Consider the following 194,450-nt stretch of genomic DNA (forward strand, 5'->3'; position numbering starts at 1 on the left):
GACGAGAACGCCGTGGTGCTCGGCGAAATCGCCGGTCACGCCGGGCTGTTCGGCACGCTCGCCGATCTGGAACGCCTGGGCCGCGTCCTGGTCGGGGGCGGGCCGCCGCTGCTGGAACCGGGAACGCTGAAGCAGATGGCCACCTGCCACACCGAGGGTTTGGGGCCGCGGCGGGGCCTCGCGTGGCAACTGGTCGATCCCGGCTCGCCGATGGCGACCGCACTCGGGCCGAATGCCTACGGGCACACGGGTTTCACCGGGACGAGCCTGTGGGTCGACCCGGACACCGGCCGGTATTTCGTGCTGCTGACCAATCGCGTGCATCCCACCCGCGAGGGCACCGGAATCGAACGGGTGCGCCGCGACTTCCACGCGCGAGCGGTTCTGGTGGAAAGCTGACCGGGAATTGTCGGTGCCCGCCGGTATGACTGAATGGTGGGCGAAAAGACCGAGCCGTTGATCGGCGTGGAGAACGTCGCGACGCCGAAATGGGCGTACGCGGACGAGCGCGTGGCCACCGCCGGATTGCGGCAGGCACTGCGCGGCCTGCCGCGGGTGATCGCGGCGGTGACCAGGCTGGCGTGGCAGACCGCGCCGCGGTTGACCCTGCTGGCCGGGGTCGTGCACGTCGCTTCGGGCTGCGTCACGGCGTTCGGCCTGCTGGCCACGGCGGACGTGTTCACCTCGCTGCTGCAGCAGGGGCCGACCCCGGCGAAGGTACTGGAGTCGCTGCCCGCGATCGCGGTGGTCGTGCTCTCCTACTGCCTGCGCGCGTTGCTCGACACGGCGGTCGCCTCGGTGGAGGGAACGCTGCGGCCGCGGGTCGTCCGCGCGGCCGACGACGAGGTGACCGCGGCGGTGGTCCGGGCGCGGCTGCTCGCCTTCGAGGACGCGGATTTCCGGGAACTCGCCCGGCAGGGCGCGCGGCACGGGGTCCGGGCCATCGAGTCCAGCATCCGGCTGATCGCGGACCTGCTGTCCTCGGTGATCTCGGTGGCGGCGGCCGTGATCACGGCCGGATTGCTCAACCCGTGGCTGGCGCCGGTGCTGCTGCTCGCCGCCGTGGCGGACGGGTGGGCGTCCGGGAAGGTGGGCAAGCTGAACTACCAGCACTACCTGGATTCGGTCACGCGGCATGTGCGCAAGTCCGTGATCGAGGAAGCCGCCACCTACCGCACGTTCGCCCTGGAACGGCACGCGCTGACCTTGCAGGACCGGTTGCTCGCCGAGCACCGGCGGATCTCGGAAAGCCTGATGCGCGACGAGATCCGGCTGGCGCACCGCAGCAACCTGATCCGGCTGACCGGCCGGGCGGCGGCGGGCGCGGGCACGGCTGCCGCCTACGTCGTGCTCGGCCTGCTCCTGTACACCGGGGCGATGGAACTGGCCCTGGCCGGAACGGCGGCGCTGGCGATGCGCACGGCGTCCACCGCGCTGTCGAACGTGATGCGGGCGGTGAACGTGCTGTACGAGGACTCCTTCCACATCGACTTCTACGACAAACTGCGGGCCGAGGCCGCGCGCCTGCGGTACCCGCCTTCGGAGATCAAGGCGCCCGCCGATCCGGCGGAGATCCGGCTGGAGAACGTGACTTTCCGCTACCCGGGCAAGGAAACCCCGGCGCTGCGGAACGTTTCGGTGCGCATCCGCCGCGGCGAGGTGGTGGCGCTCGTCGGCGAGAACGGTTCCGGCAAGACCACGCTGGGGAAACTGCTCACCGGCCTGTACCCGCCGAGCGAGGGCAAGGTCTACTGGGACGACGTCGATCTCGCCACGGCCGACCACGATTCCGTGCACGGCAACATCGCCGTCATCGCCCAGGAACCGGCGCAATGGCCGATGACCGCGCGGCACAACGTCACCGTCGGCCGCCTCGACCGCGCCGATCCAAGCCGCCAAGCCTGGACCGCCGCGATCACCGGCTCCGGCGCCGACGAAGTGCTGAACTCCCTGCCGCTGGAAGAGCGCACCCTACTGTCGAAACATTTCAACGACGGCCAAGACCTCTCCGGCGGCCAATGGCAACGGATGGGCATCGCCCGCGGAATCTACCGGGATGCCGCGATCCTCGTCGCCGACGAACCCACCGCCGCCCTAGACGCCAAAGCCGAAGCCCGAGTCTTCGCCGGCCTCCAACACGCCACCACAACCACCCCAGTCACCACGACCACCCCAGTCACCACGAGCACCCCAGTCACCACGAGCACCCCAGTCACCACGACCACCCCAGTCACCACGACCACCACCACCGCCACCACAAACCCAGCCGCCACCCCAGCTACCGCAACCACTCCAGACACCGCCGCCTTCTCGGCCACCGCCGCCGCCACCCCAGCCACCACGAGCCCCGCCACCTCGGCCACCCCAGCTACCCCGGTTACCGCCGCCACCTCGGTTACCGCTGCCACCTCGGTTACCGCTGCCACCTCGGCTACGGCAGCTACCAAGACCCCCGCTGCCGCGGCTACGGCAGCTACCCCGGTTACCGCCGCCACCTCGGTTACCGCTGCCACCTCGGCTACCGCTGCCACCTCGGCTACGGCAGCTACCAAGACCCCCGCTGCCGCGGCTACGGCAGCCATCCCGGTCACCGCCGCTACCTCGGCTACCGCCGCGACCACGAGCCCCGCCGCCACCCCGGTTACCGTGGCCGCCCCAACAACGGCGCCCGCCCGGACCCCCGGCACCCCCGCGGCCGCCGGGAACTCCGCGGCCACCGGGAACTCCGGCAACCCAGCCACCATGAACCCCGCCGCCACTCCGACTACTGGAGTCATCCCGGTGTCGGTGCCCGACGCGAATCCCGGCAGTCCCGTGGCCACCGGGAACTCCGGCAACCCAGCCACCATGAACCTCGCCGCCACCCCGACTACCGCCGCCACCCCGACTACCGTGGCCGCCCCGGTGTCAGTACCTGCCGCGAATCCCGGCAGTCCCGTAGCCACCGCGAACCCCGAGAACCCAGCCACCCCAACTACCGTGGCCGCCCCGACATCAGCGCCCATCCCCGATGCCGCGCCCACTGCGAACCTCGGCCACCCTGCGGCCATCGCCAACTCCAGTAAGCCGTCACCCGCCGCAACTCCCGCGGTCACCGTGAACCCCGCGGACACGCCGATTACCGCGGTCGCCGCAAACCCCTTCGCCACGCCTGTCGCCGCACCTGCCGCGAACCCTGTACCCGCCGCGAACCCTGTACCCGCCGCGAACCCCGAACGCGCCGCGAACCCCGAACGCGCCGCGAACCCTGCAGCCGCCTCGGGCGTCGCGTACTCCGCGACCGCGGCGAACCCCGCTGCTGCCGCGCCCGCCGCGCCGCACACGAATTCCGCGGTGACCCGCCGCACCACGATCCTGGTCACCCACCGGCTGGCCAACATTCGCAACGCCGATCGGATTCTGGTGCTGGACAAGGGGAAGATCGTCGAACAGGGCACCCATGCCGAACTCATCGAGCTGCGAGGGAAGTACTACGAACTGTTCGAGATCCAAGCCGCGGCCTACCGCGACCCCGCCCGCGCCTAGTGTCGTGACTGCGCGGACCTTTTGCGGGGTCAACCGTTCCTGCTGGCGAGTGCGACCAGCCGACCGCGTTGCGGCTCGCCGTCAGGTGGCCGGTTTCTCCGCCACGCCGCACCACCAGAAGGGGCGTGCCCGGAGCTCGACGGCGTTCAGTTCGTGGTCCGGTCGCCAATCGGGCAGGTGGGTCAGGCCGGGCTCGACCATCGTCCAGTCGCCGAACCAGGGTTCGATTTCGCCGCGATCGCGCAGCCAGCCCGGGTTGCTGGTGTTCTTGTAGGCGTCGGCGAACCTGCGGACCGCCGCCTGATCCTCCTCGGACGCGTCGTCGCATGCGAGATGCGTCAGCGCCAGCCAACTGCCCGGGGCGAGTTTGCGCTGGTAGTGCCGGATCAGATCGACGGGCCGATCGTGATCGCCGACGAAGTGCATCACCGCGATCATCAGCAGGCACACGGGTTGGCCGAGGTCGAGGAGGCGCCGGGTCGTTTCGTGGCGGAGGATCCGTTCGGGATTGCGCAGATCTTCCTGCACGATCCCGGCCCAGTTCGTGGCGGCGTGCTCTTCCAGGATCAGTGTCGCGTGCGCCGCGGCGACCGGTTCGTAGTCGACGTAGACCACCGTCGCGCGTTCTCCCGCGGGCAAATGGTCGCGGACCACTTCGTGCACGTTGCCGACGGTCGGAACACCGGACCCGATGTCCAGGAACTGGCGGATCCCGGCGTCCAGCGCGGCCTTCACGACCCGCCCGAGGAATTGCCGATTCTGCCGGGCCACCTCCTTGATCAGCGGAAAGAGTTGCTCGACCTTCTTGCCGAATTCCCGGTCCACCGCCCAGTTCTGGGTGCCGCCCAGGTACCAGTCGTACATCCGGGCCGCGGACGGCTTCTCGGTGTCGACACCGGTCGGCGCGTCTGGGGCGGCGTCGTTCAAGTCGGTCATCTCGGATCCCCACTGTCCTGCGCGGTGTTCGGCGGAAGCTCAGCGTATCGCGTGCGTCACATTCGCCCGCGCCGCACGGTACGCGAATGCCCGGGCGGGATTCGCCGCGGGCACCGCGCCGCACGGTGCCGCCAATGCCGAATCACTTCGGGACCAGGCCCCGGTCAGACTGCCCCGGCGTCATTCGATATCGGTCGCGGCGGTACGCATCGAAACAATCGCCCCATTCGCCGGTCGCGCCGACCAGCCGTCCTGGGGAGAGGCGCGGTGACTCCTTCGTCGCGGAACTCCGCATGCTCGAGAACGCGGGAAGCGGCGGGCCCCGAGCCTGCCCGCTGATCAAGACGCGCCGGACACCTCATCCGCTCACGGCCCTGGGCTGGGGTAAGCGAGGCGGAAAGCGCCCTAATCGCCGGGTTTCCGCGCCACCCCGCACCAGGCGAACGGGCGTGCGGTGGACTCGGCGACGGTCAACTCGTAGTCCGGCCGCCAGTCCGGCAGGTGGGTGATCCCCGGCTCGACCAGGGACCAGTCGCCGAACCACGGGGCCAGTTCGTCGCGTTCCCGCACCCACAACGGGTTGCTGGTGTCCCGGTACGCGTCGGCGAACCGCCGCACCGCGGCCTGGTCCTCCTCATCGGCTTCTTCGCAGGCGATATGCGTCAGCGCCAGCCAACTGCCCGGCGCGACCCTGCGCCGGTACCGTTCCAGCAGTTCCTCCGGCCGGTCGTCGCCACCGACGAAATGCAGCACGGCGATCAGCAGCAGGCACACCGGCTGGTCCAGGTCGATCAGCCGCTTCGTTTCGGCATGGTCGAAGATCTTTTTGGGAGCGCGCAGGTCCTCCTGCACGATCGTGGCCCAGTCGGTCGCCTCGTCCTGTTCGAGGATCAGCGTCGCGTGCGCGACGGCCACCGGTTCGTAGTCGACGTACACCACCGTCGCCCGTTCCCCGGCGGGCAGGTGCTCCCGGACGATCTCGTGCACGTTGCCGACCGTGGGCACGCCGGACCCGAGATCCACGAACTGCCGGATGCCCGCGTCCAGCGCGGCGGTCACCGCGCGGCGCAGGAACCGCCGGTTCTGCTTGGCGACTTCCCGGACATGCGGCCAGAGCTGCACGACCTTCTTGCCGAATTCCCGGTCCACCGCCCAGTTCTGGGTGCCACCCAGATACCAGTCGTACATCCGGGCCGCGGACGGCTTCTCGGTGTCGACACCGCTGGGCATCGCCGGGGCGGAGTCGTTCGGGTCGGGCATGCGGATCCCCCATCACGGTGTACGCGGCAGGCAGGTTGCAGAGTAGCGCGCCGATCATGAAGTGTGGTCGCGGTACCGGTTTGGATGACCCAGGGAGTGATCAGTGGCGAACGACCAGGTATGCCCGCGGCCGCAGCTCGTCCGGCCAGGCTGGATCGATCTGTGCGGGGACTGGCAATTCGCGTTCGACGACGAAGACCGTGGCCTGGCCGCCCGGTGGGAACGCGACGCGAACGCATTCGATCGGACGATCACCGTGCCCTATCCGCCGGAGTCACCGCTTTCCGGCGTGCACGCTCCCGAACCTCATCCGGTGGTGTGGTACCGCCGCGAATTCATCGCCCGCGGCGAACTGTCCGGCCGGCGGGTTCTGCTGCATTTCGGCGCCGTCGACTATGCGGCGACCGTCTGGGTCAACGGGGTGCCGGTCGGTGGGCACGAGGGCGGGCAGGCGCCCTTCGCGCTGGACGTGACCGACGCCCTCGATCCGGAGGCCGCGACCCAGGTGCTCGTGGTCCGCGCCGAGGACCGCCCGGAGGACGGCTCCCAGCTCACCGGGAAACAGGACTGGCGCCCCGAACCGCATGACATCTGGTACCACCGCACGACCGGCATCTGGCAGCCGGTGTGGCTCGAGGCGGTCGCCGAGCAGCACCTGACCAAGCTGCACTGGACCCCGCACCTGGCCACCGCCTCGGTGACCTGCGAGGGTGAACTCTCCCGCGAACCGGGTGCCACCCTCGCCATCCGCGTCGCGTTGCGGCTCGGCGACGAACTACTCGCCGAGCAGACGGTCCGGGTGGACCGCCGCCGGTTCCGGTTCGACATCGCGATCCCGGCGGCCCGGCACGGCCAAGATCGCGCCCGGCTCCTGTGGTCCCCGGAACAACCCGTCCTGATCGACGCGAGCGTCGAGGTGCTCACCGAACAGGTGCCGGTGGACGCCGTGCACAGTTATTTCGGCTTCCGCGAAGTCGGCGTCGCCGATGGCCGGTTCCTGCTCAACCACGTCCCGTACTACCTGCGCATGGTCCTCGAACAAGGCTACTGGCCGGGATCGCATCTGGCCGCGCCGGACGCGGACGCGTTGCGCCGGGAAGTGGAGCTGATCAAGGAACTCGGCTTCAACGGCGTCCGCGTGCACCAGAAGACCGAGGACCCGCGTTTCCTGTTCTGGTGCGACCGGCTCGGCCTGCTCGTCTGGGGCGAGACGGCCAGCGCGTACGAGTTCGGCCCCGCCGCCGTGCACCGGCTCACCCGCGACTGGCAGGAGATCGTCGACCGCGACCGCAGCCACCCCAGCGTCGTCACCTGGATTCCGCTCAACGAAAGCTGGGGCGTTCCCGACATCGCGATCGCACCGGAACAGGCGCATTTCGCCAACGCGCTGTACCACCTGACCCGTGCCCTCGACCCGACTCGCCCGGTGATCTCCAACGACGGCTGGGAAATCGCCGAAGCCGACATCCTCGGCGTGCACGACTACGCACCCACCGGCTCCTCGTTGCGGGACCGCTACGGCGATGCCGACGCGGTGCGCCACGCCCTGGGACCGGGCCGACCGGGCGGCCGGCGGGTCTTGCTCGGCTCCGGCGGTGATCTCGGCCGCCCGGTCATGCTGACCGAGTTCGGCGGACTGTCCTACGCGCCCGAGGCCGGGGAGAAGTGGTTCGGCTACGCCACGGTCGCCGATGCCGACGAACTCGCACGCCGGCTCGAGGACCTGTTCTCCGCGGTGCTCGAGTCCCCGGTACTGGCCGGTTTCTGCTACACCCAGCTCACCGACACCGAACAGGAACGCAACGGTCTCCTCACCGCGGACCGCACGCCGAAAGTGCCGGTCGTCCGGCTCCGCGCCATCCTCACCCGCCCCGCCGCCGCGTTACCGGCAGAGGAGGTCAGCGCGGCGCGCGAGGGCCGCGGCCTCACCCCGTGATCCGGCCCCACCCGCGAGGCGCTATGGCTGCACCCGGCGGCCGGTGGGATGCCGCGGAGTCCCCGGTCAGCCTTGCTGAACCGGCACCACGATCACCTCGGCGAGGTTGACGCGTGGCGGCGCGGCCGCGGCGTAGGCGATCACCTCTGCGATGTCCTCGGCCCGGAGAGGCTCGATCTGGCGGCGCATGCCGGACAGAGCGTCGCGGGAGTCGGCATCACTGGTGTCCGCACCCAGTTCGGTGAGGGTGACGCCGGGCTCGACGTTCTTCACCCGGACGTTCCGCGGCCCGAACTCGGCGCGCAGGTTGCGGGTCAGATGCGCCACCGCGGCCTTCGTGGCGGCGTAGACCGACCAGCCGGGGTAGCGCAGATGCCCACCAACCGAGCCGATGTGCACCAGGTCCGCCCGCTCTCCGTCGGCGGCCACGGCGACGAGGTCGTCGATGAACGCTCGCCCGGTGTTGAGCAAACCCCGCACATTGGCGTCGAGCATGCGGTCCCATTCGGTCTCGTCGGCCCGCTCGAACGGTGCACCCAGCATCGCGCCGGCGTTCGCCACCACCAGGCTCACCCGGCCGAGGGCGGCCCGGATGGACTCGGCCGCCGCCCGCAGGGCTGCCCGGTCCGCCACATCGACCGGGTAGACCTCGGCCGCCGCGTGCCCTTCGCGTAGTTCGGTGGCCAACTCGTCCAGGCGGTCCTTGCGCCGCCCCAGGAGCGCGACGGCAGCACCGTCCGCCGCCAACCGGCGCGCGGTGGCCGCGCCAATCCCGCTGGTCGCCCCGGTCACCACGGCCACGCGACCGGTCAACGGCCGGATTCCGGATCGGAAATCGGTATCAGTCATGGGGAGAACATTCGTCGCCGAACCCGGGTACCTGCCAGATCGCCTCTTTCCTGGGAATGCCGTGCCTAGGAACGACACAACCACCAACGCGGTCCGCGGCCTTCAGGCAGCCTTCCGATCGGAGCCACGCGGGCGCGCCGGTGTGACCGGCCGGCGCGCCCGCGGGCATCGGGCCGGCCATCGGGGCAACCGGCCTGATGGATCCGCCCACGCCCGGCGTCTTCCTCCCCAGGAGCGGACGGCGGGCAGACCCTGGTCAGCGGGACTCGCGGTCAGTTCCAGATCTGGATCGCGCGGACCAGGAAACGCGACTGCGGAACGAAAGTGCCGCCACCGGGATAGGTGGTGAAATCGCCTTCCGTGGAACAATCCCGGTCCTGGTATATGGTCACCTCCCGGGCCATCCGGTTGGCGAACGAGCGCGCGTCAAGATTCCCGGGGAGCGGGATGCATTCTTCCGGATTGGCGTTACGCAGATCCACGTGCTCGGCCTGGCCGCCGTAGAATTCTTCGGCCCAGGCGCAGAACTCACCTTGTGCACAGGCGGGCCCGGGCGGCGGCGTGGCCGCGTTTCCGGTTTCCGCTTGGGCGATCCCGCTGCTGCAAAGCAAGCCGAGGGCGGCGAGCACAAGTACTCGAGGCAGCCGCGCGCGCAGCCTGGGCAGGTGTCTGGTCATGAGGAATCTCCCCCGTCGAAATGGTGGGGCGGCACCGGCGGCGCCGCGGTGGAATCGGATGACTCAACAATGGCGGGTTGGCTGGGGAATGTCAGCCCGCATTTCTACTTCTGTGGATAAGTAGTTCGACTTCGCCCTGCCGGGTACGAGTTGTCCACATTCGAATCGAAGGCGTTGCGCTGCGATGAATGTTCTGCTAGCGAATCGAGGCCGGTCCGGTCGACGCGCGAACCACCAGTTCCACGCCGAGGGTCACCGCCCGCGGTGGCCGCCGCCCGGCGAGCAGTCGCAGCGCGAGTTCACCCGCGGTCCGCCCCTTGCCCTCCAGGTCCTGCCGGACCGTGGTCAGCGCCGGATCCGCCCAGCGCGCCGCCGGTGTGTCATCGAAGCCGACGACGGACACGTCACCCGGCACGTCGAGCCGGAGTTCCCGGGCCACCGCCACCGCGGCGAGCGCGAGCTGATCGGACATGCACAGCAACGCCGTGGGCCGCGGATCCCGGTCCAGCAGACCGCGTGCCCCCGGCATGGCGTCCTCGATGGACAGCCCGGAGGTCTCCCAGATCGGCACGTCGTCGGCGTCGATTCCGGCCTCGGCGAGCGTGTCCAGATAACCGGCGAGCCGATCCCGGTTGTCGCGGAAGCGGCTGCCCAAGCCTTCTGCCGCGGAAAGCGGACCGCCCCGCGGCGCGGACAGGCACTGCGCGGAGAGGATGCCGATGCGCCGATGTCCCAGCTCGAGCAGGTGCCGCGCCGAGGCCACCGCGCCGCCCCGATCGTCGGTGCTCACCCGGGCCGACCCGGGCACCACCGGCTGGTCGATCACCACGAGCGGCAGGCCCCGGTCGCGGACCGCGCGCAACGCGGGCGCCCCGTCGGCCAGCGAGTAGGCCACCGCGAGATCGGCCTGCGCGGCCAAAACCCGATCGGCCCGCGGTCCGCCGTCATCCCCGCCGGGCAGCAGCAGGAGCGCGTGTCCCTCGGGATCGACGGTCGCGGCGAGCGCGTCGAGCGTGATGGACAGCGCGGGGTCGGAGAACGCCGAGCGCAGGCCGGTGTCGAGCATGAACGCGATCGCGCCCGCCCGGTTCGTGGCCAGGCTGCGGGCGACCGGATTCGGCCCGGTGTAGCCGAGGCGTTTCGCCGCCCGCAACACCTCCTCGCGCAGCGCGGCGGAGAGCTGGTCCGGCCGGTTGTAGGCGTTGGACACGGTCGCTCGGGAAACACCGACGGCATCCGCGACGTCGTCCAGCGTCGGCCGCCGCCGTCGGTTTCCAGTCATTCGCGCAGTCTAAAACGGGCTGGACTTTCTGAAGCGCTTAAGACACGCTGTCGACATGGGGATTGCGAAAAGCCGCACACTGGCCGCCGAACGAACCGCGGTCTTCGTCGTGTTCGCGCTCAACGGCGCGGCGCTGGGTTCCTGGGCCCCGCGCGTACCCGCCATCGCCGAACAGGTGCACGCCGCACCGGGTTCGCTGGGCCTCGCACTGCTCGGCGCGAGCGTCGGGATGCTGCTCGCCGCGTCCGCCTCCGGCCGCCTGCTCGAATGGGCCGGTTCGCGTGCGGTGATCGTGGCGTCGACCGTGCTCGCATGCGTTTTCCTGCCCCTGATCGGTTTCGCCGGATCGGTGGTGCAGCTGGGGCTTGTCCTGTTCGGACTCGGCGCCTCGGTGGGCGTCCTGGACGTGGGCATGAACATGGCCGCGGTGAACGTGGAGCGCCGGGCCGGCCGGGCGATCATGCCGACCTTCCACGCCGGGTTCAGCTTCGGCGGCCTGGTCGGATCGGCCGCGGCGGGCCTAGCCGCCACGCAGCACTGGTCGCCCGGGCGGCAACTGGTGGTCGCCGCCGCGGTCACCCTCCTGGTACTGATCGCCGTCATCTGGGCCCTGCCCGGAGCGAAACCCGCGGCCCGGACGGCACGCGCCGCGGAGCCCGGTCCCGCGCTCGCCCGGCGGCCCGTGCTGTGGCTGCTGGCCGCGGTCGCGCTGTGCTCGGCGATCGCCGAAGGCGCCAGCTCCGACTGGTCGGTCCTGCTCCTGGTCACGGAGAACGGGATGAGCCAAGGGGCGGCCGCGCTCGCGTTCTCCGGGTTCTCGCTCGCGATGGCCCTGGCCAGGCTGGCCGGCACCTGGCTGCAGCGCCGGTTCGGCGCCACGCGCGCGCTCGCCGTCGGCGCCGTCGCGGCGGGTTGCGGCCTGGTCGCCGCCGCGTTGCTCCCGTTCCCGGTGGTGGGGTACGCCGGTTTCGCGCTCGCCGGGGCGGGTCTGGCCGCGTCCTTCCCGATTGCCCTGAGCATGGCCGGCGACGCGGGCAAGCGCGCGGACGACAGCGGGGGCGAGCGCGAGGTCGCCTTCGTCACGGCGATCGCCTATACCGGGTTCCTGGCCGGGCCCCCGATGATCGGCGGGGTCGCGCAGGTGACGTCGTTGTCGGTCTCGTTCGTGGTGGTGGGCTGCATCGCCGCGCTCATCGCCCCGGCCGCGGTCGCGGCGAGCCGCGCGCGTGCCCGGGAATCCCGCGAGGCTCAGCTGTCCAGGGTCTGCTAGGCCGATCGGCGGCAACCGACTCGGCAGTCCTGGCGAAGGATTCGCGCTCGGTCGGGCCTACCCTCGTAGTGTGCCCGAAGACCCCCCGAAAGCCGTGACCGAGACTCCCCAGCGCAAGACCAGCGTGCTCCCGCTGCTTTCCGTCAGCGTTCTGCTCGCCGCGATTGTCGCGATGGCCCTGGTGAAACTCACCGGCGGAGCGGGGTATGTGATCGCCGGGCTGCCCGATCCGGGCGTGCTCACCCGGTACGGGATCACCGTGGTCCGGGTCCTCGCCGAGGCGGCCTCGGTGCTGTGCATCGGGTCCCTGCTCGTCGCCGCGTTCCTCACCCCGCCGCAGCGGTCGGGTGTGCTCGCGCCGGACGGCTACGCGGCGCTGCGCACGGCCGGCGCCGCCGCCTGGGTGTGGTTCGTCGCATCCGTGGGCTCGGTGTTCTTCACCGCCGCCGACGCGGCCGGCCGGCCGGTGACCGAGCTGCTGTCCCCGCAGATCCTGCTCGATCTGGTCGGGGCGATCGAGCAACCCAAGGCGTGGTTGTGGACGGCGCTGATCGCGCTGCTGCTGGCGCTCGGCTGCCGGCTGGTGCTGTCCTGGGGGTGGACCGCGACGCTGTTCTTCCTGGCGGTCTTCGGGCTGGTGCCGGTCGCGGTGACCGGGCATTCGGCCGCCGGTGGTTCGCACGACGTGGCCACCAACAGCCTGCTCTACCACCTGATCGCCGCCGCGTTGTGGGTCGGTGGCCTGGTCGCCCTGCTCGCCCTGGGGTGGCGGCGCAGCGCACACCTCACGCTCGCGGCGCGCCGGTTCTCCCGGCTCGCGCTGGCGTGCTGGATCGTCATGGCCGTGTCCGGGGTGATCAACGCCCTGGTGCGGATCTCGATCTCCGACCTGTTCACCACCGACTACGGCCTGCTGGTCGTCGCGAAGGTGGCCGCACTGCTGCTCCTCGGGGTGTTCGGTCAGCAGCAGCGGCAGCGGGGGGTGCGGTCGCTGGTCGACGGCGCGGGTGGCGGGCAGTTGCTGCGCCTGGCCGCCGTCGAGATCATCGTCATGTTCGTGACGATCGGGATCGCCACGGCGCTGGCGCGCACGCCTCCGCCAGGTGGCGTGCTCAATCCGTCCACGACCGAACTGCTGATCGGCTACGACCTCGACGGCCCGCCCACCGTGGCGCGCCTGCTGTTCGACTGGCGCTTCGATCTGGTGTACGGAACCGCCGCGATCGTTCTGGCCGCGTTGTACCTGATCGGAGTACAGCGGCTGCGCCGCCGGGGCGATGCCTGGCCGGTCGGCCGCACGGTCGCCTGGCTCGCCGGCTGCCTGGTGCTGCTGGTCGCCACGTCGAGCGGAATCGGCCGGTACGCGCCGGCGATGTTCAGCGTGCACATGGGCAGCCACATGCTGCTTTCGATGGTCGCGCCGGTCCTTTTCGTGCTCGGCGGTCCGGTGACGCTGGCGCTGCGCGCGCTTCCGGTGGCGGGGAAGGACGCCCCGCCGGGACCGCGCGAATGGCTGCTCGCCTTCGTGCACTCTCCGGTGTCGAGGGTGCTCACCCATCCGGTGGTAGCTCTCGCGTTGTTCGTCGGATCGTTCTACGTACTGTATTTCTCCGGGCTGTTCGATAACGCGCTGAACTACCACTGGGCGCACCTCGCGATGAACGCCCACTTCCTGCTCGCCGGATACGTCTTCTACTGGCCGGTGATCGGGGTCGATCCCGCGCCGCGCCGCCTGCCCCCGCTGGGCCGGCTCGGCATGATGTTCGCGTCGATGCCGTTCCACGCGTTCTTCGGGGTGGTCCTGATGAACATGCAGACCGTCATCGGCGAAACGTTCTACCGCGGGCTCAAGCTGCCGTGGGTCGGCGATCTGCTGACCGACCAGCGGCTGGGCGGGGGTATCGCGTGGGCGTCCGGCGAGGTGCCGGTGCTCCTCGTGCTCATCGCGCTGCTGGTGCAGTGGGCACGCGCGGACGAACGGGAGGCGAAGCGCGCCGACCGGCGTTCGGAGGCCACCGGTGAGGCCGATCTCGCAGCCTACAACGCGATGCTCAAGCAACTCGCCGAACGGGGCAAACCCGGCAGCGACGCGCGACGGCCCTAGCAGAAGCCACCGACACTTTCCCCGTTCCGGTGCCTCTCCGGTACGAGTTGTGCACATCGGCCCCCGCCATCCACAGATTTCCCACCGCCGCCCCATCCGCCCACCCGTCCCGGCACGCTGACATCAAGGCGTTCCGGGCCGCGGCCCGGGCGAACACCGAACACAGGAGGGTGAAGGAAATGGCGGTAGGAGAGACGATCGTGACCGTGGTCGGCAACGTGATGAGCGATCCGACGCGCCGGACCGTGGGCAACGGGCACGAGATCACCAGTTTCTGGATGCGCAGCAACGAGCGCCGATTCGACAAGGAAACCAAGGGATGGGTCGACGGCAACCACCTGTCGGTCAAGGTCACCTGCTGGCGCAGGCTGGCCGAGACGGTGCACAGCTCGCTGCACCGGGGTGATCCGGTGATCGTGTCGGGCCGGCTGCATACCAGCGATTACGAGGTCGACGGGCAACCTCGCTCTGTACCTGAGCTTGAGGCATTGGCGGTCGGCCCGAACCTGAGCTGGTGCACGGCCCAGGTACGGCGATACAAGCCGCGGGCGGAGCCGCCCGAGCCCGCCGAGCTGGGGCAGACGCACGCCGAGCCCGAGGTCGGGCGTACCCCGGCGGGTGCGTTCCACAGCGAGCCGGTCGCCGTCGGCTGAGCGCGCGTCAGCACGCCGGAGACCGCTGAGGGGAGGGGTAACCGTCGGTGCCGTCGCGGCACCACTCTACGATCGCCGACATGGCCGAGTTCATCTACACCATGAAAAAGGTGCGCAAGACCGTCGGGGACAAGGTCATTCTCGACGACGTCAGCACCGCGTTCTACCCCGGCGCCAAGATCGGCGTGGTGGGGCCGAACGGTGCTGGTAAGTCCACCGTGCTCAAGATCATGGCGGGGCTCGAACAGCCAAGCAACGGCGAAGCTTTCCTGCAGCCCGGCGCCACGGTCGGCATCCTGCTGCAGGAGCCGCCGCTGAACGAGGACAAGACCGTGCGCGGCAACGTCGAGGAGGGCCTCGGCGACATCAAGGTGAAGCTCGACCGCTTCAACGAGATCGCCGAACAGATGGCCACCGACTACAGCGACGAGCTGATGGAGGAGATGGGCCGGCTCCAGGAGGAGCTCGACCACGCCGACGCCTGGGAACTGGACTCGCAGCTCGAACAGGCCATGGACGCGCTGCGGTGCCCGCCGCCGGACGAGCCGGTCACGCATCTGTCCGGTGGCGAGCGCCGCCGGGTGGCGCTGTGCAAGCTGCTGCTCTCCAAGCCCGACCTGCTGCTTCTGGACGAGCCCACCAACCATCTGGACGCGGAGAGCGTGCTGTGGCTGGAGCAGTTCCTGGCGAACTACGCGGGTGCCGTCCTGGCCGTGACCCACGACCGGTACTTCCTGGACAACGTCGCCGAATGGATCATGGAGCTCGACCGCGGCCGGGTCGTCGGCTACGAGGGCAACTACTCGACCTATCTCGAGAAGAAGCGCGAACGGCTGGAGGTGCAGGGCAAGAAGGACGCCAAGCTGGCCAAGCGGCTCAAGTCCGAACTCGAGTGGGTGCGGTCCAACGCCAAGGCCCGCCAGACCAAGTCCCGTTCGCGGCTCGACCGGTACGAGGAGATGGCGGCCGAAGCGGAGAAGACCCGCAAGCTCGACTTCGAGGAGATCCAGATCCCGCCGGGCCCGCGGCTGGGCAATGTGGTGGTCGAGGTCGAGCACCTGCGCAAGGGCTTCGACGACCGGTTGCTCATCGATGACCTCTCGTTCAACCTGCCGCGCAACGGGATCGTCGGCGTGATCGGGCCGAACGGGGTCGGGAAGACCACGCTGTTCAAGACGATCGTCGGCCTGGAGAAGGCGGACTCGGGTGACGTCAAGATCGGCGAGACGGTCAAACTGTCCTATGTAGACCAAAGTCGGGCCGGGATCGACCCGAAGAAGACGGTGTGGGAGGTGGTTTCGGACAAGCTGGACTACATCCACGTCGGGCAGACCGAAATGCCTTCGCGTGCCTACGTGAGCGCGTTCGGCTTCAAGGGGCCGGACCAGCAGAAGCCGGCGGGTGTGCTCTCCGGTGGTGAACGCAACCGGTTGAACCTGGCGCTGACCCTGAAGCAGGGCGGGAACCTGATCCTGCTGGACGAACCGACGAACGACCTGGACGTGGAGACCCTCGGGTCGCTGGAGAACGCGCTGGAGCAGTTTCCCGGCTGTGCGGTGGTCATCTCGCACGACCGGTGGTTCCTCGACCGGGTGGCGACGCACATCCTGGCGTGGGAGGGCACGGACGACAATCCGGCGCAATGGTTCTGGTTCGAGGGCAACTTCGAGGGCTACGAGAAGAACAAGATCGAACGACTGGGTGCGGAAGCCGCCAGGCCGCACCGGGTGACACACCGGAAACTGACCCGGGACTGAAGCCCCTGCCGTGATACTGCTGAGAGCGCTGAGCGAACAGGCACTGAGCCAACAGTGAGCGGAGTCCCTCGTGGTAGCCAGCAACTACACCGGAGCGAACGCGTCCAACGGCCGGCGCGTGAGCGAGCGGGCGAACGCCGGTGTCTTCGGCTTGTCTCCGGTCGGGCAGCTCCTCGACCGGGCGACCGGGCTCGGGTTGCGCGCACCGGAGCTGGCGATGGTGCTGGGCGAGCGGGCCGCCGCGCTGGCTGAGGCCGAGGGATCGGACGAGCTGTGGGTGCGTGCGGAAAGCCTGGTGGTCTCCGCGCGGGTGCGCCTGGGTTACCGGGCGGCGACCGTCGGGCGAGCGGTGGCGGCGTTGCGTGCGGCGGAGGCCGCCGGACACTCCGCGCTCGCGGCGACGGTCCGTACGGATCTCGCGGTGTGCGCACGCAGTTTGGGTGCGCCGTTGACCGGGCTGGCCGCGTTGCGGCCGGTGTTGGACGCCGCCGAGTTGTCCGCCCCGCAGCGGGCGGCCGCGTTGTCCCACCTGGTGGGCTGCATATCGCAGTTCGGGCGTAAACCTGAGCTCGATCGGGTGCTTCTGGAAGCGGACCGGTTGTGTGCGGAAACCGACGAGCTGGGCGGCGACGAGCGGCTGCTGGTGCGGGGATTGCTGCGGGTGGCGATCTCCGCGCACCGGAGACGGCATGCCGATCTGACCGGCGCGGCTGACGCCGCCCGGACCGGGATCGGGTACCTCGACCGGTTGGAGAACCCGGAGGCCGATGGGGGTTTGGTCCGGGTCCGGCTGGTGCTGCAACTGGTGTGCACGTTGCTCGACTGGGGCGACAGCGAACTGGCGCTGGAACTCGCGCAGCCGGTGTTCGCCGCGCCGCAGCGGGCCGCGGTGGTGGCACCGGCGGGATGGATGCGATTCGCCATCGCGACGCGGGTGCACCTCCCGGCCGGGGCCGGCGAGGCGGCGGCCATGCTGCTGCGCGAGGCGGTGCACGCCGCCGAGCGGCACAGCCTGCATGCGCTCACCGCGCGGTTGTGGCTGGAGCTCGCGCACGTGGAGGAGCGGCTGGGTCGGCCGGGTGAGGCGATCCAGTGCCTGCACAGTTCGCGTGCCGCCGAGCACGTGCATGCCCGGGCCCGGCGGCAGGCCTGCAGCGTGCTCGCCGGTGAGTTCGGTTCGGGCGAGCACGCGCATGTGGATCTGGACGACGTCCTCGCGCGAACCCGGCAACATACGGTGCGGGCCGCGCGGGTGGCCGATCCGGTGCCGTCCGCGCCGACCGTGCCGTCCGCTCCCGAGCCGATGATCGCCCCGGTGACCACGTTGCCCGTGCCGGAGTTGCAGCTCGCACCCGCCCCGGCCGCGGAACCGGCGCCGCGGGTGTCGTTCACCCGGGAGCCGGAACGTCCGGCCGCGCGGGCGCCCGAACCCGCCGTGCCGGAACTGGTCCTGCCCGCGTCCGACCCGGTTATGCCCCAGGCCGCACTGCCGCCGGCGCCGGAACCCGCGCCCGCACACGCGCGGGAACCCGCGGCGCAGGTGAGGGAACCGGTGGCGCCGGCGCTTCCGAAGGTGGACTGGGAGACCGAGTGGAACCAGCGAGAGCAGCGGTACCGGACTGAGTCGGCCGCCTCGGTGGGAAAGACCCGGCACGACTCCGAACACGGGTCGGTCGCGGCCCGCTCGGTGCTGGACCGGCTGGGGATTTCGGCCGGGGGCGGCGGTGGCCGCCGCCGCGCTGCCGACGAGACGGATCGGGGCGGTTCACGCCGGGCGGAGCCGGAGGAGCCGCGTTCCTACACCACGCCGGAGCCAGGCTCGTACGCAACGTCGGGGCCGAGTTCGTACACTGCGTCGGGGCTGGGCTCGTACGGTGCGCTGGAGCCGGAGCCCGCGTCAGCGGCCGAGCCCGAGCGTCTCGGTCCGCCCGCGGCGCAGGAGCCGCCCGCGGCCGCGGAGGCTGCCGATGGCGGACAGGGCGTCTCGATGACCAACGAGTGGCTGCCCCGTCTGCGGCTGCCACCGTCGCTCGCACCGATCGACGACCTGGGGATCAGCTCGTCCCCGGCATCGGAGACGAGCTGGGAGCCGTCGTCCCCGCGCGAGGAGACCGGGTTCGGCGAACCGTTCGGCGCCGACTACTCCAAGGCGATCATGGACGACGAGCCGCCCGCCGACGCCGGGCTGGCGGAACTGCTGGCTCGGGCGCTGGCCGAGCACCGGGCGGGGACGTCCAGTGCGGCGGCGTTGGTCAAGAAACTCGGTACGCAGCACGGCGGCTCCGGGGAACCACGTCCGGTCAACGGCCATCGGCCGACCGGTGACGACCGCGGGCGGCACCGGAACCGGGACTGACCCGCTCACGGGGTGGGCTCGGCAGTTGGGCGGGCTAGACAACTGGGCGGCTTGGCAGCTGGGTGCGCTTGGTAGTCCGGTGGGCTTGGTAGTCGGGTGGGCTTGGCGGTCGGGACTGATCCGGTGACCGGGCGGGTTGGGCGTTCGCGCGGGCTGGCGGTCGGGCGGCGCGGATTCGGGACCCGGCGCGGTCTGGGTGGCGTGACGGATTGAGGACTGGCGGAAACCGTGTCGTTCCGCAGTGAACGGGTCCCGTTCTCGAGCGTGTACCGCGTGTGTTTCCCAGTCTGGTAAGGCGTTCTGCATCGATCAGGCAATGGCGCGGTCTAGTGCGGACCCGCCGGACGTCCCAACTAGGGTGAGGGCCATTCGGCACATCGTGGTGTCGCTTCGTGGTGTTGGAGTGGAGAGTTGCCTGACATGAGCTCGACGGGAGTTTCGTCCCGGTCCGGGGAGACCACCGGTGCCGAGGGCGACGGCACCCCGCGAAGGTCGGCCAGTCCCGAACAGATCCGGGACGAGCTGATCGACGCCGCCGCGGCGTACGCGCCGGAGATCGGCGACCTGATTCGCTTGTACTACCGGCACATTCCGGCCGAGGAGATCCTCGGCGACGATCCGGTGGACCTGGTGGGCGCGGTGCGGTCGCATCAGCAACTCGCCCAGCACCGGATGCCGGGCCGCCCGGCGGTCCGGTTGCTCAACCCGACCACCGCCGAGGACGGCTGGACCCGCGAGGCGACCGTCGTGCAGGTGGTCACCGACGACATGCCGTACCTGGTCGATTCGGTAGCCGCGGAGTTCGCCCGGGACGGCGTGCAGGTTCAGCGGATCGTGCACCCCATCGTCGTGGTGCGCCGGGATCTGACCGGGGAGCTGCTGGAGATCCACCCGACCGCGGACGCCGCCAATCCGCCGACCGGCTCGGCCGCCGAGTCGTGGATGTACGTCGAGATCGACCTGGTCACCGACCCGAACCGGGCCCGTGAACTGGACAACCGGCTGACCTCCGTGCTGGGAGATGTGCGCGAGGTCGTCGAGGACACCGAGAAGATGGCCGAGATGGCGCGCAGCCTGGCGGCGGGCCTGGATTCCGCGCCGCCGCCGTTGCCGGCCGAGGAGATCTCCGAGGGCGCGGACCTGTTGCGCTGGCTCGCCGAGGGGCACTTCACCTTCCTCGGTTACCGCTGCTACGAACTCGTCGAGCACCCGGAGCCGGACACCGATCAGCCCGCGCTGCGGGCGGTGCTGGCCTCCGGTCTCGGGGTGCTGCGCCAGGACAGCCTGGCCGCGCGCGGGCTCACCGCCGGGCCGGACAGCGCGGCTACCGCGCTCGCGCCGACGCTGCTGGTGCTCACCCAGGCCAGCGCGCCCTCGACCGTGCACCGGCCGGTTTACCCTTACTACGTCGGCGTGAAGACCTTCGACGAGCAGGGCGCGGTCAGCGGCGAGCACCGGTTCCTCGGCATGTTCACCACCACCGCCCTGCACGAGGACGTCCTGGACATCCCGGTCGTCCGCGGCCGGGTGCGCGAGGTGATCCACCGGGCCGGGTTCCCGATGGAGTCCTTCTCCGGCCAGCGCATGCTGGAGGTGCTGCAGAACTGGCCGCGTGCCGACCTGTTCTCCGCGGACAGCGATTCGCTCTACCAGACCACGACCGGCGTGATCAGCCTGTCCGACCGGCGGCGGCTGCGGCTGTTCCTGCGCCGCGATCCGTACGGCCGGTTCTACTCCTGCCTGGTGTTCCTGCCGCGCGACCGCTACACCACCCGCTCGCGGCTGGCCATGCAGGAGGTCCTCCTCGAAGAGTTGGAGGGCACGCACCTGGAGTACAGCACCCGGGTCGGCGAGACCACGCTCGCCCAGGTCCACTTCACCGTGCACACCGATCCGGCGAGCCGGATCGAACCGGACACGCTGCACATCCAGGAGCGGCTGAACGCGGCCGTGCGCACCTGGGACGACCTGATCGTGGAAGCCCTGCTGAACGAGCGGCGGGAGCGGGCCGGGGAGCGCGGGGTCTCCATCGGCGCGCTCGGTGAGGAGTCGGCGACCGAACAGGGGCAGCGGTACGCCGCGATCTTCCCCGAGGCGTACAAGGAGGACTTCTCCGCCGAGGTGGCGCTGGCGGACCTGCGCCAGCTCGAGGCGCTCACCGACGAGAACGACCTGAGCATGTCGTTCTACCTGCCGCCGGACGCCGAGGCGGGGGAGCGGCGGTTCAAGCTCTACCTCCTCGGCGAGGGGGTGACCCTGTCCAAGGTGCTGCCCGTGCTGCAGCGGATGGGGGTCGAGGTCGTCGACGAGCGGCCGTACGAACTGCGGCGCGAGGACGGCACCCGGTCCTGGATCTACGACTTCGGCCTGCGCATCGAGCAGCGGGTGCTGGACGGGATCACCGAGCGCGAGCAGGCCGACCTGCAGGAACGCTTCCAGGACGCCTTCGCGGCCTCCTGGAAGGGCGACTGCGAGGTCGACGGGTTCAACTCGCTGGTGCTCTGCGCCGGGCTGACCTGGCGGCAGGCGGCGGTGTTGCGGGCGTATGCCCGGTACCTGCGGCAGGCGGGCAGCCCGTACTCGCAGGAGTACATCGAGAAGACCGTGCTCGCGCACACCCACATCGCCACCGCGCTGGTGCGGCTGTTCGAGAACCGGTTCGCGCTGGAGCGGGCCGGGACGCAGCGGGAAGCGCAGGCCGACGCGCAGGTCAGCGAGCTGAGCACGATGATCGACGAGGTCACCAGCCTGGACTCCGACCGGATCCTGCGCCGGTTGATGTCGGTCATCCTGGCGACGCTGCGGACGAACTACTACGTCACCGACGCCGACGGGAATCCGCGCCCGTACCTGGCGATCAAGCTGGATCCGCAGGGTGTGCCGGACCTGCCCGAGCCGCGGCCGCGGTTCGAGATCTTCGTCTGCTCACCCCGGGTGGAAGGGGTGCACCTGCGGTTCGGCGCGGTCGCCCGGGGCGGGCTGCGCTGGTCGGACCGGCGTGAGGACTTCCGCACCGAGATCCTCGGCCTGGTCAAGGCGCAGGCGGTGAAGAACGCGGTCATCGTGCCGGTCGGCGCGAAGGGCGGGTTCGTGGTCAAGCGCCCACCGGCGCCGACCGGGGACGCGGGGCTGGACCGCGACGCCCAGACCAACGAGGGCATCGCCTGCTACCGCATGTTCATCTCCGGCCTGCTCGACCTCACCGACAACCTGGTCGAGGGCAAGACCGTTCCCGCGCCGGACGTGGTGCGCCACGACGGCGACGACAGCTACCTGGTGGTGGCCGCGGACAAGGGAACCGCGAAGTTCTCCGACATCGCCAACGAGGTGTCCGCGAGCTACCGGTTCTGGCTGGGCGACGCGTTCGCGTCCGGTGGTTCGGTGGGCTACGACCACAAGGCGATGGGCATCACCGCCCGCGGTGCGTGGGAGAGCGTCAAACGGCACTTCCGCGAGCTCGGCGTGGACACCCAGTCCCAGGAGTTCACCGTTGTCGGGATCGGCGACATGGCCGGGGACGTGTTCGGCAACGGCATGCTGCTGTCCGAGCACATCAAGCTGGTGGCCGCCTTCAACCACATGCACATCTTCCTGGACCCGAACCCGGACGCGGCGGCTTCGTTCGCCGAGCGCCGCCGGCTGTTCGACCTGCCGCGGTCGTCCTGGGACGACTACGACCGTTCGCTGATCAGCGAGGGCGGCGGGATCTACCCGCGCAGCGCGAAGAACATCCCGATCACCCCGCAGGTGCGCGACGTGCTCGGCCTCGACGAGAGCGTCACCAAACTCGCCCCGGCCGACCTCATGCGCGCCATCCTGCTCGCCCCGGTCGACCTGCTGTGGAACGGCGGGATCGGCACCTACGTCAAGGCGGAGAACGAAAGCCACGCCGACGCCGGGGACAAGGCCAACGACGCGGTCCGGGTCAACGGCAAGGACCTGCGGGTGCAGGTGGTCGGCGAAGGCGGCAACCTCGGGCTGACCCAGCTCGGCCGGATCGAGTTCGCCCGCAACGGCGGCAAGATCAACACCGACGCGCTGGACAACTCGGCCGGGGTGGACTGCTCCGACCACGAAGTGAACATCAAGATCCTGCTCGACCACCTGGTCGGCACCGGCGAGCTGGAACGCGAGCAGCGCAACGCACTGCTCGAGGAGATGACCGACGAGGTCGCCGAACTCGTCCTGGCCGACAACTACCAGCAGAACACCGTCCTGGGCATCAGCCGTGCGCACGCGGGGCCGATGGTGTCGGTGCACGAGCGCCAGGTGGACGCCCTGGAAGCCAAGGGCGTGCTCGACCGGCATCTCGAGGGCCTGCCGAACAAGGCCGCGTTCCGCGAACTGGAGAAGGCCGGCGCGGGGCTCACCTCGCCGGAACTGGCCACCCTGCTCGCGCACGTCAAACTCGACCTCAAGGACGAGCTCGTCGCCAGCGAGCTGCCGGACGCCGAGGTGTTCGCCCGGCGGCTGCCGGACTACTTCCCCCGGCCGCTGCGCGCCCGCTTCGGCGACAAGATCGGCGAGCATCCGCTGCACCGGCAGATCATCACCACCCTGGTGGTCAACGAGGTGGTCGACGGCGCCGGGATCTCCTACGCCTACCGGCTCGCCGAGGAGATGAACGCGACCGCCACCGACGCGGTGCGCGCGTACGCCGTGGTCACCAGCGTGTTCGACCTGCCCGCCCTCTGGTCGGCGATCGAGGGCCTGGACAACCTCGTCTCCACCGAGGTCCAGGACGAGATGATGCTGGAGACCCGCCGGCTGCTCGACCGCGCGGCCCGGTGGTTCCTGACCAACCGGCCGCAACCGCTCGCCGTGGGGGCCGAGATCAACCGCTTCGGTGCGGTCGTCGGGGAACTGGCTCCCCGGGTGGCCGAGCTGCAACGCGGCCGGGAAGCCGAAGCGGTGCAGGAGAAACGGGAACGCCTGGTGGAGAAGGGCGTGCCGGAGGAACTCGCCGGCCGGATCGCGGTGCTGCTGCACACCTACGGCCTGCTGGACGTCACCGAGGGCGCCGAACTGGCCGAGCAGGCGGCCGCCGCGGTGGACACCGAGCACAGCCCCCTGGAGACGGCCGAGCTGTACTACGCGTTGTCCGATCATCTCGGGGTGGACAAGATGCTCACCTCGGTCAGCGCGTTGCAGCGGGGCAACCGCTGGCACGCCCTGGCCCGGCTCGCGCTGCGGGACGACATCTACTCGTCGCTGCGGGCGATCATGCTGGACGCCCTGCGGCACAGCGATCCCGGCGACAGCGCGGACGAGAAGATCGACAAGTGGGAGCAGGTGAACGCGTCGAAGCTCGCCCGGGCCCGGGTCGCGCTCGACGAGATCAACCGGTCCGGCCGGCTCGACCTCGCCACGCTCTCCGTCGCGGCGCGGCAGATCCGCAGCACGGTGAGGTAGGCAGGTGCACGTTGCGATGGTCCGGCCGCGATGGTCGGACATGGACGCGTTCGGGCACGTCAACCACGCCAGCATGGTCACCCTGCTGGAAGAGGCGCGCGTGCCCCTGCTGTTCGACGGCGCCCGGCGCGCCGGGCTCACCGAGCTGCCCAAGGGCATCGTGGTGGTCCGGCTCGCCGTCCGCTACCACGCCCCGGTGATCGTCGGCGACGGCGAGCTCCGGATCGAGATGTCCTTGTCCGAACTCAGGTTCTCCTCGTTCACCGTCGACTACAAGGTCCATAGTGGACCGTCCGAATCGGACAAGGTCGCGGTCACCGCGGAGACCGTGCTGGCTCCGTATGATGTGGGCAGGGGAGGCCCGCGTCGGCTGAGCGACGCCGAGCGGGACTTCCTCGCCGAAGCCCTGAGCGATGGGGGATCGCCGTGACCGAGCTGTACATCCCCGGCGCCGACGACCGGGAGACCCTGGGCGCGTTCGTCGCCCGCGCGGTGCGGCTGGACGGCCAGGCGGTCGTGCGGTTGCGCAACCGCGGCGACGAGGTGGTCGAGGCCTGGGTCGCGACCCCGTTCGACGTGCTGGCCACCCGGGCGGTGACCGGTCAGATCACGCCCGGGGACGTGACGGTGTCCGGTAACGAACTGCTGGCGGCGCTCACCGTCACCCCGGGCGAGCGGATGGATCCCGGGCCGCCGCGCGATCTGATGTGGCATTCCGAACTGCCCGCCCCCGGCCGATGGCAGACGGTCGACGATCTGCCCGCGACCGTGGTGGCGCAGCTCGCCGAGCAGGGGGTCGCCGTCGCCCGGGACAACACCGGTCCGCACGGCACCCCGCCCGCCTCGCTGATGGACCAGGCCGTGCTGACGGTCAGCGGGGACAGCCTGGAGGTCAAGGTCCAGCTCCGGTGCCTGTTCGCCCTGTCCGGGATGGGGTTTGTCGACTCGTCGATCGAAGACGACGTCGTGCGGGTGACCGCGACCGATTCGTGGCTGCGGCTGGACGCCCGTTACGGCGCGGTCCTGCGGCGGAGGCACGCACTGCTGCCGCTGCTGTTCTGAGTTCTTACCGGGTGCTTACGGCCGCCGATCGGGTGGATCGGCGGCCGGGCGGGTGTCATCGTAGGGATCATGACCGAACAGCGCGGGCCGAAGGCCGATCCCACGGCGGACTGGCTGGCCGAAATCCGCCCGGAAGAGACCCCGTGGCGCACCGAACGGCCCGCGACGGCGGAACCGGCGCCCGATCATCCTGACCACCCGGTGAAGTGGGCGCGGACCAGGAAGGCCGCCCGGATCGCCGGGCAGGCCGCGCCGTACGTGCAGACCGCCGCGCTCGCGGGCTGGGTGGCCACCGAGATCTTCGACGACGACGTTCCCGATCCGGGCTTCGACGCGAGCACCGGGATGGACGGCGGCGCTTGACGGTCAACTGCGGGAATGTGCGCTACAGATTCGCGAGCATGCCCCGCAGTCGCTCGATTTCGGCGGTCTGGGTGGTGATCACTTCCTGCGCCATCTGCTGGGCCCGGACTTCGACCCCGCCGGAGAGTTCCTGCTCGGCCATGGTGAGCGCGCCCTGGTGGTGGGTGATCATCAGTTCCAGGAACTTCCGGTCGAACTCCCGGCCGCCGGCGGCGCGCAGTTCGTCGAGCTGAGCTGGGGTCGCCATCCCGGGCATCAGCCCGTGCTCGGCACCGCCGTGCCCGGCGTGGCCCTCCGCCGGAACCGGTTTGCCGTGGTCGCCGAGCCAGCCGTGCATCATCGCGATCTCGGCGCCCTGCGCCGCGGCGATCCGGTCCGCGATCCCGCGTACCCGGTCGTCCTGCGATTTGGCGGCGACCAGATCGGTCATCGTGATCGCCTGCCGGTGGTGCGGGATCATCATGGTCACGTAGTTCACGTCGATCCCGTTCGGCACGGCGGCCTGCCGGTGCTCCCCGGCGCGTTCCGGCGGGACGACCGTTCCCGGATCGCCGGGTTTGCCGGGCAGGACCACCGGGGCGGACGCCGGGGGAGGCGGGGGCGCGGCGGCCTCGCCCGAACAACCGGTGAGCGCGGCCACCACCAGGAGCACGGCCGGGAGCGACTTCATCGGGCCAGCGAACCCGGCGGATCGGGGAAGTGTCAACAACCCGCCACACGAGACCCGCCGTTCGTCGCTACTCCGGCGACGGGTAAAGACGAGATAATCCCCGGGCAAACCCTCGCCGAGAGGAGTCCGCGCCATGCGGTACACCCGGGGATTACGCCGTTCCGCCCAGGTCCTGGGGGCCGCCGCGGCCGCGGTCGGCCTCGTCGCGTCCGTCGCCGTCGCCGCGCCCGGGGAGTCCGGCGGCATCCCCGGCGTCGACCAGATCGTGCACAGCCCGAACGTGCGCCAGGTGGCGAACATCCCGAAGCAGGACCCGTTCACCACGCCGAACTCGTACGGCACCGACATCGCGTTCACCCGGGGCCACGCGATCGTGGGCAACTACGACGGCTTCGTGATCTACGACGTCCGGATCCCGTTCCGGCCGAAGATCGTCAGCCAGGTGCTCTGCCCCGGCGGGCAGAACGACGTCTCGGTGTCCGGCAACCTGCTGTTCCTGTCCACCGACTACGCCCGCAACAACGACACCTGCAGCAGCGTCCCGCAACCGGCCGCCAACCCGGATTCGTGGGAGGGCATCAAGGTCTTCGACATCAGCGACCTCGCCAAGCCGAAGTACGTCGCCGCGGTGCGGACCGACTGCGGTTCGCACACCCACACCCTGGTGCCCGAACGCGACGGGAAGACGGTTTACCTCTACGTCTCCTCCTACGCCCCGGCCGCCGAGCTGCCGCACTGCCAGCCGCCGCACGACCGGATCTCCATCGTGAAGGTTCCCGTCGACCAGCCGGCGCAGGCCGCGGTGGTGGGCACGCCGGTGCTGTTCCCGGACGGCGGGAACGCCGGCGGGACGAACCCGGACGGCACCCGGCGCTCGGCGACCACCGGCTGCCACGACCTCACCGCGTACCCGGAGAAGAACCTGATGGCGGGCGCGTGCATGGGCGACGGCGTGCTGATCGACCTCGCCGACCGGCTCAACCCGCGGGTGATCGAACGGGTGCAGGACAACGTCAACTTCGCCTTCTGGCATTCGGCGACCTTCAACAACGAGGGCACCAAGGTCGTGTTCACCGACGAGCTCGGCGGCGGTGGCGCCGCGACCTGCAACGAGAAGATCGGCCCGAACCGCGGTGCCGACGGCATCTACGACATCACCCGGGACCGGAAGCTGGAGTTCCGCTCCTACTTCAAGATCCCGCGGCACCAGGCGGACACCGAGAACTGCGTGGCGCACAACGGTTCCCTGGTGCCGGTGCGCGGTCGCGACATCATGGTGCAGGCCTGGTACCAGGGCGGCGTTTCGGTCTGGGACTTCACCGATTCCGCGCATCCCAAGGAAATCGCCTACTGGGAACGCGGACCGCTGTCGGACACGCAGCTGGTCACCGGCGGCGCCTGGTCGGCCTACTACTACAACGGGTTCATCTACTCGTCCGATATCCAGAAAGGCCTGGACGTGCTGGATCTCTACGACTGGCGCACACTCCCGGCGAAACTGGTCCGCTACGACGAGTTCAACGCGCAGACCCAGCCCCGCTACGGCCGCTGGTAACCGCCGGACAACTAGACAAGCCACGCCGCCGCGTCCGGCGGCAGCCTGCCCTCGACCAGTTCCGTGCTGGTGAGCAGCACTTCGCCCGGGGGCAGCGCCACCGGGGACGCCGAGGTGTTCAGCACGCACACCAGCCCGCCCGGCGCCCGGCGGAACGCGAAGCAGCCCGCCGGCGCGCCGTACCACTCGATCTCGCCGCCGTCGAAGGCCGGATGGTCGCGGCGCAGTTCCAACGCGTGCCGGTAGAGCGAGAGCGTGGACCCGGTGTCCTCGAGCTGAGCCTCCACGGTCAGCGCCGCCCAGTCCTCCGGCATCGGTAGCCAGGTCGCCGCGTTGGTGGAGAACGCGAACGGCGGTTCGCCGCCCTCCCAAGGGATCGGCACGCGGGCGACATCGCGGGAATGCGCGGCCCCGCTGGTTCGCGCGCGCGGATCGGCCATCGCCTCGGGCGGCAGTTCCACGTTGCCCAGCCCGAGTTCTTCGCCGTTGTACAGGTAGACCACGCCGGGCAGCGCGAGTTCGACGAGCGCCATCGCGCGTGCCCGCAGCACGCCCTGCGCGCCGCCGCCGTACCGGCTCACCTGGCGCCACACGTCGTGGTTGGACAGCGTCCAGGTCGAGGGCTGCGCGTTGGCCAGCGAGCGCTCGATCGTGCCGCGCATCGCGTCCGCGTCGAAGTGGGTGAGCACGAGCCGGAAGTTGAAGGCCAGGTGCAGCTCGTCCGGGCGCAGGTAGCGGGCCAGCCGCTCCTCGTCGGGCACCCAGACCTCGCCGACCGCCATCGTGCCCGGGTACTCGTCGAGCACCTTGCGGATCCGCTGGTGGATCTCGTGCACGCCGTCGTTGTCGAAGCGCGGGTCGAAATAGGAGGACATGCCCGAGGGGTCCGCACGCGGGTCCATATCGGGCAGGCCCGGAGGTTTGGCCATCCCGTGCGCCACGTCGATCCGGAAGCCGTCCACCCCGCGGTTCAGCCAGAACCGCAACGTCCGCTCCAGATCGGCGTGCACCTCCGGATTGGCGAAGTTGAGATCCGGTTGCTCGGGAGCGAACAGGTGCAGGTACCACTGACCGTCCGGGACCCGGGTCCAGGCCGGTCCGCCGAACGCGCTGACCCAGTTGTTGGGCGGGTGTTCCCCGGACGGGCCCCGGCCGTCGCGGAACACGTACCGCTCCCGTTCGGGACTGCCGGGGCGTGCGGCCAGGGCGGCCCGGAACCAGGCGTGCTCGCTGCTGGTGTGGTTGGGCACCACGTCGATGGTGACCTTGATGCCGCGTGCGTGCGCTTCGGCGACCAGCGCGTCGAACGCGGCCAGGTCGCCGAAAAGCGGGTCGACGTCCCGCGGGTCCGCGACGTCGTAGCCGTGGTCCGCCATGGGGGAGCGGAAGAACGGGGTCAGCCAGAGCGCGTCCACGCCGAGCAGTTCCAGGTAGCCCAGGCGGCTGCGCACGCCCTCCAGGTCACCGATCCCGTCGCCGTCCGAATCCGCGAAGGACCGCACGTAGATCTGATAGAAAACCGCGTCCTGCCACCAAAGGGAGCCGTTCGCTCCCTCGCCTCTGCCGTCGACCGATCTGCGCACGATGCGCAATCCTGCCAGTTCGATCACGGCCCGATGAAGGCCGCCTTACAGCCAGCTGTTCATCATGCTGTGCGCGGCCATTTCCAGGTAGTTCCAGAGCTGCTGCCGGTACGGTTCGGCGAGTTCGGCCTCGTCCACCGCGACCCGCATCGCGCGCAGCCACGCGTCCCGCTCGAGGGGACCGATCTTGAACGGCGCGTGCCGCATCCGCAGGCGCGGATGACCGCGCCGGTCGGAGTAGGTGTGCGGACCGCCCCAGTACTGCATGAGGAACAGCCGCAACCGCTCCTCGGCGGGGCCGAGATCGGCTTCCGGGTAGAGCGGGCGCAGGATCTCGTCCTCGGCGACCTCGGCGTAGAACCGCGCCACGATCTTGCGGAACGTCGGTTCGCCGCCCACCGCGTCGTAGAAACTCTGCGGATCCGCCGCTTCGCTGCTCACTTCTGCCACCGCTCCATCCTCGCTCATTCGCCCGCGGGCCTCCCACCGGCCGACGGACCGGTGAAGAACCGGCCCAGCGGCGGCTCGAACCCGGCGTCCTCCAGGGCGGCGATGATGCGCGCCCGCAGCGCCCGCTGCACGGCCCACTGCTTCCCGGGCCGAACCTTCACCGTCAGCCTGAGCTTGATGCCCTCCGGTGTGACACTTTCCACACCGAGAACCTCCGGCGGCTCCATCACATCGGTGGACAGCGGCTCGCTCGTGGTCGCCGCGTTCGCGGTCTCGGCGAGCACCTCGGTCGCCCGGTCCACGTCGGCGGAGTAGGGCAGCGGCACGTCGACCACGGCGACCGCGAAGCCCTGGCTCGAGTTGCCGACCCGCAGCACCTCGCCGTTGCGCACGTACCAGACGGTGCCGTTGAGGTCCCGCAGCGTGGTGATCCGCAGGCCGACGGCCTCGACGGTGCCGGTCGCCTCGCCGATGTCGACCACGTCGCCGACGCCGTACTGGTCCTCGACCATCATGAACATGCCGGACAGGAAGTCCTTGACCAGGTTCTGCGCGCCGAATCCGAGCGCGACCCCGACGATCCCGGCCGACGCGATGATCGGACCGAGGTTGATCCCCAGTTCGCTGAGGATCTGGAGAAGCGCGAACCCGTAGACGACGAACGTGGTCACCGACTTGAGCACCGAGCCGATGGTCTTCGCGCGCTGCCGGCGGCGTTCGACCACCATCGGCCCGAGCATCTCGGGCGCGCGTTCGCGCAACGGGCGCAGCAGCGCGGGGAGTTTCCCGCGGCCGTTGTTCTCCGGAATCGTGGTGAGACGGTCGATCAGCCTGCGGACCAGGAAGCGGATCAGGAACGCGACGACCACGATGAGCAGGATCTTCAGCGGCTTGGCCACGATCCACCCGGCCGAGGCGGAAAGCCACTCGTTGTGGCTCCAGCCGTACACCCAGTTACACCAGGTCCCCGGCTGGTCGACGCACTGGGGCCTCTCGCTGAGCAACCGAATCACCTCGGAGCGTGTTCCCTTCTCATCTCATGTTCACCCGGCTTAACGGGGATGTTGAACCGTCGTCATCGGACACGTCATCTAACACACGTGCACTTTTGGGGGGATCTGTGGTCGACTATGCCTGCACCGGTGGAGGTGGTCGAGTGCCAGACCGACAACCGATCTCCTTCGGCGCCCCGGGCCGTTCCGCGGCCGGGCAGGCGCCGGAGGTCGTCCTGTGTGCCTATCCGGGTGGTGGTGCCCAGCCGACTGGGCCCCAGCCGAGTGGGCCTCCCTCACGTGGTGGCCGGACGGCTCGTCCGCACGGCCAGCGTAGAGGGCGGGACCCCGGGGGAGGTTCGTCGGGACCGCAGTGGGGGCGGCGCCGGGTGCTGCTGCTCAACGCGACGTTCGAACCGCTGACCGCGCTGCCGCTGCGGCGCGCGGTCGTGCTCGTCGTCTGCGGCAAGGCCGAGGTCGTGCACGGCGATCCGGCGGGGGTGAGCCTGCACGCCGCCAGCGTGGCGGTACCCGTGCCGTCGGTGATCAGGCTGAGCACGTACGTGCGGGTGCCCTATCGCGCGAAGGTGCCGTTGACGCGGGCCGGGCTGATGCACCGGGACCACTACCGGTGCGCTTACTGCGGCGGCCGGGCGGAAACGATAGATCACGTGATCCCGCGCAGCCGCGGTGGCCCCCACGCCTGGGAGAACTGCGTCGCGTGCTGCGCGAAGTGCAACCACCGCAAGGCCGACCGGCTGCTGTCCGAGCTGGGCTGGCGCCTCCGGGTGGTGCCCCGGGCGCCGCACGGTCCGCATTGGCGGCTGCTCGCGCACTCGGGCGACGCGGATCCGCTGTGGCGACCGTACCTCGGCGCCCCAGCCGCTTGAGTTGGCTGGGGCTCGCCGACGGTCGTCTTTTGGCGTGCGCCGAGTTCTACGCGGCCAGCGCGTAGTCGGCCTGTGCCGTCACGCGGGTCCCGCGCGTGACGCGGGTGCCCCGGGTGACGCGCGTGCCGCAGGTGACGCGGGTACCGGCGGTCACGCGGGTACCCCGCGTGACGCGCGTGCCCCGAGTGACCCGGGTGCCGCAGGTGACTCGCGTGCCGGCGGTGACCCTCGTGCCACGGGTGACCCGAGTACCCCGGGTAACCCTCGTGCCGCGGGTGACGCGGGTACCGGCCGTGACGCGGGTGCCCGCGGTGACCCGGGTGCCGCGGGTGACTCGTGTACCCCGGGTGACGCGGGTGCCGGCGGTGACGCGCGTGCCGGGCTCCACGACGGCGTCGATCAGTGACGAGATGGTCTCGATGCTCGCCTGGGCGGGGGTGGGGGCAGTGCGCATGACATGGCCTCCTGTGACCGGTGCGTGACCTATCGGGGTTGGGGAGCGGGGCACAAGGCCCGTACAGGTGAAAAAGCTACGAGGATTTCACGCCGCGAACAAGACAACAGCGCTGGGTGCGGCCGCATGTACGTTGAGTTGCAACCTTTCGCGCGGACCCCTTCGGCCCATCGCCCGACGCAGGTCGCGGCAGTCGGAGGACTGGGACGGTCGTACGACGAACGGTCCATGGGACGCCCGTGCCGATCGCGCAATGATCACCGAATGTGGTGAGGCGCGTTGCGCGTGGCGTTCGGGCCATCCGATACGCTGCGCGCGTGAACATCGTCGAGACGATCCTGGTCTTCGCGCTGATCCCGCTGGCCATCTACGGAGTGGTCAGCCTGATCACGCTGCGGTCGAAGTTCGCCGGAGCGCCCAGGTACCGGCCGGGTCAGCCGTGGGAGCACCCGCCGGTGTGGTGGAGCGGCAATCCGGAAGGCATCGGCGACCGGCACGCCGAATCCGGCGACGGCGCGGACGCGCCGGTCCAGGTAGCGGGAGGTGCTCGTGGCAGCTGGTGAACTGGTCCAGCAAGGCGGCGCGACCGCCGAGGAGTTGGAGCCCGGGGTCGCGATTACGGCGTCCGGCAGGCGCTCGGCCGCCAAGATGTACGAACCGGCTGCGCCATCCGGCCCATTCAGCACCACCCAGCTCGCGCGGATCGACGAGGCGCTGACCCTGGCCAGCCGGGAGAGCGGGCTCGACTTCACAGTGTACGTCGGCGAACTCGGCGAGGACTCGCGCGCGGCGGCCGAGAAGCTGCACGCCTCCATCCCCAACGGGAACAACGCGGTGCTGATCGCCGTCTCCCCGGGTGAGCGCGTGGTCGAGGTGGTGACCGGCGCGGAGGCCTTCCAGCGCGTGCCCGACCGCGGCGCGAAACTGGCCGTGATGAGCATGGTGGCTTCCTTCAAGGAAGGCGACCTGATCGGCGGCCTGGTGAGCGGCCTCCGGATGCTCACCGACCAGGCGGGCCCACCCCCCAAGCACTGACGCCCGAACCTCGGGTCCCTGTCATGAGGGGACCCCTCCAGACAAATTCCGTCTGGAGGGGTCCCCTCATGACATTCCGGGTCAGGACGCTTGCTCGTCGAATTCGCGGGCGGCGAGGGCGCGGATGATGCCCGCGCGGCCCTCGGACACCAGGCGGCGCAGGGCCGCCGGACGGTCCCCGGCCAGCCACGCGTCCGCGGCGTCCACAGTGGACTGATCCACCGCCCACGCGGGGAACAGGCCGACCACGGTCGGCTGCGCGCGCTCGCTGGAGCGCCGCTGCCACACCTCGTCGATCACCTCGAAGTACGTCTTCACGTACCCGCGCAGCAGGTGCTTCTGCCCGGGGTGCGAGAAGCCCGCGATGAGCGCGTTGCTCGTCGCGTTGGGCAGCTCGTCGTCGTGGACCGCGCGTTGCCACGCGTCCGCCTTGGCTTCCTCGGTGGGACGCAGCGCCCGGGCGGTCTCGGCGTGCCGCCGCCCGGCGGCGGTGTCGTCCCGGGCCACCTCCGCGTCGATCTCCGCGTCCGCGGCCTTCCCGTGCGCCACCAGCGCGCTGAGCAGCCGCCAGCGCAGATCGGCGTCCACGGTGAGCCCGTCCAGCGGCGCGGAACCGTCCAGCCACCCGGCCAGCACGGTCACCGTGTCGTCGTCCAGCACCGAACCGGCCAGGGCGTTGACGAAGGCCAGCTGGTGGTCCGAACCCGGCTCGGCGCCGCGGGCCAGTTCCAGCAGGCGCGCGGTGAACGACGGCCAGCCGTGCTGGGTCGCCCACGCCCGCTCGGCGTAGGAGTTCAGCGCGGTCTGCGCCTGCAGCAGCAGCCGCTGCACCACGCCCACCTCGGTCTCGGCCTGGATCCCGTGCGACACGATCGCGACGAAGTCCCGGGCCTTGAGCTCGGCCTCGCGGGTCATCTCCCAGGCGGCCGACCAGCACAGCGTGCGCGGCAGCGGCTCGGTGATGTCCGCGATCCGGTCGACCAACGTGGTGAGCGAACCGGTGTCCAGCCGCATGGTGCAGTAGGTCAGGTCGTCGTCGTTGACCAGGACCAGCTTCCCGGCGGACACGCCGACCAGATCGGGCACCTCGGTCCGCTCGCCGGACACGTCGAGTTCGACCCGCTTGACCCGCACGAGCTTGCCGTTCGTGTCGTCGTCGTAGATGCCGACCGCGATCCGGTGCGTGCGCAGCTCGCCCGCACCCGGTTTCGCCCCGGTCTGCACGACCGCGAACGAGGTGAACTTCCCGGCGCCGTCGACCTCGAAGCGCGGCCGCAGCGAGTTGAGCCCGGTGGTCTCCAGCCATTCGGCGCTCCACCACGACAGATCCCGCCCGGACGCCTCCTCCAGTGCGCCGAGCAGATCGGCCAGGGTCGCGTTGCCCCACGCGTGCCGCCGGAAGTACAGCCGCAGCCCGGCCAGGAAGTTGTCCAGGCCGACATAGGCGACCAGCTGCTTGAGCACGCTGGCGCCCTTGGCGTAAGTGATGCCGTCGAAGTTCACCTCGACCGCTTGCAGATCCACGATGTCCGCGGCGATCGGGTGCGTGGAGGGCAGTTGGTCCTGCCGGTAGGCCCAGGACTTCTCGATGTTCGCGAAGCTGGTCCACGCGTGCTTGTACTCGGTGGCCTCGGCCTGCGCGAGCACGCTGGCGAAGGTCGCGAACGACTCGTTCAGCCACAGGTCGTCCCACCAGCGCATGGTGACCAGATCGCCGAACCACATGTGCGCCATCTCGTGCAGCAGCGTCTCGGCGCGCCGCTCGTAGGCGTAGCGGGTGACCCGGCTGCGGAACACGTAGTCCTCGAGGAAGGTCACCGCGCCGGCGTTCTCCATCGCGCCCGCGTTGAACTCCGGCACGAACAGCTGGTCGTACTTGCTGAACGGGTACGGCGTGCCGAACTGCTGGTGGTAGAACGCGAAACCCTGTTTGGTCTCGGTGAACAGCCGTTCGGAGTCCATGTGCTCGGCGAGCGACGCGCGGCAGTAGATGCCCAGCGGAATGGTGCGGTGCTCGTCGGTGTACTTGTCCTGCCACTCCGCGTACGGCCCGGCGATCAGCGCGACCAGGTAGGTCGAGATCCGCTCGGAGACCGCGAAGACCGTCTTCGTGGCGCCTTCCGGGGTTTCCTCGGTCGACTCGATGAGCGCGTTGGACACGATCTTCCAGTCGCTCGGCGCGGTCACGGTGAGCCGGTAGGTCGATTTGAGGTCCGGCTGGTCGAAGCAGGCGAACATCCGCTTGGCGTCCGCGGTCTCGAACTGGGTGTAGAGGTAGACGGCGTCGTCGACCGGGTCCACGAAGCGGTGCAGGCCCTCGCCGGTGTTCATGTAGCGGCAGGCGGCGTGCACGACGAGTTCGTTGTTCGCGGCCAGGCCGGGCAGGGTGATGCCGTCGTCTTCGCGGTACCCGCTGACGTCGAGCGGCGCGCCGTTGAGGGTCGCGGAATGCACCTCGGCGGCGACGAGGTCAACCCAAGACCGCTCACCCGTGCTCGTGAACCGGATGGTGGTCTTCGAGTCGAACGTCTTCTCACCGGGCCGACCGTTACCGTCGGTGAGATCGAGGGCGATGTCGTAGGACTCGACTTCCAGCAGGCCGGCGCGCTGCTTGGCTTGGTCGCGGGTCAGATTAGGGGCGGGCACGGGCACCTCGTGGTTAGCGCTAGCGGTTGTCGTTTCGTTTACTTCCTGCATCCAATCATGAGCGGCCGGGTACGGGTGAGGGGGAACAAGCGCCGCGTCCCCGCTGTTGGCCGTGATGACGCCGGTTCGCCGGAGCGAACCATGCCCACTGACCAGGGAGTAACCGATGACCGAAGCCCAGCAGGCCGATCAGCCGATCAAAGTCGACTTCTACTTCGACCCGGTCTGCCCGTTCGCGTGGATCACCTCGCGGTGGATCCTCGAGGTGGAGAAGCACCGCAACCTCGATCTGAACTTCCGGGTGATGAGCCTGGCCATCCTCAACGACGGCCGCGAGGATCTGCCCGAGGAGTACCGGGAACTCCTGAAGACCGCCTGGGGACCGGTCCGGGTGGCGATCGCGCTCGCGCAGGAGAAGGGCGAGCAGGTGCTGCGCGACTACTACACGGAGTTCGGCATCCGCCACCACAACCAGGGCAACCAGGACCGCGCCGCGGTGACGCGGGAAGCCCTGGCGGCGATCGGCGCCCCCGCCGAACTGGCCGAGGCGGCGAACTCCACCGAGTACGACGAAGCCCTGCACAAGAGCCACCACGAGGGCATGGACCCGGTCGGGATGGACGTCGGCACGCCGACCCTGCACATCGACGGCGTCGCGTTCTTCGGTCCGGTGCTCAGCTCGATCCCGCGCGGCGAGGAGGCCGTGAAGATGTTCGACGGCGCCCGGCTGCTGGCGAGCTACCCGGACTTCTTCGAGCTCAAGCGCACCCGCACCGGCGACCTCAAGTTCGACTGAAGCCTGCGGCACCGGCCAGCGCCGACCGGGTGACCGGTTCGGGCAGCGGTGAGCGGGCGAGCGCCTCCTGCGGGGACAGCTCGCCCGCCGCCACTCCCGCGCGCAGCGCGGCCAGTTCGCCGAGCACTCGCCGTTGCCGATCCAGGAAACCGGGACCGGCCGGATCGCCGTGACCGGGCACGACCACCCGCGGCCGCAGCGCACGGATCCCGTCCAGCGCGGCGGGCCAGCTCTCCAGCACGGTGTCCCGGCCGAAGGACTCTTCGGTGTAGGTGTCCTCCGGGCCGCGCTCGAGCAGGTCACCGGCGAAGACCACGGCCACGTCCGGCACGTGCACCACGAGATCGTGCCCGGTGTGTCCCGGGCCGAAGTGCGCGAGCCGGACCCGCCGGCCGCCCAGGGACAGTTCGGCTTCCCGGGCGACCAGCCGCTGCGGGAACACGAGTTCGGTGGCCGCGATGGCGTCGGCGATTTCCGGCTTGCCCTCGTCGCGGTACCGGCGGGCCCAGGCCGCCCGGGACGCGGCGCCCTCGGCGACGAGCGTGGCGCGGCAGCCTTCCTGGGCCCACACCTCGCACGGGCCGAACGCGGAAGTGCCGAAGGCGTGATCGAAATGCGCGTGCGTGATCGCGACCGCCCACGGCAGCGGGGTCAGCTCGCGCACCGCGGCCGCGAGTTCGGCGCCCTGCACGGCGTCGCCCCGGGTGTCGATCACCAGGCAGCGCTGCTCGCCGACCACCAGCCCGACCGTCAGATCCAGTTCCGCGTACCGGCGCACCCACACACCGTCCGCGACCTCCTGCCAGTCCGCGAGCGGCGTCGTCATGGCTTCACCCTAGGACGCCGTCGATCAGCAGCGGGGCGACGGGGGAGACGTTCACCGCGCGGGCGAGTTCGACGTCCCCGGCATGCCCCGCCGCGGCGAGTTCCCGGCCCGAAGCGCATTCGGTGAGCGCGCGCACCGGATCGCTCGCCCGGTAGGCGGTCGCCGCGAGGGCGGCCTCGGCGGACGGTTCGCCCGCACCGGCGGCGAGCAGGGCGTCGACGACGGCGCCCGCCCCGAGCTGATCCTCGACGCAGGGCCGCAACGCACCCCCGTCGCCGTGGTCGCCGAGGACGTCCACGCCCCACCGCTCGCCCGCCGGGATCGTCGCCACCGACGACGGCCGGAGTGTCCACTGTGTCCGGTCGGCGAGCACCGCTCCGGCTCGTTCGGCGGCCTCCACGGCCCGGGAATCCCGCCACCGCAACGGAAGCACCCGGCCACCGCGGCCGAGAACCACGTCGACCGTGGTGCCGAACGACAGCACGTCGACGACGACCAGCACACCGCATTCGGCGCCGAGCGCGGCGCCCCCCTCCGGGCACCACTCGAGACGCACGTCACTGCCGGGCTGACCGAATACGCGTCGCATACCCCGCAGCATGCCCGGCCGCGGCCGGGATGGCAGAATCCCGCGGCGTGCGTGTCTACCTTGGTGCCGACCATGCCGGCTTCGAACTGAAAAACCACCTGGTGGCCCACCTGCGCGAGCAGGGACACGAGGTCACCGACGTCGGTCCGCGGGTCTACGACGCGGCCGACGACTACCCCGCGTTCTGCATCGAGACCGCCCGCCGCGTGGTGGCCGACGAGGGCAGCCTGGGCATCGTGATCGGCGGTTCGGGCAACGGCGAGCAGATCGCGGCGAACAAGGTGGCCGGCGCCCGGGCCGGGCTCGCCTGGAACCCGGAGATCGCGCGGCTGACCCGCGAGCACAACCACGCCCAGCTCATCGGCGTCGGCGCGCGGATGCACACCACCGAAGAGGCCACCGAGATCGTCGAGGCGTTCCTCGCCACCCCGCCCTCGCCGGACGAGCGGCACGGGCGCCGGGTGCGGCAGTTGCTCGACTACGAGCGCACCGGGACCCCGCCGCCGCTGCCCGATGCCTGAGGGCCACACCCTGCACCGGCTCGCCCGGTTGCACAAACGCCGTTACGCCGGGGCGCCGGTCGAGGTGTCCAGCCCGCAGGGCCGCTTCGCCACTGAGGCGTCCACTGTGGACGGCAAGGTGTTCGAAGGCGCCGAGGCGTACGGAAAGCACCTGTTCCACCACTTCGGTCCACAGGGGACGGTGCACGTCCACCTCGGGCTGTACGGCACGTTCACCGAGTCGAAACTGCCGGCCACCCCGCCGCAGGGGCAGGTGCGAATGCGGCTGGTCGGCCGGACGCATTGGACCGATCTGCGCGGGCCGACCCGGTGCGAGCTGCTCACCGAGGAGCAGGTCGACGCGATCAAGGCCCGGCTGGGTCCCGATCCGCTGCGCCGCGACGCGCGACCCGAACGCGCCTGGGCCCGGATCTCCTCGTCCCGCACGTCCGTGGCCGCCCTGCTGATGGACCAGTCGGTGCTGGCCGGGGTGGGCAACGTCTACCGCGCGGAGGTGCTGTTCCGGCACGGGGTCGCCCCGACGCTGCCCGGGAAGGCCCTGGATGCCGTGCTGTGGAAGGAAATCTGGGACGATCTGGTGGCGCTCATGCGCGACGGCGTGCGCACCGGCCGCATCGACACGGTCGCCGACGAACACCTGCCCGAGGTGACCGGCCGGGCGCCGCGGGTGGACCGGCACGGCGGCGAGGTCTACGTCTACCGGCGCGCCGGTCAGCCGTGCCTGGTCTGCGGGACACCGGTCGCGCACGCGGAACTGGCAGGCCGGAACCTCTACTGGTGCCCGACCTGCCAGCCCGCCTAGAACTCAGAACCCGCCGAAGTCCGCACTGCCGCCGAAGTCGCCGCCACCGAGGTCTCCGCCCCAGTCGCCACCGCCCATGTCCGCGGCGCCGTCCGCGCCACCCATGTCGTTCATGGCGTCCTGCTGACCGGCGTCGAACCCGGATTCCCAGGCCGCCGCGCTGGCGATCCCGCTCATCCCGGAGAACATCGCGCTGAACAGCAGCATCGAGCCCAGGCCCCAGGCACCGGCCACGAGCGCGGGCTTCCACCACGGCTCGCTGTACCAGCCCTGCGGCACCGGCCGCCCGGCGACGCGTCCGCCCGGGTAGTAGTGCGGCGTGTTCTCGCCCGGTTCGGGCGAGGCTTCGTACGCCTGGCCTTCGACCTCGACCCGGCGGTGCTCGGTGACCTTCCCGGCACGCGCCCGCTCGGCGTCCTCGGGCAGGGCGGGGCCGGGGTCCATGCCCATCGCCTCGCGCGCGGCACGCACGTAGTACAGGCCCTCGAGGGCGGTTTCCTTGACCAGTCGCGCCTGTTCGGCGGTCTGCGCCTGTTCCATCTGGGAACCCGCGGCGTTGTACCGCTCGGACGCGTCGGCCATCGCCTGCTGGGAGGCGGTGTTGGTGCCGGTCAGGTTCAGCACCTGACCGCCGAGCCGTTCGACGAGTCGGCGGGCGTCGGCCTTGGCGTCTTCCAGTTCACGTTGCTTGGCGCTCGCGCGCGATCGTGCGAGGTACAGGCCGCCGCCGACGATGACGACGAGGAGCACGATCAGGAAGATCGCGGTGCCCATGGGTCACTCCCGGTTGTATTGGTCTCTTGAACCGGACAACGCGGACCTTACGTCGTCGGTTCCCGGGAGTGACCGGGCACATCGTCAGCTCACCAGGCTCGGCCCACGGTGTACGCGTCGGTCCAGATCTTCTGCAGCCGCACGACGTCACCGCTTTCCGGCGCCGCCCACATCTGGTTGTCGTCGGCGAAGATGCCCACGTGGTACACACGGCCACCGTTCGCGAAGAACACCAGGTCGCCGGGCTGCATGTCGCCCTTGGCGATGTTCGTCAGCGCGACGCGCTGGTTGGCCGAGGTCCGCGGCAGTTCGATACCGAACTGGCGGTGCACGAACTGGGTGAGCCCGGAGCAGTCGAAGCTGTTCGGCCCGGTGGCGCCCCAGACGTAGGGCTTACCGGCCTGCGCGGCGGCCGCGTCCACGATTCGCCGGCCCATCGGCTGCTGCGACTGGACGTTCACGGTTGGTGAGATCGCCGGGTCGTTGATCCGGTCGCCGGAGTAGTGCAGCCGCCAGTCGCCGCTGACCGTGATGGTCGCGGGGACCGCGGCGACGCCCTCGGCGTTCGTGGTGCCGCTGGCGGCCACCGACCACGGCTGGTCGGGGCCGCCGCGCCATTCCAGGTCGACCTGCTTGCCGGCGACCGGGCGGTCGCCGAAGCGGGTGAGCTTTCCGGTGAAGGTCAGGCCGCTGCCCCAGCTGACGGGGGAGGGGGCGGCGTCCAGGGTCTGCTCGGTGCGGACCACCGCCGAGGCGGTGCCGGCGGAGCCGAGGAGCGCGCCGGCGCTGGCCGCGCAGACCAGGGTCGCCGAAGTGATCCGGCGCAGGTTCACCGCTCGGGGGCGCGATGACGAAGGCACGAGTGTCCTCCAGGAACAATTGTCGGGGGATTGATCACGAAACGGTAAACACATGATTGGCGGAAAAGGGAAACACCGAATTCGTTGATCTCGTGACGTGCGTGACACCGGATATGGCCGCCACTGACACGATTTCCCAGCTCGACACCCGCACGCGCGGACTCGTCGGCTGCCTGCCGCGTTGCGCGTGCGTGGCCTGAATCACGCGCACGCCGTGGTTCCGGTCACGCCGGACAGCGGCCGCGGAGCGCGCGCCCGAGTAGCTCGTCGCGATCAAATCAGCTGCGGGTGATCGCGATTCCCGCCAAGATCAACGGTCATGGAACCAGCAGTCGTCCTCATCACCGGGATCTCCGCCGCCGGAAAGTCCACAGTGGCCCAGCGTCTCGCCGAGTCGATTCCGGATTCGGTGCACATCCGCGGCGATCTGTTCCGGAAGATGATCGTGCGCGGCCGCCACGAGATGGGTATGCCGCCCACGCCGGAGGCCGTGGCCCAGCTCCGCCTGCGTTACCGCCTCGCCGCCGCGACCGCGGACGGGTACTTCCGGGCGGGATTCACCGCGGTGCTGCAGGACGTGGTGCTCGGGGAGTACCTGACCGAAATGATCGAGCTGATCGACGCCCGGCCGCTGCTGGTGGTCGCGCTCGTGCCGAGCCCGGACGCGGTGGCGGCCCGGGAGCGCGGGCGGAACAAGACCGCCTACGGCGACGACGGGTACGGGCTCGCGGAACTCGACGCGGAACTGCGCGAGCGGACCCCGAAGCTCGGCCTCTGGCTGGACACCTCGGCGCAGACCGTGGACGAAACTGTCGCCGAGATCCTGGCCCGAGCCTGGACCGAAGGCCGCGTCGACTAGCTGGCAGTCGTCCCCTCGGTTCCCTTGCGGGTTCGTACGCCGGGCGTGTTTGCCCCACCGGGAGGTTTGCGGTACAAAGTCAGTGAACTTTGAAACGCAAACCTCAGGAGTGTGGAGTGGTCAGGATGGCGGAGCAAACCGAGGGCGCCGAGTCCCCGATGTCGGCGCGGGAGTCGCTGGACCTCATCGACCGCGAGAACCGGGCGGTGAGCAGGAATCTGGGTGGCGGCGGGGTGGCCCTGGGAGTGATGTGGGCGCTGCTGTGGTTCGCGATCTTCGTTTCCTTCCACCTCGCCGGGAAGGGCTGGCCGGGGCCGTGGTTCCCGCTCTGGGTGCCGATGGTGGTGCTGGCGGTCGCGGTGGTCGGCGGGGTGGCCGTGTCGATCGTGGTGGGGGCCCGCAGCGGGCGCGGGCTGCGCGGGCCGAGCCGGGTCAGCGGTGCGCTGTACGGCTGGTCCTGGACGTTGAGCTACTTCGCGATGGTCGCGGTGAACCTGATCGTCCAGCGGCAGTTGCCCGAAGACGTGATCCCGATGTTGTGGGCGGGCACCATGATGGTCCTCGCCGGTGCGCTGTCGCTGGCCGGTGGCGCGATGTTCCGGGACATCCCGATGTACTTCCTCGGGGTGTGGCTCCTGCTGGCCGGTGTCGGCGCGGTCCTGGTCGGCCCGGACTACCAGTCGCTGGTGATGGGGTTCGGCGGGCTGGTCGGCTTCGGTGGCCGGGCGGTGTTCTGCCTGCGCGCGCACCGGAAGGTGGCGGTATGAGTTCCGAACTCGATCCGGTCATCCACGCGCAGGCCCGGCTGCGGGTGACGGTCGCGCTGGCCGCGTTGCCGGACGGGGATTCGATGTCCTTTCCCCGGTTGCGGCAGTTGCTCGACATGACCGCGGGCAACCTGTCCACGCATCTGCGGAAGCTGGAGGACGCCGGCTACGTGGAGATCACCAAGACGCACGAGCGGCGGACCCCGGTGACCTACGTGGCCCTGACCCGGCGCGGCCGGGTCGCGTTCGAGGACTACACGACGACCCTGCGTGCCCTGCTCGCGGGTAGTCAAGAGAACTAGAACACGTTATAGTCCTGTCGTATGAAGTTCACGCTCTCGGTCGCGCTGACCCCGCTCGACCAGCTCGCCGAACTCGCGATTACCGCCGAGCAGCACGGATTCTCCTCGGTGGCCCTGCCGGATTCGCTGTTCTATTCGGAGACGGTGTCCGCGGACTACCCGTACACCCCGGACGGAAACAGGTTCTGGAACGCGGAGACGCCGTGGGTCGATCCGCTCATCGCCGCCGCCTCGATGGGCGCGGTCACCCGGGAGATCCGGTTCTACACCTCGGTGCTCAAACTCGGTTCGCGCAATCCGGTCCTGCTGGCCCGTCAGGTCGGTTCGGTGGCGAATCTGACCGGGAACCGGTTCGGGCTGGGGCTCGGCGTCGGCTGGTCACCGGAGGAGTTCGAGTGGTGCGGCGCGCCGTACGCGAACCGCGGCAAGCGGGTCGACGAGGCGATCGACGTGCTGCGGCTGATCCTCGGCGGCGGGATGGTCGAGTACCACGGACGGTTCTTCGATTTCGACAAACTGCAGATGAGCCCGGCGCCGAGCGAACGCGTGCCGTTCTACGTCGGCGGGCACACCGAGGTCGCCCTGCGGCGCGCGGCCCGGATCGGTGACGGGTGGGCGTCGGCGATGATGAAATACGACGATCTGCGCGAAACGATCGAGCGCCTGCGTGCGTTGCGGGCGGAGTACGGCCGGTCGGACGAACCGTTCGAATACCAGGCGGTGTGCATCGACCGGTTCGGCCTCGACGGCTACCGGGCGCAGGCCGAGATCGGCGTCACCGACGTGATCACCGTGCCCTGGGTGTTCGACGGGCTCGGTTTCGACGCGGACATCGAGGCGAAGAAGGACTCGATCAAGAAATTCGCCGACGAGATCATCTCGAAGTTCTGACGATTCTCCAGGAGGAGCGCGTGGCCATCGACGTGTGCTGGGATCCCGAGACCGACCAGCCGCCCGCCCGGGTCGCCGCCTGGCGATCGATGAACGCGGTGACCCGCGGCGACAAGGAGGAATGGCTGGCGCTGTTCGCCCCGGACGGGGTGGTCGAGGATCCGGTGGGGCCGTCGGGTTTCGATCCCGAAGGCAAGGGCCACCACGGCCGGGACGGCATCTCGGCGTTCTGGGACAAGGCGATCGCCCAGGTGGAACGGTTCGAGTTCACCATCCGCGATTCGCATGCCGCCGGCGACGAGGTGGCCAACGTCGGCACGATCACCACGTTCCTGCCCGGGAACTACCGGGTCGACACCGACGGCGTGTTCGTCTACCGGGTCAACGAGGCGGGCCTGATCCAGTCGATGCGCGCGTTCTGGGAGGTCGAACGGGCGATGGCCACCGCGCGCCAGGTGGCCGAGGGCTGAGAAGATGGCGCGGTGACGACCGCGCAGGACGTGTTTCGCCGGATGATGCGGGATCGGGTGGCCCCCGCGTTGCGGGAACTGGGGTTCCAGGGGTCCGGCCAGGCGTTCACCCTGCCCGCGCCCGATCATTTCGTGATCCTCGGTTTTCAGAAGTCGGCGAACAGCGACCGGTCCGAGGTGAGCTTCACGATCAACGTCAGCGCGGTTTCGAAGGCCGCCTGGCGGCGGATGTGCGACGAGCGGACCTACCTGCCGGAAACGCCCAGCCCGAACACGTACTACTGCGACGACGCCTGGCAACAGCGCATCGGCGCCCTGATGCCCCGAAGCGATCGCGAGCCGTGGTGGACCGTCCGTGCCGGTGAATCGGCGGAATCGGTCGCCGACGAGGTGCTCAACGTGGTCCGGGACTACGCGGTCCCCGCGATCGAAGATCAACTCGGTCCCTACTAGATTCCGCTCCACCATCCCGGCGGTTCTTTCGGTGAACCGCTGAGGCTCGTCCGCCCATCGCAGTAATGTGGTTGCGCCCTGTTCGCCTCCGAATTCCTACCGTGAGGAGAAGTGGTGCAGGCTGGTCAGCTGATCGCGGGCCGCTACCGGCTGGTGGAGCCGATTGGTTCGGGCGGGATGGGCTATGTCTGGCAGGCCTTCGACGAGGAGCTGCACCGGGACGTCGCCATGAAATGCGCCCGCCGCGGCGGCAGCGAGGCGGATGACCGGAGAATGCGGCGCGAAGCCAGGATCGCCGCGGGATTGCAGCACCCGCACGTCATCACCGTCCACGACGTGGTGGTCGTCGACGGCGAGCGCTGGCTGGTGATGGAGTTCCTGCGTTCCCGGAGCCTGGCCGAGTTGCTGGAGGAGCGCGGGGCGCTCCCGGTCGCCGAGACCGCGGACATCGGGGCGCAGATCGCCGACGCCCTGGCGGCGGTGCACGCCCGCGGTGTGGTGCATCGCGATGTCAAGCCGGGCAACATCCTCGTCACCGACGACGGGGTCGCCAAGCTGACGGACTTCGGCATTTCGCGGGTGGTGTGGAGCGAGAAGACCCTGACCGACAGCGGGACCGCGGCCGGAACCACGGCCTACCTGTCGCCGGAAGCGGCGCAGGGCCAGGAACCCGCGGCGGCCTCGGACGTGTTCTCGCTCGGCGCCAGCCTGTTCGCCGCGGTGGAAGGGAAACCGCCGTTCGGCGACGCGGAGAACCCGCTGGTGACCCTGAACCGGGCCGCGAAGGCCGAGATCGAGCCGATCCGCCGCGCCGGGCCGCTGACGCCCGTGCTCAATGATCTGTTGCGGCGCAGCCCCGAAGAGCGACCGGATGCCACCGACACCCACCGGCGGCTCGAAGCGATCGCCGATTCAGCGCCCGAGGACTTGCGCGGGCGGCGGTTCCGAGTCAGCCGCGGTCTGGCGTTCACCGCCGCCGGGGTCGTGGTGGCATTGGCCGCGACGCTGTGGATCGTCGGGAAGTACGCCTGGCCGGATCGCAACCCCGAACCCCCGGCATTCCCTCCGGCCGCGGCGGGCGTGGCCACGATCGGCGATCCGCGGACCGCCGATCCCTGTTCCCTGACCGATCAGGCGGCCCTGGCCCGTTTCGGCGAAACCAGACTGGACACCGACTACGGCAACTTCGAACGCTGCGATGTGATCGTGCGGCCGAACCCGGACACCGAAGTCGACGTCGAGACCCAGTTCAACGTGCCCGCCCCGCCCGATGCCGGGGTGGTCGAGCAGGTGGGCGCCGTGAGCGTGTTGCGGGAACCCGCGAGGAACGACCGGTGCGACCGGGTCATGACGCTGCCGGACCGGAACAAGGTGGTCGTGAACGCGAGGCTGAACGAGGGCACCACCGCGGACCTCTGCGGTATGGCCGACGCGACGGTGAACACCGCGCTGACCGTGCTCAACCGCGGTCCGGTGCCCCGGCGTCCCGCGCCGTTCGCGGCGGGATCGCTGGCCGGGGTGAACGCCTGCGGCCTGCTGGACAACACCGCGCTGGCCCGCATTCCCGGTGTCGACGCGACCCGCCCGGAGATCGGCTTCGGCGACTGGGCATGCCGCTGGCGCAGCACCACCAGCGGCGGGTCGGTGCTGCTGCGCTACGACCACGACCAGCCGCTGACCGCCCGGAGCGGCCGCCCCAACCCCATCGGCGGGCGCGACGCCTTCGTCGAGCCAGGCGCCGAGGGTGCCGACTCGTGCGTCATCAAGGTGAGCCATCGCCGGTATACCGACGACGACGGATACCCGGCGGTCGAACTGCTGCACATCGCGGCCGACGGCCCGCAGGGAGAGGACGCGCTGTGCGGACTGGTCACCGACTTGGCCACGGCCGCGGTGTCCCGCCTTCCCCAGCCCTGAGCCTTTCCGGGCTACCATGGTCAACGACACCAAGTGTCCGAGATGGGGGCGGCGGAATGGTCGAGTTCGACGACAAGGTGATGCCGTGGAGCGCGTCGGACGATGACCTCGCGGCTGCGGTCTGGGCGAAGCTGAGCGAGTCCGCCAAATCGCTCTTCTCAGTACTCATCGAGCATCCCGGAACCAAGTTCAGCGGAGCCGAACTGGCGGAGATCCTGTCGATTCCCAGCGGAAGAAGCGGCGTGGCCGCCACGCTGTGCTGGCCGAAACGGCACTGCGCCGCGCTCGGTCGCGGCTACCTGTGGTCGTGGGGATACCCCGCTGACAAGCGTGCCCGCTACTGGATGACCGACGAGGTGGCGGAGCTGCTCGACCGGGTCCGCAAGGGCTGACGGTCTTCGGGCCGCGCCGCAAGGTCACCGCCACCTCCCAGCTGGATCGTGAGTGGTTAGGACGGTTAGAACCGCCCTAACCACTCACGACCGGTCGGGACGACAGGATTTGAACCTGCGACCCTCCGCTCCCAAAGCGGATGCGCTACCAAGCTGCGCCACGTCCCGCCTGGCCCCATGTTCGGTGGGGCGGTGTGCTGCCACCCTATCGGTTACCGCTAAGCTAGCGACGCGCGGTCCTTGATCGCGTACGCGGGTGTAGCTCAATGGTAGAGCCCCAGTCTTCCAAACTGGCGACGCGGGTTCGATTCCCGTCACCCGCTCGCGAGTCGTGTTTGGTGGCCTTTGGCCACCTTCCCCGGGGTGTGTTGATGTGGGGGCCGAGCCCCCACGCCCCAGCCAGGGGGCAAGCCCCCTGGACCCCCGTAGGTAGGCGGGTTTGTTCACGGTTGGCGGTAGCGGGCGATATAGCGGGCGCGGGCTTCGGCTTCGGTGGTTTCGTTGGCTTCCGCGCGCACGCTTTTGCCGGTGCCTCGCGGATAACCGTGCTTGGCCAGCCGGTGTTCGCAGCTCTCCTCGACATAGGCGAACGAGTAGAAGTAGCCCACCAGCGCGGCCATCAGCATCAGGGCCAGCCGCAGGCCCAGCGGGCCGGGGAGCAGTAGCCACACCGACACCAGCGGCGCGATGAGCACGGTGCTGCGCGCGGCGTGCCGCAGGAGCCACGTCTTCGCGGTGATGTCGTGCAGCACCCAGGTTCGGTGTTTCTCGGGCAACCGCCCGCCGATCGCGTACCACAGCCAGCGGACCGGGTTCGGGCGTTGACGCGCCATGCGGCCTCCTCATGTACTAACTGATCGCACCTTAATAGTTAGTACACTAACTAATGCAAGGTGCCTCTAGAGTTCAGGTGCGCGTCGCGGTGAGGAGAATGGGGTAATGGCGTCGATCGACCTGGGGGAGGACCCGCTGGCCCTGGACCGGCAGGTGTGCTTCGCCCTGTCCGTGGCCTCGCGCGGCGTGATCGCGATCTACCGCCCGCTGCTGGAGCCGATGGGCCTGACCCATCCGCAGTACCTGGTCATGCTCGCCCTCTGGGAGCGCACTCCCCGCTCGGTGAAGGACCTCGGCGAGACCCTGTGCGCGGAAGCCGCGACCCTCTCGCCGTTGCTCAAACGGCTCGAGGCGATCGGCTACCTCACCCGCGAACGCAGCCGGTCCGACGAGCGGTTGCTCACCGTCGACCTGACCGAAACCGGGCGTGCCCTGCGCGAGCAGGCCGAGAAGATTCCTTACCGCGTGGTCGAAAAGCTGGGCATGGAAGTCGCCGAACTGGAGAACCTGCACGCCGCGCTCACCCGTGTCATCGCCGCCACGCGGAATTCCTAACGGTTCGCCTGCCGCGTGAGCATGGCGACCACATCCTCCAAACGTTCCTCCACGGCGAACGCCGCGCGCTGCCGCTGTGCGCCGCATCCGTTGCGGCACAACGCGGTCAGCCCGGCCAGGACGAATTCGAGGTCCCCGTCTGCGGTGGCCAGGGCGGGCCGGATGTACTCGGCCAGATAGTCGACCAGCACGCGCATCGGGGTGAGCCGCCCGGTTTCCGGATGCGCGTACTGGCCGCTCAGGCCGTACCGGGCGGCGCGCCAGAGATTGGCCCGCACGACCTCGTGCGGCGGTTGCGGCGCACGCCGGTGGTCGTCGATCGCGTGCCGGGCCGCGGTCACCAGACCGCGGACGATCGCGCCGACGAGTGCGGCTTCGGCGGCGGTCGCGCTGACGTCGCACACCCGGAATTCCACGGTCGGCTGCTTGTCCGAGAGGCGAACATCCCAGTAGAGCATGCCGCGATCGAGCATCGCGCCGGAGTCCAGCAGCGCCTCGACGGTGTGCTCGTAGTGCTCGACGGAATGGAAGTACGGCGGCGGGCCCGCCGACGGCCAGCGTCCCCATTGCATGTGCCGCCAGCTGCAGTAGCGGGTGTCCACGCCTTGGTGGAAGGGCGAATTCGCGCTCAGTGCGAGCAGGATCGGGAGCCAGGGCCGGAGGTGGTTGCACACCTGGACACCGGTGGCCCGGTCCGGAATCGCGACGTGCACATGACATGCGCACGCGATGACCGTCGTGGCGACGGCGCCGAACTGCTCGGCCATCCGGCGATAGCGGGGGTTCGGGGTGAGGCCCGGCGGACGGGGCTCGGGCAGCACCGGCGTTCCGCTCGGCATCAGTCGCAGGCCCCGGGCCGTGGCCGTCCGGATGAGCCGCCCGCGCATGGCGCGCAACTGGTCGAGGAGTTCCTTGGCGCTGTGGCAGATCGTGGTGGCCGTTTCGATCTGGCTGAGCCGGAGTTCCCGTTGCAGGGTCCCGTCCGGTTCCTCGGTCTCGCCGATCACCTCCGGGCCGAACGGGGAAAGCCGGCCGGTTTCGTCGACGAGCAGGAACTCCTCCTCGACACCCAGAGTCAGCTCATCGGCGAAGGTCCGGGCGGGGGAGTCCTCCGTGCGGTACGCACAGTTGTCGACCATACCCGGAAGGTTACCGGGGTTGCCGGCCAGGAAATCGGGCCATTCGGGGGGAACTCGAAGTCCGGCGCAGGGCGCGGCGAACGTTCGGCGGATTGACGCGAGGGCCCCGGCTGGGCGAGGATTTGGGTCAGGGGTGATTGACAACGTTGTCATCCGGGGCATGGAAAGGGAAGCCGCCCATGAGAAAGCGTGTCCTGACCGTCGCGATGGCCGTCGCCATCGGCGCCGGTACCGTCGCCGCACCTTCGGCGGCCGCCGACCGGGGGCCGCGGTTCCCCGACGACCCCACGACCTTGGTCGACACGTCCATCGGCAACAACGGCGACGGCACCACGTTCCCCGGCGCCACCACGCCGTTCGGCATGGTGCAGCTCAGCCCGGACACCCAGCTCAAGAAGTACGCCTCGTACGACTACGCCAACGACACGATCCTCGGCTTCAGCCACACGCATCTGTCCGGCGTCGGCTGCCAGACCATGGGCAACATTCGGTTCATGCCGACCACCGGCGCGGTGACCTCGTCGGATCCCGCTCAGTACGGCTCGAAGTTCAGCCACGCCAACGAGCAGAAGTCGCCCGGCTACTACTCGGTGAAACTCGACAAGTACGACGTGCGCGCCGAGTTGACCGCGACCGAGCGCACCGGGCGCCACCGCTACACGTTCCCGGCGAACGCGGGCGCGGAGAACGTGCTGATCGAGGTCGGCGAGAGCAACGGCTACACCTACGCCGGCGAGGTCAAGGTCGTCGGCGACGACACCGTCGAAGGCTGGCTGCAGGGCGGCAACTTCTGCTGGGAGACGCAGAAGGAGCGCTACAAGGTCTTCTTCAGCGCCAAGTTCGACCGGAAGTTCACCTCGTTCGGCACCTGGAGCGACGGCATGCTGACCCCGGGGGCACGCGACGCCAAGCTGGGCAGCAAACGCACCGGCGCCTGGCTGAGCTTCGATCCGGCCGCCGGGAAGCAGGTCGGCGCCGGCGTCGGCCTGTCGTACACGTCGGTGGAGGGCGCCCGGCTGAACCTGGATCGGGAGAAGGCCAGGAAGAACTTCGACGCCGTCAAGGAATCCGCGCACCGCACCTGGCGCGGCGAGCTGAACCGGATGCGCGTCGCCGGTGGCACGACCGCGGACCAGCGCACGTACTACAGCGCTCTTTACCGCTCGCTGCTGCACCCGTCGATCGGGTCCGATGTGGACGGTCGCTATCGCGGATTCGACGACCGGGTGCACCGGGCCGATCATCCCTACTACCAGATGTTCTCGCTCTGGGACACCTACCGCTCGCAGAACCAACTCGTCGCGTTGCTGCATCCGGACCGTGCCGCGGATATGACGAAATCGGTCTTGCGCATCGCTCAGGACGGCGGTTGGGTGCCGCGCTGGGCACTCGCCAATGGTGAGACCAACGTGATGAGCGGCGATCCGGTCACCCCGTGGGTGGTCGACAACTACCGGCGCGGCCTGCTCGATGACCGGACCGCTCGCGGCCTTTTCGACGCCCTGTGGCGCAACGCGAACGAGGTGCCGAAGGACCAGTCGCTTTTCCGCGGCCGGGACGGAAACCCGAGCTATGTCAAGAACGGCTGGATCGGCTACCGCGATGTGCCCGGCTACACGTTCGGCGACACGCGCCAGTCCGGTTCGGCGACCCTGGAGTACGCGCTGGCCGACTGCTCGCTGTCGTTGATGGCCCGCGGCCTCGGCGAGCACGCGAAAGCCGATTCCCTGGCCCGGCGCTGCCAGAACTTCACCAAGCAGTGGGACACCGGCACGGTGTCCAAGGGCTTCACCGGGTTCCCGCGGTCGCGCGCCGAGGACGGTTCGTGGGTCGGCGCGGCGGATCCGGCCAAGTCGACCGGTTTCCACGAGGGCACGCCGTGGCAGTACCAGTGGCTGGCGCAGCAGGATCCGAGGGCGCTCTTCGGTCTGATGGGCGGTGCCGATCAGGCGGAGAAACGGCTCGACACGTTCTTCGACATACCGCTGTTGTTGAAGAATCCGGCGGAGGCCGCGAAGAAGTCGTGGGTGATCGGTGCGTACGACTACCACAACAACTTCGCGTTCAACCCCAACAACGAGCCCGATCTGCACGCGCCCTGGATGTTCGCGTGGACGTCGTCGCCGTGGAAGACCTCGGCGGTGATGCGGGCCGCGCGCACCCTGTTCACGGATACGCCATACGGCATGCCCGGCAACGATGATCTCGGCACCATCTCGTCGTGGCTGGTCTTCGCGATGGCCGGGGTGTTCGAGGCGACCCCGGGCTCGGGGATCTACCAGCTGAGCGCGCCGATGTTCGAAAAGGTCGAGATCAACCCCGACGGCGGGCGCAAGGTTCGCATCGAGGCACCGGGCGCGGACGCGAACAAACTGCAGTACGTGTCGGGGGTGAGCGTGCGCGGCCGGGATCTGACGAAGAGCTGGCTCAGCCACGAGGACCTGCTCGATGCCCGGACGATCCGGTTCACCCTTACGGCGCAACAGGGTTCATCCTGGGGCACGGGCACTGCGGCGATGCCCCCGAGGCTCCTCGACGCCCGGTGAGGGCACTTCAGAGCTGACGAGCCCGCTCGAGAAACGCACGCCACGAGTCGGGAGGGACCCGCAACTCGCCCCCCTCCCGATTCTTGGTATCCCGAACCCCGACCACCACACCGGTCGCCACCTCAATGCACGAAGCTTCTTCTGCACTGTGACTGGACTTGCGCCAGGAGGCGCTGGTCATGGATCCGCCTCTCGCTCAGTGATCAACGACAGCGAGTTCTGTTCGCCTACTGCCAACCCCAGTATAGTGGTCGTGGCTCTCTTGTAATCCTTTATATGTCCTTCGTCGTAGAGGAATGCGCTACCTCGATGGCGCTCCACGAGTACGATGGAAGGTAGGTCTGTGTAGTCGAAGATGCTGAAGGGGCCGGTCAGCCCGGGGTGGTAGCCCACGCCAGCGGGAACCACCCGCAGCGAGATATGTGGTAAGCTCATTATTTCCCGTAGGTGCCGCAGTTGTTCGGCCATCACCTCGGGGCCGCCGATTCCCTGGCGTAGTGCGGTTTCCCCTAGCAGAACATTGTAACGCGGCGGTTGTTGGCGGGTCAGTACATCACGGCGGGCTATCCTGATTCTCAACCTTGTCTCGATCTGCGCATGCGGCACATTAGCTGCTTTAAAGATTGCGCGAGTATATTCTGTGGTCTGTAACATTCCTGGAATCAAGGATGGATTCCATTCAGTGATAGTGGTCGCAGTGCGCTCGTATTCCGCGACAGCGGTCAGAAGTTGAGGCATGCCGGGCATGCTGTCCTCCAGCCAATTGGGCTCGTGTGCCCTCCGCGCGAGATCGAGTAGCCGCTCCCTCTCGTCGCCGACGATGCCTAGGCTGCCCACGATCGTGGCCACATCTTCCACCTTCGGTAGCCGGATTCCCTTCTCCCAGAAGGAAAGTATGGCGTGCGAGATGCCGAGTTTGTCCGCGAGTTGCCGCAGGCCGATCTTCCGCGCCTGGCGGGCTTCCCTCAGGGCGGCCGCCAATGCACGTGCACGAGGAGTGGCGATAGGTGCCTTCATAACCTCACCCTACGCACGGCACCGACAATTCCGAACGTCACCCGATCGCGCTATTGGTGGTACGAATTTGTACCAGAGAGGTTGGTGTCAAACCACTGGCGGACCGGGGTGACACCAATGTTGAGCTGGCAGCAGGCGGAGGGCAGGAGACACGCGTACGATGGCGTGTTCTCCCTTCGCCCCGGCGAATCCTTCGTTGCGTTGTGCGGTGCGGAAGTCACTGTGGCGCGATCGGACGTGCTCGAGCTTGGCGGTCACTGGCTCGACGCAACCTGCTGGGCGTGCGATGCCGTCTGGCGTGACCGTGAACGGATTCCGTGTTTCACCGGCGGTGTGCCCTGAACATGCGCACGGACGAGATTCGCGCGCTGGGCCAACAACTCGCCGAACTGGGCGCGATCCTCCTGAACCTGGCCGACGAACTCGATTCCCTCGCGCGCCTTCCCGAAAGCGGTTGGATTCCGGAGGCAGGAACACCCGCGGGCGCGGTACGTCGAGCGCACTACGTCGGAAATCATCCCCTCCCATGCGGCCTGGTGTTCATCGCACTCTGCGGCACCGCTTGCTTCCCGTTCTACGGCCGTGACCGAGCCGGAAAAATCGCGCGTCACCCGTGCTGCGAGAAATGCCTCCTCCATGCTTGCTGACCCAACCAGGATTCCGATGCCCTGCGCGATATTGACCTGTCTGCTGCTCCTGCTTACCGCGTGCTCCCAAGCCAAGCCTCCCACCGACAGCCCGTGGCAACACGAAAAGATCTCGCTCGCGCCGCAGCCGCCGCAAGTGCGGAATCCGCTCGACCCCGCCCTCCTCGTCAACGATCCATGCCGAGGGCTGTCCCCTGCGCAGTTGCTCGGCCTGCGGATCGAGTCGCCCGGTCGCCGTCACGACACCGAGAGCCTGGTGAGCTGCGTCTGGGTGATGTACGCAGCGGGCACGCCCGCAGTCACCGTCTATTACGTCCCGGGACGGCAAACCGGGTTGAGCGAGCTGTACCTTCTCAACAGTTCGGGCGAATACGGCCACGGATACTTCGAACCGACAACAATCGTCGGTTATCCAGCCGTGCTCAACTCCTCAACAGACGATCGCTCTGCGGGCATCTGCCACCTCTCGGTCGGCCTCAACGACCAATTCGCCTTCAGCGTGCACACCACGAATGTCACCGGCGGTGATCCCTGTCAGGTCGCCGACACCGTCGCCGCACAAGTAATCCTGACCATCCAGCACAGCGGCCGATGACGCCGAACGGGTGACAGTTGAACACCACTCTCTGCCAGCTCGCAGCAGATGAAGGGCCCACTTCCGCCGCTTTCCCACCTAAGTAGCGATTCTTAGCCGCTTTGCACCCTCGCGCGTACGCGATGCGCTACCCTCACTGACCGGACAGCTACAACGGGTGAGGGGCCTCGAATGAGTAGCGCGGGGGACGCGTTCCTGCAGGGAGTGCTCGGCCAAAGAAGCGGCGAGCATCCAGGTTTCACCGGCGAGACGGCCGGTGCCATCGGCCGTCCAGGCGGCCCGGCCAGTCCGGACAATCCGTACAAAGGGTACAACCCGAACAAGACCGAGGAAGACATCCGCCGCCAGGCCCGAGAGGCCCGCGAAGGCGAGATGCGCCGAGTCGATCAGGGTCCACCCTCCCCGTGGGAGGTCTTCGGTAATGACACCGAGGGCCCCAAAGGCATGTCCGGCGGCAGCGTCGGCTACAAGTTCGACCCCGAAACCACTGCCAAAAAGATCACCGAGTGGGAGCAACTCCGCAGCGCGATCGAGAGTGATGCTTTAAAGCTGCAAACTGCGGCAAATGTGGTTAAGCCGCCCTCGGGAGACATGCCTGCCCATCAACAAGTTGAGGCAACGAGGTCGTCGATCCTTGCCGCGCTCGATCACAACCGTAAAATGTGGCAGTACGCGCAGGCTTACATTGATGCCTTGCGTAAGTCGAATGGCACTTATACTCAAAGGGAAGAAGACGTCGCTGGTGGTCTTTATGGCACTTCGTCCGGTGCAGATGGGCTCTACGGATAGGAATGGCATTGGTGATCAGGAAGACCTGTAGCTGGATTCCGGTTGCTGCTGTGGCGTTGCTCGTGTTGGCAAGTTGCTCGCGGGAAAATCCGGGAAAGGCTAATCCGTCGGGGTCGGCTTCTCCTTCCGAAAATGGTTCCGCATCGAGTCAGGTGGTGCCAGGTAAAGACGACGAGGGGCGCAGCAAAGCGCCTGTAGTGCAGTCTCCGTTGGATGGATCCAAGTTCATAGCTGACCCGTGTCTCAGTCTCACCCAGTCGCAATTGCAACGATTCGAGGTATCGCAACAAGGTCAGCGGAGTGAAGACCAAAACGGTGTCGGATGTCGTTGGCGCTTTGGTTCAGAAGGTGCTACTTCGGCGGCTGTGTCGTATCTCCCCAAGGTTGAGAATGGGTTGAGCAATCTGTATGCCCTTAACGATTCTGGGTTTTGGAGAGATGGCTACTTCGAACCGACCGAGGTCGAGGGGTACCCGGCTGTATACAACTCGGTGGCGGATCAACGCGCGCAGGGGTCATGCGGCATGGCGGTGGGGATCAATGATCGTTTGATGTTCAGTGTCCTGATATCTGATCGGCCAGGGCGGGATGTCTGTAAGGCTGCCGGGAATTTCGCGACTGCTGTGGTGCAGACGATAAAAGGGGGGCAGTGAGGTGCCTGACGGCGAGACAATGAGTGCGCAGGATATTTACTACAACTTCGCCAACGCCGAAGGGCCGGGGGCGTTGTTGGAGTCGCGCGCGCAGTTGGTCGAGTTGGAGAAGCTGTATACCGAGCGCGAGGAGCAGATTACCAAGTTGGCCGCCTCCATGGAGGAAGGCTGGCAGGGGGAGGCCGGGGGTGAGGCGGCTCGTGGGGCGGGGCCGTTGGCTGTGGAGCATGCTCGGGCCGCGCAGGAGATGGCGACCGCGAAGGACCTGCTCCAGTCGCAGGCCGACGCCTTCCACGACACCAAAAGCAAGGTTCAGCAGGTGCCGCAGGTTCCGCAATCGCCCCCGACCTTCCTGGACATCCTCGTGGACGGCAACGCGAAGGCGAACTACGAGAACCAGGTGACCGCCGCCAACAACGCGTCGCAGGTGAACGTTCAGGCGATGCAGAACTGGACGACGACCTCCGGGTACAACGGCACGATGATGCCCAGTACCTACGGCAGCATCGACCCCAACGCGCTCGGGATCGTTACCGCTGAGACGCCGCGGAAGGGGTTCAGCAGGGTCGAGGGCAAGGTGTCCGATCCGCGGGTTCCGAAGGGCACTGGGCGGCAGGGGACTCAGGGGACGCAGGGGACCGATGGGAACGTCGGCTCGTTGAAGGGTGACGGGACGAGGACGCCGCCGCCGATCAATCAGGTTCCGCCGCAGACCGACCCTGCTCGGCCGCCGCGGCAGGGGACGGATCCGGGGGCCGCGGACGAGCGGCCCGTCAGGCCGGGACCCGGCCCGAATCCGGTGTGGCCGCAACCCGGGCCTGGGGACGGTCCGGGGCGTTCGCCAATTGGTGGGCAGCCGCCCGGGTATCTGCCGATTGGGGGCAACCCCGGGTATGACAACTCGCGTGGTGGGCTGGGTTCGCGGTTCGGGACCGGGTCGGGGCCCGGTAGTGGGCCGGGGGCCGGTAGCGCGAGTGGCCGGATCGGCGGTAGCGGGCCCGGAAACCCGGGTGGTCTCGCTGGTGAGAAGGCTGGGCTTGGCGGCGGGCGCGCGACGGGGGCCGGGGTGCCCGGGGCGCACGGTGAACAGGTCGGGCGGGCTGGTGGGCCTGGGGCGCGTGGGGCCGGTGGTGCTGGTGGGCCGATGGGGGCCGCGGGTGCCGGGAAGGGCAGGGGCGCCGAGGACGAGGAGCACCAGCGCAAGTACGTCGTCGAGGGCGACGAGCACTTCCAGTTGACCGATGAGGAAGGGGAGCGGGTCGTCGACCCGCGGACCGGCATGTCGCCGACCCCGCCGGTCATCGGCCAATAACCCGTGGTGTGGTTCGCTGAGCCCGAAAGATTTCGGGCGGATCAGCTCGCGGCCATGGTGGCCCGGCTGACCGGAGGTGAATTGCACATCGTCCTCGCGCCGCAACCGGTATGGCGTAGTGACGAGGCGCAGGCGGCGGCCGATCGGGCGGTCGCCGAGCAGCTCGACCGATATAGGAGCGGTGGGCTCGGGGACGACGAGGACCCGGATTTCGGTGCGGTCGCCGAGTTGTTGAGCCGCCCACCGGAGGCCCGGTACGGGTGGATCAGCGACACCGCGACCGGGGTCCGGTTGGGCGTGCTGGTCGCGGGCTCCGCGCGGTTCGGGCTGGTCGGGGTCCGGGAGGGGGACGACATCTGGGTCCGGACCTTCTGGCGGGATCGGCTCAGCGCGGTTTTGGCCGAGACGTTGCCCCGGGGCGTACGGAAACCGGTCGTCCAGTCCGTCGCGGTGCTGCGCAGCGAAATGCTCGCCGCGCGGGCGGAGGTGGTCGGGTCGGTCGCGCCGAGTGCGGAGGTGCGCCGGGCCCAGCGGCTCGCCGCGTTGCCGCCGAGCGTGATCGCCGAGTTCTCCGCGGAAACCCGCAACGGCGGGCAACGCAGGCACAGTCCGCATCCGTTGCGGGTCTACGACACCGAGGAGGGGCGCTTTGCCCTCCGGGTCCGCCCGCATTACGGTGACGAGCGGATGGAACTGCTGCCCGCGAGTCTCGACGACATCGCGGATCTGGTGGACGGATTGCGGCGCGAATTGGAGGACGCCTGATTGACCTCGGGTTTCGAGCGTGGTGCGGCTTTCGTCGAAGGTGAGTACGTGCCGATCGCCGAGGCGCGAATACCCCTGGTCGATGTCGGGTTCACCCGGTCCGACGTGACCTATGACGTCGTCGCGGTCTGGGACGGCGCGTTCTTCCGGCTCGAGGATCACCTGGAGCGGTTCGAACGCGGCTGCGCGCGGCTCCGGCTCAGGTCGCCGCACGACCGCGCCGCGACCACCAAGATTCTGCTGGACCTCGTGCGCATGTCCGGTCTCCGGGAAGCGTATGTCGAGGTGATCTGCACGCGCGGAATGTCCCGGGGAGGCTCTCGCGATCCGCGCGACTTCGACAACCGCTTCTACGCCTACGCGATTCCGTACGTCTGGATCCTGCGCCCCGAGGATCCGGCGACCGGGATGGACGCGGTCATCGCGCGGACGGTCCGCCGGATTCCCGGCGACTCCGTCGATCCGACGGTGAAGAACTACCAGTGGGGCGACTTCACCCGGGGGCTCTACGAGGCATACGAACGCGGTGGCCGGTATCCGATCCTGCTCGACCAGGCGGGCAACATCACCGAGGGCGCGGGGTACAACCTGTTCGCCGTCGTCGGGGAACGCCTGCTGACCCCGGCCTCCGGAACCCTCGAGGGCATCACCCGCCGCACCGTCCTCGAACTCGCCGCCGAGGCGGGGATCCGGGCCGAGGCCGTCGATCTGGACGAGGACCTGTTCCGCACCGCGCGGGAGATCTTCGCGACCTCCACGGCCGGTGGGGTCATGCCGGTCACCTCGCTCGACGGTGAGCCGATCGGTGACGGGCGCGCCGGCCCGATGACCACCCTGCTCCGGGAACGCTACTGGCGGGCGCACCGGGAACCGCGCTACCGCACGCCAGTCGACTACTGAGCCGGTATCACCCGTTTGTCCGGCGGTACTGGGCACCCGGGTGGTCGTCGCGCAGGCGGACCTGTCCCGGCTCGTAGATGCTCTCCCGCAGGGTTTCACCCGCGTAGTCGTCCCACACCAGGCCGCGGCGCTGGAGTTCGGGCACCACGAGATCCACGAAGTCCGCGAAGGTGCCCGGGGTGATCGCGTAGGCGAGGTTGAAGCCGTCGACGTCCGCTTCGGCGACCCAGCGTTCCAGCTCGTCGGCGACCGTGGCGGGGGAGCCGACGGCGACCGGGCCGAGCCCGCCGATGCCGAGGTACTTCCCGATCTCCTCCGGGGTCCAGGTCCGGGACGGATCGGCCTTGGAGAAGTTCTCCACGACCGACTGGATCGCCTCGCTGTGCACGTGCTCGAGCACCTCGGTCGGCGAGTAGCCGGACAGATCGATCCCGGCCCAGCCGCCGAACAGGGTCAGGGCGCCGTCGAAGCTGGCCCGGGAGAGGTATTCCTGGTACTTCGCCTGCGCCTGTTCGTCGGTCTCCGCGACGATCGGCGTGATCAGCGCGAAGAACTTGACGCTCGCCGGATCGCGGCCGAATTCCGCGGCCTGGCGCCGGATGTCGGCCACGTTCCGGCCGACCAACTCGGTCGAGTGGCCCATGATGAACACCGCCTCGGCGTGCTTCGCCGCGAACGCCCGGCCCTTGGTGGAGGTGCCCGCCTGGTACAGCACCGGGGTCCGCTGCGGCGACGGTTCGGCCAGGAACACACCCGGCACCGAGTAGTACTTTCCCTTGTGCTCGATGGGATGCACCTTCGCCGGATCCGCGTACTGCCCGGTGTCTTTGTCCGCGGTTACCGCGTCGTCCTCCCAGGAGGACTCCCACAGCTTGTAGGTGACCTCGAGGAACTCCTCACCGATGTCGTACCGGTTGTCGTGCGTGATCTGCTGGTCGAGGCCGAGGTTCACCGCCGCGCTGTCCAAATAGGACGTGACAATGTTCCACGCCACGCGGCCTTTCGTCAGATGGTCCAAAGTGGTGAACTTCCGCGCCAACGCGTAGGGCTGCTCGTAGGTGAGCGAAACGGTGACGCCGAAACCGAGGTGTTCGGTCACCGCGGCCATCGCGGAAATGGACAGCAACGGATCGTTCACCGGAACCTGGGTACCGGTGCGCACCGCCGGTTCCCGCGATTCCTGATAAACGTCATAGACGCCGAGGACGTCTGCCAGGAAAAGGCCGTCGAACTTACCGCGTTCCAGCAGTTTCGCCAGCTCGATCCAGTATTCGAGATCCTTGTACCGGTGGGCCTGATCGTCCGGATGAGTCCATACTCCCGGCGCCAGATGACCGGTGACGGCCATATCGAAAGCGTTGAGCCGAATTCGTTTCGCGGGCATGGCGGTGAGTGAAGCCGGTGCGCGCGGAAAGGGTCAAGAAAGCGTGTTTTCGTCTCACCAGCCGGGAGTCAGGCGGCAGTCGGTGCGGTGAACGTCTCGGTGGTCGCGTCGCGCGGAGCGGGCATCGGTTCGATCACCATCGCGGTGGCGTTGTCCTGGCCGCCGAGGGCGATCGCGGTCTCCACGAGCGCGGACGCGGCCCGCGCCGGATCGGCCAGGATGTCGCGCATGGTGGCCGCGGTGAGGGTTTTGTGCACGCCGTCGCTGGTGAGCACCAGGCCGCCGCCGCGCACCTCGGTGATCCCGAATTCCCGTTCGGCGGCGGTGCGGACGCTCGTGGTGACCATGTGTTCCATCCGCGGCGTGACCGGCTGGTGCCGCACCCGGAAGTACTGCGCCAGCGTGTGATCGGTGGTCAGCTGCCGCAGCGCCGCGCCGTCCCAGGCGTAGGCCCGCGCATCGCCGACCCAGCCGATGCGGTAGCCGGTGCGATCGGCGAACGGCACGGCCACCACGAGCACGCAGTCCCCGGACTCGCCGAGTTCGCGCACCGCGCGCTGGGCGGCGAGCAAGGCGGCCGCGGGACCTTCGGCCGCCGCGGACCGGGCCGCCGCCGCGGCGGCCACGCGGGCGGCCCGGGCGGCGGCCGGTTCGTCACCGACCCCGTCGGCCAGCGCGAACACCGTCCGCCGGGTGGCCGGATCGGTGAACGCGCCGACGGCGTCCGCGTTGAGCGCACGGGGCCCCTGGGCGCTGGCGGTGTGCCAGCGCGGGGTCTGGAGATCCGGACCGAACATCGCGTCCTCCTTCGGTCGTTGTCCTCCACTGTGCGTCCGGTTTCTGTGGTGAACCTGTGCGACAGGTGAAGTTGATCTGTGATTCACCCGTCGTTCCTGGTCGGAGGTGGTGGCAGAGCGCGCAAACGCGGGCGATAGCGTTGGTTCAATGTGGACGCCCACCCAGCAGCGCTCGGCTACCCGTGAAGAGGTCACGGAACCGGAGCACCCCGCGCCCGGCACGCGGAAGGGTCTGTGGAAGCTGCTCGCCGTCGTTCTCGGCCTGGCCGCGACCGCGTGTGCGCTGGCCTTTCCGTTCCTGCCCGTGGTGCAGGACACCGCCAAGATCGTGTGGCCGGCGGGCAGCGACACCCGGCCGGTGAACGCGCCGCTGACCGGCTACTGGGCGCAGGACATGCGGGTCGACCTGCCGTGCGCGACCGTCCAGTCGCTCGACGCGCGTTCGTCCGGCCCCGGGCTGCTGTTCTCCACGATTCCGCCCCAGCGTTCGGAGAACGGCGCGGGTATCCAGGTGCGGGTCGACAACGGCCTGCTCACCGTGTTCAGCCGCGGTCAGCAGGTGGTCCGGCAGCCGCTGCCGCCGACCGGGTGCGACGTCCAGCTGACCTCGGACGCGAAGCGGACCGCGGTGACCGTCGGTGGCACCGTGCTGTACGACGCGGGCGGGGACGTGCGGCCCCGGGTGGTCGGGATCTACACCGACATCACGGGCGCCAAGGATCCGATCGACGGCCTCGGGGTGACGATCACCCCGGACACCCGTTACCAGTCTTCCCCGACCGGGCTGAAGGTCGGCATCGGCATTTTCGCCGTGCTGGCGGCGATCGGCTGCCTGATCGCGGTGAACCGGCTGGACCGCGGGGTGGCGCGGCGGGCGCCGCGGTGGGCGCCGGTGGGCTGGTGGCGGCTGAGCCTGCGCGATCTCACCGTGTTCGGCGCGCTCGGCGCGTGGGTCTTCATCGGGCCGCTCACCTCGGACGACGGGTACGTGCTGTCCATGGCCCGCGTCACCGAACAGGTGGGTTATCTCACCAACTACCACCGGTGGTTCGGCGCCGCCGAGGCGCCGATCGGCTGGTTCTACCACGTGTACGAGCTGATGACGCACGTCAGCACGGTGCCGCCGTGGATCCGGCCGCCGTCGTTCCTGCCCGGGGTGATCAGCTGGCTGCGGATCAGCCGCGAAGTGATGCCCCGGCTGGGCAGCCAGGTCCGCGCGAGCAAGCCCGCGGGCTGGGCCGCCGCGGCGGTGTTCCTGGTGTGGTGGATGCCCTTCAACAACGGGGTCCGGCCGGAGCCGGTGGGCGCGGTCGGCTCGCTGCTGGCGCTGTGCGCGGTGGAGCGGGCGCTGGTCACCCGGCGATTGCTGCCGGTGTGCCTGGGTCTGCTGGCCGCCGCGTTCACGGTGGCCGCGACCCCGACCGGGCTGATCGCGGTGGCCCCGTTCCTGGTCGCCGCGCGACCGCTGTTCCACCTGCTGCGCGCCCGCGCCCGCGAAGGCTGGCTGCCGGTGCTCGCACCGATCGCGGGGGCCGGTTTCCTGGTCCTGGTGGTGATCTTCGCGGACCAGACCTTCGCGACGGTGGTCGAATCGAGCCGGTTGCGCGGTCAGGTCGGCCCGAACCTGCCGTGGTTCCAGGAACCTTCCCGCTACCAGTTGCTGTTCGCCAACTCCGCGGACGGTTCGATCGCGCGCCGGTTCCCGGTGCTGCTGCTGATCCTCTGCACGGTGACCTGCCTGGTGGTGCTGCTGCGGCGGGGCCGGATTCCCGGTGCGGCGCTGGGCCCGAGCCGCCGGTTGATCGGCACGGTCGCGTTGTTCTTCCTGCTGATGGTGCTCACGCCGACCAAGTGGACGCACCACTTCGGCGCGTTCGCGGCGGTCGGCGCCGCGATGGCCGCGCTCGCCGCGCTGGCGACGAGTTCGACGGTGCTGCGGTCGAAACGCAACCGAGCCGCGTTCGTCGCCGGGCTGCTCGTGGTCGCCGCCCTGGCGGCGACCGGCCCGAACACCTATTCGTTCGTGTCGAACCTCGGCGTGCCCTGGTTCGACAAGGCGCCTTCCATCAAGGGAATCTCGCTGGCCAGCGTGTTCCTGGTGGCGGCGGCGGTCGCCGGTATCTACGCGTTCATCGGGAACGTGCGGGCGAAGCGGCCCGGGCCGCCGGGGCCGGAAGAGGGGCGGGCGCTGAAGTTCGGTGCCCTGTCCCTGGTCGTGGTGTGCGGCCTGTTCGCGGTGTTCGAGTTCGGCACCGTGGCGAAGGCGATCCAGAAGCAGCGCACCAGTTACAGCCTGGGCGCGGCGAACATCGAGCACCTGTTCGGCAAGAACTGCAACCTGTCCGACCACGTGATGGTGGAGACCGATCCGGTGGACAGCGTGCTGCAGCCCGCCCCGGGCACCGCGGGCGCCACCGTGCTGCGGGAACCGAAGCCGGTGAACTCGCCGCTGCCGGATCCGGAGGAAGGCACCGGGAAGACCGAGACCGGCTTCCATTCGAGGTCCACAAAGGACAACGATCCGCTGGAGAAGCCGCCGCACGGGTTCACGCCGGACACGGTGCCGATGTGGAGCAGCTACCAGCACGATCCCAGCGCGCCCACCGGGCGGCTGCGCACCGACTGGTACGGCCTGCCCGATGAGCGCGCGGGCAAGCAGCTCGTGCTCGCGATGGATTCCCCGCACGGCAAGGCCACCAGCGTGGAGGTCGAATTCGGCGCGAAGACCGCCGAGGGGATCAAAATCGCCCGCAAGTACACCGTGCTCGGGAACGGCGCGGGCAGCGGCAGCTGGGGCGACGTCCGCCTGGAACTGGGCGACCTGCCGCCCGGCGTGACGCTGGCCCGGGTGGTGGCCAAGGACGACGACCTCACCGAGGACGGCTGGGTCGCGGTCACCGCGCCCCGCGTGCCCTCGTTCACCACGCTCACCGAACGCGTCGGCAACGCTCCCGTCTACATCGACTGGCCCGCCTCGTTCGTCTACCCGTGCATGAACCCGGTGACCTCGCACGACGGCATCTCCGCGCTGCCCGCCTACCGCATCACCTCCGGTTCGCTGGCGAAGGAGAGCGACTGGGCGAGCAGCGCCGGCGGCGGGCCGAACGGGTGGCTGGAAGAGATCGCCGACGAACCCGAGGTGCCGAGCTTCCTCAAGAACAACCCCGCCCAGCCGTGGGGCCAGTTGAAGAAGATCGAGCCCTACGCCGAGGAAACCGCGCCACCCCAGGTGGTCCGCGGTCAGGAGGTCCGCCCGGGGTGGTGGTCGCCGGGGCCGGGGCCGCAGCAACCGAACGGCACCACCGCCACCCGCTGACCCGGGAGTGCCTGCGCCGGTTCAGCCCTCCCGGTTCCGGGCCGGGTGGAACACCCAGCCGCGCAGCAGCAGGAACCGCAGGACCGTGGCGGCCAGGTTGGCCAGCACGAGCACGGACACCTCGAGCGCGATCCCCGGGGTGGTGAGCGCGTTCAGCAGGGTCAGCGAGCCGCTGGTGAGCAGCAGTCCGAGCCCGAACACGAGCAGTCCCTCGAACTGGTGCCGCCCGGCGCCCCGGGCGCCGCGGATGCCGAAGGTCACGCGCCGGTTGGCCGCGGTGTTGGCGACCGCGGTGAGCCCCAGCGCCACCAGGTTCGCCGCCTGCGCGCCCACGACCCCGCGCATCAGCACGAACAGCAGCAGGTACGCGAGCGTGCTGGCCACGCCGACCGCGGCGAACCGGACCAGCTGGGTGGGCAGGCTCGGCGGCACCCCCGGGGTGTCCACGCCGATCGGCCCGCGCCCCAGCTGTTCGCGGAGCCTGCTGACCGGCACCGCGCCGGTCGCGGTCGCTCGAGTGAGCCGCACGATGCCCTTCAGATCGGCCACCGCGGTCGCCACGATGTCCACCCGCGAGTCCGGATCGTCCACCCAGTCCACCGGGACCTCGTGGATGCGCGACCCCGCGCGCTGGGCGAGGACCAGCAACTCGGTGTCGAAGAACCAGCCGGTGTCCGCCACGTGCGGCAGCAGGCGGTGCGCGACGTCGGCCCGGATCGCCTTGAAACCGCACTGCGCGTCGGTGAACCGGGCCGCCAGCGTGCCGCGCAGCAGCAGGTTGTAGCAGCGGGAGAGGAACTCCCGCTTCGGCCCGCGGACCACGCGTGCGCCCCGCGCCAGGCGGCTGCCGATGGCGAGATCGGAATGCCCGGAAATGAGCGGAGCCACCAGCGGGGAGAGCGCGGCGAGATCGGTGGACAGGTCGACGTCCATGTAGGCCAGCACCGGAGCGTCCGAAGTGGACCACACGGCGTGCAGGGCGCGGCCGCGGCCCTTCTGGTCCAGATGCGCGACGGTCACCTCGGCGAATTCGCGGGCAAGGCGTTCCGCGACGCGGAGCGTGGTGTCGGTGCTGGCGTTGTCGGCGATGGTGATCCGGAACGGATGGGGGAACCGCGAACCCAGGTACGCGTGCAGCCGCCGGATGCACGGCTCCAGATCGGTTTCCTCGTTGTACACCGGGATGACGACGTCGAGCACCGGTTTCGTGGTGCGGGTGTCGATCGGCTCGGTCCCCGGGCGGGCGGTGGAGGGCGGTGAGATCGTCATGTCCGCACGGTCTCCAGCCCCGCTTTGCCGTACGTGTGCCCGGCCTGTGTATCCGCTGTGGGCATTACGCGGTGAGGTCCTAGACCGTGGGCCTAGGCGGCGGTTGTGGTGTTCCGGTGCGTTGCCCGTGCGGCGGGCAGGCGCACCTCGAACTCGGTACGGCCCGGGACGCTGTGCACCGCGACCGAACCGCGGTGCGCCGAGACGAGCGCGGCGACGATGGCCATGCCGAGCCCGGTGCTGCCCGCCCCGCGCGAACGGGAGGAATCGCCGCGGACGAACCGTTCGAACACCGTCGGCAGCAGGTCGGCCGGGATGCCCGGGCCGTCGTCGGTCACCGTCAGCACCACCTCGCCACCGGCGGACCGGGCGAGCGCGGCGGTAATCGTGGTGCCGGGCGGGGTGTGGGTGCGCCCGTTGGACAGCAGGTTCGCCACGATCTGGTGCAGGCGTTGCACGTCACCGCGCACGAGCACCGGCTCCGGGGGCAGCTCGACCAGCCAGCGGTGCCGGGGACCAGCGATCCGCGCGTCCCCCACCGCATCGGCCACCAGCCGGGACAGGTCGGCCTCGCCGATCTCCAGCGGGCGGCCCGCGTCCAGGCGCGCCAGCAGGAGCAGGCCCTCCACCAGGCTCGCCATCCGGGCGGATTCGGAGTCGACGCGGTCCATCGCGTGCGCGACGCCGGGCGGCAGCGACTCCCGGCCGCGCCGGATCAGTTCGGCGTATCCGCGAATGGCGGCCAGCGGGGTGCGCAGTTCGTGGCTGGCGTCCGCGACGAACTGCCGGGCCCGCTGCTCGCCGGCATGCCGCGCCCGCAACGCGTCGCCGACGTGGCCGAGCATCCGGTTCAGCGCGGCGCCGACCTGGCCGACCTCGGTCCGCGGATCGGTGTCCACGTCCGCGACCCGCACGGACAGCGCGACCTCGCCGCGATCGAGCGGCAGCTCGGTGACCCGCGCCGCCACCGCGGCGACCCGGTCGAGCGGGCGCAGCGTCCGGCGTACGGCACACGCTCCGGCGAATCCGGCGCCGAGCACCCCGGCCAGGGTGACGCGGGCGAGGATGAGCCCGACGGTGAGCAGCGTTTCGTCGACCTGCGCCAGCGGCAGCCCGGTCACCACCACGTCGTCCGGGGTGTTCTCCGCGATCAGCCGGTAGTCGCCGAGCCCGCCCAGCGCACGCGTGTACGGCCGCCCGTCCACCGGCAGGCCGAGCAGGGCGGCCTTCGCGGCGGCGTCCAGCTCCTGGGGCTGTCCCTGCGCGGTGAGCATCCCCGCGTCCACGACCCGGCCGCCGGAGAGCCGGGCGGTCAGCGTTCCGGACGCCTGCCCGGGCGCGTTGAGCGGATCGGGCGGCGGGCCGAGGCCGCGCGGTTTTCCGAGGAACACCTTGGCCCGGTTGCTCGCCGACACCAGCTGCGCGTCGACCTGCCGGATGAGGAACGCGCTCAGCGCGAGCTCGCTGACCACGCCGATGATCGCGCACACCACGGCGAGCAGCGCGACCATCGACGCGATCAGCTTGGTCCGCAACGGCCACCCCATACCGGCGATGGTCGGCCGGTTTCGTGTGGGGCCCTTGTGTCCCCGCTGTGCGGCGCCTGTGCGCGTCTAGGCTGGACCGGTGACGGAAACGGAAACCCCAGCACGCGGGCGTGGCCTGCTTCTCGTCGTCCTGGCCGTGGCGGCGGTGCTCGTCGTGGTCGACCAGCTGACGAAGCTGTGGGCGTCCTCGACGCTCGCCGGTCGCCCGCCGGTGCCGGTGCTCGGCGAGTTCCTCCAGTTCCGGCTCGTGTACAACTCCGGCGCCGCCTTCTCCCTCGGCAAGAACTCCACCTGGCTCTTCACCATCTTCGCGGCGATCGCGGTGGTCGCGATCGCGTGGATCGCCCGCCGGGTGCGATCGACGGGCTGGGCGATCGGCCTTGGCCTGCTGCTCGGCGGCGCCGCCACGCACCTGGGCGACCGCGTGTTCCGCGCGCCCGGATTCGCGCGCGGACACGTGGTCGACTTCCTCGACTACAACGGCTGGTTCGTCGGCAACGTCGCCGATATCGCGCTGGTCGGCGGCGCCGCGCTGCTCATCGTGCTGAGCTTCCTCGGCATCGAGCTCACCGGGCGGCGACCCGATCCAGCGCAGCAGGACCGATCACCCGGTGCGCCCTGAGGTAGGCCACGAACGTTTCGTGGTCCGTGCCGTTGCGCACCGGATCGGTGTACGCCTTGAACGCCGGGTACCCGTCCGCCCCGATCACCGTGTAGGCGAGCGCGGCGACGCGGTAAACGCGGTTCTCCGCCAGCGGTCGGCCGTCGATCAGCACGTCCGCCGGGTCGACCTTGTGGCCGACCGGTTTCGCCGAACCGTAGGCGTACCGGACGTTTCGGGACACCGCGAACGGCGCGAACCGCACACCGCCGTCGGGCTGTGACCGCCACTGCTGTTCGAGCACCGCGTCCAGCTGGGCGCCGGTCAGGGACACCGTGAGCACGGGATTGCCGTAGCCGTAGGCGGTCCAGGACTCGCCGAGCAGCACCCGCCCGTCGGCGTCGGCCGGGTTCGGTCCCTTGGCGTACCGGATGTCGCCGCGGACCGCGTTGCTGCCGGTGGGCGGTTGGGCGGCGATCAGGGCGAGATCGGCGTGGCCGGTGCGGTTGGCGTCCCAGTACTGCACGTCGGCGTAGAGGTCGGCGGCGGTGCTTTCCCCGGCGGCGTTCGGGGTCCGGGTGAAGTCGCCGGTCGTGGTCGCGAGCGGTTCGGCGTAGCGCTGCTTTCCCCGCGCGGTCCAGTAGTCGGCGATTTTCGCGACCTCGGGGTCCGGCGGGACGTCCCGGGTGACGGCGTGGTTGACCGATTTCGTGCGGTCGCGCAGCACCTCACCGGTGCGCGGGTCCAGGGCGAGCTTGATCTCGTTGATCAGCCGACCGTGGTTGGCCGCCTCGACGACCGGCCGGGGCCGCCCCGCCGGATCGTTCACCACGCAGTTGAACGCCGCGTGCCAGTGCCCGGTGACGATCGCGTCGATGTCCGGGGTCACCTGCCGGGCCACGTCGAACGCCGGGCCGGAGGGATGCACGCAGTCATCGAAGGTCGCGGACGCGTCGGTGCCGCCGTCGTGCATGTTCAGCACGATCGCGCTCACCCCGCGGCGTTTCAGATCGGCGGCCGCGGCGTTCGCGGATTTCACCAGGTCCTCCGCGCGCAGGCCCGGCTGGAACGACGTGGAGCCGGTGGGGGTGTCGGGCACGGTCAGCCCGATGAACCCGACGGGAACGCGCTTCCCGTGCGGTCCCGCGACCCATTCGACGTGGTGGGGCGGCAGAATCGGGCGGCCGGTCTTCGCGTCGACCAGGTTCGCGGACTGGAAGTCGAAATCGGCGCCGCGGAACCGGCGGCCGGTCGAATCGGGGAAGCAGCTGTCCACGCCGATCTCGCCGAAGCAGCGGCCGCGTTCCATGTGCCGCACCAGGAAGTCGGGGGAGACGTCGAGTTCGTGGTTGCCCGCGGCGGAGAACCGGATGCCCAGCTTGTTCAGGACCTCGACGGTCGGTTCGTCGGCGTGCGCGTCGACCTCGAACGGCCAGCCGGAGAAGTTGTCCCCGGCGGAGAACAGGATCGAGTTGCGCTGCCCGGCACGCAGGCGCTGCAGGTGGGTGGCCAGGTAGGCGGCGCCGCCGACCTGGAGCTGCTTGCCGTCCGCCCCGGGGATTGTGCCGCCGTCGGCCGGGCTGGGCGGCTGCAGGTAACCGTGGAAGTCGGTGATGCTGACGAGCTGGACGTCGACCGGCGCGGTTTCGGCCGCCGCCGGGACCGCGGTACCGCCCAGCAGCGCCGCCACCAGGGCCGCGAGCAGGGGTGATCGTCTTCGCATGGGTCGCCTCTTTTCGGTTGGGAGACAACCATCCCATCCGGAAGGGGTGACCGGCGAGTGAACGCACCCCTACCGCCGCCCGGCGAACAGGTCACCGGGGAGGCGTCAGCCGTCTTCGCCGTACCCCTCGGCGCAGAACAGTTCACAGTGGACGGACTCGTCCGGGACGTCGTGCTCGAGCAGCAGGTCCCGCGCCGCGTCGACCAGCGGCGGCGGCCCGCAGAGGAACCAGTCGTCCACTTTGGCCGGATGCAGCCGGCTGCCCAGGAGCGCGTGGAACCGGCGGGCGTCGAGCCGCCCGCGGTGGTGCTCCTCGAACGAGATCGCGAGCGCCTCGGCGATCGTGTCCAGCGGCCGGGACGTGCGGGGCGGGTGCAGATCGGGATCCCGCTCGTCCGTGCGGTAGTGCAGGACGGTCAGCCTGCCCTCGAACCGGCGGGCCAGTGCGGTCAGCTCGTCGGCGAACATCGTGCTCGCCCCGCAGCGGTTCACGTACAGCAGGGTGAACCGGCTCTGCGCCTCGACGGTCAGCGCGCCGGTGAGCATCGAGAGGATCGGCGTGATCCCGATCCCGGCGGCCAGCCCGACATAATGCCGGGTCCGGCCGGGTTCCGGGGCGAGCACGAACCGGCCGGACGGCGGCCGCACCTCCAGGGTGTCGCCGGGGCGCAGGCAGGTGTTGGCGTGGATGGAGAACCGCCCGCAGTCGCGTCGCTTGACCGCGATCCGCAAGGTGTCCGCGGGCGCCGGGGAACAGATCGAGTAGTTCCGGCGCACCTCGCGTTCATCCACAGTGGACCGGATGGTGACGTGCTGCCCGGGGACGAACCGGAACGTCTCCCGGAGTCCGGCGGGCACGGCGAAGGTGACCGCCACGGCCTCCTCGGTGAGCGGATCGATCGCGGCCACCGCGAGCCGGTGGAATTCCCGCCGCCGCACCGGTTCCGCCGCGGTGACGGTCTTGCGCTCGGCACACGGCTCGCCGAGCCGCCGCCACGCCCGGTACTCGTCCGCGGACAGGTCCCGGCCCCAGGCGGTGGTGATCGGCACGTTGCGCGCCAGGTAGGTCTCCCGGTTCACGCGCCACGCCGTGCGGTAGCGGTAGAACGGGACGGCCGGGTGCAGGTGGTGGACCAGGTGGTAGTTCTGGCTCAGCATCAACGGGGTCATCAGCCACTCCAGCCCGACGCGCACCCGCGCGACGCCGAACCGGTCGCGGCTGGCCGGGAGATGGTGGTGCGGCAGCCAGTCGAACCACCAGGCGAGCAGGACCAGCCCGATCCGCTGCGGGATCAGGTAGACCACCAGCAGCTCCCAGCCGTACCCGGTGGCGATCAGCGCGGTGAAACCGCCGAGCGCGAGCAGTGCCACCGCGGTCGTCTCGGCCACCTCGGCGGGCGGGCGCGTTCCCGTGCGGGCCAGGTAGCACCGCGCGTACCAGGCGTCCACGGTCAGCCAGCGGAACGGCAGCTGCCACGCGGGCCCGTGCGAACTCCACGCGTCCGGATCGGTCCGGGGATCGGCGTTGGTGTTGCGGTGGTGCTCGAGATGGAGGAACCGCATCAGCGGGAACGACCCGTAGACCGCCACGAACAGCATGGACAGCCGGCCCAGCAGTTCGTTGACCCAGGTGAACCGGCCCGCCGAGTGGTGGACCGACTCGTGCAGCACGGTGAACATCGTGAAGGTCACCAGTGCGTTCGCGACGATTGTGCCCCACAACGGGATCCCGCCGGTCAGCCCCAGCCAGGTGGCCGTGCCCCACACCGCGAGCCCGGCCGCGAACAGCATCGCGGTCGGCGCGGACACGTTGCGCAGCGGAATGCGGGGGTTCGGCACGCGGCGGCCGGTCGTTCGCCCGGGGGAGAACGCGTGCGGCGAAGGCGCGTCGATGACGGACATGGCCCGGGCTCCTCAGGTGGCGATGAGGCCGACTAGCGCAACACCGTAGACAGAGTGGAGCACATTGTAAACTTCAACAACACACGAGTGGGTGTTGTAAACCAGCCTAAGCTGGGTTGGTGAAGACCGCCCCCAACTTCGCCCGGACCGTGCGGACCCTGCTGCGCGAGCGGCTCCTGGATGCCGCTTCGGACATCACCTGCGCCGAGGGCTGGGCGAGCGTGACGATGGGCAAGGTCGCGGCCCGGGTCGGGGTGAGCCGGCAGACGGTTTACAAGGAACTCGGATCCAAACCGGCACTCGCCGAATCGCTGATGCTCCGCGAGACCGACCGGTTCCTCGCCGGGGTCGGCGAGCTGGTGACCACCACGCCGGATCCGGTCGACGCCGTCACCGCGGCGGTGCGGTTCACCCTCGAATCCGCCGCCGACAACCCGCTGCTCAAGACCGTCCTGTCCGGTTCGCACGGCGAGCCGGACGACCTGTTGCCGCTGCTCACCACCGGTTCGGCCCCGGTGCTCGAACGCGGTATCGGGGTGCTCGCGCCGATGCTGCACCGGTGTCATCCGCACGCCGGGTTGTCCGAGGCGGAATGGCGGACGACGGTCGAGATCATGGTGCGGCTGGTGCTGAGCCATCTGGTCCAGCCCACCCAGCCGATCCCCCGCGTGGTCGAGGAGCTGCGGTGGGTCATCGAGCGGGTCCTCACGCGCCGTTCCGGGGCCGAGTGATACCCCCGCCCGAGCTGGCAAGACCCTGGTCCTAGACTCGGACGTCCCGGTCTGATATCCGACCTGGGATTATCAAGCAGTCTTTTGGACAACACTGTTACGGCTCGAGGAGAAAACGTTGAAGAGCACCGTCGAGCAGCTCAGCCCGACGCGAGTCAAGATCAATGTCGAGGTGCCGTTCGACGAACTCAAACCGAACTTCGACCGCGCCTATCGCAAGATCGCGCAGCAGGTTCGTATTCCGGGGTTCCGTCCGGGGAAGGCGCCGGCTCGCGTGCTGGAAAGCCGCATCGGTCGCGCTCCGGTGCTCGATGAGGTCGTCAACGAGGTCATTCCGCAGAAGTACCTGGAGGCCGTCCAGGCGGGTGACGTGCGCGCCCTCGGCCAGCCCGAGATCGAGGTGACCAAGCTCGAGGACCGCGAGGTGCTCGAGTTCACCGCCGAGGTCGACGTGCGCCCGGAGATCACGCTGCCCGACTTCTCCGGCATCTCGGTCAGCGTCGACGATGTCGAACTGACCGACGAAGAGGTCGACGAGCAGCTCGACCAGCTGCGTGCCCGGTTCGGCACCCTGACCGGCGTGGAGCGGCCCGCGGAGAACGGCGACTTCACGTCGATCGACCTGTCCGCCTCCGTGGACGGCAAGGAGGTCGAGGAGGCTTCGACCACCGGCCTGTCCTACGAGATCGGCTCCGGCCAGCTCGTCGAGGGCATCGACGAGGCGATCATCGGCGCCCAGGCCGGCGAGACCAAGACCTTCACCACGAAGCTGGTCGCGGGCGAGTTCGCCGGGCGCGAGGCCGAGGTCTCGGTCACCGTGCAGAGCGTCAAGCAGCGGGAACTGCCCGAGGCCGACGACGAGTTCGCCCAGCTCGCCAGCGAGTTCGACACCCTCGACGAGCTCAAGGCGGACCTGCGCGAGCGGCTCGGCCGGGTCAAGAAGATGCAGCAGGGCGTGCAGGCCCGGGACAAGGTCCTCGACTCCCTCCTGGAGACGGTCGAGGTCCCGGTGCCGGAGAAGGTCGTCGAGGGCGAGGTGGAGAACCGCAAGCATGACGCGGTGCACCCGTTCGACCACGACGAGGCGAAGCTCGCCCAGGCGCTGGAGGCCGAGGGCAAGACCCTCGAGGAGTTCAACACCGAGGTCCGCGCGGAGTCGGAGAAGGCGGTGCGCACCCAGCTGCTGCTGGACACCATCGCCGACGCCGAGGAGATCAGCGTGAACGACGGTGAGCTGACCGAGCGGATCATCTACCAGGCGCAGCGCTTCGGCATGAGCCCGGACGAATACGTGAACCGCGCCCAGCAGTCCGGCCAGCTCAGCGCGATCTACGCCGACGTGCGCCGGGGCAAGGCGCTGGCCTCGGTGGTCCGCCGGGCCACGGTGACCGACTCCGCCGGTGCGGAGATCGACCTGGAGGAGCTGTTCGGCAAGGAAGAGGAAGCCGACGCTCCGGCCGAGGAGACGCAGGTCACGGAGAAGGCGGCGGCGTCAACCGATCAGTGAAGCTCTCAGCGAACTTGGGCGGTGTCAGGCATTCTGCACCGCCCGAGTTCGTTAGGGTCGATGTCAAGATCCAGCATCTGAACCAAGTCCACAGTGGATCTCGGGGGACGGGATCCACAGCGGCGAAAAGGCAGGCAGACGTGACGCAGCACATGCCCGAGGGGCGGACAGGCACCGCGGGGCTCAACCTCACCGACTCGGTATTCGAGCGGCTGCTCTCCGAGCGCATCGTCGTGCTCGGCTCCGAGGTCAACGACGAGGTCGCGAACCGGATCACCGCGCAGCTCCTGCTGCTCGACGCGGACGACTCGGAGTCCGACATCACCTTCTACATCAACTCGCCGGGCGGGTCGGTGACCGCGGGCTTCGCCATCTACGACACGATGCAGCTCATCAAGCCGGACGTGGCGACCTACGCGATGGGCTTGGCGGCCTCGATGGGGCAGTTCCTGCTGTCCTCGGGCACCCCGGGCAAGCGGTACGCGCTTCCGCACGCGCGCATCCTGATGCACCAGCCCTCGGCCGGTGTCACCGGTACCGCGTCCGACATCGCCATCCAGGCCGAGGTGTTCGGCAAGTGGAAGAACGAGCTCGCCAAGATCACGGCCGAGCAGACCGGGCAGACCGTCGAGCAGATCATCGCCGACGGTGACCGCGACCGCTGGTTCACGGCCGAGGAGGCCAAGGACTACGGCTTCGTGGACCACGTGCTGACCCGCGCGGACCGCTGACCGGGCGCGAGACACAGGAGACTTCAATGAGCAACCTTCATCTTCCGCAGTCCCGGTATGTGCTGCCCTCGTACGTCGAGCGCACCAGCTACGGGGTCAAGGAATCCAACCCCTACAACAAGCTGTACGAAGAGCGGGTCATCTTCCTCGGCGTGCAGGTGGACGACGCGTCGGCCAACGACGTGATGGCCCAGCTGCTGCACCTGGAGCACGAGGACCCGGACCGGGACATCACGATCTACATCAACTCGCCGGGTGGCTCGTTCACCTCGCTGATGGCGATCTACGACACCATGCAGTACGTGCGTCCGGACATCTCGACGGTGTGCCTCGGCCAGGCCGCCTCGGCCGCCGCGGTGCTGCTCGCGGCCGGTACCCCGGGCAAGCGGATGGGCCTGCCGAACGCCCGCGTGCTGATCCACCAGCCGGCCATGGAGGGCACTTACGGCCAGGTCTCCGATCTGGAGATCCAGGCCAATGAGATCCAGCGGGTCCGCCGCCTGATGGAAACCATGCTGGCCAAGCACACGAACAAGTCCGCCGATGAGGTCCGCAACGACATCGAGCGCGACAAGATCTTGACCGCTGACCAGGCCAAGGAGTACGGCATTATCGACGAGGTGCTGCCGTACCGCAAGGCTTCGGCGGAGGGCTGAGTCCGGCCGGGGCCCGGTGCGTGTCGACCGCAGACACGCACCGGGCTCCTGGTCTAGGGTCGGTCGGGCGCGCTCGAAACCCGATGGTCCTCCCGTCGGACGCGTCGGGCGGGTACCGTCAGTGGCAACGCATGTGGCCCGCGTCGTGGCGAGGGCAGGTAGACAGTCAGGTGCGCAATCCGGTGCACCGGAGGGGACGAGGTCAACGGTCATGGCACGGATCGGCGACGGCGGGGACCTGCTGAAGTGTTCTTTCTGCGGGAAGAGCCAGAAACAGGTGAAGAAGCTCATCGCCGGCCCAGGCGTCTACATCTGCGATGAGTGCATCGACCTCTGCAACGAGATCATCGAGGAAGAACTGGCCGAAGCCGGCGAGGTCAAGCTCGATGAGCTGCCCAAACCCGCGGACATCCGGGACTTCCTGGAGCAGTACATCATCGGCCAGGACGATGCCAAGCGCACCCTGGCCGTGGCGGTGTACAACCACTACAAGCGCATCCAGTCCGAGGACAAGACCGGTCCGAAGGACTCCAAGGACGAGCCGATCGAGATCTCCAAGTCCAACATCCTGATGCTCGGTCCGACCGGCTGCGGCAAGACCTACCTGGCGCAGACGCTCGCGAAGCTGCTCAACGTGCCGTTCGCCATCGCGGACGCCACCGCGCTCACCGAGGCCGGGTATGTCGGCGAGGACGTCGAGAACATCCTGCTGAAGCTGATCCAGGCCGCCGACTACGACGTCAAGCGCGCGGAGACCGGGATCATCTACATCGACGAGGTCGACAAGATCGCCCGCAAGTCGGAGAACCCGTCGATCACCCGGGACGTATCCGGTGAGGGCGTGCAGCAGGCCCTGCTCAAGATCCTGGAGGGGACCACCGCGTCCGTGCCGCCCCAGGGCGGGCGCAAGCACCCGCACCAGGAGTTCATCCAGATCGACACGACGAACGTGCTGTTCATCGTGGCCGGCGCGTTCGCCGGGCTGGAGAAGATCATCAACGAGCGGGTCGGCAAGCGCGGGCTCGGCTTCGGCGCGGAGATCCGGACCAAGGCCGAGATCGAGAACAGCGACATCTTCTCCGAGACCATGCCCGAAGACCTGATCAAGTTCGGGCTCATCCCGGAGTTCATCGGCCGCCTCCCGGTGGTCGCGAGCGTGACGAACCTGGACAAGAAGTCGCTGGTCCAGATCCTGACCACGCCGCGCAACGCGCTGGTGAAGCAGTACAAGAAGTTGTTCGAAATGGACAACGTGGAACTGGAGTTCACCAAGACCGCCCTGGAAGCGATCGCCGACCAGGCGGTCCTGCGCGGCACCGGCGCCCGCGGCCTGCGCGCGATCATGGAGGAAGTCCTGCAGCCGGTGATGTACGACATCCCGAGCCGCGACGACGTGGCCAAGGTCGTGATCACCGAGCAGACCGTCCGGGAGAACGTGAACCCCACGATCGTGTCCCGGCAGCCCTCGCGCCGGCAGCGCAGCGAGCGTGGCGAGAAATCGGCCTAGCGGTTCCGGGCCCGCATGGCCTGAACCCGACCGGAAAACAAGATGAGCATGGTGCCGCTGGCCGCGCCCGGTGGTGAGAACGGGGCCGCCGACGACGGGCGGGGCGACGTGCGCGGCATCGCCGATCTGGCGCAACGCATCGTCGCGGCGGCCTACCTGCGGCATCCCGGCATGCACCGGTGCCTGGTGCTGGGCCTCGGCGTCCTGCTGGCGTCCTGCCTGGTGGCGACCGGCACCCGGCTCTCGATGCTCCCGCTCCTGCCGGTCCCGGTGTTCGCGGTCGCCGGTTTCGCCCTGCACCGCATGCGCGCGACCGCGGAGCACCGCCGCGCGCTCCTCGTGTGGTCTGCGCTGTTCGCGGTGGCCACCCTGGTCGGCTTCTGGCTCATGTCCGTCGTCGCCCGCTGGCTCGACTGAGATCGCGAGTTCTCCATTCCCGCGCACGAATTCGGTGCCCCGGTTCCGATTCGAATGTGGAATCCGGGGCACCGAATGTTGAATTCGCTTGCCTGAGTGTGTAGTTCGCTTGCCCGAACGTGAGACTCGCGGTCAGTGGGTGGGTTTGGGGGTTGGGGCGGGCAGGGATTGGGTGGTGGCTGGGCGGGTGGTGGGGTATTCGGCGGGGCAGTGGGTGTTCGGGGCCGGGGTGCGCAGGGTGAGCAGGTAGCGCTCGATGTGGTTCCGGATGCAGCCGCTCTGGTAGTACTGCCCGTGACCGATTCCGTCGTATTCGAGCAGCACGGAATCGTCGATCTGGTCGGCCACCGCCAGGTTCCACCGGTACGGGGTGGCCACGTCGTAGCGGGCCTTGGCGATCAGGATCGGCGGCCCGTCGTCGATCGACAGCCGGTGCTGCGGGTTGTTCACCTTCGCCGGCCAGCCGAGGCACGAGGTGACGTCGGTCCAGAACGGCGACAGCTTGGTGTGCGGCGCCAGCCGGGCCGCCCGGTCCCGGTAGGTCCGCAGTTCCGCGGCGCCGCTCACCCGCCATTTCCAGTCCTCGCACCAGATTCCCTGGTACGAGTTCTGGCCGAGTTCGTCCGCGGCGGCCGGTTGGGCCGGGGTGGCCGCGGCGGTTCCCGCGAGCGCGGCGAGCCGGTCGCCGAGCCCGAACCACCGGGTCGCCGGGCGGTACATCGCACCCATCAGTTCGGAACGCAGGGCCTCCGTGTCGAGCGGTTTGCCGGTGGCCGGATCGGTCAGCTTGCCCGCCTCGGCCTTGGCGAGCAGATCGTCCCAGACCGCGCGGACATCGCGGCCGTGCAGCGCGCACCCGGCGGTCCGCGCGCACCAGTCGGCGAACTCGCCGAACGAGCCCTCCAGATCCTCGCTCGTGGTCTCGATGTAGCGCGACCCCGAACGCAGGCTGTGGTCCATGTTCGAGTCGATCGTCATCGCGCGCACCCGGTCGCCGAACAGTTCGGCGTACTGCTGACCGACCTGCGTGCCGTAGGACGCGCCGTAGAAGCTCAGCTTTCGCTCGCCGAGGGCGTTCCGGATCGCGTCCAGGTCGCGGACCGCGCTGGTCGTGTCGATGTGGTCGAACACCGGCCCGGTGTGCTTGCGGCAGTCCGCGCCCAGTTCGGCGTTGAACGCGAGCAGTTCGCGATATTCCTTGTCACCGGACGGAAACGGGCGCTGGGCCCGGGCGAGCAGATCGGCACTGCACCGCACCTCGTTGCTGCGGGACACCCCGCGCTGATCCCAGCTCACGATGTCGAACCGTTTGCGCAGAGCGTCACCGATCGGGAACCCCGGGTTGAGGATGTAGCTGTCGATCCCGGAACCGCCCGGTCCGCCGGGCGCCACGAACAACACCCCGATCCGGTGCCACGGCTCGGTCGCCGGAAGCCGGCCGATGGTCAGGTCGAACTTCGCTCCGCCCGGATCGGCCCAGTCCACCGGGACCGGGATGGTGGTGCACTGCCCCGCCGACTGCGGGGCGCATGGCCGCCACCGGAGCCCGGCGCCGGCTGGCTCCGCGCTCGCCGTGAACCCGGCCGCCGCGACTGGTAACAGGATCAGCGCGGCCAGGGCCGCGCGGACCGAGAAACGCTTGAGCACAAGTCCTCCCAGCATGCTCATTCACGCAGACGAAAGTGACCTTAGCGGGGCGCGACAGAACTCCGACATACCGAAGCCCACCCGGGTTTGCGCGCACGCAACGGGGGTACGCTGAATTCGACGCGTACCAGGAGGGAGGCCGTGCGACGTGGTGGCCGAGGTCGCGACGTTCGAGCATCCGGCCCTGTTCTACCGGGACCAGGACGAATACCTGGCGGGCACTGTCCCTTTTGTCCGCTCGGCGCTGCGTGCCGGGGAACCGGTCGCGGTCGCGGTGCCGAGCGAGAACCTGGCGGCCATCACCGCGGCGCTGGGGGAGGAGGCGTCCGCGGTCCGGCTGATCGACATGACCCGCGCGGGCCGCAATCCCGGCCGGATCATCCCGGGGGTGCTGCGAGCCTTCGCCGACGCGCATGACGGGCCGGTGCGGATCATCGGCGAGCCGATCTGGCCCGGCCGGTCCGTGGTCGAGTACCCCGCGTGCGCGCAGCACGAGGCCCTGATCAACCACGCCTTCGCGGGCCGGGCAGCCACCATCCTGTGCCCCTACGACGCCAAGGCGCTCGACGGCGAGATCCTGGCGGACGCCGCCGCCACGCATCCCGTGCTCGTCGACGCCACGGGCCGGCGGCCGAGCCCGGCCTTCGCCCCCGACGCCGTGGTCGCCACCTACAACGAACCTCTGGCGCCACCGGAATCCTCGGCCGTCTTCCCGTTCACGGTCACCGAACTCCAAGCCGCACGCCACTTCCTGACCGACCGCGCGGGGCGGCTGGGCCTCACCGGCGACCGGCTCGACGATCTCGCGCTGGCCGTGGCCGAGTTGTGCGCCAACAGCGTCGTGCACGGCCAAGGGCAGGGTGTGCTGCGCGTGTGGTCCGCGGACGGATACGTCGTGAGCGAGGTCGCCGACCGGGGTTTCCTCGCCGATCCGCTCGCCGGCCGGTTGCCCGCCGCGCCGGATCAGCTCGGTGGCCGGGGCCTGCTGATGGTCAACGAGCTCGTCGACCTGGTTCGCGTGCACGCGCATCCCGGCGGCACGATCATCCGGGTCTACTTGCGGTGCTGACCGGGCACGTGCTTGCCCAGGAACGAGATCACACTCGGGACCACGGTCCGGTTGAACGCGTCGCCGTGCTTGCCGCGTGCGGTGTGCGCGACCGCCGGGCGGGCGTCCGCGATGAACTTCCGGACCCCCTCGATGAAGCCGTCCTCGGTGCCGCACCAGACCCCGGTGGGAATGCCCCGGATCGCGTCCAGGTTCCGCAGCGGATCCATGGACGCCCAGTCGGCGGCGTCCCGGAACGCCCGCCGCTTGCTCATCTCGTGCCAGGAGGTCATCAGCGCGGGGGCGAGTGCCGCGATGGCGTTCAGCGGCTGCCTGCGTTCGGACCGGCGGCGGGCGTAGAGCAACGCGCCGAACCCGCCCATGGACAGCCCGGTGCAGGCGAACGGCAGCCCGTCGGGTCCGCCCAGGCCGCGCTCCCGCAGCCAGACGGGGACCTCTTCGAGCAGCATGGCCATCGGATCGTCGCCGGGGCGGTTCTGGTGCCAGTAATGGTCGCCGCCGTCGACGGCGACGAAACCGAACGCGGGCACCGCGCGCCGTGCGACCTCGCCGCTCAGCTGTTTGGCCAGGCCGGTCGGTGCGGATTTGCGGGCGTTGCCGTGCAGTCCGTGCAGCAACAGCGACATCGGCAGGCCCGGCTCCGGCTGCTTGCCCGGCAGGACGGTCAGCAGTTCGACTTCGCGCCCGCGGGCCGCGGACCACACCCGCTCGACCCGGGTGGCGCCGAGCTGGGTCGCCGGTGACGAGGAGGCCACGCCGAGTGCCCGCTGCACGGCCGGGCTGAACGGCAGGGAGTCGGTCGCCGTCGCCACGGCGAACCCGGCGAGCCCCAGGCCGGAAGCGCCGGCGATCAGCACCGACCGGCGGCTGGGCAGCCCGCGCCGCCGCGGCCGCGCGGGCCCCTCGTCCCCACTGTCCCCGGTGTCCACTTGTCCTCCGTCCCCGTTGCCCCCTAGGTCAGACGTCGCGAACACCGTTCGCGTTGCCTCGACGCCCGACCTATTCGACCATTCATCGCAGGTGGGGACCCATGCGTTTCGCGATTCAGGCCACCGGAACCGGTTCGTCCGCGCACACCGTGCCCGGTTCGGGCAGGATCCGGTCCACCAGGTAGCGGGTTTCCACGGCCGTGGCGCACGCGCTCCGGCGCATCGCCGAGTGCCCCTCGCCGTCGAACACCAGCAGCCGGGCGCGGTCGAAGGTGCGGGACAACGTGATGGCGTCACCGAACGGAGTGTCCGGATCACCGGTGGTGCCGGTGACCAGGATCGGCGGTGCGGACGGCGCGTTCCACGGCCCGGCGTAACGGCTGCGCCGCTCGATCGGCCACTGGACGCAGGCGGGAGCGTGCGCGTGGTCGTAACTCGGCGGGCCGTAGGCGAGCGCCGGGCCGAGCAGCGGCGCGCTCGCGGCTTCCGCGTGCAGCCTCGCGCGCAGGACGCCGAGGTCCTCGGGGAAGCGGCGCTCGGAACATTCGATCGCGGTGTTCGCGTTCAGGAAGTCCGGCATCCCGGTGGCGATCGGGGCGACCAGCGAACCCGTGCGGTTCCTGGCCGCGTCGGCGAGCGCGGCGCCGAGGGCGACCCAGCCGGATTTGCCGCTGTTGAGCCGGAACACGACCTGCAGGGCCAGGGTGGCGCCGTTCGCGATCACCTGCCCGTTCGCGTCCCGCACCGGGTTGGCGTCGAGATCTCGTTGCAGGGAAACGAATGCCGCGGCGGGATTGCCGTCACCGAACGAGCAGAGCCCCGGCGTTTTGACGCACCAGCCGAAGAACCGCATCAGGGCGGAATCGGCGGCGCGGAACTGCGGCGCGTCGTAGTCGTAGGGCCGATTGGTGTAGTGCTGCGGATCGTAGGCCCCGTCGAGCGAGAGGACGCGCACGTTCTTGCCGAACAGGTTCGCGTACACCGTGCCCAGGAAGGTGCCGTAGGAGATCCCGAGGTAGCTGAGCTTGGCGTCCCCGACCGCGGCGCGCAGCACGTCGAGGTCCCGGGCGAAGTTCTCGGCGCCGACGAACGGGAGCAGCGCGCCGGAACGTTCGGCGCAGGCCCGGTCGAGCGCCGCGGCCTGCTCGACCGCGCGCTCGAACCCGCCTTCGGCCGGACGCCCGGTCGCGCGCGTCCAGGCGGCGCTGTACTCCTCCGGCGTCTGGCAGCGCAGCGGCGAACTGCCGCCGACACCGCGCGGATCGAAGCTCACGATGTCGAACCGCGTGCGGAGTTCGGCCGGTCCGGTGGTGCCGTAGCTGCGCACCATGTTCCTGGTGGTGCCGCCCGGTCCGCCCGGATTGACGAACAGCGAGCCGATCCGCTGCCCGGGATCGGCGGCCGGTTTGCGGTACACCGCGAGCGCGATCGTGCGTCCGGCGGGATCCCGGTAGTCCAGCGGGACGGTGGCCGTGGCGCACTGCACGCCGTCACCGCAGTCCGTCCACTCCAGAACGGGCACGCGCACCCCGGGCACCCCGCCGGGGGCGGGCTGGTCCGCGGCGGCCGGGCCCGCGGTCGCCACCGAAACCGCCGTCACCAGGGCGGTCAGGACCGCCACGACTTTCTTCACAACCGGCCCCCAGCTCAGGCTCGTCGACTCGATCGCCATGGAACCAGGAGATCGAGCGGGAGTCCACAGAGGAACCGCCGGATGCAGTCAGCCGGGTTGGTCCTGCCGCAGCCACGCCTCGGCACCCGCCCGGACCGATCGTTCGGCCGATTCGGGGGCGTCGCCGAGACCGATGGCCAGGCTGGTGCCCAGCGGCTGGAACACCTGCGCCACGCCGTGCCCCTCCGCGCCGAAGTAGCCGGCGATCTCGAGCGTCACGAAGCCGTGCACGCCGCTCCACAGCTGGGCCGCGGCGGCGAACGGGTCCCCGACGTGGAACCGGCCCGCCTCGAACGCCCGCCCGGCGGCTCGCGTGAGGTACTCGAAGGCCTCCTTGCCCGCGCCGAACCGCTTGGGGGCCTCGCCGGTGGTCAGGTCTTCGGCGGGCGCCCGGCGGCCACCGGGGGCGGTCAGGCCGAACATCACGCCGTACAGATGGGGATTGTCCAGGGCCGCCCGCCGGTAGGCCAGCGCGAGCCCGGCGAGGTCCGCGACCGGGTCCGCGGTCTCCGTCACCCGGGCGAGATTCGCGGCGAGCCGCCGGAAGCCTTCCTCGGCGACCGCGTCGATCACCTCGCGCATGCCGCCGAAGTGGGTGTACACGGCCATCGTCGAGGTGCCGACCTCGGCGGCCAGCTTGCGGGCCTGCAGGGCTTCCGGACCGCCCTCGCCGAGCAGCCGGACGGCCGCGTCGAGCAGGCGGGACTTGGGGTCTGAATCAGCCGATCGCGGGGTCACCCTTGCCATTGTTCCATAACCTTGTTATACAGGGGGCATAACCTTGTTATGAGAGGTGATCGGGATGGGAAACCAGTTCCTCGAAGACAACTTCGCACCGATCGAGCGGGAGCACACCGTCACCGAACTGCCGGTCACCGGTCGCATCCCGGAGCATCTGGACGGCCGCTACCTGCGCAACGGTCCCAATCCGATCGCCGAGCTCGATCCGGCGGTCTACCACTGGTTCACCGGCGACGGCATGGTGCACGGCGTCCGTATCCGCGACGGGCGCGCCGAGTGGTACCGCAACCGCTGGGTGCGCAATCCCCGGGTCGCGGCCGAACTGGGCGAGCACCGCGCGCGCGTCCGGCACCGCGCGGGCGGTGAGTCGGTGGCCGCCAACACGAACGTGATCGCGCACGCGGGCAAGACGCTGGCCCTGATCGAAGCCGGTCTGGCCAATGTCGAACTGACCGACGAACTGGACACCGTCGGACCGTGCGATTTCGACGGCACGCTGAGCGGCGGGTACACCGCGCATCCGAAGCGGGATCCGGAGACCGGGGAACTGCACGCCGTCTCGTACTCGTTCAGCCAGGGCAACCAGGTGCGGTACTCGGTGATCGACGTGCACGGGCGGGCCCGGCGCACGGTCGACGTCGAGGTGACCGGGAGCCCGATGATGCACGACTTCTCGCTGACCGAGAAGCACGTGGTGTTCTACGACCTGCCGGTCACCTTCGATCCCGCGCAGGCCGTCACCGGTACCGTGCCCGCGCTGCTGCGCCGCCCCGCGCAACTGGTGCTCTCCGCGCTGATCGGCCGGGTCCGGGTGCCCGATCCCATCACCGCGATGATCGCCCGCCGGAACCGGCCGAACGGGCCGATGCCCTACCGCTGGGATCCGAAGTACCCGGCGCGCGTCGGCGTGATGCCGCGCGACGGCGGCGCGGCGGACGTCCGGTGGTTCGAGGTCGAACCCTGTTACGTCTTCCACCCGCTCAACGCCTACGACGAGGGCGACACCGTGGTGCTCGACGTGGTGCGGCATCCGAAGATGTTCGCCACCAACTTCAACGGCCCGGACGAGGGCGGGCCGACGCTGGACCGGTGGACGGTCGACCTGAATGCCGGGAAGGTCCGCGAGGAGCGGCTCGACGACCGCGGGCAGGAGTTCCCGCGGGTGGACGAGCGGCTGGTCGGGAAGCGGCATCGCTACGGCTACGCGATGCAGGCCGCCACCGGCGCGATCGCGACCGACTCGCTGCTCAAGCACGATCTGGTCGCGGGCACCACCAGCGTCCGGTCGTTCGGGGCGGGGACGCAGACCGGTGAATTCGTGTTCGTGCCGAACTCCGGCGACGCCGCCGAGGACGACGGCGTGCTGATGGGCTTCGTGTTCGACGCGGCCACGCGGCGCAGCGATCTGACCCTGCTCGACGCCGGAACCCTGGAGACGGTCGCCGCCATCCACCTGCCCAACCGCGTCCCGCACGGCTTCCACGGAAACTGGGCGCCGACGGTATAGACTTCGTGAGTGGTCAGGGCGGGGTTCTGACCGGCCCAAACACTCACGACCCCGCCAAACGGCGCCCTTCGGGCTGCGCGGTGGCGGGGTTGCCCTTCGGCCGGTACGAGATCTCTCGGTAGTCGAGAGCCCGCAACTCGTCACCGAATCACGGGCGGCCAGGCGCCCCCCGAAAGTGCGCGCACTTTCGCATCCCACTTAGCCGACAAAGTGGGACGTCACCGAAGACGCCCGCCGAACGGCGCCGACCGCGGACCACCAGGTCACAAGTAGGTGACCGAATGAGGGACCGCTCTTACCGCCCTAACCACTCACGACCCAATCGTTCCCTCGGTGAGAGTGCGACAGAAGGTTGGTCAGATGAGCACTCGCTGGTCGCCGGAGTAGAGGTTCATGCTCTCGCCGCGCAGGAAGCCGACGAGGGTCATCCCGTGCTCCTCGGCCAGCTCCACCGCCAGCGAGGAGGGCGCGGAAACCGCGGCCAGCAGCGGGATCCCGGCCATCGCGGCCTTCTGCACGAGTTCGAAGGACGCCCGGCCGGAGACCAGCAAACCGTGTTCCCGCAACGGAACCCGGTTCTCCAGCAGGGCCCAGCCGAGCACCTTGTCCACCGCGTTGTGGCGGCCGATGTCCTCGCGGACGACCACGAGCGTGCCGTCCGCGGCGAACAGGGCGGCCGCGTGCAGCCCGCCGGTCGTGGCGAACACCCGCTGCCGGGCGCGCAGCGCGTCCGGCAGCCCGGCGAGGGCTTCGGGCGTCACCGCGAACTCCGAGCCCGCCGGATCGAACCGGGTTTTCAGCCGGACCGCGTCGAGCGCGGCCTTCCCGCAGACACCGCACGACGAGGTGGTGTAGAAGTTGCGCTCGACACCGGTTTCCGGTGCCGGGACGCCTTCGCCGAGCGCGATGTCGAGCACGTTGTAGGTATTGCGGCCGGTGTCGTCGACGCTGTCGCAGTAACGTGCGGTGGCGACGTCGGTGCGGTCGGCGACAACCCCCTCGGACAGCAGGAACCCGTGGGCCAGTTCGACGTCGTGGCCGGGGGTGCGCATGGTGACCGCGAGCGCCCGGCCGCCGACCCGGATCTCCAGCGGCTCCTCGGCGGCGAGCGCGTCCGGCCGCCGACGCTCGCCGTCCGGGGTCAGCATCCGCACCGGTCGCCGCACGGTGACTCGCCCCATCAGCAGTCCCTCCCGAACACTCGACACTTAGGTGGTGCGCCGAGGCGGTTCAAGTAATACATTGCACGTTCAACCAACCAGCGTACGGAGGCGTCATGGCCCTCGGCTTCCTGGACCGCTCCCACAGCGTCGCACCGGCGGGCTGGAGCCGCTGGCTGATTCCGCCCGCCGCGCTCTCGGTGCACCTGGCGATCGGCCAGGCGTACGCGTGGAGCGTGTTCAAACCGCCGCTGGAGAAGACGCTGGGCCTCACCGGCACGCAGAGCGCGCTGCCGTTCCAGCTCGGCATCGTGATGCTCGGCCTGTCCGCGGCGTTCGGCGGCACGCTGGTCGAGCGCAACGGGCCGCGGTGGGCGATGTTCGTCTCGATGACCTGCTTCTCCAGCGGTTTCCTGATCTCCGCGCTCGGCGTGGCCACCCGGCAGTACTGGCTGGTCGTGGTCGGCTACGGATTCGTCGGCGGGATCGGTCTCGGGATCGGGTACATCTCGCCGGTGTCGACGCTGATCAAATGGTTCCCGGACCGGCCGGGCATGGCCACCGGGATCGCGATCATGGGGTTCGGCGGCGGCGCGCTGATCGCGTCGCCGTGGTCGTCGCAGATGCTGGGCGCCGCCGCGAACTGGACGACCGGGGTGGTCGCCGTGGCGTTCGGAGTGCACGGCGTGGTCTACGCGGTGTTCATGTCGCTCGGCGTGTTCCTGGTGCGCGTGCCCCCGGACGGCTGGCGGCCCGCGGGCTGGACGCCGAAGACCGACAACGGCAACGCGATGATCACCACCGCCGACGTCTCGGCGGCCAACGCGATCAAGACGCCCCAGTTCTGGTGCCTGTGGGTCATCCTGTGCTTCAACGTGACGGCCGGGATCGGCATCCTGGAGAAGGCGTCGCCGATGATCACCGACTTCTTCAAGCAGACCTCGGTGCCGGTCGGCGCGGGCGCGGCGGCCGGGTTCGTCGCCCTGCTCTCGCTGACCAACATGCTCGGCCGGTTCGTCTGGTCGTCCACTTCGGACCTGGTGGGCCGCAGGAACATCTACCGGCTCTACCTCGGCGCGGGCGCGCTGCTGTACCTGGTGATCGCGCTGACCACGAACTCCTCGAAACTGCTGTTCGTGCTCTGCGCGCTGGTGATCCTTTCCTTCTACGGCGGCGGATTCGCCACGATCCCGGCGTACCTGAAGGACCTGTTCGGCACCTTCCAGGTCGGCGCGATCCACGGCCGCCTGCTCACCGCGTGGTCGACCGCGGGCGTCCTCGGCCCGCTGATCGTCAACGCGATCGCGGACGGGCAGAAGAGCGCGGGCAAGCAGGGGCCGGACCTGTACACGACGTCGTTCTACATCATGATCGGCCTGCTGGTGATCGGGTTCGTCGCCAACGAGCTGGTGCGGCCGGTCAACCCGAAGTTCCACGAACCGGCGGCCGGGGCCGCGGTGCGCGCGGAAGGGAAGGCGGCATGAGCGAACCGGCGAGGCGGACCTGGCTGATGGTCCTGGCGTGGCTGTGGGTGGGGCTGCCCTTCGCGTACGGGGTTTACGAACTGGTGCGGAAGGTGACCCAGCTGTTCGGCGGCTGATCAGCGTATTGCCAACCCCTTGGCGAACCGGAAAACTGTGCTGACCTTTGGCTGGGTGGAGGTTCGCTGTGTCGTTGCGATCGGCTTTGCGCGTGTTCACCGTCCCGCTGGTCGTGCTGGCGCTGGCCGCCCCGGCCGAGGCGGCGCCCGCTCCGCCACCGGCCCCGGGGCACGCGCATCGCGATCCCGGCAACGGCCCGGAGCGCGGCGCGGTCGCGGCGGCCGATCCGGCGCCGCGTGCCCTGGCCGTCGCCGCGGGCGAGAACCGGATCGAGGGCGACCACCAGGGCTACCCGCGCAAGACCCGGCTGCGCGTCTTCCCGGAGGAGCCGGGCGACAAGTCGATCAAGCTCGGGCTCACGCCGTACCACGCGATCGCCCCGAAGCTCAACGACCTGCAGGCACGCAGCAACCGGATTTCGGTGGAGGTGGCCGGGCAGTCGGCGCTGGGCCGCGACCTGTACCTGGTGACCGTCACCGCGCCCGAACGGCCCGGGGAGACCCGGCGGCAGGCGCGCTGGCGCGAGCTCATCGAGAACGATCCGGTGGCCGCGGCCCGGGACCGCGCGCTCGCGCGGGACTACAAGGCGCCGATCTGGATCAACGGCAACATCCATGGTGATGAATGGGAAGGCACCGACGGCATCCTGCGGACGATCGAGCGGCTCGCGACGGCCACCGATCCCGCGACGAAACGGCTGCTGGACCGCAGCCGGATCTACTTCACCGTCACCAACAACCCGGACGGCCGGGTGGCGGGCACGCGGGTGAACGCGGCGGGGTTCGATCTGAACCGCGACCAGACGATCTCCGCGCAGCCGGAATCCCGGATGACCCGGGACCTGGTGATCCGGACCCAGCCGCTGGTGATGCTGGACGAGCACGGTTACACCGGCACCACGCTGATCGAGCCCGCGACCGCGCCGCACGGGCAGAACTACGAATACGACCTGTACATCAAGCACGCCTACGCCAACGCGCTGGGCATGGAGAAGGCGATCGGCGAACTCGGGTACCCGGAGACCAGGCGCGCGGACATCCCGTTCCGCGATTTCGCGCCGGGCGACTGGGACGACTGGCCGCCGATCTTCACCCCGATGTACGCGATGTACCAGGGCGCCGTCGGGCACACCGTGGAGATCCCGTTGCGGGTCAACCGGTCGGAGTACGACACGCTGCCGGTGACCGAACTGCGGCGGCGTTCGGCGCTGAACACCGACGTGGTCGCGGCGACGATCCGGGCGGGCATCGGGTACGCGGAGGAGAACCGCGCGCGGTTGATCGCCGACCAGATCGAGCAGTTCCGGCGTGGCTGGGCGGGGGAGCCGCAGCGCGAGATTCCCGACGGGTACGTGCCCGGGTTCGGCCCCGAGGACCGGTATTCGGTGGAGTTCCCGCGCGCGTATGTCATTCCCTCCGGCGGCGGCCAGCGCTCGGCGACCGCGGCGGCGCGGCTGGTGGACAACCTGGTGGCCAACGACGTGCGGGTGGGCCGGGCGCAGCGGCCGTTCCGGCTCGGCGGCCGGGATTATCCGGCCGGTTCGTACCTGGTCGACATGCACCAGCCGAAGCGCGGCCTGGCCAACGTGATGCTCGCCGAGGGGCAGGACATCTCGGCGAAGGTGCCGCAGATGTACGACATCTCCGGCTGGAGCCACCGGCTGCTGTGGGGCGCGTCGGTGGACGTCGTGCGGGATGAGGCTCCGCGGGTGCGGACGACCCCGGTGGCGGTGGCCGCGCCGACCGGTGGGGTCGACGCGGCGCCCGGCCGGGACCTCGCGCTCGCGGTGACCGACGGGAAGGATGTCCAGGCGGTCAACGCGTTGCTGGGCCAGGGTTTACCGGTGCACCGGCAGAGCGACGGCACGGTGGTGGTGCCCGCGTCCGCCCGGGCGGCGGCGCTCGAGGTCGCCCAGCGGTTCGGCGTGCGGTTCACCCTGGCGCCCGAGGGCGAACGCGGTCCGCTGTTGCACCGGCCGGTCATCGCCGCGGCGGTCGCCGCGGACGAACTGTCGGTGTTGCGGGAACTGGGTTTCCAGGTGCGCCCGGTGTCCACTTCGGTCCTCAACGCCGGGTTCGACCTGAGCCGGGTCGACACCCTGTTCGTCTCTTCCGGACTGTCCTATCCGGACTTGAACGCGGCCGCGAAGCAGGCGGTGGAAGCGTTCCTGGCCCGCGGCGGCGTGGTGACGCGCGGCGCGACCGGTGCGGGTTTCAACGCCGCCACCGGGTTGCTCCCGGTGCGCCCGGTGATCGGCAACGAGAGCGCCAACGGCGTCGTCGAGGTGAGCAGCGGAACCGGTCCGGTCGGCTCGGGCGCTCCGGGGCATTCGTTCGTCTACTCGCCGCTGTGGTTCACCGATCTCGGCCCGAATGTCGCGGCCGAGCAGCGGTACGGGCGGCTGGTGGCCGGGCACTGGCTGCCGAATGCCGACGGCCAGGGCCCGGCTCAGGCGGCCGGAAACGCGGCAGTGGTTTCCGGGGTTTCCGGACGCGGTGCCCGCGCGGTCCTGTTCGGCACCGAGCCCCTGTTCCGCGCCCACCCGAAAGGCCTTTACGCCCAGGTCGCCCAGGCGGTTTTCTGGACCACCGCGCGTTAGGCCTACCTCAGGCGCGGAGCGTGGGTACGCCGCGCTACCAGCAAGTGAGAAGGCTTACGGTGCTGTCGCCACATGCCTCAATGAGGCTCAGGTTGCTGCCGTTTTGCTGGATCTCGGTGCCGGAGCGCGGCTTTTCCACGGGAAGTTCTTGCAAATCAAGAATGTGCATGGTTTTCCTCCCTGTTGTGGATCGTGAGAAGATCCGACCCCACGCTAGGGGCTCCGATTGCTGAACACCACCGCGAAAACCGGAAGTCATTCGCGCGTGAGGCCACACCACCGTGATGGACGAGCGCCTTGCGGACCCTGGGTCACAACGCCGCGGAATACCGGTCGCCCACGCGGCGCAGTGCGCAAGTGACCTCATTGTGCGTTTTATCTCTCGTTTTCATGCGTGCAATATTCAGGTAATCAATGTCACCGGGTGAGAAGGGTGAGCAGGGTGTCGCGGGCGGAGTCGACGTGGTCTTCGGCGGCCCGGGCGAGGCGGTCGAGATCTCCTTGGCGCAGCAGGGAAACCAACTCGCGGTGCTCGTCCACCACCCGTTCCCGGTAGTGCTCGTGCCCGCGGCGCACGCGGACTGATTGGAACAGGTGCACCTGCGAGCGCAGGGCGTACCAGGCGTCGACCAGCCGCTGGTTCCCCGCCGCCGCGTAGATCAGGTCGTGGAATTCCAGATCCAGTGCGAGCAGCCGGTTTCCGTCCGCACCGGAGTCCAATTCGGACGCGATCTTTTCGACGATCTCGTCCAGGCGCGCCAACTCCGCCGGACTCGCCTTTCCGGCGGCGGTGACCGCGGCCAGCCGGTCCAGGGCGGCGCGGACCGCGTACACCTCGCGCACGTCCGGTTCGGTGAGGTCGATGACCCGGGTGCCGCGGTGCCAGGCGGTGCGCACCAGTCCCTCGCGCTGCAACTCGGCGAGGCCCTCACGAACCGAACCGCGGCTCACGTCGAGCGAGGCCGCGAGTTCGACCTCGCGCAGCGCCGCGCCGGGCGAGAAGACCCCGGCGAAGATCGCGTCGCGGATCCGGTCGGCCGCCTCCTGCGCCAGCCCGCGGCGCTGGGCACGGCGAACACCCGAAGTCGTCATGTCCGAATGTTGACATTCTCAGGTTCGGTGGTCAAGGTGTAAGGCGAACCTCGGACAAGAAACGGAGCCGCCCATGAGCGCCACGCGCCCCGCGTTCCACCTGGCCATCCCGGTCGACGACCTGGCCGCCGCGCGCGATTTCTACGGCGGTGTGCTCGGGCTGCCGGAGGGGCGGTCGGACACCGCCTGGGTGGACTGGAACTTCCACGGCCACCAGGTGGTCACGCATGTCGTGCCGGGCGGGCGTGCCGAGGCCGGGCGCAATCCGGTCGACGGGCACGACGTGCCGGTGCCGCATTTCGGGCTGGTGCTGAGCATCGACGCCTTCCACGAACTGGCCGGCCGCCTGCGCGCGGCGGAGACGAAGTTCGTGATCGAGCCGTACCAGCGGTTCGCCGGGGAGCCGGGGGAGCAGTGGACCATGTTCCTGCGCGATCCCGCCGGGAACGCGTTGGAGTTCAAGGCGTTCCGGGACGAGTCGCGGCTGTTCGCCCGATGAGCCGCGGGGTGCTGGTCACCGGCGCCTCCCGGGGCATCGGCCGGGCGGTGGCGCTCGCCTTCGCGCGCGCCGGTGACCGGGTCGCGGTGCACTACGGATCGAGCCGGTCCGACGCGGCGGCCACCCTCGCGGCGCTGCCTGGCGAGGGCCATGCGCTGGTGACCGGGGATGTGACCGATCCTGTTGCGGCACAACGGATCGCCGACCACGCCGAGGAATCGCTCGGTGGCGTGGACGTGCTGGTGAACAACGCGGCCGCGGGCACCGCGCTGGACAACCGGCATGTCATCCCCGAGGTGTCCTATGCGGACTGGCAGCGGGCCTGGCGGGAGACCTTCGACGTGAACGTGTTCGGTGCGGCGAACGTGACCTACTGCGTGGCGCGCCACCTCATCGCCCGCGGCGCCGCCGGGCGGATCGTGAACATCGGGTCGCGCGGGGCGTTCCGGGGCGAACCCGACCATCCGGCCTACGGCGCGAGCAAGGCCGCCCTGCACGCGCTCGGCCAGTCCCTGGCGGTTTCCCTGGCGCCGCACGGGATCGCGGTCGCCAGCGTGGCACCGGGATTCACCGCGACCGACCGGGTGGCCGGCCGGTTGACCGGCGAATCCGGTGCGGCGTTGCGCGCGCAGAGCCCGTTCGGCCGGGTCGCCGAACCGGAGGAGGTCGCCGCGGCCGTGCTCTACCTGGCCTCGGCCGACGCGACCTGGGCCTCGGGTGCGATCCTCGACCTCAACGGCGCCTCGCATCTGCGGAGTTAGCCGCCTGCTCCGGCCAGTTGAACACGTAGTGGCCGCGTGCGCTGCGCAGCAGCAGGTCGATGTCGTCGCGCAGGGTTTCCAGCGCGGGGTAGAGATCGGGGGCGTGCCGGTAGGTCTCGCGCAGCGAGATCGCGGCGGCTTCGACCGCGCGGGCGGTCTTGGCATCCCCGGATTCGTGGATCTGCCGCGCCAGATCGACGACCTGAGCGAACAACGGCACGCGGCCGTCTACGGTGACGCTGTCGTCGTCATGCCCCATGTGATTCCCCGGTTCGAGTCCACCCGCCTTCGGACGGTGACTCTACTCGCGAGTAATGATCACCGGTAGTCCTTGTGTTTCACTCAAACGGCCCAGCCTTGGGGGGCACGGTGTCACGGACGAATGCCCGCCACGCTTCCACGCTGAAATCGAGGATTCCGCCCGCCCGATGCTTGGTATCGCGGACCAGGACGCGCCGACCCTGCCTACCCATCTCGACGCAGCTGCCGCCGTTCGGGCTGCGGCTGCTCTTGCGCCAGGCCGGGGAGTTCGCGGTCATCGGGCTCCTCTTTCGATGAGTAGAGGGCGACCGCCAAGGCGGCGATCAGCTTCCTCGATTGTTCCTCATCGAGCGAGATGGCCGCCAGCGCTTTGAGAATGCGCTGGTAGGCGGTGACTTCGCGGTCTTCCTCCAAGAACAGGCAGGAGGTTTCGCTGTCGAGGTAGACCAGCGGTCCCAGGTCGGCGAACTCGAGCAGGTTGAACGAACCGGCAGTGCCCGCGTGCGCGCCGCGGGCGGCCGGGATCACTCGGATCGAGATGTTCGGGCGAACCGACATGCGCAGGAGGTGGTGCAACTGCTCGGACATGACCTGTGCACCGCCCACGGCGAGCCGCAGCACGGATTCGTGGATGAGGAAGGTCAACCGTGGCGGATGTGGCCGGTTGAACAGTTCCTCCTGCCGTGCGAGGCGGGCGGCGACGCGATCGTCGATCTCGCCCGGCGGCAGGTTCGCGCCGCCCGCCATGAGCGCGCGGACGTAGCTCTCGGTCTGGAGCAGTCCGGGAACAATGATGGCCTGAAATTCGGTGATGCTCGCGGCCTGATCTTCGTGGCGGACGAGGGTGCGCACCTGTTTCGGCAGCCGGTCGCCGTACTGCTGGAGCCAGCCGGGGGTCCGCCGGTCCTCGCACAGTTCAAGCAATCGCTCGCGCTCCTCGCCCTTGGTCAGGCCGCAGATCGCGAGGATGCTTGCCACGTCTTCCGAGCGGGCCGGGCGTTTCCCGGCCAGCAGCATGGAAAGTCGGCCTTGGGGCCAGCCGAGGCAACGGGTGATGTCGCGACCGGTGAGACCTGCGCGCGCGATCACCGCGCGGATGCCCTCGCCGAGTTCGCGGCTGCGGATGGTGGGTTCGCGTTCGGCCATGGGGCGAAAGTAGACCGGGGGTGCGACGGTCTCGGGGCGGCGCGGGCGATTGTCGCCCGAAAAGGGCGGGTGGTACTCCGGTGAACCGCCCGGGGGGTACCGGAATGGGGAACTCGTGTGCGCGAACGTGCAATTCGCGTGCCTGAGTGTGCAACTCGCGTGCGGGAACGTGTAGCTCGTGAGGGCCGCGGTTCAGTTCGGGGCTTCGAGGCGGATGATGATCGATTTCGAGGTGGGGGTGTTCGAGGTTTCCGCCACCGAATCCAGCGGGACCAATCCGTTCGCCTCGGGGAAGTAGGCCGCCGCGCAGCCGCGGGCGGTCGGATAGGCCACGATGCGGAATCGGTGCACCCGCCGCTCGTCGCCGTTCCATTCCGAAACCAGATCGGCCAGTTCCCCGTCGGCGAAACCGAGGGACGCCAGATCGTCCGGATGCACGAACACCACGCGCCGCCCGTCCTCGATTCCGCGGTACCGGTCGGACAGCCCGTAGATCGTGGTGTTGTACTGATCGTGGCTGCGCAGCGTCTGCAACAGCAACCGCCCCGCCGGAACCTCCGGGAACTCCAGCTTGTTCGCCGAGAAGTTCGCCTTCCCGTTCTTCGTCCCGGCGAACTCGCGGGAATCGCGCGGCGCGTGCGGGAGCACGAACCCGTCCGGCTGCCGGACCCGCGCGTTGTAGTCGTCGCAACCGGGCACGACCCGGGCGATCCGCTCGCGGATCAGGTCGTAGTCCCGCTCGAAGTCGGCCCACGGCACGGCGCGGCCGGCGCCGAACAGGGCCCGCGCGAGGCGGCAGATGATCGCCACCTCGGAGAGCAGGTGCTCGCTCGCGGGCTTCAGCCGCCCGCGCGACGTGTGCACCGCGGACATCGAGTCCTCCACGGTGACGAACTGCTCGCCGCCACCCTGCACATCCCGTTCGGTGCGGCCGAGCGTGGGCAGGATCAGCGCGCTCTTCCCGTGCACCACGTGCGAGCGGTTGAGCTTCGTCGACACGTGCACGGTCAGTTCGCACGAGCGCAGCGCGTGCTCGGTCAGTTCGGAATCCGGGGTCGCGGCCGCGAAGTTGCCGCCCATCGCGAGGAACACCTTCGCCCGGCCGTCCCGCATCGCGCGGATCGAATCCACGGTGTCCCAGCCGTGCTTGCGCGGCACCGGGATCCCGAACTCGCTTTCCAACCGGCTCAGGAACTTCTCGGGCATCTTCTCCCAGATGCCCATGGTCCGGTCGCCCTGGACGTTCGAATGCCCGCGCACCGGGCACAGCCCCGCCCCGGGTTTGCCGATCATGCCGCGCAGCAGGGCGACGTTCGAGATCTCCTTGATCGTCGGCACCGCGTGCTTGTGCTGGGTCAGCCCCATCGCCCAGCAGTAGATCGTGCGCTCGGAGTCGGCGATCATCCGCGCGATCCGCACGATGTCCTCGCGCGGCAGCCCGGTCGCCGTGTCGACGGCGTGCCAGTCCAGCTCGCGCACCCGCTCGGCGTAGTCGGCGAACCCGTGCGTCGAGGACTCGATGAACTCCCGGTCCAGCACCGTTCCGGGCGCGGCCTCCTCCCAGGACAGCAGGAGGTGCCCGATCGCCTGGAAGAACGCGAGGTCCCCGCCGAGCCGGATCTGGGCGAACTCGTCGGCCAGCGGGGTGCCCTTCCCGACGACCCCGCGCACGTTCTGCGGGTTCTTGAACCGCATCAGCCCGGCCTCGGGCAGCGGGTTGACCGCGACGACCTTCGCCCCGTGCGCCTTGGCCTCCTCGAGCGCCGACAGCATCCGCGGGTGGTTGGTGCCGGGGTTCTGGCCGACCACCACGATCAGATCCGCGCGGTGGATGTCGGCCAGGCTCACCGAGCCCTTGCCGATACCGGTGGTCTCGGCCAGCGCCGCGCCGGAGGACTCGTGGCACATGTTCGAGCAGTCCGGCAGGTTGTTCGTGCCGAACGAGCGCACCAGCAACTGGTACAGGAACGCGGCCTCGTTGCTGGTGCGGCCCGAGGTGTAGAAGACCGCCTCGTCCGGCCCGGCCAGCCCGCGCAGCCGCTCGGCGATCAGTTCGAACGCCGCGTCCCACGAGATCGGCTCGTAGTGCGTGGCGCCCTCGCGCAGCACCACCGGTTCGGTGAGCCGTCCCTGCTGGCCGAGCCAGTAGTCGGTCTTCTCGGCGAGCGAGGAGATCGAGTGCTCGGCGAAGAACTCCGGCCCGACCCGGCGCTTGGTGGCCTCCTCGGCGACGGCCTTGGCGCCGTTCTCGCAGAACTCGGCGAGCTTGCGGTGCTCGCCGTCTTCCGCCCGGGGTTCCGGCCACGCGCAGCCGGGGCAGTCGAAGCCCTCGCGCTGGTTGAGCAGGCGCAGCGTCTTGACCGTGCGGCCGGTGCCCATCTGCTCCACGCCGCGGAACAGGGACACGGCCACCCCGGGTATCCCGGCGGCCCAGTCCTTCGGCTTGCCTACCTCGAGGCCGTTCTCGTCGATGTCATGCTTTGGCGCGTTGCGGGTCACGCCTTCCATCCTGCGCTTCGCTCGGCCGGGACGCGACCGCACCCCGGGACAGGCCGCGGTCGAACACCGTCACGGCCAGCAGCAGCACGCCGATCCCGGTGAGCGTCCAGGCGAGCCGGTGCAGCCCGGCCGAACTCGCGTGCGTGCCGAAGCACAGCGCGATCAGCGTGGACGAGACGATCGCGCCGAGGTACTGCGCGCTGCGGAACAGCCCGCTCGCGGTGCCCATCTGCTCGGCCGGCGCCTGGCCGTAGAGGGTCGTCTGGTTGGTCACGCTGGTCAGGCCCTGGGCCAGCCCGAAGATCGCGCCGAGACCGATCAGGACGCCGAGCCAGGTGCCGGTGTCCACGAACAGCAGCAGCACGGAACCGAGCGTCAGCGCCAGCGCGACGGTGATCAGCCGGGCCCGGATGCCGGTGGCGCGGCCGGACACCGCCGCCGCGAGCACCGCGACCGCCGACATCGGCAGCAGCAGCGCGCCCGCCCCGGATTCGGACAGCCCGCGGGCCGATTCCAGCCACTGCACGTACCCGAACATGATCGAGTAGACGATCACGAACGACAGCGCCTGCCGCAGGTAGGTGCGCAGCAGCGGGGCGTTCCCGGCGAGCATCCGCAGGTCGATGAACGGCCGGGCGGCGCGCAGTTCGTTCCACGCGAACGCCCCGGCCAGCACCACCGCGATGCCGAGCAGGTACAGGTCGCCGACGTCCGGCTCCATCAGGAACAGCAGCAGCGCCAGCAGGCACAGCGCGAACAGCGCGATGCCGAGCACGTCGATCGAGGCGCGGCGGCCCGCCGCCGGGGCGTCCCGCGGAACCCAGAGCAGCGCGAACGCGCAGGAGAACCCGGCGAGCGGGATGTTCACCGCGAAGATCGCGGGCCACCCCGCCAGCCCGATCAGCGCGCCGCCCAGCGTCGGGCCGACCACCATGATCGTCTGCGCGGAGATCGACAGCAGGGACAGCACGCGGGCGGGCACGCCCTGCCCGGTCTCTTCGGCGCGGCGGCGCAGGACGGCCATCGCGGCCGGGAACCCGGCGCAGGTGCCGATGCCGAGGACCACCCGGACGCCGATCAGCCAGTCCAGGGAGATCGGGAACAATCCGGCGATTCCGGCGGCCATCACGATCAGCGCGCCGGTGAGCAGGACGCGCCGCGCGCCGAACCGGTCGACGAAGAGCCCGACCACGGGCTGGCCGACGGCGGTGGCGAGGTAGAGGGCGGAGACGAGCCACGCGGTGTGCGCCGGGCCCGCGCCGAAGGTCTGGCCGATGGGGATCAGCGCGACCGCGATGAGCGTGGAGTTGATCGGGTTGAGGACGGCGCTGGCGATCAGCGGGGTGATCAGCCGGGCGTGGAATGTCGTAGCCGTGGTTACTCCTCGAGTTGGGCGAGGCGGCGCAGCAGGGGCACCGCGGCGGCCAGGGTTTCGCGTTCGGCGGGGGAGAGTTCGGCGGCCAGCCCGTGTGCCAGCCACTCCTCCCGGTGCTGGTGCACCCCGCGCACGGTCTTGCGGCCGAGGTCGGAAAGCGACACCAGGACCCGCCTCCCGTCCTCGGTGTCCCTGGTCCGCTCGAGCAGGCCGAGCCCGTCCAGGGCGGTGAGGGTGGCCGCCATCGACTGCTGCCGGACGTGCTCGGCGGCGGCCAGTTCGGCCTGGGTCCGCGGGCCCTCCCGGTCCAGGCGGCTGATCACCGCCTGCTGCGACGGGGTGAGCACCCCGGCGTTGTCCACCTGCCGCAGGCGGCGGTGCAGCGCGCCGAGCGAACCCCGCAGCTCTCCGGCTAGCTGGGCCACCTGATTGGGAACGCGGGTCATATACACAGCCTAGACTGTTTAGCTTGCCCTGTGCAGTTCGGTCGGCTCGGCGGTCCGGTCGTATGCTGTGGCGGTGCTGATCGCCGAGGACCTGTTGCTCCTGCTGGTCGACCAAGAGACCGGCAAGTTCGTGACCAAGAGACCACTCGACGGGGTCCTGGCGGGCGCGCTGCTGTTCGAGCTGGCCGGAGCGCACCGGCTGGAGCTGTCCGGCGACGAGGGCAGGCTGTTCGTCCAGGACGCCGCGGACACCGGCGACACGATCCTGGACGAGGCATTGGAACGGCTGGTCGACGCCGAGGGCGCGCGGCCGGAGGACGCGCTCGGCGAACTCGCGCCGGGGCTGCGCCGGCGCTTGCTGGACGGGCTCGCCGCCCGGGGCGTGCTCACCGAGGAGGCCGGGGCGACGCTCGGCGTGTTCACCACGACCCGGTGGCAGGTGGGCGATCCCGGCCACGTCGCCGCGCTGCGCGGGCAGGTGCACGAGGTCCTGGTCGAGGGCGAGGACCCGGACGAGCGCACCGCCGCCCTGATCGCGCTGCTGGCCACGATCGACGTGCTGCACAAGGTGGTCGAGGCGCCCGACCGTTCGCTACTGGCCATGCGCGCGGCGCACGTCGCCGAGGACGCCTGGCACGCCGACGCGGTCGAGGCGGCCATCGCGAAGGGCACCGACTCCGTGTTCGGCGCGTCGATCGTGGACGGCGGCCTGGCGCTGCCCTAGCCGGGAACTTTCATGAGGGGACCCCTCCGGACAAATTTTGTCTGGAGGGGTCCCCTCATGAAACCGCCAGGGGAGCTAGGGACCGCAGGTGTCCTCGGTGGGCATCGGCTTGTTGATGTCGTACTGGGCGGCCTCGTCGGTGGTCGGCTCGGGACCCGCGGGCCGGGTCGATTCGCTGTAAAGCGGGGCCAGGTACCCGGTCTTCGCCGGGCCGCACGCCATCGAGAAGGTGCTGCCCGAGCCCGCGCCCAGCGCGAGTCCCACCGAGCGCTTGGCGAACTCGGAGGCGTCGCGCAGGACGTAGTCCAGGTCCAGGCGGTGGAACGCCACGATCTCACCGGGCCCGGAGAGCCTTTCCGGGTTGTCGGTGTGGAACGCGTAGGCGGTGACGAAGGCCGCGTGCACGACCAGCTCGCCTTTCTGGTCACCGGGGCGCACGGTCAGCTTGCCGTTGATCTTCGGCCCGGCCGGGAGCAGGCGGAAACCGTCGGCGATGTGCGTGACGTAATACCCGGCTTCGTTCTTGTCCGGTTTCGCGAGTAGCTGCCGCAGGTGGTCCCGCTCGTCCGGGGAGAGCAGCGCCAGGTAGGACGCGGTGTCGTGACCTTCCAAGGTCCGGCGGTCCAGATGACCGAGGTTGATCACCTGCTTGACCTTCGCGATCGCGTCCCCGACCTGCTGCGCGGTGAAGCTCCCGACCGGGGTGGCCGCGGGCGTCTCCAGCGCGTCCGCGCTGTCCGCCCACTGCACGGCCGGGGTGTTCGCGAACGGTTTGGCCAGGTCGACCTTGGCGAACTGGGCGAGGGTGGTCGGCGCGGCCGGTGGGGCAGCGGCGTCGCTCGCGTTCTGCGGCTTCGGGCCCAGCCAGTACCAGCCCGCGCCCGCGGCGGCCAGGACGACCAGTCCGAGGAACGTCCACAGCACGCGCCGTTTGTAGTTCGGCCGCCGGTACCGCCTGGCCTCGGTCCAGGCTTCCTTCTCGGCGTGCTTCCGCCATTCCGGGTCCAGCAGATCCGGGTGGTTCTCGATGCTGCGGTCGTCCACGGACCGTTCCTTCCCCCAGGTTCGACAACTTCTCATCGCCGACCCCGGGGGATCGTTACTCCTCGGCGAGTTCGATCTGGTAGCGCAACTCCTGGTCATCGGTCGGTTCCAGGACGAGTTCGGCCACCGCGCCCGCCGCGCGCAGATCGGCCGCGACGGACTCCACGGCGGCGACCCGTTCGGCGGGCCCGTGCACGCGGACCACGGCGACCGGGGCCCGCATCGAGCGCTTCGCGTCCGATTTGGCCCGCCGGATCGCGCCGATCGCGGCACTGGCGATCCCGAGCAACTCGGCGTCCGCCCCGAGGCCGCCGGGCTCCGGCCACGCGCTGGTGTGCACGGAGTCGTCGTGCCACCACGACCACGCCTCCTCGGTGCTGAACGCCAGGAACGGCGCCAGCAGCCGCAGCAGCGCGGACAGCGCGGTGCGCAGCGCGAGCCGGGCCGATTCGGTGGCCGCACCGGCGCCTCCCCCGTAGGCGCGCTGCTTGACCAGTTCGAGGTAGTCGTCGCAGAACAGCCAGAAGAACCGCTCGGTGCGCTCCAGCGCGGTGGTGTATTCGAAGGCTTCTAGTGCCTCGGTCGCCTGGCGGATCACGTCGTCGAGCGCGGCCAGCATCGCGCGGTCGAGTGCCTCGGTGACCGCGGCGCCCGCCGCGGGCGCGCCGAAGCCGAGCACGAACTTGGCGGCGTTGAGCAGTTTCGTGGCCAGCCTGCGGCCGATCTTCATCTGCCCTTGGTCGAACGCGGTGTCCGTGCCCGGCCGCCCGCAGGCGGCCCAGTACCGGACCGCGTCCGAGCCGAACTGCTCGAGCAGCGCCATCGGCGTCACGACGTTGCCCTTGGACTTGCTCATCTTCTTGCGGTCCGGATCCAGGATCCAGCCGGAGATCGCGGCATGCCGCCAGGGCAGGCGGCCACCGTCCAGTTCGGACCGCAGCACCGCGTAGAACAGCCAGGTGCGGATGATGTCGTGCGCCTGCGGCCGCAGATCCATCGGGAACGTCCGCGCGTACCGCTCGGGGTCCTCCGCCCAGCCGCACACGATCTGCGGGGACAGCGAGGAGGTCGCCCAGGTGTCCATCACGTCCGGGTCCCCGAGGAAGCCACCCGGTTCGCCCCGCTGGTCCGCGGTGTAGCCGGGCGGGGTGTCCGAGGACGGATCGACCGGCAACGCGTCCTCGTCCGGGAGGATCGGGTTGCCGTAGTCCGGCTCACCGCTGGAGTCCAGCGGGTACCAGACCGGGAACGGGACCCCGAAGAACCGCTGGCGGCTGATCAGCCAGTCGGTGTTGAGCCCGCGCACCCAGTCGTCGTAGCGGGCCTTCATGTAGGCCGGGTGCCAGTCGAGTTCGGCGCCGCGCGCCAGCAGCACGTCCTGGTGCGCGAGCGAGCGGATGAACCACTGGCGGCTGGAGACGATCTCCAGCGGTTTGTCGCCCTTCTCGTAGAACTTCACCGGGCGCACGGTCTTGCGCGGTTCACCGTCCAGGTCACCGGATTCGCGCAGCAGGGCGACCACCCGTTCCCGGGCGGTGTGCACGGTCGCCCCGGCGAGTTCGGCATAGGCCTTGCGCCCCTCGGGACGGTCCAGGCCCGCGGGCGGATCGGGCAGGATCCGCCCGTCCCGGCCGATGATCGTGCGGGTGGGCAGGTCGAGTTCGCGCCACCACTGCACGTCGGTCGTGTCGCCGAAGGTGCAGCACATCGCGATGCCCGCACCGCGTTCGCGTTCGGCGGCCGGATGCGCGAGCACCGGGATCTCGACGCCGAACAGCGGCGAGGTCACGGTCGCGCCGAACAGCGGCTGGTACCGCTCGTCGTCCGGATGCGCGATCAGGGCGACGCAGGCGGGCAGCAGCTCGGGCCGGGTCGTCTCGATGAACACCCGCTGCTCGCCGTGGTGGAAGGCGATCCGGTGCCACGCCCCGGCGTGCTCGCGGTCCTCCAGTTCGGCCTGCGCGACCGCGGTCCGGAAGCCGACGTCCCACAGCGTCGGCGCCTCGGCCTGGTAGGCCTCACCACCGCGCAGCAGGCGCAGGAACGAACGCTGCGCGACGCGCTGGGCGCGCGGGCCGATCGTGGTGTAGATCGTCGACCAGTCCACCGAGAGCCCGAGCCGGCGCCACACCGCCTCGAACGCCTGCTCGTCCTCGGCGGTCAGCCGCTGGCACAGCTCGACGAAGTTGCGGCGGGAGACGGCCACGACCGGGCGGGCGCCCTTCTTGACCACCGGCTCCGGCGGCTGGAAGTCCGGGTCGTAGGGCAGCGACGGTTCGCAGCGCACGCCGTAGTAGTTCTGCACCCGCCGCTCGGTGGGCAGGCCGTTGTCGTCCCACCCCATCGGGTAGAAGACGCGTTTGCCGCGCATCCGCTGGAAGCGGGCGACGACATCGGTGTGCGTGAAGGAGAAGACGTGGCCCACGTGCAGGGAGCCGCTCACCGTCAACGGCGGGGTGTCGATCGAGAACACCGCGGCCCGGTCTTCGGGGGCGTCGAACCGGTATACGCCGTTCTCGTCCCAGCGCGCGGCCCAGCGGGACTCCAGACCGTCCAGGGACGGCCGCTCTGGCACGTTCGGCGAAATCTCCGGCATCCGCACAGTATGGCGAGGAGGGAACGTGCCTGCAGGTCATTTCCCGGCGGTTCGTAGACTTACTCGCTGTGACGGAGAACGCCCCTGCTCAGCAGACCGACCTGCCCACCGCCTGGACCCCGGCCGAAGAAGAGGCCCCGCTGTACCAGCGCTGGGTAGACGCCGGGTACTTCACCGCGGACGCGGACTCGGGGAAGCCTCCGTTCACGATCGTACTTCCGCCGCCGAACGTCACCGGCAGCCTGCACATGGGCCACGCGCTCAACCACACCCTGATGGACGCGCTGACCCGCCGCCGCCGGATGCAGGGCTACGAGGTGCTCTGGCTGCCCGGGATGGACCACGCGGGCATCGCCACCCAGAACGTCGTCGAGCGCCAGCTCGCCGGGGAGGGCCGCTCCCGGCACGACCTGGGCCGGGAGAAGTTCGTCGAGCGGGTCTGGGAGTGGAAGGCCGAGTACGGCGGCAAGATCCTCGACCAGATGCGCCGCCTCGGCGACGGCGTCGACTGGTCGCGCGAGCGGTTCACCATGGACGAGAACCTGTCCCGCGCGGTGCAGACGATGTTCAAGCGGCTCTACGACAACGAGCTGATCTACCGCGCCGAGCGGATCATCAACTGGTGCCCGCGCTGCCACACCGCGCTGTCGGACATCGAGGTCGAGCACGCCGAGGACGAGGGCGAGCTGGTCTCGATCCGCTACGGCGACGGGGAGAACGCGATCGTCGTCGCCACCACCCGCGCCGAGACGATGCTCGGGGACACCGGGGTCGCGGTGCACCCGGACGACGAGCGCTACCGGCACCTGGTCGGCACCGAGGTCGAACTGCCGCTGACCGGCCGCCGGATCCCGATCGTGGCCGACGAGCACGTGGACCCCGAGTTCGGCACCGGCGCGGTGAAGGTGACCCCGGCGCACGACCCGAACGACTTCGAGATCGGCAAGCGGCACGACCTGCCGATGCTGACGATCATGGACGAGCGCGGGGTGGTCACCGCGCACGGCCCGTTCGAGGGCCTCGACCGGTTCGAGGCGCGGCCGGCGGTCGTCGCCGCGCTGCGCGAGCAGGGCCGGATCGTCGCGGAGAAGCGCCCCTACCTGCACGCGGTCGGGCACTGCTCGCGCTGCGACACGGTCGTCGAACCGCGGCTCTCACTGCAGTGGTGGGTCAAGGTCGAGCCGCTCGCCCGCGCCGCCGGGGACGCGGTGCGCGACGGCCGGACCCAGATCCACCCGCCGGAGCTGGCGAAGCGCTACTTCGACTGGGTCGACAACATGCACGACTGGACGATCTCGCGCCAGCTGTGGTGGGGGCACCGGATCCCGGTCTGGTACGGCCCGGACGGCGAGATGGTGTGCGTGGGCCCGGACGAGCAGCCGCCCTCGGGGGGCGGCTGGCGCCAGGACCCGGACGTGCTGGACACCTGGTTCTCCTCGGGCCTGTGGCCGTTCTCCACCATGGGGTGGCCGGAGTCCACAAAGGACCTGGCGAAGTTCTACCCGACCAGCGTGCTGTCCACCGGCTACGACATCCTCTTCTTCTGGGTCGCCCGGATGATGATGCTGGGCCTGGCGGCGATGGACGGCGCGCAGCCGTTCGACCACGTGTACCTGCACGGGCTGATCCGGGACGCGAGCGGCAAGAAGATGTCCAAGTCGCGCGGCAACGTGATCGACCCGCTGGACTGGATGAACACCTACGGCACCGACGCGACCCGGTTCACCCTGGCGCGCGGCGCGAACCCGGGCGCGGACATGGCGCTGGCCGAGGAATGGGCGGCCGGTTCCCGGAACTTCTGCACGAAGCTGTGGAACGCCACGCGGTTCGCGCTGATGAACGGCGCCACCGTGGCGACCCCGGTGCCCGCTTCGGCCGAGTTGACCGAGGCGGATCGCTGGATCCTCGGCCGCTTGGAGGCCGTGGTGTCCGAAGTGGACGGATTGTTCGAGGACTTCCAGTTCGGCAAGGCCACCAACGCGCTCTACCACTTCACCTGGGACGAGCTGTGCGACTGGTACCTGGAACTGGCCAAGGTCCAGCTCTCCGGTGACCGCGCGGAAGCCACGCGCGCGGTGCTGGGCCACGTCCTGGACACCGTCCTGCGCCTCCTGCACCCGGTGATCCCGTTCGTCACCGAGAAGCTGTGGACCGCGCTCACCTCCGGCGAATCGATCGTCATCGCCCCCTGGCCGGCCCCCGCCGCGCAGCCCTACGCCGATCCGGTCGCCAACGCCCGCATCGCGGACGTGCAGAAACTGGTGACCGAGATCCGCCGCTTCCGCTCCGACCAGGGCCTCAAGCCCGCCCAGCGGGTGTCGGCGCGGCTGTCCGGCACCGGTTTCGACGACGTCTCCGGCCACCGCGCGGCGATCCGCGCCCTGGTGCGCCTCACCGATCCGGCCGACACCTTCACCCCGAGCGCTTCGGTCGAGGTGGCCCTGTCCGCCGGCCCGGCCGTGGTCGAACTCGACCTCTCGGGCGCGGTGGACGTGGCCGCCGAACGCAAGCGGCTGCAGAAGGACCTCGCCGCGGCGGAGAAGGAACTCAAGCAGACCGAAGGGAAACTCGGCAACCAGTCCTTTGTGGACAAGGCGCCCGCCGAGGTCGTCGCGAAGATCAAGACCCGCCGGGAGACCGCGGCGGCGGACATCGAGCGCATCACCGCCCGGCTGGCCGCCCTCCCGCCCGCGTAAGAGTCGTGAGTGTTCCGGCCGGTTCTAACCGGCCGGAACACTCACGACCCCCAGCACCCGGTTCCCTCAACCCGCGGTGAGGTGCCGGTAGGTCACGCTCGCCACGCCCGCCATCCCGGCGCGCCGCGGGTGGTACGCGGCGGCGGCGAAGAGGTCGGTGTCCTTGCCCTGGATCCACGCGGCGCCGTCCGGTGCGCACGCGTCGTGCCCGAGCGAGGCGGGGTACATGTCCACAAAGGACGCCGAGCCGTCGGTCTCGGCGGCGCCCGCGACGGCGCCGTTGAGGGCCTCCTCGACGCTGTTCATCCAGGCGTAGTCGCCGTCGGCGAACGGCAGGATGTCCGGGCAGGTCCCGCTGGGCGGGCCGATCCGCGGGTAACCGATGGCCAGGACCTCCGCCTGCGGAGAGCGTGCGTGGATGCCGCGCAGGACGCCGGTGATGTTCCGCTGGATGTCCGGGACCTTCGCTTTCACGGTGTCCACTCCGTTCACCGTGAAATGGGCCTGGCAGGGGGCGCCGGTGGGGTCGCTTTCACGCAATCGCGAACACGTGTCGACCAGGCTGGCGAATACGCCGTAGTCGTTGCCGCCGATGCCGAGGGTGACCAGATCGGTGTCCGCGCGCAGCGCGCTGAACTGCGGCGGGTTGGTGCCGAGGAACACGCTCTGGGGTTCGGTCATGTGCGAGGTGTCCGCGCCGCCGCAGCTGATATCGGTGAACGACTTGACCTTGAGCTGGCGCGCGAGCAGGGAGGGGTAGTTGTTGGTGGATTTTCCGCAGCCGAGCGGGAAAAGCTTCGGCCACGGAATGAACGGGCCCGAGGTGTAGGAATCGCCGAGGGCGACATATCGGGTGTACGCGGGGGTGGCCGTGGCCGCCGCCGCGGTGAGGGACGAGGCCGCCATGGTGAACACGATGACGGCGACGGTGAGCAGGCTCCGTCGACTGCGCATGGGACAACCCCCCGCTCCGGTTAGGACTCACTCCAGTCCTAACCGGCTACCGGCGGGTCGGCTGCCTCCGATCGGGTGGGAATGGCGAGGTTCACCCGTGCCGGTACAAAAGCAGATAACGCCAGTACAACAATGGCCGCACGGTTCGGCCGGGCAGCAGTTCGGCGGATTGACGCCGGATTTGGGACATGGACATATCCCAGTCCTTGATGGGGGCCTGAACGCCCGGTTCGAGGCCGCCGTTGAGCTTTTCGCCCGCGGCGACGATGCCGCGCGCCACCAGGTTCATCGGCGGGCCCAGCAACGCCCATTTCGTCCAGTCCAGCGCCGACCGCGGCTTGCCCAGGCCGAGCACGGCCAGCACTCCGCCGGGACGCAGCGCCTCGCGCAGCGTGGTGACCGTCTCGAACGGCATGTGGTGGAGCGAGGCGAGGCAGGATATGAAGTCGTACCGCTGGGCGGGCAGCCCGTTCTCGGTGATGTCCCGCTGGTGGTAGGTCACCTTGCCGGGGCCCGGCGAGCCGAGCGCGCGGGCGGCTTCGATCACCTCGCCCGCGGGGTCGACGCCGTCGACGGTGAGTCCGGTCGCGGCGAGCCGCCGGGCGAACTTGCCGGTGCCGCAGCCGACGTCCAGCGCGGTGACCGCGTCGGCCGGCACCTGCCGCAGCAGCAGCGGGTGGTAGCAGTCGTTGTGGTTGAACGGCACCCGGCCAGGCTACGCACTCAGCGGCCTGGGTGTCGGCGGCCCAGGAAGTTCAGCACGATCAGGCTCAGCACCACCTCGTCTCCCGCGTTGCGCAGCTCGGCCCGGGTGCGCACCAGCCCGCGGTCGGGGCGCGACCGGGACGGGGTGGCGTCCAGCACGGTCGCGCGCAGGCGCAGGGTGTCACCGGGCCGGACCGGGCGCGGCCACCTGAGCTCGTCCACACCGGGACCGCCGAGGCTGGCGGCGGGGGACAGGTAGTGGTCGGCGAACAGCCGCATCATCAGGCTCGCGGTGTGCCAGCCGCTGGCCACCAGGCCGCCGAACGGGCCGTGCGCCGCCGCCTCGGGGTCGACGTGGAACGGCTGCGGGTCGAACCGGCGGGCGAATTCGATGATTTCGGCTTCGGACACGGTGACGCTGCCACATTCGTGCACCGAACCCGGCAGGTAGTCCTCGAAGAACCGATCGGAAGGCATGCGTGAGGCTGGCACAGAAAAGCTTCGGTCCGGATCGAAGTAAATTGGCGGGCATGGCGGCCGATGTGGATCTGGCGGCGGTGGCGCGGGCGATCGCCGAACCGGCGCGCGCGGCCATGGTGCTCGAGCTCATGGACGGGCGGGCGCACAGCGCGCGGGAGCTGGCGGCGATCGCCGAGGTGGCGCCGTCGACGGCCAGTTCCCATCTGCGCCGGCTGTGCGATGCCGGGCTGGTGTCGGTCGCGGTCAGCGGTCGCCGCCGCCTGCACCGGCTGGCCGGGGCGGAAGTGGCCACCGCGGTCGAGGCGCTCGCGGCGGTGGCGGCGCCCCGGTTGCCCGCTTCGCTGCAGTCCGGCGGTCCGCTGCTGACGGCCCGCGTCTGCTACGGCCACCTCGCCGGGCGGCTCGGGGTGGCCCTGGCACGGCGGCTCACCGAGGACGGGGTCGTGCCCGAACTGGCGCCGGGGGAGACCGCCGAGGTCCGCACGTTCGACCATCCGGTGCTGGCGGCGCTCGGCGTCACCGCGCTCCCGCCGGTCCCCGCGCCGCCGGTGCGGGCCTGCTTGGACTGGTCGCAGGGCGTGCCGCATCTGGCCGGTGCGCTGGGCCGCGCCCTGCTGACCGCGTGCCTGGACGCGCGGTGGCTCCGGCGCCGGGAGACCGGCCGGGCGCTGCGCGTCACCCGCGCGGGGTTCCGCGAGTTCACGTCCGTGGACCTCACCTGGTGAGGGGTTTCCGGGCCGGACGTAGACTCGATGGGTCCGTGAACGGCCGAGTTGGGAGTCCGAGTGCCGCGAGGTGAGGCTGGCGCCTCAGGGGAAGAGTCATCGCTGTCCGAAGGGGTCGACGAGGAGTTTCCGGCGGAACTCTCCAGCGGCGACAACTTCGTGGCGGGGCCGCTGGCCGACGACCCCGCGGAGGTCGAGAAGGTCGACCACGAGGAGATCGAACGGCAGGCGCGCCGCGAGCTGGTCGAGGTCGAGGCCGAACTGAACCAGCGGTGGCCGGAGACCAAGATCGCGCCCTCGCTGTCCCGGATCACCGCGCTGCTCAACGTGCTCGGCGACCCGCAGTGCACCTACCCCGTGCTGCACGTGGCGGGCACCAACGGCAAGAGCTCCACCGCCCGGATGATCGACGCGCTGCTCACCCGGATGGGCCTGCGCACCGGCCGCTTCACCAGCCCGCACCTGCAGCTGGTCACCGAGCGCATCGCCCTGGACGACGCCCCGATCGCCGCCTCGAAGTACGTCGACGTCTACCGCGACATCGCGCCCTATGTGTCCATGGTGGACAGTGCGGGCGGGCCGGACGACCCGGCGATGAGCAAGTTCGAGGTGCTCACCGGGATGGCGTTCGCCGCGTTCGCGGACGCGCCGGTCGAGGCCGCCGTGCTCGAGGTCGGCATGGGCGGGAGCTGGGACGCCACCAACGTCGCCGACGCCCAGGTCGCCGCGATCGCGCCGATCGGCATCGACCACGTCGAGTACCTCGGCGACGACATCACCGGGATCGCCCGCGAGAAGGCCGGGGTGATCAAACCGGGCAGCGTCGCCGTGCTCGCCGAGCAGGAACCCGACGTGCTGCGCGTGCTGCTCGAACGGGCCGTCGAGGTGGACGCCACGGTGGCCCGGGCGGGCAGCGAGTTCGCGGTGCTGTCCCGGGAGGTCGCCGTCGGCGGGCAGTTGCTGACGCTGCAGGGGCTCGGCGGGGTGTACGACGAGATCTTCCTGCCACTGCACGGCGCCCACCAGGCGGGCAACGCCGCGCTCGCGCTGGCCGCGGTCGAGGCGTTCTTCGGGGCGGGCAAGGATCGGCAGCTGGTGGTCGAGGCGGTCCGGGAGGCGTTCGCCGAGGTGCTGACGCCTGGCCGGATGGAGCGGGTCCGGTCGGCTCCGGCGGTGTTCTTGGACGCCGCGCACAACCCGCACGGGGCCCGCGCCCTGGCGACCGCGGTGAGCGACGAGTTCGCGTTCCGCCGCCTGGTCGCGGTGGTCGGGGTGATGGCGGACAAGGACGCCCGGGGCATCCTGGACGCCCTGGAACCGGTGGTTTCGGACATCGTCGTCACCCGGAACTCCTCGCCCCGCGCGATGCCGGTGGAGGAGCTGAACGAGCTGGCGATCTCGGTGTTCGGCGAGGAACGGGTCTACGCCGAACCGGGCCTGGACGCGGCCGTGGAGACCGCGGTCGGCCTCGCCGAGGCCGGGGACGACCCGGAGGAACCGCTGGCCGGGGGCGGGATCCTGATCACCGGCTCGGTCGTCACCGCGGGCGACGCCCGCACGCTGTTCGGCAAGGAGCCCGCATGACAGAGCAGGAAGGCGCGGTCCGGCCACCGGCGAAGGACCCGCTGAAGTCCTTCCGCGGCGTGATGGCCGGGGCGCTGATCATGGAAGCCATCACGGTCGCCCTCGCGTTGCCGGTGATCGCGAAACTCGGCGGCGGGATCGGCACCGGCAAGGGCTGGGCGGTCATCGCCATCGCGGTGGCGCTGGTGCTGTGCTGCGGGGTGCTCAAACGCCCCTGGTCGGCCCCGGTGGTGCTGGCGCTGCAACTCGGCTTGATCGCGTTCTTCTTCGCGCTGCCCGCGGTGGCGGTGATCGGTTTCGTCTTCCTCGCCATCTGGCTGTGGTTGCTGTGGCTGCGCAAGGACGTCGCGAAACGCATGGCCGAAGGCCGCCTGCCCAGCCAGCAGCAACCGGCGGAGTAACCGCTACTCGGGTGGGGTGAGGCGGAGGACCGGGTTCACCGGTGCGGTTCCGTCGAACGGTTCCGCCAGGTGAGTACTGGCCAATGTGGACAGATCATCGAAGGTCGACTCGATCAGCGCGGTGTACGGTTCGCTGCGCGGCCAGGGGCCTTCGTCCTGCTCGGGGAACCAGCCGGCCAGTTCCCGCGGGATCTCGTAGCGGGCCGCGCGGGCCTTGTACAGCGGGGAGCGGGCCCGCGCCTGGCGGACGAGTTCGCGGTATTCGCGCAATGCGAGCCGCATCCGGATCCAGCGGTAGCGGTCGGTCTGCGTGAAGCCGTCCGCTTCCACCTCGTCGCTGCTCCCGGTGAACCGCTCCTTCAGCTCCTCGCCCGCCTTGTGCCCGCGCAACGCCAGCCGGGCGATGACTTCCGGGGGCATGAACAGGTTCATCCCGCCCTCGTCGGGGCCCTGCCGCACGCTGGCGATCCGGCCGCGGAACCCGGGCAACGCGGACTGCATGGTGTCCCGCCAGCCGAGGAACGTGTCCAGGATCCGGCTCACGAAAGCGGTCGCCGTGCCGCCCAGTTTCGCCCACGGTTCGGCCGGGTTCGCGTCGTCCTGCTTGGGCAGATGCACCTCCTCGTCCGGAGAAACCTTCTGGCCCTGGGAATCCAGGTTGAGCCCGAAGGTCGGCCACCGCGGCAGCAGGGAATCGAAGAAGTGGATCGGGAAGTTGCTGCTGATCCCGCCGTCGGAGAACCAGTGCATCCGGCCCTGGCGGCACAGCGGCACCGGGCAGATCAGCCCGGGCAGCGGCAGGCTCATCCGGGCGGCCAGCACGATCGGCACGTCCCACGGCTCGGGCAGCCAGTACAGCGTGATCCGGGGATGGCGCGGGCAGCGGATCGAGGTGCTCCCGGCGGCTTTCAGCTGCTCGATGATGTGGTCCGGCACGATCCCCTCGAGGCACGACTCGCAGAACTGCCAGCGTTCCTCTTCGCGCGTGGAATCCAGGAACGGCAACCGGAACGGGCGTCCGGCGGAGATGTCGGTGGTCATCAGCGCGAGGTTGATCACCCGTTTCCCGCTGTGCCGGGCGAGTTCCCGAAGTTCTGCCTCGGACGCGGTGCGCGGCGCGTCGGGGCCCAGCCACAGATCGCCGAACGTCAGCGAGCGGCCTTCCTCGGCGACCCCGGCCAGCTCGTCGATCCGGTCGGCGAGCCAGGTGGCCAGGGGCGGCACCCCGGTGGATTTCGGCACGCCCGCCCGCCGGTCCGTGCGGTTCGCCTTGCACTGCTGGGCGCCGGGGACCACCCCGAACCGGAACCGGTCCGTTTCGGCGAGCAGCGGCCAGCACGTCCGGCCGTAGATCAACGCGAATCCGGCGACCGCGGCGAAACTGAAGACGAACCAGCCGAGCGTGATCGCGGCGCAGGACGCGATCCAGGCCTCCGCCACCGCTTCGTGCGCACCGCGCACACCCCACAGCACCAGCCCGGCGACCCCGATCACCAGCGGGAGCAGCACCGCGAGCACGCCCCATTTCAGGCGGCTCGCGATCAACCGGACCAGCCAGCCCCCGGCGAGCGCGGCGAGGACGGCGAAGGCGATCGCGACCGGCCAGCCCACGGGATTCCAGCGGTCGGGCGGTACCAGCAGCACCTGCCCGAACGGACCGGCCAGCCAGACCGCGAACAGCAGCGTCAGCAACAGCACCGAAACCGCGCCCACCGCGGTCAGCAGCGCCGCGAACAGGGCGCCGAACCGGCCCCGGCCGGTCGTCTTCGGATCCTGCATCATCGCCATGACCAGCCGGAACGCCCAGCGGAGTTCGGGATTCGGCTGGAACAGCTGCGCCATCCGCCACCGCGCCCGCCCGGTGCCGGAGATCATCCAGTCGACCAGGCCCGCGAGCCCGGCGAAGCCGGGTCGGACCGAACCCTCCGGAACCGACTCGGGTTGCGCGGCGAACCGGCCGTACTCCGCCGCGGCGGTCACCGAAGCGGCGATCGCTCCCGCCGAGGCGCCGCCCACCGACCGGAACACGTAGTGCTGCGCGAGCGAGCACACCGCGAGCGGGTAGATCACGCCGCTGGTGGTGCCGCCGCGCATGGTCAGATCGCACGAGCTGTCGGCGTATTCGCGGTAGCGGTCGAAATCCTCGTCCGCGTGGCGGTCGGCCTGTTCGGGCGACCAGCGCAGCCAGTCACCCCCGGGGCGGCCGGTGTAGCGCGCCGGATCGTCCAGGTGCAGGTCCTTGACTTCGGCGATGGGATCGGTGTCCGCCATCTTCGACCTTCCGGTGACCGGATGATGCCGCCCGAATTCTTCCACTCCACCTCGGCACACTCACCGGGCGTTATCGATCGGTGACTACCGGGATTCCGGTTCGGGCGATCCCCCGTTACCCGGGGAAACCGCAGTTCACCGGGTGGCCAACCGCAGTTGGCCCACCGGTCCTCGTGGCGGGATAGGACTGCCCCATGCCCGAACCGACCACCCACCACCGCCGGACGCTGCTCAAAGCGGGTGCCGCCGGGGGCGCGGCGCTCGCCGCCGGCCTGCTCGGCGCACCCTTCGCCGGAGCCGCACCGGCCCTGGTGCGCCCGAACCGGCCCGCGCTCACCCACGGCGTGCAGTCCGGCGATGTCACCACCGACTCGGCGATCGTCTGGACCCGCGCCGACCGGCCGTCCCGGATGCTCGTGGAAATCGCCCGCGACCCGTCGTTCCGGCACGCCCGCTCGCTGCGCGGACCGCTGCTCACCCCGGACACCGGCGGAACCGGGAAACTCCGGATCCCCGGCCTGCCGCCCGGCACCGAGGTGCACTACCGGGTCACCGCCGCGGACCTCGACGGCCGGGTCACCAGCGAACCGCTGACCGGGACGTTCCGCACCGCGCCGATCGGGCGGCGCGACGTGCGCCTGCTGTGGTCCGGCGATGTCGCCGGGCAGAACTGGGGCATCAACCCCGACCGCGGCGGGATGACGATCTACGCCGCGATGGCCGCGCGGCGGCCGGATCTCTTCCTGCACAGCGGGGACACGGTGTACGCCGACGGCCCGCTGACCGAGACGGTGAAACTGCCGGACGGCCGGATCTGGCGCAACCTCGTCACACCGGAGAAGTCGAAGGTCGCCGAGACGCTCGACGAGTACCGCGGTCAGTTCGCGTACAACCTGCTCGACGAGAACGTGCGCCGGTTCGCCGCGGCGGTGCCGAGTTACGTGCAGTGGGACGACCACGAGGTGGTCAACAACTGGTACCCGGGGGAGATCCTGAACGATCGGCCCGAATACACCGAGAAACGGGTCGACGTGCTCGCGCCCCGGGCCTTCCGGGCCTTCCACGAATGGCATCCGATCGACGCGCGGGCCGCGGTCGACGGGCGGGTGTACCGGAGTTTCCGGTACGGCAGCCGGGTCGAGGTGTTCGTGCTGGACATGCGCAGCTACAAGGACGCCAACACCGCAGACCAGACCGCGCCGGGGCGCATCCTCGGCGAAAAGCAGGCGGCCTGGCTCGTGCGCGCGCTGGACCGCAGCACGGCGACCTGGAAGATCGTGCAGGCGGACCTGCCGATCGGGCTCGTGGTGCCGGACGGTTCGGGTATCGAGGGCGTCGCCAACGGGCTGCCCGGGGAGCCCGGCGGGCGGGAGTCGGAACTGGCCTGGGTGCTGCGCGAAATCGCCCGTCGCCGGGTGCGGAACGTGGTGTGGGTGACCGCGGACGTGCACTACACCGCCGCGCACCACTACTCGCCGGACCGCGCGGTCGTCGGCGATTTCGATCCGTTCTGGGAATTCGTTTCCGGACCGCTCAACGCGGGCGCCTTCGGGCCGAACAAGCTCGACCCGACGTTCGGTCCGGAGGCGGTGTTCGTGCACGCCCCACCGGCCGCGAACACCTCACCCTGGGACGGTTACCAGCATTTCGGGGAGTTGAACGTGCACGGCGCGAGCGGTGAACTGACCGTCGACCTGCGCGACGCGACCGGCGCCTCGCTGTGGTCGAAGACCCTGACGCCGGAACGCCGATGACCCGGACGTTAGGCTTCGGCGCACTAGCACGAGTTCAATGAAGGAGAAACACCGTCGTGAGTGAACGCACGCTGGTTCTGGTGAAGCCCGATGGCGTCAAGCGGGGCCTGGTCGGCGAGGTCATCTCGCGGATCGAACGCAAGGGGCTGACGCTGGCCGCGCTGGAGCTGCGCACCGTCGAGCGTTCGGTGGCCGAGGAGCACTACGCCGAGCACAAGGACAAGCCGTTCTTCGGTGACCTGCTGGAGTTCATCACCTCCGGGCCGGTCGTGGCGCTCGCCGTCGAGGGGCCGCGGGCGATCACCGCGTTCCGCCAGCTGGCCGGGGGCACCGACCCGGTGGAGAAGGCCACCCCGGGCACGCTGCGCGGGGACTTCGCGCTGGAGACCCAGTTCAACCTGGTGCACGGTTCGGACTCGGCGGAGTCCGCCGAGCGCGAACTGGCCCTCTGGTTCCCGAAGCTCTAGTTCCGACTGCCCCGAACGGCGTCCCGAGGGCGTCGTTCGGGGCAACTCGCTCGATTCTTCAGCGACCCCGCGCGTGTGCGGGGCGATTTTTGTCGGTCCCATGCGGCAGGCTTGTCCTCGGTCACCATTGACGACAACCGCTTGGGGGTTCCACCGATGAGAGCATCCGGATTGCGCCGCCGCGTATTCGGTCTGGCCGCCGCGCTCGCGCTGCTGGCCGGGTCCGGGGTCGCCGCGGCGGACACGGCCGGGTCCGGGCTGCGCTGGACGGGCGCCTGGGCCGCCTCGCCGCAGCAGGCGAATCCGCCGATCTTCGAACCGGACTGGTCGCAGGCCGGGTTCGCCGACCAGTCGGTGCGGCAGATCGTGCGGCTGAGCACGGGCGGCCCCACCGTCCGCATCCGGCTGTCCAACGCGTACGGCAAGGCGCCGCTGCGGCTCGCGGGCGCCACGGTCGCCCGCGCCGGAACGGGAGCCGCGGTCCAGCCCGGTTCGGTGCGGCACCTCACCTTCGGCCACCAGCGGGCGGCGGAAATCCCGGCCGGTGGCGAACTGGCCAGCGATCCGGCGCTGCTGTGGACCGCGCCGCTGGAGCGGCTCGCCGTGACGCTGTACTTCGCCGAGCCCACCGGTCCGGCGACCTACCACTGGTTCGCGAGCGCGACCAGCTACCGGGCCGCCGGTGACCACCGCGCCGATCCCGAGGCCACGGCGTTCACCGAGACCACGCGTTCCTGGTACTACCTCGCCGGGGTCGACGTCGGCGGGGTGCTGCCCCAGGACGCGGTGGTGGCCTTCGGCGACTCGATCACCGACGGGGCCGGGTCCACAGTGGACGCGGACAACCGCTACCCGGACGACCTCGCCGAGCGGCTCGCGGCCGCCGGTCGCCCGCGGGGCGTGCTGAACGAGGGCATCGGCGGCAACCGGGTGCTCAACGATTCCCCGTGCTTCGGCGAGCGGGCCACCAAGCGGTTCCAGCGCGACGCGCTCGACCAGCCGGGGGTGCGCACGGTGATCGTGCTCGAGGGCATCAACGACATCGGCGCCAGCGACCGCGGGGAGTTCGAATGCTTCACCCCGCGGCCCGAGGTCACCGCGGCGCAGCTGATCGCCGGTCACCGGGAGCTGATCGCCCAGGCGCGGAGCCGCGGCCTCAAGGTGATCGGCGCGACCCTGCTGCCGTACAAGGGCGCGATGTACTACTCGGAGCGCGGTGAGGCCGTGCGGGACGAGGTGAACTCCTGGATCCGCACCAGCGGTGAGTACGACGCCGTGGTGGACCTCGACCGGGCGACCGCCGATCCGGCCGATCCGGACACGTTGCGGCCCGCCTACGACAGCGGCGACCACCTGCACCCGAACGACGCCGGTTACCACGCGATGGCCGAGGCATTCGACCTGTCCGCGCTGTAGCAGCGTCCCCCAGGCCGCCATTCCGGTAACCGAAGTCCACACTGAGTTTTTGTCGGCGCGCGGCTTTGCGCCGTGCTCGTGGGGGCCCGGGTGTGGACCTCGCCTACCGAAACGGGGAACTCGGTGTGCCGAAACGGGGGACTCGCACGTCCGGAACGGGGAACTCGCGCCAGCGGTCCCCCGTTTCCGCGAGTTCCCCGTTCTGGCCGCGTGTTCCCCGTTTCGGTAGCCCGAGTTCTCCGTTCCGGAACCTGAACGTGCGATTCGCGGTCCCGAACGTGCAATTCGCGTGCCTGAGTGTGTAACTCGCGTGCCCGAGTGTGTGATTCGCGGGCTGGAACGGGGAACTCGTGGCGGTCCGCTAGTTCCGCTTACCTCGCCGGTCCGGTTTGGCGGGCGCGTTCGCGCAGGAGGTAGCGCTGGACCTTGCCGCTCGGCGTCTTCGGCAGTTCGGTGACGAAATGCACCTGGCGCGGATAGGCGTGCGCGGCGAGCCGGGTCTTGACCAGCTTCTGCAACTCGGCGACCAGCGGCTCGCCCGGCTCGACGCCCGTCCGGGCGACCACGTAGGCCACGACCACCTCGCCGCGCAGCTCGTCCGGAACCCCGATGACGGCGGCCTCGGCGACCGAAGGGTGGTGCAGCAGCGCGCTTTCCACCTCGAAGGGGCCGATCCGGTAGCCCGCCATCAGGATCACGTCGTCGTCGCGGGAACCGAAGGTGAGGTAGCCGTCGGCGTCCTTGGCCGCGACATCGCCGGTGTAGTACCAGCGCCGGTCGGGGCTGAACCGCTCGGCACTGCGCTCGGGGGCGTTCTGGTATCCGGTGAACGGCATCAGCGGGCTGCGCGCGGTGTCCACGGCCACCCGGCCGACCTCACCGGGTTCGGCGATCACGTCGGCTTCGGCGCGCAGGACCTCGACCCGCCAGCCCGGCAGGGGCTGACCCATCGAACCGGGTTTGAGGTCCGCGATGAGATCCGGGTGCCACGCGTTGGCCACGGTCATCCCGGTCTCGGTCTGCCCGTAGTGATCCCGCACGGGCAGCCCGAGGGCGGCCCGCGCCCAGGTGAGCACGTCCGGGGTGAGCGGTTCGCCCGCGGCGGAGCAGTGCCGCAGCCGCAGGTCGCCGGGCACCGGCGTCTCGGCGTTGCGCAGCGCCCGGTAGACGGTCGGTCCGGCGGCGAAGTTGGTGACGCCGAACCGCGACAGCACCCGCCAGGTCAGCTCGGGCGCGAATCCCGCGTGCAGCAGCAGGCTGCGCCGGCCCAAGGCCAGCGGGCCGAGGATCGCGTAGTACAGGCCGTAGGCCCAGCCCGGATCGGCGGCGTTCCAGAACACGTCGGCCTCGGTGTGGTCCAGCGCGAACTCCTGGTATGCGTGGATCCCGGCGAGGCCGCGCAGCGGCACCGGGACGCCCTTCGGCGTGCCGGTGGTGCCCGAGGTGAACAGTTCGATCAGGGTCCCGTCGCCGCCGACCGCGACCGGATCCGGCACCGGACGGTCCTCGGCGAGCAGGGCGTGGAAGGACAGATCCCCGCCGGTCGCCTCGCCGGTGGTGACGATCGTCCAGCCGGGGTCGGCGGGAATGTCCTCGCCGGGAGCCAGTTTCCCGCGCTGCGCGGCGTCCACGATGACGGCCCTGGTGTTGTTGCCGGTGATGCGCAGGGCGATGGCCGGGGGAGCGAACGCGGTGAACAGCGGCACCTGGACCGCGCCCAGCCGCCAGATGGCCAGCAGCGCGATCACCAGTTCGGCGGATTTGCCCATCAGGGTCGCCACCCGGTCGCCCGCCGACACGCCCCGCGCGGCCAGTGCGGCGGCGAACCGGCCCGATGCCTCGTCCAGTTCGCCGTAGGTCAGGTCCCGGCTGGTCAAGTCCGCTTCGATCATGGTGAACGCCACCGCGTCCGCCGGGTGCCGGCGGCACAGCAGCCCGAGGGCGTCGGCGTCGGGGGCGGCATAGGTGTGCAGCAGGTCCACTGCGGACTGCTCCGGTGTGGTCATGGCTTGCTCCGGCGAAGTCGTGGGCGGCAACGCTGCCGCCGGTCGTCGTACTATCGGGGCGCTGTTTGCCCGCCCACTACCCCCGAACAGGGGTGAACTGCCCGCATGCCGACACCCGCTCCCGACGACGCCGCCGAGGTGCGGCGCGCGCTCACGCTGCTGAGGCGGTCGGCGCGACTCCCGCTGGCGTTCGGCGGCGCGGTGGCCGGCGGGTCCGAGCTGCGGATGAGCGAACTGGTCGGTACCGCGACCAATTCGCTCCGGGGCCTGCTGGTGGCGCGGGGTCGCGGCCTCGGTGGCCGGGCGATCACCGCACGCCGCGTGGTCGCGGTTGACGACTACTACGCGAGCGACTCGATCAGCCACGACTTCGACCACGCGGTCCGGGCCGAGGGGGTGCGCTCGGCCGTCGCCGTGCCGGTGATCGTGCGGCGCTCGGTGCGGGCCGTGCTCTACGGTGCGGTCCGGGAAGCGGTGACCTTCGGCGACGCCTCGATCGACCTGATGGTCGAGGCCGCCCGCGACCTCGAACAGGAACTCGCCGTCCGGGACGAGGTGGAGCGGCGCCTGGCCTCGATGGTGCCGCCGGCGGCCGCCCGGAACGGCACGCGGCCGGACAACGCTCCCTCGCTCGCCCCGCGCGAACTCGACGTCCTGGCCGGTGTCGCCGCCGGGCAGACCAACGCGGAGATCGCGGCGACGCTGGCGATCGGAGCCGAGACGGTCAAGAGCTATCTCCGCAGCGCCATGTGCAAACTCGACTGTCACACCCGCATCCAGGCCGTCAACGCCGCCCGCCGCGCGGGCCTGCTGCCCTGAGCGGAGCGGCCGTAATGCGTCGGTAAGACCGGTCAGGGGATCTGTCTCGTTCGGCCCGCGGTCTGAGCTACCGAAACGACCGGCAGCACAGCGGGGAGAGAACCGATGGCCAGGTGGGGATTCGAGCTGGACGACGAAAGCGACTACGCGGTCGCTGGGGCCGTCCGGCAGGAGGCAGCGGAACTGATCGGCCGGGACCGGGACGAGGTCGTCACGATCACGGTCACCGATACGGCCGACGTGGTGTCGGTCGCGCTGGCCGACGGCTGGAAGCAGAAGGTCGATCCGCGCGTTCTGCAGCACCACGTGACCGAGGCCGCGAACGCGGCGACGGCGCGGGCGCTGGCCGCGCGGGTGGAGTCGGCAGACCTGACGCGGCCGAAGCCGCCGGAGGTCACGCCGACGGGGCACGGCCAGCTGACCAGGTACGACCTGATGCGGCTCATCGACGCCGTGACGGCCGACGTCGAGCGGTTGGCGCGCCGGGCCGCGGAGCTGACCAATCGGCAGGTCGCGGTGCGCAGCCGCGGCGGGCACGTCCGAGTTTCCGGAGTCGGCCGCCAGGTGCGCCAGGTCGCCATGGACCCGAACTGGGCGTGGGGAGCGCGTAACGGGGAGATCGTCAGCGAGCTGACCGATGCGCTGCAAGCGTTCAACGCGGGAGCACCGGGTGCCGACGTCCCGCGCGGCTCGGCCATCGACGAACTGACCGCGCTGGTGGCGGATCCGGTACGGACTCTCCGCCGCCTGGGCATGCCGGCCGCCTGAGACGGGAGAAAACGACGATGGGTGACGGATACCAGACCGAGGTCGGCGCGATCCGGTCCGACGCGAAGATCTGGAGCAAGGCGGCGACCGACATCGACGCGCCGCGAACCACGGTGCAGTCGCTGGCCCTCAACCCCGGCGACATCGGCCTGGCAGCCGTGGTGGCCGGACTCGGCGACACGTACGGACAACTCCGGCAACGCCTGCACAGTCTGCTTGGCGGGGCGCAGAAATCCTTCAACAACATCTCGACCACGTTGAACAACGTGGCCACGGCGTACGAGAACCAGGAATCAACCGGTTCCGGCCGGATGGCGAAAGCTGCCGCGGGCATGGAGGGGTCATGAACGAGGTCATCGAGCAGACGAAGCAGAAGGCCGGTGAGCTGGACCAGAAGATAACCGGTTTCTTCAACACCGTGAACAGCGCGCTGTCCTGGGTGCCCGAGCCCTACGTCCACCTGATCGAGCCGATCGAGCGCGGCATGAGCGGCCTGAGCAACGATCTGCAGGGGTTCTGGAAGGAAATCAACCCCTATCTGTTCGGCCCCGCCGGTAACCCCGTTCGGCTGTACGAGGTCGGCGGGAAATGGGAGACCGAGGTCGCCACCAAGATCGCGACAATCGTGGGTTCCCTGCAGGACGGCAAATTCACCACCGACTACACCTGGAGTGGGTCCGGTGCGGACGCCTACCAAGGTTTGATCCCCTCCCAGCGCAACGCCCTCGCGGGGATCGAGCAAGCGGCACGCGAACTGAACAGGACGCTGGAAACCCTGGCGGACGGCGTCGTGACGTTCTGGGTGGCCTTGCTCGCCGCGATAGTCACCTTCGTCGTGGCGTGGGTCGCAGGTGGAATTCAGGCGGCGACGGTGGTTGGCATCCCGGGAGCGATAGCCACCATATTGGGTGCGATCGGCATCGTCCTCGGGCTCGTTTTCGCGGCCGTCTCGGCGCTGGTCGCATTGGTCCAGGGAGTGCTCACCGCCATGCGCACCCTGGAGAGCCGCCTCGCGCAGCTCCCCAAGACCTGGGACGGCGGCGCCGAAGATCGGCTGGCGAAGATCCGCGACGAGGACAACTGGAAGCCCACCGACGACGAAGGCGATGACGACGACGGCCCCGGCGGTGGCACGGGTGGTGGCTCGGGCTCGGGCGGTGGCACAGGCTCAGGTGGTGGCACAGGTTCGGGTTCCGGTGGCGGCTCGGGTGGGGGCACGGGCGGCGGTTCCGGGAGCGGCATGGGCGGCGGCTCCGGCTCGGGTTCCGGTGCTGGATCGGGCGATGTGGACGGTCCTGGCTCCGGAACCGGCGGCTCGGGCAACGCCGGATCGGGCCATGCCGGGTCGGGTCATGCTGGGTCGGGTCATGCTGGAGCGCCGGGCTGCACGCCGGGGAGCGGGCACCCCGTTAGCGGCTCAGCCGGGACGCCTGGCAGCAGGCCGGGTTCCGGCTCCGGCGGAGTCGACGGGGGCGCCTGCGGCGGTGACGGCACGGGCGGAGCCGGTGGGCACTCCGGCGCATCGGGATCGACGGGTGGCCCTGACGCCCCCGGCTCGACATCGTCGGCGGGCTTTGCGCCACCGGACTCCGGCGCGCACTCCGGGGTGGCGACCGGTGGAACCGCCGATGCCGTGGGTGCGGGCCGCGTCAGTGGCTCGATCACGTCGACGCCGGCCGTTGGTGCCGCGGTCTCGAGTCCCGCCGGAGTCGCGGGTGGCGGATTCGTGCCCGGTGGCCTCGCCGGTCTGGCCGGTGCCCGCGGCCCCGGTGGCGGCGACCACCAGCGCAAGAACGCCTTCAGCATCACGCAGGTCCTGAACCCGGACCTGGAGCCCGCGTTCGACAGCGGCGCGGAGGTCCTCGACCCGCTCACCGGGATGAGCGTGGCGCCGCCGGTGATCGGTGACGAGCACAGCCAGGCGAGCTGACTCGTATGACAATCGCTCAGCCGAGGCCGACCTCGGTCAGGATGTCCCGGATCGCGCCAACCTCGCCTTCGCGCAGCGGTGAGAGCGGGGGATTGGTCGCCGGGTTCGCGATGACGCCGCGCAGCGCGAGGGCCGCCTTGAACGAGCCCAGCGCGCCCGCGGTGAACCCGATCCGGCCGCGGTCGGCGACCGAGATGATCTCGAAGAGGCGGGCCAGCCGGTCCTGTTCGGCGCTCGCCCGTTCGCGGTCGCCGTCCCGGGCCGCGGTGAACAGGCGCACGTACCCGTGCGGATCGACGTTCCCGAGGCCGGGCACCAGTCCCGCCGCGCCGAGCCCGATCGCCGTGTCGGCGAGCACCTCCGAACCGGTGAGCGCCGGAAAACCGTTGGTGCGCCGCAGGATTTCCCGGAACGTGGCCAGATCTCCGCTGGAATCCTTGAGCGCCACCGCGAATTTCGACTCGGCGAGCTCCACCACGATGTCCGGGGTGAGCCGGGTGCCGACCGCGCTGGGAATGTCGTAGGCGATCACCGGCCGGTCCACCGCGGCGTGCACCAGCCGGTAGTGCTCCACGACCTCGGCCGCGTTCGGCTTCACGTAGAAGGGCGGGGTGACCACGATCCCGTCCGCGCCGAGCGCCGCCGCCTGCCGGGCCCGCTCGATCACCCGCAGCGTCCCGGTCTCCACCGCGCCGGCGAGCACCGGCACCGCACCGGCGACCGTGCCGACCGCGGTCTCCAGGGCGACCGCCTGCCGCGCGCCGTCGAGCAGCGCGATCTCCCCGGTCGAGCCGCCGAGGAACACACCGTGCACCCCGGCGTCGAGCTGGAAGGAGATCAGCCGTTCCAGCGAGCGCCGGTCGACCTCGCCGTCGGCGTCGATCGGGGTGACCAGCGGGGGGATGACGCCGTGCAGATCGAGTGTCACGAGTGGAGTGTCCTTTCCAGACTGTTGAGGGCGGGCGCGTCGGAGCCGATCCGCAGGGCGCGGCCGATCCGGGCCGGGACGTCCAGGCCGATGATCACCGCGACCACCACGGTGAGGGTGCCGGCGAGCACGGTCAGCGCGGTCCCGAGCCCGCCGAGGCCGGAGGCGATCGCGGTACCGGCGAGCGGGGCGACCGCGCCGCCGAGCGCGCCGACGTTGTAGGAGAACCCGAGCCCGGCCGCGCGCAGCCGGGTGGGGAAGTGATCGCCGATGTACTTCGGCAACAGCCCGGAAATCCCCGAACTGGTGGCCTGCATGCCGAAGAGCAGGATCCACAGCAGCACGACGTTGCCCGCGGGCAGCGCGAACACCGGGAAGACGAAGGCCATCGAGACGAACAGGCCGAGCACGTAGGCGCGCCGCGTGCCGAGCCGGTCGCCCGCCACCCCAGCGAGGCAGGAACCCGCCGCGTAACCGAGACCGGCCCAGGTGAGCGCGGTCGACACCTGGCCCGCGGCGTAGCCGAGGTCGGATTTGAGGTAGGTCGGCAGCAGGGACTGGATCGGCCACGAGTACAGGAACGCGCAGAACACCGTGGCCATGATCGCGATCATCACCGGCCACAGCCGCCCCGCGAGCTGGACCGCGAACACGGCGAAGCCCGCGATGACGACCGCGATCAGCACCGGGCCGAAGCCGCCGGTGTGCTGGCTGAAGACGAGCACCAGGGCCGCCGAGAGCACGAGGGCGAGCGCCGTGTTGCCCAGCCGCCGCCGGGGCGCGAACAGGACCGAGGACGTGGTGACGTCCCGGCGGTCGCCGACCTCGGCGCGCCATTCCTCGGCTTCGGGCAGCGAGCGCCGCAGGTACAGCGTCAGCGCGATCGGGATGAGCCCGGCGTAGAACAGCCAGCGCCAGCCCAGGTTCGGCACGATCCATCCGTACGCCTGCGCCGCGAGCACCGTGCCGATCGGGTACGCGGACAGCAGGAACCCGGTGGCCCGGTTGCGCATCGCCTTCGGCCAGGACTCCATCACGTAGGTCGCGCTGGTGCCGTACTCCCCGGCCATGCCCAGGCCGACGAGCGCGCGGAAGGCGAACAACGACCAGTACCCCCAGGCGAATCCGCACAGCGCGCTGCCCGCCGAGAAGGCCAGGATCGACACGATCATCGCGGGTTTGCGGCCGAAGCGGTCGCCGATCGCCCCGAGCGCCAGCCCGCCCAGCCAGCGGGACACGAACGCGGCGGACACCAGTGTGGCCGCTTCCGTCTTGGCCAGCCCGAAGTCGGCCTGGACCTCGGTGAGGACCAGCGTGATGAGGATGAAGTCGAAGCCGTCGAGCAGGTAACCGAGCCACGCGGCGAAGAACGCCTTCCGCTGGGATCGCGAGAGCCGGCGGAACGACGTGGGGACGCCGGATGGCGGCACTGCCATGGCTGGGACCTCCGGGAACCTTGGACGTAGGATGTCCTACGTTCGCGGTAACGTAACCCGGCGCGACCGCGGGCGCAAGCGCCGCGGCCCGGCACGACGATCGCCGGTGCGAGCGCCCGCTCGCACCGGCGATCGAGGTGGGTTCGCGTTACCGGTCCTCGGCGAGGATCGAGCCGAGCGCGTTCGCGGAGTTCGCGGACAGGCCGACGTCCTGCCGCAGGTGGTCGGTGATGAGCCGCTGGGCCTCGGCCTGCGGCACGCCCTCGATCTTGATCTTCTCGATCAGATCGGCGAGGGCCGGGGCGCCGACCCGGATGGCCAGCGCGATCGGCTTGAGCACGGCCTTGACGATCGGCCCGCCGATGTCGATCCCCGGAATGGCGGCGACCAGGTCGGCGATCGAATCGAGCACGTCGGCGACGATCGGGCCGCCGACCCGCAGCGCGGCGACGATGATCGGCTGCGCGAACTTCGCGAGTTTCTTCAGTTCGCCGATGAGGTCGATGTCCTGGGCGCTCGGGGACTGCAGCGCGGCCCGCACCTCGGCCAGGGCATCCGCGGTGTCCCCGGTGACCTGCGCGGAAAGCGCGTCGATGTTCGGCAGGTTGACGATCCGCTCCAGGGCGGCCTTGGCCGCGGCCTCGTCCGCGGTGATCGCGACCTGGGTGCTTTCGGCCGCCGCCGTGGCGGCGGGGCCGAAGCCGAGCGAGAGGATTCCGGCCGTGGTGACGACCGCGATTGACTTGGTGAGCCTGGGGAGTGCCATTTGTTCACCCTTTCCGGGTCGGGGCTGTCGCGAAAAGGCTAAAACCATTTCCGGTCGCCAGTCATTTTGATCTGCGCCACATAACAAGAAATGGGAATATGTCAGGGCGGAGTTTATTAATGAATTCGGGCAGAATTGAATCGGCGGGTGCCGGGAGTTCGCCACCCGGGGTTCAGCACGGGTTCACGTCGTGGTCTTCCGGTCGCGGCCGGAATGCGCTGAGATGGTCTAGACCCGTCACCCGAAGGTGAGGCAACTGGTGGGAAAGTCACGTTTGGTCATCGCGTTCGCCGCGGTCTCGCTCGCGGTCCTGCCGATCGCGCCGGTCGCCGCGGATCCGCTGGTGGCACCGCTGGGTCCGCCGCCGGTCGAGGGCGCCCCGGCCGCCTCCTCCGCCGCCGAGGGCCCGGTCACCTACTCGGTCGCCGAACCCGACGACGGCCTGCTCACCGGCAGCACGACGACCGCGGTGGCGCCCGGGCTGAACCTCACCGAATTCGACCGCTACGACCCGCGGGGCTGGATCCGCGGGGACACCCTCACCGTCGACCTCGGCTCCGGCGCGTTGCGGCCGACCTACCTGAGCCCCGGCCAGGTCGCCGCCCGCACCCCGCTGTCCGAGCAACTCGCGCGGACCGGCGCGATCGCCGGGGTGAACGGCGACTTCTTCGACATCAACGCCACCGGCGCACCGCTGGGCGTCGGCATCGACCGCGGTGACCTGCAGACCGCGCCCGCGCAGGGGCACAACCTCACCGCCGCCATCACCGACGCGGGCAAGGCGCGCCTGGCCGAGGTGTTCCTCGAGGCGTCCGCGACCCTGCCCGGCGGGCAGCGGGTCAAGGCCACCAACCTCAACGGCGCCGTGCTGCCCGCGGACGGGCTGGGCATCTACACCCCGCTCTGGGGCGCCGCGTCCCGCCGGACCGCGGTCGCGGGGGCGGGCAGGGTCGCCGAGGCCGAACTGCGCGACGGCGTGGTGACCGCGGTCCGCGACCAGCCCGCCGATGGCCCGATCGCCGCGGGCGGCACCGTGCTGCTCGGCCGCGAGGCCGGGGCGGACGCGCTCGCCGCGCTGCGCCCGGGGGACCGGGTGGCGGTGTCCTACGCGCCGCGCACCGGCGCCGGGAAACTCGCGGTCGCGGTCGGCGGCAACAAGGTGCTGGTCTCCGACGGCCAGATCCAGCCGGTCGACGCGGTGACCGCGCATCCGCGCACCGCGGTCGGCTTCTCCGCCGACGGCGGCCGGATGTGGCTCGCCACGATCGACGGGCGGCAGGCGGACAGCCGCGGCATGACCGAACTCGAACTCGCCCGGCACATGAAATCGCTCGGCGCGGACGACGCCCTCAACCTCGACGGCGGCGGTTCCTCCACCCTGCTCGCCCGCGAGGCGGGGGAGCAGGCGCCGAGCGTGCACAACTCCCCGTCCGACGGCGGGGAACGCCTGGTGCCCAACGGGCTCGGCATCGCCACACGACCCGGAAGCGGGCGCCTGACCGGATTCGCCCCGCGCCCGGCCCAGCACGCGGAGAACTCCGCGCGCGTGCTGTCCGGGCTCTCCCGCACCCTGACCGCCGGGGCGCACGACGAGACCGGCGCCGCGGTGACCGCCGAACCGCGCTGGTTCACCACGAACCCGGTGCGCGGCTCGATCACCGGCGGGCGCTTCACCGCGCATCCGGACCTGCTCGATCCCGCCCGGCGCGCGGATGTCGACGTGTATGCCGCCCGCGGCGCGGTCCGCGGGAAGACCACGCTGAACGTGCTCGGCAAACCGGTCCGGCTGGGCACCAGCACCGAACAGGTCGCGTTGTCCGGGCCGGGCGCGCGCGGCGGGTTCCGGGTGTACGGCTACGACGCGGACGGGTACGGCACCTGGCTCGAACCCGACGACGTCAAACTCGACTACGACCCCGCGGTGGTGCGGGTGGAACCGGCCGGGGACGGGTTCACCGTGACCCCGGCGGGCGGTTCCGGCGCCTCGGTGATCACGGCGACCGCGGGCGGGCTGACCACGCACCTGGTCGCCTCGGTGGGCACCGAGCGCCGCGCACTGTCCGGTTTGGACGGTCCGGAGGGCTGGACCGCCAGCGTGTACCCGAGCGTGGTCGGCGCGGCGATCTCCGCGGCGGACGGCCACGACGGCGGGCGCGGCCTGGCCCTGGACTACCGGCTCACCGGTACGAACGCGACCCGCGCCGCCTACGTCAACGCGGCGAACCCGATCCCGCTGCCCGCCGGGACCCAGAAGATCGGGCTGTGGGTCAACGGCGACGGCAAGGGCGCCTGGCTGCGCGCCGAACTCCGCGACACCGCGAACGTTCCGTCCCTGGTGGACTTCTCGCTCAGCGTGGACTGGACGGGCTGGCGGCAGGTCGAGGCCGTGGTCCCGGCCGGGCTGCCCGCCGGTCAGCGGCTGACGAAGATCTACGCCGTGGAGAACGTGCCGGATCAGCAGTACTCCGGGCGCCTGGTCTTCGACGAACTGACCGCCTCCGTCGCACCGGCCGCGAACGTGCCCGCCGATCCGGCCGCGCACGATCCCGCGGTGGTCACCGACGGGGTCGCGGGCCAGGGCGGGCTGCGGATCGCGGTGGTGAGCGACGCCCAGTTCACCGCCGACCAGCCGGACGGCCCGCTGGTCGCCCAGGCGCGCCGGGCGCTGCGCGAAGCCGTGGCGGCGAAACCGGATCTGGTGCTGATCAACGGCGATTTCGTCGACCGCGGCACCGCGCCGGACATCGCGCTGGCCCGCAAGGTGATCAACGAAGAACTGGAAGGCAAGGCACCCTGGTACTACGTGCCGGGCAACCACGAGGCCGACGGCGGGCACGGGCTCACCGAGTTCCAGGCCGAGTTCGGGGCGACGCACCGCGTGGCCGACGTCCGCGGGATCCGCCTGGTCCTGCTGGACTCGTCCCGCGGCACACTCCGCGCGGGCGGGTTCGATCAGGTGCGGATGCTGCGCGAGGCCCTCGACAGCGCGCGGGGCGAGGAGTCCGTGCGCGGGGTCGTGGTGGCCATGCACCACCCGGTCGCCGATCCCAGCCCGACCGGCGGTTCGCAACTGACCGACCGCAAGGAAGCCGAGTTGCTCACCGAATGGCTCACCGGATTCGAACGGGACTCCGGCAAACCCGCCGGGGCCATCGCCTCGCACGCGGGCGTGTTCTCCGTGTCCAGAGTGGACGGTGTGCCGTACCTGGTGAACGGGAACTCGGGCAAGGCTCCCGCGGCGGCGCCGGGCGACGGCGGTTTCGTCGGCTGGACCCTGCTGCGCGTCGACCCAGCCGAACGCCGGGAACCGGTGCGCATCGAAACCCGGCCGAACGTGGACGAGCTGACCGTCCGCGGCCCGGCCGAACTGGCGCCCGGCGCGAAGGCGGACGTGCGGGCCGAGGTTTCGCAGGGCGCCCGGCGGATTCCGGTGGCCTACCCGGTGAGCGCCGAATGGCGCGGCGCCCGGGGCACCCATGTCGTCAAACCGGCGCCGTGGGGCGGCACGCGACCGGCGCCCTGGGACGTGGCCTCCTTCGACCCGGCGACCGGCGTCCTCACCGCCCTGCGCCCGGGCGTCGCGGACCTCTCGGTCACCGTCAACGGCGTGACCCGGCACCTCCGCGTGATCGTGCGCTGATCCCCCGCCCCGGCAAAAGTCGGTCGAAAATTGTCGGGGGTGGGTTCTAGGGTGCGAAGTGTGGTGGACGAGGCGGACAACGCACCGATGGTGCAGGGGAAGGCACTGGTCAAACGTTTCGGCGAGTTCGAGGCCGTGCGCGGGATCGACGTGGAGGTGCGGCGGGGCGAGGCCTTCGGCTTCCTCGGCCCGAACGGCGCCGGCAAATCGTCGACCATGCGGATGATCGCGTGCGTGTCCCCGCGCACCGACGGCGACCTGCGCGTGCTCGGCCTCGACCCGAACACCGACGGCCCGCGCATCCGCGCGCGGATCGGGGTGGTGCCGCAGCAGGACAATCTGGACACCGAGCTGACCGTCCGGCAGAACCTCCAGGTCTACGGCCGGTACTTCGGCCTGTCCCGGGCGACGGTCCGGCGCAAGGCGGTCGAGCTGATGGAGTTCGCCCAGCTCTCCGAACGCGCCGACGAGGAGGTCGAACCGCTCTCCGGCGGGATGAAGCGCCGGTTGACCATCGCCCGGTCCCTGGTCAACGACCCGGAACTGCTCCTGCTCGACGAACCGACCACCGGGCTCGACCCGCAGGCGCGGCACCTGCTGTGGGATCGGCTGTTCCGGTTGAAGTCACGCGGCGCCACCCTGATCATCACCACGCACTACATGGACGAGGCCGAGCAGCTGTGCGACCGGCTGGTGGTGATGGACGGCGGCCGGATCGTCGCCGAGGGTTCGCCCACCGACCTGATCGCCCGCTACTCCACCCGCGAGGTGCTGGAACTGCGGTTCGCCCCCGGCGAGCAGGAGGCCGCCGCCGGGCTCGTCGAGGACCTCGCCGAACGCACCGAGGTGCTGCCCGACCGCGTGCTCCTCTACACCCAGGCCGGGGAATCCGCGCTGGAGAAGGCGCATGCCCGGGGCGTGCGGCCGGTGTCGAGCCTGGTCCGCCGCAGCACGCTGGAGGACGTCTTCCTGCGGCTCACCGGCCGGACGTTGGTGGAATGATGGACACCCTCGCCTCCACCGGCCGGGTCGTCGGCTCGTGGCGCGCGGCGTGGCTGCGCGTCGAGGGGCACTGGACCTGGTACCGCCGCTACTGGACGTCCAACCTGTACTCCTCCGGCCTGCAACCGCTGTTCTTCCTGGCGGCCATGGGGCTGGGCTTCGGCTCCCAGGTGCGGCCGGGCGCGGCCACCGGCGGGTTCTCCTACCTGCACTACGTCGCGCCCGCGCTGCTCATCTCCGGCGCGCTGATGAACGCGATCGGCGAGTCCACCTACCCGATCCTGTCCGGGTTCAAGTGGCAGAAGGACTTCCTCGCGGTGACGGCCACCCCGGTCACCCCCGGGCAGCTGCTCGGCGGCCAGCTCATCTGGGTCGCGCTGCGGCTCCTGCTCGCCGGAACCGTGTACTCGCTGATCGCGCTGGCGTTCGGCGCGTGGCTGAACGCGGGCGTCATCCTGGTCGTCCTGGTCGGGGTCGGCACCGGCGTCGCCTGCGCGGCCCCGGTCATGGCGTTCGCGGCGAACACCTTCGACGAGGGGGCGCGGTTCGCCTCGCTGTTCCGGTTCGTGGTCATGCCGATGACCCTGTTCGCCGGCACGTTCTTCCCGATCGAGCAGATCCCGATGGCGCTGCGGTGGCTGGCCTGGATCTCCCCGCTGTGGCACGGCAACGAGCTGGCGCGCGGGGTGACCCTCGGCGGCCTGGGGCCGTGGTCCGCCCTGGGCCACGCCGCCTTCGTCGGCGCCGTGTTCGCGGTCGGGTTCCTGCTCGCGCGCAAGTACTTCTACCGTCGGCTGGTGGTGTGAGGTGGCAGTTCTCGAATCGCAGCTCCGAACCTGCGTGGCGGCACTCGTGGTGAGCACTGAGCGCGCTCTGGCCGGAGGCCCCGCGATCGCGGCGGCGGGGCGTCCGGACAGCGGAAGGGGAGGGGCGTGATCAAGTCGAGCCCCGGCGACGTGATCGTGTCGCGCGCGGAGCCGCCAAGAAGATCGCGGGGGATTCTGCTGCGGATGCTGCCCGCGGGGATGTACGCGGGCCGGGCGAGCGCGCTCGTCGAACGGTCCGTCCTGGCCTACTCGCGGGCCTGGCTGGTCTTCGTTTCCGGTGTCCTGGAACCGCTGTTCTACCTGCTCGCGTTCCAGATCGGGTTCGGCAAGCTGGTCACCGAGGTGACCGGTCCGGGCGGCCAGGCGATGAGCTACGTGATGTTCGTGGCGCCCGCGCTGCTCGCCTCCTCGGCGATGAACGGGGCCGTGTTCGACAGCACCTTCGCCGTGTTCTTCCGGTACCGCTACGCCAAGCTCTACGACGCGATGCTGGCCACCCCGATCGGCCCGCTCGACATCGCGGTCGGCGAGATCAGCTGGTCGGTGCTGCGCGGCGGCTTCTACTCGGTGGCGTTCCTCGGCGTGATGGCGGTGATGGGCCTGGCCACTTCGCCGTGGGTGCTGATGCTGGTGCCGGTCGCGCTGCTGGTGGCGCTGGCGTTCGCCGCGATCGGCATGACCTGCGCGACCTTCATCCGGACGCCCTCCCAGTTCGACTACATCCAGCTCGCCGTGATGCCGATGTTCCTGTTCTCCACCACGTTCTACCCGCTGTCGGTCTACCCGGAGCCGCTGCAGATCGTGGTGCAGTGCCTCCCGCTGTACCACGGCATCGAACTGGCCCGCGGATTCGCGGCCGGGGTGCTCGATCCGTCGATGTTCGGGCACGCCGCCTACCTTGTCGTGCTCGCGCTGATCGGCGTCTTCGCGGCATCCCGCCGGATCGGCAAGCTGCTGCTGCGCTGAGGGTCAGCCCGCCGGAACCGGTCTCGGCAGCCGCACCGGGCTGAGCGCCGCGAGGGCGTCGACCATGCCGTGCCCGTAGAAACCGTTGTAGGCGGCGTATCCGGCGCAGTACGCGTCCTGGTGGCCGTCCCCGGTGAGGTCGTAGTCGGTGGGGCACGCCCGCGGCTGCGACTGCGCCTCGAGCGCGGACCGCAGCTGGCGGGCCGAATACCGGGGATGCGCCGACGCCAGCAACGCGGCGACCCCGGCCACGTGCGGCGCCGCCATCGACGTCCCGCACAGCGGCGCGTACCCGCCCGGGACCGTGGAGAGCACGCATTCGCCGTGATCGCCGCCGGGAGCCGTGACATCGATCACGCCGAGCCCGTACGAGCTGTACCCGGCCTTCACCCCGTCCGGGCCGACCGCGGACACCGCCACCACGTCGCGCAACCCGGCGGGCAGCGCTTCGCAGCCCGGCCCGGAACCGTTCGTCCGCGGCGCGGTCCGCACCCCGGACCGCGGCGACGGCGTCAGGTTGACCGCCTCGTTCGTGGCCGCGGCGACGTTCAGGGTGCCGGCTGCGTTGGCGTATTCGACCGCCCGCGCGAGCGCCTCGTGCACCACTTGACGACCTGCGCCCGCCGCGCACGAGAGCGACCACGGATCGACGAAGTAACTGCTGTTGGTGACGTTCATCCGCTGCTTGGCCGCCCACATCAGGCCGCAGACCGCGGCCTCCGGATCGACGTAGCCGCGGTCGTCGATCACCTTGACCGACGCGAGCCGGACCCCCGGCGCGACCCCGGTGACGCCTTTGCCGTCGTCCGCCGCGGCGATGATGCCCGCGACATGGGTGCCGTGCGGCGACGTGGTGGGCGCCCAGGTCGCCGGCGCGGTGTCCGGGGCCCCGGTCAGGCAGCCCGCCGACAGCCCGGGCGCGACGGCCCCGGCCAGTTCCGGGTGCTTCGCGTCGATACCGGAGTCGAGCACCCCGACCACGACGTCCCGGTCGCCGGACCGCAGCGACCTGGCCGCTTGGGCGTTGATCGCGCGCATGTCCCACTGCTCGCCGGAGCGGTCGGCGGCGGGCACCTGGGCGGGATCGGTCGGGGACAGCTGCGGGCGGGCGGCCGACTTCGACGCGGTCTTCCCGGTCGCCCGCTGGGCGGCGAGCCGCTCGGCCTGCGCGCTGAACACCCGTTCGGGCCCGAGGCGCCGGGCGAAGTCCGGATCGGCCGAGGTGGCGACCCCGACCGCGATCTCCGGGTAGTAGACGGTGGTCGCGCCACACGCGGCGCCGATCTGCTGGGTGGCCGCACTGGTCTCGGTGCCACGATCGAACACCACCACGTAGCGCAGGGCGCGCCCGGAGGCGGCGCAGTCCCCGGCCACCGGCTGCTCGGCGGTCGCGGCGGGGAACTGGGCGGAGAGCACCAGCGCCGTGCCCGCGACGATCGCGAACCGCCCAAGCACGGACACCGGACCTCCAACCGGATGCAAACCCTTCATGATCACCGCGTCCGCGTGTTCCCGCGGCCGGTCATCCGCCCCGAGGCGCACGCTAGCCACCTCGCGGGGGCCGGACAAGCGATACGCCGAAGTTCGCCCAGCCGAGCAGTCCGGGCCGTCCCGCGGCCGGGGTGGCGGGGACGCGCCCGGTGACCTCCCGCGACACCGAGCACGCGGCGTCCGGCGCGTCGTATGGGATACTCGGGGTGGCCACCGTGCCGGAACACATCGTGTAACAGCGGTGAGCACCGGCGTTGTGGTCAGGTGACATGCTGAAGGAGCACCGCGTCGCCGCCGCCCGCCGACGGGGTGGCTGGGGCGATGTGGGAGGCGGTGACAAGCCACGCGCCCAGCCAGCAGGTCGCCGAGCGGACCTTGCATCGACGGGCAGCCGGCTCCACCGCCGCGGCCCGAGGTGCGAGGCTCGGAGGCATAGCACTGACACAGGATTCCCGCCGCGGGTGACCACCTCGGCGGAACAGGACAGGAAGGGGCCCCTGCGCGGCCGCGTCCTTCCGCGCCGCCCGGCGGTACTGAGGCAACGGATCTCAGTCGCCGGTTGGCCGGCAGACGCGCCCGGGGGCGGAGGAGATATATGTCGAACGCGGACACACCCGCCGAGAACACCGGCGGGAATCCCGCCACACCCGCAGCCGGCTCGGTGCCGGAACTGCCGCCCAGGATCAGGGTGCACGCCCTGGCGCGCCTGCTGGGCCTGAGCAGCCGGGACGTGATGGCGAAACTGACCGAACTGGGCGAACCGGCGCGCAGCGCCCAGTCGAGCGTGACCCGGGACGTCGCCCTGCGCGTCCACGAGGCCTTCAACCCCGCCGAGGCGCAGGCCGAGGCCGCACCCGAACCACAGCCCGAAACACCACGGCCGGAGCCCGAGCGGCCCGCCCGCCCGGCGCACATCCCGGTGTTCGCCGCCCCGTCTCCGGTGTTCCTGCCGCCCGAGCCGGCGGCGCCCGCGCCCCCGCGCAAGGAGGCCCAGCCGGAGGACGCCGGGGAGGACGAGGACGCCACCGGCGGTGCGGCGGGCCACACCGACGAGGACGGCGAGGACGGCGGCGGCCGCCGTCGCCGCCGCCGCGGCCGCCGGGGCCGGGGCCGGGGCAAGGGCGGCGAGGACGGCGCCCCCGAGGCCGAGGACGAGCAGAGCGAACCGGCGGCCAAGCGCAAGCCGGAGGCCGAACCCGACCAGGGCGCCGAGGGTTCCGGCAAGTCCGAGGAAGCCGCCGCGGACGGGGACGAGTCCGGCGGTGAGGCCGAGGGCTCCAGCCGCCGTCGCCGCCGTCGCCGCCGCCGCAAGGGCGGGGACGACGACGCGGGCGAGGCCGCCGGCACCCCGGACGACCCGCCGAACACGGTGGTGCACGTCCGCCAGGGCAAGAACGAGGGCGAACAACGGCCCGCGCGCGACGAGGTGCGCAGCGTCCGCGGTTCGACCCGGCTCGAGGCCAAGCGCCAGCGCCGCCGGGACGGCCGGGAGGCCGGTCGCCGCCGCGCGCCGATCCTGTCCGAGGCCGAGTTCCTCGCCCGGCGCGAATCGGTCGAGCGGACCATGGTCGTGGCCGAGAAGGGCGACTCCACGCAGATCGGCGTCCTGGAGGACGGGGTGCTGGTCGAGCACTTCGTGACCTCGTCCGGCTCCGGTTCCATCGTCGGCAACGTCTACCTCGGCCGGGTGCAGAACGTGCTGCCCTCGATGGAGGCGGCGTTCGTCGACATCGGCCGCGGCCGCAACGCGGTGCTCTACGCCGGTGAGGTCGACTGGGACGCCGCCGGGCTGGAGGGCAAGTCCCGCAAGATCGAGCAGGCACTGTCCACCGGCGACAGCGTGCTGGTGCAGGTCACCAAGGACCCGGTCGGCCACAAGGGCGCCCGGCTCACCACCCAGATCTCGCTGCCCGGCCGCTTCCTGGTGTACGTGCCCGCCGGCGGCGCGACCGGGATCTCCCGCAAGCTGCCGGAGAACGAGCGTCGCCGGCTCAAGGACATCCTCAAGCGGATCGTCCCCGAGGACGCGGGCGTGATCATCCGCACCGCCTCGGAGGGCATTTCCGAGGAGGAGCTCGACCGGGACGTCCGCCGCCTCAAGGCGCAGTGGGACGTCATCAAGGAGAAGGCCGACGCCGCCAACGGCAAGACCAAGAAGACCAGCGCGCCGGTGATGCTCTACGAGGAGCCGGACCTGCTGGTCAAGGTCGTGCGGGACCTGTTCACCGAGGACTTCGCCAAGCTCGAGGTCCAGGGCGACACCGCCTGGGAGACGATCAACGCCTACGTCCAGCACGTGGCGCCGGACCTGACCGACCGGCTCAAGCGCTACACCGGCACCGGGGACGTGTTCGCCGACTACCGGATCGACGAGCAGATCACCAAGGCGCTGGACCGCAAGGTGTGGCTGCCTTCGGGCGGTTACCTGGTCATCGACCGCACCGAGGCGATGACCGTGATCGACGTCAACACCGGCAAGTTCACCGGTTCCGGCGGCAACCTCGAGGAGACCGTCACCCGCAACAACCTGGAGTCGGCGGAGGAGATCGTCCGCCAGCTCCGGCTGCGCGACATCGGCGGCATCATCGTGATCGACTTCATCGACATGGTGCTGGAGTCCAACCGCGAGCTGGTGCTGCGGCGGCTCACCGAATGCCTGGGCCGGGACCGCACCCGGCACCAGGTGGCCGAGGTCACCTCGCTCGGCCTGGTGCAGATGACCCGCAAGCGGGTCGGCACCGGCCTGCTGGAGGCCTTCTCCACCACCTGCGAGCACTGCAAGGGCCGCGGGGTCATGGTGTCGACCGAGCCGCAGCGCACCAACGGCGGCGGCGGAAACGGCAACGGCGGCGGTGGTGGCGGTGGCCACCAGCACGGGTCCCGGCGTTCTCGCCGCGGCAAGGGCGAGGACGCCGCGCAGGCCGAGCAGCCCCGTGCCGAGCAGACCCCGGCCGGACCGACCCCGGAGCAGCGCGAATCCGTGGTCTCGGCCGTGCAGGCGATGGCCAACGCGTCCAAGGTCGCCGTGGGCAAGACCGAGGAGGAACCGGCCGCGCCGCTGAACGGGCACGCCCGCGAACCCGAGGCTCAGGTCCCGGCCTCGCCGGAACCGGTCGCCGAGGCGGCCCCGGCCGAGGAGCCGGAGCAGGCCGTCCGGCCGGAGCCGGTCCAGGTCGCGGAGTCCGCGCCCGAGGCCGAGGCCCCCGAGTCGGACGCGGCCGAGGTGACCGCCGAGCCCGAGGCCGAGCAGGCTCCGGGCGAGGACGAGCAGGCCGTGAACGTCTCGGAGGCACCTGAGGACGCTGAGGCCCCCGAGGCCGCTGAGACTCCTGAGGTGAGTGTTCCGGCGCCCGCCGGGCGGTCGGTGACCCGTCGCCGCACGCGCCGGGCTGCCTCGCGTCCCGCGGGGCCGCCGGTGCACGCCCAGGGTGGCGAGACTTCTTGATCCGGCTAGGGCACCCCGGTGTCGTAGCCTTGAAGAGCAGCACGTAACCTATAAGGCGGCCCGCCACATAGAGCGGGCCGCATTGTGCGATACCCGGACCGCCTCTCGCGGGCCGCTCGCACAAGCCCCCACCCACTGTCGAGTAAGCAGGAGACTTCCGTGTCGGCGTACGCGATCGTCAAGACCGGCGGCAAGCAGTACAAGGTGGCCGTCGGCGACGTCGTCGAGGTCGAGAAGCTCGAGGGCGAGCCGGGCACCGAGCACACCTTCCCCGCCGTGTTGTTCGTCGACGGCGGCGAGGTCACCACGGACGCCGATGCGTTGGCGAAGGTCTCGGTCACCGGCAAGGTCGTCGAGCAGACCAAGGGTCCCAAGATCCGCATCCACAAGTTCAAGAACAAGACCGGGTACCACAAGCGGCAGGGTCACCGTCAGAAGCTGACCCGCGTCGAGGTCACCGGCATCAACAAGTAAGGAACCTGACCAGCCATGGCACACAAGAAGGGTGCTTCCAGCTCCCGCAACGGTCGTGACTCCAACGCCCAGCGGCTCGGGGTCAAGCGCTTCGGTGGTCAGGTTGTGAACGCGGGCGAGATCCTGGTTCGCCAGCGCGGCACCAAGTTCCACCCGGGTGTGAACGTCGGCCGCGGTGGCGACGACACGCTGTTCGCGCTTTCCGCCGGTGCGGTCGAGTTCGGCTCGAAGCGTGGCCGCAAGACCGTCAACATCGTCCCAGCGGACGCCTGACCGGCGTCGCTATCGGGCAAGACCCTCGAACGAGGGGCGGGGCTGGAATAGATCCGGCTTCGCCCCTCGTTTCTTTTTTGTCCACTCCCGCAGAAAGAGGCACACGAAATGGCGTCCCGGTTCGTTGACCGTGCGGTGATCCATCTGGCCGCCGGTGACGGTGGGAACGGGTGCGCCTCGGTGCACCGCGAGAAGTTCAAGCCGCTCGGCGGCCCCGACGGCGGCAACGGCGGCAACGGCGGGGACGTGCTCCTCACCGTGGACCCGAACGTGCACACCCTGCTCGACTTCCACTTCCGCCCGCACGCCCGCGCCGGCAACGGCAAGCAGGGCCAGGGCAGCAACCGGGCCGGCGCCGCGGGGGAGACCCTCGAGATGAAGGTGCCGGACGGCACGGTCGTGCTCACCCCGGACGGCGAAGTGCTCGCCGACCTCATCGGCGCCGGGACCACGTTCGTCGCCGCCCAGGGCGGCCGCGGCGGGCTCGGCAACGCGGCGCTGGCCTCCCGCGCCCGCAAGGCTCCCGGTTTCGCGTTGCTCGGCGAAGCGGGCGAGCAACGCGACCTCGTGCTCGAGCTGCGTTCGGTCGCCGACGTCGGCCTGCTCGGGTTCCCGTCCGCGGGCAAGTCGTCGCTGATCTCGGTGCTGTCGGCCGCCAAACCGAAGATCGCCGACTACCCGTTCACCACCCTCGTGCCGAACCTCGGCGTGGTCAGCGCGGGCGAGGTCGTCTTCACCATGGCCGACGTGCCCGGCCTGATTCCCGGCGCCAGCGAAGGAAAGGGGCTCGGCCTCGACTTCCTGCGGCACATCGAACGCTGCGCCGTGCTGGTGCACGTCGTCGACTGCGCGACCTACGAACCCGGCCGCGACCCGCTGTCCGATGTGGACGCCCTGGAGGCGGAGCTCGCCCGCTACACCCCGAGCCTCGGCGGCGACCTCGCCGAGCGGCCCCGGGTCGTCGTGCTGAACAAGGTCGACATCCCGGAGGCCGCCGAACTCGCCGAGCTCGTGCGCCCCGATCTGGAGGCCCGCGGCCTGCCGGTGTTCGAGGTGTCCACCGCGACCCGCAAGGGCCTGCGCGAGCTGACCTTCGCCCTGGGCGCCGTGGTCGAGAAGTACCGCGGGGAGCAACCGGCCCCGGAGCCGACCAAGATCGTGCTGCGCCCGCACGCGGTGGACGACACCGGCTTCACGGTCGAACCCGATCCGGAGGAAGAGGGCGGCTTCATCGTGCGCGGCCCCCGTCCGGAGCGCTGGATCCGGCAGACGAACTTCGGCAACGGCGAGGCCGTCGGCTACCTCGCCGACCGGCTCAACCGGCTCGGCGTCGAAGAGGAGCTGGCGCGCCAGGGGGCGCAGCCCGGCTGCCCGGTGACCATCGGCGACGTGACCTTCGACTGGGAGCCGTCGACTCCCGCCGGGGTGGCCGCGCACCTGTCCGGCCGGGGTACCGACGTGCGGCTGGAGGACCACAGCCGGGTCAGTGCCGCCGAGCGCAAGGAGGCCCGCCGCATTCGCCGCGAGGGCACCGGCGAGTTCGACGAAGAGTCCGAAGCGGACGAGGAGATCGATCGGTGAGCGAGGCCCGGCGGGCGATCGCCGCCGCGCGGAGGCTCGTGGTCAAGGTCGGTTCGTCCGCGCTGACCACCGCGGGCGACGGCCTGGACGTGTCCCGGCTGGACGCGCTGGTGGACGCCATCGCGGACCGGGTCGCCCGGGACACGCAGATCGTGCTGGTGTCCTCCGGGGCGATCGGTGCGGGCCTGGCCCCGCTCGCGCTCGGCAAGCGCCCGCGCGACCTGGCCACCCAGCAGGCGGCGGCGAGCGTCGGCCAGCTCGCGCTGGCGCACGCCTACGCCGAATCCTTCGGCCGGTACTCGCTGACCGTCGGCCAGGTGCTGCTCACCTCCGACGACGTGGTCCGGCGCGCGCACTACCGCAACGCGCAGCGGACGTTCTCCCGGTTGCTCGCGCTCGGCGCGGTCCCGGTGGTGAACGAGAACGACACGGTGGCCACCGAGGAGATCCGGTTCGGCGACAACGACCGGCTGGCCGCCCTGGTCGCCCACCTCGTCGGCGCCGAGGCCCTGGTGCTGCTGTCCGATGTGGACGCCCTGTACGACGGAGATCCGCGCGGCGGCGCGACCCGGCGCATCACCGAGGTCAACGGTCAGTCCGATGTGGACGGAATCGCGGTCGGCATGTCGAGTTCGGGGCTGGGCACCGGCGGCATGGTGTCCAAACTCGCCGCCGCCCGGACCGCCGCCGCGGCCGGCATTCCCGTGTTGCTGGCCGCCGCCGCGGACGCGGCGAAGGCGCTCGGGGCCGCCGAGGTGGGCACCGCGTTCGGCGCAGCCGACTCGCGGCTGTCCGCGCGCCGGTTCTGGCTCGGCTACGCGGCGGGTTCGAGCGGGCGGCTCCAGCTCGACGACGGCGCCGTGTCGGCCGTGGTCCGGCGGCGCCGATCGCTGCTCGCGGCGGGGATCACCGGGGTGGACGGCGACTTCCAGGCCGGGGACGTGGTCGATCTGGTCGACCCCGCCCAGCGGGTGGTGGCCCGGGGTGTGGTGGCTTTCGACGCCGGTGAACTGCCCGGACTGATCGGCCGATCCAGCCACCAACTGCCGGAGGAGCAGCGCCGCGAGGTCGTGCACGCCGACGATCTGGTGCCCTTGCGTTAGCCTCCGGGCGCACGAACGCGTGTTCATCGTGCGCTCTTCGCGGTGTGTTTCGCGAAAAGCGCGCGGACCTGGGGCCGGGTGACGAAGAACAGCAGGGCCAGCAGGACGGCGGCCTGGGCGACCTGGCCGATCCGCATCCACAGTGGGAACTGCGCGCTGACCACGAGAAAGACCAGGCCCGCGAAGCCGAGAATGGCGATGATCAGCACCCTCGCGTAGGTCCGCCGCCGTCCCAGATGCAGCCGTTTCGCGATGCCGAAGTAGAGGATTCCGACCACCAGCACCGAAACCGGACGGATCCAGAGCACGTCCGCCAGCGCCTGCCGGGTCGCGCCGGGCTGGGTGGCCACCTGGTAATCGAGGATGCTGTCCTCGAACAGGAAGGTCAGCGCGGCGAACACCACGCTGATCGCCAGGTTGAGGTACAGCAGCCGGATGACCGGCCGGAGTGCGGTTTCGGCGCGCGTGGGCGCGACGGAAGAAGGCATGGTTCTCTCCCGAAGTGAATTGCTGTTTCCGGATTTATTTGCTGGTCGCCCGCGCGAACATCGCGACGAGTTCCCGGGCGTAGGCGTCGACGTCGGTTTCGGGATCCACGGCGAGCTGGAAGTGGATCCCGTCGATCGCCTGGCGCAGCGTGATCGCCATGATCCAGGGATCGAATTCGCCGAACGCGCCGTCTCGCTGACCTTCGCGCAGGCGGTTGGCGATCGGGCTGAGGGCGTCCTGGTACCAGCTCTGCACGCTCGGGTTTTCCGTGGCTTGGCGGTGATGCCCGATGTCGAGCAGTGCGTTGATCTCCGCGGGATGCTCCTGCACGAAGTCCAGGTTCGACTCGATGAACGCGCGCAGCTTGGCGTGGTGGTCCGCCGCCTCGTCGATCTTGGGCAGCATGTAGCCGGTCGCGGTGGACAGGACCGCCGCGGTGACCGCGTCCATCAGGTCGTCCTTGCCCTGGAAGTGGTAGGAGATCATCCCGGTGCTGCTCAGCCCCGCCCGTTTGGCGATCTGCGCGAACGACGTGCGGGCATACCCGAGCTCACCGATCGTCTCGATCGCGGCGCGCACGATCTGTGCCCGCCGGGCGTTCTCGGTGAACGTCCGGCTGTCTTGCTCGCCTGAGCCAGAGTTTGCCCGCATGAGCAAAATTTAGCTCGGGCGAGCGAACCGGGGCAATCAGGGATGTCCCCGAGTTCCTACCTGAGTTCGCTGCCCTTGGTCTCGGGGAGCCGGAGGATCACCAGGAAGGCGACCGCCGCCCCCGCCGCCACGTACCAGAAGAACAAGGTGGACGCGTTCACCTTCGACAGCGCGCTGATCACCAGCGGGGCGGTGCCGCCGAACACCGCGACCGTGAGGTTGTACCAGGCCCCGATGCCCAGCCCGCGCAGCTCGGTGGGGAAGAGTTCGCTCATGATCGCCGGGGCGATGGAGGTCATCGCGGTGTACAGGCCGAGCCCGACGCAGAAGACGACGAGCAGCCCGCCCAGCCCCGGCCGGACCAGGGTGGACAGCGGCACGATCAGCACGGCGGTCGCCGCGGCCCAGACGAGCAGTTGCGGTTTGCGGCCGATCCGGTCGGACAGCGCGCCCATCGGGTACTGCAGGGCGACGAACAGCGCGGTGGCGATGGACAGCGCGAGGAAGACGTCCACCGCGTCGGCCTTGCGGGCGTTGACCGCGAACGGGGTGAGCGCGCTGAAGAAGGTGTAGTAGCACAGGGTCGAGAGCATGCTGAAGCCGATCAGCTGGCCCACCGCCTTGGGGTGGTCCCGCAGCGTGGTGAGCAGCGGCCGGTGCACCCGCTTCGCCCGCGTCTTGTTCTGTTCGAACTGCTCGGTCTCGGCGATGCTGCGGCGCAGCCAGAGGCCGATGAGGCCGAGCACCCCGCCGAGCAGGAACGGGATCCGCCAGCCGAACGAGCTCAGCTGCCCTTTGTCCATGGTGCGCGCCAAGGTGAACCCGAGCACCGAGGCGAGCAGGACCGCGGAACCGGTCGAGACGTAGAAGAACGCGGAGTACCGGCCACGCCGTTCGGCCGGGGCGATCTCGCTGAGGTAGGCCGACGCGTTGGACACCTCGCCGCCGAGCGAGAGGCCCTGAGCGATCCGCGCGAGCAGCAGCAGGATCGGCGCGAGCCAGCCGACCTGGTTGAAGGTCGGGAGGACGCCGATGATCACCGAGCCGCCCGCCATCAGCACGATGGTGAGGATCATCGCCGGTTTGCGCCCCTTCAGATCCGCGAACCGGCCGAGCAGCACCCCGCCGAGCGGGCGGAAGAAGAACGCGAGCGCGTAGGTGGCGAAGGTGTTGATCTGCGCGAGCGCGTCGTTCCCGGCGGGGAAGAACGCGGTCGCGAAGTAGATGCTGAAGGTCGCGTAGATGGTCCAGTCGAACCACTCCAGGGCGTTGCCGACGCTCGCCGCGAACAGCTTGCGAATCGGGAGCCGATGCTTGGCCAGGGCGGTGAGTGCGGAATCGACCATGGTGGACCTCCGTGTGCCGAGTGGTTTGGCACATTGCCACACGATCGGGTGAATCGAAAGGTCTTTCGCCATGCGAACGACCTGGCCACGCGTCCGTACCGTGCTAAATTCCCTTTGTCCGCCCGCCCTCGCAGGTCCGGGTGGACAAGAGGATGGAGCCTGAATCAGCCAGCGCAGGGGCGTCGGCTGCGGACGTTTCGCCTGGCCTCGCGGCTACGAGGCCATCCGGGGTCGGAGCGTTCGGGTTGTTTCGCTGCACACGCGCATCCGCCTGCCCTGACCGGCGGCTGGACGCCCCGGACCCGTCGCCAGGCAGGGGCCGGTATGGCGTGGTCCTCCCCTTTCGTCGAGCTGGCGGGCACGCTCGGTCCCTGGGCATTCGCCGCGCTGCTCGGATTCCTGGGCCTGGGCAAGCTCGCGGTGCTCGTGTGGCGGTTCCTCCTCGTGCGCCGCGTGCTCGAAAGCGCCCCGGTGCGGCAGGGCAAGGACGTTCGCGTGCGGGTGCCCGGTCTGCGCCCGTTCGAGATCGAGGTGACCTCCGCCGGGCAACCGCGTGAACCGGATACGCCCTAGGCGTTCACCTCCATTCGTGCGTTCGGGTCGACCGCGTGCTCGGGCAACCGCGGACTCAGCCAGCGCAGGCCGGCGGCGGACAGCCCGGCACAGGCGGCGACCAGCAGCCAGGGCGCCCAGACGGCCACCGAGAACAGCGCGACCACCGCGGGCGCGACGATCTGGGCGCCGGTGAAGGCGTACTGGAAGGCGGCGAGATACCGGCCCCGGACCGCGGGCGGGGCGACCGCTTCGGCGATCGCGTTCGCGCGGATGCCGAAGACCAGGCTCGCGGCGGAGAACACCAGCGTGCAGGCGAGCAGGTAACCGGGCAGCCAGCCGGACGGAAGCACGGTCGCGAGGAGGCTGACCGCGCACCACACGGCATACCCGATGGCGCCGAGGGCCATCGCCGTGGTGCGCCGGAACCGCCGGGTCGCCCGCAGGGCGAGCGTTCCGGCGACGCTGCTGATCGCGGTCGTCAGCGCGAGGATCGCACCGGGCAGCCACGGCGGCCCGCGGAGCTGGTCGAGGACGTAGACCGGAATGCCGACCAGGAAGAAGTCCATGCCCAGGCCGAACAACCCGCTGATCGCGATCAACGCCAGAAAGGGGCGGTCCCGCAGCGGTCCCGCCGCCTTCGCCTGTTCCGCTTCGGTGGCTTTCCGGTGGCGCACGCGCAGCAGCAGCGCGAGCACCAGCGCGGCGATCACGAACGTCACCGCGTCGGCGGCCACCGCGATCCGGTAGGCGACCGGTCCGGCGCCGGTGAGCAGCGCGCCCACGACCAGCCCGCCGATGCCGAACCCGGCCGAGCGCACCATGGACACCAGCGCGAACGAACGGTCCCGGGGACCGTCCCCGGAGACGTCCGCGATCAGGGCGAACAGGGCGCAGTAGAACAACTGCTGACCGGCCGAGAGCAGCACCGCCGCCACCACGACCAGCCCGGCACCCTCCGCCACCAGATAGGTGAGCGCACCCGCCGCCTGCACGAACTGCGCGGCGATCACCACCGCACGCGGCCCGGCGCGGTCGACGAACCGGCCCGCGAGGGGCGGCACCAGCAACCCGGCCAGCATGCCGACCGTCACCGCGGTCCCGGCCTGCCCGAGCGGCAGGCCGACCACCTGTGTCACGTAGACCACCGCCAACGGCAGGAACAAGCCCGAGCCGAAGTTGTCGATGCCCAGCGCGAAGAGCAGCGCGATCCGGTTCCGGGCCATGGCTCATTCCTCCGCGCGTCCGCGCGTCCGCGATCGTGTCGCCAGGGCGCGATTTGGGAGCGCCTCGCACATCGGGGGAATCATGGCGATTAGTTCTTGCTCGCCAACGCGAACGGGAGGACCGACGAGGCGCCCGCCTGGAACAGCAGCCGGGCCGCCAGCGTCATGGTCCAGCCGGTGTCGACCAGATCGTCGACCAGCAGGATCGGCCCGTCGGCCGCGGCGACCGCGGCGGCGACCTCCTCGGACAGGGCGAGCCGCCGCCACAGATCCGCCACCCGCTGCGCGCTGTTCGCCTGGCGCGGTGGCCCGCCGCGCACGTCGAGCATGCCCAGGAAGCGCAGCCTGCCGATGGCGGCGATGCGTTCGGCGAAACCGCGCACGAGCCGGGGCCGGGTCACCGAAGGGATGCCGACCACCGCGACCGGCCGCTGAGGCCAGTCCCACGCCGCGAGGACTTCGACGCAGGCCTGGAACACCGAGTCGGGGACCTCGCCGTCCCGCGCGGCCGTCCCGACCAGCTCGCGCAGGCGGCCGCCCCAGCCGAGGTCGGTGAGCCGGCCGAGGACACGCCCGGTCTCCGCCTGTTCGCCCTTCGGGATCCGCCCGGACAGCGGAACGTCCAAAGTGGACATACCACTCGGCCACTGGCGGCGCGGGCCCAGTTCTACCCCGGGCCGCCCGAGGCGTTGCCCGGTGGCCGCCACGGCGTCCGCGCTGACCTCCGCCGACCGGTGAGTCCCCGTGCAGTTGTCGCACCGGCCGCAGGGGGCGGCATGCGGATCGTCGAGCTGCCGCAGCAGGAACTCCATGCGGCAACCGGTGGTCGCCTGGTAGTCGAGCATGGCCTGCTGCTCGGCCCGGCGCGCCTGCTCCACCCGCTCGTAGCGCTCGGCCTCGTACCGCCATTCCCGTCCGGTCGCCTCCCAGCCACCGCGGACCCGGCGGACCGCGCCGTCCACGTCGAGCACCTTGAGCACCATCTCCAGCCGTGACCGGGACAGTTCGACCGTGGGTTCGAGGGCGGCGGTCGAAAGTGGACGGTCGGCGTAGGCGAGCGCGTTCAGGACCTGCGTGACGCGCCCCTCGTCCGGGAAGGCCAACGAGCTGAAGTACTGCCAGATCTCCCGGTCCTCCTTACCGGGCAGCAGGACCACCTCGGCGCGCCGGACCCCGCGCCCGGCCCGGCCGACCTGCTGGTAGTACGCGATGGGCGAGGACGGGGCCCCGAGATGCACCACGAAACCCAGATCCGGTTTGTCGAAACCCATGCCGAGCGCGGACGTGGCGACCAGCGCCTTGACCCGGTTCGCGAGCAGATCGTCCTCGGCCGCCGCGCGCTCGGCCGGTTCGGTCTTCCCGGTGTAGGCGGCCACCGGGTACCCGCGTTCGTTGAGCAACCCGGCGACGTCGTGCGCGGCGGCCACGGTGAGCGTGTAGATGATCCCGGAGCCGGGCAGGTCCGCCAGGTTCTCGGCGAGCCAGGCCAGCCGGGCTTGGAAATCGGGCAGCCCGACGACCGCGAGGTGCAGGCTCTCCCGGTCCAGCGGCCCGCGCAGGACCAGCGTGTCGCCGCCGTTGCCGATGCCCAGTTGTTCGGCGACGTCGGTGGCCACCCGATCGTTGGCGGTGGCCGTCGTGGCGAGCACCGGGACGCCGTCGGGCAGGTCGGCGAGCAGGGTGCGCAGCCGCCGGTAGTCCGGCCGGAAATCGTGCCCCCAGTCGGAGATGCAGTGCGCCTCGTCGACCACCAGCAATCCCGCCGACGCGGTGAGCTTGGGCAGGACCGTGTCCCGGAAGTCGGGGTTGTTCAGTCGTTCCGGGCTGACCAGCAGGACGTCGATCTCGCCCGCCGCGATGGCCGCCTGCACTTCGTCCCACTCCTGCGGGTTCGCCGAGTTCATCGTGGCGGCGTGGATCCCCGCCCGGGCCGCGGCGGCGATCTGGTTGCGCATCAGGGCCAGCAGCGGCGAGATGATCACCGTCGGCCCGGCGCCGCGTTCGCGCATCAGTGCGGTGGCGAGAAAGTACACGGCCGATTTGCCCCATCCGGTGCGCTGGACGACCAGCGCGCGCCGGTGCTCGGCGACGAGTGCCTCGATCGCGCGCCACTGGTCGTCGCGCAGGGTCGCGCCGTCTCCCGCGAGGGAGCGGAGCAGTGTCTCGGCCCGATGCCGGAGGGAAGGAATGTCCACGCGACCACCTCTACCGCATCGGCCCGACGATCCTGGCCGGGGTGGGGCGGTTTCGGTACGAGTGGGACTTTCGTGCGGTGATCTGTGACGGGCATCACAAAACGGACCACGTCACGGCACCCGATCGGCCCAGTCACCCCGGTGTTCCGGTCCTCGCGGGGGAGTGACCGGGACCCGGCGGTGCCCCCAGGCCGCCGGTCCGGACGCGGTGCGCGGGAGTCTCCGCCGGGGAGCGGGGAGACGGCCCGCGCACCGCGTTCCGGTGTGCGACTCGCCACGCCGCGGCAAAAACATGATCCGCCGCCGTTCCTGGCACGGCTACGCTCTGTCCATGTCAGCACGCCGCATCGGGGTCATGGGCGGCACGTTCGACCCCGTGCACCACGGCCACCTTGTCGCGGCCAGCGAGGTGCAGGCCCGCTTCGGGCTCGACGAAGTGATCTTCGTTCCCACCGGTCAGCCGTGGCAGAAGTCCAATCGCGAGGTCACCCGCGCCGAGGACCGCTACCTGATGACCGTGATCGCGACCGCGTCCAACCCGGTCTTTTCGGTGAGCCGGGTCGACATCGACCGGGGCGGCCAGACCTACACCGTGGACACGCTGCGCGATCTGCATCAGGAGTACCCCGACGACGAGCTGTTCTTCATCACCGGCGCCGACGCGCTCGAGCAGATCCTCACCTGGCGCAACGCCGAGGAACTGTTCAACCTGGCGCATTTCATCGGCGTCACCCGGCCGGGGTACCACCTGAACGATCACCACCTGCCCAGTGGCAAGGTCAGCCTGGTGGAGGTCACCGCGATGGCGATCTCGTCGACCGGCTGCCGGGAACGGGTGCGCGCCGGGGAGCCGGTCTGGTACCTGGTCCCGGACGGTGTGGTGCGTTACATCGACAAGCGAAAGCTGTACCGGGACAAGGACTGAACCGCCCGGCCGGGCGAAGGGGACCCCGCTCGGCCGATGGCTCGACCTGCCGCTGGACCTCGCCGGGTACTCTCTGCACACGCACCCTTTACCCGAAGGAGCACTGTGGCAGCGACGTCCGAAGCACGAGAGCTGGCGACCGCCGCCGCGCACGCGGCCGCGGACAAGAAGGCCACCGATGTGGTCGTGCTGGACGTCTCGGACCAACTGGTGATCACCGACGCGTTCGTCATCGCGTCCGCGCCGAACGAGCGGCAGGTGGGCGCCATCGTCGACAACGTCGAGGAGAAGCTGCGCATCGCGGGGCACAAGCCGGTCCGCCGGGAAGGCGCCCGCGAAGGCCGCTGGGTCCTGCTCGACTACGTCGACGTGGTGGTGCACGTCCAGCACGACGAGGAGCGCACCTTCTACGGGCTGGAGCGGCTCTGGAAGGACTGCCCGCGGATCGAGGTCACCGGCCTGGAGCACGATTCGTCCGGGGAGGAACCGGCCGAAGGTCGAGGCGCCCCGTGACGTTGCGGCGGCTGGTCCTCTGGCGGCACGGCGAGACCGACTACAACGCCGCGGGACGCATGCAGGGACACCTGGATTCCGCGCTGACCCAGGTCGGCTGGAACCAGGCGAGGTTCGCGGTGCCGGCGCTGGCCCGGTTCGAACCGGATCTGGTGATCGCCTCCGACCTGCGGCGAGCGACCGACACCGCCACCGTGTTCACCGAGGCCATCGGGGTGCCGCTGCGCATCGACAAGCGGCTCCGGGAGACCCATCTCGGGGAATGGCAGGGCCTGACCGGCGCGGAGGTCGACGAGCGCTGGCCCGGTGAACGGGACCGCTGGCGCGTCGACGCCACCTGGGCGCCACCCGGCGGTGAGTCCCGGGTCGATGTGGCGGAACGCGCCCACGAAGTCGTCGCCGACCTGCTGCGCGAAGGCGCGGAGCCCGGTGAGACCGTCCTGCTCGCCGCGCACGGCGGCCTGATCACCGGGCTCACCGCCCGCCTGCTCGGGCTGCCCGTCGAACTGTGGCCCTCGTTCGGCGGGATCGCCAACTGCCACTGGGTCCAGCTCGGGTTGCGGGGGACCACCTGGCGGCTGCTGGCCTACAACGCCGGGATGACCGGGTAGCTCGTGTCCGCTGGCCCGCGCCTGCTGGTGTTCGGCGACTCGCTGAGCTTCCACGGCCCCGATGGCGGGTACCCCGCCGACGACCCCCGGCTGTGGCCGAACATCGCCGCCGCCGCGCTGGGTGGCACCGCGGACCTGGTCGCGGGTATCGGCTGGACCGCGCGGGACGCCTGGTGGGCGCTGACCGGTGATCCGCGGGTGTGGGCCGACCTGCACCACGCCGACGTGGTCGTGTTCGCGGTCGGCAGCATGGACACCCTGCCGTCCCCGTTGCCGACCTACCTGCGCACCGGACTGCGTTACCTGCGCCCCGCCCGCCTCCGCCGGGTCGCGCGGCGCGCGTACCTGGCGGCGCAGCCCCGGCTGGCGGTGGCGTTGCGCGGACGGCCGACCGTGCTGCCGGCGAAACTGACCGTGCACTACCTCGACACCGCCGTCGGCGCGCTGCGGGTCCTGCGGCCGGACCTGCCGATCGCGGGGATCCTGCCCAGCGTGCACCGCGCCGCGTCCTACGGGTACGTGCACACCGCACGGGTCGGCGCGGCGGTGGCGATGGCCGACTGGGCCCGCCGGGCGGAGGTGCCGATGCTCGACCTGGCCTCGGTGGCCGGGCCGCACGTGCTGAGCGGCCAGGGCAATCCGGACGGGATGCACTGGGGCTGGGACGGTCACGCGGAGGTCGGCAAGGCCATGGCGGAACTGCTCGCCCCCTTGCTCGAGCGCTGACCGCACGATCCGCCGGGCGCGCCAAACCCCGCCTTCACGGGGAGGGCTCGTAGGCTGGCGGCCGTGCCGGTCGCCGTCATCACGGACTCCACCGCCCACCTGCCGGAGGGTTTCGCTGCCCGGCACGGGATCCGGGTGGTGCCGTTGCACGTCCTGATCGACGGCGTCGCCGCGCTGGACGGGGTGGACGTCGGTCCCGCCGCCCTGGCCGAGGCGCTCGGTCGCAAGTGCATCGTCACCACGTCTCGCCCGACGCCCGCCGAATTCGCGGCGGCCTTCCGGGCCGCGCTCGCCGACGGCGCGGACACCGTGGTCTCGGTGCACCTTTCCCAGCAGATCTCCGGAACCTGGGAATCCGCCGTGCTCGCCGCGCAGGAGGTGGGGCCCGAACGGGTCCGGGTGGTCGACTCCCGTACCACCGCGATGGGACTGGGGTTCGCCGCACTGCACGCGGCCGCCGCGGCGGCGCGGGGGGCCGGCGCCGAGGAGGTCGAGGCGGCCGCGATGGCGGCGGTCCGGCGGTCGGAGACGCTCTTCGTGGTGGAGACGCTGGAACACCTCCGGCGCGGCGGCCGGATCGGTTCGGCGGCGGCGCTGCTGGGCACCGCGCTTGCGGTGAAACCCTTGCTGCACATGGATGACGGCCAGATCCGGCCGCTGGAGAAGGTGCGCACGATGAACCGCGCGGTGGCGCGGCTGGTCGAACTCGCGGTCCAGGCGGCCGGGGACGACGACGTCGAACTGGCCGTGCACCACCTGGCCTCCCCGGAACGCGCGGTGGAACTGGCCAACCGGCTCGAAGAACGGCTGCCGGGCTCGGGGGGCTGCGTGGTCTCCGAGGTGGGCGCGGTGATCGGCGCGCACACCGGTCCGGGAGTCCTGGGCGTGGTGGTGCAGCGCGGCACCGGTGACCGCGTTTCCTGAGGCGCCTCGTTCACCGGCTCCGCGCCGAACCCACCACGATCGCACACCACCCCGACCGAAACCGGTCGTCCCGGCTCCCCGCCCCCGAGTTGTCCACCGTGCCCCGCTTGTCCACAGCCGAACCGATTCCCCCTGCCCACGCCCACCCCAGTCCCCTAGCGTCGAATGTGTGTTCGAGCAATCATCCCGAGCCCAGGCCCTCCCGTCCCGAGGCTCCGCACCCCGCACTCGCCTCGCTCAACTGGCAGGCGCCGCGCTCGCCGCCCAGGCGCGCGGTGATCCGGCAGCGCCCGCGCGCCCCGGCGGGCTGATCGAGCGCTGGGTGCCCGCGTCCCTGCACGGGGGTGTCGCCACACCCCGGCGGCGGCTGGCGGTGCTGTCGGCGCTCGCCGGGGTCGCGGGGGTCGCCGTCGGCACGGTCCTGCTGTTCGGCGGCACACCCGAGCCGGAGCCACCGCCCCCGTTGCCGGCCGCGCGCGGGGCCGCGGCGCCCGGGGACGCCAAACCCGCCGGCGAGAATGTCGTGGTCAGTGTCGTGGGCAAGGTCGGCAGTCCAGGCGTGGTGACCGTGCCCGGCGGTTCCCGGGTGGCCGACGCGTTGCGCGCCGCCGGTGGGGTGGCCGCCGGCACGGACCTGCGGGATATCAACCTGGCTCGTCGCCTGGTGGACGGCGAACAGTTGTATGTCGGGATACCGGCGCCGCCGGGCATCTCGGCGCCCACGCCCGCCCAGGCGGGTGCGGGCGCCCCGGCTGGCAAGCTCGACCTCAATTCCGCCACCACGAACCAGCTCGACACCCTGCCGGGCGTCGGCGCGGTCACCGCGCAGCGGATCGTCGATTGGCGGACCCAGCACGGCCGGTTCACCGCGGTCGAGCAGTTGCGCGAGGTCGACGGCATCGGAGAAACCCGGTTCAGCCGATTGCGCGAGCAGGTGAGCGTGTCGTGAGCACGCCTCCGGCTCTGGTCGCGCAGCCCGAGCCGCCACTGGTGGTCCGGCACGACTTCCGGCTGGTCCCGGTCGCGCTCACCGCCTGGCTGGGCGCCCTGCTCGGACTGCTCTGGGGCTGGGTGGCCGCGGTGGGATGCGGGGTGGCCGCCGCGGTGGTGGCCGTGGTCCTGTTCCGGTGGTCGCGGAGTGCGCGGCCGTGGTGGCGCGCGGGTGCGGTGGCCCTGATCGTCTGCGGGCTGGTCGTGGCCGTCCCGGTGGCGGTGCGGCTGGCGCAGGCGCACCACGATTCGCTGCGCGGTGCGGCGGAACGCGGTGCGCGGGCCGCGTTGCACGCGACCGTCAGCGAGCGGCCGCGACCGCTGGAGAGCGCGGGTTACGCCGGGCAGCAGGCGGGTGTGCGGTCGGTCCTGATCACCGCCGAGGTGGCGGAGGTGGTCGTCGACGGACATCGGGTCGACAGCACGGGCCGGGTCGTGCTGATCGCGCCCGCGGCGGCGTGGTCCGGGTTGCTGCCGGGGCAACGAGTCGGCGCGACGGGGTCGCTCGCCCCGGCGCGGGGCGGGGAAATGACGGTGGCGGTGGTCTACGTCCGCGGTCCGCCCGCGGACGCGGGCCCGGCGCCCTGGTGGCAGCGAGCCGCCGATTCGATGCGCACCGCGCTGCGGCGGGCGTGTGCCGTGCTGCCGGCGGAACCCGCCGGGCTGTTGCCGGGACTGGTCGTGGGCGACACCAGCGCGTTGCCACCCCGGGTGGACCGCGAGTTCACCGACGCGGGGATGTCCCATCTGACCGCGGTCTCCGGCAGCAACCTGATGATCATCTGCGGCGCTGTTCTGCTGCTCCTGCGGATGTTCCGGCTCGGACCGCGGTTTTCCGCGGTCGCGGCCGGGATGGCGTTGCTGGGATTCGTCGTACTGGCCGGCCCCGAACCGAGTGTGCTCCGGGCCGGGGTGATGGCCGGGGTGGGGCTGCTGGCGATGGCCCTCGGGCGGAAGGGCTCGGCGGTTCCGGCGCTGTCGGCGGCGGTGTGCCTGCTCGTCGTCTGGGATCCGGCGATGGCGTTGAGCTTCGGCTTCGCGTTGTCGGTGGTGGCCACGGCCGGGCTGGTCCTGTTGGCGCCCCGTTGGGCCGAGGCGATGATCCGGCGGGGTGTGCCCGCCGGGTTCGCCGAGGGCATCGCCGTTCCGCTGGCGGCCTTCGTGGTCACCGCGCCGGTGATCGCGGGGATGGCCGGACAGGTCAGCGTGGTCTCGGTGTTCGCGAACATCCTGGCGGCTCCGGTGGTCGTCCCGGCGACGATCCTCGGGGTGCTCGCGACGGTCACCGCCGGCTGGTGGCCGTCGATGGCCGAAGTGCTGGTGCGCGGGGCGGGGCCGGAGGCCGAATGGCTGATCACGGTCGCCCGGCATGCCTCCGGGGTGCCCGGTGCGGTGGTGCCGTGGCCGGGCGGCTGGTGGGGTGGGCTGCTGGCGGCAGTGGTCGCGGTCGTGCTCCTGGCCGCGTTGAGCCGCCGGAGGCTCCGGATCGCGCTCGCGGTGGCGGTGGTCTGCGTGGTGCTGGTCCTGATCCCGGTCCGGGTGGTCGCGCCCCCGTGGCCACCGGCGGGCTGGTCGGCGGTCGCCTGCGACGTGGGCCAAGGCGACGGGCTGGTGCTGTCGGCCGGGGAGCCGGGCCGGGCGGTGGTCGTGGACACCGGGCCCGAGCCCGGGCCGGTGGACCGGTGCCTGGACCGGCTGGGCATCGAGCGGGTGCCGTTGATCGTGCTCAGCCATCTGCACGCCGATCACATCGGTGGGCTGGACTCGGTGTTCGAAGGCCGCGCGGTCGGCGGGGTCGCGGTCGGCCCGGGCCGGTCACCGCCGTGGGCGTGGCGCCAGGTGGCCGAGGTGGCCGCGCGGCGCGGAGTTCCGCTGCTGGAGTTCGCGGTGGGGCAGCGGATGGACTGGCCGGGGCTGGCGCTGGAGGTGCTCGGCCCGCGTTACGTCCCGTCGCGTCCGCGCGACGAGCGGGACGGCACCGGGATCAACAACACGTCCGTTGTGCTGCGGGCCAGTGGCGCGGCCGGGCGGTTGCTGCTCACCGGTGACGTCGAACTGGCGGCCCAGGCCGATCTGCTCGCGGGCGGCGTCGATCTGCGTGCCGACGTGTTGAAGGTGCCGCACCACGGGTCCCGTTACTCGCTGCCCCGGTTCCTGGACGCGGTCGGCGCGCGGCTCGCCGTGGTCAGCGTGGGCGCGGGCAACACCTACGGTCATCCGAACCAGGGCACGCTCGACACGCTGCGCGCTGTGGGCGCCCTGATCACCCGGACCGACACCGACGGCGACACCGCGATCGTCCCCGACGCGCGCGGTCCGTCGATCGTGCGCCGGGGCCGGGCCCGCGGACCCCCGCGATCCCGGCGCTCGATCGTTCAGCCCAGGCTGAGGAAGAAGCCCGCCTTCGCCTCGGTTTCGCTCTTCCAGACGACACCGCGGTTCGCGTTGCCGACATGCACGCCGTACAGCCGATGTCCGGTCGGCACCTCGGTGACGGTGAACCAATAGGTGCCACCCGAACCGCTCGTGAGCGAGCCGACCGCCAGGATCTCGTTCCGCTCGTTGGTCACCTCGACCTGCGCGCCGGAACGAATGTCCTGGTACCCGCCCACCGAGGAATACGCGACCGTGATCGAACCGGAGATGGTGAATGTCTTCGACACCAAGGCCGCGCTGGCCTTCTCAGTACGGGAATGTCCTTTCCCAGCCGTCGAACTGGTTCCAGGAAGGAGTAGCACGAGCGCGATGGCGGCGCCGGTGAGCAGCACGAGCGCGCCCGCGATGACCACGACCACGCGCCGGGATATCGTCATGTCTTGATTCCTTTCAGCGCAACGGGTTTCGCGGGCTACAGGGCGCAGGAGACAATGGCGTAGTCACCGGTGCTGCTGTTCTCCGCGACCACCCGGCCGCCACGCGTGATCTTGCAGGTGATAGTGCCGCCACCCTTGTTCTGCGCGGTCAGGCTCACGCCGGGCGCAGGCCCGTACGCCTCGACGGTTGTGGCCCATTTTTGCCCCTTGATCGCGGTTTCCTGGGCGATCTGGAACAGGGGCTTCATAAAGGTCACGGCGAGGATTCCGGAGCCGGTGGTGGTCACCTCGTAACCGATCTGCTGCGCATTCCGGTCGGTTTCGACTTGGGCCGGAGCCGTGGCAGCCGGAGTCACCGTTGCGGTGGCTGGGTTCTGGCCGCCGTGGGTGATGGTGGAAATGCCGATGATCAGAAACAGGGCCGCGACCGCCGCGGTGATCCAGGGCCACTTCTTTCGCTTGCGGGGAGGTGGATTTTGGGCAGGAGGTACCGAGAAATGAGTGCTCATGGTGGGAAGTCCCGGAGAGGTCTGGGCGTCCCCGGTGGACGCGTTGCCCAGTCCTCGCGGCAGAGCCCGCGGCCGTTAACCGGAAGACGTAGAAAATTCAACCGTTCACCGCATTGGATTACGGTCATTGGTCCCGAAAGCGGGCAAAAAGGCGGGGACCGCCGCGCTAGAGGTGCGCGGCGGTCCCCGGATGAAACTCAGGCCGGGGCGATCAGCCCTCGAGGACCTTGCGGACGGCGTCGGCGGACGGCGGGACGGTGGCGCGCGGGCCGATCCGGTCTTCCAGGGCGTCCAGGGTCTTGAGGCCGTCGCCGGTGATCAGCAGGACGGTTTCCGCGTCCGGGTCGAGTTTGCCGGTCTCGATGAGCTTCTTGGCGGTGGCCACGGTGACCCCGCCCGCGGTCTCGGTGAAGATGCCTTCGGTCCGCGCGAGCAGCCGGATGCCCTCGACGACCTCCTCGTCGCTGACGTCCTCGATCGCGCCGCCGGTGCGGGTCACGGTGTCCAGCACGTACGGTCCGTCGGCCGGGTTGCCGATGGCCAGCGACCGGGCGATGGTGTCCGGTTTCACCGGCTGCACCACGTCGTGCCCGGCCCGGAACGCGGCCGAGACCGGCGAGCAGCCGGTGGCCTGCGCGCCGAACACCCGGTACGGGCTCGCCTCCACCAGGCCGAGTTCGCCGAGTTCGCGGAAGCCCTTGTCGACCTTGGTCAGCTGGGAACCCGAGGCGATCGGCACCACGATCTGCTCCGGCAGGCGCCAGCCGAGCTGCTCGGCGACCTCGAACGCGAGCGTCTTGGAGCCCTCGGAGTAGTACGGCCGGACGTTGACGTTCACGAACGCCCAGTTCTCGTTCTCCGCGGCGAGCTGGGTGGCCAGGCGGTTCACGTCGTCGTAGTTGCCGTCGACCGCGATCAGGGCGCCGTCGTACACGGCGGTGGTGAGGATCTTGGCCCGTTCCAGCGAGGAGGGGATCAGCACGACCGACTCCCAGCCGGCGCGGGCGGCCGCGGCGGCGACCGCGTTGGCCAGATTGCCGGTGGACGGGCAGGCGAGCACCTCGAAGCCGAACTCCCGGGCCGCCGCGAGGGCAACCGCGACCACCCGGTCCTTGAACGAATGCGTCGGGTTGCCGGTGTCGTCCTTCACCCAGATCCGCTTGACCCCCAGTGCCTTGGCGAGCCGGTCCGCGCGGACCAGCCGGGTACAGCCCGGTTCGGTGTTCGGGATTTCCTCCACATTGGACGGAACCGGGAGCAGTTTCTTGTAGCGCCAGATGTTCTTCGGGCCGGCTTCGATGTCCTCGCGGCGCACCTTGCCGAAGTCATAGGCCACCTCGAGCGGGGAGAAGTCCTCCGCGGACACGAACTCGGGGGCGAGGGGCTGGCGGTGACCTTCCTCTTTGGACACCAGTTCCACGGCCGGACCGAGGTCGAGCGCGCGCTTGGTGGTGGAGAGGGCTGCAGTCATCGCGAGGTTCCTTTCCTCATCTGTCCCACTGGCGTGGGCCGGAATTGGCACCGTGATCGCCAGCTACCTCGCGGAATCGAGATGACAGGCTGACGCCGGTTGCCGGGGCTTCGTCGGGCCGTTCCCTCTGCCCCTCTGGATGAGCGGTATTCGGTTGTCGGGGTCGCCGGGCGACCGCCTCGGCTACACCGTACGACATCGCGGTCATCTCCTGCCACACCGGTGGGGCGGAATCACCACAGCGGAGGCATCAACCCCGGTTCTGGCAGGATCGACCCGTGTCCGCACCAGCCACCACGCCGCCGCCGCTGCACCTGGTCCTCGGCGAGGAAGAACTGCTCATCGAGCGGGCCGTCCGGAGCGCGCTCGACGCCGCCCGGCTCGCCGATCCCACCGCCGATCTGACCCGGGCCAAGGTGTCCGACCTCACAGCTCCAGCGCTCGCCGAAATGGTCAGCCCGTCGCTGTTCAGCGAGGGCCGGGTGATCGTCCTGGAGTCCGCGCAGGACGTTTCGCAGGAGATCGCCGACGCCGTACTGGCCTACCTCAAGTCGCCTGCCGACGGTGTGGTCCTCGTCGTCGTGCACTCCGGCGGCGGGCGCAGCAAGGCGGCCAAGGCGTTACCGGCCGCCCTGCGCAAGGCGGGCGCCGAGGTCGTCGAATGCCCGAAGATCACCAAACCGGCGGACCGGGAGGCGTTCGTCCGGCACGAGGTCCGCCAGGCCGGTGGCCGGATCGACGCGAGCGCGGTCGCCGCGTTGATCGACTCGGTCGGTTCGGACCTGCGCGAACTGGCCTCGGCGGCCAGCCAGCTGGTCGCCGACACCGGCGGCACCATCGACGAGCAGGCCGTCCGGCAGTACCACCGGGGCCGCGCCGACGTGACCGGGTTCGCGGTCGCCGAGAAGGCGGTGGCCGGCGACCGGGCCGCCGCGCTGGAGTCGGTGCGCTGGGCGATGCAGATCGGCGTGCCGCACGTGCTGGTCGCCGACGCGCTGGCCGACGCGGTGCGGACCATCGCCCGGGTGTCCGCCGCCGGTCGCGGCAACCCCAACCAGATGGCCGGTGAACTCGGCATGCCGCCGTGGAAGATCCGCAAGGCCCAGGGGCAGTCCCGCGGCTGGGGCGCGGCGGGGCTGGCCGAGGCGATGCAGGTGGTGGCCCGCCTCAACGCCGAGGTCAAGGGCGCCGCGGCGAACGCCGACTACGCCCTCGAACGTGCCGTCCTCGAGCTCGCCGCGGCGAAGGAGATGCGCTGAGGCTGCCCCGGCGAGTGCTCGCGCCCGGCAACACGAAGCCCCCGGTGAATCGGATCACCGGGGGCTTGCGTAGCAGAACCTGGGTCAGAGCTGGTTGACCCGCTTGGCCATCGCCGACTTCTTGTTGGCGGCCTGGTTCGGGTGCAGGACGCCCTTGCTGGCGGCCTTGTCCAGCTTCTGCGCGGCGGCCCGCTGCAGCTCGGTGGCCTTGTCCTTGTCACCGGCGTCGGCGGCCTCGCGGAACTTGCGGATCGCGGTCTTCACCGAAGACTTGATCGACTGGTTGCGCTGGCGCGCCTTCTCGTTGGTCTTGATGCGCTTGATCTGCGACTTGATGTTGGCCACGCGGGCGCTCCTTTGATCATTCGGTACCGGATTCCGTTGCCGCGTCGTGGTGGCTCCGGCGCCCCGGAACGGGGTGGCGGGCTTCCTCCCTGGCGGAATGCCACACGGCAACGAGCGAACAGCATAACAGCGGGGCGTTCGGCCGATCGCGGGTGGTCGCTGGCGTTCAAGATCGCGCGGCGGGTAGCGTGGCGGACGCAGTGCCTAGGGTTCCGCCGCCGGTCTGCTGCCGAGAGTAACCACAACCAGGGTCGGCGGGACTGGTCCGAGCGGCACCATCGGCCGGTAAAGGGGCCCGGTCGTTCATCTGACGGGACAAAAGCCTGGAGGACCCGGTCGGTTTTCGCGCGCGCGAAAACGCCAGAAGGGGTTCCCGGTGCACGGTACGGCTCTCGCTCTGGTCCTGGTCGCGGCGATCGTCCACGCGGGCTGGAACCTCGCCGCCAAGCGGGTGACCAGCGGTGGCGCGCGGTTCGTCTACCTCTACTACTCGGTGTCCGCGGTGGTCTGCGTCCCGCTCGGCGTCTTCCAGATCCTCGCCGAGCATCTGCGCCCGGACTGGACCTGGCTGCTGGCGGCGGCGGTCACCGCGGTGTGCCACGTGCTCTACGGGATCGTGCTGCAACGCGGATACGCGGTCGGCGACCTGTCGGTGGTCTACCCGCTGGCCCGCGGCACCGGGCCGCTGCTCTCGGTGCTCGCCGCGGTCGTGCTGCTCGGCGAGCGGCCCGGCTGGCTCGGGCTCCTCGGCGCCCTCCTGGTGATCGCGGGGGTGCTGGTGATCGGCACCGGCGGCCGGGGCTCGGCGGTGGACCGGCGGGCGCGCCGGGCGGGCATCTTCTACGGCCTGCTGACCGGCGCCACGATCGCCGCCTACACCCTCTGGGACGCCCATTCGGTCAACGCGCTCGCGGTGCCGCCGGTCATCTACTTCAGCGCCGGCGCCGCGTTGCAGAGCGTGCTCCTCGCGCCGTTCGTGCTGCGTGACCGTGAACCGCTGACCGCCCTGTGGCGGGCGCACTGGCGGGAGGTGCTCGTGGTCGGGCTGCTCTCGCCGGTGGCCTACCTCGCGGTGCTGTTCGCCATGCGGATGGCGCCGGTGAGCCTGGTCGCCCCCGCTCGCGAGCTGAGCATCGTGCTGGGCGGGCTCGCGGCGTGGCTCGTGCTGGGCGAGTCCAATCCGGTGCGGCGGCTGGCCGGATCGGTCATCGTGCTGGCCGGGATCACCGCGATCGCCGCCGCCTGAAGATCCGGGCGAGCGGATTCGACAGCGCCCGCGGCGACAGGGTAGGGAGAAAGCATGGACGTGCTGAGCAGCCGGGTACTGCTGAACCCGAAGGATTCCGAGAAATCGACGGCGTTCTACCGGGACACCCTCGGGCTGGCGATCTACCGGACCTTCCCCGGCGGCACGGTCTTCTTCCTGGGCCAGGGGTTCCTCGAGATCGTCGGCCGGGGCAACGCCGGGCCGACGCCGGATGTCGCGCTGTGGCTGCAGGTCCGCGATCTGGACGCCGCGCTCGCCGAACTCCGCGAGAAGGGGCTCAAGCCGGACCGCGAGGCGCGGGTCGAGCCGTGGGGGCTCTACGAGGCGTGGATCTCCGATCCGGACGGGACACGGATCGTGCTGGTCGAGATCCCCGCCGACCATCCACTGCGCACCGACGTGCGCACGCCCTGACGGTCATTCCGCCGGGCGCAGCGCCCGGAACTGCGCGGCCAGCGAACCGGCCACCCCCGGTGGTTCCCACACCCAGGTCTGCAGATCGGTGAACCCCGCCGCGGTCAGCTCGTCGGCGAGTTCGTGGCGCGGCAGCGGCAGCCACCGGTCGTGCGCGGACAGCACCAGCCGCCCGCCCGGCCGCAGCACCCGGTACAGCTCGGCGAACCCGGCGGCGCGGTCGGTCCAGAGCTGGACGTTGTTGACGCTGAGCACGACGTCGGCCGACGCGTCCGCCTCGCCGGTCTCCTCGGCCGATCCGGCGCGCAGCCGGACCTTCCCGGCCTCGATCAGGTCGGCGCAGCGTTCGCGGCAGCGCTCCAGCATCTCCGCCGACGGGTCCACGCCGATCGCGAGCGCGGCCCGCTCCCCGGCCGCGCGCAGCCCGACACCCGGCCCCGGGCCGACGACCAGCACGGTTTCCGCGGTGTCCGGTTTGGCCACCTCCACGATGTGCCGTTCGGTGGCCGCGTTGCCGTGCGCCATCACCGCGCCGCCGAGCCGGCCGAGCAAGCCGCGCGGGTGACCGAACGCCCGGTCGAGTACTTGATCCAGTGAATTACCCATACTTCGAGGTCAGCACGGAGTGCGCGAACTCGCATCGGGGATGACCCGGAATCTCTCCCCGGGCGTCATGGGACGATGGACGGGTCAACCCCGAGCCTTCCCGAGGACACATACGAGTGACAGCGTCCAACTTGTTCGCCGACACCACCTTCACGCCACCGGAGCTCATCCGGAACTTCTGCATCATCGCGCACATCGACCACGGCAAGTCGACCCTGGCCGACCGGATGCTGCAGCTCACCGGCGTGGTCGAGGAGCGGGCCATGCGCGCCCAGTACCTCGACCGGATGGACATCGAACGCGAACGCGGCATCACCATCAAGGCGCAGAACGTGCGGCTGCCGTGGAAGGTGGACGGCAAGGACCACGTGCTGCACCTGATCGACACCCCCGGCCACGTGGACTTCACCTACGAGGTGTCCCGGGCGCTGGAGGCGTGCGAGGGCGCGATCCTGCTGGTCGACGCCGCCCAGGGCATCGAGGCGCAGACGCTCGCGAACCTGTACCTCGCGCTGGAGAACGACCTGCACATCATCCCGGTGCTGAACAAGATCGACCTGCCCGCGGCCGATCCGGACAAGTACGCCGCCGAGCTCGCGCACATCATCGGCTGCGAGCCGTCGGACGTGCTGCGGGTGTCGGCCAAGACCGGCGCCGGGGTGCGCGAGCTGCTGGACGAGGCGGTCCGCCAGGTCCCGCCGCCGGAGGGCGACGCCGATGCCCCGGCCCGGGCGATGATCTTCGACTCGGTGTACGACACCTACCGGGGCGTGGTCACCTACATCCGGGTGGTGGACGGCAAGATCACCCCGCGCGAGCGGATCCGGATGATGTCCACCGGCGCCACCCACGAACTCCTCGAGGTGGGGATCATCTCGCCGGAGCCCAAGCCCAGCAAGGGCCTCGGCGTCGGCGAGGTGGGCTACCTGATCACCGGGGTGAAGGACGTCCGCCAGTCCCGGGTCGGCGACACGGTGACCTCGGAGCGCAAGGGCGCCGCGGAGCCGCTGGCCGGGTACCGCGACCCGAAGCCGATGGTCTACTCCGGGCTGTACCCGGTGGACGGCTCGGACTACCCGGTGCTGCGCGAGGCGCTGGACAAGCTGCGCCTCAACGACGCCGCGCTGGCCTACGAGCCGGAGACCTCGGTCGCGCTCGGGTTCGGGTTCCGCTGCGGTTTCCTCGGCCTGCTGCACCTGGAGATCACCCGGGACCGGCTGGAACGCGAGTTCGGCCTGGACCTGATCTCCACCGCGCCCAACGTGGTCTACCGGGTCATGCTGGACGACGGCACCGAGCACGTCGTCACCAACCCGTCGGACTGGCCGACCGGGAACAAGATCGCCGAGGTGCACGAGCCGCTGTCCAAGGTGACCGTGATCGCGCCGTCGGAGTTCATCGGCGCGATCATGGAGCTGTGCCAGGGCAAGCGCGGCCAGCTGCTGGGGATGGACTATCTGTCCGAGGAACGCGTGGAGCTGCGGTACAACCTGCCGCTCGCCGAGATCATCTTCGACTTCTTCGACTCCCTGAAGTCGCGTACCCGCGGTTACGCGTCGCTGGACTACGAGGAGGCGGGGGAGCAGGTCGCCGATCTGGTGAAGGTGGACATCCTGCTGCAGGGCGAACCGGTGGACGCGTTCTCCGCGATCGTGCACAAGGACGCCGCCTATTCCTACGGCAACCGGATGGCCACCCGGTTGCGCGAACTCATCCCGCGGCAGCAGTTCGAGGTGCCGATCCAGGCCGCGATCGGCGCCCGGATCATCGCGCGCGAGACGATCCGCGCGATCCGCAAGGACGTGCTGGCGAAGTGCTACGGCGGTGACATCTCGCGGAAGCGGAAGCTGCTGGAGAAGCAGAAGGAAGGCAAGAAGCGGATGAAGACCGTCGGCCGGGTCGAGGTGCCGCAGGAAGCCTTCGTCGCTGCTCTGTCCACTGAGGACCCTTCAGACAAGGGCAAGGGCAAGAAGTAGTTCATCGAGCGAACGGACCGCTCATCGCGCCGAGGCGCGGGAAGCCCCGTTCCTGTCGGTGCGGTGTGGTGTCCTCTGGTCAATCGACTGAAAGGAGGGCACCGTGACGGCGAACCACGCACAGCCAGTACCAGCAGACCGCGAAGGTCGCCGGAGATCGGCCGTTCGAAGCGAGCGGGCCGTTTCCGGTGCGCGCCGTGCTCAGCGGCTTGCCGGATCGGATGGCGCGGCGCTGATCAGGCGTTGCCGGTGATGCGGGTCGCTTCGATGAACACCGCGACGCGGCGCTCGGCGGCCATCACGCGGTCGTACTCTTCCCAGTCGTCGTGGGTGCCGGTGGCGGCGATGAACACGTCCCGCAGCAGCTGCCGCAGCCCGTCGGCGGGGAAGGCGGGGTCCGGATCGTCGGGGCCGACGAGGCGCACCGCGCCCTGCACCGAAACCCAGTTCCAGCCGCGCCGGAAGACGATCGTGGCGTGGCCGTTGCGGCGCAGCAGGTCCAGTTTGCGCCCGCCGCCGACGGCCACGAAGCCGACGGAGGTCCGCCCGGTCACCGGGTCGTCGAGCACCCCGGCGTTGACGACGGAGGCGTGCACGGTGCCATCCGATCGGGTGGTCGCGATGGTCGCCAGGCCGTGCTCTTCGACGGCGAGTCTGCGGACGAGTTCGAGATCTGCGGGCATGGCGCCACGGTAGCCCGTGCCGCCCGGGTTCGCGGGCGACACGGGCCACCGCCCCCGGGCTAGCCGACGCCGAGCAGCGCCGCCAGGGCCTGCACCAGCGCGGCCGAGGTGCTCGCGATGGTCTCGTCGAGGTACTCGGCGATCGGGGTCAGTTCGGCGGCCGACGCCTGCCCGCCGATCAGGGCGAGCATCGGGACGGTCAGGGCGCCGACCGCGATCCCCCGCTTCGTCCAGCGCTTGCCACGGGACTCGGTCTTCGGCGCGGTGACCTGGTTTTCGCTCATGTTCTCCCTGTCCTCTCTGCGGGGCACTGAATGCGAACCGCGTTCGCACACGGCGCAGCGTGGACTAGGCCGATTGGCGGGAACAAGACGCTTTACCGCCACTTTTCGATCATGAAACCTGCGGAGCCACGGACGAGTGAATCTCGTTTACGATGCTGACATCGCACCGCCGTAATCCTGCCGCGTGCTGTGGCGGACGAGACGTCGCCAGCCGGAGCGGGGAGTTCGTAGGCTGTGGGCATGTTCGACAATCTCCGTGTCCCGGTCATCGTCGCGCCGATGGCGGGCGGCCCCTCGACCCCGGAACTGGTCGCCGCCGCGGCCGGCGCGGGCGGGTTCGGTTTCCTGGCGGGTGGTTATCTCAAGGCCGACGCGCTGGCCGCGCAGATCGGGAAGACCCGGGAGCTGACCGGGGAAGCCTTCGGGGTCAACCTGTTCGTCTCGGGTACCGAGTCCACTGTGGACACCGCAGCCTATCGCGCACGGCTCGCCGCCGAGGCGAAGCGGTACGGCGTCGAGCCCGGCGAGCCGAGCTGGGACGACGACAACTACCCGGCCAAACTGGACACCGTCGTCGCACAGCGAATCCCGGTCGTCTCGTTCACCTTCGGCATCCCGTCGGCCGAGGCCGTCGCGCGGCTGCACGAGGCGGGCAGCCAGGTCGTGGTCACGGTGACCACCCCGGAGGAGGCCGTGCGCGCGGCGACCGCGGGCGCGGACGGCCTCTGCGTGCAGGGCTTCGAGGCGGGCGCCCACCGCGGCCTGCTCACCGACGATCCCGAACTCCCGGCCGGTGGTGAGCTCTACGGCCTGCTCGCCCTGCTGCGCCTGGTGCAAGCGTCGGTGGACCTGCCGCTGGTCGCCGCCGGTGGGCTGGTGCACGGGGCGGACGTGGCCGCCGTGCTCACCGCCGGGGCGGTCGCCGCGCAGCTGGGCACCGCCTTCCTGCGCGCGGACGAGGCGGGGACCAACCCCACCTATCAGCGCGCCCTCGCCGACGGCGGCCGGGCGACCGCGTTCACCCGCGCGTTCAGCGGCCGCCCCGCGCGTGGCCTGGTCAACCGGTTCCTCACCGAGCACAGCGCGGCGGCGCCCGCCGCCTACCCCCAGATCAACAACGCCACCAAGCCGATCCGGGCCGCCGCGAACAAGGCCGGGGACCCGGAAGCCCTGTCCCTGTGGGCGGGCCAGACCTATCCGCTCGCGGGCTCCGGTCCGGCCGCCGACATCTTCGCCCGGCTGGCCGACGAGGCCCGCGCGGCCGTGCGCCGGGCGCACTCCCGCTTCAGCTGACCGCGGGCGGGGTGGCCGCGTCCAGGAGGCGTTGCGCGCGCAGGGAGATCTCCAGTTCGAAGCGTTCCTCGGGGTCGTTCAGGCGATCGCCGAAGAGCGTCTTCAACTGGTGCAGGCGGTAGCGGACGGTCTGCGGATGGATGCCGAGCCGCTGGGCGATCTCCGGGGCGCCGCCGCGGGTCTGCAACCAGGCGAGCAGGGTCTGGCCCAGCCGTGCCCGCTGCTTCGCGGTCAGCGGGGCCAGCGGCGCGAGCGTGCGCTCGGCCAGGGCGCGGGCCACGAATTCGTCGGCCAGCAACCAGAACGTGGACAGGTGCGCCTCGCACCACACCGGCGAGTTGTCCGCGAGGATGCCGCGCCGCACCAGGTCAAGGGCCCACCGGGCCTGGCGTAGGGACAGCGGCGCGTCGGCGAGCCGGACCCGGGGGCCGACCGCCGCCTGCCAGCCGCACAGGCCGGTCTCCAGAGCACCGGACCGGGGCCCGGGATCGGCGACGATCAGGCACGGTTCGCCGCCGTCGAGATCGGCGAGCACCCGCTCGTCGAAGGCGAGCGCGGGAAGTTCCCGCTGGTTCTCCCGGCGCGCCAAGGCCACCGCGACGACGTGCTCGGGCAGTTCCCAGTTCGCCGGGCCGGCGAGATCGGCCAGCGCCTGCCTCGGCACCGCGGGGGCGGCGAGCACGAGTTCCAGCAGGCGCCGCCGTCGTCGTTCCAAGGCGCCCGCGGCCCGCGCCTTCGCCGCCGCGTACCCCTCGACCGACAGCGCGGAGATCTCCTCGATGTAGGCGAACAGGGTCTCGCCGAGCAGGCAGATGGTCGACACCGGCAGGTCGGTGGCCTGCCCGAACTCGGCGATCCGCTGCCACGCCACCCGCGCGCCGACGTGGTAGGCGGTCTGCAGGGTTTCCACCCCGCGGCCCTCGGTGGTCTCCAGCCTGCCGAGCCGGCGGAACAGGTTCGCGTCGCTCTCGTGGGACGCGGTCGGATCCGCGACGCGTTCGATGAACTGGGTGACCGCGCGCCCGATGCCTTCGGTGACCACCTTGCCGAACGCGCCCTCCAGCGGGCGGGCGTACTCCGGGATGGAACGCTGGATTTCGCGCAGGATCTCGTGCGCGACCTCGGCCGCGCCGGGGCGCAGTTTGGGGGCGAGATCGCGGGGCAGGGCCGCCCACGGATCGTTGCCGTGCGCGGCTCTTCCGTTGGTGCGGGGACGGGGCAGGGCCGGGGCGCCGCCGGGCAGACCCGGGAGGAGCGCGTCCGGATTGCTGTTCTCGGTCACGGTCGTCTTTTCCTCAGGCCGCGACACAATTCGCCTGACCCCGACGTCGCGGTCGACCAATTTTTGTGATGCCGGTCACTATATTTGCCTCGTTGGTGAGCTGTCAACGAGGTGGCGCGGTGTCCGGTTCGTTCGTGGCGGGTTTGCGCAATGCCCTGCCGCATGCGGTATGCGGAAGATAATTGTGGAATTGCTTTTTAGCAGTTGGCTGACAAACTTGTTCGGCGATCATTCTGGAACGATCCGATGGTTTTCGAGTCTTGTTCCGCGCGTCCTGCCGAAGTAACCTACCGACTGGTAGGTACCGCGACGAAATGAACTGCACGGGGGCACCTTTTCACTCCGTTGTTTTATTTACGACCCGGCTAGGAGGTCGGATATGTCACGTCGCTTACGCTCTTTCAGAAGTCGTTTCGGAATCATGGCGGCCATTGCCGGATTGGTCACCGCGCTCGCCGGATCGGCGTCGGCGGAGGAACCGGCCACCTTCGGCGAGATCAAGAAGGACCTCACCTACACGTGCACCTTCCCGCTGGTCGGCAAGCAGGACGTCACCGGGCACGTGAAGGTCACGTTGCCGGACACCGGCACCGCCGGACAACGGATCGTGCCGAGCGACCTGGTCATCGACGCGACCCTGGCGCCGAACATCGTCGGCGCGCTGCGGGCCTTCGGCACCGCCTACGCCGAGGGGACCGGCACCGCGGACGTGGACGCCGCCTATGACGCCAAGCAGCTCACCATGGGCATTCCGGGGCTGAAGATCCCCCGGCGGAACATCCCGCCGAGCGGCTCGCTGGACATCACCATCACCGGCAAGATGCCGAACTTCATCGTGTACAAGGCGGGCACGCTCACGCTCAAGGCGGGCCAGCAGTTCAACGCCAAGGTGGACACCCGCAAGGCGGACGGCACGCCCACGCCGCTGGGCATCCTGAACGTGCCGTGCACGGTCAAGGTGACCACGCCGCCGCAGGACGTGCTGTTCGCGAACATCCCGATCTCCGGCGCCGCCGGTGCGGCGGCCACGTCCCCGGTGACGACCTTCGGCGACATCACCAAGACCCTGACCTACACGTGCACGCTGCCTTCCCCGGTCGGCGCGCAGGACGTGACCGGCACGCTCAAGGGAACCATCCCGGACAGCGGCAAGGTCGGGCAGCGGATGCAGATCACCAACCTGACCATCGGCGCCGCGCTCAACGACACGATCACCGACTGGCTGCGGTCGAACTCCTCGGCGACCGTGGAGGGCGGCGGGTACGCGGACGTGGACGCCAACTTCGAGGGCACCCGGATCACCATCGGGATCCCCGGGACCATCGCGCCGATCGCCGTGCCCGCGACGGGGCCGATGACCGGCACGATCACGCCGGACGTGCCGAACCTGATCTTCTACCAGCCCGGCACGGTCAACGTCGGCGCTGGTCAGGAGCTCAACGGCAAGGTCACCCCGCGCAAGGCGGACGGATCGGAGACCGGGCTCGGGACGTTCGATCTGAAGTGCACCGTGAAACCCGGCCAGGACCTGCACGTCGCGTCGGTGCCGATCACCGCGTGAGGTAAACGGCCACCCCAATGCGGCATCCGGGGCAGCGAACGCCCCGGATGCCGCATTGGTTTCCGCGGGGACGGCGCATCCGGCTGACAAATGTGGAAATGGGTTTTGGCATCCGGCTGACAAGTGCCGATCGGCCCTGGTGAAAGGCTTGTCCGGCATCTCGCGCCGAAGTAACCTACTGCGAAGTAGGAATCATGGAAACGATCACCGAACCTTTCTCCGGTGAGGAATTCGCATGGCTTCTCGAACCGCCCACGCGACCGCGTTGATCACGGCCGCGGTCACCGCGTTCGGCGTACTCACCGCCCCCGGTTCGGCCAGCCCGGATCCGGCGCCCGGTCCGGGCCGGGTGACCGCGAATCTGCGGAACGACTGCGCCTTCCCGCTCACCGGGGGCCAGGTGGTGGTCGCCGGGCTCACTGCGGACCTGCCGCGATCGGTGACCGCCGGGTGGCCGGTCCGGCCGGAGCAGCCGTCGATCCGGTTCGTCTTCCCGGAAACCATGCTGCACGCGCTGAAAACCGCCGGCGCCGCCTGGATCGACGGGACCGTGGCCGTCGGCGTGACGGCGAAGCACGGAGACACGACCGCGCGGGCCGCGGCCGACGGCGGCCTGCCCCGCACGGCCCTGCCGGAAAGCGGGGAACTGGCCGTCGAACTGCCCGCGAAACCGCTGCGCCCGGTCGCCACCACCGGGGCCGGTGCGGTCGCGTTCACCCTCGGCCCGCCCCAACTCGTGCTGACCGCGCACGGGGCCGACGACGCGGTGATCGGCGACGGTGGCGCGCTGACCGCGAGCTGCGTGCCGCAGCCCGGCCAGGACCCCGCGCTCGGCGCCGTCCAGGTGCTCCCGGTCGCCCGGATCGCGCCGTCGAAGTCCGCGCCGGTTTCACCGCCGGGCACGGCGAAACCGGACGTGACCGTCCCGCCGGGCGCGCCAGTTCCGGGTGGCGAAGGCAGGCGGGACAACGGGACCGCGGCCGGTCCGGTCGCGGAATGCGGGCCCGAGCCGCCCGATCTCGAACCGGCGCTCTTCCCGTTGCGGCTCAAGGGCCACGCCACCATCCGGAAGCTGCGCTCCGGCATCGATCTCGGCCCGGGACACCTCCAGTCGGAGGTCCGGGTCTGGCCGGATTCCTCCGGCGAGGGGCTGTGCAACGGGATTCGCGGTGACCTCCAACTGCCGCCCGCCCGGGCTTCGTTCGTGGTGCTCCGCTTCGTGTCGACCACGGCGACCGTCGAGGTGCTTCCGGTCGGCAAGGTGGAGGGCGTCCTCGACCAGGGCAACACCGGCGTGTTCACCGGGCACGGCAAGGCGAACCTGCGGCTGAGCAACGTCGAGGTGAACGGGACACCGCTCGAGGTCGGGCCGAACTGCGGCACCGCGACCCCCGTCGAACTGGCGCTGAAATCCGAGGAAGGCAAGTGGAGCCCCATCGACGGCGGGGTCATGGAGGCGGACTTCACGATTCCGCCGTTCGCGGGCTGCGGGGTCACCGAACCGCTGGAGCCGCTGTTCGACTACCTGATCTCCGGACCGGACAACCACATCACGTTCACCTTTCCGCCGCTGTGCTTCCCACCGGACTGCCCGCCGGACTGGGAATCGAAACGGTGAGACCGGAATCGGCAGGAGGAACGCATGGGAGTCGAAGTCGTCGTCGAGGGCCTGAGCAAGTCGTTCGGGCCGCAGAACATCTGGCGGGACGTCTCGCTCGTGCTGCCGGCCGGTGAGGTGAGCGCGATGCTCGGGCCGTCCGGCACCGGGAAGTCGGTGTTCCTGAAGTCGCTGATCGGCCTGCTCAAACCCGAGCGGGGCAAGGTCGTGGTGAACGGCGTCGACCTGGTGCGGTGTTCGGAACACCAGCTCTACGCGGCGCGCAAGCTGTTCGGCGTTCTCTTCCAGGACGGCGCGCTGTTCGGCTCGATGAACCTCTACGACAACGTGGCCTTTCCCTTGCGCGAGCACACCAAGAAGTCCGAAGCCGAGATCAGGCGGATCGTGCTGGAGAAGCTGGAGATGACCGGGCTGGCCGGTGCGGAGAAGAAACTGCCCGGTGAGATCTCCGGCGGTATGCGCAAACGGGCCGGGCTGGCCCGCGCGCTCGTCCTCGACCCGCAGGTGATCCTGTGCGACGAACCGGATTCCGGTCTGGATCCCGTGCGAACCGCGTACCTTTCGCAATTGCTGATCGATCTGAACGCGCAGATCGACGCGACCATCCTGATCGTCACGCACAACATCAACGTGGCCCGGACCGTGCCGGACAACGTCGGCCTGCTCTTCCGCCGCGAACTGGTCATGTTCGGCCCGCGCGAGGTCCTGCTGACCAGCGACGAACCCGTGGTCGCCCAGTTCCTCAACGGCCGCCGGGTCGGGCCGATCGGGATGAGCGAGGAGAAGGACCAGGCGACCATGGACGCCGAGGCGGCGAACCGGCACCTGGCCCAGCCCGGCGACGACGAGATCCAGGGCATGGCGCCGCAGATCCAGCCGACGCCCGGCCTGCCCCCGCGCCCGGCGGTGGCCCGCCGGAAGCACCGCGTGCTGCGCATCCTGCACACGCTCCCGCCCGAGGCGCAGCGGACCATTGTGGACAGTCTGACCCCGGAGGAGCGCGCCCAGTACGGCATCGGGCTGGGGACCCGGAGATGACCGCGCCCCGGATCGCGTCGCAGGGCCTCGCCGCGGTCGGCCAGATCGGCCGCCTGTGCTCGCTCGGCCTGGACGTGCTCCGGCTGACCCCGAAGCGGCCCTTCCAGTTCCGCGAGTTCATCGGCCAGGCCTGGTTCGTGGTCAGCGTGTCGATCCTGCCCGCCGCCCTGGTCGCGATCCCGTTCGGCGCGGTGATCGCGTTGCAACTGGGGACGCTGACCAGGCAGATCGGCGCCCAGTCGTTCACCGGTTCGGCCAGCGTGCTCGCGGTGATCCAGCAGGCGAGCCCGCTGATCACCGCGTTGCTCATCGCGGGCGCCGGCGGCTCGGCGATCTGCGCGGACCTCGGCTCGCGGAAGATCCGCGAGGAGATCGACGCCATGGAAGCGCTCGGCGTCTCGCCGATCCACCGGCTGGTCGTGCCGCGGGTGTACGCGGCGGTGGTGGTCAGCGTGCTGCTCAACGGCATGGTGAGCGTGGTCGGCGTGCTGGGCGGTTACGTGTTCAACGTCGTGGTGCAGGACGGCACCCCCGGCGCGTACCTGGCCACGTTCAACGCTCTCGCGCAACTGCCGGACCTGTGGATCAGCGAGATCAAGGCCGTGCTGTTCGGGTTCATCGCCGGGGTGGTGGCCGCCTACCGGGGGCTCAACCCCGCCGGCGGGCCGAAGGGGGTCGGGGACGCGGTCAACCAGTCGGTGGTGATCACGTTCCTGTTGCTGTTCTTCCTCAACTTCATCCTCACCACGATCTACCTGCAGGTCGTGCCGCCGAAGGGGTTGTGAGCCATGGCGATGGTGAACCGGTTCGAGCGGATCGACCGTTCGCTCGACGGCTTCGGCAGGCTCGGTGACCAGCTTTCCTTCTACGTCCGGGCGTTGCTCTGGGTTCCCCGCACGGTGCGCCGGTATCTCGGGGAGATCATCCGGCTGCTGGCCGAGGTCAGCTTCGGCACCGGCGCGCTCGCGGTGATCGGCGGCACGATCGGCGTGATGATCGTGCTTTCGGTGTTCACCGGGACGGTCGTCGGCCTGCAGGGGTTCTCCGCGCTGAACCAGATCGGGACCTCGGCGTTCGCGGGTTTCCTCTCCGCCTACTTCAACACCCGCGAGATCGCCCCGCTGGTCGCCGGGCTGGCGCTGTCCGCGACCATCGGCTCCGGATTCACCGCCCAGCTCGGCGCGATGCGGATCTCCGAGGAGATCGACGCGCTCGAAGTGATGGGCGTGCCCAGCCTGCCGTACCTGGTGACCACCCGGATCATCGCCGGGTTCATCGCGATCATCCCGCTGTACGTGATCGGGCTGCTCACCTCGTATCTGGCCGCCCGGACGGTCACCGTGCAGGTGTACCAGCAGTCCTCGGGCACCTACGACCACTACTTCACGCTGTTCCTGCCGCCGATCGACGTGCTCTGGTCGTTCGGGAAGGTGCTGGTGTTCAGCGTGGTGGTGATCCTCGGGCACTGCTACTACGGCTACCGCGCGATCGGCGGCCCGGCCGGGGTCGGCGTGGCCGTGGGGCGCGCGGTCCGGTCCGCGATCGTCACCATCGCGATCCTCGACTTCTTCCTGAGCCTCGCGATCTGGGGCACCACGACCACGGTGAGGATCGCGGGATGACCGGCGACGAGCGGTACCGCAGTCCGCGCCTGCGGGTGCTGGGCCTGGTCTATCTCGTGCTGGTCGCGGTGTTCCTGTGGTTCACCGTGGCGCTCTACCGCGATGTGTTCGCCACCGAGGTCACCGTCATGCTGCGCACCGACCGCGCGGGCAGCCAGCTCCAGCGGGACGCGGACGTGAAGCTGCGCGGGGTGAACGTCGGCCGGGTGCGCGAGGTGCGCAGCGCGGGCGGCGGCGCCGAACTGGACCTCGCGCTCGATCCCGCCCAGGTGGACCGGATTCCCCGGAACGTTTCGGCGCGGCTGCTGCCGAAGACGTTGTTCGGCGAGCGTTACGTGAACCTGGTGGCGCCCGCGGCGCGCGGCACCGGGCATCTGGAGGCGGGGGACGTGATCGGCCAGGACCGGTCCGCCGCCTCGATCGAACTGGAACGGGTGCTGGACAACCTGTTGCCGCTGCTGCGTTCGGTGCAGCCGCAGAAGCTGGCGTCGATGCTCACCTCGGTGTCGCAGGCGTTCGAAGGGCGCGGGAAGTCGCTCGGGGAGACGCTCGTGCTGGTCGGCCAGTACGTCGGCGAGCTGAACCCGCAACTGCCCGAGATCACCTCTGGCCTCACCAGTTTCGCCAAGGCGTCCGACACCTACGACGACGCGGCCGACGACTTCCTGCGCGCGCTCACCGACTTCTCCGTGACCAGCGGGACGATCGCGCAGCAGCGGGAAAGCCTGGAAACGCTGTACCGGACGCTGACCGTCGCGACCGAGGACGTGACCTCGTTCCTGGCGCGGAACAAGGAGAATCTGATCTCGCTGTCCGAAAGCAGCCGCCCGACCCTGGAGCTGCTCGCCCGGTACGCGCCGGAATACGCGTGCCTGCTGCGGGCCGTCGCGGAGTTCAAACCGCGGGTGGACATCGCCTTCGGCAAGGGCAGCGGTCGGCCCGGTGCGCGAGCCCAGGTCAAGGTGGTGCCGGACCGCGGGAAGTACCTGCCCGGTGTGGACGATCCGCGCTACGACAGCAAAACCGGGCCGCGCTGCTACGGCCCCGGGGCGATCCCGCCGCAGGCGGCCACGCCGACGATCGCGCTCGGCGGCGATCTGGCGAACTCACCGCGGGAACGGGAGTTCCTGGCCGGGTTGCTGGGACCGGCGATCGGGCTGGCGCCCGGGGAGGTTCCGGCGTGGAGCGGGTTGCTGGTCGGCCCGCTGTACCGCGGGGCGGAGGTGACGGTGGAGTGAGGGGATTGTTGGCGCCGCTGATCAAGCTGTCGATCTTCGCCGTGGTGACGTGCGCGGCCACCGGGGTGCTCGCGGTGACGATCGCGAACCTGGACCTGCGCCCGTCCACCCGGTATTCGGCGCGGTTCGACGACGTGACGTCCCTGGTGGTCGGGGACGACATCCGGATCGGCGGGGTCCGCGTCGGCGAGGTCGAGCGGATCGAGCTGATCGAGAAGCGGCTCGCCCGGGTGGAGTTCACCGTGGACTCGCGCCGGAAGCTGCCCGCCGCGACCACCGCGACCGTCAAGTACCGCAACATGATCGGGCAGCGGTACATCTCGCTGGACCGCGGCGCCGGGCCGCTGCAGGCGGTGCTCCCGCCGGGCGCGGAGATCCCGCTGGAACGCACCCGGCCCGCGCTGGACCTGACCGTGCTGTTCAACGGTTTCAAACCGCTGTTCCAGGCGCTCTCGCCGGACGACGTGAACACGCTCTCCTACGAGATCGTGCAGGTCCTGCAGGGAGAGGGCGGCACGGTGGAGAGCCTGATCCGGCACACCGCCTCGCTCACCTCCGCGCTGGCCGACAAGGACCAGGTGGTCGGCGCGGTGATCGGCAACCTGAACCAGGTTCTCGACACGATCAACGCCCGGGACGACCAACTGTCCAGTTTGATCACCACGTTGCAGCGGTTCGTCTCCGGATTCGCCCAGGACCGCGGGCAGATCGGCGAGGCGATCACGGCGATGGGCGAGCTGGCCGGGGCGACGGCGGGGCTGCTGGAGGACGGGCGGCAGCCGCTCAAGGACGGCATCGGCGCGCTCGGGCAGGTGTCGAAGAACCTCGCCGACAACGAGCAGCTCGTCGACGCCGCGCTGCGCAGCCTGCCGGGGAAGATGACCGCCATCGGGCGCACCTTCTCCTACGGCTCGTGGATGAACCTGTTCCTGTGCGAGGCGAACGCCGGGCCGCCGCGGTCCGGGCTTCCCCTGCCCGCGGGCGGAGTGCCGCTGACCGAGCCGAGGTGCCTGCCGTGAAATCCTTCCAGGAGCGTAACCAGGTCGTCATCGGGTCGGTCAGCATGGTCGTGCTGACCCTGTTCGGGCTGATCGCGTTCTACGCCGACAGCCTGCCGATCATCGGCGGCGGCACGACCTACGTGGCGCACTTCAGCGAGGCGGCCGGAGTGCTGGCGAGCAACGAGGTCCGCGCCGCCGGGGTGCAGGTCGGCACGGTGACCGACGTCGAACTCGACGGCGACCACGTCAAGGTGAGCTTCCGGGTGCGCGACGCGTGGGTGGGCGATCGGACCACGGTCGCGATCCGGATCAAGACGCTGCTCGGCGCCAAGTACCTCGCACTCGACCCGCAGGGGGAGCGGCCGCAGGATCCGGACGAGGCGATCCCGGTGACGCGGACCGTGGCGCCCTACGACATCAACCAGGTCTTCGACCACCTGTCGGCCACCGTCACCTCGATCGACACCCGGCAGCTCGCCGATTCGCTGCGCGTGCTGTCCGACACGTTCCAGGATTCGCCCCGGCAAGTCCGGTCCGCATTGGACGGTCTGTCCGCGCTGTCGAAGACGATCTCCTCGCGGGACGAGGAACTGGCCCGGCTGCTGGCGAACACCCAGCAGATCAGCCGCACCTTCGCCGACCGCGACGACCAGGTGGAGAAGCTGCTCCAGGACGGCAACCTGCTGCTCGGCGAGATTCGCGGTCGCCGGGACGCGATCAGCGCGCTGCTGAGCGGAACCCGGCAACTCGCCGCCCAGCTGTCCGGTCTGGTCACCGACAACTCCGCGCGACTGCGGCCCGCACTGGAACAGCTCGACCGGGTCAACACGATCCTGCAACGCAACCAGGACAACCTGAACCAGAGCCTGGCGCTGGCCGGGCCGTTCTACCGGTTGCTGGGCAACGCCGTGGGCAACGGCCGGTGGCTGGACACCTACATCTGCGGCCTGCTGCCGCCGCCCGGTTCGCCGCCGGACACCGTCCCGGACGGCAACTGCAAGCCACCGAAGGGACGGCCGCGATGAAGGGGCGAATGATCTCCGCTGCCACCCGGAAGGGGTTGCGCGCGCTGACCGTGCTCGTGGTGCTGGCGCTCGTGCTGAGCGTGCTGACCTGGTGGATCGTCACCCCGGGCCGCGGCACCCGGGTCACCGCGTTCTTCCCGTCCGCGGTCGGGCTCTATCCCGGATCCACCGTGCGGGTGCTCGGCGTGCCGGTCGGCAGCGTGGACGCGGTCACCCCCGCCGGGCGGCTGGTGCGCGTCGAGCTGACGGTCGACGAGGACCGGCCCGTCCCGGCGAACGCGAACGCGATCGTGGTCGCGCCGAGCCTGGTCAGCGACCGGTACGTGCAGTTCTCCCCGGTGTACACCGGCGGGCCGCGGTTGCCCGGCGGCGCGGTGATCCCGGTCGAGCGCACGGTCACCCCGGTCGAACTGGACGAGCTGTACAAGAGCATCGACCAGCTGGCCACCGCGCTCGGCCCGCACGGCGCGAACGCCGACGGCGCCCTGTCGAAACTGCTCGACGTGCTGGCGGAGAACGCGAAGGGCAACGGGGCGACGCTGAACGAAACGATCAAGCAGTTCGCCGACGCCACCCGGACGCTGGCCGGGACCCGGGACCAGTTGTTCGGGACCGTCGAGGGGCTGCAGCGGTTCACCGAGATGCTCGCGCGCAACGACAACCAGGTCGCCGACTTCACCCGCCAGCTGCAGGACGTCTCCGGGTTCCTCGCGGCCGAACGCGGGGACCTCGGCGGCGCGCTCGGTGAACTGGCCACCGCGCTGGACCTGGTCCGCGGTTTCGTGCACGACAACCGGGAGCAGATAAATTCCAATGTAGACAAGTTGATCGGGATCACCAGGGTGCTGGTCGACCAGCGGAACTCGCTCGCCGAGGCGCTCGACACCTCGCCGAACGCGCTGACCAACCTGCACAACGCGATCAACCCGGAGACCGGGGCGCTGGAGGTCCGCGCCAATCTGCTGGAGATCTTCGATCCCGGAACGGTCGTGCCCGCCGGGCCCCTGCCCGAGGGCGCGCCACCCCTGCCGCTGCCCCGGGTGGGCGCCAGCTACGTCTCGCCCCCGGGAGGTGGCCGGTGATGCGCGGGTGGCGGGTGGTGCTGGCCGGGCTCTGCGCGGGCACGCTGACCGCGTGCGGTGCGGGCGGATTCTCCGGGCTGTACGAGATGCCGCTGCCCGGCGGCGCGGACGTGGGCGACCACCCGTACCGGGTGACGGTCCAGTTCGCCGACGTGCTCGATCTGGTGCCTCAGGCCGGGGTGAAGGTGGACGACGTGCCGGTCGGCCGGGTGGACCGGATCGATCTCGGCGGTGACGGCTGGACCGCCGAGGCGACCCTGCTGGTCAACGGGGACGTGGTGCTCCCGGCCAACGCCACGGCCGCGGTGCGCCAGTCGAGCCTGCTCGGCGAGAAGTTCGTGGAACTGCGCGCCCCGCGCACCGAACCGGCGACCGGGCGGCTCGCGGACCACGCGACGATTCCGCTGGAGCGCAGCGGTCGCAGCGCGGAGGTCGAAGAGGTCTTCGGGGCGTTGTCGCTGCTGCTCAACGGCGGCGGGGTGGCCCAGTTCCAGCAGATCGCGCGCGAGGTGAACAACGCGCTGGCCGGGAACGAGGCCGGTATCCGGCAACTCTTGTCCAATGTGGATGGATTTGTGTCCGAACTGGACACGCATCGGGGGGAGATCACCCGTGCCCTGGACAGCCTGAACCGGCTGTCCGCGACGCTGGCCGGGCAGCGGGACCGGATCGCCGGAGTCCTGAACGATCTCGGGCCGGGCATCGACGTGCTGACCCGGCAGCGCGGCGAACTGGTCGGCCTGCTGCGTTCGCTGGACCGCCTGTCCGCGGTCGCGGTGGACACGATCACCCGGTCCACGGACGATCTCGTCGCCGATCTGCGCGCGCTCGCCCCGATCCTGCGCAACCTCGCCGACGCGGGGAAGAACCTCCCCGAGGCGTTCGAACTGCTGCTGACGTTTCCGTTCACCGACTACGCGGCGACCACGATCCGGGGCGATTACCTGAACATCTTCGTGGACCTGCGACCTCCCGGTCCGGTGCCCGTGGCCGAATCGGGGCCGGACGCGCCGGTGGTGCCGCTGCGGCCGATGGACCGGCCGGTGCTCGGCGGGGGTGGACGCTGATGTTGACGCGCAAGATCAAACTGCAGGTCGCGATCTTCGTCCTGGTGGCCCTGGCCGGGGTGAGCTATGTCGGCGCCAGCTATGCCGGGCTGGACCAGCTCGTCGGCGGGGGCGGCCTGGTGGTGCGGGCCGACCTCGCCGAATCCGGCGGCTTGTTCACCGGTGCGGAGGTGACCTACCGCGGGGTGCAGGTCGGCCGGGTCGGTCCGTTGCGGCTGACCGAGGACGGGATCTCGGCGGAACTCCGCCTGGACCGCTCCGCCCCGGAGATCCCGCGTGAGCTGGACGCGGTGGTGGCGAACCGGTCGGCGGTCGGCGAGCAGTACCTCGATCTGCGGCCGCGCCGCGACGACGGCCCGCCGCTCACCGAAGGCGCGGTGATCCCGCGGACCGCGATCTCGTTGCCGATGCCGGTCGAGAACGTGCTGTCCAACCTGAACGGCCTGGTCGCGTCGGTGCCGATCGAATCGCTGCGGACCGTGGTGAACGAACTCGACGAGGCGTTCCGGGGCCGGGGCGGTGATCTGCAGGTGCTGCTGGACTCCTCGCACGGGTTCGTCCGGACCGCGATGACCTACCTGCCCCAGACGAAACGGCTCATCAGCGATGCCGACACCGTGCTGCGGACGCAGAGCGAGCAGTCGCCGGCGATCCGGTCGTTCAGCCACGACGTGCGGTTGCTCGCCGAGCAACTCCGGAACTCCGACATCGATCTGCGCCGCCTGATCTCGGCCACCCCGCCGGTCGCCGGGGAAATCAGCGCGCTGCTGCGGGAATCGGGCCCGGGATTCGGGCTGCTGTTCGCCAACCTCCTCACCCCCGCGCGGGTGTTCGCGACCCGGGGTGACGCGCTCGAGCACCTGCTGAGCACGTACCCGTCGGCGATCGGCGCCGGGTACCAGGTGATCGGACCGGACGGCACCGCGAACCTCGCGCTGGTCCTGAACTTCAACAACCCGCCGCCGTGCCGTGCCGGGTACGAGGGCACGGTTTACCGGCCGGGGCGGGACACCAGTCCCGGGGTGTTCAACACCACCGCGCGGTGCGCGCTGCCTTATGGGAACCCGAGTTCGGTGCGCGGATCGCAGAACGCGCCGCGGGGCGGGCCGGTGCCCGATCCGGTGTCGCCTTTGGTGCTGAACCTGACGAATTCGGCGTCCGGACCCGCCACACTGGGGCAACTGCTCGGCCTGAACTGATGGGACACTGGACGACATGAGCGTCGACTCGTCGCCGGACGGGGCGGCTCCCCGGCACCACCGGATCGCCCGGGCGGCCGGCGTGGTGCTGCTGGTGGGATCCGCGGTTTTCGCGGTGTGGGCGGGCTGGTCGTGGCTGCGCGCGGGCGACGAAGCCGCCGCGTATGCCGACACCCGCGAAGAGGTGCTGCGGATCGGGGAGCAGGGCATCGCGAACCTGACCACGATCGACTACCACCGCCCGGACGAGGGGCTGAACCGGTGGATCGACTCCGCGACCGGCGCGTTGCGGGACAGCCTGGTGCAGGGCCGGGAAGCCAACCGGAAACAGGTCGAGGCCGGGAAATCGGTCCTGGCGGGCAAGGTCGTCGACGCCGCGGTGACCGACCTCGACCGGGCGGCCGGCACCGGGCGGGTGATCGCGGCGGTGGAGATCACCGTGACGCCGGAGGGCGGGCAGCCGGTGGTGAAGCGGAACCGGTTCGAGGCGGGGCTTTCGCGCACCGGTTCCGGGTGGATGCTGAGTTCGTTGCGGGCGGTGGAGGTCGGCACGTCGTGAGGATCCGGGGGACCGCGCCGGTGGTGTGGACGGTCGTGGGCGTGGTGCTGCTCGGCGGGCTGGGCGCGTTCTTCACCGTGCAGGAAGGGGCCGCGCGGACCGGGACGCCGAACTCCGCGTTGCTGGACGCGCGGGCGACTGCCGAGGTGAACGGGCAGATCCGGCGTGCGTTGGAACGGATCTTCTCCTATTCGTACGACCGGATCGAGGCGACCGACCAGGCGGCGAAGGAAGTGCTCGCCGGGGCGGCGGTCGGGGAGTACGAGAAGCTGATCGGACAGGTGCGGGCGGAGGCGCCGGGGCAGAAGCTCGTGCTGTCGACCAAGGCGACCCTGGGCGGGGTGCGGTTGCTGGACGGGGATCGCGCGCGGTTGCTGGTCTTCCTGGATCAGGTCGCCACCCGGGCGGACAACGACAAGACCACCAGCACCCCGGCGGCGGTGACGGTTCAGGCGGAGCGGGTGGACGGGGTGTGGAAGATCGTCGAACTGATCCCGCGGTGAGGGGCCGACCGGCACAGCCTGGCGTCAGTGGCACGGTACGCACTTGGGCGCGCGAGTTGCACGTTCAGGTAAGCGAGTTGCGCGTTCGGGGCGGTGAGTTGCGCGTTCGGGGTGGGTGGTGGTTGCCGTTTCTTGGAGTTGGGTTGGGTTTCAGGCACGCCTTCGGCGCGCCGTGGGAAACTGTCGCTCCACGGGTCGGTTCGCGTCGTTGGTCACCAGCGACAGTTCCCCACGGAACGGGCATGTTTGGTTGCGTTGGCGGCCGTGCCCGATTCACCCGCCGCGAGTTCCCCGTTCCGGTCGCGCGAGTCCCCCGTTTCGGTAGCATGAGTTCCCCGTTTCGGTAGCTGAAATTCACGTTCGGCATGCGAGTTCCCCGCGCGATGGGCACGTTGGGTTACGTTGGTTCTGTGTTCGATTCACTCATTCGGGATGGATGTTGAAGTTGGTGGAGCAGAAGGCGGCAAAGAAGGTCGCGCTTGCGCGAACGCTCACCACGCGGCTGCCCGAGACTCTGAAGGCTATGGAGGGTGGGGTGATCGATGAGGAGAAAGCCCGCGAAGTTGATGCCATCATGGCGACGCGGCTGAAAGGGAAGAATCCGGACTCGCTGCGAAAGATGGTGAACTATTGGATCGCCAAGGTGGACAAGGAAGGGTATGAGGCGCGGTGCAAGGCCAAGCGGGCTGATCGGCAGTTGCAGTTGATTCATCAGGACCATGGCATGAGCACGTTGGTCGCGGACGTTCCGGTGGAAAAGGGGAGCGCGGCGTACCACAGCATCGACCGCGAAGCTCGCAAACGGAAAGCCAAGGATGAGTCGCGCACGTTGGATCAGTTGCGGGCCGACATCCTGATCGAGCGTTGCCTCGGCACCAGTCAAGGTGACCCGAAAGCCGACGTCTTCGTCTACGTCGATATGCAGACCTTGGCCGGGTTGAACAGCGACCCCGCACAGTTGGCCGGGTACGGTCCGATTCCCGCCTCCCTCGCTCGCGAGATCGCCCACGGCGAGAACTCGACCTGGCGGCGGATCGTCACCGACCCGGTCACCGGCCTTCCGGCCGATGTCGGCCGCACTCGTTACCGCCCACCCGCCGCATTGGACCGCTACATCCGCCTCCGCGACCGCGAATGCCGGTCACCGGGATGCAGCCGCCCCGCGCAGTGCGCGGACATCGACCACACCGAAGACTGGGCGCAGGGCGGAAACACCGACAAGGCCAACCTCGGCGGCTGGTGCGAACGCCACCACTACCTGAAAGATCAACCCGGCTGGCGATTCGAGCCGCAACTCGACGGTGTCATTGCCATCACCACCCCCACCGGCGGTACTTATCCCAGCCGACCCGAACCACTCCACGAACCCCGTGCCTGGACCGAGCGGTCTTGATTCGAGGTCCGGCGGCCCTACTAAAGTTCTGTGCCTCGTGATGGTGGCTTCCCGGTTCGATCAGCCCGGCTTAAGCTCCGAATCACGCGGACAGCGTCGTTCGGGACCTGGGCGGGGTGCTGTCGGATCGGGAGCTGCGATGGTGCGGACGAGTTCACCAGTGCTGGTCGGCCGCGCCGATGAGCTGCGCACGTTGGTTTCGGTGGTGGCGCGGCCGCCTTCGGTGATCATGCTCAGCGGGGAGGCCGGGGTCGGGAAGACCCGGCTGGTGACCGAAATGCTGGGCCACCCGGATCTGGCGGGGCGGCAGATACTGCTCGGATACTGCCAGCCGCTGCGGGAACCGTTCCCGTACGGGGTGGTGCTCGAAGCGCTGCGGCGAGCCCGGATCGGGCGGCGCGGGGCGTTGAATCCGGTCACCGGGGTGCTGCGGCCGTACCTGCCCGAACTCGCGGAGTCCCTGCCGCCGGAGTTGCCGCCGCTGGGGGAGTCGCGGGCGGATCGGCACCGGCTCTTCCGGGCGGTGCGGGAACTGATCGGCGGGCTCGGGCCGGTGCTGCTGGTGGTCGAAGACCTGCACTGGTCCGATGAGGGGTCGCGGCAACTGCTGCGTTTCCTGATGTCCGAACCACCGGCGAACCTCGGGCTGCTGATGACCTACCGCGGGGAAGAAGTGCCCGGCGGCATGCCGTTGGGCACCGCGTTCCGGCCGGCGGTGGGGACCATCAGCGCACTGCTGCGGCTCGGTCCGCTCGACCTCGAAGGGGTCCGGGGGCTGGCGAGCGCGCTGCTCGGGGCGCCGAGCGTGTCCACCGAATTCGCCACCCGGCTGCACAAGCGCACCGCGGGCATCCCGTTCGTGGTCGAAGAAGCCCTGCAGGCGGTACGCGAACGCGGCGACGGGGCGAGCACGCGGAAACTGCCGGACGTCGGTGAAGTGCCCACCCTGCTCCGGGAAGCCATGCTCGAACGGCTCGGGCGGCTCTCCGCGGCCGCGCGGCGGATCACCCAGGCGGCCGCGGTCGTCGGCGTACCGGCCACCGGGGAGCTGCTCGCCGAGGTCGGCGGGCTGCGTCCCGAGGGCACGCGGCAGGCGCTGATCCGCGCGCTCGACGGGAACGTGCTGCTCGAAATCGGCGACTGCCGCTACGGATTCCGGCACACCCTGGCGCAGCAGGCCGTCTACCAGACCATCCCGGGGCCGGACCGGCAGGTGCTGCACCGCCGGGCCGTCGAAGCGCTGCGGGAGATCCGGCCGGCGCCGCTGGTCCAGCTCGCCGAGCACAGCCGGAAAGCGGGACGGCTGGCGGACTGGATGCGGTACGCCGAGGCGGCCGCGGACAACGCGATCGAACTCGCGGACCTGTCCACGGCGACCGATCTCCTGCAGGCCCTGCTCGACGAACCGGCACTCGAATCGTCCGATGTGGACAGACTGGCGATCAAGCTCAGCCGGATCGCGTTCCACGGGCTCGCGCAGCACGAGGTCACCGCGGTCCTGGAACGGCTGCTCACCGACCACCGGCTGTCCGGTTCGTACAGCGGCGAGGTGCGGCTGTGCCTCGGGCTGCTGCTGATCCGGCAGGCGGGCGGGCTGGAAGCCAGCCGGGTGGAGATCGAACTGGCCGTGGGCGACCTGGAACAGCGGACCGAACTCGCCGGGCGGGGCATGGCCGTGCTCGCCCAGCCGTACATCGGCACCACGCCGCTGGACGAACTCCTGCCCTGGATGGACCAGGTCGAAGCCCTGATCGACCGCGTCGACGATCCGACCGTCACGATCACCGTGCTGGCCAACCACATCGCGTCGCGGCTGCACACCGGCGACCCGGCGGCGTGGGCGCTGATCGACCGGGTGCCCGACCGGCTGGAGACGCTCACCCAGCAACGCCAGCTCGCCCGGGTGTACTGCAACATCGCCGACGCCTGCTCGTGGACCGGGTACCACCGCAAGGCGGACAGCTTCCTGCACAGCGGCATCCAGCTCGCCACCGACTGCGGATCGCCGTACGTGGTGAGCACGGCCCGCTCGACCCGGGTCCACGTGGACTGGCTGACCGGGAACTGGCAGCAGCTCGCCGAGCGGTGCGTCAAACTGATCGAGGAGTACCGCGACATCCTGCCGGTGACCAGTGAACTGTCCATGGTCCTCGGCTCGCTCGCGGTCGCGAAGGGCGAATGGGACCGCGCCGCGCACCACTTCGCCGAAACCGGCGTGAGCCATCCGGAGAACGCGATCTTCCCGGTGGTGCTCGCGGCACACGCCGGCATCGTGCGGATGCTGCTGTCCCAGGAGGACCACGCGGGAGCGGTGGCCCAGGCCGAGGACGGGCTCGAACTGTTGCGGCACAAAGGAGTCTGGTCGTACGCGGGGGAGCTGCTGCCGCCCGCGGTGCAGGCGTACTGCGCCGCCGGTCGGCTCGGCGATGCCGAGGCGGTCACCGCGGAACTCGCCCGGGCCGTGGCCGGACTCGACGCGCCGATCACCGCCGCCGCGCTCTCCGCCTGCCGGGGCGCGGTCGCCGCCGGTCGCGGGGACACCGGCGCCGCGATCGGGCACCTGACCGACGCCCGGGACCGCTATGCACGGCTGCCCGCGCCCTACTACGCCCTGCTGCTCGACGAACGCCTGGTCATCCTCGCCGGAGAGCGGCCGGATGCCCTGGCCCGCCTCGCCGACCGCTTCGACGCGCTCGGCGCGACCCGGGACGCCGCGCGGTGCCGCCACCACCTGCGCGCCCGCGGCGCGACCCAGCCGTCGCGCCGCGGGCGGCGAGGATACGGCGACGAACTCTCACCCCGCGAACGGGACGTGGCCCGGCTGCTCGCGGACGGGCGCACCAACCGGGAGATCGCCGAAGTGCTCTTCCTGTCCCGGCGCACGGTCGAACAGCACGTCGCGAGCGTGCTGCGGAAACTCAAGGTGAGTTCGCGCCAGGAACTGCAACGGGTCAGCTGACCTCGGGCACCCAGGGCCCCAGGGTCAGCGTGATGCCGTTGTCCGGTCCCGGAATGAGCAGGTTGAGCATGACGGTCGACAGGCCGCAGTCGGTGAACTCGGGAATGGCGAAAGTGCCGGAGATGTCCCCGCCGACGAAAATGTCGTAGTCCGGCGCGGATACCAAAGTAATCGACGCGGGCGTCTTCGTCCTGCAGTTGTCCCCGACGAACAGCGGGAAACCGACCGCCTTGACATCCTTCAACTGGATCGAGACCTCGGCGCGTGCGGTGATTTTCCCGTCCTTCAAGGTGCCCTTCGCCGGGGCGACCTGGCTGAAACTGACGGTGGCGGTGGTCGGAATGACGCCGAAGATGTTGAATTTGCCCTCCGCGGGCGGCAGGTTGATCTGCGCGGTGAACTCCGCGACCCCGGCCTCGGGGTCCACCTTGGTGATCTGCCCGGCGATCTTCCCGGCGCCGACCTTCACCGACGCGTCGAGTTTCTTGATGGTGGCGGTGCCTCCCTTGACATCCAGGTTGATCTTGGGCAGCGGATCGTCGGCGGTCGCGCTCGCCGCGGGAACGGCGCCGAGCAGCCCGCCGGTGAGTCCGAGGATGGCCCCGAGAACGGCCAGCCGAGTCCGGGATCTGGCTTTGAACGAAGTGTGCGACCGACTCGACATGCGGATTCTCCTATACTGTTTCTCCGAAACCGGCGATCCTCACAACAAAACCGGACAATGAATCTACCGATGAGTAGGTTACTGCTCTTTTGGTGCGCCACAAGGGGTCGATTGGCCGATTGGCCGATTCAGGTGCTATGTGACGCCGATTTGTCATCGCGATGATGAGATTTCCGGCGGGATTTAGCGGCGCGGTGAGTGGTGGCGTCACATCCCGGGCAGCCACGCTTCGTCGTCGGTGGCGTGGGCGAGCAGGCGCTGCAGAAGTCCGCGCAGGGCCTGGATCTCACGCGGGTTCAGGCCGCCGAGGAACGCGGATTCCGCGCGCGTCAACGTCATCCGGATCCGGGCGAGCAGGCGCTCGGTGCCCGGCGCCAGGGCGAGCCGCCGGGTCCGGCCCGAGGCGCCCGGTAGCCGGTGCAGGTGACCGGCGCGTTCCAGCCCGCCGACCATCTCGTGCAGCGACTGCCGGGAGACGCCCAGTTGCCGGGCCAGTTCGGACGCGGTGAGTTCGGGTTCGAGGCGGAGTTGTTCCAGCAGGCCGAACTGCCGGACGGTCAGGCCGTGCCGGCGTAGCACTTCGTCCACGTGGCGGCCGGTCAACGTGCTGGCGTAGGCCAGCAGGTAGGCGATCGGCGGCTGATCCGGTGCGTCCACGGCATCACGATACGGACCGTCAGGGACCCTGACGAATTTTATGTAAAACTGATTAAGCTTCTTGGGCTTTCCGGCCCGGCGAATGCCGCGGCAACCACCACTCGCATCGGCCTCGCAGTGCCGCGGTCGGCCGCTGCTCAAGTTTGAGTAACCACTGTTGACCAGGGGAGATTGGATGATTCACACCCGAGGACTGGCCCGGAGCTTCCGGGCCAAGGGGGAGACCGTCGAGGCCGTGCGCGGGCTCGACCTGGACGTCGAGGAGGGCGAGCTGGTCGCCTTTCTCGGGCCCAACGGGGCCGGGAAGTCGACCAGCCTGCGGATGCTGACCACGTTGCTGCCGCCGACCGCGGGCACCGCGACGGTCGCCGGGCACGACGTCCGGGCCGATCCGGCGGGCGTGCGCCGCCGCATCGGCTACATCGGGCAGGGCAACGGCGCGGGCAACCACTTCCGGGTGCGCGACGAACTGGTGACCCAGGGGCGGTGTTACGGGCTGAGCCGGGCCGAATCCCGGAACCGGGCCGACGAACTGCTCGCCGCATTGGATCTGGAGGCGCTCGCCCGGCGGACCGCGGAAACGCTGTCCGGCGGCCAGCGGCGGCGGCTCGACGTCGCGATCGGACTCGTGCACCGGCCCGAACTGCTGTTCCTGGACGAACCGTCGACCGGACTGGATCCGCACAACCGCGCCAACCTCTGGGAGCACATCCTGCGGGTGCGCGAGCAGTACGGCATGACGATCTTCCTCACCACGCACTACCTGGAAGAGGCGGACACCATGGCCGAGCGGGTGCTGGTCATCGACCACGGCCGGGTGATCGCCGACGACACGCCCGGGAACCTCAAGGCGGAACTCGCCGGGGACCGGATCGTGCTCGCCACCGGCAACGACGTGGAAGCCCGGCGGGTCGCCGCCGCGGGTGAGCGGCGGGCGCACCGGGTCGAGATCGACGGGACGACCGTGATCCTGCGGGTGACCCGGGGTGACGAGGTCCTGCCGGTGTTCCTCCGCTCGCTGGACGCGAGCGTGGACGTCCTCGCCGCCGAGGTGCGGCGGCCCACCCTCGACGACGTGTTCCTCGCGCTCACCGGACGAAGCCTGCGCGAATCCGGCCAATGACCGTTTCCCACCACCGCAAGGAGTTCCACCGATGAACGTGGTCAGCAACACCGGTACGGTCTTCGCCCGGGAGATGGCGCCCCAGGTGCGCAACCCCGCGGGACTGCTGTTCACCATGGCGCAGCCGCTGGTCTTCCTGCTGCTGTTCGGCCCGCTGCTCACCGGCCAACCCGGGGTCGGCGGCAGTTCGCCCTGGCAGTGGTTCGTGCCGGGGATCCTGGTCATGCTCGGCCTGTTCGGCACGTCCAGCGCCGGGTACTTCCTGCTCATCGAACTGGGTTCCGGTTCGCTCGAACGCATGCTGGTGACCCCGCTGAACCGCGCCGCGATGCTGGTGGGCCGCACGCTGAAGGAGGTCAGCATGCTGCTCGCGCAGGCCGTGCTGATCGTCGTCGCGGTGCTGCCGTTCGGGTTCCGGCTGTACCCGCTCGGCGCGCTGGCCGGGATGCTCGTGCTCGCCCTGTTCGGGCTCGGCCTGGGCGCGCTGTCCTTCGCCCTGGCCATCGCCGCCCGGAAGCAGGAGACGTTGTTCTACGGGGTGCAGCAGATCCTGCTGTTCCCGTTGTTGCTCTTGTCCGGGGTGCTGCTCCCGATCGACGCGGCACCGGGCTGGTTGCGGGGGCTCTCCGCGGCCAACCCGGTGACCTACATCGTCGACGCCGAACGGGAACTGTTCGCCGGAACGTTCTCCGCGGCGGCGCTGTACGGCGCGATCTCCGCCGCGGCGATCGCGGCGGTCGGGCTGGTCACCGGGACCCGCGCCATGCGACGCGTGTCCCTGTGACGCCCTGGCTCAGCCCGCCTTGTCCGGTTCGGACGCGGCGGGCTGAGCCCGGGCCAGCAGCGAATGCCGCTTGCTGTAGGCGAAGTAGATGACCAGCCCGAGGGCGAACCACACCGCGAACCGCAGCCAGGTCATCGGCTGCAGGAAGGTGATCAGGTAGATCGAGAACGCCACGCCGATGAGCGGCACGATCGGCATGCCCGGGGTCCGGAACGTCCGGGGCAGGTCGGGCCGCCGGTAGCGCAGCACGATCACCGCGATGCACACCACCACGAACGCCAGCAGGATGCCGATGTTGGTCAGCTCGGCCGCCTCACCGATCGGCAGGAAACCGGCGATGAGCGCCGAGACGACCCCGGCGATCCAGGTGACCCGGGTCGGCACCTGCCGCACCGGATGCGTTTTGGCGAACCAGCGCGGCAGCAGGCCGTCCCGGCTCATCGAGAACCACACCCGGGTCACGCCCAGCATGAAGGTGAACATCACGGTGAGGATGCCGATGATCGCGCCGATCGCGATCACCGTGGCCAGCCCGGACAGGCCGACCGAGGCGAACGCCGAGGAGAACCCGCTCTTCGGGTCGATCTCGGTGTAGCTCTGCATCCCGGTCAGCACCAGGCAGGCCAGTACGTACAGCACCATGGAGATGAGCAGCGAGTACACGATCGCCTTGGGCATGTGCCGCTGGGCGTCCTTGGATTCCTCGGCGGCGGTGCTCATCGCGTCGTAGCCGAACACCGCGAAGAACACCAGCGACGCCCCGGTCATCACGCCGTTCAGGCCGCTCGGGGCGAACGGGGTGAAGTTGCCGGTCTTGACGTAGAAGAACCCGACCAGGATCACCACGAGCACGACGATGACCTTCAGCGCCACCACGAACGTCTCGAACCGGGCCGCGCTCTTGATGCCGCGGGTGAGCAGGAACGCGATGAGCAGGCACAACAGCGCGGCGAACAGGTCGAACTTGTAACTGCCGGTCGGCACGCCCGAGGGTTCGGTGCCCGGCGCGCCGAGCATCCAGTTCGGCAGGTCCAGGCCGATCTGCTGGAGCAGGAAGCTGAAGTAGCCGGAGATGCCGATGGCCACCACCGCGACGATCGCGGTGTATTCGAGCAGCAGGTCCCAGCCGATGAACCAGCCGGCGATCTCACCGAGCACCGCGTAGCCGTAGGTGTAGGCCGAACCGGCCTTGGGGATCAGCCCGGCGAACTCGGCGTAGGAGAACGCGGCGGCCGCGCTGGCGACCCCGGCCACCAGGAAGGACAGCAGCACGGCGGGGCCCGCCGCGGGCAACCCGACCGACGGGTCGCCGTGGGCCACCTTGCCGGCCAGGGCGAAGATTCCGGCGCCGATGATGCCGCCGACGCCGATCGCGGTGAGCTGCCACAGCCCGAGCGTTCGTTTGAGCCCGCCGACCTGTGGATCCTCGAGCTGGTCGATCGGCTTGCGGCGGAAGATTCCGGAACTGGGACCGAAGCTGTTACGCGCGGTGGTCATCTGCGCCTCCCAACCCGAGCGGCAAGTCGGCCCGGGGTCCTCCGGGCTCACCGGGGAAAGGTACTCGCTGGTGTCAGTTTTGTGGATGATGTTGTCACCGGCAGAGGACAACGGGCTCGTAGCGAGGCATCTCACAGTGCGCGGTCCGGGGGAACCGAAGGCGGCGCCAAGCGCTCTCAACGCTGCTTTTCGACAAGTAGCAAGGAGATCGCAGCATGTCTGTTCGCAGAATCCTTTCGGCCGCCGGTGTCGTGGGGGCGACCGTGTTCGCCTCCGCGGTCTTGGCCGTGCCCGCCTCGGCGGCGCCCGCGACGGTGGCCACGCCCGCTGCGGCGGCGGACAAGGATTGCCGCTGGAAGGCGGCCGAGACCATCCTGATCCGGACCGCGCCGCGGACCAGCGCCACTTCGGTGGGGCAGGTCAACAAGGGGCAGCGGATCTGCGTCATTCCCCCGGCGGTGACGGGCGGCAAGTACACCGCGTGCGGCCGCACGGACGACCGGTGGCTGAAGCTCGGCACCAAGCGTTACGTCGCCGGGATGTGCGTCGACTTCACCGGCTGACGCGCGAATCGCGCCTCCGTCGCCGGAATCCTCGGCGGCGGGGGCCCGATCAACCCGCGGCCTCGGCCGTCGCGGCGACCGCGGCGGGTCGAGTCCGCCGCTTGGTCCGGCAGGCTCCGGCCGCGAAGTAGGTGAGCAGCTCGCCGATTTCGATCGGATCGTCCAGTTGCGGGCAGTGGCCCCAGTCATCGCGCACCAGCAGCCTGCTGTGCGGCACCAAGGCGTGCAGCTGGCGACCGGAGGCCGCGCTCACCAGGCGGTCCTTCCCGCAGGCGACCACCAGCAGGGGCGCGGTGACCTTGTCCAGCTGGTAGGCCTGGCCGAGTTCCTCGACGAGCTGTTTGGCCTGCGCCAGCCGGGACGTGGTGGCGCGGTAATCGGGGAACAGGTCGGTGAAGCGCCGGACCTGCGTCGAATCGGCGACCGAGCTGTCCGCGTAGAGCAGGCGCGGAACGACCTGCTCGGCGACCGCGCGCACCAGGAAGCCGGGGACCGGCAGCGGCAGCGACGCGTACACCCGGAGCGGCAGCGGGTACCGCCCGACGGTGCGGACCAGCCAGGAGTCCACGAATCCGGGCGCCGCGATCGACACCACACCGGCGATCGGAAGTTTCGGGTTCTGCGCGGCGCGCAGGCTCATCGTGCCGCCGAGCGAGTTGCCGGCCAGCACGACCCGGCCGAGTACGGACTGCTCGCGGAGCACGGCCGCGGTGAACGTGTCGAGTTGCGGGAGGATCGCGCCGGGACGCAGCGCCTCCGCTTCACCGAAACCGGGCAGGTCGACCGCGATGGCGGCTACCCCCGCCGCGGCGAGTTCGCCGAGCACCGGGCGCCAGGTGTCCGCGCTGTCGCAGTACCCGTGCAGCAGCACCAGGCGCGGCGCCGACGGTCGCGCGGCGCGCTTGGCGCCGCGGCGGCCCGGACGGACCGGGGCCTGCTCGGCCGGCCGCGGGCCTACCTCGAGCACGCGGGTGCGCACTCCGGCGAAACGGCGGTAGCCGACCCGGATCGGATCGGCCGGCGTCGGCGGCGCCACCCGCTGCTCTGCGGTCATAAACTCAGGTTAGACAACAAATCTCGGGTTAAACCGGAAAGCGGTCGATCACAAACCGGTCTCCGAGCGGTGTCGGCAGTGCGTCTGCGCAGGTCACTCCGGGCGCGCGGAAATTAGCGAAGGAAAACGATCTTCCCGGCCGTGTCGCCGCCCTGCATGCTGCGGAAGCCCTGCTCGGCTTCCTCGAACGGCAGCTGGGCCCCGATCTGCGGACGGATTCCGGCGAGATCCACGTACTCCAGCAGGCTCGCGAGCTCGTCGCGGGTGCCCATGGTGGACCCGGCCACGCGCAGTTGCAGGAAGAACACCCGCTGCAGTTCCGCGCTCGCGTCCGGTCCGCTGGTGGAGCCGGAGACCACGATGATCCCGCCCGGTTTGAGCGATTTCACCGAATGCGACCAGGTCGCCTTGCCGACCGTCTCGAACACCGCGTCCACCCGCTCGGGCAGCCGGGCGCCGGATTCGAACGTCTGGTGCGCGCCGAGCTGCTCGGCGAGCGCGCGCTTCTCCTCGCTGCGGCCGGTGACCCAGACCCGGAAACCGGCGGCGCGACCGAGCTGGATCAGCGCGGTGGACACCCCGCCGGACGCGCCCTGCACGAGCAGGGTCTGCCCGGGGCGCAGGCCGGACTTCACGAACAGCATGCGGTAGGCGGTCAGCCAGGCCGTGCCCATGGTGGCGGCCTCGGCGAAGGACAGCCCCGCCGGTTTGGGCAGCACGTTGCGCGCGGGAACCACCACGTAGTCGGCGAAGGTGCCCTGGTGCTTCTCGGTGAGCAGGGTGCGCTTCGGGTCCAGGGTGTCGTCGCCCTGCCAGCCGGGGGCGTTGATCACCGAGTGCAGCACGACCTCGGTGCCGTCCTCGAGGGTCCCGGCGCCGTCGCAGCCGAGGATCATCGGGAACTGGTCCGGTTTGATCCCGACCCCGCGCAGGGTCCAGATGTCGTGCATGTTCAGGCTGGCCGCCTTGACGGCGACCTTGACCCAGCCGTCGGGCACCTCGGGCTCCGGTCGCTCGCCGACGACGAGCGAGTTCAGCGGGGCATCGGCGTTGGGCTCTTTGGCGTAGACGGCGAACATGGCCCGAACTTACCCGGGCGGCCCCGGATCGGCAGCAGCACGGGCGTAGTCTCACATCGTGCTTGACGGACTCAGCGACTGGTGGGACACGGTCGAACTATGGCTCGCGCAGCTGTGGTTCCCGCTGCAGTTCGTCCTGGTCGTGGCGGTGCTCGCGCCGCTGTGCCTGGGGGCCGCGTGGCTGATCGATCGGCTGGTCGACCGGATCTCCGCCTGGTTCGGCTCGACCCGCGGCGAGGATTCGTCCGGTCGGCCTTAGGGTGACGGCCATGTTCAATCGAAGGCGGATCACCGCCGCACTGATCGGGCTGATCGTGCTCGTGGTCGGTGGCTGGCTGGTGAAGGACGCCATGTCCGGGAGCGATCCGGCGCCCGCTCCGCCGAGTGCTCCGGCGACCGGCAACGCTCCGGTGCGGACCGGTCCGGTCGCGGGCGCCGATTCGGGCCTGCCGGTCAAACCGCTGTCCGGACTGCCGCCGCAGGCCGCGGACACCTGGCGGCTGATCCAGGCCGGTGGGCCGTTCCCGTATCCCCGCAACGACGGGGTCGTGTTCGGGAACCGGGAGAAACTGCTGCCCGCCAAACCGTCCGGCTACTACCACGAGTACACCGTGAAAACGCCGGGCAGCGCGGACCGCGGGGCCCGAAGACTGGTCACCGGGGACGCGAAAGAGCTTTACTACACCGAAGATCACTACGGCTCGTTCGTCGTGGTGGACCCAGGGCGGTGACGACAATGGAGCAAATCGACGCCAAGGCCGCCGTCGAGAAGGCCAGGGGCCGCGGCGCCTATCCGCACGTGGTGTCCGGCGGCACCGCGGACAAGATGTCCACAGTGGACGCCATCGCGGCGGAACTGTCCTTCCCGGACTGGTTCGGCCGGAATCTGGACGCCTTGTACGACTGCCTGACCGATCTGTCCTGGCTGCCGGTGGGGGAGCACGTGCTGATCTGGGTCGGCTCGGACCGGCTGAAGCAGGCGGATCCCAAGGCGTACCTGGCCATTCGCAGCGTGCTCTCCGATGCCCAGCGCGCCCTGGCCCCCGGCGGCGGCCGCAACGACAGCCGCCGCCTCACCGTCGTCCTCGCCGACTCCTGACCCAGCGGGTCCTCGCGGCAGGAAGGGACCTTTACTCCGGTTGAACCGTAGTAAAGGTCCCTCGCTCCCGTTGAGCGGTAGCGAAGGTCCCTTCCTGCCGCCTCTCGGCGGTCTGCTGGGGGTCGTGAGTGGTGCGGCCGGTTCTGACCGGCCTGAACACCCACGCCCCCGGTACCCGGTGCGACCAGTCAGTCCTGGGGGACCCAGTTGGGTTTGCGCTTCTGGGCGAAGGCGAGGATGCCTTCCTGTCCTTCCTCGCTCGCGAAGAAGCCCGCGGACAGCTCGTTCATCGCGGCGAAACCCTCCGCCGGTGTCGCCGGTCGCGGGCTGCTGAGCAGGTCCTTGGCGGCCGCGAGCGCCTTGGGGCCGCCGAGCGCGAGCGAACGGACGTATCCGGCCACCGTTTCGTCCAGATCCTCGGCGGCGACCGCGGCGTTGATCAGGCCGATCCGTTCCGCGCGTTCGGCGTCGAAGGTGTCCCCGGTGAGGAACAGCTCGTGGGCGGCGCGCGGGTTGAGCCGGGGCAGCACGGTGAGCGAGATGACCGCGGGCACCACGCCGATCCGCACCTCGGTGAAGGCGAACGTCGCCTCGCGCACGGCGACCGCGATGTCCGCCGCCGCGACCATGCCGATGCCGCCCGCGCGGGCCGGTCCGGCGAGGCGCGCGACCACCGGCTTGGGGCTGGTCCACAACTGGTCCAGGATCCGGGGGAACTCGTTGACCCCCTGGTTCTCCGCACCGGCGCCCCGGGCCTCCTTGAGGTCCATGCCCGCGCAGAACACCGGGCCGGTGTGGGTGAGCACGATCACCCGGACGTCGTCGTCCTCGCGCGCCCGGTCCAGGCCCGCGCTCAGCTCCCGGCGCAGCTGCGCGGAGAGCGCGTTGCGGTTGTGCGGGGAGTCCAGCGTGATCGTGGCGGTGCCGCCCGCCACCGAGTAGTGCACCAGTTCGTCAGCCATGTGCCGCACCTTACTAACCGTCAGCCAACAAGGCGTGCCCGCAGCCGGGGCAGCCGCCGGATCGCCAGATCGCCCTGCCACTCCGGCGGGGCGTCCGGATCGGCGAGCCGGGCCCGCGGGTACGCGCCGAGGAAGGAGTCCAGGGCGACCACCGCTTCGAGCCGGGCCAGGGTGGCGCCGAGGCACAGGTGCGGGCCGAACCCGAAACTGAAGTGCGCGCCTGCCCGGCCCGGGGCGAACTCCGCCGGGGACGGGAACGCGTCCGGATCGTGGTTCGCGGCGGCGAGGTTCACCAGCACCGGCGCCCCGGCGGGAACGCGCACCCCGTCGAGTACGACCTCCTCGGTGGTGAAGCGGTAGGTCGACAGCGGGAACGGCGGGTCGCGGCGCAAGGTCTCCTCGGTGAACGCGGTCAGCTCTTCGCGGCCGCGCGGGCGTTCGGCGGGTGGGAGCCGCAGGACGTGGTACAGCGCCGAGGCCAGCAGGCTCGCGGTGGATTCGTGCCCGGGGATGAACAGTCCCGCCATCCACATGACGACCTCGCGCGAGCTGAGCTCGTCACCGAGCGCGAGCAGTTCGGTGATCATGCCGGGCAGCAGCCGATCCGGTTCGGCGTGCACGAGGTGGCCCACGGTGGCGTAGAGGCGGGCCACACCCCGCCCCACGATCTCCGGCGACCCGCCGAACGAGATGTCCTCGCTCGCCGCGCGCAGCACCGGCCGGACGTCTTCGGGCAGGCCGAGAAGTTCGGAGATCACCGCGACCGGCAGCGGATACGCCAGCGCCTCGACCAGATCGACTTCGGCGTCCCCGATCGCGGCGAGCAACTGGCGGGTGAGCCCGGCGATCGCCGGTTCCCGCGCGCGGATCGCGCGGGGGTTGAACACGGTCATGTGCAGGCGGCGCAGCCGGATGTGCTCGGTCCCTTCGGACAGCAGGAGGTTGCCGATCCCGGCGTCGCGGGTGGCCGTGATCAACGGGTCCGCGAGTTCCGGCGGCGCGTGCTCGATCGCCTTGCTGAACCGCGGATCGAGCAGGATCGACCGGACGAGCCGCGGCTCGCACACCACCCAGACGCGGGTGCCCGCGAACCTCACCCGGACCACCGGAGCGGTCGCGCCCAGGCCGAGCAGGCCGGGCAGATGATCGCCCCGGCTCGGTGCCGGATCGACGTAAACAACCGGAGCTTCGCGCGCGGTACCCACGATTCCTGCCTCCCGTCCGATAAAGTCTCGGGTCGACCAAGAAGGCCGAACGGTCCAAGTATCTCGACATTACCAAGATACTTGGACTGGGCGAGGCAATCGGAGGAATTCGGTGAGCGAGGAACCGATCGCGACCATCGCCGCGGCCCTGCGGCGCTATGCGGCGGCCGTGATCCTGGCCGAGGAGGGCGCGTCGCCCCGGCTCAACCGCAGTGACGTGCAGTTCCTCAACCTGCTGGAGCTGCACGGATCGCTGACCCCGGGCGAGCTGGCCAAGCTGAGCGGGCTGACCACCGGGAGCGTGACCGGCGTCGTGGATCGGCTCGAAGCGGCCGGGTACGCGCGGCGGGAGCGGGATCCGGCGGACCGGCGGAAGGTGGTGGTGAGCGTGGACCGGGAGCGGGTGCTGCGGGACATCGCCCCGCTGTACGACGCGCGGGCGCGCGGCCTCGAGCGGATCGCCGAGGACTACACCCGGGAACAGCTCGACCTGATCGCCGGTTTCCTCGGCCGGTTCGTCGCTGAGCTGCGCCCGGAACTGCCCTGAACGGCATGCTCGCCGTTCAGGGCAGGTGCGCCCGGATCAGCCGATGGTGGTCTTGGTGAAGACCGGGCTGGGGTTGGGGAAGCAGGCGGTGGGCGCCTCGATGTCGACGAGCTGGGTCACCACGGCGGTGAAGGTCAGCCCGGGATCGTTGTAGCTGGTGCCGGCGAGCTTGGTCTCGATGGTCCCGGAGTTCCCGGCCTTCAGGTGCGCGGTGATGGTCGGCAGCTCGAACTGGGCGCCACCGGCGATCGGACCGGGGAAGCTGACCGTCGCGACACCGTTCGCCACGTCGATCTTCGGCGGGGTCGGGCCGAGTCCGGAGCCGCCGGTGAGGTCGGCGCCGACGTAGCTCGAGTTGGCCGGGATCGGGATCTTCAGGGCGAAGTTCTTGATGTGCTTGACCTTGTACCCGCTCACGTCGGCGGGCACGGTGTTCGGGGCGGGATCGATCACGACGTCCAGTGCGCCGCCCGGGGCGACCGTGGCGGGCGCGGAGACGTCGGCGGCCTGCTTGAAGGTCGCCTGCTTCGGTCCGACGACCGGAGCGTTGGCCTGGCAGTCGAAGATGACATCGACCGGAGCGGCCGAGGCCGGGGTGGCGAGGGTGGCCACCGGAACGAGGGCGAAGGTCGCGCAGGCGAGCACGCGCGCGCTGGTGTGACGCAGGGTTGACTTCATTGTCTTCCACCTTGGGGAGAGGGATACCTGAGGCGGCGCGTCTAGATAGTTACCGGCAGGTATGAAAACGCGTCAAGTTTTCACATTTACCATGCGCGCCCGGTAGCGGAACTGGGAAAAAGCCCCGCTGAAGTGCGCAACCGGTGGGCCGTCAGGGTGAAATCCCGCAGTCCTACCCAATGCCACATTGAGGTTTTCTCAGTAGGGCTTACCCAGGGGTGCTCGGAGTGCTCGATGCGGCGTGGGGAACCTCGCCTTCCCGTGCGCGCCG

Annotated in this window: 178 protein-coding genes, 2 tRNA genes and 1 riboswitch (1 of these 181 running past the window's edge); of the genes, 109 read left to right on the top strand and 71 right to left on the bottom strand. The window is 70.3% G+C overall.

Annotation, left to right across the window (positions count from 1 at the left end; genetic code table 11):
• Nucleotides 1-399, top strand: partial view of a serine hydrolase domain-containing protein gene (locus FXO23_RS03165; RefSeq protein ID WP_158880542.1) — the end only. Its footprint begins 612 nt before the window's first position; 399 of the gene's 1,011 nt are visible here — the last part of the coding sequence; its start codon lies beyond the left edge, outside the window; it ends in the stop codon at nt 397-399.
• 33 nt (nt 400-432) lie between these two features.
• A complete protein-coding gene (locus tag FXO23_RS52195; protein ID WP_281356469.1) occupies nt 433-3,525 on the top strand; it encodes an ATP-binding cassette domain-containing protein in 3,093 nt (1,030 codons plus the stop codon).
• A gap of 81 nt (nt 3,526-3,606) precedes the next feature.
• Here FXO23_RS52195 and FXO23_RS03180 read toward each other — a convergent pair whose 3' ends face one another.
• The gene (locus FXO23_RS03180; RefSeq protein ID WP_158880544.1) at nt 3,607-4,461 is read right to left on the bottom strand and encodes an SAM-dependent methyltransferase; all 855 of its coding nucleotides are present in this window, start codon (nt 4,459-4,461) and stop codon (nt 3,607-3,609) included.
• A 405-nt stretch (nt 4,462-4,866) separates the two neighbouring features.
• Complete coding sequence (locus FXO23_RS03185; RefSeq protein WP_158880546.1) at nt 4,867-5,721, bottom strand: SAM-dependent methyltransferase; 855 nt, start codon at nt 5,719-5,721, stop codon at nt 4,867-4,869.
• A gap of 103 nt (nt 5,722-5,824) precedes the next feature.
• On the opposite strand from FXO23_RS03185, the gene FXO23_RS03190 reads away from it, so the two are divergent.
• A complete protein-coding gene (locus tag FXO23_RS03190) occupies nt 5,825-7,657 on the top strand; it encodes a glycoside hydrolase family 2 protein (RefSeq protein WP_158880548.1) in 1,833 nt (610 codons plus the stop codon).
• 66 nt (nt 7,658-7,723) lie between these two features.
• Here the strand turns inward: FXO23_RS03190 and FXO23_RS03195 are convergent, their stop codons facing one another.
• From FXO23_RS03195 to FXO23_RS03205, 3 genes are all read right to left on the bottom strand, one after another.
• Nucleotides 7,724-8,506 carry an SDR family oxidoreductase gene (locus FXO23_RS03195; RefSeq protein WP_158880550.1) on the bottom strand — a complete coding sequence of 261 codons (783 nt, stop codon included), beginning with the start codon at nt 8,504-8,506 and terminating at the stop codon, nt 7,724-7,726.
• Nucleotides 8,507-8,778: 272 nt separating this feature from the next.
• Nucleotides 8,779-9,183, bottom strand: a complete 405-nt coding sequence (locus FXO23_RS03200) for a peptidase inhibitor family I36 protein (RefSeq protein WP_158880552.1) — start codon at nt 9,181-9,183, stop codon at nt 8,779-8,781.
• A 196-nt stretch (nt 9,184-9,379) separates the two neighbouring features.
• Nucleotides 9,380-10,465 (bottom strand): LacI family DNA-binding transcriptional regulator, encoded by a 1,086-nt coding sequence (locus FXO23_RS03205; protein WP_158880554.1) that lies wholly within the window; start codon nt 10,463-10,465, stop codon nt 9,380-9,382.
• Nucleotides 10,466-10,520: 55 nt separating this feature from the next.
• Here FXO23_RS03205 and FXO23_RS03210 point away from each other — a divergent pair, with 55 nt between their 5' ends.
• The 9 genes from FXO23_RS03210 (at nt 10,521) to FXO23_RS03250 (ending at nt 25,442) form a co-directional block, all read left to right on the top strand.
• Entirely contained in the window at nt 10,521-11,735 is a 1,215-nt protein-coding gene (locus FXO23_RS03210) for an MFS transporter (RefSeq protein ID WP_158880556.1), read from the top strand.
• Between the two features lie 172 nt (nt 11,736-11,907).
• Complete coding sequence (locus FXO23_RS03215; protein WP_246256879.1) at nt 11,908-13,839, top strand: bifunctional copper resistance protein CopD/cytochrome c oxidase assembly protein; 1,932 nt, start codon at nt 11,908-11,910, stop codon at nt 13,837-13,839.
• 179 nt (nt 13,840-14,018) lie between these two features.
• A complete protein-coding gene (gene ssb, locus FXO23_RS03220) occupies nt 14,019-14,492 on the top strand; it encodes a single-stranded DNA-binding protein (protein ID WP_158880558.1) in 474 nt (157 codons plus the stop codon).
• Between the two features lie 80 nt (nt 14,493-14,572).
• Entirely contained in the window at nt 14,573-16,249 is a 1,677-nt protein-coding gene (ettA, locus tag FXO23_RS03225) for an energy-dependent translational throttle protein EttA (RefSeq protein WP_158880560.1), read from the top strand.
• A 70-nt stretch (nt 16,250-16,319) separates the two neighbouring features.
• On the top strand, nt 16,320-18,605 hold the full coding sequence (locus FXO23_RS50700) for a hypothetical protein (RefSeq protein WP_246256858.1): 2,286 nt from the start codon (nt 16,320-16,322) through the stop codon (nt 18,603-18,605).
• Between the two features lie 420 nt (nt 18,606-19,025).
• Complete coding sequence (locus FXO23_RS03235; protein ID WP_158880562.1) at nt 19,026-24,017, top strand: NAD-glutamate dehydrogenase; 4,992 nt, start codon at nt 19,026-19,028, stop codon at nt 24,015-24,017.
• Nucleotides 24,018-24,033: 16 nt separating this feature from the next.
• Nucleotides 24,034-24,447 carry an acyl-CoA thioesterase gene (locus FXO23_RS03240; RefSeq protein WP_179956672.1) on the top strand — a complete coding sequence of 138 codons (414 nt, stop codon included), beginning with the start codon at nt 24,034-24,036 and terminating at the stop codon, nt 24,445-24,447.
• Nucleotides 24,444-25,079: a DUF8010 domain-containing protein gene (locus FXO23_RS03245; protein WP_158880566.1), complete on the top strand. Its 636-nt coding sequence runs from the start codon at nt 24,444-24,446 to the stop codon at nt 25,077-25,079. The genes FXO23_RS03240 and FXO23_RS03245 overlap by 4 nt, the downstream gene beginning before the upstream one ends.
• Nucleotides 25,080-25,148: 69 nt before the next feature.
• The gene (locus FXO23_RS03250) at nt 25,149-25,442 is read left to right on the top strand and encodes a hypothetical protein (protein ID WP_158880568.1); all 294 of its coding nucleotides are present in this window, start codon (nt 25,149-25,151) and stop codon (nt 25,440-25,442) included.
• A gap of 22 nt (nt 25,443-25,464) precedes the next feature.
• Here FXO23_RS03250 and FXO23_RS03255 read toward each other — a convergent pair whose 3' ends face one another.
• Entirely contained in the window at nt 25,465-26,112 is a 648-nt protein-coding gene (locus FXO23_RS03255) for a DUF305 domain-containing protein (protein WP_158880570.1), read from the bottom strand.
• Nucleotides 26,113-26,245: 133 nt separating this feature from the next.
• On the opposite strand from FXO23_RS03255, the gene FXO23_RS03260 reads away from it, so the two are divergent.
• Nucleotides 26,246-27,667 (top strand): LVIVD repeat-containing protein, encoded by a 1,422-nt coding sequence (locus FXO23_RS03260; protein ID WP_158880572.1) that lies wholly within the window; start codon nt 26,246-26,248, stop codon nt 27,665-27,667.
• An 11-nt stretch (nt 27,668-27,678) separates the two neighbouring features.
• Here FXO23_RS03260 and FXO23_RS03265 read toward each other — a convergent pair whose 3' ends face one another.
• From FXO23_RS03265 to FXO23_RS03275, 3 genes are read right to left on the bottom strand one after another with little or no spacing between them, the layout of a single operon-like run.
• Nucleotides 27,679-29,250: a glycoside hydrolase family 13 protein gene (locus FXO23_RS03265; protein ID WP_158880892.1), complete on the bottom strand. Its 1,572-nt coding sequence runs from the start codon at nt 29,248-29,250 to the stop codon at nt 27,679-27,681.
• A gap of 45 nt (nt 29,251-29,295) precedes the next feature.
• A complete protein-coding gene (locus tag FXO23_RS03270; RefSeq protein WP_158880574.1) occupies nt 29,296-29,718 on the bottom strand; it encodes a globin in 423 nt (140 codons plus the stop codon).
• The gene (locus FXO23_RS03275) at nt 29,715-30,713 is read right to left on the bottom strand and encodes a mechanosensitive ion channel family protein (RefSeq protein ID WP_158880576.1); all 999 of its coding nucleotides are present in this window, start codon (nt 30,711-30,713) and stop codon (nt 29,715-29,717) included. The genes FXO23_RS03270 and FXO23_RS03275 overlap by 4 nt, the downstream gene beginning before the upstream one ends.
• Nucleotides 30,714-31,081: 368 nt before the next feature.
• Here FXO23_RS03275 and FXO23_RS03280 point away from each other — a divergent pair, with 368 nt between their 5' ends.
• Nucleotides 31,082-31,582, top strand: coding sequence for an HNH endonuclease (locus FXO23_RS03280; RefSeq protein ID WP_158880578.1), 501 nt, complete (start codon nt 31,082-31,084; stop codon nt 31,580-31,582).
• Nucleotides 31,583-31,628: 46 nt separating this feature from the next.
• On the opposite strand, the gene FXO23_RS03285 is transcribed toward FXO23_RS03280, so the two are convergent.
• A complete protein-coding gene (locus tag FXO23_RS03285) occupies nt 31,629-32,036 on the bottom strand; it encodes a hypothetical protein (protein WP_158880579.1) in 408 nt (135 codons plus the stop codon).
• 317 nt (nt 32,037-32,353) lie between these two features.
• Here FXO23_RS03285 and ctaJ point away from each other — a divergent pair, with 317 nt between their 5' ends.
• Both ctaJ and FXO23_RS03295 read left to right on the top strand, forming a co-directional pair.
• Nucleotides 32,354-32,599, top strand: a complete 246-nt coding sequence (gene ctaJ / locus FXO23_RS03290) for an aa3-type cytochrome oxidase subunit CtaJ (protein WP_158880581.1) — start codon at nt 32,354-32,356, stop codon at nt 32,597-32,599.
• Entirely contained in the window at nt 32,586-33,071 is a 486-nt protein-coding gene (locus FXO23_RS03295; protein WP_158880583.1) for a DUF5130 family protein, read from the top strand. The genes ctaJ and FXO23_RS03295 overlap by 14 nt, the downstream gene beginning before the upstream one ends.
• Nucleotides 33,072-33,152: 81 nt before the next feature.
• Here FXO23_RS03295 and pepN read toward each other — a convergent pair whose 3' ends face one another.
• Entirely contained in the window at nt 33,153-35,717 is a 2,565-nt protein-coding gene (gene pepN / locus FXO23_RS03300; RefSeq protein ID WP_158880585.1) for an aminopeptidase N, read from the bottom strand.
• A 166-nt stretch (nt 35,718-35,883) separates the two neighbouring features.
• Between pepN and FXO23_RS03305 the strand changes: the two genes are divergently transcribed.
• Nucleotides 35,884-36,513 (top strand): mycothiol-dependent nitroreductase Rv2466c family protein, encoded by a 630-nt coding sequence (locus FXO23_RS03305; protein WP_158880587.1) that lies wholly within the window; start codon nt 35,884-35,886, stop codon nt 36,511-36,513.
• Here the strand turns inward: FXO23_RS03305 and FXO23_RS03310 are convergent.
• Complete coding sequence (locus FXO23_RS03310) at nt 36,500-37,339, bottom strand: MBL fold metallo-hydrolase (RefSeq protein WP_158880589.1); 840 nt, start codon at nt 37,337-37,339, stop codon at nt 36,500-36,502. The genes FXO23_RS03305 and FXO23_RS03310 overlap by 14 nt on opposite strands.
• A 4-nt stretch (nt 37,340-37,343) precedes the next feature.
• Nucleotides 37,344-37,928: a 2-phosphosulfolactate phosphatase gene (locus FXO23_RS03315; RefSeq protein ID WP_246256861.1), complete on the bottom strand. Its 585-nt coding sequence runs from the start codon at nt 37,926-37,928 to the stop codon at nt 37,344-37,346.
• A 47-nt stretch (nt 37,929-37,975) separates the two neighbouring features.
• Here FXO23_RS03315 and FXO23_RS03320 point away from each other — a divergent pair, with 47 nt between their 5' ends.
• Nucleotides 37,976-38,449 carry a ribose-5-phosphate isomerase gene (locus FXO23_RS03320; RefSeq protein WP_179956668.1) on the top strand — a complete coding sequence of 158 codons (474 nt, stop codon included), beginning with the start codon at nt 37,976-37,978 and terminating at the stop codon, nt 38,447-38,449.
• Nucleotides 38,442-39,251 (top strand): Fpg/Nei family DNA glycosylase, encoded by an 810-nt coding sequence (locus FXO23_RS03325; RefSeq protein ID WP_158880595.1) that lies wholly within the window; start codon nt 38,442-38,444, stop codon nt 39,249-39,251. The genes FXO23_RS03320 and FXO23_RS03325 overlap by 8 nt, the downstream gene beginning before the upstream one ends.
• Before the next feature lie 3 nt (nt 39,252-39,254).
• On the opposite strand, the gene FXO23_RS03330 is transcribed toward FXO23_RS03325, so the two are convergent.
• The gene (locus tag FXO23_RS03330) at nt 39,255-40,025 is read right to left on the bottom strand and encodes a hypothetical protein (RefSeq protein ID WP_158880597.1); all 771 of its coding nucleotides are present in this window, start codon (nt 40,023-40,025) and stop codon (nt 39,255-39,257) included.
• Between the two features lie 89 nt (nt 40,026-40,114).
• A complete protein-coding gene (locus tag FXO23_RS52480) occupies nt 40,115-40,885 on the bottom strand; it encodes a C40 family peptidase (RefSeq protein ID WP_343034441.1) in 771 nt (256 codons plus the stop codon).
• A 319-nt stretch (nt 40,886-41,204) separates the two neighbouring features.
• Between FXO23_RS52480 and FXO23_RS03340 the strand changes: the two genes are divergently transcribed.
• The 8 genes from FXO23_RS03340 to FXO23_RS03375 all read left to right on the top strand — a co-directional run bounded on the left by FXO23_RS03340 (nt 41,205) and on the right by FXO23_RS03375 (nt 46,936).
• Nucleotides 41,205-41,744, top strand: coding sequence for an AAA family ATPase (locus FXO23_RS03340; RefSeq protein ID WP_158880599.1), 540 nt, complete (start codon nt 41,205-41,207; stop codon nt 41,742-41,744).
• 125 nt (nt 41,745-41,869) lie between these two features.
• Nucleotides 41,870-42,511 (top strand): hypothetical protein, encoded by a 642-nt coding sequence (locus FXO23_RS03345; protein ID WP_158880601.1) that lies wholly within the window; start codon nt 41,870-41,872, stop codon nt 42,509-42,511.
• Nucleotides 42,508-42,813 carry a transcriptional regulator gene (locus FXO23_RS03350; RefSeq protein ID WP_158880603.1) on the top strand — a complete coding sequence of 102 codons (306 nt, stop codon included), beginning with the start codon at nt 42,508-42,510 and terminating at the stop codon, nt 42,811-42,813. The genes FXO23_RS03345 and FXO23_RS03350 overlap by 4 nt, the downstream gene beginning before the upstream one ends.
• A 21-nt stretch (nt 42,814-42,834) precedes the next feature.
• Nucleotides 42,835-43,704, top strand: a complete 870-nt coding sequence (locus tag FXO23_RS03355) for a TIGR03619 family F420-dependent LLM class oxidoreductase (RefSeq protein WP_158880605.1) — start codon at nt 42,835-42,837, stop codon at nt 43,702-43,704.
• A 20-nt stretch (nt 43,705-43,724) separates the two neighbouring features.
• Nucleotides 43,725-44,174 (top strand): nuclear transport factor 2 family protein, encoded by a 450-nt coding sequence (locus FXO23_RS03360; RefSeq protein WP_179956669.1) that lies wholly within the window; start codon nt 43,725-43,727, stop codon nt 44,172-44,174.
• 12 nt (nt 44,175-44,186) lie between these two features.
• Nucleotides 44,187-44,627, top strand: a complete 441-nt coding sequence (locus FXO23_RS03365) for a DUF4304 domain-containing protein (protein ID WP_158880607.1) — start codon at nt 44,187-44,189, stop codon at nt 44,625-44,627.
• 114 nt (nt 44,628-44,741) lie between these two features.
• Complete coding sequence (locus tag FXO23_RS03370) at nt 44,742-46,544, top strand: serine/threonine-protein kinase (protein ID WP_158880609.1); 1,803 nt, start codon at nt 44,742-44,744, stop codon at nt 46,542-46,544.
• A 56-nt stretch (nt 46,545-46,600) separates the two neighbouring features.
• A complete protein-coding gene (locus tag FXO23_RS03375; RefSeq protein WP_158880611.1) occupies nt 46,601-46,936 on the top strand; it encodes a DUF6416 domain-containing protein in 336 nt (111 codons plus the stop codon).
• A gap of 94 nt (nt 46,937-47,030) precedes the next feature.
• On the opposite strand, the gene FXO23_RS03380 is transcribed toward FXO23_RS03375, so the two are convergent.
• Nucleotides 47,031-47,104: transfer RNA gene (locus FXO23_RS03380), tRNA-Pro, on the bottom strand.
• Between the two features lie 84 nt (nt 47,105-47,188).
• Here FXO23_RS03380 and FXO23_RS03385 point away from each other — a divergent pair.
• Nucleotides 47,189-47,259, top strand: a tRNA-Gly gene (locus FXO23_RS03385).
• A gap of 120 nt (nt 47,260-47,379) precedes the next feature.
• Here FXO23_RS03385 and FXO23_RS03390 read toward each other — a convergent pair.
• Nucleotides 47,380-47,769: a DUF5313 family protein gene (locus tag FXO23_RS03390; RefSeq protein ID WP_158880613.1), complete on the bottom strand. Its 390-nt coding sequence runs from the start codon at nt 47,767-47,769 to the stop codon at nt 47,380-47,382.
• A 106-nt stretch (nt 47,770-47,875) separates the two neighbouring features.
• Between FXO23_RS03390 and FXO23_RS03395 the strand changes: the two genes are divergently transcribed.
• Entirely contained in the window at nt 47,876-48,325 is a 450-nt protein-coding gene (locus FXO23_RS03395; protein ID WP_158880615.1) for a MarR family winged helix-turn-helix transcriptional regulator, read from the top strand.
• Here the strand turns inward: FXO23_RS03395 and FXO23_RS03400 are convergent.
• Entirely contained in the window at nt 48,322-49,464 is a 1,143-nt protein-coding gene (locus tag FXO23_RS03400; RefSeq protein WP_158880617.1) for a carboxylate-amine ligase, read from the bottom strand. The genes FXO23_RS03395 and FXO23_RS03400 overlap by 4 nt on opposite strands.
• 179 nt (nt 49,465-49,643) lie before the next feature.
• On the opposite strand from FXO23_RS03400, the gene FXO23_RS03405 reads away from it, so the two are divergent.
• Nucleotides 49,644-52,010 (top strand): GH92 family glycosyl hydrolase, encoded by a 2,367-nt coding sequence (locus FXO23_RS03405; protein ID WP_246256868.1) that lies wholly within the window; start codon nt 49,644-49,646, stop codon nt 52,008-52,010.
• Between the two features lie 7 nt (nt 52,011-52,017).
• Here FXO23_RS03405 and FXO23_RS03410 read toward each other — a convergent pair whose 3' ends face one another.
• Nucleotides 52,018-52,191: a DUF397 domain-containing protein gene (locus FXO23_RS03410; protein ID WP_158880619.1), complete on the bottom strand. Its 174-nt coding sequence runs from the start codon at nt 52,189-52,191 to the stop codon at nt 52,018-52,020.
• The gene (locus FXO23_RS03415; RefSeq protein ID WP_158880621.1) at nt 52,188-53,027 is read right to left on the bottom strand and encodes a helix-turn-helix domain-containing protein; all 840 of its coding nucleotides are present in this window, start codon (nt 53,025-53,027) and stop codon (nt 52,188-52,190) included. Before FXO23_RS03415 ends, FXO23_RS03410 begins: the two co-directional genes overlap by 4 nt.
• 117 nt (nt 53,028-53,144) lie before the next feature.
• Between FXO23_RS03415 and FXO23_RS03420 the strand changes: the two genes are divergently transcribed.
• The 8 genes from FXO23_RS03420 (at nt 53,145) to FXO23_RS03455 (ending at nt 58,688) form a co-directional block, all read left to right on the top strand.
• The gene (locus tag FXO23_RS03420; RefSeq protein WP_158880623.1) at nt 53,145-53,369 is read left to right on the top strand and encodes an HC3 family zinc finger protein; all 225 of its coding nucleotides are present in this window, start codon (nt 53,145-53,147) and stop codon (nt 53,367-53,369) included.
• A 2-nt stretch (nt 53,370-53,371) separates the two neighbouring features.
• Nucleotides 53,372-53,674, top strand: a complete 303-nt coding sequence (locus tag FXO23_RS03425) for a hypothetical protein (protein ID WP_158880625.1) — start codon at nt 53,372-53,374, stop codon at nt 53,672-53,674.
• The gene (locus FXO23_RS03430; protein WP_158880627.1) at nt 53,610-54,269 is read left to right on the top strand and encodes a DUF3558 domain-containing protein; all 660 of its coding nucleotides are present in this window, start codon (nt 53,610-53,612) and stop codon (nt 54,267-54,269) included. The genes FXO23_RS03425 and FXO23_RS03430 overlap by 65 nt, the downstream gene beginning before the upstream one ends.
• Nucleotides 54,270-54,440: 171 nt before the next feature.
• A complete protein-coding gene (locus FXO23_RS03435) occupies nt 54,441-55,058 on the top strand; it encodes a hypothetical protein (RefSeq protein ID WP_158880629.1) in 618 nt (205 codons plus the stop codon).
• An 11-nt stretch (nt 55,059-55,069) separates the two neighbouring features.
• The gene (locus tag FXO23_RS03440) at nt 55,070-55,711 is read left to right on the top strand and encodes a DUF3558 domain-containing protein (RefSeq protein ID WP_158880631.1); all 642 of its coding nucleotides are present in this window, start codon (nt 55,070-55,072) and stop codon (nt 55,709-55,711) included.
• 1 nt (nt 55,712) lies between these two features.
• Nucleotides 55,713-57,023 carry a hypothetical protein gene (locus tag FXO23_RS03445; protein WP_158880633.1) on the top strand — a complete coding sequence of 437 codons (1,311 nt, stop codon included), beginning with the start codon at nt 55,713-55,715 and terminating at the stop codon, nt 57,021-57,023.
• A gap of 6 nt (nt 57,024-57,029) precedes the next feature.
• Complete coding sequence (locus tag FXO23_RS03450; protein ID WP_158880635.1) at nt 57,030-57,788, top strand: ESX secretion-associated protein EspG; 759 nt, start codon at nt 57,030-57,032, stop codon at nt 57,786-57,788.
• On the top strand, nt 57,789-58,688 hold the full coding sequence (locus FXO23_RS03455) for an aminotransferase class IV (protein WP_158880637.1): 900 nt from the start codon (nt 57,789-57,791) through the stop codon (nt 58,686-58,688). It abuts the gene before it with no gap.
• 7 nt (nt 58,689-58,695) lie between these two features.
• Here FXO23_RS03455 and FXO23_RS03460 read toward each other — a convergent pair whose 3' ends face one another.
• Nucleotides 58,696-60,072 (bottom strand): LLM class flavin-dependent oxidoreductase, encoded by a 1,377-nt coding sequence (locus tag FXO23_RS03460; protein WP_158880639.1) that lies wholly within the window; start codon nt 60,070-60,072, stop codon nt 58,696-58,698.
• Between the two features lie 68 nt (nt 60,073-60,140).
• Nucleotides 60,141-60,869: a PP2C family protein-serine/threonine phosphatase gene (locus tag FXO23_RS03465; RefSeq protein WP_158880641.1), complete on the bottom strand. Its 729-nt coding sequence runs from the start codon at nt 60,867-60,869 to the stop codon at nt 60,141-60,143.
• Nucleotides 60,870-61,017: 148 nt separating this feature from the next.
• Between FXO23_RS03465 and FXO23_RS03470 the strand changes: the two genes are divergently transcribed.
• Complete coding sequence (locus tag FXO23_RS03470; protein ID WP_158880643.1) at nt 61,018-64,185, top strand: arabinosyltransferase domain-containing protein; 3,168 nt, start codon at nt 61,018-61,020, stop codon at nt 64,183-64,185.
• Nucleotides 64,186-64,206: 21 nt separating this feature from the next.
• Here the strand turns inward: FXO23_RS03470 and FXO23_RS03475 are convergent, their stop codons facing one another.
• Nucleotides 64,207-65,454 carry a bifunctional glycosyltransferase family 2/GtrA family protein gene (locus FXO23_RS03475; protein ID WP_158880645.1) on the bottom strand — a complete coding sequence of 416 codons (1,248 nt, stop codon included), beginning with the start codon at nt 65,452-65,454 and terminating at the stop codon, nt 64,207-64,209.
• A gap of 92 nt (nt 65,455-65,546) precedes the next feature.
• A complete protein-coding gene (locus tag FXO23_RS03480) occupies nt 65,547-67,001 on the bottom strand; it encodes a sensor histidine kinase (protein ID WP_158880647.1) in 1,455 nt (484 codons plus the stop codon).
• 79 nt (nt 67,002-67,080) lie between these two features.
• Here FXO23_RS03480 and FXO23_RS03485 point away from each other — a divergent pair, with 79 nt between their 5' ends.
• Nucleotides 67,081-67,623, top strand: coding sequence for a signal peptidase II (locus FXO23_RS03485; RefSeq protein WP_158880649.1), 543 nt, complete (start codon nt 67,081-67,083; stop codon nt 67,621-67,623).
• Here FXO23_RS03485 and FXO23_RS03490 read toward each other — a convergent pair.
• Complete coding sequence (locus FXO23_RS03490) at nt 67,568-69,325, bottom strand: bifunctional metallophosphatase/5'-nucleotidase (protein WP_158880651.1); 1,758 nt, start codon at nt 69,323-69,325, stop codon at nt 67,568-67,570. The two genes, FXO23_RS03485 and FXO23_RS03490, sit on opposite strands and share 56 nt — an antisense overlap.
• Before the next feature lie 105 nt (nt 69,326-69,430).
• Nucleotides 69,431-71,227, bottom strand: a complete 1,797-nt coding sequence (locus tag FXO23_RS03495) for a fatty acid desaturase (RefSeq protein WP_158880653.1) — start codon at nt 71,225-71,227, stop codon at nt 69,431-69,433.
• Nucleotides 71,228-71,346: 119 nt separating this feature from the next.
• Here FXO23_RS03495 and FXO23_RS03500 point away from each other — a divergent pair, with 119 nt between their 5' ends.
• The 6 genes from FXO23_RS03500 to FXO23_RS03525 all read left to right on the top strand — a co-directional run bounded on the left by FXO23_RS03500 (nt 71,347) and on the right by FXO23_RS03525 (nt 76,776).
• Nucleotides 71,347-71,958, top strand: coding sequence for a TetR/AcrR family transcriptional regulator (locus tag FXO23_RS03500; protein WP_246256871.1), 612 nt, complete (start codon nt 71,347-71,349; stop codon nt 71,956-71,958).
• Between the two features lie 118 nt (nt 71,959-72,076).
• The gene (gene tig, locus FXO23_RS03505; RefSeq protein WP_158880655.1) at nt 72,077-73,465 is read left to right on the top strand and encodes a trigger factor; all 1,389 of its coding nucleotides are present in this window, start codon (nt 72,077-72,079) and stop codon (nt 73,463-73,465) included.
• 140 nt (nt 73,466-73,605) lie between these two features.
• Complete coding sequence (locus FXO23_RS03510) at nt 73,606-74,196, top strand: ClpP family protease (protein WP_158880657.1); 591 nt, start codon at nt 73,606-73,608, stop codon at nt 74,194-74,196.
• A 26-nt stretch (nt 74,197-74,222) separates the two neighbouring features.
• Complete coding sequence (locus tag FXO23_RS03515) at nt 74,223-74,852, top strand: ATP-dependent Clp protease proteolytic subunit (RefSeq protein ID WP_158880659.1); 630 nt, start codon at nt 74,223-74,225, stop codon at nt 74,850-74,852.
• A gap of 211 nt (nt 74,853-75,063) precedes the next feature.
• On the top strand, nt 75,064-76,359 hold the full coding sequence (gene clpX / locus FXO23_RS03520; protein WP_158880661.1) for an ATP-dependent Clp protease ATP-binding subunit ClpX: 1,296 nt from the start codon (nt 75,064-75,066) through the stop codon (nt 76,357-76,359).
• A 42-nt stretch (nt 76,360-76,401) separates the two neighbouring features.
• The gene (locus FXO23_RS03525; protein WP_158880663.1) at nt 76,402-76,776 is read left to right on the top strand and encodes a hypothetical protein; all 375 of its coding nucleotides are present in this window, start codon (nt 76,402-76,404) and stop codon (nt 76,774-76,776) included.
• 132 nt (nt 76,777-76,908) lie between these two features.
• Here FXO23_RS03525 and FXO23_RS03530 read toward each other — a convergent pair whose 3' ends face one another.
• Entirely contained in the window at nt 76,909-78,444 is a 1,536-nt protein-coding gene (locus tag FXO23_RS03530) for an alpha/beta hydrolase (RefSeq protein ID WP_158880665.1), read from the bottom strand.
• Between the two features lie 127 nt (nt 78,445-78,571).
• Here FXO23_RS03530 and FXO23_RS03535 point away from each other — a divergent pair, with 127 nt between their 5' ends.
• On the top strand, nt 78,572-79,492 hold the full coding sequence (locus tag FXO23_RS03535) for a sensor histidine kinase (RefSeq protein ID WP_218951885.1): 921 nt from the start codon (nt 78,572-78,574) through the stop codon (nt 79,490-79,492).
• Here the strand turns inward: FXO23_RS03535 and FXO23_RS03540 are convergent.
• From FXO23_RS03540 to FXO23_RS03550, 3 genes are all read right to left on the bottom strand, one after another.
• Nucleotides 79,477-80,421 carry an alpha/beta hydrolase gene (locus FXO23_RS03540; protein WP_158880667.1) on the bottom strand — a complete coding sequence of 315 codons (945 nt, stop codon included), beginning with the start codon at nt 80,419-80,421 and terminating at the stop codon, nt 79,477-79,479. The two genes, FXO23_RS03535 and FXO23_RS03540, sit on opposite strands and share 16 nt — an antisense overlap.
• Nucleotides 80,422-80,536: 115 nt before the next feature.
• Nucleotides 80,537-82,093, bottom strand: a complete 1,557-nt coding sequence (locus FXO23_RS03545; protein WP_158880669.1) for an alpha/beta fold hydrolase — start codon at nt 82,091-82,093, stop codon at nt 80,537-80,539.
• Nucleotides 82,094-82,141: 48 nt separating this feature from the next.
• Nucleotides 82,142-82,831, bottom strand: coding sequence for a TetR/AcrR family transcriptional regulator (locus FXO23_RS03550; protein ID WP_158880671.1), 690 nt, complete (start codon nt 82,829-82,831; stop codon nt 82,142-82,144).
• Nucleotides 82,832-82,895: 64 nt separating this feature from the next.
• Between FXO23_RS03550 and FXO23_RS03555 the strand changes: the two genes are divergently transcribed.
• A complete protein-coding gene (locus tag FXO23_RS03555) occupies nt 82,896-84,341 on the top strand; it encodes a carotenoid oxygenase family protein (protein WP_158880673.1) in 1,446 nt (481 codons plus the stop codon).
• Between the two features lie 356 nt (nt 84,342-84,697).
• Here the strand turns inward: FXO23_RS03555 and fdhD are convergent, their stop codons facing one another.
• Complete coding sequence (gene fdhD, locus FXO23_RS03560; protein WP_158880675.1) at nt 84,698-85,522, bottom strand: formate dehydrogenase accessory sulfurtransferase FdhD; 825 nt, start codon at nt 85,520-85,522, stop codon at nt 84,698-84,700.
• A gap of 95 nt (nt 85,523-85,617) precedes the next feature.
• On the opposite strand from fdhD, the gene FXO23_RS03565 reads away from it, so the two are divergent.
• The 3 genes from FXO23_RS03565 (at nt 85,618) to FXO23_RS03570 (ending at nt 89,701) form a co-directional block, all read left to right on the top strand.
• Nucleotides 85,618-86,985 (top strand): OFA family MFS transporter, encoded by a 1,368-nt coding sequence (locus FXO23_RS03565; protein ID WP_158880677.1) that lies wholly within the window; start codon nt 85,618-85,620, stop codon nt 86,983-86,985.
• Nucleotides 86,982-87,101, top strand: a complete 120-nt coding sequence (locus tag FXO23_RS52640; RefSeq protein WP_425484834.1) for an MFS transporter small subunit — start codon at nt 86,982-86,984, stop codon at nt 87,099-87,101. Before FXO23_RS03565 ends, FXO23_RS52640 begins: the two co-directional genes overlap by 4 nt.
• Before the next feature lie 68 nt (nt 87,102-87,169).
• Entirely contained in the window at nt 87,170-89,701 is a 2,532-nt protein-coding gene (locus tag FXO23_RS03570) for a M14 family zinc carboxypeptidase (protein WP_246256872.1), read from the top strand.
• 34 nt (nt 89,702-89,735) lie between these two features.
• Here FXO23_RS03570 and FXO23_RS03575 read toward each other — a convergent pair whose 3' ends face one another.
• Nucleotides 89,736-89,870 (bottom strand): SapB/AmfS family lanthipeptide, encoded by a 135-nt coding sequence (locus FXO23_RS03575; protein ID WP_158880681.1) that lies wholly within the window; start codon nt 89,868-89,870, stop codon nt 89,736-89,738.
• 248 nt (nt 89,871-90,118) lie between these two features.
• Nucleotides 90,119-90,793: a GntR family transcriptional regulator gene (locus FXO23_RS03580; protein ID WP_158880683.1), complete on the bottom strand. Its 675-nt coding sequence runs from the start codon at nt 90,791-90,793 to the stop codon at nt 90,119-90,121.
• Between the two features lie 73 nt (nt 90,794-90,866).
• Here FXO23_RS03580 and FXO23_RS03585 point away from each other — a divergent pair, with 73 nt between their 5' ends.
• Both FXO23_RS03585 and FXO23_RS03590 read left to right on the top strand, forming a co-directional pair.
• Nucleotides 90,867-91,292, top strand: a complete 426-nt coding sequence (locus FXO23_RS03585; protein ID WP_158880685.1) for a VOC family protein — start codon at nt 90,867-90,869, stop codon at nt 91,290-91,292.
• Nucleotides 91,289-92,053 (top strand): SDR family NAD(P)-dependent oxidoreductase, encoded by a 765-nt coding sequence (locus FXO23_RS03590; protein ID WP_158880687.1) that lies wholly within the window; start codon nt 91,289-91,291, stop codon nt 92,051-92,053. Before FXO23_RS03585 ends, FXO23_RS03590 begins: the two co-directional genes overlap by 4 nt.
• On the opposite strand, the gene FXO23_RS03595 is transcribed toward FXO23_RS03590, so the two are convergent.
• The 6 genes from FXO23_RS03595 to FXO23_RS03620 all read right to left on the bottom strand — a co-directional run bounded on the left by FXO23_RS03595 (nt 92,025) and on the right by FXO23_RS03620 (nt 97,780).
• A complete protein-coding gene (locus FXO23_RS03595) occupies nt 92,025-92,312 on the bottom strand; it encodes a hypothetical protein (RefSeq protein ID WP_158880689.1) in 288 nt (95 codons plus the stop codon). The genes FXO23_RS03590 and FXO23_RS03595 overlap by 29 nt on opposite strands.
• A 79-nt stretch (nt 92,313-92,391) precedes the next feature.
• Nucleotides 92,392-92,592 carry a DUF397 domain-containing protein gene (locus FXO23_RS03600; RefSeq protein WP_158880691.1) on the bottom strand — a complete coding sequence of 67 codons (201 nt, stop codon included), beginning with the start codon at nt 92,590-92,592 and terminating at the stop codon, nt 92,392-92,394.
• A complete protein-coding gene (locus tag FXO23_RS03605; protein ID WP_179956670.1) occupies nt 92,519-93,460 on the bottom strand; it encodes a DUF5753 domain-containing protein in 942 nt (313 codons plus the stop codon). Before FXO23_RS03605 ends, FXO23_RS03600 begins: the two co-directional genes overlap by 74 nt.
• A gap of 192 nt (nt 93,461-93,652) precedes the next feature.
• Nucleotides 93,653-95,959, bottom strand: a complete 2,307-nt coding sequence (locus tag FXO23_RS03610) for an FdhF/YdeP family oxidoreductase (RefSeq protein WP_158880693.1) — start codon at nt 95,957-95,959, stop codon at nt 93,653-93,655.
• Nucleotides 95,934-97,295 (bottom strand): MFS transporter, encoded by a 1,362-nt coding sequence (locus FXO23_RS03615; protein WP_158880904.1) that lies wholly within the window; start codon nt 97,293-97,295, stop codon nt 95,934-95,936. Before FXO23_RS03615 ends, FXO23_RS03610 begins: the two co-directional genes overlap by 26 nt.
• 41 nt (nt 97,296-97,336) lie before the next feature.
• Entirely contained in the window at nt 97,337-97,780 is a 444-nt protein-coding gene (locus tag FXO23_RS03620) for a MarR family winged helix-turn-helix transcriptional regulator (RefSeq protein ID WP_158880695.1), read from the bottom strand.
• Nucleotides 97,781-97,853: 73 nt separating this feature from the next.
• Here FXO23_RS03620 and FXO23_RS03625 point away from each other — a divergent pair, with 73 nt between their 5' ends.
• On the top strand, nt 97,854-98,504 hold the full coding sequence (locus FXO23_RS03625) for a GOLPH3/VPS74 family protein (RefSeq protein WP_158880697.1): 651 nt from the start codon (nt 97,854-97,856) through the stop codon (nt 98,502-98,504).
• Between the two features lie 75 nt (nt 98,505-98,579).
• Here FXO23_RS03625 and FXO23_RS03630 read toward each other — a convergent pair whose 3' ends face one another.
• Both FXO23_RS03630 and valS read right to left on the bottom strand, forming a co-directional pair.
• Entirely contained in the window at nt 98,580-99,548 is a 969-nt protein-coding gene (locus tag FXO23_RS03630; RefSeq protein WP_158880699.1) for a hypothetical protein, read from the bottom strand.
• 55 nt (nt 99,549-99,603) lie between these two features.
• Nucleotides 99,604-102,144, bottom strand: a complete 2,541-nt coding sequence (gene valS, locus FXO23_RS03635) for a valine--tRNA ligase (RefSeq protein WP_158880701.1) — start codon at nt 102,142-102,144, stop codon at nt 99,604-99,606.
• Nucleotides 102,145-102,212: 68 nt separating this feature from the next.
• On the opposite strand from valS, the gene FXO23_RS03640 reads away from it, so the two are divergent.
• The gene (locus FXO23_RS03640) at nt 102,213-104,840 is read left to right on the top strand and encodes a valine--tRNA ligase (RefSeq protein WP_158880703.1); all 2,628 of its coding nucleotides are present in this window, start codon (nt 102,213-102,215) and stop codon (nt 104,838-104,840) included.
• Nucleotides 104,841-104,906: 66 nt separating this feature from the next.
• Here the strand turns inward: FXO23_RS03640 and FXO23_RS03645 are convergent, their stop codons facing one another.
• The 3 genes from FXO23_RS03645 to FXO23_RS03655 form a co-directional block, all read right to left on the bottom strand.
• Nucleotides 104,907-105,794 (bottom strand): SGNH/GDSL hydrolase family protein, encoded by an 888-nt coding sequence (locus tag FXO23_RS03645; RefSeq protein ID WP_158880705.1) that lies wholly within the window; start codon nt 105,792-105,794, stop codon nt 104,907-104,909.
• Nucleotides 105,795-105,885: 91 nt separating this feature from the next.
• On the bottom strand, nt 105,886-106,500 hold the full coding sequence (locus FXO23_RS03650) for a class I SAM-dependent methyltransferase (RefSeq protein WP_158880707.1): 615 nt from the start codon (nt 106,498-106,500) through the stop codon (nt 105,886-105,888).
• Nucleotides 106,501-106,517: 17 nt separating this feature from the next.
• The gene (locus tag FXO23_RS03655) at nt 106,518-106,976 is read right to left on the bottom strand and encodes a MaoC family dehydratase (protein WP_158880709.1); all 459 of its coding nucleotides are present in this window, start codon (nt 106,974-106,976) and stop codon (nt 106,518-106,520) included.
• Nucleotides 106,977-107,029: 53 nt separating this feature from the next.
• Here FXO23_RS03655 and FXO23_RS03660 point away from each other — a divergent pair, with 53 nt between their 5' ends.
• The 3 genes from FXO23_RS03660 (at nt 107,030) to FXO23_RS03670 (ending at nt 109,689) form a co-directional block, all read left to right on the top strand.
• Nucleotides 107,030-107,704 carry an ArsR/SmtB family transcription factor gene (locus tag FXO23_RS03660; RefSeq protein WP_158880711.1) on the top strand — a complete coding sequence of 225 codons (675 nt, stop codon included), beginning with the start codon at nt 107,030-107,032 and terminating at the stop codon, nt 107,702-107,704.
• 102 nt (nt 107,705-107,806) lie between these two features.
• Nucleotides 107,807-109,288 carry a bifunctional tetrahydrofolate synthase/dihydrofolate synthase gene (folC, locus tag FXO23_RS03665; protein WP_158880906.1) on the top strand — a complete coding sequence of 494 codons (1,482 nt, stop codon included), beginning with the start codon at nt 107,807-107,809 and terminating at the stop codon, nt 109,286-109,288.
• Entirely contained in the window at nt 109,285-109,689 is a 405-nt protein-coding gene (locus FXO23_RS03670) for a DUF4233 domain-containing protein (RefSeq protein WP_158880713.1), read from the top strand. Before folC ends, FXO23_RS03670 begins: the two co-directional genes overlap by 4 nt.
• A 3-nt stretch (nt 109,690-109,692) precedes the next feature.
• On the opposite strand, the gene FXO23_RS03675 is transcribed toward FXO23_RS03670, so the two are convergent.
• Complete coding sequence (locus FXO23_RS03675) at nt 109,693-111,960, bottom strand: patatin-like phospholipase domain-containing protein (protein WP_158880715.1); 2,268 nt, start codon at nt 111,958-111,960, stop codon at nt 109,693-109,695.
• Between the two features lie 194 nt (nt 111,961-112,154).
• On the opposite strand from FXO23_RS03675, the gene FXO23_RS03680 reads away from it, so the two are divergent.
• The 3 genes from FXO23_RS03680 to FXO23_RS03690 all read left to right on the top strand — a co-directional run bounded on the left by FXO23_RS03680 (nt 112,155) and on the right by FXO23_RS03690 (nt 115,597).
• The gene (locus FXO23_RS03680; protein WP_158880717.1) at nt 112,155-113,714 is read left to right on the top strand and encodes an alkaline phosphatase D family protein; all 1,560 of its coding nucleotides are present in this window, start codon (nt 112,155-112,157) and stop codon (nt 113,712-113,714) included.
• Between the two features lie 56 nt (nt 113,715-113,770).
• On the top strand, nt 113,771-114,181 hold the full coding sequence (gene ndk, locus FXO23_RS03685) for a nucleoside-diphosphate kinase (RefSeq protein WP_158880719.1): 411 nt from the start codon (nt 113,771-113,773) through the stop codon (nt 114,179-114,181).
• A gap of 156 nt (nt 114,182-114,337) precedes the next feature.
• Nucleotides 114,338-115,597, top strand: coding sequence for an SGNH/GDSL hydrolase family protein (locus FXO23_RS03690; protein ID WP_158880721.1), 1,260 nt, complete (start codon nt 114,338-114,340; stop codon nt 115,595-115,597).
• A 371-nt stretch (nt 115,598-115,968) separates the two neighbouring features.
• Here the strand turns inward: FXO23_RS03690 and FXO23_RS03695 are convergent, their stop codons facing one another.
• Nucleotides 115,969-117,603: an AMP-binding protein gene (locus tag FXO23_RS03695; RefSeq protein ID WP_158880723.1), complete on the bottom strand. Its 1,635-nt coding sequence runs from the start codon at nt 117,601-117,603 to the stop codon at nt 115,969-115,971.
• Nucleotides 117,604-117,708: 105 nt separating this feature from the next.
• Here FXO23_RS03695 and FXO23_RS03700 point away from each other — a divergent pair, with 105 nt between their 5' ends.
• From FXO23_RS03700 to FXO23_RS03715, 4 genes are all read left to right on the top strand, one after another.
• Nucleotides 117,709-118,422, top strand: a complete 714-nt coding sequence (locus tag FXO23_RS03700; RefSeq protein WP_158880725.1) for a helix-turn-helix transcriptional regulator — start codon at nt 117,709-117,711, stop codon at nt 118,420-118,422.
• Nucleotides 118,423-118,527: 105 nt separating this feature from the next.
• Nucleotides 118,528-119,190 (top strand): hypothetical protein, encoded by a 663-nt coding sequence (locus FXO23_RS03705; protein ID WP_158880727.1) that lies wholly within the window; start codon nt 118,528-118,530, stop codon nt 119,188-119,190.
• Between the two features lie 17 nt (nt 119,191-119,207).
• Nucleotides 119,208-119,537 carry a hypothetical protein gene (locus tag FXO23_RS03710; RefSeq protein ID WP_158880729.1) on the top strand — a complete coding sequence of 110 codons (330 nt, stop codon included), beginning with the start codon at nt 119,208-119,210 and terminating at the stop codon, nt 119,535-119,537.
• Nucleotides 119,534-121,120, top strand: coding sequence for an AI-2E family transporter (locus tag FXO23_RS03715; RefSeq protein WP_158880731.1), 1,587 nt, complete (start codon nt 119,534-119,536; stop codon nt 121,118-121,120). The genes FXO23_RS03710 and FXO23_RS03715 overlap by 4 nt, the downstream gene beginning before the upstream one ends.
• A 16-nt stretch (nt 121,121-121,136) precedes the next feature.
• On the opposite strand, the gene FXO23_RS03720 is transcribed toward FXO23_RS03715, so the two are convergent.
• From FXO23_RS03720 to FXO23_RS03730, 3 genes are all read right to left on the bottom strand, one after another.
• Nucleotides 121,137-122,048, bottom strand: coding sequence for a dihydrodipicolinate synthase family protein (locus tag FXO23_RS03720; protein ID WP_158880733.1), 912 nt, complete (start codon nt 122,046-122,048; stop codon nt 121,137-121,139).
• Complete coding sequence (locus FXO23_RS03725) at nt 122,045-123,484, bottom strand: sialate:H+ symport family MFS transporter (RefSeq protein WP_158880735.1); 1,440 nt, start codon at nt 123,482-123,484, stop codon at nt 122,045-122,047. Before FXO23_RS03725 ends, FXO23_RS03720 begins: the two co-directional genes overlap by 4 nt.
• Nucleotides 123,485-123,632: 148 nt before the next feature.
• Nucleotides 123,633-124,250 (bottom strand): hypothetical protein, encoded by a 618-nt coding sequence (locus FXO23_RS03730; RefSeq protein ID WP_158880737.1) that lies wholly within the window; start codon nt 124,248-124,250, stop codon nt 123,633-123,635.
• 259 nt (nt 124,251-124,509) lie between these two features.
• Here FXO23_RS03730 and FXO23_RS03735 point away from each other — a divergent pair, with 259 nt between their 5' ends.
• The 4 genes from FXO23_RS03735 to FXO23_RS03750 all read left to right on the top strand — a co-directional run bounded on the left by FXO23_RS03735 (nt 124,510) and on the right by FXO23_RS03750 (nt 130,685).
• Nucleotides 124,510-127,890, top strand: coding sequence for a phosphodiester glycosidase family protein (locus FXO23_RS03735; protein WP_158880739.1), 3,381 nt, complete (start codon nt 124,510-124,512; stop codon nt 127,888-127,890).
• 87 nt (nt 127,891-127,977) lie between these two features.
• Nucleotides 127,978-128,892 (top strand): ABC transporter ATP-binding protein, encoded by a 915-nt coding sequence (locus tag FXO23_RS03740; protein WP_158880908.1) that lies wholly within the window; start codon nt 127,978-127,980, stop codon nt 128,890-128,892.
• The gene (locus FXO23_RS03745) at nt 128,892-129,698 is read left to right on the top strand and encodes an ABC transporter permease (RefSeq protein ID WP_158880910.1); all 807 of its coding nucleotides are present in this window, start codon (nt 128,892-128,894) and stop codon (nt 129,696-129,698) included. The genes FXO23_RS03740 and FXO23_RS03745 overlap by 1 nt, the downstream gene beginning before the upstream one ends.
• 204 nt (nt 129,699-129,902) lie before the next feature.
• Entirely contained in the window at nt 129,903-130,685 is a 783-nt protein-coding gene (locus FXO23_RS03750; RefSeq protein ID WP_158880912.1) for an ABC transporter permease, read from the top strand.
• 3 nt (nt 130,686-130,688) lie between these two features.
• Here FXO23_RS03750 and FXO23_RS03755 read toward each other — a convergent pair whose 3' ends face one another.
• Both FXO23_RS03755 and FXO23_RS03760 read right to left on the bottom strand, forming a co-directional pair.
• The gene (locus FXO23_RS03755) at nt 130,689-132,146 is read right to left on the bottom strand and encodes a S8 family peptidase (protein WP_425484835.1); all 1,458 of its coding nucleotides are present in this window, start codon (nt 132,144-132,146) and stop codon (nt 130,689-130,691) included.
• An 82-nt stretch (nt 132,147-132,228) separates the two neighbouring features.
• Nucleotides 132,229-132,390 (bottom strand): hypothetical protein, encoded by a 162-nt coding sequence (locus tag FXO23_RS03760; protein ID WP_158880741.1) that lies wholly within the window; start codon nt 132,388-132,390, stop codon nt 132,229-132,231.
• A 381-nt stretch (nt 132,391-132,771) separates the two neighbouring features.
• Between FXO23_RS03760 and FXO23_RS03765 the strand changes: the two genes are divergently transcribed.
• From FXO23_RS03765 to proB, 5 genes are all read left to right on the top strand, one after another.
• Nucleotides 132,772-135,621: a translation initiation factor IF-2 N-terminal domain-containing protein gene (locus FXO23_RS03765; protein ID WP_158880743.1), complete on the top strand. Its 2,850-nt coding sequence runs from the start codon at nt 132,772-132,774 to the stop codon at nt 135,619-135,621.
• Nucleotides 135,622-135,780: 159 nt separating this feature from the next.
• Nucleotides 135,781-136,095 carry a 50S ribosomal protein L21 gene (gene rplU, locus FXO23_RS03770; RefSeq protein ID WP_158880745.1) on the top strand — a complete coding sequence of 105 codons (315 nt, stop codon included), beginning with the start codon at nt 135,781-135,783 and terminating at the stop codon, nt 136,093-136,095.
• A 15-nt stretch (nt 136,096-136,110) separates the two neighbouring features.
• Nucleotides 136,111-136,368, top strand: coding sequence for a 50S ribosomal protein L27 (gene rpmA, locus FXO23_RS03775; RefSeq protein ID WP_158880747.1), 258 nt, complete (start codon nt 136,111-136,113; stop codon nt 136,366-136,368).
• 108 nt (nt 136,369-136,476) lie between these two features.
• Complete coding sequence (gene obgE / locus FXO23_RS03780) at nt 136,477-137,949, top strand: GTPase ObgE (RefSeq protein WP_158880749.1); 1,473 nt, start codon at nt 136,477-136,479, stop codon at nt 137,947-137,949.
• Nucleotides 137,946-139,052, top strand: coding sequence for a glutamate 5-kinase (gene proB / locus FXO23_RS03785; protein ID WP_158880751.1), 1,107 nt, complete (start codon nt 137,946-137,948; stop codon nt 139,050-139,052). Before obgE ends, proB begins: the two co-directional genes overlap by 4 nt.
• Nucleotides 139,053-139,075: 23 nt before the next feature.
• Here proB and FXO23_RS03790 read toward each other — a convergent pair whose 3' ends face one another.
• Genes FXO23_RS03790 through FXO23_RS03800 form a run of 3 tightly spaced genes read right to left on the bottom strand, consistent with a single transcriptional unit; the run spans nt 139,076 to nt 141,538 of the window.
• On the bottom strand, nt 139,076-139,540 hold the full coding sequence (locus tag FXO23_RS03790; protein ID WP_158880753.1) for a hypothetical protein: 465 nt from the start codon (nt 139,538-139,540) through the stop codon (nt 139,076-139,078).
• A 34-nt stretch (nt 139,541-139,574) separates the two neighbouring features.
• Entirely contained in the window at nt 139,575-140,192 is a 618-nt protein-coding gene (locus FXO23_RS03795; RefSeq protein ID WP_158880755.1) for a TetR/AcrR family transcriptional regulator, read from the bottom strand.
• A 56-nt stretch (nt 140,193-140,248) separates the two neighbouring features.
• A complete protein-coding gene (locus FXO23_RS03800; protein WP_158880757.1) occupies nt 140,249-141,538 on the bottom strand; it encodes an MFS transporter in 1,290 nt (429 codons plus the stop codon).
• Nucleotides 141,539-141,862: 324 nt separating this feature from the next.
• On the opposite strand from FXO23_RS03800, the gene FXO23_RS03805 reads away from it, so the two are divergent.
• On the top strand, nt 141,863-142,111 hold the full coding sequence (locus tag FXO23_RS03805; protein WP_158880759.1) for a hypothetical protein: 249 nt from the start codon (nt 141,863-141,865) through the stop codon (nt 142,109-142,111).
• On the opposite strand, the gene FXO23_RS03810 is transcribed toward FXO23_RS03805, so the two are convergent.
• Nucleotides 142,108-143,316: an MFS transporter gene (locus FXO23_RS03810; RefSeq protein ID WP_158880761.1), complete on the bottom strand. Its 1,209-nt coding sequence runs from the start codon at nt 143,314-143,316 to the stop codon at nt 142,108-142,110. The two genes, FXO23_RS03805 and FXO23_RS03810, sit on opposite strands and share 4 nt — an antisense overlap.
• An 89-nt stretch (nt 143,317-143,405) precedes the next feature.
• On the bottom strand, nt 143,406-145,511 hold the full coding sequence (locus FXO23_RS03815; protein WP_158880763.1) for a RecQ family ATP-dependent DNA helicase: 2,106 nt from the start codon (nt 145,509-145,511) through the stop codon (nt 143,406-143,408).
• A 331-nt stretch (nt 145,512-145,842) separates the two neighbouring features.
• Between FXO23_RS03815 and nadD the strand changes: the two genes are divergently transcribed.
• The 7 genes from nadD to FXO23_RS03850 all read left to right on the top strand — a co-directional run bounded on the left by nadD (nt 145,843) and on the right by FXO23_RS03850 (nt 152,708).
• Complete coding sequence (gene nadD / locus FXO23_RS03820) at nt 145,843-146,436, top strand: nicotinate-nucleotide adenylyltransferase (protein WP_158880765.1); 594 nt, start codon at nt 145,843-145,845, stop codon at nt 146,434-146,436.
• A 105-nt stretch (nt 146,437-146,541) separates the two neighbouring features.
• Nucleotides 146,542-146,949, top strand: a complete 408-nt coding sequence (rsfS, locus tag FXO23_RS03825) for a ribosome silencing factor (RefSeq protein ID WP_158880767.1) — start codon at nt 146,542-146,544, stop codon at nt 146,947-146,949.
• Nucleotides 146,946-147,560, top strand: coding sequence for a histidine phosphatase family protein (locus tag FXO23_RS03830; RefSeq protein ID WP_158880769.1), 615 nt, complete (start codon nt 146,946-146,948; stop codon nt 147,558-147,560). Before rsfS ends, FXO23_RS03830 begins: the two co-directional genes overlap by 4 nt.
• 3 nt (nt 147,561-147,563) lie before the next feature.
• Nucleotides 147,564-148,286 carry a diglucosylglycerate octanoyltransferase gene (octT, locus tag FXO23_RS03835; RefSeq protein WP_158880771.1) on the top strand — a complete coding sequence of 241 codons (723 nt, stop codon included), beginning with the start codon at nt 147,564-147,566 and terminating at the stop codon, nt 148,284-148,286.
• A gap of 63 nt (nt 148,287-148,349) precedes the next feature.
• Entirely contained in the window at nt 148,350-149,210 is an 861-nt protein-coding gene (locus FXO23_RS03840; protein ID WP_158880773.1) for a DegV family protein, read from the top strand.
• 169 nt (nt 149,211-149,379) lie between these two features.
• The gene (locus FXO23_RS03845) at nt 149,380-150,159 is read left to right on the top strand and encodes a ComEA family DNA-binding protein (protein WP_246256873.1); all 780 of its coding nucleotides are present in this window, start codon (nt 149,380-149,382) and stop codon (nt 150,157-150,159) included.
• Entirely contained in the window at nt 150,156-152,708 is a 2,553-nt protein-coding gene (locus tag FXO23_RS03850) for a ComEC/Rec2 family competence protein (protein WP_158880775.1), read from the top strand. Before FXO23_RS03845 ends, FXO23_RS03850 begins: the two co-directional genes overlap by 4 nt.
• Before the next feature lie 340 nt (nt 152,709-153,048).
• Here FXO23_RS03850 and FXO23_RS03855 read toward each other — a convergent pair whose 3' ends face one another.
• Together FXO23_RS03855 and thrC are read right to left on the bottom strand one after the other, a co-directional pair.
• Nucleotides 153,049-153,522, bottom strand: coding sequence for an MmpS family transport accessory protein (locus FXO23_RS03855; RefSeq protein ID WP_158880777.1), 474 nt, complete (start codon nt 153,520-153,522; stop codon nt 153,049-153,051).
• A 211-nt stretch (nt 153,523-153,733) separates the two neighbouring features.
• A complete protein-coding gene (gene thrC, locus FXO23_RS03860) occupies nt 153,734-154,993 on the bottom strand; it encodes a threonine synthase (RefSeq protein ID WP_158880779.1) in 1,260 nt (419 codons plus the stop codon).
• A 13-nt stretch (nt 154,994-155,006) separates the two neighbouring features.
• A riboswitch (SAM riboswitch) is annotated at nt 155,007-155,139 on the bottom strand.
• 132 nt (nt 155,140-155,271) lie between these two features.
• Here thrC and holA point away from each other — a divergent pair.
• Nucleotides 155,272-156,252, top strand: a complete 981-nt coding sequence (holA, locus tag FXO23_RS03865) for a DNA polymerase III subunit delta (RefSeq protein ID WP_158880781.1) — start codon at nt 155,272-155,274, stop codon at nt 156,250-156,252.
• Between the two features lie 84 nt (nt 156,253-156,336).
• Here the strand turns inward: holA and rpsT are convergent, their stop codons facing one another.
• A complete protein-coding gene (rpsT, locus tag FXO23_RS03870; RefSeq protein WP_158880783.1) occupies nt 156,337-156,597 on the bottom strand; it encodes a 30S ribosomal protein S20 in 261 nt (86 codons plus the stop codon).
• Nucleotides 156,598-156,973: 376 nt separating this feature from the next.
• On the opposite strand from rpsT, the gene FXO23_RS03875 reads away from it, so the two are divergent.
• Nucleotides 156,974-157,843, top strand: a complete 870-nt coding sequence (locus FXO23_RS03875; RefSeq protein ID WP_158880785.1) for an EamA family transporter — start codon at nt 156,974-156,976, stop codon at nt 157,841-157,843.
• A 54-nt stretch (nt 157,844-157,897) separates the two neighbouring features.
• Nucleotides 157,898-158,278, top strand: a complete 381-nt coding sequence (locus FXO23_RS03880; RefSeq protein WP_158880787.1) for a VOC family protein — start codon at nt 157,898-157,900, stop codon at nt 158,276-158,278.
• A gap of 3 nt (nt 158,279-158,281) precedes the next feature.
• Here the strand turns inward: FXO23_RS03880 and FXO23_RS03885 are convergent, their stop codons facing one another.
• Nucleotides 158,282-158,884: a class I SAM-dependent methyltransferase gene (locus FXO23_RS03885; protein ID WP_158880789.1), complete on the bottom strand. Its 603-nt coding sequence runs from the start codon at nt 158,882-158,884 to the stop codon at nt 158,282-158,284.
• Nucleotides 158,885-159,000: 116 nt separating this feature from the next.
• Between FXO23_RS03885 and lepA the strand changes: the two genes are divergently transcribed.
• A complete protein-coding gene (gene lepA / locus FXO23_RS03890) occupies nt 159,001-160,860 on the top strand; it encodes a translation elongation factor 4 (RefSeq protein ID WP_158880791.1) in 1,860 nt (619 codons plus the stop codon).
• A gap of 236 nt (nt 160,861-161,096) precedes the next feature.
• Here lepA and FXO23_RS03895 read toward each other — a convergent pair whose 3' ends face one another.
• Nucleotides 161,097-161,543 carry a pyridoxamine 5'-phosphate oxidase family protein gene (locus FXO23_RS03895; RefSeq protein ID WP_158880793.1) on the bottom strand — a complete coding sequence of 149 codons (447 nt, stop codon included), beginning with the start codon at nt 161,541-161,543 and terminating at the stop codon, nt 161,097-161,099.
• Between the two features lie 59 nt (nt 161,544-161,602).
• Nucleotides 161,603-161,827: a hypothetical protein gene (locus FXO23_RS03900; RefSeq protein WP_158880795.1), complete on the bottom strand. Its 225-nt coding sequence runs from the start codon at nt 161,825-161,827 to the stop codon at nt 161,603-161,605.
• A gap of 240 nt (nt 161,828-162,067) precedes the next feature.
• On the opposite strand from FXO23_RS03900, the gene FXO23_RS03905 reads away from it, so the two are divergent.
• Complete coding sequence (locus FXO23_RS03905) at nt 162,068-163,120, top strand: NAD(P)H-dependent flavin oxidoreductase (protein WP_158880797.1); 1,053 nt, start codon at nt 162,068-162,070, stop codon at nt 163,118-163,120.
• Here the strand turns inward: FXO23_RS03905 and FXO23_RS03910 are convergent.
• Entirely contained in the window at nt 163,113-164,402 is a 1,290-nt protein-coding gene (locus tag FXO23_RS03910) for a PucR-like N-terminal domain-containing protein (RefSeq protein ID WP_246256874.1), read from the bottom strand. The genes FXO23_RS03905 and FXO23_RS03910 overlap by 8 nt on opposite strands.
• Before the next feature lie 421 nt (nt 164,403-164,823).
• Here FXO23_RS03910 and FXO23_RS03915 point away from each other — a divergent pair, with 421 nt between their 5' ends.
• The 15 genes from FXO23_RS03915 (at nt 164,824) to FXO23_RS03985 (ending at nt 182,267) form a co-directional block, all read left to right on the top strand.
• Nucleotides 164,824-165,963 carry a DUF6801 domain-containing protein gene (locus FXO23_RS03915; protein ID WP_158880799.1) on the top strand — a complete coding sequence of 380 codons (1,140 nt, stop codon included), beginning with the start codon at nt 164,824-164,826 and terminating at the stop codon, nt 165,961-165,963.
• Nucleotides 165,964-166,198: 235 nt separating this feature from the next.
• Nucleotides 166,199-167,581 (top strand): DUF6801 domain-containing protein, encoded by a 1,383-nt coding sequence (locus FXO23_RS03920; protein ID WP_158880801.1) that lies wholly within the window; start codon nt 166,199-166,201, stop codon nt 167,579-167,581.
• A gap of 24 nt (nt 167,582-167,605) precedes the next feature.
• Complete coding sequence (locus FXO23_RS03925) at nt 167,606-168,619, top strand: ABC transporter ATP-binding protein (RefSeq protein WP_158880803.1); 1,014 nt, start codon at nt 167,606-167,608, stop codon at nt 168,617-168,619.
• Nucleotides 168,616-169,404, top strand: coding sequence for an MlaE family ABC transporter permease (locus FXO23_RS03930; protein WP_158880805.1), 789 nt, complete (start codon nt 168,616-168,618; stop codon nt 169,402-169,404). Before FXO23_RS03925 ends, FXO23_RS03930 begins: the two co-directional genes overlap by 4 nt.
• A gap of 3 nt (nt 169,405-169,407) precedes the next feature.
• A complete protein-coding gene (locus FXO23_RS03935; RefSeq protein ID WP_158880807.1) occupies nt 169,408-170,241 on the top strand; it encodes an MlaE family ABC transporter permease in 834 nt (277 codons plus the stop codon).
• Entirely contained in the window at nt 170,238-171,479 is a 1,242-nt protein-coding gene (locus tag FXO23_RS03940) for an MCE family protein (protein WP_158880809.1), read from the top strand. The genes FXO23_RS03935 and FXO23_RS03940 overlap by 4 nt, the downstream gene beginning before the upstream one ends.
• Entirely contained in the window at nt 171,476-172,498 is a 1,023-nt protein-coding gene (locus FXO23_RS03945; RefSeq protein WP_158880811.1) for an MCE family protein, read from the top strand. Before FXO23_RS03940 ends, FXO23_RS03945 begins: the two co-directional genes overlap by 4 nt.
• Nucleotides 172,495-173,505, top strand: a complete 1,011-nt coding sequence (locus FXO23_RS03950; protein ID WP_246256875.1) for an MCE family protein — start codon at nt 172,495-172,497, stop codon at nt 173,503-173,505. The genes FXO23_RS03945 and FXO23_RS03950 overlap by 4 nt, the downstream gene beginning before the upstream one ends.
• An 8-nt stretch (nt 173,506-173,513) precedes the next feature.
• Nucleotides 173,514-174,587 carry an MCE family protein gene (locus tag FXO23_RS03955; protein ID WP_158880813.1) on the top strand — a complete coding sequence of 358 codons (1,074 nt, stop codon included), beginning with the start codon at nt 173,514-173,516 and terminating at the stop codon, nt 174,585-174,587.
• A complete protein-coding gene (locus FXO23_RS03960) occupies nt 174,587-175,654 on the top strand; it encodes an MCE family protein (RefSeq protein ID WP_158880815.1) in 1,068 nt (355 codons plus the stop codon). The genes FXO23_RS03955 and FXO23_RS03960 overlap by 1 nt, the downstream gene beginning before the upstream one ends.
• Nucleotides 175,654-176,853 (top strand): MlaD family protein, encoded by a 1,200-nt coding sequence (locus FXO23_RS03965; protein ID WP_158880817.1) that lies wholly within the window; start codon nt 175,654-175,656, stop codon nt 176,851-176,853. The genes FXO23_RS03960 and FXO23_RS03965 overlap by 1 nt, the downstream gene beginning before the upstream one ends.
• 16 nt (nt 176,854-176,869) lie before the next feature.
• The gene (locus FXO23_RS03970) at nt 176,870-177,412 is read left to right on the top strand and encodes a hypothetical protein (RefSeq protein WP_158880819.1); all 543 of its coding nucleotides are present in this window, start codon (nt 176,870-176,872) and stop codon (nt 177,410-177,412) included.
• Nucleotides 177,409-177,915: a hypothetical protein gene (locus tag FXO23_RS03975; RefSeq protein ID WP_158880821.1), complete on the top strand. Its 507-nt coding sequence runs from the start codon at nt 177,409-177,411 to the stop codon at nt 177,913-177,915. The genes FXO23_RS03970 and FXO23_RS03975 overlap by 4 nt, the downstream gene beginning before the upstream one ends.
• A 436-nt stretch (nt 177,916-178,351) precedes the next feature.
• Nucleotides 178,352-179,308, top strand: coding sequence for an HNH endonuclease signature motif containing protein (locus FXO23_RS03980; RefSeq protein ID WP_158880823.1), 957 nt, complete (start codon nt 178,352-178,354; stop codon nt 179,306-179,308).
• Nucleotides 179,309-179,447: 139 nt separating this feature from the next.
• Entirely contained in the window at nt 179,448-182,267 is a 2,820-nt protein-coding gene (locus FXO23_RS03985) for an ATP-binding protein (protein WP_246256876.1), read from the top strand.
• Here the strand turns inward: FXO23_RS03985 and FXO23_RS03990 are convergent.
• Both FXO23_RS03990 and FXO23_RS03995 read right to left on the bottom strand, forming a co-directional pair.
• Nucleotides 182,260-182,931 (bottom strand): hypothetical protein, encoded by a 672-nt coding sequence (locus FXO23_RS03990; protein WP_158880825.1) that lies wholly within the window; start codon nt 182,929-182,931, stop codon nt 182,260-182,262. The genes FXO23_RS03985 and FXO23_RS03990 overlap by 8 nt on opposite strands.
• A gap of 207 nt (nt 182,932-183,138) precedes the next feature.
• Nucleotides 183,139-183,588: a MarR family winged helix-turn-helix transcriptional regulator gene (locus FXO23_RS03995; protein ID WP_158880827.1), complete on the bottom strand. Its 450-nt coding sequence runs from the start codon at nt 183,586-183,588 to the stop codon at nt 183,139-183,141.
• 175 nt (nt 183,589-183,763) lie between these two features.
• Here FXO23_RS03995 and FXO23_RS04000 point away from each other — a divergent pair, with 175 nt between their 5' ends.
• Together FXO23_RS04000 and FXO23_RS04005 are read left to right on the top strand one after the other, a co-directional pair.
• Nucleotides 183,764-184,711, top strand: coding sequence for an ATP-binding cassette domain-containing protein (locus FXO23_RS04000; protein WP_158880829.1), 948 nt, complete (start codon nt 183,764-183,766; stop codon nt 184,709-184,711).
• Between the two features lie 31 nt (nt 184,712-184,742).
• A complete protein-coding gene (locus tag FXO23_RS04005; protein WP_158880831.1) occupies nt 184,743-185,495 on the top strand; it encodes an ABC transporter permease in 753 nt (250 codons plus the stop codon).
• Between the two features lie 9 nt (nt 185,496-185,504).
• On the opposite strand, the gene FXO23_RS04010 is transcribed toward FXO23_RS04005, so the two are convergent.
• Nucleotides 185,505-186,992 carry an amino acid permease gene (locus tag FXO23_RS04010; protein WP_158880833.1) on the bottom strand — a complete coding sequence of 496 codons (1,488 nt, stop codon included), beginning with the start codon at nt 186,990-186,992 and terminating at the stop codon, nt 185,505-185,507.
• Between the two features lie 215 nt (nt 186,993-187,207).
• Here FXO23_RS04010 and FXO23_RS04015 point away from each other — a divergent pair, with 215 nt between their 5' ends.
• Nucleotides 187,208-187,555 (top strand): SH3 domain-containing protein, encoded by a 348-nt coding sequence (locus FXO23_RS04015; RefSeq protein WP_158880835.1) that lies wholly within the window; start codon nt 187,208-187,210, stop codon nt 187,553-187,555.
• A 49-nt stretch (nt 187,556-187,604) separates the two neighbouring features.
• Here FXO23_RS04015 and FXO23_RS04020 read toward each other — a convergent pair whose 3' ends face one another.
• Together FXO23_RS04020 and FXO23_RS04025 are read right to left on the bottom strand one after the other, a co-directional pair.
• Nucleotides 187,605-188,609 (bottom strand): alpha/beta fold hydrolase, encoded by a 1,005-nt coding sequence (locus tag FXO23_RS04020; RefSeq protein WP_158880837.1) that lies wholly within the window; start codon nt 188,607-188,609, stop codon nt 187,605-187,607.
• 113 nt (nt 188,610-188,722) lie between these two features.
• A complete protein-coding gene (locus FXO23_RS04025) occupies nt 188,723-189,688 on the bottom strand; it encodes a zinc-binding dehydrogenase (RefSeq protein WP_158880840.1) in 966 nt (321 codons plus the stop codon).
• A 58-nt stretch (nt 189,689-189,746) separates the two neighbouring features.
• Between FXO23_RS04025 and FXO23_RS04030 the strand changes: the two genes are divergently transcribed.
• Genes FXO23_RS04030 through FXO23_RS04040 form a run of 3 tightly spaced genes read left to right on the top strand, consistent with a single transcriptional unit; the run spans nt 189,747 to nt 190,787 of the window.
• Nucleotides 189,747-189,947 (top strand): hypothetical protein, encoded by a 201-nt coding sequence (locus tag FXO23_RS04030; protein WP_158880842.1) that lies wholly within the window; start codon nt 189,747-189,749, stop codon nt 189,945-189,947.
• Between the two features lie 10 nt (nt 189,948-189,957).
• Nucleotides 189,958-190,419, top strand: coding sequence for a guanyl-specific ribonuclease (locus tag FXO23_RS04035; protein WP_158880844.1), 462 nt, complete (start codon nt 189,958-189,960; stop codon nt 190,417-190,419).
• A gap of 5 nt (nt 190,420-190,424) precedes the next feature.
• Nucleotides 190,425-190,787 (top strand): barstar family protein, encoded by a 363-nt coding sequence (locus tag FXO23_RS04040; protein ID WP_158880846.1) that lies wholly within the window; start codon nt 190,425-190,427, stop codon nt 190,785-190,787.
• Between the two features lie 188 nt (nt 190,788-190,975).
• On the opposite strand, the gene FXO23_RS04045 is transcribed toward FXO23_RS04040, so the two are convergent.
• Both FXO23_RS04045 and FXO23_RS04050 read right to left on the bottom strand, forming a co-directional pair.
• Entirely contained in the window at nt 190,976-191,749 is a 774-nt protein-coding gene (locus tag FXO23_RS04045; RefSeq protein WP_158880848.1) for an enoyl-CoA hydratase family protein, read from the bottom strand.
• 20 nt (nt 191,750-191,769) lie between these two features.
• Nucleotides 191,770-192,954 carry a cytochrome P450 gene (locus tag FXO23_RS04050; RefSeq protein ID WP_158880850.1) on the bottom strand — a complete coding sequence of 395 codons (1,185 nt, stop codon included), beginning with the start codon at nt 192,952-192,954 and terminating at the stop codon, nt 191,770-191,772.
• Nucleotides 192,955-193,066: 112 nt separating this feature from the next.
• Between FXO23_RS04050 and FXO23_RS04055 the strand changes: the two genes are divergently transcribed.
• Nucleotides 193,067-193,501 carry a MarR family winged helix-turn-helix transcriptional regulator gene (locus FXO23_RS04055; protein ID WP_158880852.1) on the top strand — a complete coding sequence of 145 codons (435 nt, stop codon included), beginning with the start codon at nt 193,067-193,069 and terminating at the stop codon, nt 193,499-193,501.
• Between the two features lie 36 nt (nt 193,502-193,537).
• Here the strand turns inward: FXO23_RS04055 and FXO23_RS04060 are convergent, their stop codons facing one another.
• Nucleotides 193,538-194,179 carry a cyclase gene (locus FXO23_RS04060; RefSeq protein ID WP_158880854.1) on the bottom strand — a complete coding sequence of 214 codons (642 nt, stop codon included), beginning with the start codon at nt 194,177-194,179 and terminating at the stop codon, nt 193,538-193,540.
• Nucleotides 194,180-194,450 lie beyond the last annotated feature (271 nt).

Origin of the sequence: Amycolatopsis anabasis, assembly GCF_009765355.1 — a bacterium.
In the GTDB taxonomy this organism is placed as follows: Bacteria; Actinomycetota; Actinomycetes; order Mycobacteriales; family Pseudonocardiaceae; genus Amycolatopsis; species Amycolatopsis anabasis.

Bases quoted from the DNA above. Each gene is read 5' to 3' on its own strand.
- FXO23_RS03600 (WP_158880691.1), bottom strand. From the start codon at position 92,592: ATGACCGCGAACTCCCCGGCCTGGCGCAAGAGCAGCCGCAGCCCGAAC.
- FXO23_RS03590 (WP_158880687.1), top strand. From the start codon at position 91,289: ATGAGCCGCGGGGTGCTGGTCACCGGCGCCTCCCGGGGCATCGGCCGG.
- FXO23_RS03965 (WP_158880817.1), top strand. From the start codon at position 175,654: ATGTTGACGCGCAAGATCAAACTGCAGGTCGCGATCTTCGTCCTGGTG.
- FXO23_RS03545 (WP_158880669.1), bottom strand. From the start codon at position 82,093: ATGGCGATCGAGTCGACGAGCCTGAGCTGGGGGCCGGTTGTGAAGAAA.
- valS (WP_158880701.1), bottom strand. From the start codon at position 102,144: ATGCCGGAGATTTCGCCGAACGTGCCAGAGCGGCCGTCCCTGGACGGT.
- FXO23_RS03970 (WP_158880819.1), top strand. From the start codon at position 176,870: ATGAGCGTCGACTCGTCGCCGGACGGGGCGGCTCCCCGGCACCACCGG.
- FXO23_RS03585 (WP_158880685.1), top strand. From the start codon at position 90,867: ATGAGCGCCACGCGCCCCGCGTTCCACCTGGCCATCCCGGTCGACGAC.
- FXO23_RS03920 (WP_158880801.1), top strand. From the start codon at position 166,199: ATGGCTTCTCGAACCGCCCACGCGACCGCGTTGATCACGGCCGCGGTC.
- FXO23_RS03260 (WP_158880572.1), top strand. From the start codon at position 26,246: ATGCGGTACACCCGGGGATTACGCCGTTCCGCCCAGGTCCTGGGGGCC.
- FXO23_RS03495 (WP_158880653.1), bottom strand. From the start codon at position 71,227: ATGTCCGTCATCGACGCGCCTTCGCCGCACGCGTTCTCCCCCGGGCGA.
- FXO23_RS03215 (WP_246256879.1), top strand. From the start codon at position 11,908: ATGGCCCTGGTGAAACTCACCGGCGGAGCGGGGTATGTGATCGCCGGG.
- FXO23_RS03185 (WP_158880546.1), bottom strand. From the start codon at position 5,721: ATGCCCGACCCGAACGACTCCGCCCCGGCGATGCCCAGCGGTGTCGAC.
- FXO23_RS03565 (WP_158880677.1), top strand. From the start codon at position 85,618: ATGGCCCTCGGCTTCCTGGACCGCTCCCACAGCGTCGCACCGGCGGGC.
- FXO23_RS03925 (WP_158880803.1), top strand. From the start codon at position 167,606: ATGGGAGTCGAAGTCGTCGTCGAGGGCCTGAGCAAGTCGTTCGGGCCG.
- FXO23_RS03330 (WP_158880597.1), bottom strand. From the start codon at position 40,025: ATGGGCACCGCGATCTTCCTGATCGTGCTCCTCGTCGTCATCGTCGGC.
- FXO23_RS03195 (WP_158880550.1), bottom strand. From the start codon at position 8,506: ATGACTGATACCGATTTCCGATCCGGAATCCGGCCGTTGACCGGTCGC.
- FXO23_RS03670 (WP_158880713.1), top strand. From the start codon at position 109,285: ATGACAGAGCAGGAAGGCGCGGTCCGGCCACCGGCGAAGGACCCGCTG.
- FXO23_RS03405 (WP_246256868.1), top strand. From the start codon at position 49,644: ATGAGAAAGCGTGTCCTGACCGTCGCGATGGCCGTCGCCATCGGCGCC.
- nadD (WP_158880765.1), top strand. From the start codon at position 145,843: ATGTCAGCACGCCGCATCGGGGTCATGGGCGGCACGTTCGACCCCGTG.
- FXO23_RS03795 (WP_158880755.1), bottom strand. From the start codon at position 140,192: ATGCGGGCAAACTCTGGCTCAGGCGAGCAAGACAGCCGGACGTTCACC.
- FXO23_RS03885 (WP_158880789.1), bottom strand. From the start codon at position 158,884: ATGGGTAATTCACTGGATCAAGTACTCGACCGGGCGTTCGGTCACCCG.
- FXO23_RS03200 (WP_158880552.1), bottom strand. From the start codon at position 9,183: ATGACCAGACACCTGCCCAGGCTGCGCGCGCGGCTGCCTCGAGTACTT.
- FXO23_RS03285 (WP_158880579.1), bottom strand. From the start codon at position 32,036: ATGCGCACTGCCCCCACCCCCGCCCAGGCGAGCATCGAGACCATCTCG.
- FXO23_RS03730 (WP_158880737.1), bottom strand. From the start codon at position 124,250: ATGGCACTCCCCAGGCTCACCAAGTCAATCGCGGTCGTCACCACGGCC.
- FXO23_RS03930 (WP_158880805.1), top strand. From the start codon at position 168,616: ATGACCGCGCCCCGGATCGCGTCGCAGGGCCTCGCCGCGGTCGGCCAG.
- FXO23_RS03255 (WP_158880570.1), bottom strand. From the start codon at position 26,112: ATGAAGTCGCTCCCGGCCGTGCTCCTGGTGGTGGCCGCGCTCACCGGT.
- FXO23_RS03675 (WP_158880715.1), bottom strand. From the start codon at position 111,960: ATGGCGGACACCGATCCCATCGCCGAAGTCAAGGACCTGCACCTGGAC.
- FXO23_RS03985 (WP_246256876.1), top strand. From the start codon at position 179,448: ATGGTGCGGACGAGTTCACCAGTGCTGGTCGGCCGCGCCGATGAGCTG.
- FXO23_RS03790 (WP_158880753.1), bottom strand. From the start codon at position 139,540: ATGCCTTCTTCCGTCGCGCCCACGCGCGCCGAAACCGCACTCCGGCCG.
- FXO23_RS03390 (WP_158880613.1), bottom strand. From the start codon at position 47,769: ATGGCGCGTCAACGCCCGAACCCGGTCCGCTGGCTGTGGTACGCGATC.
- FXO23_RS03980 (WP_158880823.1), top strand. From the start codon at position 178,352: ATGTTGAAGTTGGTGGAGCAGAAGGCGGCAAAGAAGGTCGCGCTTGCG.
- FXO23_RS04005 (WP_158880831.1), top strand. From the start codon at position 184,743: ATGAACGTGGTCAGCAACACCGGTACGGTCTTCGCCCGGGAGATGGCG.
- FXO23_RS03935 (WP_158880807.1), top strand. From the start codon at position 169,408: ATGGCGATGGTGAACCGGTTCGAGCGGATCGACCGTTCGCTCGACGGC.
- FXO23_RS03345 (WP_158880601.1), top strand. From the start codon at position 41,870: ATGGCGGAGCAAACCGAGGGCGCCGAGTCCCCGATGTCGGCGCGGGAG.
- FXO23_RS03530 (WP_158880665.1), bottom strand. From the start codon at position 78,444: ATGAGCATGCTGGGAGGACTTGTGCTCAAGCGTTTCTCGGTCCGCGCG.
- FXO23_RS03725 (WP_158880735.1), bottom strand. From the start codon at position 123,484: ATGGCAGTGCCGCCATCCGGCGTCCCCACGTCGTTCCGCCGGCTCTCG.
- FXO23_RS03580 (WP_158880683.1), bottom strand. From the start codon at position 90,793: ATGACGACTTCGGGTGTTCGCCGTGCCCAGCGCCGCGGGCTGGCGCAG.
- FXO23_RS03710 (WP_158880729.1), top strand. From the start codon at position 119,208: ATGGGTGACGGATACCAGACCGAGGTCGGCGCGATCCGGTCCGACGCG.
- FXO23_RS03340 (WP_158880599.1), top strand. From the start codon at position 41,205: ATGGAACCAGCAGTCGTCCTCATCACCGGGATCTCCGCCGCCGGAAAG.
- FXO23_RS03395 (WP_158880615.1), top strand. From the start codon at position 47,876: ATGGCGTCGATCGACCTGGGGGAGGACCCGCTGGCCCTGGACCGGCAG.
- FXO23_RS52195 (WP_281356469.1), top strand. From the start codon at position 433: ATGGTGGGCGAAAAGACCGAGCCGTTGATCGGCGTGGAGAACGTCGCG.
- FXO23_RS03855 (WP_158880777.1), bottom strand. From the start codon at position 153,522: ATGAGCACTCATTTCTCGGTACCTCCTGCCCAAAATCCACCTCCCCGC.
- FXO23_RS03180 (WP_158880544.1), bottom strand. From the start codon at position 4,461: ATGACCGACTTGAACGACGCCGCCCCAGACGCGCCGACCGGTGTCGAC.
- FXO23_RS03695 (WP_158880723.1), bottom strand. From the start codon at position 117,603: ATGACCACACCGGAGCAGTCCGCAGTGGACCTGCTGCACACCTATGCC.
- FXO23_RS03475 (WP_158880645.1), bottom strand. From the start codon at position 65,454: ATGACGATCTCACCGCCCTCCACCGCCCGCCCGGGGACCGAGCCGATC.
- FXO23_RS03480 (WP_158880647.1), bottom strand. From the start codon at position 67,001: ATGGGGTGGCCGTTGCGGACCAAGCTGATCGCGTCGATGGTCGCGCTG.
- FXO23_RS03210 (WP_158880556.1), top strand. From the start codon at position 10,521: ATGGGGATTGCGAAAAGCCGCACACTGGCCGCCGAACGAACCGCGGTC.
- FXO23_RS03465 (WP_158880641.1), bottom strand. From the start codon at position 60,869: ATGTTCGGTCCGGATCTCCAGACCCCGCGCTGGCACACCGCCAGCGCC.
- fdhD (WP_158880675.1), bottom strand. From the start codon at position 85,522: ATGGGGCGAGTCACCGTGCGGCGACCGGTGCGGATGCTGACCCCGGAC.
- FXO23_RS03655 (WP_158880709.1), bottom strand. From the start codon at position 106,976: ATGCCTTCCGATCGGTTCTTCGAGGACTACCTGCCGGGTTCGGTGCAC.
- FXO23_RS03425 (WP_158880625.1), top strand. From the start codon at position 53,372: ATGCGCACGGACGAGATTCGCGCGCTGGGCCAACAACTCGCCGAACTG.
- FXO23_RS03305 (WP_158880587.1), top strand. From the start codon at position 35,884: ATGACCGAAGCCCAGCAGGCCGATCAGCCGATCAAAGTCGACTTCTAC.
- FXO23_RS03960 (WP_158880815.1), top strand. From the start codon at position 174,587: ATGCGCGGGTGGCGGGTGGTGCTGGCCGGGCTCTGCGCGGGCACGCTG.
- FXO23_RS03715 (WP_158880731.1), top strand. From the start codon at position 119,534: ATGAACGAGGTCATCGAGCAGACGAAGCAGAAGGCCGGTGAGCTGGAC.
- FXO23_RS03205 (WP_158880554.1), bottom strand. From the start codon at position 10,465: ATGACTGGAAACCGACGGCGGCGGCCGACGCTGGACGACGTCGCGGAT.
- FXO23_RS03895 (WP_158880793.1), bottom strand. From the start codon at position 161,543: ATGCCCGCAGATCTCGAACTCGTCCGCAGACTCGCCGTCGAAGAGCAC.
- FXO23_RS03240 (WP_179956672.1), top strand. From the start codon at position 24,034: ATGGTCCGGCCGCGATGGTCGGACATGGACGCGTTCGGGCACGTCAAC.
- FXO23_RS03415 (WP_158880621.1), bottom strand. From the start codon at position 53,027: ATGAAGGCACCTATCGCCACTCCTCGTGCACGTGCATTGGCGGCCGCC.
- FXO23_RS03375 (WP_158880611.1), top strand. From the start codon at position 46,601: ATGGTCGAGTTCGACGACAAGGTGATGCCGTGGAGCGCGTCGGACGAT.
- FXO23_RS03460 (WP_158880639.1), bottom strand. From the start codon at position 60,072: ATGCCCGCGAAACGAATTCGGCTCAACGCTTTCGATATGGCCGTCACC.
- FXO23_RS03435 (WP_158880629.1), top strand. From the start codon at position 54,441: ATGAGTAGCGCGGGGGACGCGTTCCTGCAGGGAGTGCTCGGCCAAAGA.
- obgE (WP_158880749.1), top strand. From the start codon at position 136,477: ATGGCGTCCCGGTTCGTTGACCGTGCGGTGATCCATCTGGCCGCCGGT.
- FXO23_RS03525 (WP_158880663.1), top strand. From the start codon at position 76,402: ATGAGCATGGTGCCGCTGGCCGCGCCCGGTGGTGAGAACGGGGCCGCC.
- FXO23_RS03900 (WP_158880795.1), bottom strand. From the start codon at position 161,827: ATGAGCGAAAACCAGGTCACCGCGCCGAAGACCGAGTCCCGTGGCAAG.
- FXO23_RS03810 (WP_158880761.1), bottom strand. From the start codon at position 143,316: ATGGCCCGGAACCGGATCGCGCTGCTCTTCGCGCTGGGCATCGACAAC.
- FXO23_RS03315 (WP_246256861.1), bottom strand. From the start codon at position 37,928: ATGCGACGCGTATTCGGTCAGCCCGGCAGTGACGTGCGTCTCGAGTGG.
- FXO23_RS03595 (WP_158880689.1), bottom strand. From the start codon at position 92,312: ATGGGGCATGACGACGACAGCGTCACCGTAGACGGCCGCGTGCCGTTG.
- FXO23_RS03515 (WP_158880659.1), top strand. From the start codon at position 74,223: ATGAGCAACCTTCATCTTCCGCAGTCCCGGTATGTGCTGCCCTCGTAC.
- FXO23_RS03700 (WP_158880725.1), top strand. From the start codon at position 117,709: ATGCCGACACCCGCTCCCGACGACGCCGCCGAGGTGCGGCGCGCGCTC.
- FXO23_RS04000 (WP_158880829.1), top strand. From the start codon at position 183,764: ATGATTCACACCCGAGGACTGGCCCGGAGCTTCCGGGCCAAGGGGGAG.
- FXO23_RS03740 (WP_158880908.1), top strand. From the start codon at position 127,978: ATGGTGCAGGGGAAGGCACTGGTCAAACGTTTCGGCGAGTTCGAGGCC.
- FXO23_RS03470 (WP_158880643.1), top strand. From the start codon at position 61,018: ATGTGGACGCCCACCCAGCAGCGCTCGGCTACCCGTGAAGAGGTCACG.
- FXO23_RS03765 (WP_158880743.1), top strand. From the start codon at position 132,772: ATGTCGAACGCGGACACACCCGCCGAGAACACCGGCGGGAATCCCGCC.
- FXO23_RS04025 (WP_158880840.1), bottom strand. From the start codon at position 189,688: ATGTTCGCCGTCTACGCCAAAGAGCCCAACGCCGATGCCCCGCTGAAC.
- FXO23_RS03420 (WP_158880623.1), top strand. From the start codon at position 53,145: ATGTTGAGCTGGCAGCAGGCGGAGGGCAGGAGACACGCGTACGATGGC.
- FXO23_RS03555 (WP_158880673.1), top strand. From the start codon at position 82,896: ATGGGAAACCAGTTCCTCGAAGACAACTTCGCACCGATCGAGCGGGAG.
- FXO23_RS04045 (WP_158880848.1), bottom strand. From the start codon at position 191,749: ATGGCTGACGAACTGGTGCACTACTCGGTGGCGGGCGGCACCGCCACG.
- FXO23_RS04015 (WP_158880835.1), top strand. From the start codon at position 187,208: ATGTCTGTTCGCAGAATCCTTTCGGCCGCCGGTGTCGTGGGGGCGACC.
- FXO23_RS03350 (WP_158880603.1), top strand. From the start codon at position 42,508: ATGAGTTCCGAACTCGATCCGGTCATCCACGCGCAGGCCCGGCTGCGG.
- FXO23_RS03355 (WP_158880605.1), top strand. From the start codon at position 42,835: ATGAAGTTCACGCTCTCGGTCGCGCTGACCCCGCTCGACCAGCTCGCC.
- FXO23_RS03620 (WP_158880695.1), bottom strand. From the start codon at position 97,780: ATGACCCGCGTTCCCAATCAGGTGGCCCAGCTAGCCGGAGAGCTGCGG.
- FXO23_RS03940 (WP_158880809.1), top strand. From the start codon at position 170,238: ATGACCGGCGACGAGCGGTACCGCAGTCCGCGCCTGCGGGTGCTGGGC.
- FXO23_RS04035 (WP_158880844.1), top strand. From the start codon at position 189,958: ATGTTCAATCGAAGGCGGATCACCGCCGCACTGATCGGGCTGATCGTG.
- FXO23_RS03990 (WP_158880825.1), bottom strand. From the start codon at position 182,931: ATGTCGAGTCGGTCGCACACTTCGTTCAAAGCCAGATCCCGGACTCGG.
- FXO23_RS03905 (WP_158880797.1), top strand. From the start codon at position 162,068: ATGTTCGACAATCTCCGTGTCCCGGTCATCGTCGCGCCGATGGCGGGC.
- ettA (WP_158880560.1), top strand. From the start codon at position 14,573: ATGGCCGAGTTCATCTACACCATGAAAAAGGTGCGCAAGACCGTCGGG.
- FXO23_RS03745 (WP_158880910.1), top strand. From the start codon at position 128,892: ATGGACACCCTCGCCTCCACCGGCCGGGTCGTCGGCTCGTGGCGCGCG.
- FXO23_RS03660 (WP_158880711.1), top strand. From the start codon at position 107,030: ATGGCGGCCGATGTGGATCTGGCGGCGGTGGCGCGGGCGATCGCCGAA.
- FXO23_RS04040 (WP_158880846.1), top strand. From the start codon at position 190,425: ATGGAGCAAATCGACGCCAAGGCCGCCGTCGAGAAGGCCAGGGGCCGC.
- FXO23_RS03680 (WP_158880717.1), top strand. From the start codon at position 112,155: ATGCCCGAACCGACCACCCACCACCGCCGGACGCTGCTCAAAGCGGGT.
- FXO23_RS03915 (WP_158880799.1), top strand. From the start codon at position 164,824: ATGGCGGCCATTGCCGGATTGGTCACCGCGCTCGCCGGATCGGCGTCG.
- FXO23_RS04060 (WP_158880854.1), bottom strand. From the start codon at position 194,179: ATGAAGTCAACCCTGCGTCACACCAGCGCGCGCGTGCTCGCCTGCGCG.
- clpX (WP_158880661.1), top strand. From the start codon at position 75,064: ATGGCACGGATCGGCGACGGCGGGGACCTGCTGAAGTGTTCTTTCTGC.
- rpmA (WP_158880747.1), top strand. From the start codon at position 136,111: ATGGCACACAAGAAGGGTGCTTCCAGCTCCCGCAACGGTCGTGACTCC.
- FXO23_RS52640 (WP_425484834.1), top strand. From the start codon at position 86,982: ATGAGCGAACCGGCGAGGCGGACCTGGCTGATGGTCCTGGCGTGGCTG.
- FXO23_RS03325 (WP_158880595.1), top strand. From the start codon at position 38,442: ATGCCTGAGGGCCACACCCTGCACCGGCTCGCCCGGTTGCACAAACGC.
- FXO23_RS03575 (WP_158880681.1), bottom strand. From the start codon at position 89,870: ATGCACATTCTTGATTTGCAAGAACTTCCCGTGGAAAAGCCGCGCTCC.
- FXO23_RS03880 (WP_158880787.1), top strand. From the start codon at position 157,898: ATGGACGTGCTGAGCAGCCGGGTACTGCTGAACCCGAAGGATTCCGAG.
- FXO23_RS03805 (WP_158880759.1), top strand. From the start codon at position 141,863: ATGGCGTGGTCCTCCCCTTTCGTCGAGCTGGCGGGCACGCTCGGTCCC.
- FXO23_RS03490 (WP_158880651.1), bottom strand. From the start codon at position 69,325: ATGCGAAGACGATCACCCCTGCTCGCGGCCCTGGTGGCGGCGCTGCTG.
- FXO23_RS04010 (WP_158880833.1), bottom strand. From the start codon at position 186,992: ATGACCACCGCGCGTAACAGCTTCGGTCCCAGTTCCGGAATCTTCCGC.
- FXO23_RS03705 (WP_158880727.1), top strand. From the start codon at position 118,528: ATGGCCAGGTGGGGATTCGAGCTGGACGACGAAAGCGACTACGCGGTC.
- FXO23_RS03750 (WP_158880912.1), top strand. From the start codon at position 129,903: ATGCTGCCCGCGGGGATGTACGCGGGCCGGGCGAGCGCGCTCGTCGAA.
- FXO23_RS03690 (WP_158880721.1), top strand. From the start codon at position 114,338: ATGAGAGCATCCGGATTGCGCCGCCGCGTATTCGGTCTGGCCGCCGCG.
- FXO23_RS04020 (WP_158880837.1), bottom strand. From the start codon at position 188,609: ATGACCGCAGAGCAGCGGGTGGCGCCGCCGACGCCGGCCGATCCGATC.
- FXO23_RS03645 (WP_158880705.1), bottom strand. From the start codon at position 105,794: ATGCGCAGTCGACGGAGCCTGCTCACCGTCGCCGTCATCGTGTTCACC.
- FXO23_RS03955 (WP_158880813.1), top strand. From the start codon at position 173,514: ATGATCTCCGCTGCCACCCGGAAGGGGTTGCGCGCGCTGACCGTGCTC.
- FXO23_RS03310 (WP_158880589.1), bottom strand. From the start codon at position 37,339: ATGACGACGCCGCTCGCGGACTGGCAGGAGGTCGCGGACGGTGTGTGG.
- ssb (WP_158880558.1), top strand. From the start codon at position 14,019: ATGGCGGTAGGAGAGACGATCGTGACCGTGGTCGGCAACGTGATGAGC.
- FXO23_RS03800 (WP_158880757.1), bottom strand. From the start codon at position 141,538: ATGGTCGATTCCGCACTCACCGCCCTGGCCAAGCATCGGCTCCCGATT.
- FXO23_RS03605 (WP_179956670.1), bottom strand. From the start codon at position 93,460: ATGGCCGAACGCGAACCCACCATCCGCAGCCGCGAACTCGGCGAGGGC.
- thrC (WP_158880779.1), bottom strand. From the start codon at position 154,993: ATGACTGCAGCCCTCTCCACCACCAAGCGCGCGCTCGACCTCGGTCCG.
- FXO23_RS03400 (WP_158880617.1), bottom strand. From the start codon at position 49,464: ATGGTCGACAACTGTGCGTACCGCACGGAGGACTCCCCCGCCCGGACC.
- FXO23_RS03235 (WP_158880562.1), top strand. From the start codon at position 19,026: ATGAGCTCGACGGGAGTTTCGTCCCGGTCCGGGGAGACCACCGGTGCC.
- FXO23_RS03270 (WP_158880574.1), bottom strand. From the start codon at position 29,718: ATGAGCGAGGATGGAGCGGTGGCAGAAGTGAGCAGCGAAGCGGCGGAT.
- FXO23_RS03410 (WP_158880619.1), bottom strand. From the start codon at position 52,191: ATGACCAGCGCCTCCTGGCGCAAGTCCAGTCACAGTGCAGAAGAAGCT.
- FXO23_RS03250 (WP_158880568.1), top strand. From the start codon at position 25,149: ATGACCGAACAGCGCGGGCCGAAGGCCGATCCCACGGCGGACTGGCTG.